The sequence below is a fragment of the Segatella copri genome (genome assembly GCF_015074785.1).
Taxonomy (GTDB): domain Bacteria; phylum Bacteroidota; class Bacteroidia; order Bacteroidales; family Bacteroidaceae; genus Prevotella.
In genome coordinates, this window is the sequence record NZ_CP042464.1 from 2,972,672 (window position 1) to 3,203,357 (window position 230,686).

The 230,686-nt window shown below is 45.3% G+C and carries 170 protein-coding genes, 4 tRNA genes and 9 pseudogenes (1 of these 183 only partly in view); 84 read left to right on the plus strand and 99 right to left on the minus strand.

Translation table 11 applies throughout. The features are described 5' to 3' along the window. The 7 genes from FO447_RS12300 to FO447_RS12330 all read right to left on the minus strand — a co-directional run. Positions 1 to 1,672 carry the 5' portion of a 4-hydroxy-3-methylbut-2-en-1-yl diphosphate synthase gene (locus FO447_RS12300; RefSeq protein WP_200756557.1) on the minus strand. The gene continues 197 nt to the left of window position 1, outside the view, so the window shows 1,672 of its 1,869 coding nt (coding positions 1–1,672); it begins with the start codon at positions 1,670 to 1,672; its stop codon lies off the left edge, out of view. A gap of 52 nt (positions 1,673 to 1,724) precedes the next feature. Continuing rightward, entirely contained in the window at positions 1,725 to 2,231 is a 507-nt protein-coding gene (purE, locus tag FO447_RS12305; protein WP_006848250.1) for a 5-(carboxyamino)imidazole ribonucleotide mutase, read from the minus strand. A gap of 25 nt (positions 2,232 to 2,256) precedes the next feature. Then, positions 2,257 to 2,865, minus strand: coding sequence for a phosphatase PAP2 family protein (locus tag FO447_RS12310; protein WP_006848251.1), 609 nt, complete (start codon positions 2,863 to 2,865; stop codon positions 2,257 to 2,259). An 82-nt stretch (positions 2,866 to 2,947) separates the two neighbouring features. After that, a complete protein-coding gene (gene rpoN / locus FO447_RS12315) occupies positions 2,948 to 4,471 on the minus strand; it encodes an RNA polymerase factor sigma-54 (protein ID WP_119227806.1) in 1,524 nt (507 codons plus the stop codon). A gap of 2 nt (positions 4,472 to 4,473) precedes the next feature. Beyond that, positions 4,474 to 5,118: a hypothetical protein gene (locus tag FO447_RS12320; RefSeq protein ID WP_022120516.1), complete on the minus strand. Its 645-nt coding sequence runs from the start codon at positions 5,116 to 5,118 to the stop codon at positions 4,474 to 4,476. Positions 5,119 to 5,983: 865 nt separating this feature from the next. Then, entirely contained in the window at positions 5,984 to 7,120 is a 1,137-nt protein-coding gene (locus FO447_RS12325; RefSeq protein WP_200756559.1) for a C1 family peptidase, read from the minus strand. 64 nt (positions 7,121 to 7,184) lie between these two features. After that, positions 7,185 to 8,132 carry a hypothetical protein gene (locus FO447_RS12330; RefSeq protein WP_200756561.1) on the minus strand — a complete coding sequence of 316 codons (948 nt, stop codon included), beginning with the start codon at positions 8,130 to 8,132 and terminating at the stop codon, positions 7,185 to 7,187. A gap of 220 nt (positions 8,133 to 8,352) precedes the next feature. Here FO447_RS12330 and FO447_RS12335 point away from each other — a divergent pair, with 220 nt between their 5' ends. From FO447_RS12335 to FO447_RS12375, 9 genes are all read left to right on the plus strand, one after another. Continuing rightward, positions 8,353 to 9,618 carry a peptidase U32 family protein gene (locus FO447_RS12335; RefSeq protein WP_006848256.1) on the plus strand — a complete coding sequence of 422 codons (1,266 nt, stop codon included), beginning with the start codon at positions 8,353 to 8,355 and terminating at the stop codon, positions 9,616 to 9,618. Next, positions 9,618 to 10,049: a SufE family protein gene (locus FO447_RS12340; protein WP_006848257.1), complete on the plus strand. Its 432-nt coding sequence runs from the start codon at positions 9,618 to 9,620 to the stop codon at positions 10,047 to 10,049. Before FO447_RS12335 ends, FO447_RS12340 begins: the two co-directional genes overlap by 1 nt. 39 nt (positions 10,050 to 10,088) lie before the next feature. Beyond that, the gene (locus FO447_RS12345; RefSeq protein WP_022120523.1) at positions 10,089 to 10,628 is read left to right on the plus strand and encodes an RNA methyltransferase; all 540 of its coding nucleotides are present in this window, start codon (positions 10,089 to 10,091) and stop codon (positions 10,626 to 10,628) included. A gap of 207 nt (positions 10,629 to 10,835) precedes the next feature. Beyond that, positions 10,836 to 12,005: an ATP-binding protein gene (locus FO447_RS12350; RefSeq protein WP_200756563.1), complete on the plus strand. Its 1,170-nt coding sequence runs from the start codon at positions 10,836 to 10,838 to the stop codon at positions 12,003 to 12,005. 115 nt (positions 12,006 to 12,120) lie between these two features. Beyond that, the gene (locus tag FO447_RS12355; protein ID WP_200756565.1) at positions 12,121 to 12,273 is read left to right on the plus strand and encodes a hypothetical protein; all 153 of its coding nucleotides are present in this window, start codon (positions 12,121 to 12,123) and stop codon (positions 12,271 to 12,273) included. A 214-nt stretch (positions 12,274 to 12,487) separates the two neighbouring features. After that, positions 12,488 to 12,745 carry a hypothetical protein gene (locus tag FO447_RS12360; protein WP_200756567.1) on the plus strand — a complete coding sequence of 86 codons (258 nt, stop codon included), beginning with the start codon at positions 12,488 to 12,490 and terminating at the stop codon, positions 12,743 to 12,745. A 99-nt stretch (positions 12,746 to 12,844) separates the two neighbouring features. Then, positions 12,845 to 13,102 carry a hypothetical protein gene (locus tag FO447_RS12365; RefSeq protein ID WP_200756569.1) on the plus strand — a complete coding sequence of 86 codons (258 nt, stop codon included), beginning with the start codon at positions 12,845 to 12,847 and terminating at the stop codon, positions 13,100 to 13,102. Continuing rightward, positions 13,099 to 14,949, plus strand: a complete 1,851-nt coding sequence (locus FO447_RS12370; RefSeq protein ID WP_200756570.1) for a GLUG motif-containing protein — start codon at positions 13,099 to 13,101, stop codon at positions 14,947 to 14,949. The genes FO447_RS12365 and FO447_RS12370 overlap by 4 nt, the downstream gene beginning before the upstream one ends. 22 nt (positions 14,950 to 14,971) lie before the next feature. Continuing rightward, positions 14,972 to 15,115: a hypothetical protein gene (locus FO447_RS12375; protein ID WP_200756572.1), complete on the plus strand. Its 144-nt coding sequence runs from the start codon at positions 14,972 to 14,974 to the stop codon at positions 15,113 to 15,115. A 108-nt stretch (positions 15,116 to 15,223) separates the two neighbouring features. Here the strand turns inward: FO447_RS12375 and FO447_RS12380 are convergent. The 6 genes and pseudogenes from FO447_RS12380 to FO447_RS12405 all read right to left on the minus strand — a co-directional run. Then, positions 15,224 to 15,367 (minus strand): annotated as a pseudogene (locus FO447_RS12380) (Rpn family recombination-promoting nuclease/putative transposase); the annotation flags it as partial. Positions 15,368 to 15,921: 554 nt separating this feature from the next. Further along, positions 15,922 to 17,367: a RagB/SusD family nutrient uptake outer membrane protein gene (locus FO447_RS12385; RefSeq protein ID WP_200756574.1), complete on the minus strand. Its 1,446-nt coding sequence runs from the start codon at positions 17,365 to 17,367 to the stop codon at positions 15,922 to 15,924. 36 nt (positions 17,368 to 17,403) lie between these two features. After that, positions 17,404 to 20,949 (minus strand): SusC/RagA family TonB-linked outer membrane protein, encoded by a 3,546-nt coding sequence (locus tag FO447_RS12390; protein ID WP_200756578.1) that lies wholly within the window; start codon positions 20,947 to 20,949, stop codon positions 17,404 to 17,406. 45 nt (positions 20,950 to 20,994) lie between these two features. Further along, entirely contained in the window at positions 20,995 to 22,221 is a 1,227-nt protein-coding gene (locus FO447_RS12395) for a transposase (RefSeq protein ID WP_117664388.1), read from the minus strand. A gap of 147 nt (positions 22,222 to 22,368) precedes the next feature. Further along, positions 22,369 to 24,303, minus strand: coding sequence for a protein-disulfide reductase DsbD domain-containing protein (locus FO447_RS12400; protein WP_200756580.1), 1,935 nt, complete (start codon positions 24,301 to 24,303; stop codon positions 22,369 to 22,371). 13 nt (positions 24,304 to 24,316) lie between these two features. Further along, positions 24,317 to 25,513 carry a FecR family protein gene (locus FO447_RS12405; RefSeq protein ID WP_200756582.1) on the minus strand — a complete coding sequence of 399 codons (1,197 nt, stop codon included), beginning with the start codon at positions 25,511 to 25,513 and terminating at the stop codon, positions 24,317 to 24,319. Positions 25,514 to 25,529: 16 nt separating this feature from the next. Here FO447_RS12405 and FO447_RS12410 point away from each other — a divergent pair, with 16 nt between their 5' ends. After that, a complete protein-coding gene (locus tag FO447_RS12410; protein WP_200756584.1) occupies positions 25,530 to 26,246 on the plus strand; it encodes an RNA polymerase sigma-70 factor in 717 nt (238 codons plus the stop codon). 207 nt (positions 26,247 to 26,453) lie between these two features. Here FO447_RS12410 and FO447_RS12415 read toward each other — a convergent pair whose 3' ends face one another. After that, positions 26,454 to 27,959, minus strand: coding sequence for an acetyl-CoA hydrolase/transferase C-terminal domain-containing protein (locus FO447_RS12415; protein WP_118066076.1), 1,506 nt, complete (start codon positions 27,957 to 27,959; stop codon positions 26,454 to 26,456). A gap of 397 nt (positions 27,960 to 28,356) precedes the next feature. Between FO447_RS12415 and FO447_RS12420 the strand changes: the two genes are divergently transcribed. Beyond that, a complete protein-coding gene (locus FO447_RS12420) occupies positions 28,357 to 29,772 on the plus strand; it encodes an AAA family ATPase (protein ID WP_200756586.1) in 1,416 nt (471 codons plus the stop codon). 111 nt (positions 29,773 to 29,883) lie between these two features. Next, positions 29,884 to 31,374 carry a cysteine--tRNA ligase gene (cysS, locus tag FO447_RS12425; protein ID WP_200756588.1) on the plus strand — a complete coding sequence of 497 codons (1,491 nt, stop codon included), beginning with the start codon at positions 29,884 to 29,886 and terminating at the stop codon, positions 31,372 to 31,374. A gap of 122 nt (positions 31,375 to 31,496) precedes the next feature. On the opposite strand, the gene FO447_RS12430 is transcribed toward cysS, so the two are convergent. Next, entirely contained in the window at positions 31,497 to 32,504 is a 1,008-nt protein-coding gene (locus FO447_RS12430) for an IS110 family transposase (RefSeq protein ID WP_200756378.1), read from the minus strand. A 461-nt stretch (positions 32,505 to 32,965) separates the two neighbouring features. Continuing rightward, the gene (locus FO447_RS12435) at positions 32,966 to 34,813 is read right to left on the minus strand and encodes a calcineurin-like phosphoesterase C-terminal domain-containing protein (RefSeq protein ID WP_200756590.1); all 1,848 of its coding nucleotides are present in this window, start codon (positions 34,811 to 34,813) and stop codon (positions 32,966 to 32,968) included. A gap of 125 nt (positions 34,814 to 34,938) precedes the next feature. On the opposite strand from FO447_RS12435, the gene FO447_RS12440 reads away from it, so the two are divergent. Then, the gene (locus FO447_RS12440; RefSeq protein WP_200756592.1) at positions 34,939 to 36,078 is read left to right on the plus strand and encodes an AAA family ATPase; all 1,140 of its coding nucleotides are present in this window, start codon (positions 34,939 to 34,941) and stop codon (positions 36,076 to 36,078) included. Positions 36,079 to 36,122: 44 nt separating this feature from the next. Further along, entirely contained in the window at positions 36,123 to 38,786 is a 2,664-nt protein-coding gene (mutS, locus tag FO447_RS12445) for a DNA mismatch repair protein MutS (protein WP_200756594.1), read from the plus strand. Between the two features lie 80 nt (positions 38,787 to 38,866). Here the strand turns inward: mutS and lgt are convergent, their stop codons facing one another. The 5 genes from lgt to polA form a co-directional block, all read right to left on the minus strand. Continuing rightward, positions 38,867 to 39,730 carry a prolipoprotein diacylglyceryl transferase gene (lgt, locus tag FO447_RS12450; protein ID WP_200756596.1) on the minus strand — a complete coding sequence of 288 codons (864 nt, stop codon included), beginning with the start codon at positions 39,728 to 39,730 and terminating at the stop codon, positions 38,867 to 38,869. Positions 39,731 to 39,748: 18 nt separating this feature from the next. Further along, positions 39,749 to 40,852, minus strand: coding sequence for a redox-regulated ATPase YchF (gene ychF / locus FO447_RS12455; RefSeq protein WP_022120130.1), 1,104 nt, complete (start codon positions 40,850 to 40,852; stop codon positions 39,749 to 39,751). 274 nt (positions 40,853 to 41,126) lie between these two features. Continuing rightward, positions 41,127 to 41,510, minus strand: a complete 384-nt coding sequence (locus tag FO447_RS12460) for a desulfoferrodoxin (RefSeq protein WP_118152531.1) — start codon at positions 41,508 to 41,510, stop codon at positions 41,127 to 41,129. Between the two features lie 106 nt (positions 41,511 to 41,616). Next, entirely contained in the window at positions 41,617 to 41,781 is a 165-nt protein-coding gene (gene rd, locus FO447_RS12465) for a rubredoxin (RefSeq protein WP_022120120.1), read from the minus strand. 361 nt (positions 41,782 to 42,142) lie between these two features. Further along, a complete protein-coding gene (polA, locus tag FO447_RS12470) occupies positions 42,143 to 44,905 on the minus strand; it encodes a DNA polymerase I (RefSeq protein WP_200756597.1) in 2,763 nt (920 codons plus the stop codon). 107 nt (positions 44,906 to 45,012) lie between these two features. On the opposite strand from polA, the gene FO447_RS12475 reads away from it, so the two are divergent. After that, complete coding sequence (locus FO447_RS12475; RefSeq protein ID WP_200756599.1) at positions 45,013 to 45,990, plus strand: polyprenyl synthetase family protein; 978 nt, start codon at positions 45,013 to 45,015, stop codon at positions 45,988 to 45,990. Positions 45,991 to 46,088: 98 nt separating this feature from the next. On the opposite strand, the gene deoC is transcribed toward FO447_RS12475, so the two are convergent. The 6 genes from deoC to mnmG form a co-directional block, all read right to left on the minus strand. After that, positions 46,089 to 47,024 carry a deoxyribose-phosphate aldolase gene (gene deoC / locus FO447_RS12480; protein WP_117729280.1) on the minus strand — a complete coding sequence of 312 codons (936 nt, stop codon included), beginning with the start codon at positions 47,022 to 47,024 and terminating at the stop codon, positions 46,089 to 46,091. Between the two features lie 54 nt (positions 47,025 to 47,078). Next, positions 47,079 to 47,438 (minus strand): nucleotide pyrophosphohydrolase, encoded by a 360-nt coding sequence (locus FO447_RS12485; protein WP_022120116.1) that lies wholly within the window; start codon positions 47,436 to 47,438, stop codon positions 47,079 to 47,081. A gap of 49 nt (positions 47,439 to 47,487) precedes the next feature. After that, the gene (dtd, locus tag FO447_RS12490) at positions 47,488 to 47,940 is read right to left on the minus strand and encodes a D-aminoacyl-tRNA deacylase (RefSeq protein WP_117695101.1); all 453 of its coding nucleotides are present in this window, start codon (positions 47,938 to 47,940) and stop codon (positions 47,488 to 47,490) included. 133 nt (positions 47,941 to 48,073) lie between these two features. Next, a complete protein-coding gene (gene uvrC / locus FO447_RS12495) occupies positions 48,074 to 49,921 on the minus strand; it encodes an excinuclease ABC subunit UvrC (protein ID WP_153118439.1) in 1,848 nt (615 codons plus the stop codon). Positions 49,922 to 50,043: 122 nt separating this feature from the next. Further along, complete coding sequence (locus FO447_RS12500) at positions 50,044 to 50,574, minus strand: adenine phosphoribosyltransferase (RefSeq protein WP_117695105.1); 531 nt, start codon at positions 50,572 to 50,574, stop codon at positions 50,044 to 50,046. A gap of 250 nt (positions 50,575 to 50,824) precedes the next feature. Continuing rightward, positions 50,825 to 52,696: a tRNA uridine-5-carboxymethylaminomethyl(34) synthesis enzyme MnmG gene (gene mnmG / locus FO447_RS12505; RefSeq protein WP_200756601.1), complete on the minus strand. Its 1,872-nt coding sequence runs from the start codon at positions 52,694 to 52,696 to the stop codon at positions 50,825 to 50,827. Positions 52,697 to 52,927: 231 nt separating this feature from the next. Between mnmG and FO447_RS12510 the strand changes: the two genes are divergently transcribed. The 5 genes from FO447_RS12510 to FO447_RS12530 all read left to right on the plus strand — a co-directional run bounded on the left by FO447_RS12510 (position 52,928) and on the right by FO447_RS12530 (position 58,642). After that, positions 52,928 to 53,611: a succinate dehydrogenase/fumarate reductase cytochrome b subunit gene (locus FO447_RS12510; RefSeq protein WP_117587139.1), complete on the plus strand. Its 684-nt coding sequence runs from the start codon at positions 52,928 to 52,930 to the stop codon at positions 53,609 to 53,611. A gap of 32 nt (positions 53,612 to 53,643) precedes the next feature. Then, positions 53,644 to 55,626, plus strand: a complete 1,983-nt coding sequence (locus FO447_RS12515) for a fumarate reductase/succinate dehydrogenase flavoprotein subunit (RefSeq protein ID WP_153073137.1) — start codon at positions 53,644 to 53,646, stop codon at positions 55,624 to 55,626. 15 nt (positions 55,627 to 55,641) lie between these two features. Next, positions 55,642 to 56,400, plus strand: a complete 759-nt coding sequence (locus tag FO447_RS12520) for a succinate dehydrogenase/fumarate reductase iron-sulfur subunit (RefSeq protein WP_022120108.1) — start codon at positions 55,642 to 55,644, stop codon at positions 56,398 to 56,400. 225 nt (positions 56,401 to 56,625) lie between these two features. Then, positions 56,626 to 56,769: a hypothetical protein gene (locus FO447_RS12525; RefSeq protein WP_200756603.1), complete on the plus strand. Its 144-nt coding sequence runs from the start codon at positions 56,626 to 56,628 to the stop codon at positions 56,767 to 56,769. A gap of 343 nt (positions 56,770 to 57,112) precedes the next feature. Next, positions 57,113 to 58,642, plus strand: a complete 1,530-nt coding sequence (locus FO447_RS12530; RefSeq protein ID WP_200756605.1) for a THUMP-like domain-containing protein — start codon at positions 57,113 to 57,115, stop codon at positions 58,640 to 58,642. 151 nt (positions 58,643 to 58,793) lie between these two features. Here the strand turns inward: FO447_RS12530 and FO447_RS12535 are convergent, their stop codons facing one another. Then, the gene (locus FO447_RS12535; protein ID WP_200756607.1) at positions 58,794 to 60,335 is read right to left on the minus strand and encodes a carboxylesterase/lipase family protein; all 1,542 of its coding nucleotides are present in this window, start codon (positions 60,333 to 60,335) and stop codon (positions 58,794 to 58,796) included. A 150-nt stretch (positions 60,336 to 60,485) separates the two neighbouring features. On the opposite strand from FO447_RS12535, the pseudogene FO447_RS12540 reads away from it, so the two are divergent. The 6 genes and pseudogenes from FO447_RS12540 to FO447_RS12565 all read left to right on the plus strand — a co-directional run. Beyond that, positions 60,486 to 60,650, plus strand: a pseudogene (locus FO447_RS12540) (IS1380 family transposase); the annotation flags it as partial. Positions 60,651 to 60,911: 261 nt separating this feature from the next. After that, a complete protein-coding gene (locus FO447_RS12545) occupies positions 60,912 to 62,063 on the plus strand; it encodes an N-acetyltransferase (RefSeq protein ID WP_200756609.1) in 1,152 nt (383 codons plus the stop codon). 219 nt (positions 62,064 to 62,282) lie between these two features. Next, positions 62,283 to 64,172, plus strand: coding sequence for a DNA topoisomerase IV subunit B (locus FO447_RS12550; RefSeq protein WP_234699126.1), 1,890 nt, complete (start codon positions 62,283 to 62,285; stop codon positions 64,170 to 64,172). 34 nt (positions 64,173 to 64,206) lie between these two features. Continuing rightward, positions 64,207 to 65,790, plus strand: a complete 1,584-nt coding sequence (locus tag FO447_RS12555; protein ID WP_118191785.1) for a S41 family peptidase — start codon at positions 64,207 to 64,209, stop codon at positions 65,788 to 65,790. A 301-nt stretch (positions 65,791 to 66,091) separates the two neighbouring features. Next, positions 66,092 to 67,339 (plus strand): hypothetical protein, encoded by a 1,248-nt coding sequence (locus tag FO447_RS12560; protein ID WP_147350928.1) that lies wholly within the window; start codon positions 66,092 to 66,094, stop codon positions 67,337 to 67,339. Positions 67,340 to 67,343: 4 nt separating this feature from the next. Beyond that, positions 67,344 to 68,219, plus strand: coding sequence for a hypothetical protein (locus tag FO447_RS12565; RefSeq protein ID WP_147350927.1), 876 nt, complete (start codon positions 67,344 to 67,346; stop codon positions 68,217 to 68,219). A 50-nt stretch (positions 68,220 to 68,269) separates the two neighbouring features. Here FO447_RS12565 and FO447_RS12570 read toward each other — a convergent pair whose 3' ends face one another. Then, positions 68,270 to 69,241, minus strand: a complete 972-nt coding sequence (locus FO447_RS12570) for a bile acid:sodium symporter family protein (RefSeq protein WP_200756611.1) — start codon at positions 69,239 to 69,241, stop codon at positions 68,270 to 68,272. A 273-nt stretch (positions 69,242 to 69,514) separates the two neighbouring features. On the opposite strand from FO447_RS12570, the gene ruvB reads away from it, so the two are divergent. From ruvB to ybeY, 3 genes are read left to right on the plus strand one after another with little or no spacing between them, the layout of a single operon-like run. Continuing rightward, positions 69,515 to 70,549, plus strand: coding sequence for a Holliday junction branch migration DNA helicase RuvB (gene ruvB / locus FO447_RS12575; RefSeq protein ID WP_117587145.1), 1,035 nt, complete (start codon positions 69,515 to 69,517; stop codon positions 70,547 to 70,549). A gap of 23 nt (positions 70,550 to 70,572) precedes the next feature. Beyond that, on the plus strand, positions 70,573 to 71,058 hold the full coding sequence (gene coaD / locus FO447_RS12580; RefSeq protein WP_200756613.1) for a pantetheine-phosphate adenylyltransferase: 486 nt from the start codon (positions 70,573 to 70,575) through the stop codon (positions 71,056 to 71,058). A gap of 18 nt (positions 71,059 to 71,076) precedes the next feature. After that, a complete protein-coding gene (gene ybeY / locus FO447_RS12585) occupies positions 71,077 to 71,511 on the plus strand; it encodes an rRNA maturation RNase YbeY (protein ID WP_006848933.1) in 435 nt (144 codons plus the stop codon). A gap of 253 nt (positions 71,512 to 71,764) precedes the next feature. Here ybeY and FO447_RS12590 read toward each other — a convergent pair whose 3' ends face one another. The 5 genes from FO447_RS12590 to FO447_RS12610 all read right to left on the minus strand — a co-directional run bounded on the left by FO447_RS12590 (position 71,765) and on the right by FO447_RS12610 (position 77,440). Beyond that, a complete protein-coding gene (locus FO447_RS12590; protein WP_200756378.1) occupies positions 71,765 to 72,772 on the minus strand; it encodes an IS110 family transposase in 1,008 nt (335 codons plus the stop codon). Positions 72,773 to 73,121: 349 nt separating this feature from the next. Beyond that, positions 73,122 to 74,108 (minus strand): tRNA dihydrouridine synthase DusB, encoded by a 987-nt coding sequence (dusB, locus tag FO447_RS12595; protein ID WP_200756615.1) that lies wholly within the window; start codon positions 74,106 to 74,108, stop codon positions 73,122 to 73,124. Between the two features lie 195 nt (positions 74,109 to 74,303). Further along, complete coding sequence (gene dprA, locus FO447_RS12600; protein ID WP_200756621.1) at positions 74,304 to 75,434, minus strand: DNA-processing protein DprA; 1,131 nt, start codon at positions 75,432 to 75,434, stop codon at positions 74,304 to 74,306. Between the two features lie 59 nt (positions 75,435 to 75,493). After that, positions 75,494 to 76,786 carry a DUF2851 family protein gene (locus tag FO447_RS12605; protein ID WP_200756624.1) on the minus strand — a complete coding sequence of 431 codons (1,293 nt, stop codon included), beginning with the start codon at positions 76,784 to 76,786 and terminating at the stop codon, positions 75,494 to 75,496. Positions 76,787 to 77,035: 249 nt separating this feature from the next. Beyond that, positions 77,036 to 77,440, minus strand: a complete 405-nt coding sequence (locus FO447_RS12610; protein ID WP_118152510.1) for an acyl-CoA thioesterase — start codon at positions 77,438 to 77,440, stop codon at positions 77,036 to 77,038. Positions 77,441 to 77,680: 240 nt separating this feature from the next. Between FO447_RS12610 and dapB the strand changes: the two genes are divergently transcribed. The 4 genes from dapB to FO447_RS12630 all read left to right on the plus strand — a co-directional run bounded on the left by dapB (position 77,681) and on the right by FO447_RS12630 (position 81,061). Further along, the gene (gene dapB / locus FO447_RS12615; protein WP_006848940.1) at positions 77,681 to 78,442 is read left to right on the plus strand and encodes a 4-hydroxy-tetrahydrodipicolinate reductase; all 762 of its coding nucleotides are present in this window, start codon (positions 77,681 to 77,683) and stop codon (positions 78,440 to 78,442) included. 9 nt (positions 78,443 to 78,451) lie between these two features. Further along, positions 78,452 to 79,900, plus strand: coding sequence for a S26 family signal peptidase (locus tag FO447_RS12620; RefSeq protein ID WP_117694967.1), 1,449 nt, complete (start codon positions 78,452 to 78,454; stop codon positions 79,898 to 79,900). A 17-nt stretch (positions 79,901 to 79,917) separates the two neighbouring features. Further along, positions 79,918 to 80,358, plus strand: a complete 441-nt coding sequence (locus FO447_RS12625) for a S26 family signal peptidase (protein WP_147350926.1) — start codon at positions 79,918 to 79,920, stop codon at positions 80,356 to 80,358. An 85-nt stretch (positions 80,359 to 80,443) separates the two neighbouring features. Next, a complete protein-coding gene (locus FO447_RS12630) occupies positions 80,444 to 81,061 on the plus strand; it encodes a WbqC family protein (protein ID WP_200756626.1) in 618 nt (205 codons plus the stop codon). Between the two features lie 120 nt (positions 81,062 to 81,181). On the opposite strand, the gene FO447_RS12635 is transcribed toward FO447_RS12630, so the two are convergent. Then, a complete protein-coding gene (locus tag FO447_RS12635) occupies positions 81,182 to 82,228 on the minus strand; it encodes a Fic family protein (RefSeq protein WP_200756628.1) in 1,047 nt (348 codons plus the stop codon). Positions 82,229 to 82,859: 631 nt separating this feature from the next. Here FO447_RS12635 and FO447_RS12640 point away from each other — a divergent pair. Next, positions 82,860 to 85,931 carry a leucine-rich repeat domain-containing protein gene (locus FO447_RS12640; RefSeq protein ID WP_200756631.1) on the plus strand — a complete coding sequence of 1,024 codons (3,072 nt, stop codon included), beginning with the start codon at positions 82,860 to 82,862 and terminating at the stop codon, positions 85,929 to 85,931. A 62-nt stretch (positions 85,932 to 85,993) separates the two neighbouring features. Here FO447_RS12640 and FO447_RS12645 read toward each other — a convergent pair whose 3' ends face one another. Both FO447_RS12645 and FO447_RS12650 read right to left on the minus strand, forming a co-directional pair. Continuing rightward, the gene (locus FO447_RS12645; RefSeq protein WP_200756632.1) at positions 85,994 to 87,181 is read right to left on the minus strand and encodes an ATP-binding protein; all 1,188 of its coding nucleotides are present in this window, start codon (positions 87,179 to 87,181) and stop codon (positions 85,994 to 85,996) included. 406 nt (positions 87,182 to 87,587) lie between these two features. Continuing rightward, entirely contained in the window at positions 87,588 to 88,814 is a 1,227-nt protein-coding gene (locus FO447_RS12650) for a transposase (protein WP_117664388.1), read from the minus strand. An 808-nt stretch (positions 88,815 to 89,622) separates the two neighbouring features. Between FO447_RS12650 and FO447_RS12655 the strand changes: the two genes are divergently transcribed. Together FO447_RS12655 and FO447_RS12660 are read left to right on the plus strand one after the other, a co-directional pair. Then, a complete protein-coding gene (locus tag FO447_RS12655) occupies positions 89,623 to 91,263 on the plus strand; it encodes a hypothetical protein (protein ID WP_200756633.1) in 1,641 nt (546 codons plus the stop codon). Between the two features lie 203 nt (positions 91,264 to 91,466). Continuing rightward, the gene (locus FO447_RS12660; RefSeq protein WP_200756634.1) at positions 91,467 to 93,944 is read left to right on the plus strand and encodes a hypothetical protein; all 2,478 of its coding nucleotides are present in this window, start codon (positions 91,467 to 91,469) and stop codon (positions 93,942 to 93,944) included. A gap of 103 nt (positions 93,945 to 94,047) precedes the next feature. Here the strand turns inward: FO447_RS12660 and FO447_RS12665 are convergent, their stop codons facing one another. Together FO447_RS12665 and FO447_RS12670 are read right to left on the minus strand one after the other, a co-directional pair. Further along, a complete protein-coding gene (locus FO447_RS12665) occupies positions 94,048 to 95,055 on the minus strand; it encodes an IS110 family transposase (RefSeq protein ID WP_200756378.1) in 1,008 nt (335 codons plus the stop codon). Positions 95,056 to 96,262: 1,207 nt separating this feature from the next. Continuing rightward, on the minus strand, positions 96,263 to 97,531 hold the full coding sequence (locus tag FO447_RS12670; RefSeq protein WP_200756635.1) for a M16 family metallopeptidase: 1,269 nt from the start codon (positions 97,529 to 97,531) through the stop codon (positions 96,263 to 96,265). Positions 97,532 to 97,651: 120 nt separating this feature from the next. Between FO447_RS12670 and FO447_RS12675 the strand changes: the two genes are divergently transcribed. The 3 genes from FO447_RS12675 to FO447_RS12685 all read left to right on the plus strand — a co-directional run bounded on the left by FO447_RS12675 (position 97,652) and on the right by FO447_RS12685 (position 101,292). After that, a complete protein-coding gene (locus FO447_RS12675; RefSeq protein ID WP_117728455.1) occupies positions 97,652 to 98,587 on the plus strand; it encodes a PfkB family carbohydrate kinase in 936 nt (311 codons plus the stop codon). A gap of 13 nt (positions 98,588 to 98,600) precedes the next feature. After that, the gene (locus FO447_RS12680; RefSeq protein WP_200756636.1) at positions 98,601 to 99,788 is read left to right on the plus strand and encodes an FprA family A-type flavoprotein; all 1,188 of its coding nucleotides are present in this window, start codon (positions 98,601 to 98,603) and stop codon (positions 99,786 to 99,788) included. 253 nt (positions 99,789 to 100,041) lie between these two features. Next, positions 100,042 to 101,292, plus strand: coding sequence for an ATP-binding protein (locus tag FO447_RS12685; RefSeq protein ID WP_200758584.1), 1,251 nt, complete (start codon positions 100,042 to 100,044; stop codon positions 101,290 to 101,292). Positions 101,293 to 101,379: 87 nt separating this feature from the next. Here FO447_RS12685 and FO447_RS12690 read toward each other — a convergent pair whose 3' ends face one another. Further along, positions 101,380 to 101,910, minus strand: coding sequence for a TIGR00730 family Rossman fold protein (locus FO447_RS12690; protein WP_200756637.1), 531 nt, complete (start codon positions 101,908 to 101,910; stop codon positions 101,380 to 101,382). Positions 101,911 to 102,082: 172 nt separating this feature from the next. On the opposite strand from FO447_RS12690, the gene FO447_RS12695 reads away from it, so the two are divergent. Further along, positions 102,083 to 103,333, plus strand: coding sequence for an alpha/beta hydrolase family protein (locus FO447_RS12695; protein ID WP_200756639.1), 1,251 nt, complete (start codon positions 102,083 to 102,085; stop codon positions 103,331 to 103,333). Between the two features lie 170 nt (positions 103,334 to 103,503). On the opposite strand, the gene FO447_RS12700 is transcribed toward FO447_RS12695, so the two are convergent. Both FO447_RS12700 and FO447_RS12705 read right to left on the minus strand, forming a co-directional pair. Next, complete coding sequence (locus FO447_RS12700) at positions 103,504 to 104,919, minus strand: ATP-binding protein (protein WP_200756641.1); 1,416 nt, start codon at positions 104,917 to 104,919, stop codon at positions 103,504 to 103,506. Between the two features lie 324 nt (positions 104,920 to 105,243). Further along, positions 105,244 to 106,611, minus strand: a complete 1,368-nt coding sequence (locus tag FO447_RS12705) for a DUF3843 family protein (protein ID WP_200756643.1) — start codon at positions 106,609 to 106,611, stop codon at positions 105,244 to 105,246. Positions 106,612 to 106,850: 239 nt separating this feature from the next. Here FO447_RS12705 and FO447_RS12710 point away from each other — a divergent pair, with 239 nt between their 5' ends. After that, a complete protein-coding gene (locus tag FO447_RS12710; RefSeq protein ID WP_200756645.1) occupies positions 106,851 to 108,809 on the plus strand; it encodes a DEAD/DEAH box helicase in 1,959 nt (652 codons plus the stop codon). Between the two features lie 207 nt (positions 108,810 to 109,016). Then, positions 109,017 to 111,743, plus strand: coding sequence for a beta-glycosidase (locus FO447_RS12715; protein ID WP_200756647.1), 2,727 nt, complete (start codon positions 109,017 to 109,019; stop codon positions 111,741 to 111,743). A 153-nt stretch (positions 111,744 to 111,896) separates the two neighbouring features. Here the strand turns inward: FO447_RS12715 and FO447_RS12720 are convergent, their stop codons facing one another. The 7 genes from FO447_RS12720 to FO447_RS12750 all read right to left on the minus strand — a co-directional run bounded on the left by FO447_RS12720 (position 111,897) and on the right by FO447_RS12750 (position 121,107). Next, positions 111,897 to 114,038: a S46 family peptidase gene (locus tag FO447_RS12720; RefSeq protein WP_200756649.1), complete on the minus strand. Its 2,142-nt coding sequence runs from the start codon at positions 114,036 to 114,038 to the stop codon at positions 111,897 to 111,899. Between the two features lie 27 nt (positions 114,039 to 114,065). Beyond that, positions 114,066 to 115,274, minus strand: a complete 1,209-nt coding sequence (locus FO447_RS12725; RefSeq protein ID WP_200756651.1) for a Fic family protein — start codon at positions 115,272 to 115,274, stop codon at positions 114,066 to 114,068. Positions 115,275 to 115,312: 38 nt separating this feature from the next. Beyond that, a complete protein-coding gene (locus FO447_RS12730) occupies positions 115,313 to 115,846 on the minus strand; it encodes a hypothetical protein (RefSeq protein WP_200756653.1) in 534 nt (177 codons plus the stop codon). A gap of 11 nt (positions 115,847 to 115,857) precedes the next feature. After that, a complete protein-coding gene (locus FO447_RS12735; RefSeq protein ID WP_200756655.1) occupies positions 115,858 to 117,189 on the minus strand; it encodes an ATP-binding protein in 1,332 nt (443 codons plus the stop codon). A 719-nt stretch (positions 117,190 to 117,908) separates the two neighbouring features. Further along, positions 117,909 to 119,372 carry an oligosaccharide flippase family protein gene (locus tag FO447_RS12740; protein WP_118191617.1) on the minus strand — a complete coding sequence of 488 codons (1,464 nt, stop codon included), beginning with the start codon at positions 119,370 to 119,372 and terminating at the stop codon, positions 117,909 to 117,911. A gap of 79 nt (positions 119,373 to 119,451) precedes the next feature. Beyond that, positions 119,452 to 119,811 (minus strand): four helix bundle protein, encoded by a 360-nt coding sequence (locus FO447_RS12745; RefSeq protein ID WP_118201736.1) that lies wholly within the window; start codon positions 119,809 to 119,811, stop codon positions 119,452 to 119,454. A 69-nt stretch (positions 119,812 to 119,880) separates the two neighbouring features. Next, the gene (locus FO447_RS12750) at positions 119,881 to 121,107 is read right to left on the minus strand and encodes a nucleoside recognition domain-containing protein (RefSeq protein WP_200756657.1); all 1,227 of its coding nucleotides are present in this window, start codon (positions 121,105 to 121,107) and stop codon (positions 119,881 to 119,883) included. 354 nt (positions 121,108 to 121,461) lie between these two features. On the opposite strand from FO447_RS12750, the gene FO447_RS12755 reads away from it, so the two are divergent. Next, complete coding sequence (locus FO447_RS12755; RefSeq protein ID WP_437182717.1) at positions 121,462 to 122,445, plus strand: cation diffusion facilitator family transporter; 984 nt, start codon at positions 121,462 to 121,464, stop codon at positions 122,443 to 122,445. A 145-nt stretch (positions 122,446 to 122,590) separates the two neighbouring features. Here FO447_RS12755 and FO447_RS12760 read toward each other — a convergent pair whose 3' ends face one another. Then, a complete protein-coding gene (locus FO447_RS12760) occupies positions 122,591 to 124,648 on the minus strand; it encodes a TonB-dependent receptor plug domain-containing protein (RefSeq protein WP_200756659.1) in 2,058 nt (685 codons plus the stop codon). 381 nt (positions 124,649 to 125,029) lie between these two features. On the opposite strand from FO447_RS12760, the gene FO447_RS12765 reads away from it, so the two are divergent. The 4 genes from FO447_RS12765 (at position 125,030) to aat (ending at position 128,903) form a co-directional block, all read left to right on the plus strand. Then, positions 125,030 to 125,536 carry a flavin reductase gene (locus FO447_RS12765; protein ID WP_006849242.1) on the plus strand — a complete coding sequence of 169 codons (507 nt, stop codon included), beginning with the start codon at positions 125,030 to 125,032 and terminating at the stop codon, positions 125,534 to 125,536. Positions 125,537 to 125,546: 10 nt separating this feature from the next. Then, a complete protein-coding gene (locus FO447_RS12770; protein ID WP_117729418.1) occupies positions 125,547 to 125,849 on the plus strand; it encodes an ATP-dependent Clp protease adaptor ClpS in 303 nt (100 codons plus the stop codon). A gap of 110 nt (positions 125,850 to 125,959) precedes the next feature. Beyond that, positions 125,960 to 128,194, plus strand: a complete 2,235-nt coding sequence (locus FO447_RS12775) for an AAA family ATPase (protein ID WP_437182718.1) — start codon at positions 125,960 to 125,962, stop codon at positions 128,192 to 128,194. Positions 128,195 to 128,237: 43 nt separating this feature from the next. Then, complete coding sequence (aat, locus tag FO447_RS12780; RefSeq protein WP_200756663.1) at positions 128,238 to 128,903, plus strand: leucyl/phenylalanyl-tRNA--protein transferase; 666 nt, start codon at positions 128,238 to 128,240, stop codon at positions 128,901 to 128,903. Between the two features lie 110 nt (positions 128,904 to 129,013). Here aat and pafA read toward each other — a convergent pair whose 3' ends face one another. From pafA to FO447_RS12795, 3 genes are all read right to left on the minus strand, one after another. Continuing rightward, on the minus strand, positions 129,014 to 130,624 hold the full coding sequence (pafA, locus tag FO447_RS12785; RefSeq protein ID WP_200756665.1) for an alkaline phosphatase PafA: 1,611 nt from the start codon (positions 130,622 to 130,624) through the stop codon (positions 129,014 to 129,016). A gap of 81 nt (positions 130,625 to 130,705) precedes the next feature. Next, complete coding sequence (locus tag FO447_RS12790; RefSeq protein ID WP_200758586.1) at positions 130,706 to 132,676, minus strand: heavy metal translocating P-type ATPase; 1,971 nt, start codon at positions 132,674 to 132,676, stop codon at positions 130,706 to 130,708. A 396-nt stretch (positions 132,677 to 133,072) separates the two neighbouring features. After that, positions 133,073 to 133,146: transfer RNA gene (locus FO447_RS12795), tRNA-Ile, on the minus strand. A 172-nt stretch (positions 133,147 to 133,318) separates the two neighbouring features. Between FO447_RS12795 and FO447_RS12800 the strand changes: the two genes are divergently transcribed. The 7 genes and pseudogenes from FO447_RS12800 to FO447_RS16120 all read left to right on the plus strand — a co-directional run. Further along, positions 133,319 to 135,958, plus strand: coding sequence for a calcium-translocating P-type ATPase, PMCA-type (locus tag FO447_RS12800; protein ID WP_200756667.1), 2,640 nt, complete (start codon positions 133,319 to 133,321; stop codon positions 135,956 to 135,958). Positions 135,959 to 135,997: 39 nt separating this feature from the next. Then, a complete protein-coding gene (locus FO447_RS12805) occupies positions 135,998 to 136,936 on the plus strand; it encodes a bifunctional riboflavin kinase/FAD synthetase (protein WP_200756669.1) in 939 nt (312 codons plus the stop codon). Between the two features lie 51 nt (positions 136,937 to 136,987). Then, positions 136,988 to 137,821 (plus strand): CPBP family intramembrane glutamic endopeptidase, encoded by an 834-nt coding sequence (locus FO447_RS12810; RefSeq protein WP_200756671.1) that lies wholly within the window; start codon positions 136,988 to 136,990, stop codon positions 137,819 to 137,821. 80 nt (positions 137,822 to 137,901) lie between these two features. Beyond that, positions 137,902 to 138,798, plus strand: a complete 897-nt coding sequence (locus FO447_RS12815; protein WP_200756673.1) for a hypothetical protein — start codon at positions 137,902 to 137,904, stop codon at positions 138,796 to 138,798. Positions 138,799 to 139,404: 606 nt separating this feature from the next. After that, entirely contained in the window at positions 139,405 to 140,583 is a 1,179-nt protein-coding gene (locus FO447_RS12820) for a phage integrase SAM-like domain-containing protein (RefSeq protein WP_234699006.1), read from the plus strand. A gap of 343 nt (positions 140,584 to 140,926) precedes the next feature. Further along, entirely contained in the window at positions 140,927 to 141,547 is a 621-nt protein-coding gene (locus tag FO447_RS12825) for a CatA-like O-acetyltransferase, family 2 (protein ID WP_117728752.1), read from the plus strand. 2 nt (positions 141,548 to 141,549) lie between these two features. Then, positions 141,550 to 141,696, plus strand: a pseudogene (locus FO447_RS16120) (N-acetyltransferase); the annotation flags it as partial. A gap of 69 nt (positions 141,697 to 141,765) precedes the next feature. Here FO447_RS16120 and FO447_RS12830 read toward each other — a convergent pair. The 8 genes and pseudogenes from FO447_RS12830 to FO447_RS12865 all read right to left on the minus strand — a co-directional run bounded on the left by FO447_RS12830 (position 141,766) and on the right by FO447_RS12865 (position 150,461). Further along, a complete protein-coding gene (locus FO447_RS12830; RefSeq protein ID WP_200756675.1) occupies positions 141,766 to 142,476 on the minus strand; it encodes an ISAzo13 family transposase in 711 nt (236 codons plus the stop codon). Positions 142,477 to 142,751: 275 nt separating this feature from the next. Continuing rightward, positions 142,752 to 143,228 carry a hypothetical protein gene (locus tag FO447_RS16125; RefSeq protein ID WP_234699007.1) on the minus strand — a complete coding sequence of 159 codons (477 nt, stop codon included), beginning with the start codon at positions 143,226 to 143,228 and terminating at the stop codon, positions 142,752 to 142,754. A 12-nt stretch (positions 143,229 to 143,240) separates the two neighbouring features. After that, entirely contained in the window at positions 143,241 to 145,442 is a 2,202-nt protein-coding gene (locus tag FO447_RS12840; RefSeq protein WP_200756677.1) for a peptidase domain-containing ABC transporter, read from the minus strand. 26 nt (positions 145,443 to 145,468) lie between these two features. Then, positions 145,469 to 147,568 carry a TonB-dependent receptor domain-containing protein gene (locus tag FO447_RS12845; protein ID WP_200756679.1) on the minus strand — a complete coding sequence of 700 codons (2,100 nt, stop codon included), beginning with the start codon at positions 147,566 to 147,568 and terminating at the stop codon, positions 145,469 to 145,471. A gap of 20 nt (positions 147,569 to 147,588) precedes the next feature. Continuing rightward, positions 147,589 to 149,061, minus strand: coding sequence for a radical SAM/SPASM domain-containing protein (locus FO447_RS12850; protein WP_118255921.1), 1,473 nt, complete (start codon positions 149,059 to 149,061; stop codon positions 147,589 to 147,591). A 64-nt stretch (positions 149,062 to 149,125) separates the two neighbouring features. Next, positions 149,126 to 149,293 (minus strand): hypothetical protein, encoded by a 168-nt coding sequence (locus FO447_RS12855; RefSeq protein WP_200756681.1) that lies wholly within the window; start codon positions 149,291 to 149,293, stop codon positions 149,126 to 149,128. A 297-nt stretch (positions 149,294 to 149,590) separates the two neighbouring features. Beyond that, positions 149,591 to 149,794, minus strand: a pseudogene (locus FO447_RS12860) (plasmid mobilization protein); the annotation flags it as partial. A gap of 184 nt (positions 149,795 to 149,978) precedes the next feature. Beyond that, the gene (locus FO447_RS12865; RefSeq protein WP_200756683.1) at positions 149,979 to 150,461 is read right to left on the minus strand and encodes a DUF3408 domain-containing protein; all 483 of its coding nucleotides are present in this window, start codon (positions 150,459 to 150,461) and stop codon (positions 149,979 to 149,981) included. 397 nt (positions 150,462 to 150,858) lie between these two features. Between FO447_RS12865 and FO447_RS12870 the strand changes: the two genes are divergently transcribed. After that, on the plus strand, positions 150,859 to 151,170 hold the full coding sequence (locus FO447_RS12870; protein ID WP_008656559.1) for a helix-turn-helix domain-containing protein: 312 nt from the start codon (positions 150,859 to 150,861) through the stop codon (positions 151,168 to 151,170). 82 nt (positions 151,171 to 151,252) lie between these two features. Beyond that, a complete protein-coding gene (locus FO447_RS12875) occupies positions 151,253 to 151,561 on the plus strand; it encodes a helix-turn-helix domain-containing protein (protein ID WP_025066990.1) in 309 nt (102 codons plus the stop codon). Positions 151,562 to 151,799: 238 nt separating this feature from the next. Here the strand turns inward: FO447_RS12875 and FO447_RS12880 are convergent, their stop codons facing one another. Genes FO447_RS12880 through FO447_RS12890 form a run of 3 tightly spaced genes read right to left on the minus strand, consistent with a single transcriptional unit; the run spans position 151,800 to position 154,643 of the window. Continuing rightward, positions 151,800 to 152,162: a hypothetical protein gene (locus FO447_RS12880; protein ID WP_005942354.1), complete on the minus strand. Its 363-nt coding sequence runs from the start codon at positions 152,160 to 152,162 to the stop codon at positions 151,800 to 151,802. Continuing rightward, positions 152,159 to 153,382, minus strand: coding sequence for a site-specific integrase (locus tag FO447_RS12885; RefSeq protein WP_153133674.1), 1,224 nt, complete (start codon positions 153,380 to 153,382; stop codon positions 152,159 to 152,161). The genes FO447_RS12880 and FO447_RS12885 overlap by 4 nt, the downstream gene beginning before the upstream one ends. Positions 153,383 to 153,413: 31 nt before the next feature. Then, the gene (locus FO447_RS12890; RefSeq protein WP_200756685.1) at positions 153,414 to 154,643 is read right to left on the minus strand and encodes a site-specific integrase; all 1,230 of its coding nucleotides are present in this window, start codon (positions 154,641 to 154,643) and stop codon (positions 153,414 to 153,416) included. 290 nt (positions 154,644 to 154,933) lie between these two features. Here FO447_RS12890 and FO447_RS12895 point away from each other — a divergent pair. The 3 genes and pseudogenes from FO447_RS12895 to FO447_RS12905 all read left to right on the plus strand — a co-directional run. Then, a pseudogene (locus FO447_RS12895) lies at positions 154,934 to 155,128 on the plus strand (tyrosine-type recombinase/integrase); the annotation flags it as partial. Positions 155,129 to 155,192: 64 nt separating this feature from the next. Continuing rightward, on the plus strand, positions 155,193 to 156,404 hold the full coding sequence (locus FO447_RS12900) for a site-specific integrase (protein ID WP_200756687.1): 1,212 nt from the start codon (positions 155,193 to 155,195) through the stop codon (positions 156,402 to 156,404). Next, entirely contained in the window at positions 156,401 to 156,763 is a 363-nt protein-coding gene (locus FO447_RS12905; protein WP_005942354.1) for a hypothetical protein, read from the plus strand. The genes FO447_RS12900 and FO447_RS12905 overlap by 4 nt, the downstream gene beginning before the upstream one ends. A 232-nt stretch (positions 156,764 to 156,995) precedes the next feature. On the opposite strand, the gene FO447_RS12910 is transcribed toward FO447_RS12905, so the two are convergent. Both FO447_RS12910 and FO447_RS12915 read right to left on the minus strand, forming a co-directional pair. Continuing rightward, the gene (locus tag FO447_RS12910) at positions 156,996 to 157,304 is read right to left on the minus strand and encodes a helix-turn-helix domain-containing protein (protein ID WP_008656558.1); all 309 of its coding nucleotides are present in this window, start codon (positions 157,302 to 157,304) and stop codon (positions 156,996 to 156,998) included. Between the two features lie 82 nt (positions 157,305 to 157,386). Next, positions 157,387 to 157,698 (minus strand): helix-turn-helix domain-containing protein, encoded by a 312-nt coding sequence (locus FO447_RS12915; protein ID WP_200756689.1) that lies wholly within the window; start codon positions 157,696 to 157,698, stop codon positions 157,387 to 157,389. 397 nt (positions 157,699 to 158,095) lie between these two features. Between FO447_RS12915 and FO447_RS12920 the strand changes: the two are divergent. The 4 genes and pseudogenes from FO447_RS12920 to FO447_RS12935 all read left to right on the plus strand — a co-directional run bounded on the left by FO447_RS12920 (position 158,096) and on the right by FO447_RS12935 (position 160,906). Then, positions 158,096 to 158,579, plus strand: a pseudogene (locus FO447_RS12920) (DUF3408 domain-containing protein). 184 nt (positions 158,580 to 158,763) lie between these two features. Then, complete coding sequence (locus FO447_RS12925) at positions 158,764 to 159,177, plus strand: plasmid mobilization protein (protein ID WP_200756691.1); 414 nt, start codon at positions 158,764 to 158,766, stop codon at positions 159,175 to 159,177. Then, positions 159,174 to 160,124: a relaxase/mobilization nuclease domain-containing protein gene (locus tag FO447_RS12930; RefSeq protein WP_200756692.1), complete on the plus strand. Its 951-nt coding sequence runs from the start codon at positions 159,174 to 159,176 to the stop codon at positions 160,122 to 160,124. The genes FO447_RS12925 and FO447_RS12930 overlap by 4 nt, the downstream gene beginning before the upstream one ends. Positions 160,125 to 160,159: 35 nt before the next feature. After that, on the plus strand, positions 160,160 to 160,906 hold the full coding sequence (locus tag FO447_RS12935) for a hypothetical protein (RefSeq protein ID WP_200756694.1): 747 nt from the start codon (positions 160,160 to 160,162) through the stop codon (positions 160,904 to 160,906). A gap of 302 nt (positions 160,907 to 161,208) precedes the next feature. On the opposite strand, the gene FO447_RS12940 is transcribed toward FO447_RS12935, so the two are convergent. Together FO447_RS12940 and FO447_RS12945 are read right to left on the minus strand one after the other, a co-directional pair. After that, complete coding sequence (locus tag FO447_RS12940) at positions 161,209 to 161,832, minus strand: XAC2610-related protein (RefSeq protein WP_118192582.1); 624 nt, start codon at positions 161,830 to 161,832, stop codon at positions 161,209 to 161,211. Positions 161,833 to 162,220: 388 nt separating this feature from the next. Next, positions 162,221 to 162,913 (minus strand): XAC2610-related protein, encoded by a 693-nt coding sequence (locus FO447_RS12945; RefSeq protein ID WP_200756696.1) that lies wholly within the window; start codon positions 162,911 to 162,913, stop codon positions 162,221 to 162,223. Between the two features lie 108 nt (positions 162,914 to 163,021). Here FO447_RS12945 and FO447_RS12950 point away from each other — a divergent pair, with 108 nt between their 5' ends. Next, a complete protein-coding gene (locus tag FO447_RS12950) occupies positions 163,022 to 163,270 on the plus strand; it encodes a hypothetical protein (RefSeq protein WP_200756698.1) in 249 nt (82 codons plus the stop codon). A gap of 653 nt (positions 163,271 to 163,923) precedes the next feature. Here the strand turns inward: FO447_RS12950 and FO447_RS12955 are convergent. From FO447_RS12955 to FO447_RS13020, 14 genes and pseudogenes are all read right to left on the minus strand, one after another. Next, positions 163,924 to 164,235, minus strand: a complete 312-nt coding sequence (locus tag FO447_RS12955) for a hypothetical protein (protein ID WP_200756700.1) — start codon at positions 164,233 to 164,235, stop codon at positions 163,924 to 163,926. 42 nt (positions 164,236 to 164,277) lie between these two features. After that, entirely contained in the window at positions 164,278 to 164,688 is a 411-nt protein-coding gene (locus FO447_RS12960) for a hypothetical protein (RefSeq protein WP_178465208.1), read from the minus strand. 262 nt (positions 164,689 to 164,950) lie between these two features. Then, positions 164,951 to 165,367: a DUF1016 N-terminal domain-containing protein gene (locus FO447_RS12965; RefSeq protein WP_238406106.1), complete on the minus strand. Its 417-nt coding sequence runs from the start codon at positions 165,365 to 165,367 to the stop codon at positions 164,951 to 164,953. A gap of 41 nt (positions 165,368 to 165,408) precedes the next feature. Next, positions 165,409 to 165,873, minus strand: a complete 465-nt coding sequence (locus FO447_RS12970; protein WP_153113742.1) for a hypothetical protein — start codon at positions 165,871 to 165,873, stop codon at positions 165,409 to 165,411. Positions 165,874 to 165,889: 16 nt separating this feature from the next. Beyond that, a pseudogene (locus FO447_RS12975) lies at positions 165,890 to 166,233 on the minus strand (RHS repeat-associated core domain-containing protein); the annotation flags it as partial. 1,712 nt (positions 166,234 to 167,945) lie between these two features. Continuing rightward, a complete protein-coding gene (locus FO447_RS12980; protein ID WP_117695302.1) occupies positions 167,946 to 168,446 on the minus strand; it encodes a pyruvate ferredoxin oxidoreductase in 501 nt (166 codons plus the stop codon). After that, positions 168,436 to 168,951, minus strand: coding sequence for an RNA polymerase sigma factor (locus tag FO447_RS12985; protein ID WP_117695300.1), 516 nt, complete (start codon positions 168,949 to 168,951; stop codon positions 168,436 to 168,438). The genes FO447_RS12980 and FO447_RS12985 overlap by 11 nt, the downstream gene beginning before the upstream one ends. Before the next feature lie 120 nt (positions 168,952 to 169,071). Next, positions 169,072 to 169,842 carry an acetylglutamate kinase gene (gene argB / locus FO447_RS12990; protein ID WP_200756704.1) on the minus strand — a complete coding sequence of 257 codons (771 nt, stop codon included), beginning with the start codon at positions 169,840 to 169,842 and terminating at the stop codon, positions 169,072 to 169,074. An 81-nt stretch (positions 169,843 to 169,923) separates the two neighbouring features. Further along, positions 169,924 to 171,816, minus strand: coding sequence for a biosynthetic arginine decarboxylase (speA, locus tag FO447_RS12995; RefSeq protein WP_117695298.1), 1,893 nt, complete (start codon positions 171,814 to 171,816; stop codon positions 169,924 to 169,926). A gap of 70 nt (positions 171,817 to 171,886) precedes the next feature. Further along, complete coding sequence (locus tag FO447_RS13000) at positions 171,887 to 172,414, minus strand: shikimate kinase (RefSeq protein WP_006849199.1); 528 nt, start codon at positions 172,412 to 172,414, stop codon at positions 171,887 to 171,889. A gap of 31 nt (positions 172,415 to 172,445) precedes the next feature. Next, positions 172,446 to 174,776, minus strand: coding sequence for a type I DNA topoisomerase (gene topA / locus FO447_RS13005; RefSeq protein WP_117695295.1), 2,331 nt, complete (start codon positions 174,774 to 174,776; stop codon positions 172,446 to 172,448). A 125-nt stretch (positions 174,777 to 174,901) separates the two neighbouring features. Next, on the minus strand, positions 174,902 to 175,429 hold the full coding sequence (locus tag FO447_RS13010; protein ID WP_117695293.1) for an NUDIX hydrolase: 528 nt from the start codon (positions 175,427 to 175,429) through the stop codon (positions 174,902 to 174,904). A 118-nt stretch (positions 175,430 to 175,547) separates the two neighbouring features. After that, positions 175,548 to 177,002: a sialate O-acetylesterase gene (locus tag FO447_RS13015; protein WP_200756706.1), complete on the minus strand. Its 1,455-nt coding sequence runs from the start codon at positions 177,000 to 177,002 to the stop codon at positions 175,548 to 175,550. 192 nt (positions 177,003 to 177,194) lie between these two features. Next, a complete protein-coding gene (locus tag FO447_RS13020) occupies positions 177,195 to 178,373 on the minus strand; it encodes a TlpA disulfide reductase family protein (protein WP_022120778.1) in 1,179 nt (392 codons plus the stop codon). A 196-nt stretch (positions 178,374 to 178,569) separates the two neighbouring features. On the opposite strand from FO447_RS13020, the gene pnp reads away from it, so the two are divergent. The 5 genes and pseudogenes from pnp to FO447_RS13045 all read left to right on the plus strand — a co-directional run bounded on the left by pnp (position 178,570) and on the right by FO447_RS13045 (position 187,483). Further along, complete coding sequence (gene pnp / locus FO447_RS13025; protein ID WP_022120777.1) at positions 178,570 to 180,888, plus strand: polyribonucleotide nucleotidyltransferase; 2,319 nt, start codon at positions 178,570 to 178,572, stop codon at positions 180,886 to 180,888. A gap of 496 nt (positions 180,889 to 181,384) precedes the next feature. Then, positions 181,385 to 181,798, plus strand: a pseudogene (locus FO447_RS13030) (Arm DNA-binding domain-containing protein); the annotation flags it as partial. A 330-nt stretch (positions 181,799 to 182,128) separates the two neighbouring features. Further along, a complete protein-coding gene (locus tag FO447_RS13035; protein WP_200756707.1) occupies positions 182,129 to 184,588 on the plus strand; it encodes a PglZ domain-containing protein in 2,460 nt (819 codons plus the stop codon). After that, positions 184,589 to 186,730 carry a BREX system Lon protease-like protein BrxL gene (gene brxL, locus FO447_RS13040; protein WP_200756709.1) on the plus strand — a complete coding sequence of 714 codons (2,142 nt, stop codon included), beginning with the start codon at positions 184,589 to 184,591 and terminating at the stop codon, positions 186,728 to 186,730. Positions 186,731 to 186,736: 6 nt separating this feature from the next. Then, positions 186,737 to 187,483 carry a hypothetical protein gene (locus tag FO447_RS13045; protein WP_200756711.1) on the plus strand — a complete coding sequence of 249 codons (747 nt, stop codon included), beginning with the start codon at positions 186,737 to 186,739 and terminating at the stop codon, positions 187,481 to 187,483. A 328-nt stretch (positions 187,484 to 187,811) separates the two neighbouring features. Here FO447_RS13045 and FO447_RS13050 read toward each other — a convergent pair. Both FO447_RS13050 and FO447_RS13055 read right to left on the minus strand, forming a co-directional pair. Next, positions 187,812 to 187,885, minus strand: a tRNA-Asn gene (locus FO447_RS13050). Positions 187,886 to 187,935: 50 nt separating this feature from the next. After that, positions 187,936 to 188,009, minus strand: a tRNA-Asn gene (locus FO447_RS13055). A 273-nt stretch (positions 188,010 to 188,282) separates the two neighbouring features. On the opposite strand from FO447_RS13055, the gene FO447_RS13060 reads away from it, so the two are divergent. From FO447_RS13060 to FO447_RS13100, 9 genes are all read left to right on the plus strand, one after another. Continuing rightward, positions 188,283 to 189,947 (plus strand): S41 family peptidase, encoded by a 1,665-nt coding sequence (locus FO447_RS13060; RefSeq protein WP_118063351.1) that lies wholly within the window; start codon positions 188,283 to 188,285, stop codon positions 189,945 to 189,947. A 153-nt stretch (positions 189,948 to 190,100) separates the two neighbouring features. Next, entirely contained in the window at positions 190,101 to 190,568 is a 468-nt protein-coding gene (rimP, locus tag FO447_RS13065; protein ID WP_006849190.1) for a ribosome assembly cofactor RimP, read from the plus strand. 3 nt (positions 190,569 to 190,571) lie between these two features. Next, positions 190,572 to 191,834, plus strand: coding sequence for a transcription termination factor NusA (nusA, locus tag FO447_RS13070; protein ID WP_022120775.1), 1,263 nt, complete (start codon positions 190,572 to 190,574; stop codon positions 191,832 to 191,834). Between the two features lie 61 nt (positions 191,835 to 191,895). After that, positions 191,896 to 194,739: a translation initiation factor IF-2 gene (gene infB, locus FO447_RS13075; RefSeq protein WP_118151125.1), complete on the plus strand. Its 2,844-nt coding sequence runs from the start codon at positions 191,896 to 191,898 to the stop codon at positions 194,737 to 194,739. A gap of 138 nt (positions 194,740 to 194,877) precedes the next feature. Continuing rightward, positions 194,878 to 196,329: a Fe-S cluster assembly protein SufB gene (gene sufB, locus FO447_RS13080; protein ID WP_022120773.1), complete on the plus strand. Its 1,452-nt coding sequence runs from the start codon at positions 194,878 to 194,880 to the stop codon at positions 196,327 to 196,329. Positions 196,330 to 196,372: 43 nt separating this feature from the next. Beyond that, positions 196,373 to 197,128 carry a Fe-S cluster assembly ATPase SufC gene (gene sufC, locus FO447_RS13085; RefSeq protein ID WP_022120772.1) on the plus strand — a complete coding sequence of 252 codons (756 nt, stop codon included), beginning with the start codon at positions 196,373 to 196,375 and terminating at the stop codon, positions 197,126 to 197,128. 14 nt (positions 197,129 to 197,142) lie between these two features. Beyond that, positions 197,143 to 198,486, plus strand: coding sequence for a Fe-S cluster assembly protein SufD (sufD, locus tag FO447_RS13090; protein WP_200756714.1), 1,344 nt, complete (start codon positions 197,143 to 197,145; stop codon positions 198,484 to 198,486). Between the two features lie 36 nt (positions 198,487 to 198,522). Next, positions 198,523 to 199,737 carry an aminotransferase class V-fold PLP-dependent enzyme gene (locus tag FO447_RS13095; protein WP_118081079.1) on the plus strand — a complete coding sequence of 405 codons (1,215 nt, stop codon included), beginning with the start codon at positions 198,523 to 198,525 and terminating at the stop codon, positions 199,735 to 199,737. A gap of 422 nt (positions 199,738 to 200,159) precedes the next feature. Next, positions 200,160 to 200,768 carry a ribonuclease HII gene (locus FO447_RS13100; RefSeq protein ID WP_200756716.1) on the plus strand — a complete coding sequence of 203 codons (609 nt, stop codon included), beginning with the start codon at positions 200,160 to 200,162 and terminating at the stop codon, positions 200,766 to 200,768. A 179-nt stretch (positions 200,769 to 200,947) separates the two neighbouring features. Here FO447_RS13100 and FO447_RS13105 read toward each other — a convergent pair whose 3' ends face one another. The 5 genes and pseudogenes from FO447_RS13105 to FO447_RS13125 form a co-directional block, all read right to left on the minus strand. Beyond that, on the minus strand, positions 200,948 to 203,401 hold the full coding sequence (locus FO447_RS13105) for a hypothetical protein (protein WP_200756718.1): 2,454 nt from the start codon (positions 203,399 to 203,401) through the stop codon (positions 200,948 to 200,950). A gap of 25 nt (positions 203,402 to 203,426) precedes the next feature. Then, positions 203,427 to 205,475 (minus strand): RagB/SusD family nutrient uptake outer membrane protein, encoded by a 2,049-nt coding sequence (locus tag FO447_RS13110; protein WP_200756720.1) that lies wholly within the window; start codon positions 205,473 to 205,475, stop codon positions 203,427 to 203,429. A 34-nt stretch (positions 205,476 to 205,509) separates the two neighbouring features. Next, positions 205,510 to 208,798: pseudogene (locus FO447_RS13115) on the minus strand (SusC/RagA family TonB-linked outer membrane protein). Positions 208,799 to 209,256: 458 nt separating this feature from the next. After that, entirely contained in the window at positions 209,257 to 210,831 is a 1,575-nt protein-coding gene (locus FO447_RS13120) for a glycoside hydrolase family 28 protein (RefSeq protein WP_200756722.1), read from the minus strand. Positions 210,832 to 211,064: 233 nt separating this feature from the next. Then, positions 211,065 to 211,149, minus strand: a tRNA-Leu gene (locus tag FO447_RS13125). A 229-nt stretch (positions 211,150 to 211,378) separates the two neighbouring features. On the opposite strand from FO447_RS13125, the gene FO447_RS13130 reads away from it, so the two are divergent. Continuing rightward, on the plus strand, positions 211,379 to 212,467 hold the full coding sequence (locus FO447_RS13130) for a mannose-1-phosphate guanylyltransferase (RefSeq protein ID WP_119227398.1): 1,089 nt from the start codon (positions 211,379 to 211,381) through the stop codon (positions 212,465 to 212,467). An 80-nt stretch (positions 212,468 to 212,547) separates the two neighbouring features. On the opposite strand, the gene FO447_RS13135 is transcribed toward FO447_RS13130, so the two are convergent. The 3 genes from FO447_RS13135 to FO447_RS13145 all read right to left on the minus strand — a co-directional run bounded on the left by FO447_RS13135 (position 212,548) and on the right by FO447_RS13145 (position 217,276). Beyond that, positions 212,548 to 212,949 carry an HIT family protein gene (locus FO447_RS13135; RefSeq protein WP_118063359.1) on the minus strand — a complete coding sequence of 134 codons (402 nt, stop codon included), beginning with the start codon at positions 212,947 to 212,949 and terminating at the stop codon, positions 212,548 to 212,550. A 185-nt stretch (positions 212,950 to 213,134) separates the two neighbouring features. Beyond that, the gene (gene greA, locus FO447_RS13140) at positions 213,135 to 213,602 is read right to left on the minus strand and encodes a transcription elongation factor GreA (RefSeq protein WP_022120765.1); all 468 of its coding nucleotides are present in this window, start codon (positions 213,600 to 213,602) and stop codon (positions 213,135 to 213,137) included. Positions 213,603 to 213,790: 188 nt separating this feature from the next. After that, positions 213,791 to 217,276, minus strand: coding sequence for a DEAD/DEAH box helicase (locus FO447_RS13145; protein WP_200756724.1), 3,486 nt, complete (start codon positions 217,274 to 217,276; stop codon positions 213,791 to 213,793). Between the two features lie 244 nt (positions 217,277 to 217,520). On the opposite strand from FO447_RS13145, the gene FO447_RS13150 reads away from it, so the two are divergent. Both FO447_RS13150 and FO447_RS13155 read left to right on the plus strand, forming a co-directional pair. Next, the gene (locus FO447_RS13150; protein WP_006847694.1) at positions 217,521 to 217,988 is read left to right on the plus strand and encodes a nucleoside deaminase; all 468 of its coding nucleotides are present in this window, start codon (positions 217,521 to 217,523) and stop codon (positions 217,986 to 217,988) included. A gap of 206 nt (positions 217,989 to 218,194) precedes the next feature. Further along, positions 218,195 to 219,502, plus strand: a complete 1,308-nt coding sequence (locus FO447_RS13155; RefSeq protein WP_234699008.1) for a nucleobase:cation symporter-2 family protein — start codon at positions 218,195 to 218,197, stop codon at positions 219,500 to 219,502. A 100-nt stretch (positions 219,503 to 219,602) separates the two neighbouring features. Here the strand turns inward: FO447_RS13155 and FO447_RS13160 are convergent, their stop codons facing one another. Continuing rightward, positions 219,603 to 220,589 carry a YqiA/YcfP family alpha/beta fold hydrolase gene (locus FO447_RS13160; RefSeq protein ID WP_200756728.1) on the minus strand — a complete coding sequence of 329 codons (987 nt, stop codon included), beginning with the start codon at positions 220,587 to 220,589 and terminating at the stop codon, positions 219,603 to 219,605. Between the two features lie 186 nt (positions 220,590 to 220,775). After that, entirely contained in the window at positions 220,776 to 222,233 is a 1,458-nt protein-coding gene (locus tag FO447_RS13165; RefSeq protein WP_200756730.1) for an AAA family ATPase, read from the minus strand. Between the two features lie 403 nt (positions 222,234 to 222,636). Between FO447_RS13165 and xpt the strand changes: the two genes are divergently transcribed. Further along, complete coding sequence (xpt, locus tag FO447_RS13170) at positions 222,637 to 223,203, plus strand: xanthine phosphoribosyltransferase (RefSeq protein WP_200756732.1); 567 nt, start codon at positions 222,637 to 222,639, stop codon at positions 223,201 to 223,203. Between the two features lie 48 nt (positions 223,204 to 223,251). On the opposite strand, the gene FO447_RS13175 is transcribed toward xpt, so the two are convergent. The 5 genes from FO447_RS13175 to FO447_RS13195 form a co-directional block, all read right to left on the minus strand. Then, the gene (locus FO447_RS13175; protein WP_437181778.1) at positions 223,252 to 224,445 is read right to left on the minus strand and encodes an SGNH/GDSL hydrolase family protein; all 1,194 of its coding nucleotides are present in this window, start codon (positions 224,443 to 224,445) and stop codon (positions 223,252 to 223,254) included. Between the two features lie 278 nt (positions 224,446 to 224,723). Beyond that, positions 224,724 to 224,990: a DUF2442 domain-containing protein gene (locus FO447_RS13180; RefSeq protein ID WP_200756734.1), complete on the minus strand. Its 267-nt coding sequence runs from the start codon at positions 224,988 to 224,990 to the stop codon at positions 224,724 to 224,726. A 550-nt stretch (positions 224,991 to 225,540) separates the two neighbouring features. Continuing rightward, on the minus strand, positions 225,541 to 225,684 hold the full coding sequence (locus tag FO447_RS13185) for a hypothetical protein (protein WP_171479986.1): 144 nt from the start codon (positions 225,682 to 225,684) through the stop codon (positions 225,541 to 225,543). A 16-nt stretch (positions 225,685 to 225,700) separates the two neighbouring features. Next, on the minus strand, positions 225,701 to 226,321 hold the full coding sequence (locus FO447_RS13190) for a hypothetical protein (protein WP_118139258.1): 621 nt from the start codon (positions 226,319 to 226,321) through the stop codon (positions 225,701 to 225,703). Positions 226,322 to 226,323: 2 nt separating this feature from the next. Beyond that, positions 226,324 to 226,467: a hypothetical protein gene (locus FO447_RS13195; protein WP_006847677.1), complete on the minus strand. Its 144-nt coding sequence runs from the start codon at positions 226,465 to 226,467 to the stop codon at positions 226,324 to 226,326. Positions 226,468 to 227,421: 954 nt separating this feature from the next. Between FO447_RS13195 and FO447_RS13200 the strand changes: the two genes are divergently transcribed. Further along, positions 227,422 to 228,708 carry an IS1380-like element IS942 family transposase gene (locus tag FO447_RS13200; RefSeq protein WP_055235773.1) on the plus strand — a complete coding sequence of 429 codons (1,287 nt, stop codon included), beginning with the start codon at positions 227,422 to 227,424 and terminating at the stop codon, positions 228,706 to 228,708. A gap of 198 nt (positions 228,709 to 228,906) precedes the next feature. Beyond that, positions 228,907 to 230,604: an ISL3 family transposase gene (locus tag FO447_RS13205; RefSeq protein WP_118082171.1), complete on the plus strand. Its 1,698-nt coding sequence runs from the start codon at positions 228,907 to 228,909 to the stop codon at positions 230,602 to 230,604. Positions 230,605 to 230,686: the final 82 nt, after the last annotated feature.

Below are 230,686 nucleotides of genomic sequence, written 5' to 3' on the forward strand. Positions count from 1 at the left end.
GATGCTTGGTTGCCTCCTTGATCTTGGCGATGGTTTCACGAAGGTCGTAGAGGGTTCTGCCGCATCCCGGACAACTGATATACTCGGTCTTGCTGGTGCGCAGACGGGCTGCCTGAAGTATTCCGAAAGCGGTTTCATCTATTGTCTGGGCAGGGATGTCTCCATTGTTCATCAGCCAGATACCATCGGTCAGACCATCAATCATCAAGGCTCCCATATCAGCAGCAGCCTCCAGCTGGAAGTCGCTCTTCTCCTCCTTGCCGTGCTGGTACATCTCGGCGAAAACCACAGGGTTCTTCAAGCCGGCATTCATCATCTCGTGAACCAATGCACGCTGGTCGCCCAGGCGGTTCTGATGATTGCTTACGCAGATAACCACCACCTCTGGATGAGCCTTCAGACAGGCGATATATTCCTCGGCAGGAGTTCCAAACTGCAGGGTGAGGAACTTCACGTCTGCCTTGATGCTGGCGATGAGCGGCATTGCCATGGCAGGGAAGATAGGGTAGAGCTTGGCACCAGTCGTCTCTGGCTTGCTGTTCAGCGTCTCGTAAACGTTGTAATCTACGATGTAGCTCTGGTCAGCCACAAACTGCTTAGGCATCTTGCCGCCGATGTAGATATAGTCTGGCGTAGCATCCTTGTTCTCACAAGCGGTGCTCTCGCCGTTGATTCGGTTGCTGATAACCACCGGAACGTTGCTGCCGCCGATATTGTCTACAGCCACGGTTTCGCGGCGGGTAGGGCGCAGCCAGTTGAATGAAGGACAAGCTGTGGCAGGAATCATCAGATGCCCCTTCTTCTTGCCGATGTAATCTACCAGATGGCGTGCCACAGGAATCTCTGCAGCCGGTTCCTCGCTCAGGCTTACACGAACGGTATCGCCGATGCCATCAGCCAGGAGGGCACCGATACCTACGGCACTCTTGATTCTGCCATCCTCGCCTTCGCCGGCTTCGGTTACGCCGAGGTGGAGTGGGTAGTTCATGCCTTCCTTCTCCATTTCTTCTACCAGGAGGCGCATGGAGCGAACCATCACAACGGTGTTGGATGACTTGATGCTGATAACCACATCGTGGAAATTCTCCTTCTTGCAGATGCGCAGGAACTCGAGACAGCTCTCTACGATGCCCTCTGGCGTATCGCCGTAGCGGTTACGGATGCGGTCGGAGAGTGAACCATGATTCACACCGATGCGGATGGCAGTATGATGCTCCTTGCAGATGTTGAGGAAAGGTACAAAGCGATCCTCAATCTTCTGAAGTTCGTGGGCATACTCCTCGTCGGTATATTCCTGCTTGATGAACTTGCGGGCAGGATCCACGTAGTTGCCAGGATTGACGCGCACTTTCTCACAATAGAGAGCAGCCACATCGGCAACGTTAGGATTGAAATGAACATCGGCTACGAGCGGAGTCTGATAGCCGTCGGCACGGATGCCGGCATTGATGTTTTTCATGTTCTCTGCCTCGCGGGAACCCTGAGTGGTGAAGCGCACCAGTTCGCCACCAGCCTTGATAATCTCCTCAGCCTGTCGCACGCAAGCCTCGGTATCATTGGTGTTGGTGGTGGTCATCGACTGAATGCGGATAGGATTATCGCCACCCAGGTCGATGGCTCCGATATGTGCCACAGAAGAGGCACGGCGGGTATAATTGAATAAATCTACCATAATATATAAGATAAGATATGCCCCAAAAGAATGGGGCATATCACATATTAGATTAATTACACTTGAAGTCGTATTTCACCTCAGCCAGGTCCTTGTTGGCCTTCTCGATCTTGGCACCGAGACCCGCCTTCCAAGCCTCTACCTTCTGAGCCACTTCCTCGTCGGCAAGGGCAATCATTTCAGCAGCGAGGATGGCAGCGTTCTGAGCCGCATTCACACCAACAGTAGCCACAGGAATGCCAGGAGGCATCTGGATGATGCTGAGCATGGCATCAAGACCATCGAGCATACCCTTGATAGGCACGCCGATTACTGGCAGAGGAGTAGATGCTGCGATAACACCAGGAAGGGCGGCAGCCATACCGGCAGCGGCGATGATAACCTTCACGCCACGCTCCTTGGCTCCCTTGGCGAATGACTCTACTGCATCTGGAGTGCGGTGAGCAGAGAGGGCATTAACCTCGAAAGGAATCTGGTTGTCGTTCAACCACTTACATGCTTTTTCCATAACAGGCAGATCGCTTGTACTGCCCATAATAATGCTTACTAATGGTTTCATTTCTTCTTATATTTTATTATAAACTTTATATTACCAAAATAGCACAGGCGGTGCCTATCAGAAATCCTGCAACTACCTGTGACAGCGTATGTTGTCGGAGTATCATGCGGGCACTTCCTACTGCGCCTGCCATCATCAGCACAAGGCAGAGCCACCACAGCGGATTGAAATTGAAGGCTACAGAATAAGACACCAGAGCTCCTGCCACACCTCCGATGGCTGCCGTATGGGTGCTGATCTTCCACCATACATTGATGAAGGCGCAAATCATCTGTATCGCCAGCGCTACCACTACGATGATACTGATGACGCGAGGCGTATTGCGGTATTCCATCCAGAAAAAACAGCCGAAGTAACATACGATAGAGAGGATGTAAGGCACAATACGACGCTCCTTCTTGCCCAGCTCACGCGAGGTCCAGCCTTGAACCATGCGGTAGAGGTGGATGAGTAGCGATGGAGCTACGACGGTCAGGAGGTAGACCATGCCCAGCATCACCAGTTTGTATCCTATCGGTAACAGCGACATATAACTGAAGATGAACAGAGCAATCAGTCCTACCATCGGCAGATAGAAGGGCGTGAAGATCATGCTCATGATGCGTGCTGTCAATATGATATTCTTCTCTTTCATAACACTAATAACGTATATATTCTTTTTATCTCTCAAATATTTTGTGGTGGGCCCCGGTTTCTTCCTGACTCATACCACTATCTTATTTTCTGAGTCGTGCCACCGGTATGCCCAGTTGCTCCCTATATTTTGCCACCGTACGTCGCGCGATAGGGAATCCCTTCTCCTTCAGCAGTTTGGCAAGTGCATCATCGCTGATTGGCTTTTTCTTGTCTTCTTTCTCGATGATGTCGTGCAGGGCAATCTTGATTTTGCGGGTAGACATCTCTTCGCCGTCTTCAGTGGTGTAGCTGTCTGTGAAGAAGAACTTCAGCGGGAAGGTGCCCCATTTAGTCTGGGCATACTTCACGTTGCTCACTCTCGAGATGGTACTGATGTCCAGTCCCGTGCGTTCTGCTACATCCTTCAGGATCATCGGTTTCAGGTCAGCCTCGTCTCCATCCAGGAAGAACTGCCGCTGTATGTCGATAATTGCCTTCATGGTGACAATGAGGGTATGTCTTCTCTGCTTGATGGCTTCGATGAATCCCTGTGCCTTGTCTACCTTTTCCTTGGCGTAGAGCAGGGCTTCCTTGTCGCTCCGGCTCATCTTGTCTTTATGCTTCCTGTAGGTGTCAATCATGTCGGTGAATGATGGCGAAACCGTCAGTTGCGGAATGTTGCCACGGTTCAGCGAGAATGTAATCGTTCCGTCGTCATTGGTGTCGATGATGAAGTCGGGGGTAATCTGCTGCATGTTTCTTCCCTCTGTTTCGCCCATCGATGCGCCCGGTTTCGGGTTCAGCTTTCTGATTTCTGCCTGCAGGGTTTCTACCTGTGTATCGTTCAGTTCCAGTCCTGCCTTGATCTTGTCCCAATGTTTCTTGGTAAACTCGTCAAAATAGTCGGTAAACACCTCTTCCATCGTCTTGCGGAGCACACCTCTCGGCAGTCTCTTAACCTGCAGCAGAAGGCATTCCTGCAGACTTCTTCCTCCTACACCGGCTGGGTCGAAGGTCTGTAGAATATGGAGCACGTGCTCGATGTCTTTTTCCGTAACATTGATGTTGTGATAGATAGCGAGTTCATCGCAGATGCTGTCCAGGTCCTTGCGGAGCAGTCCGTCGTCATCCAGTGAACCTATGAGATATTCCATTACTTCCTTCTCCTTGTCGCTGAGCGGCTGCATGTCCATCTGTTCCTTCAGCTTATCATAGAAAGAGGTGGTGTCGCCGTAAACCATTTCTTCGTAGTCAGCGCTGTCCTGGTTGTTGTATCTGTCTGTATTGTAGTCAGGCATCTGGTCGTCTTTTCCGATGCTTTCCAGTGCCTGGTCCAGTTCGTCTTTTCTTTCTTCTTTTTCAGATTCAGCCTCGTAGGCATCCTCATCGCTGCTGTTGTCGTACTCATCATCTGCGGGCGAATCATCATTGGCGACATTCTCGTTGAGCATGTCGTCTGGGTTCTCGCTTTCCAGAGCGGGATTATCGTCCAGTTCTGCATTGATACTGTCTTCCAGTTCCGTGAGCGGCATTTCCAACAGTTTCACCTGCAGCATCTGCTGGGCTGAAAGTCTTTGAAGTTGCTGTAACTTCTGTGCCTGTGTCTGTATGAGTTTTTGAGCCATAATTACTTAAAGTATTCTTTTAGTTCGTTGGCAAGCTGGTAAAGCCTGTCTGGATTTCCGTTTCCGTATTGGTGCCAGATGTCGCTGCATGCTTCTAGCAGCGGGTGTATCAGCACATCTTCGCGGTTGAGATAGGGGTCGCAGTACATGAATACGCCCATCGCCTCGGCAATGACCTTCGGTGATGTCCTGATGAGTTTTCCCAGGTCGATGATTTCCGGTGTTTCCGGCACCATGGTGATTGGTGTGAGCTGGAAGTAGAGATCGAGGATGATGATGAGTTTCACGGGGGTGAGCGATGGTTCACTTTCCAGTGGTTCCCAGTTTTTCTCGAATGTTTCCTTCACTTCCACTCCCTCGAAGAACTGTATGGCGTTTCCGCAGCCGTTCATCTGCCTGATGCGCTGTATATCGCGCTTCAGTTTCTGTGGCTTATCGGCATACTTCTCCCATAGTCGCTTGATTCTCGGAGTCACCATTCTGAGTTTGAACATCTGTTCGTGCAGAAACTCAGGTGGAATATGCAGTTCCAGGCTCAAGTCGACCATCCCTTTCGAATAGAGAGGTTTCACGCCCATGGGCTTCTTCTGGTACAGCTGCAACAGCAGGAGCCAGTATTCTTCGTTCCAAAGAGGATGTCTTGCCATAATTTCCTATCTTTATATATCTTCTGCAAAATTACGACTTTTCGTTGGTAAAACAAAATAATTTGGCGGTTATTTTTTCTCAAACTGAACTTTCTCCAGTCTAGGAGTAAATGAGTTAAGTACTTTAAGGAGTTATGGCTATAGTCTTTGGCAAAGTTTTTATGTAGTAATACATATGTCCTAGCTCCTTTACCTAGGGGATAAAATAAAGAGCGCAACTTCGAATGATTTCGAAATTGCGCTCTTCTAATACGATATTCCCAAATTTCTCATAACTCAAGGGCTTTTTGTTACCCTTTCCATTACGGAGCCCGAAGCAGCAATTCTGCTCAGGCGTCATCTTTGGTTATCCCATACATTTGGATCTTTTTACCTTCAACTCACCTGTTGAAATTATCCTGTTAATCCTTGAATAAACAATCTTTAAATTTACCTTTAAACTAAAACCTAATAAAAAAACAACTAACAATCTTAAACCTAAAAACCTAATAACCTAAACTTTTTGTCGTCCTTGAATAAACAATCTTTTCTTTACCTTAACTAATACCGTTTCTCTGAATAAACAATCTTAAATTTACCTTTAAACTAACTAATAACCTAAAACAACTAACAATCTTAACCTAAAAACCTAATAACCTTTTTGTCTTATTGACGATGCAAAGGTACGACGATTTTCCGAACCCACCAAATGTTTTAAGAGAAAATCACATAAAAAAGCCTCTTTTTTGATATAAATCAACTACGTGTGTGCGCACACACGTGCTATTTAACAGCTATTTGATGTATGTCAACCATTTTAACACATTTCTTATGTCTGAAGCCTGTTTGGGAGCTTATTCCTGATTATAGTTAAGCTTATACCTTATTATATATAGAGGAGGTTTATGCTGTCTTTGGGAGATGAGTAAGGTACGACTAATCGCACTGACCGGTCGTACAGATATGCCTCTTCGCTCATGGATACGGCGATGGTCTTGAGGCGCAGATAGTCTTCCGATAGGTAGATGAGTCCCTTGTTGCCCCAGTTCTTGCCCCATGAATTGCAGCAGACGTAGAATCTCTGCTTGCCTTTCATGAAGGTACCTATGATTTCCATCACATGGTCATCGGTGGTGCGAAGCTGTTCAAACTCCTTCTGTCGCGATGCCTGGGTCACGGGGCGTTCCATCGGCTGTATGTCTACACAGTTCTTCCTTGGTTCCTTGAAGCCAGGTTCGCTGATGTCACCTTCCCAGCATACCGGGTGTCCTTTTTCTACCGCCTTCCTGATGTGGAGCATCAGCTCGTCGAGCGGAAGGTTCAGATAGGCATCGTGCATCCGGTTATTGGGAATCTCGAGCGCAAAGTATTCTCTGTAAGGATGATGCGAGAAACTGGTGAGCGATACATACTCCTCGGGATAGCATACGCTGTGGGCAAACTCTTGAGGGGTATATTCGGCACCCAGCATGTGTACGGCCTTGGCAGGCATGTAGCCTATTTCTGCGTCAAACAGGTCGTTCAGTTCCTCCTTGAGCTGGCTGATGCCCGCTTTCTGCGAGATGGCGCCATCGCACAGTTTCTGCACCTTGCGGCAGAGCACCTTGTAGTTCACGTGCTTCGGATCTTCATAGCTGTCGTAAGGTTGTGCACCATACTTATCTATATAATGTATCAGCATCGGGGCAGTACCGCGCAGGCTGATGTTCTTCTTTCCCTGTGCAAAGTAATATTCCAGTGCCTGTTCTTCCAGCATCATGCGGGCTATGTAGGCGATGGAGAGATTCACGGAATCCCCCTTCATGATGTGCTCGCTTTCGATGGTGGCAAGCATGCCGTATGCCCAGCAGAGTTCGCTGTTGCCCTGGTCCTTGACGGGCGTAGTACTGATCAGGTGGATATGCTCCGGAAGATAATCCTCGCCTCCACCTGTCTCTGAGATACCGGATCGCTGCTGTCTGTATCCGCAGCCGGCGAATACAAGCAGAGCGAGTCCTATGGTTATAATGTTCTTTCTTTCCATGCCGCAAAAATACAAAAAAGATTTTAATCTGTGGCATTAATCTTTCTTAAAACGCCATGGGTTATTAAAATTTCTTGTCATAGCCTGATGCTGGAATCTCCGGCTGGTTGACTGTGAACGACATGTTGTTAGGGTAGGTGTAGAGCGGACCGGTATAGGTTGTCTTCTTTCCGATAACCAGGTGTACGTTGTCAAAGTTGACGGTCTTTACTGCTTTTCCTTCTTTGTCCTTTCCAGTAGTTGTTATATGAATGTCGGTTACATCATTGTCGGTCAGAAGGGTGTAGAGGGTGAATTTGATGTATGGGTTCTGGTATTCTTTGGGGTCGAAAGTCCAACTTCGGGTGATGGTAGCCTTTTCTTTGCAGAATCCGGTAGAAGGATTGAACACTGTACCGCAGCTTCCGCTTATCGTGATATCCTGCGTATTGGTAGTAAGAGGCATCGGGTCGGTAGCTTCCAGTCTGAAACAGCTGACGGCACGTTTCAGCGAAACATTCTGTGTTACGGCTTTGCTGCCCGATTCCACCTTGATACCCTGCAGGGTATACGCCATATCGCGTACGATATTGTTGGCAAAGGTCATTTCATATCTTGATTTTACTTCGATTCGTTCTTCCTGCTGCAAATCAGTTTTTGCTGCTACGGCAACGAGCGTGTATTCTCCTGCCGGCACCTGCAGGCTGACGTTTCCGAATTCGGCATCCCAGTTTTCCTGTCTTACGGTATAGCCGGCAGTAGTTTCATCTCCTTTCGGAATGAGACATACTTGCAGATCTGTGTAGAGGTTTGCATCCTTGAGCGATTTCTCGCTCCCGTCGGCTCTCGTTCTGGCAAGATTGCTCTCTTCATCCTGACCGATAGGTACAATGGAGCTTTCGAAGAAGCAGAATCTTACTTCTTGGTTCTTGACTTGTGGTGTTGTTTCAAGCATCACGTTTTCTTGTGTGCAACTAACCATTGTGGTCATTGCCAGGAACAGAATCATTCCTGAGGTAAAAACATTCTTCATCTGCTTTCACTTTGATTAATAATACCAGCCGTAAGACTGGATAGGATTCATATAAAAAGAAGTATATCCTAGGGATATATTCTTATTTATAGGCAAATATAGACAAATAATCGCGATTGATTTGTCAATATAATCGAATTTCTGTCATTTTTTCTCCATTTTTCTGTGTTTTGTCTTCATTTTGGTGTAACTTTGTACCCGAAAAAAGATAATTGCATTCATGAATACAAAGATAAACGAATTTGAAGTGATGGCACCTGTGGGCTCACGCGAGTCACTGGCTGCTGCCATACAGGCTGGTGCCGACTCCGTATACTTTGGTATCGGCAAGTTGAACATGCGTTCCCATTCAGCCAACCATTTTACTATCGATGATTTGCGTGAGATAGCTGCTACCTGCAACGAGCATGGTATCAAGACCTATCTCACCGTCAATACTGTTATCTACGATAACGACATCCCAACGATGAAGGAAATCATCGATGCTGCCAAGGAGGCTGGCATCTCTGCCGTCATCGCCAGCGATGTGGCTGTAATGAGCTATTGCAATGAAGTGGGCGAGGAAGTTCACTTATCCACACAGTTAAATATCTCAAACACAGAGGCTTTGAAGTTTTATGCACGCTTTGCTGATGTTTCCGTACTGGCACGTGAATTGAACATGGACCAGGTGAAGCACATCCATGAGCAGATAGAGCAGCAGAACATCTGCGGACCTATGGGCAAGCAGATCCGCATCGAAATGTTCTGTCATGGTGCTCTGTGCATGGCTGTATCGGGCAAGTGCTACATGAGTCTCGCTAATGCCAACCGCTCTGCCAACCGTGGCGAGTGTGTGCAGATTTGCCGCCGCAGCTATACTGTTACAGATAACGAAACTGGCAACCAGCTTGAAATCGACAACAAGTATGTGATGAGTCCGAAGGACCTGAAGACCATCCGCTTCATCGACCGCATGATGGATGCCGGTGTGCGCGTCTTCAAGATAGAAGGCCGTGCCCGTGGTCCTGAATACGTATATACCGTAGTGAAATGTTATAAGGAGGCGATAGCTGCCGTGCTCGACGGAACCTTTACCGAGGAGAAGAAGGATGAGTGGGATGAGAAACTCGCCACCGTCTTCAACCGTGGTTTCTGGGACGGCTATTACCAGGGGCAGACTCTCGGTGAATGGAACAAGCATTACGGTTCCGTAGCTACCGAGAAGAAGGTGCTAGTGGGCAAGGTGATGAAATATTTCTCTAAGTTGGGTGTGGCAGAAGTAGCCGTAGAGGCATCTACCTTCGACAAGGGCGAGAAACTGCTGATTACGGGTAACACCACCGGTGTGATGTATCTCCATGCCGATGAAATCCGCTACGACCTGAAACCGGTAGAGACAGCGCAGCAGGGCTGGAGAGTTTCCATCCCTGTACCAGATAAGGTACGCCCTAACGACAAGCTCTATAAGTTGATTACAGTAAACGAAATTAAAGAAATAAAATAATGGCAACAATTAATGAATTGCAGGATGAAGTAGTAGAGGAGTTCCAGGATTTCACCGACTGGATGGACAAGTATCAGATGCTCATTGACTTGGGCAACGAGTTGGCTCCTCTCGATGAGAAATACAAGAACGAGCAGAACCTTATCGACGGCTGCCAGAGCCGCGTATGGTTGCAATGCGATTATGTAGATGGCAAGCTCGTATTCACTGCCGATAGCGATGCGCTCATCGTAAAGGGTATCATCGCCCTCCTCATCCGTGTGTTGAGCGGTCATACCCCAACCGAGATTATGGATGCCGACCTCTATTTCGTAGAGAAAATTGGTCTGAAAGACCATTTGAGTCCAACCCGCAGCAATGGTCTTCTGGCGATGATCAAGCAGATTCGCATGTACGCCCTTGCCTACAAGACCAAGGAGGCAGAGGCTTAACCGCCTCTGATTCTATTATATATAATAAGGTATATTATAATGCGCAAATTAAGAACGATAGAGATGAACCGCCTCACCCTGGAGGAATTCAAGGAAGCCGAGAAGCTGCCCCTGATAGTGGTCCTGGATGATGTGCGTTCATTATATAATGTAGGAAGTGTTTTCCGTTCCTGCGATGCCTTCCGTGTAGAGGCGGTGTATCTCTGCGGAATCACCGCCACCCCTCCCAATGTCGAGATTCATAAGACGGCATTGGGTGGCGAAGACAGCGTGGATTGGGAATACTTCAAGACTACCGAAGAGGCTGTAGAGAAGCTGAAGCAGAAAGGCTACTTTGTATATAGCATCGAGCAGGTAGAAGGCTCCACCAAGCTCCAGAACCTGCCTGAGGCTCACCCTTCCCTCTCCAAAGGCTACGCCGTGATTTTCGGTAACGAGGTGAAGGGAGTCAAGCAGAACATCGTGGATATGAGCGATGGCTGTCTGGAGATTCCCCAGTTCGGTACCAAGCATTCCCTGAATGTCAGTGTCACCGCCGGTATTGTAGTCTGGGAGTTTGCCAAACTCCTGAAACTATAAGTTGAGTTCGTGCCAAACTTGCGTTTTTTGCCAAGTTTGGCACGAACTCATTTGGTAATGCAATGTGTAAAAATCCCCCAATGAGGGATAAAAATGATTAAATTCATCCCTCAATGAGGGAACTTTTCGAAAGAATTCATCCCTCATTGAGGGATTATTTGTATCTTTGCTGCAGTTTTAAACGATATTCATCTAAAAGAGCAAGATATGATAGACAATAAACTTTATGAATACATGGCGGAGTTATTGAAACGTACTCCGCTTGATTTCATCAGATATAAATATGATGAAATCAACTGGAATGGACGATTAGTAGGTATCGTTGGTCCGCGAGGTGTTGGAAAATCCACCATGATACTTCAGCGCATCAAGCTGTCTAAGGAAGGCCATCACCTGTATGTGTCTGCCGACAATATCTATTTTTCAAATCATTCCTTGATTGACTTTGCTGACGAGTTTATCAAGGAGGGTGGTACACATCTTTATATAGATGAAATTCACAAGTATGCCGGTTGGAGCAGAGAACTGAAGCAAATTTACGACATGCACCCATCCCTGAACCTTATCTTTACCGGTTCATCGGTCTTGGATATCAAGAAGGGCGAAGCTGATCTGAGTCGTCGGGCGCTGATGTATATGATGCAAGGCTTGTCGTTCAGGGAATACTTGCAACTTTTTGAAGGCATCAAGACCAGAGTTTTCAGTCTCGACGAAATACTCAATCACCAGGTAGAGATTCCGGGGTTGGACCATCCATTGCCTGTTTTCAGAGCGTACCTCGACCATGGCTATTACCCATTTGCCATAGAGGGAGATTTTACGCAAAGAATGCTGCAGGTGATAGACCAGACGGTAGAAGTTGACATTCCGCAATATGCTGATATGAAAGCTTCAACAGCACGCAAGCTGAAGCGTATGCTCATTATTCTTTCCGGGTTGGCTCCCTATAAGCCAAGCGTAGATAACCTCGCCACAGAAATAGGGGTAAGTAAGAACAACGTGCCTGATTATCTCGTCTATCTGGAGCGTGCAGGAATGATAGGTCTGCTCAGAGATGATACTTCGGGTATGCGCAATCTGGGGAAGGTGGAAAAAGTTTATGTCGATAACCCAAGTCTGATGTCAGTACTCACCTCTAATCCCAACATAGGAAACATAAGGGAAACTTTCTTCTACAATCAGATGAGAGAAAAGCAAGACGTTACTTCCTCCAGGGTTTCCGACTTTACCATTGGTGATTATACCTTTGAGATTGGCGGAAGGAAGAAAGGTAAAAAGCAGATAGAGGATGTAAAAAACGGACGTATCGTAAAAGACGATATAGAGACGGGGCATGGAATCATCATCCCTCTCTGGTACTTCGGAATGAATTATTAGAGTCGTGAACTTGCGAAACTTCAGAATAAAGAAACTTTACACCCCTGGCTTTCGGAAAGAGAATTTCGAGAAGCAGGAAGACTGGCGCACCGGCGGGGGGACACCATATTGAATCATGGTTATCCTGTCGCGCTCGCTGGATATTTCCAAGAACGAGTTGGCACGCTACTTCACTTCATTCCTAAACTCCACCTTCCGCCTCTGGCTTGCCGAGGTACGTTTTGTGGCTTCTCTGCCTGCCCCTATCTGTACCGCATTTTCAAGTTAAAGGATGGCTGTACTCCTGCCGAATGGCGGGAGAAAATGGCTGAAAATGTAGCCGCAGAGGATAAAATGTAGGATTAACCATTTTTCGATAAATGCCAGGAAAACACATCGCGAAATGAAAAAATACGTTAAAAAAGGTGTCGCATTCATAGGAATGCGACACCTAAACAGAGGAATGCGACACCTTTTTTGAAAAAAAACACTATCCATGCACCATGGAAAATATAATTCAGACTTTCATGAAAGAGGAACAGGCTATTCTTATAGTGGCATTGTGTCTTCTGTTGTTCGCCATAGTCATGGGCTATGCCATGGTTCAAGACTACAGGATATATCTTGATGAAAATTACAAGGCTCGCTACAGCTTCTGTGATTTCATCAAGAGAGAAAGATTCTATATCTATCTGTTTCTCGGACAGGCTTTCGTCATCATCCTGGGAATGACAGTATATCTGATGGCAATGAGAGAATAGGTGCTTCGGTGGATAATGCCGCTGCATAGTGGCAAGATTTGGCTGAATGCGCAAAAGTATTTATTTTTACAAGAAATTATTAATTCAAAAACAAAAAATATGAAAAAGAATTTTGTAAAATCGAGATGGTTTTTCACGATGCTCTTGTTCGTGACAACCATGATTATGCCATCCATGATGTTGGCGAAAAGTATTCCTCTAGCCATACCGGAAGGTAAAGGCACCGTAGACGAACCATATCAAATTAGTAACCGAGCCGAACTTTATTGGTTTGCAGGTCTGGTGAATGGTACGCTTCCAGACGGGGGGGAAAGAATTTATCTGCCAATGCAATCCTCACGGCAAACATTATCGTGAACACAGGCGTTCTTGACGCAAATAAAAATCTGGTAAGCAAAAGCGACCTTACAGAATGGAAACCTATTGGTGCTCGTTGGTCTTCATATACTGGCACCTTTGATGGCCAGGGATACACCATCAGCGGATTGTATTTCAATAATCCTACCTCATCTTATGTTGGCTTGTTTGGCAGCATAGGAGCCAACGGCAAGATTTCCAACGTAGGAGTTTTGGATTCATATTTTCAGTTCAGTGAGCTTGGGGGAGGTGTATGCGGAGTGAATTATGGCACTGTCAGAGATTGCAAAAATACAGGTTCTGTCAGAGGATTAGCAGCAATAGGCGGCGTGTGCGGATTAAATGAAAAAGGCGGAATAATAGAAAACAGCTTTAATGAAGGCACTGTCAGCGGAACAGGTGATAATGTTCAACAAGTCGGTGGCGTGTGCGGCTATAACAATGGCACAATCAAAAGCTGCTATAACACAGCTTCTGTAAGCGGACAAAATTCTGTCGGCGGCGTGTGCGGCTTAAACTCGCGTGGTATAATAACAAATTGCTTTAATGAAGGCACTGTAAGCGGACAAACTTTTGTCGGCGGCGTGTGCGGAAATGGCTGTGGTGTTACAACAACAAATTGCTTTAATGGAGGCATTGTCAGCGGACAAAGTCACGTCAGCGGCGTGTGCGGATATGACTATAACTATGATGGTACATTAACAAATTGCTATTATCTTAGTGACACAGCCAAAGGCGGTATAAACGGAAAAGATGTGAGTGGCAAGGCAGAGGGAAAGTCCATAGAGCAGTTTAAGAGCGGTGAGGTGGCTTATTTGCTCAACGGAAGTACATCAGAAGGCGAACTGGCTTGGTACCAGAAACTAGGCACAGATGCTTATCCTGTACTGACAGCTACAAAGGGTAATACAGTATATAATGGATCATTCCGTTACTGTGACAATACGGCTGCCTCATATAGCAACAGCACTTCTGAGGATGTGCTGGTTCACCAAATGTCTGCCACCTTGGCAAGTCCTGAACATGACGCCGACAAACACATCTATCACATGGACTGCCGCAACGAGGGCTGTACTCTGCATAAGTATGTAGCAGACAAGGCTGGAAACATCGAGGTAACAAAGGATGCAAACAACAAGTTTGTGGCTACCGAAGATCTGACACTTGCCGACGGCGAGGACTTCAAGGACTATGAGCCATTCATATCCAAGACCATCTCTTATAGCCGAGATATCCCTAAAGGTTCTACCTGGGGAACGCTCTGCTTGCCTTTCGCCATTGACCAGAGCCAGGTAAAAGAATGTAAGTTCTATAGTCTTACAGGTATTGATAATGATTGTATCACTCTTGAGAGTTATGAAGAGGGCATAATCCCTGCCGGCACTCCGGTGCTCTTCAAGATGAATGAGGGTAAGACATCACTTAGTCTTTCTGCAAGCAATGCAGAAATTGCAACTGCCCCAACTGTAGCTGGAACAAACACAGATGTCAACCTCGTAGGTTCATTCACCAAGATTGGCGGCAAAGACAATAAGGGTCTTGACAAAAACGACTACATCATTGGTAAGAATAAGTTCTGGCGTGTCTCTGACTTGGATGATGGCAATCGCGTGGGCATCAAACCGATGCGTGCATACATCCATCCTGCCAATGAATATCTGGCAAGAGCAGCCATGCTGAGCATCGGAAAGGGTGATGGCACTACTGCCATTGACAACCTCAACGCTATCAGCAACGATGCCAATGCAGAATACTATGATGCGAATGGTCGTCGTACCAATGGTCTGCAGAAGGGTCTGAACATCGTGAAGCGTGGCAGCAAGACTTATAAAATCATGGTTAAGTAAAGAATTTTAAAATCAAAAGGATATGAAAAAGAAAGAATATACAAAGCCAGAGATGCAGGTGGTAAATATCACCTCTTGCACCCTCCTCGCAGCATCTACTATGGGTCAAGGAGGCAATGGCGATGATAAACCAGAATTGGAAGAAGGCTGGTATTGGGCTGAGTAACAATCATTATAACGCCTAACGGCAAAATACAAGGGTCTATATACCACGAAGAACAGGTGGCGTATAGACCCTTGATTATATGGAGATATTCGTAATCTACGTCTCCGTTTATGAATTGCTCAGATTCTTAATGATTTCCAAAGGTAGCTGGGTAGCTTTGGAAACCTGTTCGGCAGAAAGTCCCATTGCCAGCAATCGTTGTGCTGTTTCTGTGTTGGCCTCATGCTTGCCTTCTGCTCTGCCTTCTTCCATACTTCCGGGAAAAGTTGCTGAAAAAGTTTTATGGTTGTACGCAAGCACATGAAGAAGAATACTCAAGTGGTTCAGTCAGCTAATTCAAGTGGTTCAATCAAGCAACTCAAGTAGTTCAGTAAGCGAGATCAGACGTCTCAGTTAGCTGATGCAGACGTCTCGATAAGCCTACGGATACGTCTCAATAAGCTAACGGATACGTCTCCGTTAGCTTACGCAGTCATATTCGTAACCCGATGCAGCCATATTTGTAACCCGATGCAGCCATATTCGTGACCCGATGCAGCCATATTTATAACCCGATGCAGCCGTATTCGTGAATAAGTTTTATGTAATCATCTATCATCCATCACGATTTGGGGTTATCACTCACGATATTCTCACTACACATTACCAGTCAGTAGGCGATCCTCCGGATTCCTGTAAGATGCAGACAAAAAGGGTTCGACTGCTTTATCGGTATAGGTAAAGGGAGATAAAGAAAGGTCAAGTAAAGCTTGTTGAAATGCTTTGCTTGACCTCTTTTCGTTTTCGGAAATTTGTATATTGTTTTCTTATTCTTTGTAGTTCTGTGTGATATTACCATTATTGTTTATCACGCTCTGAGGGAATGGGAATATCCACATTTTACTGTCTGGAGTGATGGTATAAGTCTTTCCAGCAAGTGTGCGGCTATAGTTCTGCTTCCAGCCATCGCACTGGTTCCAGCGCTTCTTGTCTATGAAGATATTGACAGAGTAAATGTCCTCATTCATGGTCACCTGCTTCACGTGCTTGATGGCTTCTTTCTTGGTGCTGACTGTGCCTTTGAGGGGCTGATACTTGGCAGGATCGATGCGGTTTACGCGTACCTTGTCGAGATATTCCATGGCTGTATCGTAGTTGCCTTTGTGGGTCTCGCATTCGGCGATGGTGAGATACATCTGGGTAGAGCGAAGACCACCATCATTCCATAACGAGTTGAGATCAAAAGTTAAATTGAAACCAGTTTCACCCAGCATACTTACTCCGGCATCCATCAGGTAATCATACATCATATTCATATTGCTCATCTTGTCCTTATAGGCATGTCCGTCCTCAAAGTTTGCCATGGTAGTAGGGGTGTAAGCATTGAAGCTTTCAGAATTTCCATTTAAGAAATAATCCTCATCGGTTCCTTTCTTGCCACGATTGATAACAGGATAAGTCCCGCCTGTTATATAACCTTGGGTACTACCAAGATATGAGGTATTATAGTTGTTAATGGTGCCATTGATGTCGATAGCCTGCTTGGCCACTTCTTCTGCCTCGTCATACTTCTGCATGTTGAGCAATGCCAATGCCTTTACGGCATAAGCTGCGGGTTTACTGAAGCGCATTTTGTTAACGGCAGAGTTAGGAAGACCATCTATCTCAATTGCTTCATTGGCATCCTTGAGTATCTGCTGATAAACTTCCTCAATCGTACTCTTAGGTTGAGCAGTCTGGATATCTTTATCCTCTGTCATCAGGATAATTCCTGAATCTGTAGCAGCTGTAGCTGGATTGTAAGCCTTGGCAAACTTGTTGACCAACATATAGAATGACCAGGCTCTCAATGTCAGGGCTTCGCTTTTCAAAAGTTTCTTGTCTGCTTCCGTACCAGATGCGGCATCAATCTTTGAGAGAATTGGGTTGGCAATCGTGCCGATGTAGCCGTAGAAATTAGTGTAGTCTTGATCACTGGAAGTCAATTCTGCCATCTTGTCCATATTGGCTTCATCGTAAGTCCAGATGATGACGTTGCGGGTCTTAACTGGCTGACTGATGATTGTTGCTACATTGCTGTAGGCATATATCATATCACCAGCCATTTGTCGCATATCAGAGGAACATCCCTCATACTCTTTGTTGAGAAGCATTTCTAATTGGTCGGTTGTGGTAAGCAAGTTCTTGCCCTTTGGCTCCAATTCCGTGAAACTCTCACAAGATGAGAACAGCAATGCTGTGATTGCCAGTAAACTGTATATTGTTTTTTTCATTGTGATCTTACTTTTTATGTTATATGATTCTAGAGATTAGAAACTGATGTTCAGACCAAAGATGTATGAACTTGGATTGCGGAGTCCAAGAGTCTCTGGGTCAACATGCACATCGTTGGCTACCCATAGATACTTAGGGTTGTCTATCTGGAAGCGGAGAGAGAGGCGGTTGATGCCTGTTCCTCTGAACCACTCCTGTGGAAAATCATAGCCCAATACGATATTTCTGATCTTCAGGAAGTCTGCATGATGAATAGCATTATTGCTATAGGTTGTTTCAGAGCCAGTCGTTGTAGAGGCGTATCTGCCAATGCCTGGAATATCTGTTGGGTGTTCTGGCGTCCATGCATTCAGGAAATAGCTGGCGATAGCGGTGCTCCAGGTGCTTGAGAATGTTTCATTATGCGCCAAGGCTCTCATCATGTGACCGCCATAGTAAGCCATCAGAATGCTGAAAGAGAATCCGTTCCATCTTACGCTGTTGTCCATACCCATGATAACCTTTGGCTCGCTCTGACCAGAGTATTCCAAGATGCTTATACTTTTGCCTGTTGCACTGTGAGATTTGCCCCCATCCTCAATGTAGAACAGAGATTGACCCTTCTCGCCTTCTTGGTCGCTGATGCCAGCAAAGCGGTATGACCAGAGGGCACTGGATGGCTTTCCTTTGACGTATGGTCTTTCAATCAACTGGGATGCTCTGTTTGATGGGTTCTCTACATCGGTTACAATATTACTGTTGTGTGACATGGTGAAGTTGGTGGTCCAACTCCAATTCTTACGGCTTGCCCCTCTCAGCCAATCATAAGTAATCTGCAATTCTATACCACGATTGCGCATAGAAGCCATGTTGACGAACATAGAGGTGAAACCCGTTGTTGGGTCGAGGGTGCGATAAGAGAACACATCCTTTGCCGCCTTGTTATAATAATCGATGGAACCACGTAAGCGGTTGTCGAGCAATCCGAAGTCGATACCGATGTTGGTAGTGCGGCTCTGCTCCCACTTCAAGTTAGGGTTGGCAGGACTTTCGATGGTGCCGTATGGCAAGTTGGTATATTGATTGAGTTCTCCTGATGTAGCTGTCATATAACTGGTTGCACCTTGATAGATGTTACCAGTTACACCATAGCTGGCACGGAGTTTCAGGAAGTTTACCCATTTGATATCCTTCATGAAGTCTTCATTATGAATCAACCATCCTGCACCTACTGACCAGAGTGGCGTGCCGCGGAACTTGGCGTTCAAGCCATATACATCAGCATAGTCCTTACGGAACGAACCGAACACATTGTATTTCTCATCATAAGTATAGGTGAGGTTGAAATAACCAGAAGCATACTTGTGGTGAGTCTCAGGAACAACTCCCATTCCTTCCTTGATATAAGGATCGAATACAAATTGGCTTGCAGGGTAACCACCTGATGCGCCAAAGAAAAGAGGTGAATAGTTCATGGTACTCAATGTTCCAAAGTCTATTGTGTGGGTAGAGCTTGTCTGCAACTGGTCGTCATAACCCAGCATTAAGGCCTTAGAACCTGTCAGTTTGGTTTCACGGAATTCCAAGCCGGCAATCGCCATGATGTCGTGCTTGCCAAAGGTCTTGGCATAATTCAGCTGTCCACGTGCTGTCCAATAACGTCCGTCACTATTTGTAGTACGGAGCAGACCGCCAGTGGTAGGAACGTAGTTCTTGATAGTGCCATCTGCAGATTGATAATAATAAGCATTACGCATGGTACGCATCACATGACTATCTTGTGTTGCATTCCATTCTACGGTGTTATGATTGGTTTCATATACAAACTGGGCATTGGCAGTCAATCCGTCAATAATCTTGAAGAGCAAATCTCCATGATAGCGCATATACTGACGGCGGGTAACCTGGGTGTTATTGTAATACTCATCCACTGGATTGGAACTTAAATCCTCAAAAGGAGAACCGAAGGTCATGTAATCATTGCCATCATACCAATAGTGTTGTCCTTTGACGCTTCCATCAGCATTATAGAATGGCATATAGGCTGGTTGTTTCCAGATATCGCTATAGTAGCTATTGTTGTCGTAACCTACTTCCTTACTCTTGCTATAGATACCATTGATAGTCATGGAGGCTGTGAGCCACTTGACTACATTGTATGAACCCTTATACTGGGCATTAAACTGATTGGCGAAATGATTGATCAGTCCACTGTTGTCATACTTATAGTTGATAGTCAGGTTGTTGGTGAACTTATCGCTGCGCCCACGAAGCGAGAGGTTGTACTGCTGCATCACTCTCTGCTTATATACGGCATCTGCATACTCCTTGGCATAGTTGTTCTTCTTGAAAGAAGCTAACTGGTTCTGCAAATCTTCCTCGGAAATTTCTCCCTTAGATCGCTGGTAATAGGCATATTCGATAGGAGTTACCGCTTGGGTACCCATAGAGATTGACTGAGCAGTAGTAACGATAGGGTCAGCCACTTCACCATCATTATGGAAGAAATAGTAGTCCCAATACTTGGCCTCCGCATCCACCTGCTGTTCTGGAGTCATATAGAAATTGTCGGCATAATCTACGTTCTTCTTCTCATATACCGTGAGGTTGGCTGCGAAGTCGATGTCAATCTTGCCTGCCTTCTTGGCATTCTTGGTGGTTACTACGATGACACCATTGGATGCACGGGCACCATAGATGGCATTGGCTGCGGCATCCTTCAATATGTTTACGCTCTCAATGTCGTAAGGGTTCAAATCGTCGATGTTTCCCTCTACAGGTACGCCATCCACTACCAGCAATGGGGTGGTTTCGGCATAGAGAGAGGAGGTACCACGGATAGTCATCTTTCCATTATAAGTGGAAAGACCTGCCACGCGACCTTCGAGGTTGTTCATGATGTTGGTGGTGTAACGCTCGTCCAATTTGGCTGAGGTGATGGTAGTGACAGAACCTGTCATCTTAGGTTTGGAAATCTCCTGATAACCTGTTACCACAACATCAGAAAGCTGATTGTCGGTAACCATCTGTATGTTACGGCTTAAAGGTGCTCTACCGCTTCCCAGACGTAATTCTGCATTGCTCATACCGAGGTAGCTGAACTTTAAGGTGCAAGCATTGGCTGGCACCTTCAAGGTATAGAAACCCTTGCTGTCGGTGATGGTGCAAACCTTGCTGTCGTCGATGCATACGGACACACCAATCAGCGGCTCGCCACTTTCATCGGTGACGACACCGGATACATTACGTACTCTCTCACCTGCTATACGGCGAGTGATAGTCACGATATTACCCTCAATCTCATAACGGCAGTTTACCTTGTTCATCACCTCGTCAAGTACTTGGCGCAACGGGCGGTTGGTGGCATTCACCGTGATGTGTGGCAACTTGGCTGCCAAATCTGTACTGTAGATGAAGTTCAAGCCAGTCTGCTTCTTGACTTCAGCGAAGAACTGTTTCACACTCATCGACTTTGCATTGATAGTTACCGTCTGGTGCTTTGACTGCTGAGCCATAGCGGTACTGGTTCCTCCACATAGGGTTGCTCCTACAAGCAGGGAGGTAGCGAAAAGGATTCGTTTCATTCTTCCAAATTCTTTCATTCTCTCTTGTTATAAACAATAGTTCGTTAAAATTTGAGATAATGGCTAAGCAGCTTTACGTTGCCAGCCAAAGAGTTCTTTGATAGTATGACTAATTAACTTTCGGTTCGGTATTCTCCGACACTTGTTGAAAATTAATTTAGCGATGTATGTGCTTGCCATAATCTCCTTGAAAGAAGCCATGGAATACGGCAATTCATTTTCCTTCATCATCACTTTCGCAACATTCTGTGATGCGAATGATGCATTATAGGAAAAGTCCAACTGGTTCTTGTGTCTTGCTTGGCAATGCGTAAGACCAGTATATTGCTTTGCATCGCGAAAACAAAACTCTATTTGGAATCTTGAGCGGTATGTGCGCAACACTTCCTCACCCGACATGGATGTCTTTGTTGAGAAGAAAAGCTTGTGTTTTCCGTTCGGCATAACCCAAATGACAAGGCGCACTTTCTGCTTCAATGCCTTTGAATAGGCTATGAGTGTGTAGGCTGTGCCTTCAAGTCCTTCAATATGCAACTCTGCCATACGTGTGAGGTCAAGTTTCTTGTAGTTGATTTTTCCGTCAAGTGTCTTGGGACGTCCAGGCTTATTGGAACGAGGTCCCGTATACACATAATATAGGCTCGCAGTATCCCTGAAGCGGCTGACAAGATGGAAACCGCACTCTTTGATTCCGTCCACAAACGGACGGATAGAGAAGAAAGCGTCAGCGACAACAATATCGGTGACCTTCAACAAATCCTTCTTATAACGCTTGATGACCGCTATGTAATGTTGCACGAGAGTCATGTTACGCATTTTCAATTCTCCAGTAGATGGAGTCTGATGGGCGCGCAGCATCATGCAACTGTTGGCATGGACATCGACAAGTGCAAGCCCCATGATTTCAAGCCCATGCTTCATGGAACTTGCACAACCGGACCAGAAAGTACCGATATGCGGAGTCTTCTTACCCGACTTGCTGATGTAGCTCGGATCGATGGCTATAGCCAATAGACCATCCATATTCAAGTAACGTCGGCATAGGGCAAGGTTGAACTTCACCCAGTCTATGCATTTAGCACGACCACGGTTGAAGTTCGTTCTGTAGGTCTGCTCACAATGGGTGCCGTAACGCTCCATTTGAGTGAAATTTATCTTTCTTTGTATCGTCATGTACAATAAAAGTATTTCCAAGAGTAGACTCTCGAAAGTTTTGCTTAACTTTGCAGATGAACTTTTGATAGCATCTCTGCATATTTCCGTATATTGGTTGAGTGGTTCTGATGTCATATAACTTTGAGCTTAGAGAACTATAAAGTTACTGATAATCAGCCACTTAACCAAATTTTATTAGTTGTATTACGTTAATTAACTCTCTCATTTTCAATCGATTACATAAGAATTAACAGAGTATTGTATAAAATTAAACCAATATTTTTATAATTCTATCGTGATAGTCTTGCTCTTTGGCATCAGACAAACATGGCTATCGCAAGCCTGATAGTTGACTATAAAGGTAATCTTACCCGATTTGCCTTCTATCTTCTGACGGAAAATCTGCTCACCTTCAAGGATGATAGATTTAGAGCCTGCCATAGGTCTGCCAACAGGTTTCTGAAGTTCGCCTACCAGTTTGACATCGCCTTCTGCCTTGAGGTCATAAGTCGTCTGGATATAAGGGTCCTGATCGCTTACCTTTGCATAGATGTGATAGCCTGGATATATCTTCATGCGGATGATGAGTTCCTTGTCTTTGCCCACAGCGCTGACAGCGGATGATAGGGCAACAGGCTCTTCTTTGGTTGCTTTCTCTTGGATAGGAGCGATGTTGCTTTCATTGAATTCGTAGAATTTGAGAACGCTGTAGTCATTGCCTGGAGTCTTCGGATCGAGATCATTGACCAGCCACAGCCAGCCTCCGCTCTCAGTAAAGAAGAGTTTGCTCTGATATTTATTATACCACTCTCGCCATTGCTTGGCATTGTCGTAACGGAGCAACGTATAGCGATAGAGGATGCGCTTTGCCTTCTCTATGTCTTTGCCTTTTTCCCACATGGAGATAGCTTTGTCAAGGATACGCTTGTCGTTATTGGCGATGCCGATGCTCTTGGCATCTTCGTCAAGAATTTCTCCATATTCATTGAGCTTGCAATAGAAATATGGGCGATTTTCGGTATAATAGCTTGAATATTTGTCAACATCGGTGCCAAACATTTCATACAGTTCTCCTGCCCTTTCCTTTACATAGTCAATATAGGATGAAATGGGTTGAGGATTTTCTGCCATTTTCATATACATCTTGTCTGTTTCGCTCATCTTGCCGCCAGCAGCAACCACCTTTTGAAGTGAATCCGCCAGATGCTTAATCTGATTGTTGAAATCTTCAATCGAGTTTTTGTAAGCTTCGTAGTTTTCTTTGCTTACGGTATATTTGTGCTCATCAATTGTAGTGCGGGTAGAAATTCCCTCATTGAGTTTGCGGGCAATGATATGATGACCTTTAAACTTGTTGATATAAATAACTGCATTGAGGAAAACCGGCTTAGCTTCTTCTGTCATATCTGCAGGAGACGCAGAGAAACCCCAATGCAAGAAGTTGGCATGGCGACCGATGGCGATGGCTCCATAGCTCTTGGCACTTTCGCCACCCGACATGATTTCTGTATCAGGAGAATCCAGATAGCCCCACTGGCGAGTAACCAAACCTGCCTTATAACCCTTGGTGTTGCTATAGTCTTTATTCTGTACTTTCCACATCGGAATCATATCTGGAAGCTTCTCCTGGCACATTTCTGCATATTCCTTTGCGCCTGCAGGAGTTGGGCGATTTGTGGTGGTTATCTTCACCTTATAAGGACCTTTGAAGATGGCACTCTTGGTATTCATGTTGTAAGCATGACCAAGAAGGCAGAGACAATACCAGTCGTTTTTCACACCGATATAGCGACCTGTTGTCTCGCTTTCGTCTGCGATGGTGATGACAGGGCGGTCAAAGTTCTCTGGGAAATACTTGGCTGGTATCAGCTTGCTGAATCTGTCATTTTCAATGATTGTGCGACGTGGCTCAATAGGAGTTGGGTCGCCATCAATGATGGTTACATCATAGTCGTATGACATCCTGTAGTTGTAGTCTTTTCCTTGTACCGTTTTCACTGTAGTGAAATATGTTTCAAGAAAGACTTTCCAGGCGGCAGTTCTTGTCTCAATACTCTTGGCATGAGCTTCCTTGTCATAGTCTGCTACTCCTAAAGTCTCTATGTCGGAATGACCTCCTACATAGAGTATTTTCAGATTCGTCTTTTTGGCTGTGGCAGCCATTGTTGCGATGCACGCTAACAAGGCTATTGCCATCATTGATAAAAATCTTTTCATGTTGTATATAATATTAATGTTTATATTCTCTGATGTTGATGATGCCTTCCTTGGCAGTTATCTTCAATCTTGTGATATTCTCTATAGCATTGAGAGTCTGTCCCATCGGTTCGTATTTGTCAATGCTTCCTGTGAATCGCAGTTCTTTCATGTCTTCGGATGAGAACTCCACCTTCATGTTGTACCAATGGGAGATAACTTCCATCAGATCTTGCAGCGTGCAGCCGTCGAACAAGAAGTTGCCCGTGTTCCAAGAGGTGTAAAGATTAACATCCACTTGCTGGATGTCTGGTGTTCTGCCTGCTTTCAGGGTTGCCATATCGCCTGGTTTCAACAGGTATTCTTTACCGTACTTGCTGCTCACACCAACTTTACCTTTCACCAGAACAACGCTGGTTACACCTTTTTCCTTCATCGTGTTGACATTAAACTCGGTACCATAGTCGTGTACATCTCCGTTGGCAGTCTCTACTATGAAAGGTCGTTTCTTCGAGTCGTTGGCCACGATGAAATAGGCTTCTCCCTTGAGCTTTACCTTACGCTCGCTGCCTACGAAGTGATTAGGATAGATGAGGGTGGTATTGTAGTTGAGATGCACGTAGGTTCCGTCGTCCAGTACCATCCAGAATTCCTTGTCTTTCTTTGTTATCAGGGAGCTTTCTGTTATTTCGTCGCTTCCAAAGAAACTGCTTCCATCCTTACTGTCAGCTACTTTTTCTGTTTGTGCCAATGCACTCTGTGCATCTTTCACCTTGATGGTTTTGCCGTTGATGGTAAGTGTAGCTCCATTCATGTCATTCTGCTGAACCCGTTCTATGGCTTGATGCAGTTCTGCGGTGATGACGGCTGGTGGGGTGGAACCTTGATGTCCGAAATACATCCATGTACCCATTAATATGAGGGCGATAGCTGCTGCAGCGGCTATGCGTCGCAACCAGATGATGGTAGCAGTTTTGTCATCATTTCTATCTTCCTGTTCCTCTGCATGTTGGAGAGATGCTTTGAATGTAGCTTTTGCTTTCTCGGCATCAATGCTCTTGTAGAGATGGTAGCGTTGGAGAAAATCATCTTCATTCATGAGATGCTCTATCTTGTCTTTTAGCGACGCATCTTGCTCTACTCTTGATAAGAGCTCCTTGCCTTCTTCCTCTGAGATTTCGCCAGTCAGTAATTTACTGACGAGTGTATTGATATCAATATTCTTATTCATATTTTCTAATACTTTTGTGATAGAATTATTCTCTGTATTTACTATTATAACACACTCGGGTGCGTTTGTGGTTACAAAAATCAAGAAAAAAGTGAAAAAAAGTTGCATTTTTAAATTTTACTGCATAAAAATGCGTATCTTTGCACTCATGAGTGAGAAAAGTGATATTGAAATTGCAATAATTTGCCAATGGGATAATCAGGCCATCGAGTTGTTGTACGATAAATATTATCGTGCCTTGGTGAGTTATGGTTGTCAGTTTGTGGAAATGACCATTGCAGAAGATATCGTGCAGGATCTTTTCTCTGTTCTATGGGAACGTCGCCCTTTTTTCAACAGTATTTCCAAGTTTTCCGCCTATTTATATAATACGGTGCATAACTCTGCTCTCAATCACTTGCGCCATCAAACGGTACACAACAACTATCGGCAGAGTATAGTTGATAATCTGCAGGAGTTTATGCTGATGGATGATACCTTGGATATTTTTAATAAGGAAGAAATCTATCGTCAACTCTTTGCTGCGATAGATGAGTTGCCTCCTCGCCAAAAGGAAGTCTTTCTTCTTTGTATGGAGGGGAAGAAAAACAGGGAGATTGCAGAGCAACTGGACATCTCCGCTGAGACGGTGAAGGTACAGAAGCGTCGTGCGATAGCTCGATTAAGGGATAAACTTTCTCCTATGTTAATTGAAATTATTCTTGTTCTGATAAGAAAAAGTTTTGATGCCTAATTACTTCTCCGTTCAGCGTCTTTATGCGGAACTTTCTTCTGGGAGTATAGTTTATTCATATAGAATTAAAGTGTTTTCTATATGCTTATAACAAATAATAAGCGGCATTCCTTGGATATGAATGCCGCTTATCATATAATTCAATATTTTTCTGAGTCATCTATGAAAGATTTGTCTTCTCGGTTTTCACAATCTTTCGGTCTTCTCTTATTTCAGATATTCTCCGAAATCTGTCAATCTCATATCTCCCTTCTTCAGGAAGGTATCGTGCATGGCGAGGGCAGCACGCATGCTCTGTGGCTCGTGGCCCTTCTCGGCAAACTTCAGATACTCACGAAGCATAGGGCGGTAATCCGGATGGGCACAGTTCTCGATAATCTCCTTGGCACGGCGCAATGGGCCCTTGCCACGAAGATCGGCTACTCCCTGCTCGGTAACAATCACATCCACATCATGCTCGGTGCTGTCCACGTGACTGCACATCGGAACAATGGCTGAGATGCAACCGTTCTTGGTGGTACTCTGCGTGGTGAAGATAGAGATGTAACCATTGCGCTCGTAATCGCAGGAACCGCCGATACCATTCATCAGCTTGCTGCCACAGATATGGCTGGAGTTCTCATTGCCGTAGATATCGCACTCGATGGCGGTATTCATGGCGATGACACCCAGACGGCGGATGACCTCAGGAGAGTTTGAAATCTCGCTCTGGCGGATGGTGAGATGCTTCTTGAAGTAATCAATATCATCATACACCTCTTTCAATGTATCGTTTGTTACGGTGAGCGAAGAGCAGGAAGCATCCTTGATTCTTCCCTCGCGCATGTATTTTACCACGGCATCCTGAACCACCTCGGTATAAACGCTGAATACCGGCACGTTAGGGTTCTGTCCTAATGCCTCAAGAACGGCATTGGAAGTTACGCCCACTCCGCTCTGCAAAGGCAGGAACTGAGGAGGAATATGTCCCTTCTTCAGGTCGCTGACCAGGAAATCGGCAACGTTGTGGCCCATCTGTTCGGTCACAGGGTCGAGAGGCTTGAAAGCACGTGCCTCCTCCGGAATGTTGCATTCTACCACACCCACAATCTTATGTGCATCAATCTCCACATACTCCTTACCTATTCTATCGCCCACATTCAAGATTGGGATAGGTGTGCGGAACGGGCATTCTGCTATCTCATATACATCGTGCAGATAGCGGGAAGCAGGACTGTGGAAGGTATTCTTCTCGATGAGCACCTTCTTGGCAAGGCGGACGATGGTAGGAACAATGCCGCCGGCAGAGGTTAGGAATGCCTTGCAGGTGGTTTCGCCTTCTTCCAAATCAGAAACTTCGATGATGGCAAGGTCTATTTCTCCATAGAAACCACGGCGCAGGCGCTCAGCCATGTGACCGAGGTGCATATCCTCATAATCAATCTCGCCCAGGTTGGTATGAGTTCTAAAGTCCTTGTTGGTAGAAAATGGCGCACGGAACTTGATGGCATGGGCTGCTGCCATGTCACCTTCGATACTCTGCGAGGTAGAAGCACCCGTGAGGATGCCCACCTGGAAAGGTCTGCCCGCCTCGTGCTCAGCCACGGCTCTCTTGGAGAGTTCGCGGAAGGTTGCCTTAGGCACGCCGTTTGGTGTGAAACCACTCAATCCGATTGTATCTTGATCGTTAATCATCGCTGCCGCTTCGGCAGCACTCAATCTTGTATATGCCATTTTCTTCTAACTTAATACTCATTAGCGGAACTTATAGCCGCCTTCTTGATAATTGATAACTGTTTGCGGCTGCAAAGTTACACATTATTTTCGATATACGTTAATAATTTGATAATTTTATGCATATATTAGGCAAAAAACTTACAAATGGTGAATAGATATACAGAAACTGCTTACTTTATGCAAAAAGATAGCCGAATCAAAAAGCCTGATTGTACTTTCTCAAATTCCTTTTTCTGTCATTCCATGCCCAATCTGTGCGCTTAAAGTGGCTCTAAATATGTTAAAATTACCACTTAGAGCCACTTTCTTACCAATTCGTTTGGCTTTAAGTGGTATTTTTTGTATATTTGCAGCCAAAACAAGCAGGTTGTTTAACCCATTCACTATATAATATATGACAAAGATAATAGGAAGGAAACGTGAGCTACAACAGCTCGAAGAGGCATACAAAGTAGAGGAATCGCTGTTTGTTGTCGTATATGGTCGCCGTCGCGTAGGCAAGACTTTTCTTGTAAGAGAGGCCTTTGACGACAAGTTGGCATTTTATGCCACAGGTGTCAACCAGGAAAACAAGGATGTACAGCTCATGTATTTCTACCATGCGCTTTGCAAATATTCTGATGCACCCCTTGCTCTGCCAAAGACCTGGCTAGAGGCATTCGATGCGCTCATCAAGATACTGGAAGCATCCAAGGAGCAGAAGAAAGTGGTGTTCCTTGATGAATTATCATGGATGAATGGAGTGGACGGCTCTTTTCTTACCGCCTTGGAATGGTTTTGGAACAGTTGGGCTTCGGCAAGAACGGATATTTTGCTAGTTTGCTGTAGCTCAGCCACTTCGTGGATTATCAACAAGGTTTTCAACAATCATGGTGGATTATATGGTCGAGTGAATCGTCGCATTCATTTGCATCCTTTTACCCTCCGAGAGTGCGAAGAGTTTTATAAGGATAAAAAGATTGCCATGAACCATTACGACCAAGTGATGAGCTACATGGTGTTTGGCGGTGTGCCTTATTATCTCAGCATGCTGGAATCAACCAAGAGCCTGGCGCAGAACATCGATGAGTTGTTGTTTCATCCCGATGGTCAACTCCATCGAGAATACGAGAATCTGTATCAAGCCATGTTCCGCAATGCAGACAACCACTTACTGATAGCAAAAGCCATGGCTGCAAAGAGCAAGGGATTGACTCGCAATGAGATACTGGAAGCCACAGGCTTACCAAATGCGGGGAGTGCGACTAGAGTATTGGATGAACTGGAACAAAGCGACTTCATTCGCCGCTATACCTCGTTCGGACAGAAGAAACGCGACGAGATGTATCAACTTACTGATGCATACACCTTATTCTATTTTCATTTCCTGCAGGATGGCAAGAACAACGACAAGCAGTTTTGGCAGCATCATCTGGGCACACCAAAGATAAACTCATGGGCAGGTTATGCCTTTGAGCAGGTTTGCCTGGCTCATGTGGAGCAAATCAAGATGGCGATGGGAATCAGTGGCATGGCTGTATCTACTTCGGGATGGTTTAGCAAGGGCAAGGAGCAAAAAGCTCAGATAGACCTGGTGCTGGATAGAGCTGACCATATCGTAAACCTCTGCGAAATCAAGTTCTCTACCCGGCCTTATACAATAGATAAGCAATATGCCGAAACGCTACAAAATCGCCAATGGATCTTTGAACAGGAGACAAAGACTCGCAAGAGTTGCCAGCAGGTTATGCTTACCACTTATGGTTTGGCAAAAAATCAGTATAGCAGTATCATACAGAGAGAATTGACCATGGAAGATCTGTTCCATTGATATTTTCGAGGAATTTAATAACATTTTGCGAATGATTTGTCGGATATATCAGAAAAATGAGTTAACTTTGCACTCAAAATATAAATAATATAAAAGAAAGGTTCATACAAGATGGAACAGAAATTACTGATTTACAACACTCTCACTCGTACGAAAGAGAGATTCACTCCGCTCCACGCTCCTAACGTGGGCATGTATGTTTGTGGCCCTACCGTGTATGGCGATCCGCATCTCGGTCATGCACGACCAGCCATCACATTCGATATACTCTTCCGCTATCTCAAGCACCTGGGCTATAAGGTTCGCTACGTTAGAAACATTACCGACGTGGGCCACCTGGAGCACGATGCAGATGAAGGCGATGACAAGATTGAGAAGAAGGCTCGTCTGGAGCAGTTGGAGCCAATGGAGATTGCGCAGTACTACACCAACCGCTACCACGATGCCATGGAGGCGCTGAACGTACTCCCTCCTAGCATTGAGCCTCATGCCACAGGCCATATCATCGAACAGGAGAAACTGGTTCAGGAAATCCTGGACAATGGCTATGCCTACGAGAGCAATGGCTCTATCTACTTCGACATCGAGAAGTATAACAAGGATCATAAGTACGGTATCCTCTCAGGACGTAACCTGGAGAACGTGATCAACGAGAGCCGCGAGCTGGCTGGTATCGGCGAGAAGAAGAACCAGGCTGACTTCGCCCTCTGGAAGAAGGCTTCACCAGAGCACATCATGCGCTGGCCTAGTCCTTGGAGCGATGGTTTCCCTGGCTGGCACTGCGAGTGTACTGCGATGGGACGTAAGTACTTGGGCAGCCACTTCGATATTCATGGTGGCGGCATGGATTTGATTTTCCCTCACCATGAGTGCGAGATTGCTCAGGCTGTGGCTTCTCAGGGCGACCAGATGGTTCGTTACTGGATGCACAACAATATGATTACCATCAACGGTCAGAAGATGGGTAAGAGTCTTGGCAACTTCATCACCCTGGAGCAGTTCTTCACTGGCAATCACGACAGTTTGGAGCAGGCTTATTCGCCAATGACCATCCGTTTCTTCATCCTCTCCGCTCACTATCGCAGCACAGTAGATTTCTCTAATGATGCCTTGAAGGCCAGCCAGAAGGGATTGGAGCGCCTGATGAACGGTTTGAACGACCTGGAGCGTGTGCCTGTGGCTAAGCAGAGCGATGAGCAGGTAAAGAAGTTTGTAAGCGAGTTGCGCCAGCGCTGCTACGATGCGATGAACGATGACTTCCAGACTCAGCTCGTTATCAGCTATCTCTTCGAGGCTTGCCACGTAATCAACACAGCCCTCGACCACAAGGCAAACATCTCTGCTGAAGACCTGAAGGAGCTTTCAGACACCATGCATCTCTTCACCTTCGACCTGCTCGGTCTGAAGAGTGAGAAGGGAGCCAACAATGATGCTCGTGAGGAGGCTTATGGCAAGGTAGTGGATATGGTTCTCGATCTCCGTGCCAAGGCTAAGGCTGATAAGGATTGGGCTACCAGCGACCAGATTCGCGATGCCCTGGCTGAAGCCGGCTTCGAGGTAAAGGACACCAAAGATGGTGTTACCTGGAAACTGAACAAATAAACTCCACACGCCCTGAAAGGGCAGAAGCTCCTAGCCCAGGGCAGCGCCCTGGGTAATTACATACACAAAATAGTCGCCCTGTTTTACTCTAATTGAGCAAGCTTTGAGCGTATTTTTTAACGTTAATTATATTTAACGACCCTTGGGTCTTGCCTAATGAAGTTTGCGTCATAGTATTCACCTTTTTCCACGAGGGTGAATATGATCCTTAGCAACTTGTTTGCTATGGCATTTAGTACATAATGACGCGGCTTTTTATCTATTAAAGTACGTCTCTCGTAATACAGTTTAATCTCCTTGTTGTGCAATCTGGCGCTTTCTGCGCAGATGTACAACAAGGTCTTTGACCGTCTATTACCAATCTTGGATATATGTGCTCCCTTGTCCATTTTCCCCGATGATTTTTCGTATGGCGCAGTTCCTGCATAAGCAGCATATTGGCGCGCTGTAGTTATTTTTGTGAAATTCTCTGTTTTTACCAATAGTTCTACTGCGGTAATCAGCCCAACTCCATCGACACTTTTAACAAGCTCATAGTTGTGGCGAATGCTCTCATGTCCATTTATGACTTTCAACATTTCTTTTTCCGTCTCTGCAATTTCCGTGTCCAACATCTCTTTGATGCGGTCCATGCTTCGCTTGACGGTAAGACTTCTGATAGGACGACAATCCTCGCTCTTGTCGGCTGTTATTAGCTGCTTACGCTGTTCTACAAGCATTTCCCGGTGGCGTGCCAATTGACGAAGCTCATATAGAGCCTCTTCTGGAAACGTCTTGTATTTCAGCTTATCAGGATATCTCTCTCCAAAATCTCTGAGCAGTGCACAATCCAGGACATCCGTCTTGGCACGGTCAGGGGTAGCTCTGTATCTATGGATGACATATCCACCCACAAAGGCAATCTTCACATTGCTATCCATGCAGCACTTCAAGAGAGTATCACCATAAACTCCGGTATGCTCAGCAACCAATACAGCATCGCTTGGAAGGGTTTCTAAAAACCTTCCGATACTCTTAAAATTGTTCTTTACAACCTTATGTGAAGGGTGGTTTGATACTTTTTTTGATGTCAAGTCGAAAAAACTTACGTCAAATTTCTCTTTTGCCAAATCTATTCCGTATATTTGCATATTGAATAAAGTTTTTAATAAGAAGGGTGCTCCGTTCTGAGCGGCTACAACTATACTACGAGTCCTGTCTTGTTCTACACAAGCAGGCTAATTTACTCTCAAGCTTCTGCTCAGAAAATATCCAGTTCCCCAAACAGGGCTAAGCCTTTACTATGCTAGAAAGGGCACAGGGTTAACGCTGGATATGGAGTATTCTTCTTTTTTTATTGTACTTATCTAATTTTCTGCAAAGTTAACAAAAGTTTGCAGATATAAAGATTTTTACCTCTTTATTTTTCCAAGTGCAAATATAATAGTAAGGGCAAAAGCTTTGTATATTTGAAGCTTTTGCCCTTACAGGGCGTCTTGTTTATTGCTATTGTACCCAGGGCGCTGCCCTGGGCTAGGAGCTTCTGCCCTTTCAGGGCGTGCTGCTTGCGTTCTACCTTTACTTTAGGCCTGTAACCATTGGTTCAGGGCATTTATGGCGTTTTCTTCTTAGCAGCAAGTGAATCTTTCTGTCTGCCAGATATAGAATCCCGCAACATCTTGTCTTTCTTATTCTTATATTCCTTATACTCTTTTTCGTAATAATGGGCATAGTTGGCGAAAGGCTCTGTCGTTACCTCATCGCTCGATGCCGTATAGGTATTTCCGTAAGGATCGGATGCCTTGATGATGATTCTGGCATTCGGATTCCTAGGAGTATAATAATATAGGTGGTTCATGATGAGATAACCATTCCCCTTGCTCACGAAACGATAGGATACACTCTCGCTATACTTATGATGATAGCCTGCGGCAAAGGCATCCTGCCCCTTTCCGCTGAGGCGCCCCATCAGATATTCTTTGCCATCCTCTACGGCTACCACGCGCCAATGACTGGTAGCATTGAAGACATTGGCTACCAGGATATTCCTGTTGTTTGCCAACTGCCAATCCCTAGAGTATTTCTCGCCGTTGAAATCGGTCTGCGCACGGAACAAGGTCATCTGCTTGCTCTTATCCCAGAAAGTTCCCTTGTAATAGCAGTTGCTGATGCTGGTACCCACAAAACTGTATACATAATATCCATTTGGAGTTCCGCAGATGTTGATATTCGACTGCCATATATTGCCACAGGCAGCAGCATGACAATGCTCCATCACATCCTCTCCCTCATAGTTGATTTCGTGGTTGCAGGCAAAATGAGTATGTCCGCAGAAGAGTTCGTAACCGCCCTTAAACTGTTTCAGTAAAGAAAGCAGGAGCGAGAGACGGGAAGAAGAATAGTGTCCCTCCTCATGGGCATTGGTCAGCGGCTTCGCCTTGCTGAAAGGCGCATTACCAAAGGTAAAAGGAATATGATAACAGAGTACCACCTTCATATCCTTTGGCGTGAGGGCGAGATCCTGCTTCAGCCACTTCACCTGGCGCTCACGTAATTCTCCAGGAGAATAATAAGACATGCCGCGATGGAAGAAGCAGTTGTTGATGCAGACATAATGCACATCGCCACGGTTGAAGGAAAAATCGGTAGGACCGAAATTCTCCTCCCACTTCCTGCGGTAGAGCGCCTTGCCATCCTGATCGTGATTGCCGATGACGGAGAAGAGACGCATCTCTGATGAGCCCAATGCCTGGCGTATCTGACGCTCCAGTTTGGCGTTGTAGCCGCCATAATACTGTACATCATCGCCCATACTGAGTCCATATACTGGAGTTCCGGCTGGAAGACTCTGGATGGTTTGTCTGATATCCGCCATCGTCTGGGTAGTGAATCTTTCTACATCGCTCTTCTTGATGGGATTATCATCCGGTGAAGTATAGTAAGGGCTGTAGGCATTGGTAACCTGCGGGTCGCCGATGACAATCATCTTATAGTGAATCTCCTTGCCGCCCGGCAGTCGGGTGAGGGTGAAGTTATAGGTTTTCTTCCCCTTGGATACCTTTTGGTAGAAGAAAGCCGTGCGATCGGTCTTAGAATGGGTAGGAACTTCGCAATCGGATGGAACAGAATAGTATATGAATTTTGCCAGGCTGTCTCGCTTCATCTTATATCTGCCCTGTGCATCGGTTTTCACACAGTTGAATCCATCGCTCACGATGACGCCAGCCACTCCCTTTCCTTCCTTATCTCTTAAAGTTCCGGAGATATTGAAATCCATCTTCTTCACAGGTTTCTTCTTCAGTGTATCTGCAGGCTGTGGCTTGAGCCGGAGAACCGGTGGAGTTTTCACCAGGTTCTGTATCTGTTTCTTGGGGTAGAGCAGGTGCAAGGTGATGCCTATTGCTACGAGAGCGCAGCAAGCAACCGACAGGACCCCTATGTATAATTGTTTCTTTTTCATGAGTACAAAAGTACGGCTTTATTATGGTAATGCAGCATATATTCATTTAAAAAACTCTAAATATTACCTTAGGGTAACTTACCTTAGGGTAATATTTCGTAACTTTGTACCAAATTACTAGGAATATGGCAAAATATCTATCACCATTTCAATTTGGTACATTAGCCACCAATGAGAATTTTATCGACAGACAGGAAGACAGGGCTTTGCTCAAGCAATTACTGTCCTCCCATATCAACGTGATGCTGATTTCACCACGCCGATGGGGTAAATCATCGCTAGTGAAAAGGGCGATGAGCGAATTGGCTGGTGAGGATAATAACGTAAGAATCTGTTATATCGATGCCTTCAGCATCGGCTCTGAATCTGAATTTTATCGCACTTTTGCCAGTCAGGTTATAGCTTGTGCTTCCTCTAAAATGGAACGGTGGATAGAGGATGCAAAGAAATTCCTGACAGGCGTGATACCGCAGGTTGTAGTAAGCGACCAGGTGACCGACTTCATGGCTTTCGACCTGAAGTTTGTGCCACAGGAGCGTGATAAGATGGCGATTCTCCAACTGCCTGAGTTGCTGGCAAAGGAAAAGGGCATCAGGATTATCGTCTGCATAGACGAGTTCCAGCAGTTGGCTAACCTTCCTGAGTATAAGGATATGGAGGGAAAGATGCGCTCGGTATGGCAGCAACAGCAGCTTACCTCTTACTGCCTCTACGGCAGCAAGCGAAACATGATGCTCAATATCTTCAACAATTCCAATAGTCCTTTTTATCGCTTCGGACAAGTGATTTTCATGCAGAAGATAGCTAAGGAGCATTGGATTCCATTCATTCTGTCATCTTTCGAGAAGACAGGAAAGTCAATCTCTGCAGAGATGGCAGAGCGGATCTGTGATGCCGTGGCGTGCCATTCCTGGTATCTCCAGCAGTTGTGCTATTTTATCTGGAGTTTCACGGTTTCGGAAGTGACGGAAGATATATATCATCTGGGATTGAAACAGGTACTCAACATCAATACCCCGATGTTTCAGAATGATACGGAGAATCTCAGTTCCACCCAGATAGAGATGCTTAAGGCTATAGCCAATGGCGAACAGCATTTCTCTTCGCAAGCCGTGAAACAAATCTATAATCTTGGTAATCCGAATACGATTGTCAAGAACAGGAAAACGCTCCAGAACAAAGATATTATCGAAAAGCAAAACGATGCTTTTGTCTTTGTTGACCCGATATACCGGCTGTGGTTTAAGGAGGAGTATTGTAGATAGAAACTATGTAAATTTAAAGAAATAATATAAGGAGAAGAAAGATAATGGCAAACGATAATAAAGGTCTTACACCGATGATGAGACAGTTTTTCGAGATGAAATCGAAACATCCCGAAGCGCTGCTGCTCTTCCGTTGCGGTGACTTCTACGAAACTTACTGCGAAGATGCGGTGGAGGCATCCCGTATACTCGGCATTACGCTGACACGACGCAACAATGGCGGTTCTACGGGTACGACCGAGATGGCAGGATTCCCTCATCATGCTCTGGATACCTATCTGCCTAAACTCATTAGGGCAGGCAAGCGCGTAGCGGTATGCGACCAGCTGGAAGACCCGAAGAAGAAACGACTCGAAATAAAAGGTAAGAAGGGACTGAGCCAGATGGACAAGATGGTGAAGCGAGGTATTACTGAACTCGTTACACCGGGTGTGGCGATGGGAGATAACGTACTGAACTACAAGGAGAACAACTTCCTGGCAGCCGTACACTTCGGCAAGACCGCCTGCGGTGTGAGCTTTCTGGATATCTCGACCGGAGAGTTTCTTACCGGCGAGGGAACCTACGACTATGTAGAAAAACTGATGGGCAACTTCATGCCGAAAGAGGTACTCTACGACCGCGCCCGAAAGAATGACTTCGAGAAATATTTCGGCAGCAAATACTGTACCTTCGAACTGGATGACTGGGTTTTCACCGAACAGACAGCCCTGCAGAAACTCCTGGGACATTTCAAGACAAAATCTCTGAAAGGTTTCGGTGTAGAGCATCTCAAGAACGGCGTGATAGCCAGTGGTGCCATCATGCAGTATCTCGAGATTACCCAGCATACACAGATTAATCATATCACCGCCCTTTCACGTATCGAAGAAGATAAGTTCGTGCGTATGGATAGGTTTACTATCCGCAGTCTGGAGCTGGTTGCCCCTATGCAGGAAGACGGTTCTTCGCTCCTGAATGTCATCGACCGTACGGTAACGGCGATGGGTGGACGTATGCTCAGACGCTGGCTGGTCTTCCCGTTGAAGGACGTTAAACCAATCAACGAGCGCCTCGACATCGTAGAATATTTCTTCAAGGAACCGGAATTCCGTCAGCTTCTCGATGACCAGCTGCATCGCATCAGCGACCTGGAGCGTATCATTTCCAAAGTAGCCGTGGGTAGAGTTTCGCCTCGTGAAGTGGTTCAGCTGAAGAATGCACTCGAAGCCATCAAGCCTATCAAGGTGGCATGCCAGCATGCTACGAACGAGGCTCTGAAGCGGGTAGGCGAGCAGCTGAACGTATGCGAGACCCTGAAAGACCGCATCGCCAGGGAAATACAGCCCGATCCGCCACAGCTGGTCAATAAGGGTGACGTGATAGCCGACGGATTCAATGCCGAACTTGACGACCTTCGTGCCATCAGCCGCCACGGCAAGGATTATCTGCTCAAGATACAGGAAAGGGAGATAGAAAAGACAGGAATTTCGAGTCTTAAGGTAGGTTACAATAATGTTTTCGGATACTATCTGGAGGTGAGAAATACCTTTAAGGATAAGGTGCCTGAGGAGTGGATACGCAAGCAGACGCTGGCTCAGGCAGAGCGTTATATCACCCAGGAACTGAAGGAATATGAGGAAAAAATTCTCGGTGCTGATGAGAAGATTCTAGTATTGGAAGCACAGCTCTTCAACGAACTGATAGCTGCCATGCAGGAGTATATTCCGCAGATACAGATCAATGCCAACCTCATCGCCCGTATGGACTGTCTTTTGTCATTTGCAAAGACATCTGACGAGAACCGCTACGTGCGCCCTATCGTCGATGAGTCTGAGGTGCTCGATATCAAGCAGGGCAGGCATCCGGTGATTGAAACCCAACTGCCGCTGGGCGAACGCTATGTACCTAACGATGTGCTGCTCGATACCGAGAAACAGCAGATCATGATGATTACCGGTCCTAACATGGCTGGTAAATCGGCTCTGCTGCGCCAGACCGCCCTTATCGTGCTGCTGGCACAGGTAGGCTGTTTTGTGCCCGCAGAGAGCGCCCGGGTGGGACTGGTGGATAAAATCTTCACACGTGTAGGTGCAAGCGACAATATATCGCTCGGCGAATCAACCTTCATGGTAGAGATGACCGAGGCAGCAAACATCCTGAACAACGTTTCTCCGCGCTCGCTGGTGCTCTTTGATGAGCTGGGAAGAGGTACTTCTACCTACGATGGTATTTCCATTGCCTGGGCTATCGTGGAATATCTGCATGAACATAAGAAGGCGCAGGCACGTACGCTCTTTGCTACCCACTATCATGAGCTCAACGAGATGGAGAAGAACTTCCCTCGCATCAAGAACTTCAATGTGAGTGTGAGAGAGGTAGACGGAAAGGTAATCTTCCTGCGTAAACTGGAACCGGGAGGCAGTGAGCACTCTTTCGGTATCCATGTGGCAGAGATTGCCGGTATGCCCCGCAGCATCGTGAACCGTGCCAATGTGATTCTCAAACAGTTGGAGGATGACAATGCCGGGGTAGGCGGTGCCGGTAAACCGAACGTACAGCACATCGATGAACCTAAGGATGGTGTGCAGCTCAGTTTCTTCCAGCTCGATGATCCTGTACTGACGCAGATACGTGATGAAATACTCGGGCTGGATGTGAACAATCTCACTCCGGTAGAGGCATTAAACAAGCTCAATGACATCAAGAAGATTCTACTGGGAAGATAAAAATATAAATCCCTCCCCGTGGCAGCAGATGCTGTTGCACGAGGAGGGATTTTTATAATATGAAAATAAGTCGTCTAATATTATTTTGCCTCTACGTTCTTTTCTTTCGCTCTCTTTGTGCTGGAAACGATGCTCCATACACCGGCGATGATGAGCGGAATGCTCAATATCTGTCCCATATCCATAGGCAGACCTGCCTCGAATGCCACCTGAATCTCCTTGGTATATTCGATGAAGAAACGGAAGGTGAAGATAAGGGTAAGGCAAAGACCGAAATAGAAACCGGTGCCTACGCTCTTAGGTCCTCTCTTCTTGTAGATGAAGAGGATGAGGAGGAAAAAGCAGAAGTATGCCAAAGCCTCGTAGAGCTGCCCCGGATGGCGTGGATACTGGTCTTCGCGAACGAAGATAAATGCCCAAGGCACATCGGTTACCTTGCCGATAATCTCTGAATTCATCAGATTGCCCAAACGGATAAAGGTGGCTGTAATGCCTGAGCAGATACCCATATTATCGAGCACTACCCAGCCGCTCACCTTCATGTTGCGGCAATAGAGCCAGATGCCGACGAACATGCCGAATACGCCTCCGTGGCTCGCCAGTCCCTCATAACCCGTAAACTTCCAACTGCCGTCTGGCATGTGGTGAACAGGTATCAGCATCTCGATGAAGTGATCCCACTGGGTGAGGAAATATTCCGGCTGATAGAAGATGCAATGCCCCAAACGGCCACCTATCAGTACACCGAAGAAGATGTAGAGAAACAGTGGGGAGAACTTCTCATCTGAAAGCCCCTGCTGCTTGTAAAGCTTGCTCATGAGCAGATAGCCCAGCAGCAGACCAATCATCCAGCAGGTGGAGTAGTAGCGGATGGTCATAGGACCCAGATGAGCCAGGATTGGGTCTGGGTCCCATACGATATAATTAAGCAGATTTGCTATCATAACCGTAGAAGAATAGGATTATACATTGAAGCGGAAGTGCATGATGTCACCATCCTGTACGACGTACTCCTTGCCCTCGATGCCGAGTTTACCAGCCTCGCGTACTGCAGCCTCAGAGCCATACTTGATATAGTCATCATACTTGATAACCTCTGCACGGATGAATCCCTTCTCGAAGTCGGTGTGGATGACGCCGGCACACTGAGGAGCCTTCCAGCCCTTGTGATAGGTCCATGCCTTTACCTCCATCTCACCAGCGGTGATGAATGTTTCGAGGTTCAGCAGGGCATATGCCTTCTTGATGAGTCGGTTTACGCCGCTCTCTTCCAGTCCGAGTTCTTCGAGGAACATCAGTTTGTCCTCGTAGGTTTCGAGCGATGCGATGTCTTCCTCTGTCTTGGCAGCGATGACCATGCACTCAGCACCTTCTTCCTTGGCGATTTCCTCTACCTTCTTGCTATACTCGTTGCCGGTCTTGGCAGAAGCCTCGTCAACATTGGCTACGTAGAGCACAGGCTTGGTAGTGAGGAGGAAGAGGTCGTGAGCCACCTTCTGCTCTTCCTTGGTTTCGAAAGTAACGCCACGAGCATTCTTTCCCTGCTCCAGAACAGCCTTGTAAGCCTCCAGAACGGTAACCATCGTCTTAGCATCCTTGTTGCCTGCTGCAGCAGTCTTCTTCTGCTTGGTGAGCTGAGATTCGATAGTTTCCAGGTCCTTGAGCTGCAACTCTGTATCGATGACGCTCTTATCCTCCAAAGGATCAACCTTAGCGCCACCCTCGCGAACGATGTTGTCATCGTCGAAGCAGCGGATTACGTGGATGATAGCATCGCACTCACGGATATTTCCCAAGAATTTATTACCAAGACCTTCGCCCTTGCTGGCACCCTTTACGAGACCTGCGATATCTACGATTTCGCAAGTAGCTGGGACGATGCGTCCTGGGTGAACAATCTCTGCCAACTTGTTGAGTCGCTCATCTGGTACGGTGATGACGCCCAAGTTTGGTTCGATAGTACAGAAAGGGAAGTTAGCTGCCTGTGCCTTTGCACTAGACAGACAGTTGAACAGTGTAGACTTACCCACGTTTGGGAGGCCTACAATACCACATTTTAATGCCATTTTATCTTTAAACGTTTAAATTTCCGGTGCAAAGTTACACATTATAAATGAAAGATACGAAGAAATCGTGGAAAATTAACTAAAAAAGGCATTCACGATGCTGGTGAATGCCTTTCTGATGATTACTATGATAAGTATTTGTTATTTCAAGACAGCTTTCTTGCCGTTGATGATGTAAACTCCCTACAATATAGAGACGCATCCTCCTGAATAATACTATTTCTTTTGATTTTATCCTTCTGAAATCTTTTAGATCTTACCTATAGGCAATCTTTTAGATTACCCCCTTCCACAATCCGTGAAGGTTGCAGTATTCTCGAGCCGTAACATCCTTGGCTTCTGCGTTGGTCAGGAAGATAGCCTCTGGCTTTTCGCCTGGCTTCAACTCATGACGAAGCACATCGGTAGGGGTGAGCAACTCAATCCACTGGATGTAATGCTCTGGAAGCATCGGATGCTCCACACTTCCTACTGTTACGCGATAGCCGCCCTCAATAGGTTCTATCACAGGCACGTGCTTCTCTTTGGCGCCATCGCTGGTGTTTTCCTTCATCAGCTTCATCGGCTCGCCACAGCAACTGAGCACGGCTCCTGGGTTTACAACTTCTACTACATTGCCACAAATCTGGCAGCGGTAGATTTCTCTAACTTTTGTCATAATGGTTCCTCCTATTATTTTATGAATGTATCGCCTGTATATCAGGCATTTCATTCAGATGATTCCTTTGTGAGGATATCCTTCGTGTGATTCCTCCAAAAGAGCCTTATTCCTCTACAGGGCTGAAATCTTCCTTGCCTACTCCGCAAAGAGGGCAAACCCAATCATCTGGGATGTCTTCGAATGCTGTACCTGGAGCGATGCCGCCCTCTGGATCACCTACTTCTGGATCATAAATCCAACCACACACGTCGCAAACATATTTCTTCATAATGTTCCTTTCTTTCTTAATTTGATTGATTTCTGTTATCTATTCACTTTTAATCAGACAGGTGCGTTTGCATATCAGTCTGATTTACTATGCAAATATACACTTTATTTCTGTAAGAACCAAATAAATTTGAAAATGTTATAATTTTATTATCCTTTTTAATCTAAATAAACAAAGATTTCTAGATGTACTTGTGAATAAAGGAGTTATTTGTCTTTTTAGTAGTGTTTTGATAGAAGATTTGATTGTTTCATGTGAAACATCTCGAAAAAGAAAAGCTCGCAAGATGATTGTTTGGTATCTTGCGAGCTTCTTTGTATTTAAGTTGCCTTGCGGTTTCTGCGGCCGCTTTCTGTTTTTTCTAATGTGCTTCTAGCCAGTTGTTTCCCCATCCGGCATCAGCAACCAGAGGCACACTGAGCTGGTAGGCGTTCTGCATCTCTTCTACCACAATCTTCTCTACCTTTTCCTTCTCTTCCGGATATACGGAGAAGTTGAGTTCGTCATGCACCTGGATAATCATCTTGCTCCTGATGCCTTCTGCTCTGAATCGGTTGAAGATGCGGATCATAGCCACTTTGATGATGTCTGCCTCAGAGCCCTGGATAGGGGCATTGATGGCATTGCGCTCGGCAAATCCTCTTACAGTACCATTCTTGCTGTTGATGTCTGGCAGGTAGCGACGGCGGTGGAAGAGGGTTTCGGCATAGCCTTTCTCTCTTGCCATTTCCTTTGCCTTCTCCATGTAAGCCTGAACACCAGGGAAGGTGCGGAAGTAGTCTTCTATGATCTGCTTTGCCTCTCGGTTTTCGATGTTCATGCGTTGGGCAAGACCGAAGGTCGTAATGCCGTAGATGATGCCGAAGTTGGCAGTTTTTGCCTTCTTGCGCTGTGCATCTGTTACTTCTTTGATGTCTTCGTGCCAAATCTTGGCAGCTGTAGCTGCATGAATATCAGAGCCTTCACGGAATGCTTCTACCATGTTTGGATCCTGGCTCAGGTGTGCCATGATGCGAAGTTCTATCTGTGAATAGTCGGCAGAGAAGAACAGGCAGCCTGGTTCTGGGATGAAGCATCTGCGTATCTCCTTGCCATCGTCATCGCGTACAGGAATATTCTGCAGGTTCGGATCGCTTGAAGAAAGGCGACCTGTGGCTGTGATGGCTTGGTTGAAAGAGGCATGAATGTGACCGGTGCGAGAGTTGATAAGCTTTGGAAGGGCATCTATATAGGTTCCCAAAAGTTTCTTTAAACCTCTGTAGTTCAGTATCTCATCGATGATTGGACTCTTGCTGCGCAGCTGCTGAAGAACTTCTTCGCTTGTTACGTACTGGCCCGTCTTCGTCTTCTTAGGCTTCTCCACAATCTTCATCTTTCCGAAGAGTATTTCTCCAACCTGGCGTGGGGAAGCGATATTGAACGATTCGCCTGCCAACTCATAGATATGATGTTCTATCTCATTGAGGCGATTGGTGAGTTTCTCGGATGTTTCCTTCAGGGTATCGGTGTCGATGCATACTCCCGTCATCTCCATGTGGGCTAAAACAGGTACAAGCGGCATTTCTACATTCCAGAACAGATCTTCACAATCTATCTCTTTGAGTTTTGGTTCGAGCACATTTTTCAATCTCAAGGTGATGTCGGCATCTTCGGCAGCATATTCGTAAATGTCTGATGGGGCGAGATCGCGCATCGACTTCTGGTTCTTTCCCTTCGGGCCAATCAGTTCTTCGATGTGGATGGTCTGATAGTTGAGGAATACTTCTGCCAAGTAATCCATGTTGTGGTATAGTTCTGGCTGGATGAGATAGTGGGCGAGCATCGTATCGAACATCTTGCCCTGAATCTCTATGCCGTAGTTCATCAACACCTCGTAATCGTATTTGATGTTCTGCCCCACTTTCAAGATTTCCGGGTCCTCGTAGAGAGGTTTGAAGATGTTTACGATTTTTAAGGCTTCTTCACGATTTGCCGGAATTGCTACGTAGAAAGCCTCTTTTTCCTTCACGGCAAAGCTCAAACCCACCAATTCTGCATCAATAGCAGCGGTAGATGTGGTCTCTGTGTCTAGACTGAGAATATTGAATGTCAATAAATAATCATAAAGTTTCCTTGCATCTGCTTCTGTATCAATGAGTTTATATGAATGAGTGGTCGTTTTAAGGGTCTCAAAACTCGCGTTTTTTGACTCTTCCTTACCATCGGCAGGCTGTGTGCCAAATAAATCGAGCTCTCCTGTAGGTTTTGTTTGCACCTTTTTAGGTTTGTTAAGAACTCGGTTGGCAAACGACTTAAACTCCAACTCGGTGAAGATTTCATCCAATTTTGTATTGTCTGGTTCTACCCGTTTCAAATCTTCCATCTTGATCTCTACCGGAACATCGGTTCGTATGGTTGCCAGGAACTTTGACATCCTGATATCTTCTACAGCACCCTCCACTTTTTCGCGGAGCTTGCCTTTCACTTGAGAAGAGTTCTCGATAAGACCTTCTACACTACCGAACTCGTTGATAAGTTTGATGGCTGTCTTTTCTCCCACGCCCGGACAGCCTGGGAAGTTATCAGCTGAGTCGCCCATCAGAGCAAGAAGGTCGATAACCTGGAGTGGGGAAGTGATGCTGTATTTCTCTTCAATTTCCTGTACGCCCAACTTTTCGTATCCACCGCCATGACGAGGACGGAACATGAAAACATTGTTACGAACCAGTTGTGCGTAATCCTTATCGGGTGTGAGCATGTAGGTTTCCATCCCCTTTTCACCTGCCTTCAAGGCAACTGTTCCAATGATATCATCCGCCTCGAAACCATCTACCTGAAGGATAGGGATATGATATGCCTCCAGGATATTTTTGATGATAGGCACAGAGAGTTTGATGTCTTCCGGTGTCTCTTCTCGTTGAGCTTTATATGCAGGGAATGCCTCATGACGGAAAGTCTTGCCATGGTCGAAAGCTACCGCTATATGGGTAGGTTTCTCCTTGGTAAGTATCTCGTTGAGGGTATTGCAGAACCCCATTACACACGAAGTATTGAGTCCCTTCGAATTGATTCGAGGGGCTTTCATAAAGGCGTAATACGACCTATAAATGAGCGCATACGCGTCTAAAAGGAACAATTTATCCATAATATTCATTTTTGTGGTGTAAAATTACTAAAAAAATGCGATATTTCAAGAAGAATTGATTAATTTTGTAACAAATTTCAGAAATTAAGTAGATTTACTCACATATAATGGACTATTTATCACTTATCAAGCTGCCTATAAAGGCAGAATTAGCAGATTTTATAGATTTGTTCAACAAGTCTCTTATGCATAGCGATGGCCTCCTTTCCCAGGTGCTCGATCATATCCGTCAGCGCGCTGGAAAACGTATGCGCCCTATACTCATCTTGTTGATGGCACGTAATTTTGGAAAGGTTTCCAGTGTTACCCAGCATTCTGCTGTAGGTCTGGAGCTTCTTCATACCGCTTCGCTGGTACATGATGATGTGGTTGATGAGAGTGGGGAGCGCCGCGGACAGGCTAGCGTGAATGCTACTTATAATAATAAGGTGGCTGTGCTTGTGGGCGATTTCATTCTTTCCACCGCCTTGCTTCATGTATCTTATTCGCATTCAGAGGAAATCGTGCGTTATCTTGCTGAGTTGGGACGTATCCTGTCTAATGGTGAGATTCTTCAGCTCAACAGTATCAGTAATGAAGAGATATCGGAAGATATTTATTATCAGGTGATTAAGCAGAAAACGGCTGCTCTCTTTGAGGCTTGCGCCGGTATCGGAGCGATGTCTGCCAATGCTTCAGAACTGCAGATTGAAGAGGCGAAGCGTTTCGGACAGAACTTGGGCATCATCTTCCAGATCCGTGATGATATCTTTGATTATTATGATTCCAAGGAGATAGGTAAACCTACTGGTAATGATATGGTTGAAGGAAAACTGACTTTGCCTGTAATATATGCTTTGAAGTCTACCGGTGATGAGGAGATGATGAAGCTTGCCAGAAAGGTAAAGGCTCATACTGTGACGGCAGACGAAATAGCTCAGTTAGTGGCATTTACAAAGGAAAACGGAGGTATTGAATATGCGGATAAGCGCATGTGGGATTTCCATGCCGAAGCCATGAATTTCCTCGATACTTATGTGGAGGATAAGGATATTTACAATGCCTTGAAGGCTTACCTGGATTTTGTGATTGAAAGAAAAGCTTAATATAAAAATTGAAGAAAAACATAATATAAAAAGGGTTGGTTCTCAGAGAGAATCAACCCTTTGCGTTTTTGTATTCTGTTGATAATCAGTTACTTTTTTTAGAAGTATTTAATCTCCTTGCCAAGAATTTCGCTCAAGAGGAGGTTTGTCAGGCGTGATGTGCCGAGGCGCAACCACTGGTTGGTCAGCCATTTCTCGCCCAAAACTTCCTTCACGATAGTGTAGTAAACTACGGCATCATGAACGGTATTGATACCACCTGCAGGCTTGAAACCAATCTGAATGCCAGTCTTTTCGTAATATGCCTTGATAGCCTGGCACATAACGTATGCTGCTTCTGGGGTAGCTGAGACCTTCTCCTTGCCTGTTGAGGTTTTGATATAGTCAGAACCTGAGTACATTGCGAGGATAGAAGCCTTCATGATGTTGCTGCAATTCTTCAGATCACCTGTCTCCAGAATGCACTTCATCTTATGCTCTCCGCATGTCTCCTTGAGTTCCTGAATATCATCGCAGAGACCCTCGTAATCTTCGCTGAAGAACTTGCCAACAGGCATTACGATATCCACCTCTGTAGCACCATCCTTGATAGCCATAGCGGTTTCTGCAATCTTTACCTCGATAAAGGTCTGAGAGGATGGGAAATTACCGCTTACTACAGCAATTTCTACGCCGTCAACCTCCAGACTCTGGCTGATAAGGCCGGCAAAGTTAGGGTAGGTACATACGGTTGCTACGTGAGGAAGCTGAGGATAATCCTTGGCAAACTGGTTCACCTTTTCAATCATCTTCAGGATGCTTTCTTCTGTATCTTCTGTATGGAGAGAAGTCAACTCGATGCTACCGAAGAGGAACTTCTTGACCTCCATGGTCTCATTCTCTGCTACCTTCTCATCGAGAATCTTCTTTACTGCAGCAGCTACTTCCTCATCGTTGAGGTTGCAGTTGTACTGCTTCAAAACTGATAAATACTTGTCGTCTGACTCTTTATACTGTCCCTGCTGTGCAAGAACCTGTTCTTTAATACTGCTCATACTTAATGTTATTTATATAATTATTAAAGTTAAGTTTTTATATGAATAGCAATTTTAATTCTTGTTATCTTGTTCTTTATCTTCCTGATGTTCAGATAGTTTGGGGTTGTTTTTATGCCTTTCAGAGTCCCTTTTGGTCTTCTTGTCAAAACTCTTCTGGAGTTCTTCTGTCAAGTCAACCCCTGTCTGATTTGCCAGGCAGATAAGCACCCAAAGAACATCGGCCATCTCTTCGCCCAAGTTAGGTTTCTCGCCTTTCTTAAAACTCTGGTCGCCGTATGTTCGGGCAATGACGCGTGCCAGTTCGCCCACTTCTTCCGTGAGGCAAGCCATATTGGTCAGTTCGCTGAAATAGCGTACGCCATATTCTTTAATCCACTGATCTACAGCTTCTTGTGCTTCTTTTATTGTCATCTTCCTAATTCTTTTATGGGGAAAGATGCCTTTCTTTCAGGGTAGGGCATTATTCCTTGTTGTGAGTATCCATCATGATGGTTACCGGTCCATCGTTCAGTAAATCTACCTTCATATCGGCACCAAATTCGCCTGTTCCTACAGGCTTTCCGAGTGCATCGGATAGCTTTTTGCAGAACTCCTCATAGAGTGGAACGCTGATTTCGTGCTTGGCTGCTCTGAGCCAGCTTGGGCGGTTTCCTTTCTTGTAGCTGGCGAATAGGGTGAACTGGCTGATGACCAGAATCTCACCATTTATATCCATGATAGAGCGGTTCATAACGTGGTTTTCGTCGTCGAAAACACGGAGTCCTATTACCTTTCTGACCAGCCAGTCTACATCTTCTGAAGTGTCGCTTTCCTCTATTCCCAGAAGGATCAGATAGCCTTGTCTGATAGCAGATTTAACCTCTCCTTCTATGGTAACTGAGGCGTGAGAGACACGCTGTATTACGATTCTCATATTACTACTTTGAACTTTGAATGTTGAACATAGAACTTTATGAATAGCATTTGTGGAATGCTTGCTTCGGTTCTGTTCTTCTTCTTATTATTAATATATATATAGTATAGTTTGAACTGCAAATATACAACTTTTATTTCATATTCTCGCCTTTTTCTTCGAAATATTTTGAAAGAATTTCTGCCTTATGAGGGCCTAATACTTCTGAAAGTTGTTCCAAGGATGCTTCTTTCATCTTTTTCACGCTCTTAAACTTGCTCAGCAGGGCTTCTTTAGCCTTCGGACCGATGCCTTTGATATCGTCTAATTCTGAGTGCAGAGCATGTTTGCTGCGCTTGTCGCGATGGAAGGTGATAGCGTATCTGTGCACCTCATCCTGTATCTGCGTCAGTACCTTGAACAGTTCACTTTCGGGTGGTAGGGCGATGGTTTGAGGAGGGAATCCGAAGAGAAGTTCGTTGGTGCGGTGACGGTCGTCTTTGGCAAGTCCTGCGATAGGAATATCCAGGTGTAATTCGTCAACAATAACCTCTCTTACTACGTCCATCTGCCCCTTTCCGCCATCGGTAATAATGAGGTCTGGAAGTGCAGTTTCTTCCTCTATCATTCGACTGTACCTGCGTCTTACCACCTCTTGCATGGATGCGTAATCATCCGGCCCTTCTACCGTCTTAATGTTGTATTTCCTATAGTCTTTTCTGGATGGTTTCATACCTTTATATACGATACAACCTGCCACGGCATCAGTACCGGATATGTTGGAATTATCGAAACATTCTATCTGATAAGGCAGCTTTTGAAGCTTTAGTTTTGCTTGTAATTCCTTCATCAATCTGGTCTGTTTCTGTTCCGGATTGAGCTTTTCTGCCTGCTTCAGACGGTCGAATTTATACTGCTTGCAGTTCATTTCCGACAGTTCCAGAAGGTGCTTTTTGTCTCCTCTCTGGGGTACGAAGAAGGTGGCATCTTTCAGCTTCCATTCCATTTCGAAGGGCACGATTATCTCCTTCGATGTGGAGTGGAAACGCTCTCTGATTTCTGGAATGGCTGTAATCAGAAGTTCCTCGTCGCTCTCCTCCAGTTTACGTTTATATTCGTAGGTAAAGCTCTGGTTGATAGTGCCGTTTTTTACGTGAATATAGTTGATGAAGGCGTTCTTGTTGGCGTCATCATTCACGATAGTAAAGACATCTACATCTGTAATGGTATGGCTTACCACCTCGCTTTTTGCCTCAAAGTCATCCAGTAATTGGTACTTTTTCTTATATTCTTCGGCTATTTCAAAACGTAGAAGTTCGGCATTTTTCATCATCAAATCGTAGAGATATTTGCTTACTTCCCGCGTGTTTCCCTTCAGAATTTCACGTGCCTGGCGCATGTTTTCCTGATATTCCTCATAGCTCTGCTTGTTGATGCAGGGTGCTCCGCAGTTGTGGATATGATACTCCAGACACGGCTTGTATCTGCCTTCAGCAACGCCTTCTCTGGTGATAGGCATTCTGCAGGTGCGGGGCTTATAAAGCTTTTTGATAACCTCTAAAACGGCATACATGCTGCCGATATGAGGGTAAGGACCGAAGAAGGTTCCCACTTTTTTATTGATATGACGAGTCTTGAAAATGCGTGGAAAATACTCGTTTGTTACGCATATAGAGGGGTATGTCTTGCCGTCTTTCAGCAGGACATTGTATCTTGGATTATACTTTTTGATCAGGCTGTTTTCGAGCAAAAGTGCGTCTTCTTCTGTGTTTACGACCGTATAAGATATGTCGTGAATCTTAGAAACAAGCACCTTTGTCTTGTATCTGTCTACCTCTTTATGGAAGTAGGAAGATACTCTTCTCTTCAGATTTTTCGCCTTTCCCACATATATAATCGTATGATTTTCGTCGTAATATTGGTAGCTTCCTGGCTTCTCCGGCATACTTAAAACAATGTTTTTAAGCCTAGCCAAGCGCTCCTCATTCTCTTGTTTCGTCATATTTTTACTTGTTTTTAAAGGGAAAACGAGCGTTACTGTTTCACGTGAAACGGCAACGCTCTAGTGTCTTTTACTGCTTCCTTGCTGCATTCTCGCAGTATTTTTTGCAGTATTTTTGCTGCTTATAACTGTAATAAAGTAGTTACTTCAACGTCTGGATCAAAGGAGTTTCTGCCTTCGAAATTCTCGTTTACGAGTTCGATGATGAAGTTGGCATATACCTTTTTCGGATGGAATTTCTTTACCAGGTCGCATGCTGCTTTCATGGTTCCACCGGTGGCAAGGAGGTCGTCGTGGAGGAGTACGATGTCGTTCTCATTGATGGCATCTTCGTGGATTTCGATGGTATCCATGCCATATTCCTTAGCATAACTTTCCTGTACGGTTTTGCATGGAAGTTTGCCCGGTTTGCGGCATAAAACTACGCCGGCTCCGAGACGTATTGCGAGTGCTGAAGACATTACGAAACCGCGTGATTCGATGCCTACAATCTTGGTGATTCCTTTATCTTTGTAGAGTTCATACATCTCATCGCTGATCTCTTTTAAAGATGCAGGATTCTTGAAAAGGGTTGAAACGTCGCGGAAGTTTACACCCTTGATTGGCCAATCTGGAATGCAACGCAGATTGTCTAATAATAGCTGATTGTTCATTACTTTTTTATGCTTTAAATTGATACTTATTTTATTCTGTTTTCTTGCTTCTTTTAATGGGCTTTTTGCCCGTTTGTTTTTGCGTTTTGCTTGATTTTATCCGCTTTTGTTTCACGAATTGCTGAAGTTTTACTTTAACCGCAAAACACTTGATGCAACCTTTCTTAAGCGGTTGAGCATCAAATGTTTTGCTGATAATCTGTTTCACGTGAAACATTAGAAGTTTCCTTGTGTTTCGCTGTGAAACGGCTTATCTTCCGAGTAATACAAGCATCACGTTGATATCGCTTGGTGATACGCCCGGAATTCGGCTTGCCTGTGCCAAGGTTTCCGGGTCGATGCGCTCGAGTTTCTGGCGTCCTTCTGTGGAGATTTCGTGGAGCTCGGAATAGTTGAAACGGCCCTTGATTTTGATGTCCTCCAAACGGTGCATCTTATCGGCGATGAGACGCTCTCGTTCGATGTAACCTTTGTACTTCATCTTGATTTCTGCAGCTTCCGTTATCTCTTCCTTTCGGTTAGCTGGTGTTTCCAGTGTAGCCTTCAGGTCCGGAATAATCTCCGAAAGATTCGTGAGGTTCAGATGCGGACGGGCGATGAGGTCGATGAGCTTGCAGCCGGCGCGAAGTGGAGTAGTGCCGAGCGCCTCCAGTTTCGGATTTATCTCATCCTTCTTGATAGGATAGTTGGCGCAGAATTCGATGATTCTTCCGATGGCTTCTTTTTTCTCTATCCACCAGTCGTAACGGTCGCGCTTGGCAATTCCGAGTTCGTATGCTTTTTCGGTGAGTCGGGCATCGGCATCGTCCTGACGGAGCAGAATGCGGTATTCGGCTCTGGAAGTAAACATACGGTATGGTTCGTCAACTCCCTTTGTGGTGAGATCATCGATGAGTACGCCGATATAACTCTCATCGCGGTTCATCTCGAATGTCTTGTCTCCGACACAATGCAGGGCTGCGTTGATTCCTGCCACGGTTCCCTGTCCTCCTGCTTCCTCATAACCGGTGGTTCCGTTCACCTGTCCGGCAAAGAAGAGACCTTTGATGATTTTCGACTCCAGTGAATGTTTGAGCTGGGTAGGGTCGAAGTAATCGTATTCGATGGCGTACCCCGGTCTGTAAATCTTCGCATCTCTCAAAGCAGGAATCTCGTGAAGTGCATTCAGCTGGATATCCATCGGCATGCTCGAAGAAAAACCGTTCAGATACATCTCGTTCGTATCTTCGCCTTCCGGTTCCAGGAAGAGCGGATGCTGATCCTTGTCGGGGAAGGTAACGAGCTTGGTTTCGATGCTCGGACAGTAACGTGGACCGGTACTCTGAATCTGACCATTATATAAAGGTGAGTCAGCGAGACCGCTTTTTAAAGTTTCGTGTACCTTCTTGTTGGTGTAGCAAGTCCAGCAAGGCAATTGTTTCAGAACCCGATGTTCTCCCATGTAAGAGAACTGGTGGAAATCGCTGTCGCCCGGCTGTTCTTCCATATCTTCGAAATGAACACTTCTCTTGTCAATTCTGACCGGAGTACCGGTTTTCATTCTGGCTGTAGTGATGCCCCATCGGGTGATGCTCTCCGTAAAGTTGTGTACGGCAGGTTCGGCGCATCTTCCGCCTTCTACCATCTTTCTTCCTACATGCATCAGTCCGTTGAGGAATGTTCCAGCGGTGATGATGATGCTCTTGGCATAGAATTCGGCTCCCCAGATGGTTTTTACGCCGATGGCTTCTCCGTTAGCTACGAGCAGTTCGTCTGCTTGGTCTTGCCAGATGTCGAGGTTGTCGGTATGGTCGAGGATGGTTCTCCATTCCCAGATAAACTTTCCTCTGTCGCATTGGGCACGGGGGCTCCATACGGCAGGACCCTTTCCGATGTTGAGCATTCGGAACTGGATGGCGGTTTTATCCGTTACGATACCCATCTGTCCGCCCAAAGCATCGATTTCGCGCACAATCTGTCCCTTGGCAATACCTCCGATGGCGGGGTTGCAACTCATCTGACCAATCTTGTTCATATCCATCGTTATCAAACAGGTTTTGGCACCCATGTTTGCAGAGGCTGCAGCAGCCTCGCATCCGGCATGTCCTCCACCGATAACGAGCACGTCATAATTGAATTTCATACTTCGTTTAATCTATATTTTTTCTAATTTTCGGCAAAAGTAAGAAATAAAATCGAAATTTTAGCAAAAATACTTTGATAAATCATTAAAATATAGTAATTTTGCAGCAGACTTGCGAAAATATACCTAGAAATGAGGATTGCAGAATGCCCAAAAATAGGTATTGCAGGGGCGAAAAGTGTGGAATATAAATTAGTTTCAAACAGTTAAATAATTAAATTTCAATCATTTATGTGGTTAATCAATTCATCTATTGGTAGAAAGGTAGTGATGTCAGTAACTGGTATCGCTCTTATTCTATTCTTGACATTCCACGGTTGCATGAATGTTGTTGCTCTCTTCTCTGGAGAAGCTTACAACACAATCTGCGAGTTGTTGGGTGCTAACTGGTACGCCGTAGTTGCAACTTTGGGTTTGGCAGCTTTGGCAGTTTGTCACATCGTTTACGCTTTCATCCTGACAGCACAGAACCGTCGTGCTCGCGGTAACCAGCGTTACGAGGTAACAGCAAAGCCAGAGAAAGTAGAGTGGGCTAGCCAGAACATGTTGGTGCTCGGTATCATCATCGTTCTCGGTTTGTTGCTTCACCTCTTTAATTTCTGGTACAACATGATGTTTGCAGAGCTTTTGGGTACAAGCTTCGGCCACTGCCCATCAGATGGCTTCGCATTCATTCAGGACACCTTCGCTAACCCAGTGTTCGTAGTTCTCTACATCATCTGGTTGGTAGCTCTTTGGTTCCACCTCACTCACGGTTTCTGGAGTGCTATTCAGACTCTCGGTTGGAGCGGTAAGACTTGGTTCTGCCGTTGGAAGATGATTGGTATGATTTACTCTACCATCCTGCTTCTCCTCTTCATCGTAGTTGTATTGGCATTCGCTTTCGGTTGCGCTCCATCTTTGTGCTGCGCATAATTCGTGTAATCATTTAAGTATTAAAAAAGATTATGGCAAAAACATTAAATTCTAGAATACCTGAAGGACCAGTTGCTGAGAAGTGGACCAACTATAAGGCTCACCAGCGTTTGGTTAACCCAAAGAATAAGTTAAAGCTCGACGTTATCGTTGTAGGTACAGGTTTGGCAGGTGCTTCTGCTGCTGCTTCTCTCGGCGAGATGGGCTTCAATATCTTGAACTTCTGCATCCAGGACTCTCCACGTCGTGCTCACTCTATCGCAGCACAGGGTGGTATCAATGCAGCTAAGAATTATCAGAATGATGGTGACTCTGTTTACCGTCTGTTCTATGATACTGTAAAGGGTGGTGACTACCGTGCTCGTGAGGCTAACGTTTACCGTTTGGCTGAGGTGAGCAACGATATCATCGACCAGTGCGTAGCTCAGGGCGTTCCTTTCGCTCGTGAGTATGGTGGTATGCTGGCTAACCGTTCTTTCGGTGGTGCTCAGGTATCTCGTACATTCTATGCTAAGGGTCAGACAGGTCAGCAGCTCCTCCTCGGTGCTTACTCTTCTTTGAGCCGCATGGTTGAGGCTGGTAAGGTTAAGCTCTTCACCCGTTACGAGATGGAGGATATTGTGATCGTTGACGGTCACGCTCGTGGTATCATCGCCAAGAATTTGATTACAGGTAAGTTGGAGCGTTTCTCTGCCAACGCCGTAGTTATCGCTACCGGTGGTTATGGTAACGCTTACTTCCTTTCTACAAACGCTATGGGTTGTAACTGTACAGCAGCTATCCAGTGCTACCGCAAGGGTGCTGACTTCGCTAACCCATCTTACGTTCAGATTCACCCTACATGTATCCCTGTTCATGGTACAAACCAGAGTAAGTTGACTTTGATGTCAGAGTCACTCCGTAACGATGGTCGTATCTGGGTTCCTAAGAAGATTGAGGATGCTAAGGCATTGCAGGCTGGTACAAAGAAGGGTTCTGATATTCCTGAGGAAGACCGCGACTACTACTTGGAGCGCCGTTACCCAGCATTCGGTAACCTGGTTCCTCGTGACGTGGCTTCTCGTGCAGCTAAGGAGCGTTGCGACAAGGGCTTCGGTGTCAACAACACAGGTCTTGCCGTATTCCTCGACTTCTCTGAGTCTATCAACCGTCTCGGTATCGACGTTATCCTGCAGCGTTATGGCAACCTCTTCGATATGTATGAGGAGATTACTGACGTTAACCCAGGTGAGTTGGCTAACGAGATTAACGGCGTGAAGTACTACAACCCAATGATGATCTTCCCTGCTATCCACTATACAATGGGTGGTATCTGGGTTGACTACGAGTTGATGACCACTATCCCTGGTCTCTTCGCTATTGGTGAGTGTAACTTCTCTGACCATGGTGCTAACCGTCTTGGTGCTTCTGCTTTGATGCAGGGTTTGGCTGACGGTTACTTCGTATTGCCATACACTATCCAGAACTACTTGGCCGACCAGGCATTGTGGCCAAAGCTCTCTACCGATCTCCCAGAGTTCGCAGAGGCAGAGGCAGGTGTTCAGAAGGAAATCGACCGCCTGATGGGTATCCAGGGCAAGCGCTCTGTAGATTCTATCCACAAGGAGTTGGGTCACATCCTTTGGGAGCACGTAGGTATGGGTCGTACCAAGGAAGGTCTTGAGGAAGGCTTGAAGAAGATGAAGGCTCTGCGCGAGGAATTCAACAAGAACCTCTTCATCCCTGGCAAGAAGGAAGGCTTGAACGTAGAGTTGGATAAGGCTATCCACTTGCGTGACTTCATCTTGATGGGCGAGTTGATCGCTTACGATGCATTGCACCGCAACGAGAGCTGTGGTGGTCACTTCCGTGAGGAGTACCAGACAGAGGAAGGCGAGGCAAAGCGTGATGACGAGCACTTCTTCTACGTAGGCTGCTGGGAGTATCAGGGCAATGATACAACTGCTCCAGTGCTCAACAAGGAACCTCTCGAGTATGAGGCAATTAAGGTACAGACAAGAAATTACAAGAATTAAAAAGCGAACAAGACAATGGCAAGAAATATAAGTTTCACAGTTAAGTATTGGAAGCAGGACGGTCCTACAGCACAGGGTCACTTCGATACACATGAGATGAAGAACATCCCAGATGATACTTCATTCCTCGAGATGCTCGACATCTTGAACGAGGAGCTCATCGAGTCAGGTCAGGAGCCTTTCGTCTTCGACCACGACTGCCGCGAGGGTATCTGCGGTATGTGCTCTCTCTATATTAATGGTACACCTCACGGTAAGACTGAGCGTGGTGCTACAACATGTCAGCTCTACATGCGTCGTTTCAACGATGGCGATGTTATCACCGTTGAGCCTTGGCGTTCTGCTGGTTTCCCTATCATTAAGGACTGTATGGTAGACCGTTCAGCATTCGACAAGATCATCCAGGCAGGTGGTTACACCAGCATTCGTACTGGTCAGGCTCAGGATGCCAACGCTATCCTGATTCCTAAGGAGAATGCAGACGAGGCAATGGATTGCGCTACATGTATCGGTTGCGGTGCTTGTGTTGCTGCATGTAAGAATGGTTCTGCTATGCTCTTCGTCAGCTCAAAGGTTAGCCAGCTGGCACTTCTCCCACAGGGTCGTGTAGAGGCTGCTGCCCGTGCTAAGAAGATGATTGCACGCATGGATGAGCTCGGATTCGGTAACTGTACAAACACTCGTGCTTGCGAGGCTGTTTGTCCTAAGAACGAGTCTATCGCTAACATCGCCCGCTTGAACCGTGAGTTCTTGAAGGCTAAGTTGGCTGACTAATCCATCGTTTCTTTTGAGACACAGGAATTTTCTCTCTGCATCTTTACGGATGCGAGAGAATTTTCCCAACAACTCTTCACTCTTCACCTTTTTGGTGTAAGTGGTTGAAGGATAGGAAGTTGGGCGGGTGAAGAGTGGTTTTTTACTCTTCACCCGCCCTTCACCTTTTTAGGCTGTTGGCAGCTAAGCGGCTCTGCGTTTATACCTTTCCCAAAATCATAAAAGGTGAAGAGTGGTGAAGAGTGGGTGAAGAGTGCCGAAAATCTCTTCACCTATGTAATGTGTTGTGCTTCAGTTGTTTATACAGAAAAGGTGAAGAGTGAAGAGCTGATTGCGATATTCCTGCCAACCATGCTTCTTTTGAAATAAGAGAAAGGATGTTTGGCAAACTGTTATACAGGAACAGCCGACTAGCCTCTGTTTCGCTAGTCGGCTGTTTGCCTTTTGCCAGTATGCTGTTTTTCTTCTGCCAGCCTTCTGTTTTTCCTAGTCAGTTGTTCTATCTCCGATAGTTATGTATTTATTTATGCCTGCTGTTAGAATCATATAGCCAGGAAAAAGGGTAGATTATAGCCGAGAGCATCCTGTTTTTGGTGCATCCCGACATAAATTATCAGATATTCTGAGAAATATTTTGTAATCTCATCAGAATATCGTAAATTTGCGGTTATTAAGAATAAGTAATGTAATGACGAATCACTCAACAGAAATAATGAACCAAGCAACGCTCGATTTTATCCGCCAGCATCAGGACGATGATGTTCGCCAGTTGGCTTTCCTCGGCAGCAAGTATCCCGAGGTAGATATGCCTTTCGCTCTCGATCAGATTCGCGGGCGAAAGATGGCTCGTGTGAAACTGCCCCGTTGGGCAAGCATCGATGGCATTATCTATCCCCCTCATATTTCGATGGAGCAATGTTCGTCAGAGCAAACGGCACTTTATAAGGCTGAACTCGCTGCCCGACTGCTCGGCTTGTCTCCTTCATCATCCGAAAACGGAGAAGAAAAGGAGAAGGAGAGCGAAAACGTCTCAAATCTTCATCTTTCTGAAATTTGCGAATTTGCGGGCAAAGGGGCAGTTGATTCAGAATTCGCCAAAAATGAAGCCACTTGCAAAAAGCAACAGATATTAACAGAATCAGAAGAGAATGTTAATGAAACAAAAGAAGAACCTCATGAAGGAGATTTTTCTGAAGAAATCGGGTTTGTTGATCTGACCGGCGGCTTCGGAGTAGACTTCTCTTACATCGCTTCCCGATTGGGCGTGAAGTCGATGTATGTGGAGCGTCAGGCTCATCTCTGTGAAGCTGCGAAGGAAAACTTTGGGCGGTTGGGTTTGAAGAACGCCATCGTGAAGAATGGAGACGGAATAGAGGTGCTGCATTCTTTTGCTTCAAAGAAAGAGGCTGCTGCATCAGATTCTTTAGGCATAACTGAAGATCAGTCTCAGTCATTACTTAAGACCAATCTTGGTCTTAAGCTGATCTTCATCGATCCTGCCCGTAGAGACGATGCGGGCAACAAGGTAGTATCTTTGAAAGATTGCACGCCCGATGTAACCCTTTTGCAGGAAGAAATGCTTTCGAAGGCAGATTACGTCATCATCAAACTCTCTCCGATGCTCGACTGGCACCGTGCGGTAAGCGAATTAAGCTGCGTAAAAGAGGTTCATATCATCTCCGTGAACAATGAGTGCAAGGAACTCCTTTTAGTGCTCTCAGCGCGAAATATGGGCGGAATGGAGGCTTCTTCGGCAGATGGAGAAGTAAAACATGCCGGGAGTCTCCGCATTTATTGTGTCAATGATGCCCAGTCCTTCGTCTGCGACGAGTTGGATATGGAGTCTTCTTCTGTCAGAATAGCTCCGCCAGTTCTTGAAGAGATGCAGTATCTTTATGAGCCGAATGCCTCATTGATGAAAGCCGGCTGTTTCAGCGTTTTATCAGAGCGGTATGGAGCCAGAATGCTTTCCAAGAACAGCCATCTTTTCGTGAGCCAGGCACCTATCGAAGCATTCCCAGGCAGAAGTTTTCGCATCATCGCCGTTTCTTCCTTTAATAAGAAGGAGTTGAAGCGCCATCTCTCAGGCATCACCAAGGCAAACATCGCCACCCGCAACTTCCCCCTTTCCGTGGCAGAATTGCGCAAGCGCCTGAAGCTGAAAGATGGTGGTGAAACTTATATCTTTGCCACCACACTGAGCGACGAAAGCCATGTGCTGGTTATAACGGAGAAAGCTTAGAATTAGGTATAGTATTGGGTCTTTATGATGTTTTTACTCAAGTTTCGCATGTTAGCTCCACACACTCTACTTGAAAGGGCAGAAGCTCCTAGCCCAGGGAGGGCACTGAAAAAGTTCCAAGTGGGAGAAATGCCACTTGGAACTTGACGTATTATTTTCTTTTTTCCTTGAAGAACTTCTCGAAGAAGTCCATTTGCTTTTGATTTTGAACAGGACCCAAATGCAGTCCTTCCTTCATAATCATCACCGTTGGTTTACCTTCCTGGTAGGTAGTCCAGAAAGGAAGGCTATTCCCATTTGGATTGCCGGTCTTGGTAAAGTTAATCCAGTAGCGTGACATGATTTGTTCCATGTGCTGCTCCGTCTCGGTCATCTTTCCAGAGCCAAACTTATAGCCATAGATGAATGGCATCTCTGCCACATGGCTGGCTCCTCCCTTGCGGCTTTTCACGATGGTGTTCTCTGAGTCTTGGTCAAAGTAATACATATACACCTTGCCCTTGCCGGTCTTGCTCTGCAGGTTAGCCCAGGCATACGTTCCCCATGCAAAGGAGCCATCACGGAAAATGTCGGATTGGGCGAAGTAGGTTTCTTCCTCTGTTTTGGCAGGATAGAGACTGAGAACCTGGTCTGCCCAGCTTCCATATATCTCATGGATTCTTTTCTCATAGTCACTTACACTGACAGGGCGGCTAAACATACTTCCTTCGTCGCTGTTGGTTCCTATGATGACATTTACATCATTGTAGTTTCCCTTTTCATAGAGCTTATACTGGTCATCGGTGATGCTGTAGCCATCCACATTAGGCCAGAAGGATTCCATGGCGGTATTCTTCACGATGTCCATGAAAGGAACTTTTCTGAGTTGCTTAATGTTCTTTACTTTAAGTTTCTTTTGAAGTGCCAGTCCGCTTGCCTCTGCTGCTTTAGTTGTGAGCATGGCGGTGTTGCCGTTTCTTGCTTCACCCACAGGCCAGAAGGAGCTACCACTTTCGCTGATGGCACCACGGAATAGTCCCTTGGCAAGGGGAGAGGCGCATAGTATACTTACCGAGATACCACCGGCAGATTCTCCTGCAATGGTAATCTTGTCAGGGTCTCCACCGAAGGCAGCGATATTGTCGTGAATCCATTTTAAGGCCATCACTTGGTCAAGGATGCCATAGTTACCAGATATGTTCTTGCCTGATTCCTTACTCAGCTCTGGATGTGCCATGAATCCCAAGGCTCCCAAGCGGTATTCTATGCTACAATAGATGATGCCTTCCTTGACAAAGCTTTCCTGGGTTCCACTATAAGAGCCTGTGAGGAAGGCTCCTCCATGAATCATCACAAATACAGGGAGTTTGTCATTCTTACTCTTGGCTGGCGTTTCCACACTGAGGTATAGGCAGTCCTCGCTCATGCCCAGCTCTCCACCATTTTGGTTAGGGTCGATGGGCTGTGGTGGACGGTCTCCCCATTTATCTGCTTTGAATACTCCCTTCCAAGGCTTCTTGCTCACTGGGGCTTTCCATCTAAGGTTACCCACTGGTGCTTCTGCGTATGGGATTCTCTTGTAAAGGGCGAATCCTTCATGTTCCACACCTTCAATTTCTCCTTGCTCCACTGTTGTTCTTAGCAGTTGGGCGTTAGCTGCCGATAGGCAAAAGAGTGTCAGGGCGGCTGTCAGTAGATGTCTTTTCAATTTCATTTCTGGTTATTCTATTAATTCCGCAACACTATTATTAATTAAACGTTTTAAGAACCTGAGCAGTAGAAAGTTACTCCGGATTTTGCTATGTCAGAATTTTCACTTATCTTAGTGTTGCGAAAAGAAAACAAGCAAAAACTCTGATATGACATGGCAAAGATACAAATTAAATCTGAGAAACTCACTCCTTTTGGAGGAATATTTTCGGGTCATGGAGCAATTTGACTCCACATTGTCATCTGTAATCGACTCAATCCTCAGAATTTCACTACTCATTTGATGAACCATCTCTCGCTTCATCCGACACTTCGCACTTCTCGCCAGTGTTGGAGAGAATAGATGATCGAGCTTTTTCTTATTGTGATTCCTTGGAGAATGTTAGTTTTCCGCCAGTGCTTAAAACTATCGGTAAAGATATTCCGCCAAAACCATCACTAAATGGGTGATATAGGCTAGTTTGGGAGCTGTAATTAAAAATTAACCCCTAAAAAACTGCAAAAAAAGTAGCAATATTTGGTAATTTGCCAAAATATTGCTACTTTTGCATTTATAATATTGCAAACTAGTTTGAAAATCATGTCATTAATAGAAATTAAAAAGGTCAAAACAAAGAAGGACTTGAAGACGTTCATCGACTTCCATTACGACCTCTACGAAGGCAACGAATATGATGTGCCTAATCTTTTCAGCGACGACATGAATACTCTGAGCAAGGACAAGAACGCTGCGTTCGAGTTCTGCGAGGCAGAGTATTTTCTTGCCTATAAGGACGGCAAGCTGGCAGGTCGCGTCGCTGCCATTATCAATCATAAGGCAAACAATAAATGGGGCAGGAAGTCGGTCCGTTTCGGCTGGATTGATTTCATTGACGACCGCGAGGTTTCCAAGGCTCTTCTCGATGCTGTAGAGAAATACGGTAAGGAGAAGGGAATGGAAGATATTGTAGGTCCGCTGGGTTTTACCGATATGGATCCAGAAGGCATGCTTACCTGGGGCTTTGACCAGCTAGGCACCATGCCTACCATTTATAATTATTCATATTATCCGGAGCACATTGAGGCTCTGGAGGGTTTTACCGTAGATAATAAGTATGTAGAGTATAAACTGATGGTGCCAGATACCATCCCGGAGAAATATTCCAAGATAGCGGCGATGATAGAGAAAAGATACAATCTCCATGTCCGCAAACTTACCCGTAAGGATATTTATCAGGGCGGATACGGACAGAAGATTTTCGACCTCATCAATGATACATACAAGCATCTCTATGGTTATTCCGAACTTTCACAGAAGCAGATAGACCAGTACATCAAGATGTATCTGTCTTTGCTCGACCTGAACTTTGTGACAGCCATAGAAGACTGGACTACTGAGGATCATAAGATGATAGGTATCGGTATTACGATGCCTTCCCTTTCCAGAGCTCTGCAGAAGTGTCATAGGGGCAGGCTGCTTCCTTTTGGCTGGTGGCATCTGCTGCGCGCTATCAAGTTCCATAAAACCAAGATTGTCGACCTTCTGCTCATCGGTATCCAGCCGGAATACCGTGCAAAGGGTGCCAATGCGCTGCTCTTTGCCGACCTGATTCCTATCTATCAGAAGTATGGAATCGAGTGGGGAGAAACACAGGTGGAAATGGAAGATAATGCTGCCGTGCAGGGACAATGGGGCGTCTTGGATCCAGTCCTTCACAAGCGCCGCAACTGCTATATTAAGAGTATCAGGTAAATAGCAATTGTTGTGTTGGCAATTATCTGATAAACAGAATATTGCAACATCATTTGCTATGTTATAAGAAAATAAATAAGAATAACTAAGGAGGAAATCATGTCTGAAGATAAAAACTTAGGTAACAGCGAATTGAATGCCGCTGATGAGCTTACCAATGCCCCTCAGGAGCAGCAGCCGGTAGAGTATACCGACGATAACATCCGCCACTTGAGCGATATGGAGCATGTACGCACCCGTCCGGGTATGTACATCGGCCGTCTGGGAGATGGAAATCTGCCGGAAGATGGTATTTATGTGCTCTTGAAGGAGGTGGTAGACAACTCTATCGATGAATTCAAGATGGGTGCAGGTGCCCGTCTGGAAATCGATATCGAGGACAATCTGCGTGTCAGCGTGCGCGACTATGGCCGTGGTATTCCTCAGGGTAAGCTCGTTGAGGCTGTAAGTGTGCTGAATACCGGCGGTAAGTACGACAGCAAGGCGTTCAAGAAGAGCGTCGGTCTGAACGGTGTGGGTGTGAAGGCGGTCAATGCCCTCAGTTCCCACTTCGAAGTAAAGTCGTACCGCGACGGAAAGGTGCGCCATCTGAAGTTTGAGAAAGGTATTCTGAAGAGCGACACGATGGAAGATACTGAAGACGAGAACGGTACCTTTATCTTCTTCGAGCCGGATAATACACTCTTCAAGAACTATTCCTTCCACGATGATTTCGTGGAAACGATGCTCCGCAACTATACTTATCTGAACACCGGACTCACCATCATGCACAATGGCCGCCGCATCTTGAGCCGCCATGGTCTGCAGGATTTGCTGAGCGATAATATGACCAACGAAGGTCTCTACGACATCGTCCACATGAAGGGCGAGGACATCGAGATTGCCTTCACCCATACCAACCAGTATGGCGAGGAGTATTATTCCTTCGTCAACGGTCAGCACACCACCCAGGGAGGTACGCATCAGAGTGCCTTCAAGGAACATATTGCCAAGACTATCAAGGAGTTCTACGGCAAGTATGAGTATGCTGACATCCGAAACGGACTGGTGGCTGCCATTGCCATCAACGTAGAAGAACCGGTCTTCGAGAGTCAGACCAAGATTAAGCTCGGAAGTACTACGATGACGCCGAATGGTGGCGAAACCATCAATAAGTATGTGGGCGATTTCCTGAAGAAGGAAGTAGACAACTATCTCCATATCCATAAGGATGTAGCTGAGATTCTGGAGAATAAGATTAAGGAGAGCGAACGTGAGCGCAAGGCGATGGCGGGCGTTACCAAACTAGCCCGTGAGCGTGCCAAGAAGGCGAATCTCCACAACCGTAAGCTCCGCGACTGCCGCATCCATTTCAGCGACGCCAAGAACGAGCGCAAGGAGGAGAGTTCCATCTTCATCACCGAGGGCGATTCTGCCAGCGGAAGCATCACCAAGAGCCGCGATGTGAATACCCAGGCGGTGTTCTCTCTGCGTGGTAAACCGCTCAACAGTTTCGGTCTTACCAAGAAGGTGGTTTATGAGAACGAGGAGTTCAATCTGCTTCAGGCGGCTCTCGATATAGAGGACGGCTTGGATTCATTGCGTTACAACAAGGTGATTGTGGCAACCGATGCGGATGTCGACGGAATGCACATCCGCCTGCTCATCATTACCTTCTTCCTTCAGTTCTTCCCAGATCTCATTAAGAAGGGCCATGTCTACGTGCTTCAGACCCCATTGTTCCGAGTGCGCAACAAGCGAACCAAGATCAAGAATAAGCAGGCGGTGGCTGATGCGGATGCGAAACTGGGAAGCAAGGAGAAAAAGAGCGATTTCATCACGCATTACTGTTACAGCGATGAGGAGCGCCAGCAGGCGATTCGCGATTTGGGTCCTGACCCTGAAATCACCCGATTCAAAGGATTGGGAGAGATTTCGCCTGATGAATTCGCCCATTTCATCGGTCCCGACATGCGATTGGAGCAGGTTACGCTGCATAAAACCGATCAGGTGCAGAAGCTGCTGGAATATTATATGGGTAAGAACACGATGGAGCGCCAGAATTTCATCATCGAAAATCTGGTGATAGAAGAGGATATTCCGGAGGAAGACTCAGCACCGTTGGATTAAATGAAGTGAAGAGTGAAGAACGAAGTTTAAAAAAATGAAGAAATATCTATTTATTGCGCTCATGGCATTCCTGGCAGTAACTTCTGCCAGTGCCCAGTTGCGTATCAAGATGGGCAAGAACAGCCCGATAGAGAAGTTGGGAAGGGCTGAAATCGCCATTACCAACCTTTATGTGGATAGTGTGGATGAGAATAAGCTCGTAGAGGACGCCATCCGAGGCATGCTCGAAAAGCTCGACCCTCATTCTTCTTACGCCACAGCCAAGGAAACCAAGGCGATGAACGAGCCGCTTAATGGCAGTTTTGATGGCATTGGCGTGCAGTTTAATATGGTAGATGATACGTTGCTCGTTATCCAGCCGGTTACGAACGGACCTTCTGAGAAGGTGGGAATCATTGCCGGCGACCGCATTGTGGCTGTAAACGATACTGCCATTTCGGGCGTGAAGATGAGCAAGGAGGAAATCATGAAGCGCCTTCGTGGTCCTAAGGGAACAACGGTGAATCTTACCATTGTGCGCCGTGGCATCAAGGATAAGCTCATCTTCAAGGTAAAGCGCGATAAAATTCCGGTAACTACGATGGATGCGGCTTATATGATTCGTCCGGGCATCGGATACATCCGATTGGGAAGCTTCGGTCTTACCAGTCATAAAGAGGTAACAATAGCGATGGATTCGCTGAAAAAGAAGGGAATGAAGGACCTTATCTTCGACCTTGAGGATAATGGTGGAGGCTATCTTCAGGCTGCGGCTCAGATTGCCAACGAGTTCCTGCAGAAGGGCGATCTCATCGTTTATACCAGCGGTCGTGCAGCGCCTCGCCAGGAATATAAGGCGCAGGCTAACGGCAGATGGCGCAAGGGCAAGGTGGTGGTGCTCACCAATGAGTTTACCGCTTCTGCCGCCGAGATTGTTTCCGGAGCCATCCAGGATCAGGACCGTGGTGTAGTGGTTGGTCGCAGAACCTTCGGCAAGGGATTGGTGCAGCGTCCGCTGACCTTCGATGATGGCAGTGAGATTCGTCTCACTATCGCCCATTACTATACGCCTAGCGGCAGATGCATCCAGAAGCCATATAAGAAAGGTGACAGATTGGATTATGCGATGGATCTGGACAAGCGTTACAAGCATGGCGAGTTCACCAATCAGGACAGCATCCATCTTTCAGACAGTCTGAAGTATTACACCTTGCGCAAGCATCGTGTAGTTTATGGTGGTGGTGGAATCATGCCAGATTATTTCGTGCCGCTGGATACAACCAAGTACACCAAGATGCACCGCCAGCTGGCTGCCAAGAGCATCGTCATCAACCAGAGTCTGAAGTTCATCGATGCGCACCGCAAGGAACTCAAGAGCCAGTATAAGGATTTTAACAAGTTCCTCGCCACCTACGAGGTTCCTTCTTCGCTGATAGAAGGCATTATCGCCGAGGGCAAGAAGGAGAAGATAGAGCCGAAGGATGAGGCTGAATTAACTCAGACGAAGAAATACCTCGCCCTGCAGCTGAAAGCCCTTGTAGCACGAGATATCTGGGATATGAGCCAATACTTCCAGGTATGGAACGAGACAAACGAGATAGTTCAGCGCGCCTTGGAGTTGCTTATTACGGGAAAATAAACTGTTAACTGTTGACGCTGTTAACAAGAAATAAAAGAGGGTGTCAAAAACAGTATGACGCACCCTCTTTTATTTCTTGTAGACCTTTTGATAATTATTAGCAACTCTAGGTTATAGTTAAGTATGTTAAATATAGTTATATTTGTGGTGTTAAGCTTCTTTGTGGTGTTTTTTTTATTATTTTTGCAAAATATTTGGGATGGTTTTATTTACAGATAAAGCAGTACGTTTGTGATAGCATCATTCCATTCGTAAATAGTATTTAAGTAAAAAATTAGTATTGCATTTTTTTATGAATGAAATGAAAAAAATAGTATTTCTATTAGCATTTACGCTACTTTTGTTTTGTGGTTGCAAGCAAGATGTTGATTTTGGGACTGAAAGTGTGTCTAATGAAGAAATTTTCTCAAATTTTGAGGACTCTTTAGTTGTGGCATCATCTCCTTATTCTGCATTTTATAACGAGATGAGGAAGAGTTTGAAAACTCGCTCATCTTACTCTTCAACAGGAGAAGTTGGCATAAAAGATATTTTAGGCTTTCCTGTAAATATTCAGGTTGTTCAGAATATCTATAATAAAAAGTTTTTGCAATATAATGGATTGCACAAAGCTATTACTTTAAGTAACTTTTCTTCGAATACGGAAGATAATCTATTTGTTTTGCACGAAGACCCTCTTACAGATGAGGTCTACATAACTCCATATAAACTTTCTGATAATAAATATTATCTAGGTGCTGCATCTCAAAAAGGTTCTAGTGTCTGGTCTTTATATGCTTTAAGCGGAGAACCGACAAATGGGGGCTATTGGGAAATCTCTAAAGGGCAGACAGAATACTCTTTTGTCTTAAAAAATACACAAGTTCTAGAACAAGGTCCTGGAGGATGGAGCGATATCTATAGTTTGGCCTTGGCTGTGGAGGATAATCAATTAAAATTTCAGAAATATGCAAGTAAAGGCAATCAAGAGTTTATAATTACTCCGAATGATGAATTTGAAGTGAAGAGTTTGAAGGTTGATAATGCTGCTAGTCGTTTTCTAGACAGTCCAGACTTTGTAATAGAAGAAATTTATACAAATAATTCTAGTTTGGCGCAAGAACTCACAACTAATGTTAGTAAGAAAGCGACTAATATTTCCAATTTTTCAAGAAGTACAAGTGTAAATACCAAAGTCTCTCATGATGTCAAGGTTGGTGTCGGAATAGTTAGTGGTTCTGCTCATGTGGAGATTGGAAAGAATAGTACATGGAATTATGGAGAAAGCGAGAGTATAGAAGATAGTAGGAATTATAATTTCCCTATAAAAGTTGCACCTAAAACAAGAATCCGTGTAACTATTTCTGTAGGGCAAAAAACATGTGAGTTGAAATATACTGCTGTACTTAAAGGGAAAAATACGGGAGTGACTTTAACTGAGCAAGGTATCTGGAATAACGTATCATGTACAAATATACTGGTAGACGTGCAAGAGGAAGATTTGTCTGGCAATGTGTTAAAATCAAAGAAATTTGAAGGAATACCATCTACTAGAGTAACATTTGACTAGAAATATGAAAAATAGATATAATTGTTGTATAATGAGCATGCTTGCAATGTTTTCTTTGCAAGCATGTTTGATTTCTTGTAAGGATAATGGGACAGAGGGCAATCTGGATACTACGATGCTTGTTATGTCTTCTGATGGAGGAAAACGGTCTTTTCCAGTGTCAAGTGATGCTCATATCTCTTATATACAAGATAAGAAAACTCTTGTTTATAAGGAATGTGAAAATAATGATTCTGTTTCGCTTGAAACCGTAGGTTATAATTACTTAAAAGCCTATATTAGTAGACAACGTTTATTTGTAGAGATTGGTAAAAATCGTGAGCTGCAAGAGCAACATTTTATAGTTTCTTATAGAGATTTCGATGAAGAGAACAAACTTGATATAACTTTGGATAAGGCTGATTCCTGTGTGATTGATACTGTGAAATACATGGAAAAACTTAGTGCAAGTCCTTGTTTTGAAAAGCAAGATATTAAGATGCATTCTGAAGAAGACAAGAGCCAAGTAACAGTGTATCCTTTGTCTGATGCTTATGCTCTGTTAGCTTTCGATAAAGCACATGAGATTGAGAAACTATTGCCTTTGGGAGTGAATTCAAAAATCAATGTCCCGATGATAAATGGATTTAAGGATGAAAAAAAAATATTTGGTTCGTCTGTTAGAATTCCAATAACAGAAGAGTTTTGGAAAAGTTGTTCATTTGAGATTTCTTCCTCTGGAGACGCAATCTCGGATAATGTGTCCATCTATGTTGGATATATCGAAGAGAAGATAAATACCGAAGTCGTTGTCCGGAATTTCACACAAAACACCCATCTGTATGTCAAGGGAATAGCAACATTACGTTATCCTACGGGAACTTGTAAACTAGAGAAATGAGAATTTAGGGAGTTCTCTTTTCTCTAGTTGTAGCTTCTTTTGGATAGTAATTATCTGGCATTGTGCATGCGATCCCATTTCAGATAGATTCCTGCAAGGATGGTGCCGGAAATGCTGTGCCAGGCGCAACTGATGGCGCAAGGTAATACGGCGAGAGGCTGGGCTGCGAAGAAGTTGCCAGCAAGTACCGTGGCAAGACCGGCGTTCTGCATTCCTACCTCAATACTGATGGTACGCTTCTTGGCTGTATTGAATCCGGCACATTTTCCGGCAAGCCAACCCAGAAGATAACCCAGCGTGTTGTGGCAGAAAACCACGGCGAAAGTCCAGAGGAAGAGCGATAAGCAGCGAGCAACGAGGTCATCGTGAACCGTAGAAATCACGCCGCCTACGATGATTGCCAGACACGTAACGCTGATGCCCGGCATCAGACTCTGGATGGTAGGGAAGCAGTCTTTCTTGCCGTAAATATAGTTGAGGGCGCAGCCGATGGCTACAGGAATAATCGTTACGATGAGGATGTTGATGAACATTCCCACAGCATCTACATGGATAATCTCGCCTGCTGTAATCTTCATCAGCAGCGGAGTCATCACCGGTGCAAGAATGGTAGAGGCGCAGGTCATTCCTACGGAGAAAGCTACATCGCCATGACACAGATAACTCATGATGTTGCTCGAAACGCCGCCAGGACAGCAACCTACCAGCAGGATTCCGAGTGCCAGGGCTGGGTCAAGATGCCACACATGAACCAGGGTATAAGCCACGCCAGGCATGATGATGAACTGGGCACAGGCTCCGATGAAGACATCCAGCGGGCGTTGGGCCAGAATCTTGAAGTCGTTGGTGGTCAAGGTCAGACCCATGGTGAGCATGATGATGCCGAGAATGACGGTTTGAGTAGTTCCGCGCACCCAGTCGAAGGTATGTGGGAAGAAGAATGTGAACACTGCAACACCTATCACGAAGATAGATGTGTAATTGGCCAGCAGCTTGCTGAGCCCTTGAAATAACTTAAGCATAATTCTATTTCTTTTAAAATCCTGATATTTCTCTCTTATTTATTTCTTTCCTCGCTTTCAATATCGAGTGCAAAAGTACGTCTTTTCTTTCGGATAAGCAAATTATTCTACAAGAAAATGATAAATTATAACATTTTTATAGGGTAGCGCTTGCAAATCTGCACGAATCTTTTGGGATTGTGCAAAATCATGGGCAAAATAATTCGGCTTTTCTTCTTTAATTCCGCAACAAATGTGTAACTTTGCACCCATATTATCGATAATAGTCATAGAATGAACGAAGATTTTGATATAAGACAAGAAATGGTTTCGCCTGCCGAAAAGGAATTCGAGAAGGCGCTGCGCCCGCTGAAGTTTTCTGATTTCAGCGGACAGAATGGCGTGGTAGAAAATCTCGAGGTCTTTGTTGAGGCTGCCAAATATCGAGGCGAACCGCTCGACCATACGCTCCTCCACGGTCCGCCGGGATTGGGTAAGACCACGCTGAGCAACATCATCGCCAACGAACTGGGCGTAGGATTCAAGATTACATCGGGTCCTGTGCTTGATAAGCCGGGTGATCTGGCGGGAATCCTTACCTCGCTGGAACCCAACGATGTGCTCTTCATCGATGAAATCCACCGTCTTTCGCCTGTGGTAGAGGAGTATCTCTATTCGGCGATGGAGGATTACCGCATCGACATCATGATAGACAAGGGTCCTTCGGCTCGAAGCATCCAGATAGACTTGAATCCGTTTACCCTCGTGGGAGCGACAACGAGAAGCGGTCTGCTTACAGCTCCTCTGCGCGCCCGTTTCGGAATCAATCTGCATCTCGAATATTACGACCCGGCTACGCTTCAGAAGATTATCAAGCGAAGTGCGATGCTCCTGAAGGTGCCGATAGAGGATGAGGCGGCAGTGGAAATCTCCCGTCGTTCGCGCGGAACCCCTCGTATCGCCAACTCTCTGCTCAGAAGAGTGCGTGATTTCGCCCAGGTAAAGGGCAACGGAACCATCACTTACGATATTGCCCAGATGGCGCTCAAGGCGCTCAACATCGACCAGTATGGCTTGGATGAAATTGATAATAAGATTCTCACCACCATCATCGACAAGTTCCGTGGTGGCCCGGTAGGCGTAAGCACCATTGCCACGGCAATAGGCGAGGATGGCGGCACCGTAGAGGAGGTTTACGAGCCGTTCCTCATCATGGAGGGTTTCATCAAGCGCACGCCGCGAGGAAGAATGGCAACGCCGCTTGCCTACGAGCATCTCGGCAGAAATCCGTATACAAGCAATATTATGCAGGGCGACCTGTTTGAGTGAAGAACGAAGAGTGAAGAAAAAACATGAAGATAGGAATATTTACGGGTACATTCGACCCATTTACGATAGGACATCAGAACATTGCCGAGCGTGCCTTGCCCATGTTTGACAAGCTCGTGATTGCAGTGGCGGTGAGCAAGCTGAAGCACGCCAGCGAGGAAATCTCGAAGCGTGTGGAGGATATCAGAAAGGTTTTCCCGAAGGAATGTGCAGAGCTGGTAGATGAGGCCGATGCTTCCAAGGGCTACCGTCTGGAGGTGGTTTCTTACGATGATCTCACCATCGATTTGGCGCATCGCATGGGAGCCAGGTTTCTGGTTCGTGGCGTCCGTTCTGCCAAGGATTTCGAGTACGAGCGAGAGCAGGCTGACATCAATAAGCAGTTGGGCGGCGTAGAAACCATCCTGCTGTTTTCTGACCCAAGATACAGCAGCATCAGCTCAACGCTGGTCAGGGAGCTGAGGTTCTTCGGAAGAGAAGTAGATGAATTTTTACCAAAAATAAAATAAAATAGGAGGAAGAAGCGTATGATAACATACAATGTAGACGGCGTGAAAATGCCAAAGATTAAGAAGCGTGATACGAGTGCTTGGATTCGCAAGGTCGCTGCCTCTCATGGCCGCAAGGTGGGTGAGATTGGCTATATGTTTGTAGATGACGAGAAGATTCTCGAAGTGAACAACGAGTATCTGGGTCATGATTACTATACCGATGTCATCACCTTCGATTACGATGAGGATGATGTGATTAACGGCGACATCGTGATTTCGCTCGATACGGTCCGCACCAATGCCGAGCAGTTTGGCAAGACCTACGATGATGAGCTTCACCGCGTCATCATCCATGGCATCCTGCACCTCTGCGGAATCAACGACAAGGGTCCGGGAGAGCGAGAAATCATGGAGGAGAACGAGAATAAGGCATTAGCCCTACTCGAAGGTGCTTCGATATTGAAGAAGTAAAGCCCTTCTCTATAATTTGAGGAAGCTAGGTTTCTTCGATTTCCCGGTAGAAGTATAGAAAAACAGCTGTTAACTGTTAACCTGTTAACTCTTGGCAGTTAAGATGAACAGTTAATTCTTGAATGTGGTTCATGAAGCGGGCTGAAAGCCCAGCAAGCTCTTAGCCCAGGGCAACACCCTGGGTATAAGGAAGATATAAAGGATTCGCCCTGTTTTACTCTAATTGAGCAAGCTTTGAGCGTATTTTTTAACGTTAATTATATTTAACGACCCTTGGGTCTTGCCTAATGAAGTTTGCGTCATAGTATTCACCTTTTTCCACGAGGGTGAATATGATCCTTAGCAACTTGTTTGCTATGGCATTTAGTACATAATGACGCGGCTTTTTATCTATTAAAGTACGTCTCTCGTAATACAGTTTAATCTCCTTGTTGTGCAATCTGGCGCTTTCTGCGCAGATGTACAACAAGGTCTTTGACCGTCTATTACCAATCTTGGATATATGTGCTCCCTTGTCCATTTTCCCCGATGATTTTTCGTATGGCGCAGTTCCTGCATAAGCAGCATATTGGCGCGCTGTAGTTATTTTTGTGAAATTCTCTGTTTTTACCAATAGTTCTACTGCGGTAATCAGCCCAACTCCATCGACACTTTTAACAAGCTCATAGTTGTGGCGAATGCTCTCATGTCCATTTATGACTTTCAACATTTCTTTTTCCGTCTCTGCAATTTCCGTGTCCAACATCTCTTTGATGCGGTCCATGCTTCGCTTGACGGTAAGACTTCTGATAGGACGACAATCCTCGCTCTTGTCGGCTGTTATTAGCTGCTTACGCTGTTCTACAAGCATTTCCCGGTGGCGTGCCAATTGACGAAGCTCATATAGAGCCTCTTCTGGAAACGTCTTGTATTTCAGCTTATCAGGATATCTCTCTCCAAAATCTCTGAGCAGTGCACAATCCAGGACATCCGTCTTGGCACGGTCAGGGGTAGCTCTGTATCTATGGATGACATATCCACCCACAAAGGCAATCTTCACATTGCTATCCATGCAGCACTTCAAGAGAGTATCACCATAAACTCCGGTATGCTCAGCAACCAATACAGCATCGCTTGGAAGGGTTTCTAAAAACCTTCCGATACTCTTAAAATTGTTCTTTACAACCTTATGTGAAGGGTGGTTTGATACTTTTTTTGATGTCAAGTCGAAAAAACTTACGTCAAATTTCTCTTTTGCCAAATCTATTCCGTATATTTGCATATTGAATAAAGTTTTTAATAAGAAGGGTGCTCCGTTCTGAGCGGCTACAACTATACTACGAGTCCTGTCTTGTTCTACACAAGCAGGCTAATTTACTCTCAAGCTTCTGCTCAGAAAATATCCAGTTCCCCAAACAGGGCTAAGCCTTTACTATGCTAGAAAGGGCACAGGGTTAACGCTGGATATGGAGTATTCTTCTTTTTTTATTGTACTTATCTAATTTTCTGCAAAGTTAACAAAAGTTTGCAGATATAAAGATTTTTACCTCTTTATTTTTCCAAGTGCAAATATAATAGTAAGGGCAAAAGCTTTCATATACGAGGCTTTTGCTCCTACAGGGCGTTTTGCTTTATTCTATTGCCTTGATTCTCTTCCTACATTCTTTCAGAATTCCAGTTAGTTCCTCCACGGTCGTGGCTCTCAGCATGGCGATTCTCGTCTGGCGAAAATCGGGAATGCCCTTGAAGATAGGGGAGGCGGCTAGGTGGCGACGGGTGTGGAGAATGCCTCTGTACTCATCGATGCGCTCCACGTTGATGCGGAGCTGCTCCTCCAGGAGGTCGATTTTTTCATCTACGGTGAGTGGGGCTGCACCCGTATTGTCTAAGTAATCGCGTATTTCCTTGAAAATCCATGGCCTGCCGAAGGTGGCTCTACCAATCATCACCGCATCTACGCCGTATCTTTCGAAGGCAAGCTTGGCTTCTTCCGGGGTCGTAATATCGCCGTTGCCAATAATCGGAATATGGATGCGGGGATTGTTCTTCACCTCTCCGATGAGGCTCCAGTCGGCTTCTCCGGTGTACATCTGGCTACGGGTTCTGCCGTGGATGGTGAGCGCCTGGATTCCGCAATCCTGTAGCTGCTCGGCAAGGTCGGTGATGATGAGGTTCTCGCAATCCCATCCCAGTCGGGTTTTCACGGTTACGGGCACGTTTACCGCCTTCACCACCTCTCTTGTAATATCCAGCATCAGTGGGATATTTCGGAGCATTCCGGCTCCTGCACCCTTTCCTGCAACCTTCTTCACCGGACAGCCGAAGTTAATATCAATCACATCCGGCTTCGCCTGTTCTACGATTTTTGCAGCTTCCACCATATCCTCGGTGGTGCGACCATAAATCTGAATGCCCACAGGGCGCTCCTCATCGCTTATCGTAAGCTTGCTGACAGTACTCTTGATGCTTCTCACCAAGGCTTCCGCCGATACGAACTCTGTATAAACCATGGCAGCTCCGAATCGCTTGCAGAGCATGCGAAAGCCAATATCCGTTACGTCTTCCATCGGAGCGAGGAAGAGGGGCTGAGGCCCAAATTCTATATTACCTATTTTCATGAGTCATGAGTTAAGTGAAGAGTGAAGAACGAAGAGTGAAGAATCCAATAGCTTTGTGGATATATTGTACTCTGTGTTCTTTATTGTTATCATTTTTGCGGCTGCAAAATTACATCAATTTTTTGAAATAAAAGAAGAAAGAGTGGAATAAGCGCAATTTCACACTTGAATTCTTCACTTTTCACTCTTCACTCTTCACTTCAAAAGATGATACATTCCCCCTGCAAAGGTCTTGATGACTCCCTTCATCTCCAATGTGAAGAGGAGGGAAGTGAGGCGAGAAATGTCGATATTCGTCTTTACGGAGATAAGATTCACTTGCAGGTCGTTGGTCTTGGAGAGGACATCTACGATGAGTTGCTCCTCTGGAGATAATTCCGGGAAGAGGCTGCGCTCGATGCCCTGCTGCTTGGCTCGCATCAGGGTTGTATCATCCTGCCAGCCCATATCCTTCACGAAATCCTCGGCACTGGTGATGAGCGTGGCGCCGTTGTTGCGTATCAGGTTGTTGCAGCCCTCGCTGTAGTAATCACCTATTCTGCCCGGGAAGGCAAAGACATCCCTACCGTAGGATTGCGAAATATCGCAGGTGATGAGACCGCCGCCGTGAGCTGCGCTCTCTATCAGAATGCAGGCATCCGACATTCCCGCTACGATGCGGTTGCGGCGCACGAAGTTTATCTTATCAGCGTTTGTACGGGTAAGGAATTCGGTGAGCAGTCCGCCCTGTTCTATCATTCTTGCCGCCGTTTCCCGGTGCTGACGGGGGTAGAGGTCATCGAGACCGTGAGCCAGCACGCCTATGGTTTCGTAGCCGCTGGCGAGTGCCTGGCGGTGCGCCACGATGTCCACTCCGTAGGCAAGTCCGCTCATGATGAGCACGTTGGGCGAGAGCTGCTTCAGGTCGGTGATGAAGCGGCGGATGAGGTCTTCGCCGTAAGGCGTGCAGTGGCGGGTTCCTACGATGTTGATGACGCGCTGCTGGTTTAGGTTGGCGTTGCCTTTATAGAAGAGGATGAGGGGTGCGTCATCGCAGTCTTTGAGGCGTTGCGGATAGCGGTCGTCGTTCATCGGAATGGGTTCTATTCCGTAGCGTATGTCGTACTCCAGTTCTTCCTCAGCGCGTTTTCGGGCTTCTTCGCAGTTCTGGATAGCGCTCACGAGTTTATCCGAGGCATCGGGGAGGATGTCTCTGAGGTTATTCTTATGCTCCAGGATGAGCGTGGCGGAGCCTACCTTTCTGTATAGCTCCAGCATTCCTGCCAGGCTGAAGTAATTGAGCCTTGTCAGGAGGATGGTGTTCAGTATTTCCTGTTGGTCAGCCATAATCTTTCTTTGTTATTTGTTAATGGGAGGGGAAGAGCGGGCGATGAGGGGCGGCCCTTTTATCTCTTGAGGTATTCGTAACCGATGCGACAGCGAAGGCATTCCTTCCTGTCGCAGTATTCCTTCTTCAGCTGTATGAGCGCCTGGCTATCCCCGGCGTTCTCCACCGGCAGTCCGCATTCCTTCCACATCCTTACTATGTGGTTATTCTCAGCCTTCAGTTCCTCCAGAAAATCGAAGGCGCGGTCGCAGTATTTCTCCTCGCCCCGGTGCCTGCCGTAGGCAAAGAGAATGGGAACCACGGTGTTGATGATGAGCAGATTGAGCGAGAAAGGGGAGAGATGCTTCTCGTTACGGATGCTCGTGCTGCCGAAGGTATAATGGGTTTCCCAATACTCCGTAACGCTGGTTGAGAGCACCTGCTTCGCCTCCTTCACCGTGCTTGCCTCGAGCAGCTGGCTGAGGCTGGCACGGCGGTTATAATAGAGATTGGCGAGCTGCGAGATGCGGATGTGAGGGAAGTTCTGCGGGCGCAGGCGCAGGAAGCGCCACTGCTTGTAATCCATCGGCTGCAGTGAGAATTTATGCGAGAGATAGAGATATTCGTTCCTCAATCGGGAGAAATAGCCGTCGTTCAGCGCGTCTTTCTGATATCTTTCGGGAATGGTGTTCAGCTCCAGCAGTCCGGCTTGCCCCAGGAAGATGGCTTCTATCTGGAAGAGGTCGTCGCGATGATGGTCTACGGCCCTCAGCGGCAGCTGGTAAGCCCACTGCTCGAAGGCGTCGCCGTTGATTCCGAACCCGTAGTTGCGCGCCAGGGTCACGAAGTAGGCGTTCTCCCAATCGCCGTTACATTGCTTTACGCGCGCCTCTATTGCATCGGTTTTCTGCGATAAGCGCTCGGTTTGCAGGGCGCTCATCCAACTGTGCACGGTGAGGCGGGTGAGCGATGGGATGATCTGGTAGCAGGGAGGATACTGGTCGATGCTCAGCAGTTCCTGATAATGCTTCGATACGTTTTCGGGGATGTCGAGCTGCAACTGCACGAGGGGCTCGCCTTTCGAGTTCTTTGCCTCTACATCGATGGTTCCGCAAACGTGCAGGATAACGTTGTCGTAGCGTTCATCCTTATCATGTCCGTGCACATACCAGTCGCTTGCCTTGTCATGAATCTCCACGTTTCCCACCCATAGGGTTCCGTTGAGTTTGATTTTGGCATTGAAGAAATCGGGCCCTGCATTGCGGTTGTGCAGTCCGGGGTCGATTACTTCCACAGCCTGGTGCCAGGTGGTGGTGAGTGGAGAGAGTGGGAAGAGCTTGTGCTTCCACACGTAGTGAAGGAGTTGCTCCATAATCTTATGTTTAGTTTATAGTTTATAGTTAATAGTTTATAGGGCTTGACCTCTTGATGTGTGGAGGGAATCCTTGACGCATGGGGGTGGAAGTCCCGGGATAGCTGATAGCTTATAGATAATAGTTTATTGGGGGAATGGTGCAAAAAACAGCTGTTAACTGTTAACCTGTTAACCTTTTAGTTGGGGGTGCATCATCTTCCTGTCAGCAAGGATGCCCCTATTAACTATAAACTATCAACTGTTAACTTAACTATAATATTTCTCGAATGCCTTATCGTAGTCCTCGCTGTTGCCCAGCTTTCCGTTGATGAGGCAAACGAGCTCTACGGTTGCCTTGAGGCAGAGTTTCTCGTCCTTGGCACGGAAGATGTCCTGATGGAAGACATATCTCACACCCTGCTTCTCCAGCCACAGACGCGAGAAGAATTCATCATCGCATTGCAGCGGAACCTTATACTGCAGGTTCATTCTCGCCACCACAGCATCCACGCCTTTGTTGTGCATTTCGGCAAAGCTGAGGCCGCATTCCTTCAGAAAGAGATGGCGGGTATGTTCCATGTAGTGCAGATAGTTGGCATTGTTCACGATGCCCTCAATATCGCACTCATAATCTCTTACTTCCATCTTCGTCTCAAAAATATATCTGCTCATAATTTTCTCTTTTTTAGTTACTAAATGAGGCTAAAAGCCTTAAATCACTGCAAAAATAACCAAAATTTTCTATTTATTATTATAATAACAAGGATTTTTCAAGGTTTTTCGAAGAAAAATGTGTATTTTTGCATAAAAAAAGCTGCACTCGGCAATTTGAAAGCAAGCTTTCATTGCGCTCATTTGCATTTTTTTTGCCGAATAGAACAAAAAGTAAGAACAAATAAAAAATAGATAAAGATGAAAATTGCTTTGATCGGCTACGGAAAGATGGGACACATGATCGAGGAGATCGCCCTGCAGCGTGGCCACGAAATCGTTTGTAAGATTGACGTGAATAACCCTCAAGACATCGACAGCCCGGAGTTCTGCTCTGCCGATGTTGCCATCGAGTTTACCAACCCTACTGCCGCCTACGGCAACTATCTGAAGGCTTTCTCTCACAACGTGAAGGTGGTTTCAGGTTCTACAGGTTGGATGAAAGACCATAAGGAAGACGTGGAGAAGCTCTGCGCTGACGGTAAGCAGACCCTCTTCTGGGCCTCTAACTTCAGCATCGGTGTGGCTATCTTCTCTGCCGTAAACCGCTATCTGGCTAAAATCATGAATGGTTTCCCACAGTACTCTGTATGCATGCAGGAAACCCACCACGTTCATAAGCTCGATGCGCCATCAGGTACAGCCATCACGCTTGCCGAGGAAATCATCGACAATATCGACAGAAAGAAGGACTGGAAGCGTGGCGTTACTTACTGGACTGAGGATGGTCATCACGATGAGGGCGATGCAAACATCACCGATGAGGATTTGGTCATCAACTGCGTACGCGATGGTGAGGTTCCGGGAATCCATGCCGTGATGTACGACAGCGATGCTGATATGATTACCATCGAGCACAGCGCCCACTCACGCAAGGGTTTCGCCCTGGGAGCCGTTCTCGCAGCTGAGTTCACAGCCAACCATTCCGGCTTGCTCACCACATCAGATTTATTTAAGTTCTAAGCAGAAGTTATGATAGATAAAGAGAAACAAAAACTCAATATGAAGGTACAGTGGGCGAAGTTCGCAGTGGTTCTCGCCCTCTATCTTCTCTTTCTGGTTTGGGTAGAAAGCTGGCTGGGACTCATTGTGGTTCCGTTCATCTTCGACGTTTACATCACCAAGAAGATTCACTGGCAGTGGTGGAAGGATGAGGAAGGTCCTATCCGTTTCATCATGAGCTGGGTAGATGCGCTGGTGTTCGCTCTCGTAGCGGTTTATTTCATCAACCTCTTCTTCTTCCAGAACTACGTCATTCCGTCTTCCTCTCTCGAAAAGAGTCTCCTCACGGGCGATTATCTCTTTGTGAGCAAGGTAAGCTACGGCCCTCGCATTCCTGAAACTCCGCTCACCATGCCGCTCACCCAGCACACCATGCCGCTGGTCAACGTGAAGAGCTACGTGGAGTGGCCTCACTGGGATTACCGCCGCGTAAAGGGTTTGGGCAACGTGAAGCTCAACGACATCGTTGTGTTCAACTATCCTGCAGGCGATACGCTCGTCAATGAGGAGCGCTATCAGGCGAATGATTACTATCAGATGGTTTACAGCATCGGCGACCAGCTGATGCAGCAGAACGGACAGGAAAAGGATGTGCGCGCGATGAACCCATTGCAGCAGCGCCATTATTTTGAGCAGGTTTATGCTACAGGCCGCAACTACATCAGCAGTATGCCGGGCGAATATGGCGACATCATCAGCCGTCCTACCGACCGCCGCGAGAACTACGTGAAGCGCTGCGTGGGCTTGCCTGGTCAGACCCTGCAGATCAAGAACCGCATCGTTTATCTGAACGGAAAGGCGAATAAGGAGCCTGATAACGTGCAGTATACTTATAAGATGAAGCTCAAGGGCGAGTTCCCTATCGACCTTGCCGATGAGCTGGGAATCACCAACGAAGACCTGCTGATGTATAATCAGAGCGGCGTGATTCCACTCACCAAGAAGGCTTATCTGGCGCTGAAGGCGAACAGAAACCTCGTAGAGAGCATCTCTATCAATACGGATGCAACCTATGGCGACCTCTATCCGCTCAACGCTTATACCGGCTGGACAAGAGACAATTACGGTCCGGTATGGATTCCGAAGAAGGGCGAGAGCATCGCTCTTACGCTGAAGAATCTGCCTGTATACGAGCGCTGCATCAAGGTTTACGAGGGCAACGACCTGAAGGTAGACAACGCTGGCCGCATCTTCATCAACGGCAAGCTGGCGAAGAGCTACACCTTCAAGCTCGACTATTACTGGATGATGGGCGACAACCGCCACAACTCAGCCGACAGCCGCTACTGGGGTTTCGTGCCTGAGGACCACATCGTGGGCAAGCCTATCTTCATCTGGTGGAGCCACAGCCCTGATCATCCGGGTTTCTCAGGCATCCGTTGGAACCGCCTCTTCACTTTCGTAGACAATATTAAGTAAAGAAAAAGAAATAAGAATTGAAGACTGCCGTCAAATTCCTAATAGCATTGGTGTTGTCGCTGCTCCTGGCTTGGGCAGTGCGCACCTATGTCTTCACTATCTTCTCGGTGCCTCAGGGCGGGCTTCCGCCCCAACTGAAGGCAGGCAACCGGGTGATAGTGAACAGGATTGACTGCGAAAATTTCGGGCGTGGCGATGTGGTTGTTTTCACCGATACGGTGGTTTACCAGCCCAAGAACCAGCGCCGCAAGCGCGTCTTCGAGTCTCATTTCATAGGCAGGATAGAGAAGCTTCCAGGCGATACGCTGCGCATCGACACCGTGCAGTTCGTCATCCCAACCATCTGCTGCAAGCGCTGCGGCTGCAAGGATTGCCGCTTCTATCTCTTGAAGACGCCAACCGGCCAGCAGCTCGTTCATAAGCACCAGATGATAGGCAAAGCCCATAAGCTGTTCTAGCTTCCCTCGCTCCGCTGCCCCCGTTCCGAGCGATTCCATCGCTCGTCCCCCTCTTCATCATTAACCCTTCATAACAAAGCAGAAATTGAAAGCCCTTCTTTCCTCCACATATTTCGGCCCCATCCAGTGGTACCAGAAGCTGAACCGCTACGATGAATGCCTGATAGAGCGCCACGAGAGCTTTATCAAGCAAACCTATCGTAACCGCATGCTCATCCCTACCACCAACGGCCCCCTCTCGCTCACCATCCCCACCAATCACGACATCTCCCTGTCGATGAAGGACATCCGCATCTCCGACCACGCCAACTGGCGCCACGTGCATTGGAATGCGCTCCTTTCCGCCTATGGCGAGAGCCCTTTCTTCGAGTATTATCAGGACGACATCCGCCCCTTCTACGAGAAGAAATACGAGTTCCTCTTCGATTTCAACATGGAGACAACCGCGAAGATGATAGAACTCCTCGACATCCGTCCGAAGATTTCTATCACCGAAGCCTATATTCAGAGTAAAGAACTGAAAGAAAAGAATGAAATCAAGGATTTCCGCGATGCGATTCGCCCCAAGAAACCGCTTCCTGACCCCGAATTCGAGTCGAAGCGCTATTACCAGGTTTACGGGCAGAAGTACGGTTTTCAGCCCAATATGAGCATCCTTGACCTCCTTTTCAATGAAGGCAACGAGGCGATATTCTACCTATAAATAATAAGGTAGAGTATCGCCTCATTTCTTTATTCTTATCTGATGAAGTATGCAAAAATGGGCTGTTAACTGTTAACCTGTTAACCCCAATGCAAAAAAAATCCTCAGTGGCTCATGTTTTTATTTTAAAACGTATCCCGTTCCTCTTCCGCTTCCCACTTTCTCAATTTCCTCCGCAACGAGCATTTCCTTGAGCGTGCGCTCAATGGTGCTGATGCTGATGTCAGGGCAGAGGTTGGCGATGTCTGCCTTGGTGATTTTTCCCAACTTCTTGTGGAAGACGGTCTTGATGCGCTCAGCTTTCGAAAGCGTTTTGCCGTGCAGATGTTCCACCCTGTCCTGGAATTCCTGGTAAGCCTTGATGAATATCCCCAGATAGTAGCTTACGAATGGAAGATAAGAGTTCTGGCTGTCGTGCCAATCGATGGAACTTGATTTCAGGGCATCGTAGTAGGTCTCCTTCGATTTCTCTATGAGCATCTCGATGCTGATATATTTGCCCACAATGTACCCGCTGCGATAAAGCAGAAGAAGGGTAAGAAGACGGCTCATCCTGCCATTGCCATCGTTGAAAGGATGGATTGAGAGGAAGTCGAGCACGAACATCGGAATAAGCAAGAGTGCATCATGTTTGCCTTCATCTATTGCCTCGTCGAATGCACAGCAGAGGTCTTCCATTGCTTCGGGAGTTTGGAAGGCTGGCATCGGCGTGAACCTGATGTGCTCCTTCCCTTCGCTGTCGGTCTCAGCGATGATGTTGTCGGTGTTTTTGAATCGTCCTCCAATCTCCTTCCCGCCGTAAGAATAGAGGTCTCGGTGCAGTTGGAGAATGTTGTTGGGGCGAATAGGAATGTACTCATAGTTCTCGTGTATGGTGGTCAGTACCTCCCGATAACCTGCAATCTCCTCTTCTGAGCGGCTTTGAGGCTCGGCTTTCTCCATGACGAGTGCATGGATGCGCTCATCTGAGGTGTAGATTCCCTCAATGCGGTTGGAAGAGCGGGTACTCTGTATCTTGGCGATATTGAGCAAGGCAGAGAGGGTGTCGGCTTTTGCCGATACGTAAAGGTCTTGCTTGCCCTTGTATTCGTGCAAGATAGCGAGCTGTCTCACGATGGATGGCGTGAGCAGTTGCTCGGGTGTATTTTTGTAGTCGAATTGATGCATAGTCTTTTGTTTATTTGTTCTGCTGCAAATTTACAAAGAATATTCCAATTATCTGCCCTAAAACAAAATTATCTGCATCATTTTACGCTTAAATGATGCAGATAAAATAAAAAATGAGGTAGAAAAGGAAAAATTATTCATATTTTAAGCGTAAAATTTCGGATTTTGTGTATCTTTGCATTGAGCACATTAAGCTTGCACCGATAAGAGGGCAGTTTTTACTTATCAGAAAGTATTTCTGTCCAACTAGTGGGGGCAGTATGTGTTTGCGACATAATGGAAAAGCGTTTACTAGACGCTCTGAACTTGACTCTTAGGAACTTCGCAAACTCCAAATCTTGTCAAAGACAGTGCAACGGTAGATGCTCTCGGGATGTGTTTATCCACATTCCTTACTATGGGTATGGCATATTGCGTATAGCGAGATGTCAAATATCTGTATAGGGGATAGTATATTCATATCGGCGTGGGCTTCGACGTTGTTCGTTTCGACAAGATGGGCAATGCGAAGGCCTCTAAGAGTGGGACGGACAACTGGTAAGGTTCCCACGCTTTTTTGTTTTGGCGGAGCAAGGATAATCATTTAATTTCTAGTGAAGGGGACGTTGCTAGGTAATTCAAAAAGCTAATTATGAAACATTTTTTTATTCTAATGTTGCTTCTGCTTGGATGTTATAATTCATTCGCTTTTGAATATAAGGGCGTGTATTATCGGGAGTCAGATGGTGGCGCTATTGTATCAAAACCGGAAACTGGTGGAACTTATTCTGGTGAAATCGTTATTCCTGAAGAGGTAGTGTGTAAAGAATATGCTTATGAACCAAGTGTAACCTATCACGTTGTGGGGATTGACGAGAATGCATTTGAAGAAAGTTATGGACTTACAAAAATAACGATAAATGCGCCTATCAAAGATTTGAAAATAAATAAATGCTATGCGCAAGAAATAGTTCTTCCACAACTGAAGTCCATTGAGTTGGAAAATGCTTATATCTCGACTTTGGATATTCCAAGTACTGCTGATGATGTCAAGCTTTATGGATGTCCTTCATTGTATACACTGGTAGTCCCAGGTACCGTTTCACATTTAGGATTATCAAATTGTAGCGTATTGGGAGACCTAGTAATACAGGAAAGCAAGGAGAAGTTATACTTAGGTATTAGTGATGATACGCCGGTAACCGATTTAACAATAAGTCGTGTTGTTAACGATAATAATGATTACTTAAGTTCCTTACAAAATCTTGTAAATTTGCACCTTGGTGACAATCTAACACATTTACCATCTTTGGATGGTAAAACTAAGTTGAAAACAGTAGAAGGCAATGGTATAACAATTATTGAAAGAGAAACTTTTTATGGAACTACATCGCTAAAAACAGTGTCTTTTCCAAATTTGAAGACTATACGAGATTGGGCGTTTAAGGATTCTGGTATTAAAAGCATAGAGCTTCCTAATACTCTTGATAGTATAGGTAGTAGTGCATTTTGTGGTGCGAAATTGACAAATATTGTTTTGCCTAGTTCATTGAAAAATGTTGGGGAAAATGCTTTTGAGAATTGTGAAGATTTGACTTCTTTGACCATAAAAGGGAATACCTCGTTTGAAAGAAATGTTTTTGAAAATTGTTCCTCTCTTTCATCGGTGTCCCTCCCCAATGATTTAGAATCTTTGGGTGAGGAACTGTTTTGCGGTTGTTCCAGTCTTGTGGAGATTAGTCTTCCTCACGACCTGAAGGTAATACCTAAGTCGGCTTTTCGAAACTGCAAGGCATTGCAAAGGGCTTATTTTAACGGAAATGTAGAGGCGATTGAAGATCATGCTTTTGAGGGTTGCTCGAATTTACAAAGTTTGACGCTGCCAACTCCTTTGAAAAGTATTGGAATACATGCTTTTGATGATTGTGAAAGCATGGCAGAATTGGTACTCCCTAACTCTTTGGAATATGTGGGAGGTGGAGCCTTTTGCGGGGTTAATCTTACAAAATTGACTTTTTCTGGTAGCCTTAAGGAATGGTTGGGCATTAATTTTGACTATCTGATAATAGACCATGATAGCCCTGAAGATGCGGGAACTGGTTATCCTACTGATACGAATCCGATTACCCATGCTCAAAAATTCTATATAGGAGCAGGACTTGTTACGGACTTGGAGATACCTGCTAATGTAAATGCTGTTAACGCATGGTCTTTTACAGGGTATAGAGGATTGAAAACAGTAACGATTCCTTCTTGGGTAAAACGTGTTGGCGAAGGAGCTTTTCTTGGATGTTTGCTTGATAAAGTAACGATACAGGCAGAGAATCTGCAAATCGACAAATATGGATTTTATGTGAGCGGCTGGATCCAAGAGGAGGGAATTCATAATGTTGTAATCTCTAAGAACTTAAAGCAGGTTACAGGTGAGGGTGATGTTCCTACGGCAAATGCGATTGATTATGATGGCACAATAGAAGAGTGGCTTAATATCAAGTTCAATTTAAAGAAAGAAATGTTTGCCATAGACGGACAGGGCATTTTGCGAATCAATGGAAAACAAGTGAATGAGATAATTATTCCGGAAGATATGACAGAGATACATGACTACCAGTTTGCAGGTATGGCTCTTTCTACAGTGTACGTACCCAAGTCTTTAAAGCGAATTGGTAAATATGCATTCGCTTGGTGCCATGACTTGGAAAGGGTACAATACTCGTCTGTAAAAACGCCTGCAAGTGCTAAGAAATGTCAGTCAAAGACAGATGCTCGCCAATTCATCACTATCGGCGATTGTGCTTTCTTAATGAATAAAAAACTTACGGATATAAGTTTTGCAGAAGTTGTTGACTCTATTGGAAATAGAGCCTTCTATTCAACTGCATGGTTGGATAAACAACCAGATGGCATGGTTATTATCGGAAAGAGTCTCTATGAATACAAGGGAGAAGTTCCTGCTTCTGTCGCAATACCAGAGGGCATAATTTGTGTTTGTTCAGAGGCTTTTAAGGGACAGAGCAAACTGACGGATGTTACTTTCCCTGAAAGTTTAGAATACATCTCAGATAGCGCATTTGAAGGTTGTATAGGAATAACATCCGTCGAATTTCCAGAAAAACTTCAAAGCATTGGAGATTATGCTTTCAGCCAGACTGGTTTGACGCAGATAAATATATCTAGTAATGTAATGCGAATCAAAGGCGATGGTGCATTCAGCAAGACTCCGATAAAGAGCGTTATACTTGAAGATGGAGAAAACGAGTTGGATATGAATTGGGGTATGTTTGGCAGTGCGGAAATAGCTTATATAGGTCGTCCAGGTTTCTTTGCCTTAAGTGGTTCCGGATTAAAGGAAGTAACTTTGGGTAAATACGTGAAAGAGATTCCGCTCGACTTTGTTTGTAGTCATTACATTGAGAAATTTACCATCCTGTCGTCAATTCCACCAGTTGTTGGCAGGGAAGGTCATGACTATTTCTCAGAAGACACCTACGACAATTGTAAACTGATTGTTCCTAAGGAAAGTTTGGAGGCGTATAAGACAGCTCCAATTTGGAAATATTTTACCAATGTAGAGGAAAGTGAAGTTTCTGGTATCAAGAATGTCTTGACTAGTAAGGATTCTAAATCTTTAACATATGGTATTAATGGCTGCATAGCTACTAGTAACGGCATTGTCATCGAGAAAAAATCCGATGGTTCCGTTCGTAAGTATGTGAGAAAATAATAAGCCCGATATGATAATGCCTGCTAGAGAGAAATTTGCTCTAGCAGGCATTTTTAGTTTCTTTATTCGAAAAGCTTTCTGAGATCCATGCTGAGGAACAGCTCAGGCTGAATGCCATTCTCGCCCACAACTATGGTGGCTAGCGGATTGAAGAGCTTGTGGAAGCGTTCCATGCCGGTTGTCTTGGTTTCGCCATTGCTCTTCACCTCTATGGCTACAATCTTTTGGTTCTTCTTGAGAACGAAATCAACCTCATCATTGCCTTCGCGCCAATAATAAACCTCGAAACGATGGACGAAGGCTTCGCTGATGATATAAGCTCCTATGGCTGATTCGAAAAACTGTCCCCATCGCTTGCTGTCAGTTACGGCTTCCTTAAACGACAATCCGCTCAGAACGCTTAGCAGGGCATTGTTGTAAACCTGATATTTCGGGATGCTGGCACGCTTGCGGGCCATATCTACAGAAAATTTCTGAAGTCCTGTTACAAGTCCGCTGTCGCCTAGCAGGTTCAGATATCCAGCCAACGTCACCGTGTTGCCTGCATCTTGCAGGGCTCCCAGCATCTTGGTGATCGAGAGTATCTTGCCCGAATAAGCTACGCTCAACTCAAATGTCTGGCGCAGCAGGGCAGGCTTGCTGATAGGCGAATCCATCAGGATGTCTTTGTTGATGGTTGCATCGATGATGGCTCCGTTCATGTAGTTTCCCCATCTTTCTTCGTCTTCTATGAGCTGTGCGGCACCCGGATAGCCACCATAATATATATACTGTTCTAGCGACATGTTGAAGGCTTCTCTCATTTCCGGATAGCTCCAGTGGCTCATCCTGATTTCCTCGTATCTTCCCATGAGCGATTCTGCCAGACCTTTCTCCAGCAAAACTCTTGAAGAACCTAGCAGTACTACCTTGAGGTTGATATGATTGAGCGAGTCTGCATCCCATTCTTTCTTTACATATTCGCTCCAGTTTTTCAGTTTCTGCACCTCATCAATCACCAGAATCATTTCTTCCAGCTGCTGCGCGCGCATCTGCAACCGGGCATTTGCCCAACATTCACTTATCCATTTTGGTGATGTGTTGGGGATGGTGTCGGCAGAATAGAGGAGATAAGGCTTCCCGAGGTCGTCGAGCACCTGCTTAACGACGGTAGATTTGCCAATCTGTCGGGGTCCCATCACTACCTGGATGAACATTCTGTGCTCTTCCAGTCGCTTGATAATCGTGTGGTAAATGCTTCTTTTATACATAATTCCGGTCTCCTTTCTGATGTTATAATTGTTGTTTTGCTTTATTTTTTCTTTTTTTTTGTTATCAATTTACTCAGTGCATTGAGTAATTTTACTCAGTCGATTGAGTAATTTCTACTTTCGGTACTGAAAGATGCTGCAAAGATAGGAAATATTCTGTATAAATAGCGATTTTAAGGCTTTAATAATCTTAAATCATCTGTTTTTCTTTTTTTTTATCTTGTTGTTGAGCTGAATTTACTCAGTGCATTGAGTAAAATTACTCAGTACGTTGAGTAAAAACGCTTAATGGAGGGTGCAAAACCATCATTTTATGAAAGCCTCGCCTTCCCCCGTTAACAAAACTTACTCATAGTTTTCTGTCCCGCAACTCATAGCAATAGTTCGTTAAAATTTGAGATAATGGCTAAGCAGCTTTACGTTGCCAGCCAAAGAGTTCTTTGATAGTATGACTAATTAACTTTCGGTTCGGTATTCTCCGACACTTGTTGAAAATTAATTTAGCGATGTATGTGCTTGCCATAATCTCCTTGAAAGAAGCCATGGAATACGGCAATTCATTTTCCTTCATCATCACTTTCGCAACATTCTGTGATGCGAATGATGCATTATAGGAAAAGTCCAACTGGTTCTTGTGTCTTGCTTGGCAATGCGTAAGACCAGTATATTGCTTTGCATCGCGAAAACAAAACTCTATTTGGAATCTTGAGCGGTATGTGCGCAACACTTCCTCACCCGACATGGATGTCTTTGTTGAGAAGAAAAGCTTGTGTTTTCCGTTCGGCATAACCCAAATGACAAGGCGCACTTTCTGCTTCAATGCCTTTGAATAGGCTATGAGTGTGTAGGCTGTGCCTTCAAGTCCTTCAATATGCAACTCTGCCATACGTGTGAGGTCAAGTTTCTTGTAGTTGATTTTTCCGTCAAGTGTCTTGGGACGTCCAGGCTTATTGGAACGAGGTCCCGTATACACATAATATAGGCTCGCAGTATCCCTGAAGCGGCTGACAAGATGGAAACCGCACTCTTTGATTCCGTCCACAAACGGACGGATAGAGAAGAAAGCGTCAGCGACAACAATATCGGTGACCTTCAACAAATCCTTCTTATAACGCTTGATGACCGCTATGTAATGTTGCACGAGAGTCATGTTACGCATTTTCAATTCTCCAGTAGATGGAGTCTGATGGGCGCGCAGCATCATGCAACTGTTGGCATGGACATCGACAAGTGCAAGCCCCATGATTTCAAGCCCATGCTTCATGGAACTTGCACAACCGGACCAGAAAGTACCGATATGCGGAGTCTTCTTACCCGACTTGCTGATGTAGCTCGGATCGATGGCTATAGCCAATAGACCATCCATATTCAAGTAACGTCGGCATAGGGCAAGGTTGAACTTCACCCAGTCTATGCATTTAGCACGACCACGGTTGAAGTTCGTTCTGTAGGTCTGCTCACAATGGGTGCCGTAACGCTCCATTTGAGTGAAATTTATCTTTCTTTGTATCGTCATGTACAATAAAAGTATTTCCAAGAGTAGACTCTCGAAAGTTTTGCTTAACTTTGCAGATGAACTTTTGATAGCATCTCTGCATATTTCCGTATATTGGTTGAGTGGTTCTGATGTCATATAACTTTGAGCTTAGAGAACTATAAAGTTACTGATAATCAGCCACTTAACCAAATTTTATTAGTTGTATTACGTTAATTAACTCTCTCATTTTCAATCGATTACATAAGAATTAACAGAGTATTGTCATAGTATTCCGCTCTATAAAGCCCTTTTTTCTGCATCGCGATGCATTCCCCGTTCCGTCGCGACGCAATATTTCTTCCCTCGCGATGCATGATCCATCCCCTTCGTGAGCCATCATTTATGCCCTCTTTCTGCCATCATTTATGCCTATCGCCAGCCATCATTTATGCCTCTCTCTAGTCATCATATAAGCCTGTAAAACGGGCTGTAGCAGGGAGTTTGAGCTTTTTTCTGCCAAGGCTCAGCCAGCCATCTTTAACAAGCATCGGGAGAGAGGGCATTCTGATGGGAGAGGGGCGCTCTGAGAGGGAAAGGTTAACAGGTTAACAGTTAACACCCCAAAAATGCATACTTCCATCCACACACTTATATAAAAATAAGTATATATATATTATTATATAATAAGGTACGTGAGGGGGACCATGCAAAAAACAGCTGTTAACTGTTAACCCTGTTAACCCCCCAACAACAAGTTAATAGTTTATAGTTAACAGTTGATAGGGCGTAGCCGTTCGCAAGATTGCTATAAACTATCATCTATAAACTAACCGAAGTTTAAAACACCCTCTTCTCCGTCCCTCTTTTAGGAAATTTAAACAAGAATGCTTGGTGGTTTCACCGAAAAACCTTACTTTTGTAACCTGACTGCAAACAAACGTAAAAACAATAATAACAACATAAAATGAAGAATCTCACATTCCATATCGTAGGACTCACCCATAATGACGTGAAAGGCCATGAGGTAGAGTATGCTAAAGAAGCAGAGGGGAGAACCATCTGCCTCGTGCCCGATGACGCCAACACCTTCGACATGCTGGCGGTGAAAGCTTATGACAAACAGCAGCTCATAGGCTATGTTTCAGCCCTGGAAGGCGAGGACGTACGCGCCCTCATCATCGCCCGCAAGGAGCGGAACCTGCGCACCCGGTGCATAGGCTGCAACAGCAAGAACGAGGGCGATAAGGCTGGATTGCAGCTCATGGTGAGAGTGCTCTCTGATGTTTCTGATGAGGAGATGGAGCAGGCGCGCCGCGAAATATATGATGATAAGATTTATGATGACTGGCAATACTCCGGTCCTGTGCTGCCCATCGAACAGCTCACCCGTTTCAGCGACTGCACCATGATGCTCGAAGGCGTCATCAACAGCATCATCCGCCTCAGGAATACGCTCTCTGAAGGCGCTTCGGATAAAGGTGCCTCTGCATCCGATAAAACCTCTTCTGAGGCGGAGAACCGTTCTCTTGATGCAGAAACTGAGGCGATGCTGCGCGAGGAGCTTGCCGATTGCCTTTCTGAGGCTAGAGAGCGGCTCAGCAGTTTCCTCGAAATCCAGCGCAGCGATTATTCCCGCGAAATGACGCAGGCCAGAAACCGCATCCTTCATAAGCTGGAGCAGATAGACGATGAGGAACTGCAGCGCCTCCGGGCCGTTCTGCTTACCGAGATGGGATTCATCACCAGTTCGGCTTACCGCGAGCGTGCGGCCTATTCTTTCTTCGTAGAGGCCCCGAATGCCATCAAGAAGAAGCAGACGGGCACCTACGATTATAAAGACCAGCTGGACGCCATAGACCAGCAGCTGCACGCCTTCCCCCACAATCTCTACCCAACATTCAAGGCCGACCCTGTAGATTTCCTCCGTCAGGTGTTCTATAAGCGTGTGCCTAGAAAGAAGATGCTCCAGCTGCTCTCGGGCATCGTGCTGATGATTATGAACGGCAGGGTGGACGATGTGAAGCAATGGGGCAAGCACGGTGATAAGGAGTCGCTGAAGGCGATGAAGGCGGTGGGTGCCAAGCCTTCGAACGAAGTGAAGAAAGAAAAATTCATGGAACTGGTTGATTTGGTAATTCCGAAGATAGCGGTTTATAAGAAAAACGGCTGTTCTGAATTGCTGGTGAAAAAGCAATCCGACTGGTTCCCTGTGTTCCGACTCTTAAACGGGTGGGGGCTATTCGATATGGGAGCTCCTACAGCCTTCTGCAAACATCTGGCCCACCTGTATGAAAAACTACCTCCGGAGAATACGGAGCGTGCTCCGCTCTGCAAATGGAAGGATCTTGCGCAGGTGAAATCTGCACCTTTCGAATATGCGGCTTTGGAATGGTGGAAACTTGATTCAGATAAGTTGGGCTCGGTAAGCAAGGAAAGATTCAATCGTTATTGCGATATTGTGAATGCTTTCAAGATGATTATGGGAACAACAGCCTGTTCGGAGAATGTGAACTTGAGGGAAATCTTGCCGAAATTGGTGGATGAGAAAGTGCCAGTCTCGAACACCATGAAAGATGACGAGATGATGGCGGGAGATGGTAGTTAGCGGGGTATTAATATACCCCTCTTATACCCTTTGTTTATACTTTTATACCTTTTTATACCCCTCTTTATACCCCTGTTTTTTTACCTCAGAAAAAACTTGCAAACGGCTTTTTTTTTGTTTATCTTTGCATCGCTTTTCAGAATGGAAGGCGGCAGGTTTCTGCAAAAAGAGCCTGTCTTTTACAACTAAAAAAATATAGATTTATGACACAAAAATCATTAACCTTTGATGAATGCAAGCAGCTCAGCAGCCGCATCATCGCAATGAACCCTAACCGCAGAGCGAACATGGGACAGATTTCATCCCATCTCCTCGATTACTACACCGAGCTTACCAAGCAGCCTTGGCTCGCACAGCTCGTTGGTCAGATTCGTGACCTCACCGCCCAGCAGAACCAGATGATGCAGCAGGAGGAGATGAAGGCAGGCGAAACCTACCAGCAGCTAGACCGGAAGATTTCTGACCTCAAGAAGCAGCTGCCTTTCCGCTCACCTCACTACTTCCACTTCCTCGAAGACCATCGCGCCCAGAAATTCATCGACCCGGAGGCTTTCACCTTCCAGACAACCATAGACATTGATAATCCTGAGGAGGTTGAGCCAGCGGTGAAGAACGCCCTTCTGCTGAACGGAATGTTTGATGAGCCTACAGAGAAGCTCTTCAGAGAGAAAATCTTCTCAGCCGAAGACATCGAACTCTGGAAGGGAAAGGTGCTCCACATCGAGCGCTCAGCCCGCAACAAGGCCCACATCGACATCCGCATCCCGGTAGGAATGACCATCGCTGAGGCTCAGAGCGCCTTCTGCAAACTCATCCACGCCACCGAAGACCCTAGCTGCGTAACCCCGGAGCGCATCATCTTCATCACCGATGCGGCAAGCCAGATTTATACTGCCGACGACTGGTACAAGCGCCTGGATAAGGAGGCTGTGGCTGAATATCGTGAGGCTTACCGCAAGAGAGGACTGGATATCGACGGCCGTCCGCTGGATGTAGACTTCGAACCCATCGAGAGCGAGGAGGAGAAGGCTAGAAAGGCTGCCAATGCCGTGCAGTATGAGCAGACTTACGACGGCGTTCCTTACGAGGAGATTGTGAAGGCGCTGGTAGAGCTGATGGGCGGCGCTCCTGTCCACGGCAACCGCAACAACTTCATCTATCGTGAAGCCTGCCTGCTGAGATACATCTGTAATAGTGAGGCGGCTTGGATCAAGCAGGTAATAGAAACCTTCGGAGAAGACGAGGCGAAGGCGTTCGCCACCGTAGAGAATGCCTGCAAGGTGGCGCAATCTACCGCGATTCCGGATTTGGTAAAGCAGGCTGTAGAGACTGCCCGCAAGAATCATCTTGCCAAGCAGGCCACCGAGAAGGCGGGAATCTATGCCGATGTTCCTCCTCAGTTGCCAGCCCGGTTGCCTAAACTCATCAAGTTGCTCACCAGCAAGGTTCCAGCCGATTTCAAGGCGGCTGTGGCAATGGCGGTCTTCCCTGCGCTTGCCGCTCATCTCAAGGGCGTAACCTTCCGCTACACCGATAATCAGGTGCACGAGGCGGCGATGATGAATCTGCTCATTGCAGCCATGTCGTCAGGCAAATCGCTCGTCAACGGCCCCATCGACTGCATCATCGAAGACCTGATTCAGATGGATAAGGTGAACCGCCAGAAGGAGCAGGACTGGAAGGACGAGGTGAACACTATGGGCGACAACAAGAAGAAACCGGTGCGCCCGGAAGACATCTGCATCCGCATCGTTTCGCCCGACCTTACCCGCGCTGCCTACATCCAGCGTCTCGACGATGTGCAGAAGGCTGGCGATGCTTATCTCTACTGCAAGATGGACGAGGTAGACATGCTCAGGAAGTTTAACGACCCTAGCCAGCTGATTCGCCTCTGTTGGGACAATTCAGAGGACGGCCAGGAGCGAGTAGGAACCAAGAGCGTTACAGCCCGCGTAAAGACCCGTTTCAACTGGAATGCTTCGAGCACCATTGCTGTTACGCAGAAATTCTTCTCGGTTCGTGAGGTGGCTGATGGAGCCGTGAGCCGCCTGTCGCTCGCCACCATTATCCGTCCCGATTTCGCTCCGCGTCCGGAGGTGGGCAGTTATGATGCGCAGTTCAAGTCGCAGCTTTCTCCTTATATCCAGCAGCTGAACGCAGCCAGCGGTTTCAAGGAGTGCCGTAAGGCTCGCCAGCTTATCGAGCGCCTGGAGAATGAGATTATGGAGATGGCTCAGCTGGCTTACAACAAGCCTTACGCCGAGTTTGCCAAGCGTGGTCTGGCGAATGGTTTCCGCCGCGCGATGGTGCTTTATCTGGCGAATGGCGAGAAGTGGGAGAAGGCGATAGAGGATTTCATCGTATGGAGCGTGAAGTATGATCTGTGGTGCAAGATGCGTTTCTTCGGCAATCAGATGCAGGAGGCGATAGATGCAGACAGCCGCTCTGTGTGTCATACTCCCGGTGTGAGCAATCTTCTTCTCTACGTTCATGATACCTTTGACAAGACTGAGATTCAGAACATCTGTCAGGTTCATGGCACCAAGACGAAGCTTGCCATCCTGCTGTGCAACTGGAAGAAGCGTGGCTTCATCATGAAGAACGAGGACGGCACCTTCACCAAGACCGCCCGTTTCATCGCCAAGTATGGGCACTACGGAACGCCAGGAATGGCTGCGTAGCGGTGATAAAGGAGTGGGCGTGGTGAAATGCCACGCCCCCCACGTTTTAGCAGCACGCCCTGTTTTACTCTAATTGAGCAAGCTTTGAGCGTATTTTTTAACGTTAATTATATTTAACGACCCTTGGGTCTTGCCTAATGAAGTTTGCGTCATAGTATTCACCTTTTTCCACGAGGGTGAATATGATCCTTAGCAACTTGTTTGCTATGGCATTTAGTACATAATGACGCGGCTTTTTATCTATTAAAGTACGTCTCTCGTAATACAGTTTAATCTCCTTGTTGTGCAATCTGGCGCTTTCTGCGCAGATGTACAACAAGGTCTTTGACCGTCTATTACCAATCTTGGATATATGTGCTCCCTTGTCCATTTTCCCCGATGATTTTTCGTATGGCGCAGTTCCTGCATAAGCAGCATATTGGCGCGCTGTAGTTATTTTTGTGAAATTCTCTGTTTTTACCAATAGTTCTACTGCGGTAATCAGCCCAACTCCATCGACACTTTTAACAAGCTCATAGTTGTGGCGAATGCTCTCATGTCCATTTATGACTTTCAACATTTCTTTTTCCGTCTCTGCAATTTCCGTGTCCAACATCTCTTTGATGCGGTCCATGCTTCGCTTGACGGTAAGACTTCTGATAGGACGACAATCCTCGCTCTTGTCGGCTGTTATTAGCTGCTTACGCTGTTCTACAAGCATTTCCCGGTGGCGTGCCAATTGACGAAGCTCATATAGAGCCTCTTCTGGAAACGTCTTGTATTTCAGCTTATCAGGATATCTCTCTCCAAAATCTCTGAGCAGTGCACAATCCAGGACATCCGTCTTGGCACGGTCAGGGGTAGCTCTGTATCTATGGATGACATATCCACCCACAAAGGCAATCTTCACATTGCTATCCATGCAGCACTTCAAGAGAGTATCACCATAAACTCCGGTATGCTCAGCAACCAATACAGCATCGCTTGGAAGGGTTTCTAAAAACCTTCCGATACTCTTAAAATTGTTCTTTACAACCTTATGTGAAGGGTGGTTTGATACTTTTTTTGATGTCAAGTCGAAAAAACTTACGTCAAATTTCTCTTTTGCCAAATCTATTCCGTATATTTGCATATTGAATAAAGTTTTTAATAAGAAGGGTGCTCCGTTCTGAGCGGCTACAACTATACTACGAGTCCTGTCTTGTTCTACACAAGCAGGCTAATTTACTCTCAAGCTTCTGCTCAGAAAATATCCAGTTCCCCAAACAGGGCTAAGCCTTTACTATGCTAGAAAGGGCACAGGGTTAACGCTGGATATGGAGTATTCTTCTTTTTTTATTGTACTTATCTAATTTTCTGCAAAGTTAACAAAAGTTTGCAGATATAAAGATTTTTACCTCTTTATTTTTCCAAGTGCAAATATAATAGAAAGGGCAGAAGCTCCTAGCCCAGGGCACCGCCCTGGGTAATAATGGCAGCACGCCTGTCGCCCTGAAAGGGCAAAAGCTTTAAAATAGCCCGTTTTTGTAACGAGAATGTAAATGTTCTTGACCTTAATCAAGAAAAAAGGGCTTTTTGAAACTTTTCTCCTAAAATGTTTGTGTGCGCACACAAAAAGTTGTACCTTTGCACCAGAAAAAAGAAAAAAGGATAAAAGATTATGGTAATGTTCGGGATAATGACAGTAGCAGTAGTAGCATTCGCAGTAGTTGCTTGCGCAGGTATGAACCTCGGAATGAACTGCGGCAAATAAGCTACGAAGCTAAGAGAGCATAGAAATCCTCCTTCGGGGGGTAAGAAATAAAGAGAGTTAAGATTTTGTTAGGTAAAACTACAAGATTATATATTTAAGATAACAAATTTAAGAAAGGAAAAGATTATGTTAGTATTAGGAATGATTATCGCAGTAGTTGTTGCATGTGTAGCTGAAGTTGGTGCTATTAACAACAAGTTGGCTTAATCGGAGATTAGCCATGCGAAGGGCTCCAAAAGAGCCGAGATTAAAAAATGGCTGGTAGCAATGCACAGCTGAGTAAAAACAGTAGGGAGCCAAAGGGGCTTCCGAAACCAAAGAGGAGAGTAAAAAACTCCTTTTCATTTGAAATTCATACTTGTCCCCTGAGAGTTTTCGTGATAAATTCTGATAGGGGATTTCATATATAGATTGTTAAAAATTCGTTTTAGGTTTTATAGATTTTCATTTTAGGTTTTTAGGTTTAAGTTTTTAGGTTAATTGTTAGTTGTTTTAAGAAAAAAGCAGTTTTAATTCATTAAATTACGAAGGCAACAACGAGGGAAGTCGCATGACGACCCAAGTTGTTGCCTTCTTTGTTTCTTATTTATCTGAAAATCAGCGTGGTGAGCCTGTCTTTATCAAACAACTCCTGAGCCACGGCCTGTATCTGTTCGGCTGTAATCTCATCCACCTGCTCGTAGAGTCGGTCTACGTTCTTCTCCCAGCCATAGTGAAGGAAGCTCTTGCCGAAGTCGAGGGCAAAGTTCTCGCGGTTGTCGCAAGCCACGCCTACCTGTCCCTTAATCTGCTTCTTGGCGGCCTTGAGCTGCGCCTCGCTCAGCGGCTTCTGCATGAACTTATCCAGTTCCTTGCGAACCAGTCTGAGGCAGCGCTTCACGTCGTGCTCATCGCAGCCGAAATAAATGCTCCAAATGCCCGTATCGCCATAAGCCGCCATCGTGCTCTCTACGGTGTAAACCAGTCCGTTGTGCTCACGCAGGGCTAGGTTCAGCTTGGCGTTCATTCCCGGTCCGCCCAGCATGTTGTTGAGCAGATAGAGCGGCATTCTGCGGCTGTCGTTCACATCGTAGGCGCGGGTTCCAATCATCACATGAGCCTGATGCGTATTCTTCTGCATCACGATTGTCTGCCCCTCGAAGGAGTGTTGAGTGTTGAATGTTAAGTGTTGAATGTTGAATTGGGTTTGCGCCTCTGGACTATTGAATTTTTCACTCTTCACTCTTCGTTCTTCACTTAAAAAGCTCTTCTTCAAGAGTCTTAGCAGCTTCTTGAAGTCAATGTCTCCGTAAGCGAAGAATATCGCATTATCCGGCCGGTAAAGCTTTCTTGTAAAGCGCAGCGCATCTTCTGTCTTGAACGAGCGAACCTGCTCGGCTGTGCCCAGAATATTGTGGCCCAGCGGCGAGCCCTTGAAGATGATGTTTTCGAATTCATCATAAATCAGTTCGGCAGGAGAATCGTTGTAACTCTCTATTTCATCGCAGATTACCTCTACCTCCTTGTCGATTTCCGCTTGCGGATAAACCGAATGGAAAACGATGTCGGTGAGCAGATCTACGGCTCTTGCGATGTGCTCTTTGAGGATGGCTGAGTAATAAACCGTGCCTTCCTTGTTGGTGTAGGCGTTCAAGTCGCCTCCCACGCTCTCCAGACAGTTGAGAATGTGCCACGCCTTGCGGCGCTCTGTGCCCTTGAAAGTAACGTGCTCGCAGAAGTGGGCAAGTCCTTCTTCGCCCGGCTCCTCGTTTCGGGTGCCGGCGTTAATCTGGTAACCGCAATACACCACCTTGCTGTCTGAAGGCAGGTGGATGATGCGGAGTCCATTATCGAGTGTATAAGTATTGTATTTCATTTCAAGGTGCAAAGTTACACTGAAAATGTAATTTATCCAAAAAAATAGTCATTTATTTTGCATTATCGCCAAAAAGACTTATCTTTGCTCCCAAAAAATAAATATAGACATCAAAAAACAATGCGCAAAGTAATAGGAATAGGAGAAACCGTGCTTGACATCATCTTCAAGGGCGGCAAGCCGATAGAGGCAGTACCGGGTGGCTCATCATTCAATGCAGTCATCTCGTTGGGGCGTGCGGGCGTAAATGCTTCGTTTATCAGCGAGGCGGGCAACGACCGCATAGGAGAGTATGTGATTCAGTTTTTGAGAGATAATGGGGTGAATGCTGACAATGTGAGCATCTTCCCGGAATCGAAGTCGCCGCTCTCGCTGGCTTTCCTCGACGAGAACAACAATGCCGACTACATTTTCTACAAGGATCATCCTCACGACCAGCTGGAGTTTGCCACACCGGAAATCAATCCTGGCGACATCGTGCTCTTCGGTTCGTTCTTCGCCCTGAATCCTGTGGTCCGTCCTCAGGTTGCCGGCTTCCTGGAGTATGCGAAGGAGCACGGCGCCATTCTTTATTACGACATCAACTTCCGTGCTTCTCATCAGAACGAAATCATGAAGATTACACCTAATCTGATAGAGAACCTGGAGATGGCTGATTTCGTGCGCGGAAGCCACGAGGACTTCGGAATCCTCTACAAGAAACCGGAGGCAGATAAGGTTTATAATGCCGAAATCAGTTTCTACTGCAAGAAGTTTATCTGCACCCAGGGTGCTGAGCCTGTAGAGGTTCGTGCCGAGAACGGCTTTGCCAAGAGTTATCCTTCGGAGAAGATGAAGCCGGTGAGCACCATCGGAGCCGGCGATAATTTCAATGCCGGTTTCGTGTTCGGATTAATCAAGGATGGAATCACCCGCGAGGACATCGACCGTGGCTTATCTGAGGCGCAATGGGACAGTCTCCTTGTTTCGGCTCAAGAATTCTCCACCGAATGCTGCAAGGACATCTACAATTATGTTTCGAAGGAATTTGGAGAAGCAAAGAAGAAGGAACTATAAAAATATAAAAGATATGACAGAAATTACAAACAAGATTTATTACGTAGGCGTAAACGACCGCAACAAGCATCGTTTTGAGGGCCTCTGGCCTTTGCCTAACGGAGTGAGCTACAACTCTTATATCATTGACGATGAGAAGGTAGCGCTGGTAGATACTGTAGAGGTTGATTTCTTCACCCAGTTCCTCGAGAACATTCACGAGGTGATTGGCGACCGCGAAATCGATTACCTCATCATCAACCACATGGAACCTGACCATAGCGGCTCCATCGCCCTCATCAAGAAATATTACCCTAACATCAAGATCGTGGGCAACAAGAAGACCCTGGGAATGCTCGAAGGCTTCTACGGCGTAACAGATGACGTGGTAGAGGTGAAGAATGGCGAAACCCTTTCATTGGGCAACCACGAGCTGAGCTTCGTTCTCATCCCTATGGTTCACTGGCCAGAGACCATGGTAACGCTCGATGCAAAGAACAAGGTGCTCTTCTCAGGTGATGCGTTCGGTTGCTTCGGTGCGCTGAACGGCGGAATCATCGATACGGAAATCAACTGCGAGACTTTCTGGCTGGAGATGGTTCGCTACTACTCAAACATTGTGGGTAAGTATGGAATCCCTGTTCAGAATGCGTTGAAGAAGTTGGCTGGCGTGGAGCTGGATTACATCTGCTCAACCCATGGTCCTGTTTGGCACGAGCATATTGAGAAGGTAATCGGCATGTATGATAAGATGTCGAAGTACGAGACGGAGCCGGGCCTCGTTATCTGCTACGGCACCATGTACGGCAATACCGAGCGCATGGCTGAAATCATCGCCCGTGCGGCAAGCAAGGCTGGCGTGAAGAACATCGTAATGTACAACATCTCGAAGACTCACCACAGCTACATCCTGCGCGACATCTTCCGCTACAAGGGTCTCATCGTGGGTGCTCCAACCTACAATGCCGGTCTTTATCACGAGATGGAGGTTCTCCTCTCCGAGCTTGCCAACAAGGACATCAAGAACCACCTTCTTGGTTGGTACGGTTCTCATTGCTGGGCAAGCAAGGCTGTGGCTAAGATTCAGGAGTGGAACGATACCAAGCTCCACTACGAGCCAGTGGGCAAACCTGTAGATATGAAGCAGGCGATTACTCCAGAGGTAAAGGCGCAGTGCGAGGCTCTGGGTAAGGCAATGGCTGAGAAGCTGCTGGCTGAATAGGAGATTTCTTATTGGAGATAATAGATAAGATTTTAGAATGATCAAGAGCGGAAGAACAACTGGGGTTAACAGAGTTAACAGTTAACAGTTGTTTTTCCGCTCTTTCTTTGTTTTCGAGCATCTATTTTTCTTTCTTGTGTGCCCCACATCTCCCTCTTTTGCTTTTTTTTCTAAAAAACTTTGGCGTTATCAAGTAAAAAGTGTACTTTTGCTGCAAAAATATGTGTCTTGACACAAAAATTTTCAATGAATGATGTATTTTGAACGCAAGGAATATCTAGATAAGCTCATCTCTGCCGAAGGCAATGGGATGATAAAGATTATCACAGGCATCCGCCGATGTGGTAAATCTTTTCTTCTTTTCAACATCTTTTGTAAGCATTTGCTTGAAAGAGGTGTTGCAGAGAATCATATCATACAAGTAAATCTTGAAGACCGTAGAAACAGGAAACTCCGTGACCCAGATGCGCTCTTGGAGTATATAGATGCTCAGATGGTTGACAAGGAGAAGTATTACATTCTTCTTGATGAGGTTCAGATGGTAAAGGAGTTTGAGGATGTGCTCAACTCTTATCTCCATGTGGAGAATGCTGAGGTGTATGTTACAGGTTCCAATGCTCGTTTCTTGTCAAAGGATGTAATCACAGAGTTCAGAGGGCGAGGATGGGAAATCCGAATTCATCCATTGAGCTTTTCTGAATACTACGAGGTTGTAGGAGGAGAGATGCAACAAGCTTTGGAAACCTATTATCTTTATGGTGGATTGCCTGCCGTTGTGCAGATGGGAAGCCCTGAAGCCAAGCAGAACTATCTTCGAGAGATTTATGAGACCGTTTATCTGAAAGATGTGTTGGAACGTAATCGCTTGAAGAATCCAGAGGGAATGAAAGAGTTGGTACGTCTTCTTGCATCTACGGTAGGTTCTTGTATCAATGTCTTGAAAATCTCCAATACGTTCAAGTCGGTTGGTGGAGTAGATATAAGTGTTAATACTATCAGTAAGTATTTGGAATACCTGCAGGATTCCTTCGTTATCAGCGAGGCATTGCGCTATGATGTGAAAGGTCGCAAGTACATTGGGGCTGGAACCAAGTATTACTTCGAGGACATCGGTATCCGAAATGCAGTTCTTGACTTCCGACAGATAGAATACACTCATATTATGGAGAATGTTATCTATAACGAGCTTCGCAAACAAGGCTATGGCGTGGATGTCGGCGTAGTGGAGAGCTTCAAGCGAGATGAGAATGGCAAGCTGCAGCGTAGAAATCTTGAGATTGATTTCGTGGTGAACCGTCATGATGAACGCCTCTATATCCAGTCAGCTTATGCCTTGCCTGATAAGGAGAAGGTAGATCAGGAGCAGGCTTCTTTATTGAATGTAAACGACGGCTTCCGCAAACTGATTATCGTAGGGGATAGATATCGTTCGGGTTATAATGAAGAAGGCATTCTGATGATGAGCCTCTCCGATTTCCTCTTGGGGAAAGAAAATAAGGGATAGATGGTCTTGAAGAAAATATCAAGGGCGGAAGAACAACTGGAGGTTAACAGAGTTAACAGTTAACAGTTGTTTTTCCGCTCTTTCTCCTTAAATACACATTTTTGCCAGCTCTTCCAGGTTATCTGCCACTTCAATCACATCCCGCCAATTGCCACGAATTACACCTTTATCTGCCATGTCATCCAAAAGGGCGATGGTGGAGTTCCAGAAGCCTTTCATGTTGTAGAGAATCACCATCTTGTGATGGTAGCCGATGGTGTGGGAGGCAGCGATGGTGAAGATTTCATCCAGGGTGCCGATGCCGCCAGGAAGGGCAACGAAGATGTCGCTCTGGGCAAGCATCAGGTCCTTGCGGTCGCTGAGATTATCACAAGGAATCTCGATGTCGAGGTCAGGGAAGGTTCTGCCGCCTCGCTCTACAAGCGTAGGAACCACACCGATGGTTCTGCTGCCATTCGTCTTTACTGCCTTGCCGATGCAATCCATCAGTCCGGAGTTGCAGCCACCGAAAACCAGGTCGTGGCCGTTCTCTGCCATCCACTTTCCCATCTCTTCAGTCATCATGAAGAAGTCGGGGTCGATATTCTTATTTGCTGAACAAAAAACTGCTATTTTCATATCTTAATCTTTCTATGTTATGATGTTTTATCCGTTATTTATTGATGTTTTATCTGTTGTTTATAAATGTTTTAGGCAAAGGTACGCAAAAATATCGAGATTATTGGGCTCTTTTTGCGGATAATTTCTTAATTTTGCAAACTATAACTAATCTTATAAACAGAAAGGTAGAATGAAAAGGATTATCACATATAGTATTATTGCATTGTTGCAGGCGTCGGTGGCGCTTGCTCAGACCTCAGTGGCGCTTACACAAGCCCCTGTGGCGCCTGTTAAGACCTCTTCGAAACCGAAGCTTCAGAAGCGGGAGAAGTATGAATGGCAGGGAGAGATTCCTACCTATGTAGAAACGCTGAAGAAGGAACTGACCTATCCGATGGCTTGGGGCAACAGTCCGATTAAGAACTTCAAGAAGTGGAAGAAGGCGGCAAGGGCGAAGGTGTTTGAATGCATGATGACGCCTCCGAAGGCGGCTGCGGCTTGGGATATGGAAGTTTTGGGCGAGGAGCAGAGAGACGGATATAAGGCGCAGAAAATCGCCTTTAATATCAACGCCTATTCCCGAATTACTGCTTATCTCCTGATTCCGGATGGCAAGGGACCATTCCCAACGGTGAATGCGCTTCATGATCATGGCGCTCATCTCTTTATCGGAAAGGAGAAGATGGTTCGTCCTTTCTTCACTCCGGAAGAACAAGATGCTCCGGCGAAACAGGCACTCTGTCAGGAGATCTTGGATGATGCGGATGCGTGGGCAAGGCAGCTTTATGATAATCAGTACGTGGGCGATTATCTGGCGAAACATGGCTACGTAGTCTTTTCGGCAGATGCTCCGATGTGGGGAGAACGAGGCCGAAAGGAGGGCGTGGATAGAAACAAATACGACCTGATAGCCGGCAACATGATGATGCTGGGTAGAGACCTCTCTGCCTTCATGACTTACGATGATATTTCCAGCACCGAGTTTCTGGCTTCGCTGCCGATGGTAGATGCGAAGCGTATCGGGTGCGTGGGGTGTTCGATGGGATCCTATCGCTCGTGGATGCTCTCTGCATTATCGGATAGAATCAAGGCGGGTGCTTCCATCTGCTGGATGATTACCACGGATGCTCAGCTTACCCGGAGATTCGGAAGAAAGGAGAATGGCGGTTTTGCAAATTGCATCCCGGGGTTGAGGCAATATCTCGACTATCCTCACATCGCCTCCCTCGCCTGTCCGAAGCCGATGCTCTTTATCAACGGCACAAAAGACAAGCTCTTCCCAGTGCCCGGCGTAAAAGATGCTTTCGCCGAAATGCACAAGGTTTGGAAGAGTCAGGGAGCTGATAATCTGCTGGATACGGAACTTTGGGACATTCCTCATTCCTGCGGTTTGCAGGCGCAGGAGAAAATGCTGGAGTTTCTGGATAAGAATCTGAAATAGGGGTTAACAGAGTTAACAGTTAACAGCTGTTTTTCTGTACCTTCTTCTCTTAAATATTAAAAGTCTACTACGCTAACGCCATTTTTTAAGGGGTTAGCGTAGTAGACTTTTGTGTTTTTACTGCAACCAAGTTTTAAATCATTACCTTACGGAACATAATTTAGGTTAGCTCAATGATGCAGCAAACTTGCCACTTCATCTGGCAATATCACCTTGCAAGGCTGAGGACCAGGTAGGGGCTTTTCTCTTAGGAAAAGGAGGTATATTACATTCTTTCCCTGGGCAAATGGGGCGAGAGCCACCTTTCTCTTCAACTTTTCCAAGAGTCGGTCGGCATAATCAGGGGCTGTCCATTTACATTCTCCTACAAGTATTGTGTTCTTGTCAAAGAGGTCTTCTGCAACAACATCAAATTCAAGTTCCTCGTTGCCGACAGGGGTTTTCTTGCCTTCTTCAAAGATGGGAACCTTGCCCCACCAGCGTGAGGCTTCACCCCATGTGTGACCTTCTATGTCGCTACCACTGACAGCCAACTGACATAGTCTTTCCCAAACCTCGGCAACATGACCGTTGAAACCGTCATTGATGAATTTCTTTGCAATGTTGCCACGTCCCAAGGCAATCATAGACTTGTTTGGTTCGATGAATCTGTAGTAGAAAGCCATGAATGGGTCATCTATCCGATAAAGAATCTTCTTTGTCTTCTGCGGATTTTCGCCAAATGGTACTTCCTTTCTGAGGAAAGCCATTTCAGTCAGAATTTTTATCGGTTTGGCAAGCTCTGCCGTAGTCTTGCCAAGAGCATCAGAAATGCTGGAATACTTCTGCTTTCCACTACCCACCGCAAGCATGATTGACGAATAGGGTGCGATATCTGATACCTCATCCATAAACAGACGGGCAGGCTCGTCATAGAGATTTCCCATTTCGTCTAATATCAGTTCTTGAATGGCTTCGTCCAAAGAGCAGAATCTTTCTCGTTGACTCCAGTACTGAGGCACTCCTCCCCATATAGAGTACTCTTCTACAAGTTCCTTGGCTGAGGTGTTGATGATTTCTTGCCACCAAGGCAACTTGACAGGACGTAGGATGAAAATACGGTCGGCTCTGCCATAAAGAGGTTCTGAACCTTGTAAGAGACCGTGCATCATTCTCTGTGAAGAGCCGCAGATGATGATGTTGCAGCGCAATTCATTTACTCCGGTAATACGCCTATCGAGGATTCGTTGTAGAGTAGAAGGTAATGCTGGATCTTTCTGAACTAGATATGGGAACTCGTCCAAGACAAGTGTTGCGTTTTCCTTGCAACGGTAGTTGAAAGCCATGATGATGTCTTCCCAGGAAGAATACACAGGGCTGTCGAAGCCCGGATATTCCGTGCCTATGGTGCGTGCCAACAGACTTAGCTGGGTAGTTTTCTCGCTTAGGTTGGCTTCAAAGTAAATGTCTCCATCTTTCAACACTCTTCTGATGAGAGTTGATTTTCCAAGTCTCCTTCGTCCGTATATCACAATGAAGCTTGAAGCTTTAGACTCCAAAGCTGTCTGTAAAACAGCTTGTTCCCTGATTCTATCTACGAATTTCATAATTAGTGATTTTAGAATTACTAACTGCGAAATTACTAAAAAATAATGAAGAGATTGTACTTTGTTACATATTTATATGGAAAATTACGTATATTTAATAATTGCTGCAAGCTGATAGCTCTTTAATATTGTTTGAAGACAGCAAAAGAATGTCTGTCAACATTTATAATAAAAAGAGCGGAAGAATAGCTTGGGGTTAACAGAGTTAACAGTTAACAGCTGATTTTCCGCTCTTTCTTCTATAAATCTGTAAAAGTCTACTACGCTAACCCCTTAAAAAATGGAGTTAACGTAGTAAACTTTTTGAGTGTGCTGAATGCGTCTTTACCACAACTCCTTAGGAGACAGGTCTTTATCCTTTCTACCCATCAGGTAGTAATCGGCAAGGAACTGGAGGTTTGCCTGCGTAATCTTCAAGCCTTCTTCCTTTACATACTGGCTTGTAAAGATGTTTGCGTCAGGAATCAGGTTGTTTTCTATCAGTTTGCAGACAATTTCGTAAGGGAATGGGAGACCATTGCCGCTGATAATGCCAAAGCTGTCGGTCTCTGCACGCTCCTGTACATAGTATGGGTTTTCAGGCGATGCGATGCAATGAGCCAGACCGAAACTGATGTTGATGCCTGTGTATGGACTTCCGCTTAAGATGATGCCTTTCTCGTATTTCTGAGGGAATCGGATGTCCTTTGGCAACTCGAATTCAATCTCCTTGAGGAATTCCTTCAGCGTCTTCACATCTTCCAGGAAGATGAACTTGTCTTCGTATCCCTTCGCCTTGAGCAGATTATAGTCGTGAATCGCCTTCTCATGATCCACCTTTTCATATTGCTCAGTAGCCTTCTTTCTGAACTCCTCATCCTCCCAAAGTTTGTGGGTAGGCATGTTCCTGCAAATCTTGCAGAGCCATTCGTAAGAAGTGAGCGCCAGGAGATTGTTTCTGCCGGCGATGGTCATTTCCATCTGCACAGAATAAGCGAGCGGTTCGGTGAGACCCTGAGGCGAGTTTGCCATCTGCTGGAGGGTAAACTGCAGGCGCTTCTGGTTGCCTACGTTGAAATAGCAGCCATAATGGAACCACGCCAGGGTGTCGCGACGGTGAATCTCATCCAACTCCTTGTTCTTCTCGATGTCCTCCTCGGTCGTTTCAGCGTTGCCCTCTATCTCAGGCATTTCGCAGAGATAAGTCAGAAGACGCTCGTTTTCCGGGGCCGTTTCATACTCTCTGTCGAGGATGATATAGGCAAGTTTGGCAGCCAGTTCCAGAGTTCCGAAGAGGAAAGGAACGGCTTCCTGTACGAAACTGCTCTGCTGGTAATGGTGCCAGAGCAGGAACTTGACATCAGCGATGTTGATTTCCTCTGGGTCGTAAGCCGGGTCATCTTCGTTGAGCGTACTCTTGATGAATTCGCTTTCTTTCTCATAGAAAGGAATGTAGGTGCCGTAGCGCTGCTTGCATTCTTCCGTGAAAGTTTTCCAGATGCCTGTGCCCGAAATCACATCTTCGAAATAACCGGCAATGCTGAGTGCCAGCTGCTTGGCTTCATCCATATTCTTGAAGTTATGGGTGTAGCACGCCTCGTCAAGAGCGTGGTATATTTCGTTGGCGAGTTCTGTATAATACAGATCTGTTTCGTCTGCTTTTTCGTATGGATGCAAAGCAATCCATTCTTGGGTGAAAATAACTTTTTTCATATATTTCAAGTTTTCTTGGTTATCTGTTTGTTGTAACTTTCATGCAAAGGTAATAAAATATTGCAGAAATCTGCAAGAAACTCACATTTTTTTTGTATCTTTGCACCCGAATTTAGGCAATCTTAATAAATGCGTATGATTGCCGCAAGCGTTTCGGAAGGATTTTGCACCCTAATTCATGGCTGGGAGGGTGAATTCGGCCTTCCATTTAGATTATAATGAATTAAGGTTAAAAAGATTTGAAGACATTTGAAGAATTAGGCGTGAGCGAGGAGATTCGCCGTGCCATCGAAGAGCTTGGATTTGAGAATCCAATGCCAGTTCAGGAAGAAGTAATCCCATATTTGCTTGGTAATAAGAACGACGTGATTGCGTTGGCGCAGACCGGTACGGGTAAGACTGCATCTTACGGTATTCCGGTTATCCAGAAAACTGATGCCAAAAGCAAGCAGACACAGGCTATCATCCTCAGTCCTACACGTGAGCTCTGTCTCCAGATAGCAGACGATTTGAACAGTTTTGCCAAGTACATCGACGGTTTGCATATTGCCGCAGTTTATGGCGGTACCGACATCGGAAGCCAGATTCGCACCCTGAAGCATGGTGTGCAGATTATCGTGGCTACCCCTGGTCGTCTGCTCGATTTGATTAATCGTGGCGTGGCTCAGTTGGAGAACGTGAACAACGTGGTGCTTGATGAGGCTGACGAGATGCTGAACATGGGCTTCTCTGAGAGCATCAATGCCATCTTTGAGAACGTTCCGGAAGATAGAAACACCCTGCTCTTCTCGGCTACCATGAGCAAGGACATCGAGAAGATTGCCCTCAACTACCTGCACGACCACAAGGAAATCGTAGTGGGTTCGCGCAACGAGGGTGCTGAGCATGTAAACCACATCTACTATCTGGTAAATGCCAAGGACAAGTATCTCGCCCTGAAACGCGTGGTGGATTTCTATCCACGCATCTTTGCAATTATCTTCTGTCGTACCAAGTTGGAGACTCAGGATATTGCAGATAAGCTCATCAAGGATGGTTATAATGCAGAGGCGTTGCACGGCGACTTGAGTCAGCAGCAGCGTGACCTCACCATGCAGAAGTTCCGCAACCATACCGTTCAGTTCCTGGTGGCTACCGATGTGGCTGCTCGTGGTCTGGACGTAGATGATCTGACTCACGTTATCAACTATGGTTTGCCTGATGATGTGGCAAGTTACACCCACCGAAGCGGCCGTACCGGTCGTGCCGGCAAGAAAGGAACATCCATCTCTATCATCCATACCAGAGAGAAGTTCAAGGTTCGCCAGATTGAGAAGCAGATTGGCAAGGAGTTCGTGGATGGCATTTTGCCAACCCCAGAGGAAATCTGCAAGAAGCAGCTCTTCAAGACCATGGACGACATCATGAAGACCGATGTGGATGAGGATCAGATTGAACCATATATGGCTGAAATCAACCGCCAGTTTGAGTACATCGACAAGGAGGACATCATCAAGAAGATGGTGACCATCACCTTCGGTAAGTTCCTCGATTACTATAAGAATGCTCCTGAAATTATCAAGCCTGAGACCGGCAAGGGCTCCCGTGGCGGTGAAGGTCGTGGAAGTCGTGGCGAGGGCCGTGGCAAGGTTTCCAATGGTCGCAGAAAGCATGAGACTGAGGCTGGTTTCAAGAGACTGTTCATCAACCTGGGTAAGGCGGATGGTTTCTATCCGGGCGAAATCATGCAGTATCTGAACAAGCACGTGAAGGGTCGCCAGGAGGTTGGTCACATCGACCTGCTGAGTAAGTTTGCCTACATCGAGGTGCCTGAGGAGGATGCGAAGCGTGTGATGAAGGCATTGAACGGAACTGAGTACAAGGGCAGAACCGTGAGATGTAACGATGCTGATGAGGAAGGTCATGGCAGAGCAGCCCGCGGCGGACGCAGTTCTGAGGGCAGAGGCGGTCGTGGTTCAGAAAGAGGAGGTCGTGGCCGCAGAGGTTCTTCTGATGATGCAAGAGACTCTCGTGATTCTCGTGGAAAGGGAGGACGTGGAAGCCGTGGTGAATCTCGTGGCGGCAGAAAGTCTCGCCCTCAGGAGGATACAGGCGATTGGCGCCAATTCTTCCAGAACAACGACAATGTGAAGTTCAAGGGCGAGGAGCCAAATTTCGAGGAAGAAGGTTGGGCTCGCCGCAGACCTAAGAAGAAATAATTTAGGCAGCGATTTATAATAAGATGAAAGCCTGCATCAAAGGAATGTTTTGATGCAATATCCATATTTTGCGGTAAAAATACAGCAATTTCTTTGGTAAATTGCGGTGTTTTTACCGCAATTTTTTTATATTTGCAGCCGTAAACATCAAATTTATAGTATCTTTATACGCAATTTTAACCCTAAAAGATATTCTGTAATAAGTTAATGAAGAAAACTGTTCTTATCGCTTGTCTGGGACTGGTAAGTCTGGGCTTGCAAGCACAGAGCATTTCGCTCGCTGGTGAATGGAATGTGGAGTTGGGAAAGAGCGGTAGTGTTTTTGCCAAGAGTAAGCGTGCCTTGCAGGGTGAGGCGCAGCGTGCCATCCTTCCCGGTACCATCGATACGAACCGTCTGGGATTCGCTCCGAAAGATACGATGGAAACAACGCATCTTACGAGACTCTATGCCTATAAAGGAGCTGCAAGATATTCCAGAACCATCAATATCCCGAAGGACTGGAAGAAGAAGCCGGTAGAACTCTTCCTGGAACGTACCCGACCGACATGGGTGTATGTGGATGGAGAACTGGTGGATTCCTGCAACTTCATCTCTACTCCTCAGCGCTATCTTCTGCCAAAGAAGGTGAAGCCGGGCAAGCATCTCCTGGAAATCGTGGTGGATAATGGAAGAGGTGTGCCTGATCAGGTTTACGGTTCCAGCCATGCTTATACAGAAGATACGCAGACCAACTGGAATGGAATTATCGGAAGGATAGAACTCCAGCTAGCCAGCTCTGTAGAGAGCAAATCTGCAGAAACTCTAACAGGAGCAATCCCTAGCCGTTCTGTAGCTTCTCCTTCCGCCCTTCAGATGCCTGATTTCGCCAAGGATTTCCATATCGAAGGCGCTCACTTCTACGCCAATGGTCATAGGATATTCCTCCGTGGCAAGCACGATGCGGCTGTATGGCCGCTGACGGGACATGTAGAGATGAGCGTGGAAGGCTGGATGAAGTATCTCGGAACCTGCAAGGAGTATGGAATCAACCATGTGCGCTTTCATTCCTGGTGTCCACCGGAGGCGGCTTTCGTGGCAGCGGACAGTCTGGGAATCTATCTCCAGCCGGAGCTTCCTTTCTGGGGTTCTTTTGACAAGAAGGATGAAAGGCTGATGGCATTCCTGCATCAGGAAGGCGAAAATATCCTCAGAGAATACGGTCATCATCCTTCTTTCCGAATGATGGCGCTGGGTAATGAACTCTGGGGCGACATCGACAAGATGAAGGAGTTTGTGGATGATTTCCGCAAGATTGCGCCAGATAAATACTATACCTTCGGAAGCAATTACTATCTCGGTTATCAAGGAATAAAAGAAGGAATGGATTACTTCACCACTTGCCGCATCGGAGGCGAGGGATGGGGCAAATACAATACTCATACCCGTGGTTCCTTCTCGTTTGCCGACGCTTACGATGGCGGAATGATCAATCATTTCCATCCTAATTCTACGATGAATTTTGATGAGGCTTGCGATAAGGCAGGAATCCCAATCATCTCTCATGAAACAGGCCAGTTTCAGACCTATCCTGACTATCGGGAGATGAAGAAATACACCGGAGTGCTTCATCCTTATAACTTTGAAGTGTTCCGCCGCAGGCTGGCTGCTGCCGGAATGCTTTCGCAGGCAGATGATTTCCACAAGGCTTCGGGCTTATGGAGCGTGAAACTCTATAAAGCCGATATAGAAATGGATCTTCGCACCAAGAATATGGCGGGCTTCCAACTGCTCGATATTCAGGATTATCCCGGTCAGGGAAGTGCTTTCGTAGGCATCCTCGATGCTTTCATGGAGAGCAAGGGAATCACTACGCCCGAGGAATGGCGCCAGTGGTGCTCGCCTGTGGTTCCTCTGCTGGAAATGAAGAAGTTCTGCTTCGAGGACGGCGAGAAGATTCAGGCTAAGGTAAAGGTAGCCAATTATGGTGGTTCTTCGCTGAAGGGCAAGAAACTGAAATGGCATCTGGCTGCCGAGAACGGATTGTTCTGTATGGATGATGGAACTTACAGCACCAAGGATGGTGAAGTGAGAAAGAATGTGGGCGACTTGATGGCAGAGGATGAGGGAGTATTGAACATCTTTTCATACGATGAAGGTTTGGTGGATGTGGGTGAACTGAATGGTGTCTTCCACGTGCAGAAACCTACCAAGCTGCTTCTTACATTAAACATTGAAGGAACAGAGGCGAGAAACTCCTACGAACTTTGGGCTTATCCGAAGAAGGCGATGGAAAAGAAGGGCGTCATCATAGCCAAGGATTTGAATGAGGAAGTGGTGAAAGTCTTGGAAAAGGGCGGAAAGGTGCTTTGGATGCCTACGGCTTCCAGCCATTTTGTGGCTGCCGATGATACGCTTTCGCAGGCAGATAATGCTACTCCTTATACTGTTGGCGGACTCTTCCAGACCGATTACTGGAATTATCGCATGTTCAAGACCATCTGTGAGAACAACAAGAAGAAGGTTTCTCCAGGAACCCTGGGTATTCTTACGAATCCGGAACATCCGATATTCAAGGGATTCCCTACGGAAATGCACACCAACTGGCAATGGTTCCCTGTCATCAAGGAATCGCATCCGCTGGTGCTTGACAACTTCGCCAAGGATTATCGCCCGATTGTTCAGGTGATAGATAATATCGAGCGGAATCATAAGTTGGGTTTGGTGATGGAATGGAAGGTGGGAGCCGGAAAGCTTCTCGTCTGCATGAGCGATTTGGAAAAGGCTGCCAAATATCCGGAAGGCAAGGCTTTCTATCAGAGTGTAATTGATTATATGCGCTCTGCCGATTTCGATCCATCTGCAGAAATAACGGTGGATGAATTGAAGAAGAAACTCGCCGAGAAGCCTCGTCAGGTTTCATTGAAGGAGCTGAATAATATCTCGCAGTATTAGTTGAGAACCTATAAGAAAAAACAAGAGCGGAAAGCCAGAAGTTAACAGGTTAACAGTTAACAGCTGATTTTCCGCTCTTTTTATATTATCCTGAGATTAATCTTTATCCCAGGATAAACCTTTATATCATCTCTATTGATTTAGAGATAGGAATTACTTTGCATTGATCTCCTTCAAGAGGCGGTCTGCGTGTCCCCACTTATCCATCAGGTAGAGCACATAGCGAATATCTACACCAATGCAGCGAGCCAGGCGCTTGTCGAAGTTGATGTCAGAGCTGAGGCTGTCCCAGTTGCCATCGAAGGCAAGACCAATCAACTCACCCTTGCCGTTGAACATAGGGCTACCAGAGTTACCGCCGGTAATATCGTTGTTGGTGAGGAAGCAGAGCTGCATCTTGCCAGTCGTCTTATCCTGATACTTGCCGAAATCCTTCTCAGAGAGGAGCTCGTGCATGATAGGCTCAGCGTAGTAATCGATTACCTTGTCGCCCTTCTTCATCTTCTCTACGATGCTCTCGGCTGTGGTGTAATAACCAGATGGCTTGCCACCGAGGTCGAAACCGCCTACCTGACCGTAGCTCAATCGCATGGTGAAGTTTGCGTCGCTGTAGTGAGGCATGTCTTCCTCCATACGGAGCTTGGCAGCGCAGAGATACTTCTCCTGCTCGGCGATGCTGTCGTTGATGCTGCCCATCTGAGCAGCGAAATCACCATATACATCGTTCAGATCCATACCGAAGCTTACGCCTGGATCCTTCTCATATCCCTTCTTGTTGAAATAGAGCTTGGCGCCCTTCTTCATGATGAGCGACTTCTCCCAGAGATAATCCACATACTTGGCGTAGTTGCCGCCAAACTCAGCGTCGATGGTCTTGTAGAACTTAGGCAACCACTTGGCATCTACGTGCTCCTTGTAGTTCTTCAAGAGGGTAGCGAGCACTTCCTTATCGAGCGCCATATCCCATTCTGCAGAGTTATCTTCAAACTCATGATACTGCTTCTTCTTGTTCTTCTCAGGACCCTTCACTTCCATGTTGGTCTGGAGCTTGATGGCACGGGTAGAGAACTCGATGTTGCTTCTTCTGGTGAAAGATTCAGAGAAGTTGGTCCAGGCATACTTCACGTCTGCGCTCTCCTTGTAGAGTTTGGCGAGCTTGTCGAAATCTACCTTGTGGGCGAGGTCGTTGGCAGCCTTGGCTGTATCCTGCCAAGCACGGAGACGGGTTTCGTACTCACGCTTCAGATTAACGATGCCGATAGAGTCGATACACTTGTTCATACCGATGGCATTCTTCCAGTAGTTGGAAGAGCTGGCGTATTTGCTGTCGTACTTGATGCGGACAGCCTCGTCGGCACGCATGTGCTTCTGCATCACCTCCTGCTTTACGCCACGAACCTGGGCACGAGGTGCATTCTCAGCATCGCGCATGGTCTGGATTCCGTAGCTTGAAAGATAGCGCTCTGTGCTGCCTGGGTAACCCATGGTCATCGCATAGTCGCCATCCTTGTAACCCTGGAGAGAAACCTGAGCCCAACGCTTAGGATGATAAGGCACATTGTCCTTGCTGTAGGCAGCAGGACCATTGGTCTTAGGGTCAGCATAGATGCGGAATACAGAGAAGTCGCAGGTCTGGCGAGGCCACATCCAGTTGTCTGTATCGCCACCAAACTTACCCATAGACTTTGGCACGGTGAAAACCAGACGCAGGTCGGTGAAGTCGCGGTAAGTAGTAGCGTACCACTTGTTGCCCTCGTAGAAAGGCTGAACGGTGATATGGAGGGTAGAATCGTTCTTCTTCGCCTCTTGGGTCATCTCATTCTCCAGAGAATCGATGAGTTCATCACGCTTTTTGTTGTCGAGTTTCTCGTATCCGAGGCTCATCACCTTATCGGTTACATCCTTCTGTTCAACCATGAAGCTTACGAACATATTCTCGTTAGGCAATTCCTCTGCGTATGATTTAGCAAAGAAACCGTTGAGCATATAGTCGTGCTCCACGGTAGAGTGGCTTCTGATAGCCTCGAAACCGCAATGGTGGTTGGTAAATACCAAACCGTCTGGAGAAACGACTACGCCCGAGCAATAGCCAGAGAAGTTTACCACAGCATTCTTCAGGGCGTTCTCGCCGTTGTAGAGCTGGTCGTAAGTCATACTGAAGCCTTCGCGCTGCATCATCTCATACACAGCGTTAGGCAAGTTGTAAATCGTCCACATTCCCTCGTCAGCGTGAGCGGTGTTGATTCCGCAGAACGCCATGATAGAGGCGATAAGGACCGTTGCTTTTTTCTTCATTACTTGTTTTCTATTTTTATTATGATGTTATTTATTCTTTTTCTCATACCCTTCTTTCCAAGTCTTTGCCAGCTCTGTCATCCGATATTGCTGGCGTGGATGTCTTGGGGTGTTTGGATATTTCATCTCCAAGGCTCCTTCGGCTAGGGCTGGGGTAATGTATTCCTTTCTAAATCTTGTTCTGTTCTTTAATCCAAACAGGTTCATTATATCACCGATGGATAGATAATCTTTATTTATACGTATAATGAGTTCTTCTACTTGGGACGAACTTGGGACGAACTTGGGACAAGTTTGGGATGAACTTGGGACATTTTCTTCTCCTTCTTTATTTATGAAGTTTTTTTTCTGTCCACTTCCTGTTTGGGAATTTAAGTTCGGCTGCTCTTTCCAATCATCAGTCGGCTGGATATGCAAATATCTGTTCTTGAGAACCCAACCATCTTTTAGGAGTAAGTTCCTGAAGAAACGAACCAGGTAGATAGGAGAGTAATCTATGCCTTTCTGAATGTTTCGATAGTTGGCACGAACCAGGGCATTGCGGAAATACCAGGAGTGTTTGGCAAACATTTCGTTGTTCACTTCATATCCTAACGAACGGAGATATTGGATGGTGAAAATTGCCGTGGTTCGGGTGTTTCCCTCTCTGAATGCGTGGATTTGCCAGATGCCTGAAATGAATTTGGCAATATGCTCAATCTTCTCATCATCCGTCAGACCTTTATATGAGAAGTTCTTCTCCTGCTCAATATCCCAGTCCAATGCTCTTCGCAAGTCTTCCCAATTCAGGTAGTTTACGGAATCTCCTTCGAGCACCCATTCTTTCTTGGAAATATCATACTGGCGGATTTCTCCTGCGTGCTTGAATACTCCCTCGAATATTCTTCGATGCAGGGAAACATATCCGTTGGTATTGAAGGCAAAGGTCTTGCTGGCGAGAATCTTCGCGATGTTAGCTGAAACCTTATCTGCCTCTTCCTCTTCTTCGTCCTTAGGTGTGCGGACCGTCTTGCTCTGATAGTAAGAGTCAATCAGTTTTCTGGTTTCGTCCAGAGAGATTTCCCCTTCGATGTTTCGCTTAGCCACATCTATGAGATACGCCGACGGTTGCAGCCCATCTACAGCCTGCAATCCGATAGCCGTCTTCCAGTTCTCGGCGCTTTCCTTCTGCGAAGGTTCTCCTTGTCGAAGATATTCATCGAAGGATGCGAACTCGTTGATATTATCTTTATTCATAGATGTAATGCTTGATATTTAACTTTGCAAAGTTACGACTATTTCCCGAATTTTCCAAGGCTTCGCTTGATTTTCTTCATAATTCGCCTTTTTGCTGATAACATTCCTGGTGATAGAACCTCTTGCTCCAGCATATCCAGAGCCATTCTTAACTCTTCGAGGAGTTCGGGATAGTACTTCATCTGCTCGTAGGCGAGCTTCATGCAGTAGCAGCGGATGGCGTAGGGCTGGGAACAGGCTGTAATCTTGGCGATACAGAAATCGATGAAATCAGAACGGAGTGATTCTTCCTCGAATGGCTGACGGAGAAGGAGTTGGAGCATCAGGCGGCGCTTGGTCTCATTTTTCTCTACGAGAACTCGGTCTATTAAGTCATCGTGCTTGGCATAGAGCCACTCGTTGTTCTGCATGTCGAAATGAGTGAATACCCACAGGGCATTTGTGGATATTCGCTCGTCCTCATCAAATGTTAGTTGATAAAGATGAGCTTTTTTACGGTTATTACCATGGGTAAGAATACAAATCTCATAGATGTCATCCATGCAAAGTTTCTTATTCAGTTTCTTCCTCATGCTTCTATGGCTTATTTGATGATGAAACTCTTCTCTACCTTGTGTTTAACAAATTCTCTAGCTGCGAATAGTGGTACATTTTCCATCCATTTTTGGTCTTGGAAACCTCGCATGGAGAAACGGATACCTTTGAGATGATAGGAGACAAAATCGTGAGTGATAAATGCTGCTAGTGATTTTGCCTTTACATTCTCCTCAGCCTTTACTTCTATTGGTAAGATTTCGCTGCCGGCTTGTACCATGAAATCAATTTCTTGGGTAGAGCTTGGCTTACTGTAATAATATATGGGTAAGTAAGGAAGAGATTTCAGCTGTTGAAGCACGAAATTCTCAGTAAACGCCCCCTTGTATTCGCTAAACACGTTGTTGCCAATGAGAATCTGGTCAGGTTGTGCCATTGTGAGTGCTCCCAACAAACCTACATCAAGCACATATAATTTGAAAGCATCCATGTCTGCATAGAATTTTAATGGAGATTTGGCATCTCTTGTTCTTTCTACCTTATGGACGAGTCCTGCGTCAATGAGCCATTGTATTGCAATCTCGAAATCTTTAGCCCTAGCTCCTTTTCTTATTGCACCATAGATGAACTTCTTGTTCTCGCGAGCCAGTTGGGCTGGGATTGATTGCCATACCATTCTTACTCTTTGTGTCTGTTCTTCGGTGTGTTTGCTGATATCTGCCTCGTATGCATTCAAGATGTTTTGTTGAATTTGCCTTACTTGCATTGGGTTGTGATTTTGTGTAAATTCCAATACTGCTTCGGGCATACCTCCAACAAAGTAGTATCGTCGAAGGTATTCTATGAATTTTGGGGCGAGGCTGTTGATAAGTTCCTTATCTCCGCTTTGCAATAAATCCAAAAGTTGTTTCTCTCCATTGGCAAGTAGAAATTCCTCATAAGTCATGGGGTAGAGGTGCATGATGTCAACTTTACCGACAGGGAAGGATTCTCCTTTCATGTTCATGACACCGAGCAATGATCCTGCTACGATGATATGCAATTCTGGCTTGTCTTCACAGAAATATTTCAGCGAGGACAAAACAGGTGGAATCTCTTGTATCTCATCGAGAAATACAAGGGTCTTGCCAGGAGTGATGTCTTGGTGTGCATAAGCAGCAAGGCCGATGGAAAGTCTTTCTGCATTTGCGTCACCTTGAAAAAGTTGAGCAATGCTTTTGTTTTTGTAACAGTTGATGTAAACCATATTCTCAAATTCGTTGTTGCCAAACTCTTTGATGATATAGGTCTTGCCAACTTGTCTTGCTCCATACATGATGAGTGGCTTCCTGTTACTGGATAATTTCCAGTCTTTCAGTTGGTTGTATATGAATCTTTTCATGTTTGCTACACTTTTGTGAGGGAATGATATTTGTGTCTGTACATTTTTGTGAGGGAATAATGCCTTATTACCAACACTTTTGTGAGGGAATATTGCTGCAAAGATACTGATTTCTTTTGAAAAACCACAAAAAACGTCCTTAAAAATGTGTAAAACCACAAAAGGTCGTCCTTAAAAGTGTGATATTTTACAACAAGTCGAACTAAAAAGTGCAAAAACAGCTGATATGCAAGTGCGCATACCAGCTGCTTTCTTAGTATGCTCGGCAGACCTGCTGACTGCAGTGAGCAGACCTGCTGACTAGGCTCAGCAGAGCTGCTGAGCCTAGTGGCAACTTTCCAGAAGCAGTCTCCTTGAACTCCATATTCTATCTCTTTGAACCTGATCAGACGTCTTCTTTCACTTACGGAGTCGTATTCTTCAGCTTACGGAGCCGTATCCTTCGGTTAACGGAGCCGTATCCTTCAGCTTGCATAGCCGTATCCTTCAAAATACTCAGTCGTTTCGTTTCGTTCACTCAGCCGTTTGCTTTAGCTCTTACAGGGCGCCTTGCTGGCGGCTATTATATCCTGAGTATTGCTCGGGACCAGGAACATTGGGTCCTTTTGTCTATTCTTGAACCGCATGCGAAGGTTCTGTATAATATAAACAAAAGAAGTCCGTGGACTTACACATTGTCCACGGACTTCTTGGAATATAATCTCAATGATTGGAATCTCTTACTTTCTAAAGTATTTTCCCACCACTGGCAGACTCTTTAATGGGAAATCCTTCTTCACGAGATAAGCGGCGAAGATGAGGATGAGCACCGTGTTGATGAGGCAGGCAATTCCACTGGAGAAGTATCTGTTAGCCTCGGTCATTCCGGCAAAGAGGATGAGGGCGAGAACCACATAAATCATAATCTCCTTCACCGGATAGTTGATTGGATACTTCTTCTGACCTACAAAGTAGGAGAGAAGCATGGCTGTTCCATAACCTGCGAAACCGGCCCAGGCACAGGCGATGTAACCATAAACTGGTACGAAGATAACGTTGATGGCAATCAATACCGCACAACCGATGCCCGAGAAGTAAGCACCCCAGATGGTCTTGTCGATGAGCTTGTACCAGAAACTGAGGTTGAAATATACTCCCATCATGATTTCGGCAGCCATTACGATAGGCACTACCTTCAAACCATCCCAGTAGTCGCGACCGATGATGTGGCGCAATACATCCAGATAACCTACTACCACCAGAAAGGCGAGCAGGGTGAAGATGACGAAATACTTCATCGCCGAAGCGTAAGTCTGTCGGTTGTCCTTATCCTTCGCCTTGCCGAATACGAATGGCTCGTAAGCATAGCGGAAAGCCTGGGTAATCATCGCCATAATCATCGCAATCTTGCTGGCTGCTCCGTAGATTCCGAGTTGCGCATGAGCATCGCCCTTCTCATAGATGTAAGGGAAGAGAATCTTGTCGGCTGTCTGGTTCAGAATACCGGCAATACCGAGCACGAGGATAGGCCAGCTGTAGCCCATCATCTTCCTGACGAGCACCTTACATTCACTCCAGGAGCATTTCTCGCCCATGAATCCTTCCTTCAGCTCCTTGTAGAAACAGAAGGTGATGGAGGCGGTACAAACGAGGTTGATGTAGAAAGCATAGCCCACATCGTGACCATCCATGATGACGTAGTAAACCAGGTTGAGCGCAATGTTCAGACCGATGAAGAGCAACTTGAAGGCAGCAAACTTCAATGGGCGCTTCTTGTATCTGAGGTAAGCGAACGGAATGCACTGGAAGGCATCAATAGCCACGGTTACGAACATGGTCCATACATAAGCCGGATGGTCGGCGTAGCCCATCGCATCGCTCAAAGGCGTGATGAAGAGGAATACCAGGGCGATGAAGAGTAGGGAAGTGAAGCCCACCATGCTCAATACCGTGTGATAAACCTTTTCTGAGTTTTCTCCCTCCTTGTTGACAAAACGGAAGAAGGTGGTCTCCATTCCGTAGGTCAGGATAACGAGGAGTAACGCCGTATAGGCGTACATGTTGGTGATGACACCATAACCACCACTTGCGGCGCTGATCTTAGCCGTATAGAGTGGTACAAGCAGATAGTTGAGGAATCTGCCGATGATACTGCTCAAACCATAGATGGCGGTATCCTTTGCTAAACTTTTGAGGTTTGCCATATGTTTAAAAGTAAAAGGGTAAAAAGGTAAAAAGGTAAAAGAAAGCTTGATTCTCTGCCTTTTCGCTTTTTACTTTTGTTTATTGATTATTTTTTTGTTTCAATTTATTGATGATATTTACGAGAGTTCCTATGATAGTCTTAACATCATTGGATATTGATTCGTATTGTTCTGTTGTTATATAATTGCTTTCTTGAAGTAAATCCAGCCAATATTGAGTTTCACTTGCTTCTTTTAGGGAGATGCTAAGTTTGCTTATATAATCTGGTGTACTTTGAGCATAAGTGCTTTCTGCAATGTTTGCTCCAATGCTTGTACCACATCTGTATATTTGTTTAGACATAACGAATTCATGTTTCTCTTCTTTGAGGAAAACATAGAGTTTGATTATTCGTATGGCAAACTTTTTGCTTAATTCATAAATGACATTATTGCCCATATTTTCATTTTTTAGATGAATATATAATCTAAGTCTTTTTTACCTTTTTACCCTTTTACTTTTTTACCTTTAAAAGAAAAGGTATGCTATAGCGATTGCTGCGATGACTCCTGCCAAATCGGCAAGCAAGCCGCAAGCCACAGCGTGGCGGGTATTCCTGATGCTTACGCTTCCGAAATATACAGCCAATATATAGAAGGTGGTGTCGGTGGAGCCCTGGAAGATGCAGCTCAATCTGCCCACAAACGAATCAGGACCATAGTTCTTCATCGCCTCCAGCATCATGCCTCGTGCGCCACTTCCCGACAGCGGTTTCATGATGGCGGTAGGCAGGGCGCCTACGAAATCGGCGTTCAAGCCGCATTGTTCTACCGACCACGAAATGCCTTGAATCACCATATCCATCGCTCCCGAAGCACGGAACACGCCGATGCCCACAAGGATAGCTACGAGATAAGGGATAATCTTCACCGCCGTAGTAAAACCTTCCTTCGCTCCTTCGATAAATGCATCATAAACATTCACTTTCTTCCAGAATCCCGCCAGGATGAAACAGAGGATGATGCCCAGGAGAATCATATTCGAAGCCAGGGTAGTAACTGTATTCATCGTATCCTTGTCCATCTGTCCGAATCCCCAGATGATGATGCCTACGAAGGCGCACATTCCCAACAGAGTAGCGAGCAATACCGGCTGCAGGATGTTGATGCGCTGCCAGAGCGAAGTGATGATGATTCCGGCAAGCGTAGCCACGAGCGTAGCCATCAGGATAGGGATGAAGACATCCGTAGGCTGGGCTGCTCCATAGGAGGCACGGAAGGCGAGGATGGTGGTAGGGATGATGGTGAGTCCTGAGGTGTTCAGAACCAGGAACATGATCATCGGGTTCGTCGCCGTATCCTTCTTCGTGTTGAGTTCCTGCATCTGCTGCATCGCTTTCAATCCTGTAGGCGTCGCCGCATTATCGAGTCCCAGCATATTCGAAGCGATATTCATGAAGATGCTTCCCATCACCGGATGGTTCTTCGGAATATCAGGGAAGAGACGGGTGAAAACCGGGCTGAGTGCTCTTGCCAACACATTCACAACTCCCGCCTTCTCTCCAATCTTCATGATGCCAAGCCAGAGGGCGAGCACGCCCGTCAGTCCGAGAGAAATCTCGAAGGCATTCTTGGATGAGTCGAAGGTGGAATCTACAATCTTCTGGAAGATAGTCGTATCTCCCATTGCCAATCCGATGAGTGCGAAGATGAACGCAATCACGAAAAATGCTATCCAAATGTAATTTAAAACCATAATTGTTTCATCTTGCGGTTTTTTCAACCGCTTTTATTGTGATAATGTTCTTGTCACAGAATAATATAATACCTGATAATCGGGTGCAAAAGTACAACTTTATCACAAAATTCCAAAGAAATTCGGACTGAAAATCACAAAATTCCTATTGTTTTAAGGCGTTTTATCACAAAATTCCATGCTTTTCTCTCTTCGCTATCACATTATTCCCTATTCGTTATACTTTTTTAATCTCTCTTTTTATCCGATTTCAGAAAAAAGATGTACTTTTGCCGCTCAATTCATGAAAGACAGGAATTTGGTTATACAAAAACATTATTAAGGAAGCAAAGGACTTCTGTTATATTTTATAGTATGGACAAGAATGAGAGAATATATAACGAGCAAGAGATGCCCGCAGAAACGAAAAAGAATCATTCCGCAGATGCGGATAGAGTAAAGGAAGTATATAAGGTGACGATAGCGGGAAGCATCATCAATGTGGTGCTGCTCGTACTGAAGTTTGCTGCAGGTATTCTCGGACATTCTGCAGCCATGATAGCGGATGCCATCCACTCGCTCACCGATTTCGCTACCGATGTGGTGGTACTGGTATTCGTTAAACTGGGCAATAAGCCGATGGATAAGGACCATGATTATGGTCATGGCAAATACGAGACGCTTGCCACAGCCATCATCGGCATTTCGCTCTTCGTGGTGGGTGTGATGATCTGTTATTCTGGTGTTACCAAGACCTATCGTGCCATCTGCGGCGAGACACTCCAGCAGCCGGGCGTTGTAGCCTTGATTGCTGCCATCGTAAGTATCGTGATGAAGGAATGGGCTTATCAGTTTACGGTTAAAGCCGGAAAGAAATATCATTCCGAGGCTGTAGTGGCGAATGCCTGGCATCATCGCAGCGATGCTTTATCAAGTATCGGAACGATGTTCGGTATAGGCGGCGCCATTATCCTGGGAGAAAAGTGGGCCGTGCTCGATCCGCTTGCAGCCATCATCGTGAGTGCCTTCATCATCAAGGCCGCCTGGGGACTGGTGATGCAGTCTGTGAAAGAACTGACGGATGCCAGTCTTCCAGAAACTGAGGAAGATGAAATCCTGAAGATTGCAAATGAAGAAGAGGGAGTGGGAGAGATTCATAACCTGCGTACCCGTCGCATCGGAAACAAGATTGCGATAGAAATGCACGTCCGCATGCCGGGTTCTCTTTCGCTTTATGAGGCGCATGAGCATGCTACTCATATAGAAACAAAACTGAAGCAGCACTTCGGGGCAGATACCCATGTGGGAATCCATCTCGAACCGATAAAAGTGAACGGAAAATATCAGAAACCGGAATAACTGAAATAAAAGGAAATAGCTGGAATAAAAGGAAACGAGCCTTGACGGTAGGATGAATCCTCCATCAAGGCTCGTTTTTTTATTTGATATCCGAATCGTGTTTCGGATATTTATCATCTTTTGGGATGATTATTGTCAGATTATATTATCGGCCGAGATTTACGCTGGCTCCTGCCATAATCCACAAACCTGGCTGCTTAACAGCTGTGAGGTCGTAGTAGCGGTGGCAAGTGATGTTGTCGGCTTTCACGAAGATATTGTATTTCTTCTCGTCCCACATCAGTTTGCAATCTACCTTGGTGTATGGATGATAGCCATTCATTCTCTGCTGCCATCTTACGCTCCACGAAGCTGAAAGCTTGCTCCAGATCTGATGATCCAGCCCGAATACTGCCTTGTGCTTCAGATACTCCAATGCATAGAGTGATTTCAGAATGTTTGTCTCGGTCTTATGATCCTGATAAATGTAAGCATAACCCAACTTGATGCGGGTAATGAAACTGTTTGGTACCAACTCTCTCATGTAGATAGTAGCATCTACGTTGTAGCCCATGTTGTTGAGCTTTCCGATGTTCATCACGTGATACTTGCTGTCATTCTGCTCGGTCACGGATGTCTGAACCCAGTCAATCATGTTGGTGCCGTGTGCGTAGAATCCGCTAACGGTTGCTGCAAAACCAGTCTGGCGATATTGAGTTCCCACCTTGAAGGTTGAGTTCTTTTCCGGGTTCAGGGTGAGGTCGCCCTGCTGCACCGCATTACTCATATATAAGTCGGTGTAGGTAGGCATTCTCAATGCCTTGTTCCAGGAAGCGTAGAACTTCCAGTTGTCGTTAGGACGATAACTCATATCCACACCAGGATAGAAACGGAAGTCGTTGTCAAGACCTGTATTCTTGTTTGCCAAGACACCAGCCGACAAGGTGAAGCCGCCGAAGATGAAGTTGTGCTCCAGCATGATGTTGGTATTGGTGCGCTCGCCCTTTCGGGTATATTGACGATCAGAACCCGAGATATCTTTATAGTCTTTCTCTGCGAGTTCCTCGCCCAATGCAGTAGAGTAGATGCACTCCTTGCTGATGTCGAAACCCACTGCGGTCTTACCCAAAGCCCAAGCCACGTTGGCATTCAGTCCACCACCATAAACATCTAGGTCGTGATAGTTCTCGCCTGCTGCAGCTCCAGCCTTTCCACGAATCAGCTGATAGTGATCCTTGAATTTGTTATAATAGAATTGAGGCGCAATCTCCCAGGTCTTCTCCTGGTTGTGCAGACTCAGGTTGAGCGAAGCCAGACCGTGGTCTGTCTTCTCATATTGGTTGTTATATTTGGCGCTGTAGAAAGTATTGGCACCATAGCTCTGGCTAGCAATACCCAACTGGGCGTTGATGTCGAAACGCTGGTCGTAAGAGAACGAGAGATTGCCGTAGCCCTGTCCCTTCTCGAAATCGCTGTTCTCCGTGCCGCCATCCGAGCGCTTGTAACCTCCGCTTACAGAATAAGCCTGGGTCCACTTGCCCGTTTCAAAAGCTGTTTGAATGCGTCCCTGTGCTCCGAAACTTCCAAAGCTTCCGCCTTCTACACTTGCAGATACCCCCTCACTCTTTGCCTTCTTGGTTACGATGTTGATGGCACCATTGAAGGCTGAAGTTCCGAATAAGCGCGATGCTGCCCCCTCGAGCACTTCGATGTGGTCGATGTCAGAAAGAGCTACAGGAAAATCAGAAGCATTGTGACCAGTCTGAGGATTGGAAATGTTGACGCCATTCAAGAGAATGGTAATCTGGTCGAAGGTTCCACCATTGATGGAGATATCCGTCTGAACACCAAAGCCACCACGCTGACGGACATCCACGCCGGTAGCTAATTTCAATACATCGTTGATAGTCTGCGCAGCCGCACGATGAATATCGTCGTGGGTAATGACAGACACAATCTTAGGTGACTGCTCTACAGTCATCGGCGCACGAGATCCGGTAACGCTCACCGCATCCAGCTCGTAAGCCTTTCCGCCCTTGTAGAGGGTAGAATCAACCTTGGCTCCCTCTGTGCTTACGCCTGCTGCCTTAGCATGGCTCAGGGTAGCAACGCTGAGTGCACCAACAAGTACCTCTCTTCCCAAAACTGCGAAGAGTGAGTAGTTCTTGTTAGAGAATCGGTTGAACTTCAAGCTGTTGCGCTTGTTGAAAATTGTTTTGTACATTAAATTAAATGTTTATAAATGAATAATAAATCGAAGCCTTCCGCCTTCCCGGCTTTCGGCATTCGGGGTGCAAAGGTACTGCCTTTTGGGCAACTGACAAAATAAAATGTGAATTATTTTTTCAACTGCCGATGCAAAGTTAATGTAAATCAAGGTCGGTTTCCTACCTCACAAATCGTATTCAATTCAGCCTTCTTGTGGCATAAAAAAGTATTAATTAGGCATAATCCTCAATAGGGTGATGCGATTTTCTTAAAGAAACATTCGCTTTTTCAGATTATTCTTGTATCTTTGCAGTTGATATGGGCAGCATTCAGCAATCAGAATACTGCTGTCGCAATTTTATGGTAATTAGAAATTAAAAAGAAAGGAACAGATAAGATGGAAAAGATCAACGTAAAAGAACTGAATGACAACGTCTTCGAGACTATTGGTAAGGAGTGGATGCTGGTATGTGCCGGCAACAAGGATCATTTCAATATGATGACCGCCTCTTGGGGCTGTTTGGGATGGCTTTGGAACAAGCCGGTGGCTGTGGTCTTTATCCGTCCGGAGCGTTTCACCCACGGCATCATCGAGGAGAATGAATTCATGACTCTCTCTTTCCTCGGCAACAGCGAGGAGGCTCGGAAGATTTATAACTTCTGCGGCTCTAAGAGCGGACGCGATTTGGATAAGGTGAAGGAAACAGGACTGATTCCTGTAGAAACTGATAACGGCAGCATCGCCTTCGAGCAGTCACGACTCACCCTGGAATGCCGCAAACTTTATAAGGACAGTATGACCGCCGAGAAGTTCCTCGACAAGGACCTGCTCCAGTGGTATGGTGCCAAGGGTGGATTCCACGATGTTTATGTTGTGGAGATTACCAATGCTTATAAAAAATAAGAATTAAAATATGGCTCAAGAACAAACAGCAATTCGTGAACGCCAGAAAACCAGGTTCAAGGAGCCGGGGCGTTACGTGGTAATGATGTTCAACGACGACTTCACGCCGATGGACTTCGTGGTAGAAATCCTCGAATCTATCTTCTTCAAGTCGCAGGCTGAGGCTGAAGCAATCATGCTCAAGGTTCATCACGAAGAGAAAGCCGTGGTGGGCACCTACAGCTATGACATCGCCAAGAGTAAAGTGGAGAAAGCGATGGAGAAAGCCCGTACGCAGAAGTTTCCGCTTAAACTCACTTATATGCCGGAATAGGCGTTGATTTCGGGGAAATATCCCCAATATATGCTAAGAAAAAGAAAGGAAAGAATAGAATGGATAGTATGGGATTAACCCGATATATGAGTGTTCTGATGGACGATGCCATGAAGCAAGCCCGGTTCTTCGATCACGAGTTCGTGATGCCTGAGCACATGCTGCTGGCGTTGCTCAGGCAGTATGCATTCTGTCAGGCGCTGCAGGAAGAAGGCGTAGACAGCCTCAAGATGCACGAAGACTTGGTGGGATGGCTCGCCAAGCAGGAGCGTGTGCCTGAAACCATCAAGTATCTGCCAGAGCCGTCATCGCTATTCAAGACCATGTTTGGAACAGCGTGCGCCCTGGCTGCTGCAGCCGACAGACAGCTTGTGAATGTACCCCATTTTGTGCAGGCGATGTTTGGCTTGCAGAATTCAGAAGCCGCCTTCCTGCTGTGCAAGAATGTGGGCGACCGGCAGGGCGAGTTCCTGGCGAGCGTTGACAGTTATTATCCTATTGGAGAAGATACTGGAGAGGCTGGCATGGGCATGGGAGCAGACTTTGATGATGACGATTATGCCAACGAGTATGACGACGACGAGGAAGAAGGCAGAAGACAGGTTGTACAGGATTGGCATCAGCTGGTTACCTGTATTTCTGACAAGGTAGAAGAGCACAATCCGCTCATCGGAAGAGAACAGGAACTGGACAGAACCATCCAGGTGCTCTGCCGTGCCGAGAAGAACAATCCGCTCCACATCGGAGAAGCCGGAGTCGGCAAGACTGCTCTGGTCTATGGTCTTGCCAAACTCATCAACGAAAACCTGGTTCCTGAACGCCTCAAGGGGGCTCGCATCTACGGCATGGATATGGGACAGATGCTTGCCGGTGCCCAATATCGCGGCGACTTCGAGAAACGCATCAAGATGGTGATGGAGGGAGCCGTGAAGGAAGGCAATACCATTATCTACATCGATGAGATTCATAATATGATAGGTGCCGGTCGTGGCTCAGATGGCGGACCTGATGCATCCAATATGCTGAAGCAATATCTGGAGGCAGGCGATATCCGTTTCATCGGCTCTACCACCTACGAGGAATATAACCGTTACATGGCTCAGAGCAAGGGCATCGTGCGCCGGTTCCAGCAGATAGATATCAAGGAACCTACCGAGGAGGAGGCTATCAAGATATTGGAGGGCTTGCAGTATAAATACAATAAGTTCCACAATGTAACCTATCGCAAGGACGCCCTGGAATATGCCGTGCGTGCCAGCGCCAAATATATCAGCAACCGCTGTCTGCCAGACAAGGCCATCGACCTGATGGATGAGGCGGGTGCTTATCTGGAGGTGCATCCGGTAGAATCTCGCCAGCGCTCTTACGTTACCAAGTCTATCATCCAGCAGATTCTGCTTAAAGTCTGCAAGATTGATGCGGCTGCGATGAAAGATGAGAATAACGATGCTCTGGCTACGCTCCGCCAGCGCATACTCGACAAGATTTACGGTCAGGACAAGGCTGTAGACAAGGTGGTTGAGGCTGTGATGATGGCAAAGGCGGGATTGACAGATGATGACAAACCATTGGCTTCGCTCCTCTTCGTGGGACCTACCGGAGTAGGAAAAACCGAGGTGGCACGACAGTTGGCCAAGGAACTCGGCATCGAACTGGTACGCTTCGATATGAGTGAATATACCGAGAAGCATACCGTGGCTAAGCTCATCGGTTCTCCAGCCGGATATGTGGGTTATGAAGATGGCGGTCTCCTGACCGATGCCATCCGCAAGACGCCAAACTGTGTACTCCTGCTCGATGAGATAGAGAAGGCGCATAGCGATATCTACAACATCCTGCTCCAGGTAATGGACTATGCCCGTCTGACTGATAACAAGGGTCAGAAGGCTGATTTCCGTAACGTGATTCTCATCATGACCTCAAATGCCGGAGCACAATATGCTTCACGGGCTAGCGTAGGTTTCAATGGAAACGTAAGTCGTGGCGAAGCAATGCTGGCACAGGTGAAGAAGACTTTCAAGCCTGAGTTTATCAACCGACTTTCCGACATGGTGGTGTTCAACGATATGGATAAGCACATGGCAGAGCTGATTCTTGCCAAGAAACTTCGTCAACTCGATGCGAAACTGGCAGCAAAGGGAGTTACCGTAACGTTAACCGATGCTGCGCGTGAACAGTTGCTGAAATGGGGCTTTACCAAGGAATATGGTGCTCGCGAGATGGACCGTGTCATCGGTAACCGCCTGAAACCGATCCTGATGAAGGCGCTGCTCTTCGGCAAACTCAAGAAGGGTGGCAAGGCGCATGTCGACTTTGACGGAAAGGAACTGGTGATTAATTATTAGAATGAAAGTCTAGTCAAGAATATTCTTGATAAAAGATAAGCGTATGATATTACAGATAGATGATACTGCGGACGAGATTTACTTTCCCGATCCGCATTATGGCGATGAGGATGGATGCTTTGCGATTGGTGGCGATTTGAGTATCGACCGCCTGTTGCTGGCTTATAGCAATGGCATCTTTCCCTGGTATAGTTTCCGTGACCAGCCTGAAATACTCTGGTTCTGTCCGATGAAACGTTTCGTCATCTTCCCTGATGAAATCCACATCAGTCATTCCATGCGTACCCTGATGAGAAAGAACCGATACAGCGTAGGAATCAACGAAGATTTCGATGGCGTGATACGGGGATGCAGCAAGACCAACGGACGGTATTGGGAAGATGGCGCATGGCTGGGCGAGAACATCATCCAGGCATTTACTGCTCTCCATAAGCAGGGCTTTGCGGTGAGCGTAGAGGTATGGGATAATGAAACCGATGAACTGGTGGGGGGACTTTATGGTGTCACCATCGGCAAGGTTTTTATAGGAGAAAGCATGTTCTCCAGGGTTCCGTCAGCTTCTAAGATTGCCCTCATCTTCCTTGCCAGATACTTGCAGGAGCACGGTGGCAAGATGATAGATTGTCAGTTGGAGACTCCTCATCTCAAATCGATGGGTGGCAGATATATTTCTTACGAGGAATATATGAAGATTATGAACGAAGAATAAGAGATGTTCTTCTCGGAATAGAAGAACATCTTCTTTTGAATAAAAAATAAAGGCTAGGTTCCCGGAATCGTGAACCTAGCCTTTGTTATTATCTGTCTTTTTGCTTTTTATTAGAATATCGGTGTGCCGATGCAGCCGTTAGGTGCCTGAATATGCAGCATCGCACAAACGGTAGCGGCAATATCTGTCATATAGTGAGGTTGGGCACTCTCGCCGTGCTGGATGCCCCAACCCATAAACAGACAAGGAATATGGATATCGTATGGATTCCATGCTCCGTGGGTAGTTCCCTTGCTGCTGTAATAATCGTAGTGACCTGGTTTCAGTACAATCTGAACACCTCCGCTGCGCTCGCGGTTATAACCGTTAATGGCGCGGAACTTCAGCTCTTCAGGGATGCTCTCGATAGAGGTCTTCTCCATGTCGAAGGCATAGTGCACGTCCTTGTCTTTCTTCAGTCTGTCTACTACCACCTGCTTGATGGCTGCGTAATCCAGACCGAGTTCCTCGATGATGTCTGTATTGAAGAATACCTGATAGTTCATAATGGTCTTTACTAGGTCCTTGTCGGTGTTGAACTTTGTCTTCAGACTCTTGTTCAATTCATCTACCAGTCCCTTCTTGTTCCAGATGCCGGCAGGGATTCGTTGATCCTGCAGGAAGGTAGCGTTGTTCACGCCTCCATGGTCGGCGGTGAGGAAGGTGAGATAATTTCCCTTGCCCACGGTCTGGTCGAGATAAGCGAAGAAATCTGCCAAAGCCTTATCTAATCTGAGATAGCAATCCTCTGTTTCGATAGCGTTTACGCCCACCTGATGACCGATGTAATCGGTGCTTGAGCAGCTGATGGTCAGCAAATCAGTATCTGTGTTTCTACCCAGATTTTCTCCCTCAATGGCAGCCTTGGCAATATCGAAAGTCAGGTTGCAGCCGAATGGGGTACTGCGGAGAATCTTGTAACCATGCTTTTTATATAAGGTAGGTAGATCGAGTGGCAATACTGCCTTTTCGCCTTCAACAATTCCATTCTCGTAGTTGTTGTCATCGCTGGTGCTCTCCTTATAGGAATCGATAGGGTAGAGCGTCTCCCATTTCTTGGAAAGATACTTGTTTGGGAGTTTCTGCTTGTTGAACTTGTTCACCCACTCAGGCAACTTATCCATATAGAAAGTACTGGTGATGAACTTGCCCGACTTGTCATCAAACCAGAAAGCGCCATTGGCGTGATGGCCCGCAGGGAGGATGGATGTTCTGTCTTTCAAGGCTACACCAATCACCTTAGAGCGGTTGTTGGTAGCCAGACGGAGTTCATCGCCGATGGTGGTTACCCACAAATTGCGAGGCGACATCTTGCCAGCCTTGCTGTCAGAACCTACCGGGTTGACGGTATCGTCGGCAGTACAATACACTACCTTTCCATCTTTCACGAAGTTATTTCCTGCAATTCCGTGGATGGAAGGAACGGAACCGGTCCAGATAGAAGAGTGACCGATGGCTGTAACCGAAGGGATGTAAGGAATCTTGCAGTTTTCTACGCTGAATCCTTCTCCGAGCATTCTCTTGAATCCGCCTTCGCCGTAGCGGGCGTAGTAGCGATAGAGATAATCCCATCGCATCTGGTCGATAACGATGCCTACAACGAGCTTAGGGCGTTGAGGCTGAGCCTGTGCAATGCCGCAGAAGCAGCAGAGTACGAAGATGAGTTTGATAATCTTATTCATAGTCAAAATGTCTTTTTTATACATAACCATTCAGTATTGTATATTAAAATTCGGCTGCAAAGATACAACTTATTTTGGTATTTAACGATAAAAAAGACGATTTTTACCCAAACTTCTCATGGCGTTCAATACTGCCAGTACCGTAACACCTACATCGGCAAAGACAGCCATCCACATGGTGCCGAGACCAATGGTGGCGAGAATCAGTACGGCAACCTTCACTCCGATGGCAAATATCACGTTCTCGTGAGCGATATGAATGGTTCTTCTGGCTATCTTTACGGCAAGGGCAATCTTTCTAGGGTCATCATCCATCAGTACTACATCGGCAGCTTCGATGGCTGCATCGCTACCCAGTCCACCCATGGCAATGCCCACATCGGCACGCTTCAATACAGGGGCATCGTTGATGCCATCGCCTACATAAGCGAGCGTCTTGCCTGCTGGTTTTGTCTTCAGCAGTTGTTCTACATGCGAAACTTTGTCGGTTGGCAGCAGTTCTGCGCGGCACTCGTCCAGTCCCAGTTTGTGGGCAACATCTTCTCCCACTTCTCTTCGGTCACCCGTCAGCATTACCGTTTTCTCTACTCCCAGTTCTTTCAGCTCTCTGATGGCATGGGCGCTTCCTTCCTTAAGGGTGTCGTTGATTACAATATGTCCCGCATACTTGCCATCAATGGCGACGTGGATGATGGTTCCCACCTGGTTGCAGTCGTGCCATTGGGCGCCGATGTTTTCCATCATCTTCTTGTTGCCCACGCAAACCACCTTGCCGTTCACTTTGGCACGGATACCTTGTCCTGCAATTTCCTCTACATCGGTCACCTCGCAGCCATCCGTTGCTTCTTGCGGGAAGGCAGTACGCAGGGCTGCGCCGATAGGATGAGTGGTGAAATGCTCGGCATGAGCTGCCAGATGAAGCAGGATTTTCTCCTTGTCAGAATATTCGCCAATATGTACATTATCTGCATCGTGGGATGAATGGTCTGGGCAGGAATCATCAGCATGAACAGCTGCCACGGCAAACTCTCCGTGGGTCAGAGTTCCGGTCTTGTCGAACACAACGGTTCCCACCTTGGCTAAAGCATCCATATAGTTGCTGCCCTTGATGAGAATACCGTTCCGGGATGCTCCGCCGATGCCGCCAAAGAAGGTGAGGGGCACGCTGATGACCAGGGCGCATGGACAGGAAACTACCAGGAATATCAAGGCGCGGTTGAGCCATAATGGGAAGTTCTCGCCAAAGGTTCCTTCGCCAACGATTCCCGTAGCTGCCAGGAATGGAGGAATAACCGCCAGGGCAATGGCTGCGAAAACAACGATAGGAGTATAGACTCGGGCGAAACGGGTGATGAAAGCCTCGCTCTTCGACTTGTTCTTGTCTGCACTCTCTACCAGCGCAATAATCTTGGATACGGTACTTTCGCCAAAACTCTTGGTGGTGCGTACACGAACTACTCCTGAAAGGTTGATGCAACCGGACATGATAGTATCGCCTTCATTCAAATCCCGTGGCATACTCTCACCTGTCAGGGCAATGGTATTCAAGGCTGAGCTTCCCTCAACAACAATACCATCCAGAGGCACTTTCTCTCCCGGACGGATTACGATAGTTTCTCCTATCTTGACGTCTTCCGGCGAAACGGCCTCTATTTTTCCGTTTCTTTCAACATTCGCTACATCCGGTCGGATATTCATCAGATGCGAAATACTGTCGCGGCTCTTTCCTTCCGCATATCCTTCGAAGAGTTCGCCCACCTGAAAGAAGAGCATCACAAAGACTGCCTCCGGAAATTCTGTATCTGATCCAGGGAAGAATCCGATGCAAAAGGCTCCGATGGTTGCGATAGCCATCAGGAAGTTTTCGTTAAACATATCGCCCTTGGCAATGCCTTCTGCAGCTTCGCCCAGCGTCTCATGTCCTATTAATAAATAAGGAATGAGATAGACGAGGAGCAACTGCCAGGTAGCCAGACTGTATTCCTTTTCGATGAAAACAGCGATAATCAGGAGGATGATGGTTGCTCCTATCAGAAAAAGTTTGGATTTCAAACCGCCTTCTTCATGGTGATGATGGTGGTGGCAACCGCACTCCTGATGCTCATGTTCTTCTGTGCCGCATGAGCAATCATAATGATGTTCATGATGATGTTCATGATGATGTTCGTGAGAATTTTCACAATGGCATTCATGATGATGTTCGTGAGAATGTTTCATTTCTTCCATAATTTGCAATACTTTTAGTTCTATATAATCAGGAACATTCAGTTCCTTTTTCTATTTCGGTTGCAAAATTACAAAAAGGTTTTTGCAACTTGGTTGCAAAAGCTCCAAATCGCCCTCTTAATGTTTTTTTTGTTTACGCAAAAACAAATAGATCAAATTCAAGCAAACCAGCAACGAAAAAAGCAGTTAAGCTACAATAGCTTAACTGCTTGATTTTCAGTGTGGACCAGCTAGGGCTTGAACCTAGGACCTCCAGATTATGAGTCTGTTGCTCTAACCAACTGAGCTACAAGTCCGTTGAATTTTTATCAAATTCGAGTGCAAAGATACTAGATTTTGGGCAAATAACCAAATAAAATCTTAAAAATTTTCTTAGAATCAGAAAAATAGCGTATCTTTGCACCAAATTATGTGCGCACACGTGCGTATGTACTTATTAATCGTACAAAAAAGAATTTCTATTCAGAAATGGACATAGACAAAAATAGAAGAATCGGTCTTACCGATGAACAAGTTAAACAGAGTAGGGAACAGCATGGCAAGAACGTGCTCACCCCTCCTCAACGTACTTCATTATGGAAACTGTATTTGGATAAATATCGCGACCCGATTATCCAGATACTTCTTGTGGCGGCTTTCGTATCCCTCATCCTTGCTTTTATCGAAAAGAATTTCATGGAGACCATCGGTATCTTCGTGGCTGTTTTCCTTGCTACTACCGTGGGCTTCTACTTTGAGCGCGATGCTGCTAAGAAGTTTAATCTGCTTACGGCGCTCAGCGAAGAGCAGCCGGTTAAGGTGCGCCGCAATGGTAAGGTGATGGAGATTCCGCGCCATGATGTGGTGGTGGGAGATGTAGTGCTCGTGGAAGTGGGCGACGAGGTGCCTGCCGATGGCGAACTCATCGTCTGCAACGACCTGCAGATTAATGAATCTACCCTTACGGGCGAACCCGTTGCCGAGAAATCTCTGGAAGGCGGTGGCGATGGAGCCTATCCTCGCAACGTCATCCTCCGTTCTACCATGGTGATGAATGGCAGGGGCGAGTTCGTGGTTACTGCCGTGGGCGATGCTACCGAGATTGGTAAGGTGGCGAAGAAATCTACCGAACAGACTTCGGTGGAGACACCGCTTCACATGCAGCTCGATAAGTTGGCTAAGATGATTTCCAAGGTGGGCTCCGTAGTATCTGTGGCAGCCTTCTTCATCTTCCTGATTCACGATATCCTCACCAACCCGGCATGGGGCGGCAAGGATTATTTTTATATGGCAGAAATCGTGCTGAAATACTTCATGATGGCTGTTACCCTGATTGTGATGGCGGTGCCGGAGGGATTGCCGATGGCGATTACCCTTTCTCTGGCGCTCAATATGCGAAGAATGCTGAAGTCGAACAATCTGGTGCGCAAGCTTCATGCCTGCGAAACCATGGGCGCCGTTACCGTGATCTGTACCGATAAGACCGGTACGCTTACCCAGAACAAGATGCAGGTGAGTGCTCTGGAACTCAAGCAGGGCGATGAGGCGCTGCTTGATACTGCCATCGCCCTCAACTCTACAGCCGAGTTGAATGACGGCAAACCTATCGGAAACCCTACCGAGTCGGCTCTCCTGCTCTGGCTCGATGCCCAGGGCAAGGATTATGAAGAACTCCGCAAGCAGGTGAACGTGCTCAAGCAGTTGCCTTTCTCTACCGAGAGAAAGATGATGGCAACCTTGGCAGAAGTTGATGGCGAGACCTATCTCTTCGTGAAGGGTGCGCCTGAAATCGTGATGAAGAAATGCATCATCGAAGATAGAATGCTGAGACAGTCAGCCGAAGAACTCGATGAGTGGCAGCATAAGGCAATGAGAACCCTGGCGTTCGCCTATAAGAAGATAGAAGCTTCTATCATGAGAACATCCAGAACCTCTACTGCCGAAGTGGTAGCACTTCTTGATGCCAACGACCTTCAGTTGCAGGCCATTGCAGCCATTGCCGATCCTATCCGTCCGGATGTTCCTGCTGCCGTGCAGGAGTGCCGCCATGCGGGTATCGAGGTGAAGGTGGTTACGGGTGATACGGCTGCCACCGCCTTGGAGATAGGCAAGCAGATAGGTGTCTTCGAAGATGAACCTGAGAATATCGGAGCAGATGGCTCTCTGACTTCGCTCGAACAGCAGATGATTACGGGTGAACAGTGGGAGGCTCTTTCTGACGAAGAGGCTTACGAACGGGCGAAGGATATCCGAGTGATGAGCCGTGCCCGTCCTACAGATAAGCAGCGACTGGTGGCGATGCTCCAGAAGCGTGGCGAGGTGGTTGCCGTAACAGGTGATGGTACCAACGATGCTCCGGCACTTCACTATGCTCACGTGGGCTTGTCGCTGGGGTCGGGAACTTCCGTGGCTAAGGAGGCTTCGGATATGACCCTGCTCGATGATTCCTTCAAGTCTATCGCCAACGCCGTGATGTGGGGACGCTCGCTCTATCGCAACCTGCAGCGCTTCCTCTTCTTCCAGTTGGTAGTAAACGTGGCAGCCCTCTTGCTGGTGCTTGGCGGATCTGTCATCGGAACTGAAATGCCGTTGACGGTAACCCAGATTCTTTGGGTGAACCTTATCATGGATACCTTCGCAGCCCTGGCACTTGCCTTATTGCCTCCATCTCATGAGGTGATGAAGGATAAACCACGCAAGGCATCCGATTTCATCATCAACAAGAGCATCGGTTTCGGCATTCTGTTCTGCGGCATCGTCTTCTTCCTCGTGATGTTTGCCCTACTGGTTTACTGCGAGCGCAGAGGCAAGGGTGGAGTAGATGTGCATGAACTGACCATGTTCTTCACCACCTTCGTGATGATTCAGTTCTGGAACCTCTTCAATGCCAAGGCGCTGATGAGTCATCACACCGCTTTCCGCCATTTCCTGAAGGATAAGGGAATGATTCTGGTGCTTGTACTGGTATTGGTGGGTCAGTGGATTATCGTAACCTTTGGTGGCGAAATGTTCCGCACCACACCATTGTCGCTCCACGAGTGGCTGCTCATCATCGGCTCAACATCCGTTGTACTTTGGGCGGGCGAGCTGTGGAGAACTTTTAAGAGAATGATAGCAAAGAGAAGATAACCCACAGGGGATTCTTCTGATATGAACGATTAAGATAGAATGAATACAATACATTATAACGATACCGTGCAGTTGCAGCCTTGTGTGGCAACGATTGGTTTCTTCGATGGAGTGCATCGGGGACATCAGTTCCTGATTCATCATCTCGTAGAGACGGCACGAAAGGATGGCTTGCAATCCACCGTCATCACCTTCGATGCGCATCCCCGCAAGGTATTGCAGGCGGATTACCAGCCAGAGATGCTGAGTACGCTCGATTCCAAGCTGCTGCTGCTTTCGAAGACGGAAGTGGATAATGCTGTGGTGCTGCATTTCGACAAGGCGATGGCTGCGATGTCGGCAAGAGAGTTTATGCAGCAGGTGCTCCACGACCATCTCAACGTAAGGAAACTCTTCATCGGCTACGATCATCGCTTCGGTCATAACCGCGAGGAGACTTTCGAAGATTACGTGCGCTACGGCAAGGAGATGGGCATCGAGGTAATCAGGAACGAGGCCTTCCAGATAGATGGCATCAACATCTCTTCTTCTGTAATCCGCTCTTTCCTGAAAGAGGGAGAAGTGGAGATGGCTGCCCGGTGCCTCGGTTTCCCTTACACCCTCATCGGAAAGGTGGTGAATGGATTCCATGAAGGCAGAAAGCTCGGCTTCCCTACTGCCAATCTCGATATCTCTCACTTCGGACAGCTGATTCCTGCCCCTGGCGTCTATGCCGTAAGGGTAAGACTGGAGAATACGGTGGTATGGAAACGGGGAATGATGAATGTGGGCAATCGCCCAACCTTCAATGGCAGACTACTGACGCTAGAGACGCACATCTTCAATTTCGACGGGGATATTTATGACCAGCTCTTGCTCGTAAGCTTCGTGAAGCGAATAAGGGGCGAACAGAAGTTTGACAGTCCCGAGGAGTTGGCGGCGCAACTGAAAGAGGATGAGCAGACCGTGCTGGATCTCTTTGAAAAGGAAGCGGAATGATAGCGAGAATGCTATTAAACTATAAACGATTAATTATAAACAGTAAAAGCAATGGCAAAGATTAATTTAAAGAGAGGTTTGACGGATATCGTCCTCTACATGATTATATTTATAGTAGTACAGATTATCGTGATGTATGCTGGCGCAGGAATCTGGGCGGGCATTAAGGGCGAAGGTTACCAGGCAACGCTCCTGGCTATCAGTTCGGGCAGCAATCCTATCCTGATGGCGCTTACCTCAGCGTTCAGCAACGTTATCACCCTCGTCATCTTCCTGAAGACGAAGTGGACACCGCTGACCCGCGATTATCTGCTTTCCAAGCCTTGGGGCACGCTTCTCTGGGTGGCATTGTTCTCCCTGGGAACCATCATCCCCCTGTCGTTCCTCTATGAGCAGCTGGGCATCGAGATGGATGAGAATACCCAGCAGATATTCACCTCGCTGATGAAGGAGCCTTGGGGCTATGTGGCAGTCGGCATCCTGGCGCCTCTTGCCGAAGAGGTAGTATTCCGTGGAGCCGTTCTCCGAACTCTGCTGGGTCTTATGAGCAAGAAGAACCATTGGGTAGCCATCATGATTTCGGCTGCCATCTTCGGTCTGGCTCACGCCAATGTTGCGCAGTTTGTCAATGCCCTCCTGCTGGGCTTACTCCTGGGTTGGATGTATTATCGCACCAAGAGTCTTGTTCCGGGCATCCTGCTCCACTGGGTGAACAATACGATGGCGTATGTACTTGCCAATATCATGCCTCAGAGCGATGGCAAACTCATCGACCTCTTCCATGGCGATGAGAAAACCATGTATTATGCCGTAGGCTTCTCTCTCTGCATCATGATTCCAAGCTTTATACAGCTGATTATCAGATTAAAGAAGGTGAAGGCTTAAGAGATAAATAAACGAGTAAAAAGGTTACCTGGATGGGTAGCCTTTTTTCAGATATATAACCGGATAGATAAGTAGATTTTATGAAGATTATAGAAAGCTGTATCATAGGAAAGAAGAGCCCTGAGGCTTGTGAGGATGGAATGGTAGTTACCGATGATTTCATCGCAGTGATTGATGGCAGTACGAGCAAGACGCCGAAGCATCTCAATCCCGATATGAAGAACGGAAGATACGCCATGATGCTTATCTCGGAGTATATTCGTGAGGAGTTGAAAGCGGATGCCTCGGTAGATGATTTCTGCCAGGGTGTAACGGCGTATATATATAATAAGGTGTATGAAAAGCTTGGGGTGGAAGAGCGGTTGAAGGAGCATCCGGAAGAACGGCTTACCGCCTCGGCTATCCTTTATAGCCGGACAAGGAATGAAGTCTGGATGGTGGGCGATTGCCAGGCAATCATCGCCGGAAAGCTCTATGAGAACGGCAAACCTTATGAGGAGAAGATTGCCCGGAAGCGAGTAGAACTGATAGCGCAGGGCCTTTCGCCTGCTGAGGCTAGAAAGCAGATAGAGCCATTATTGATTGAGGCGATGCTTTCGGGTCAGAACCAGACCTATACGGTTATTGATGGATTCCCTATCTATCGGGAGGGAGTGAAGGTTGTCTCTGTTTCAGATTCCAGTTCTGTTCAGGATTCTGTTTCATCATCAGATTCTTGTTCTGTTCAAGATCCTGTTTCCTGCTCAGGCTCCGCTTCTGCATCAGATACAATTCCATCTTCTTCCTCCGAGATAGTATTGGCGAGCGATGGCTATCCGTTCCTGAAGCCAATCTTGGCAGCGAGCGAGGCGGCATTGGCAGAGCAGATTGCCAACGACCCTCAGAACATCCATTCCTTTATCGCCACCAAGGGCATCGTAGAGGGTAATAAGAGCTTTGATGATAGAACTTATATTCGATTTGTTTATTGCCAGTAAATAAAAAACCGTAGATTTATTTATTGGCAATAAACAAAAATGGCTGATTCCGCCAGAAAAAAATAACATGGACAAATTGAATTTGTCCGGTTTGTTTGTCTGGAGGCTTGTAACTACCCAATAATCAGTAGATTATGAGCTTTCGGACAATTTGTCCGGACAAATTCAATTTGTCCGTGTTATTTTTTTAGCATGAAATGACAAGTAATGGCAAGGATTTCTATCCGGCAAGCGATGTATTCCCAAGAAGAAAACGATGACTTCTGCACCGAGAAACGGTGAGTTCTGGAGGAGAAAACTATGAGTTATTTTTATTAACATAAAGCTCTAAAGCAGTCAAAGGAGAATAAGAGAGGTTGGAACGTAAACAGTTGGGAATGAGTAGATTTGCACAAAGTTGCCAAATCGGCATAAAGCAAGCGAGTGAGGAATATTGAAGTAGTTCAGTTACTAAATCGTGAGCCACAGTTACCTATGCAAAGCAGGTAACAATGCGGAAAGGCAACTTTGTGCATCAACGGATTTTATTGCGCTGATTCTCAATGTTTTGCGTATCAAGGAACGCTTACAAAATGATTATATTTGCACACTCAAAATGTAAGCGTTATGAAAATCGAAAAATTCAAGGTGTTGCTCTACCTAAAAAAGAGCGGAATGGACAAGAATGGAAAAGCTCCCATCATGGGACGCATCACGGTGAACAGGACTATGACGCAGTTCTCCTGCAAGTTGTCTTGCACTCCATCGCTTTGGAATCCTCGTGCCAGCCGATTGGAGGGCAAGAGCAAGGAAGCCGTGGAGACCAACAAGGACATCGAGCAGTTGTTGCTTTCCATCCAAAAGGCTTTCGATGTGCTTGTGGAAAAGAGAACGGACTTCGAGGCTAAGGATGTCAAGGAGGCTTTGCAGGGCAGCGTCAAGACACAGAACACCCTTCTCTCCTTCGTGGACGAGCATATCAGTGAACTCAGCACCCATGAGGGCATCGATATGTCGAAGAGCAGTGTCTGGACTTACAGAAAGATTCGCAAGAATCTCGCTGAGTTCATCGGGGAGAAGTATAGGTTGACTGATTTGGCTTTCGGACAGCTGACCGAGCCTTTCATCAGTGACTTTCACCATTACCTGCTTGACGAGAAAGGCTTTTCATCAGGAACCATCACCATCTATGTGTCGCTCTTCAAGAAGATGTGCCGCATTGCCTTTGAGCGAGGCTTGTGCAAGAACCTGCTGTTCGCCCATTATCGGGTTGGCACTCCAAAGGTTACGACACCCAAGGCTCTCAGCATGTCTGATTTCATAAAAATCCGTGATGTGGAACTGCCCGAAGACAAGCCGAGACTATCCGTTAGCCGTGACCTGTTTCTTTTCGCCTGCTATGCAGGAACAGCCTTCATAGACACCGTTTCCATCACGAAAGCCAATGTCAAGGTGTTGGAGGATGGTGACAAATGGCTCATCTATAACCGCAAGAAGACCGGAACACTTGCCAGGGTGAAACTCCTGCCCGAGGCGTTGGAGCTGATGGCGAAATACGAGGACGGGGCAAGAGATACCCTTTTCCCATTGCTGAGCACGAATCGTGTTCGTATCGATCTCATCACCATCTGCAAGTTGGCGGAAACGAGCAAGACCTATTCCTACCATTCGGGGAGTCACAGTAAATTCTTCTATTTATTGAATATCAGCGAGTTGAGTATTTTAAAGAATGTGACTGCTAACGATTTAGAAACGAGCTATATTCTTTTTCTTTCACAACTATGCAATATACAAAGAACGCTTTGATTTCGAGTGCAAAGTTAAATCTAATTTCTGAAAAACAACATTTTATGCTGTGATTTTACAAAATATTAAGATTAGTCTTTGCAAAGGTAAAAGAGTAGTTACCAACAGTAATTTTCATGTAACGTCATTTTAAGAGTATGGCAAAAAGAACATATTCATAAACGCATATATGTATCTTGCCATATTGGGAAATCAATTGCTTAGTTCCATTTTTGCAGATTATATTTCTATTTTGTCTAAATTACGACGGAATACAGCAGATATTCAAGGGATTTGGATGGATTATCAAAATAAAACGTTATTTTTGTAGTATAAAAACGATAAAAATATGAAGTTAAGCACTATGAGAGAAATAAATCCCAAAGAAACCACCCGTGCATATGCATTTGAGCTTTGGATGAAAGCCCCGATGCCAATGGTTACGTTTTTCAAGATTTTGGATGTCAGTCGTCTTGTTAAAATCAGCAAAAAGTCAGGTATGAAATTCAATATGCTGATGTGCTGGTGCATCGGCAAAGCGGCAAGCAGTATCAAGGAATTTTATATGCTGCCTGTCGGAGACAAATTGATGCAATATGATGCTATTGCGGTTAATACCATTGTTATGAACAAGGACAATGAGGTCAGTTCATGTGATGTGCCGTTTTCTGATGATTTGCAGCTATTCAATGAAGATTATCTGAAATTGACAATGGAAGTAGCCCGAAGCTGTGAGAACCACGATTTGACAGAAAGCATGGTAATAGGGACTTCCGCACTGGCCCAATATGAAATTGACGGTGCGGTAGGTATGTACAGCGGTATCTTCAACAATCCGTTTATGATATGGGGCAAGTACCATAAAGGTTTCTTCAGAACGACACTAACGGTTTCATTCCAATTCCACCACACTCAAATGGACGGGGCACATGCTGCAAAGTTCCTGGATCGCCTGCAGCAGGAAATCAATAAATTACTTGTGTAGCGATGAATATGGAAAAACAAAGATTGATACTTCGTTCCTGGACAGAACACGATGCAGAGTCTCTTTATAATTATGCCAAAGTTCCAGCTATCGGCCCTATTGCAGGATGGCCTCCTCATACATCTGTGGAAAACAAAAACAAAAAAATATACAGGAAAAATTAGACAAAAATCCGGATTATGTAATGTGTAAAAAATAACTTCCGCAGTTTTCTGCGGTTAAGAGCAACATTTGACGAGATAGTTCCATTTGGAGAGCTCATCATCAAAAATGATACGTTTGCTCTTGTTTGATTCGTAAGATTCTTCAATGGGTCTTTTCGTTTCATACGTTCTTTGATTTATTGTAGCGATAATGGAGAGTCCTTTCTTTGTGACGGTTGCCTCTGCTCTCGTTCTTGCATTCTCAATGGACAAGAGTGGTGCGCCACTCCAACTTCTTGAAATTGGTCCAAACATGCAATGCTCTATAGGATTGTATTTGGAGCAATATGGAGGGTAATGTACCATGATGATATTTACCCCTATGGTTGAAGCCAACTTCATCAAAGCTTGTTTTACTATATGGTGCGAACATGCATTAGAACCGCCACCATCACAGAGAATACAGATTGTGTGGGCATTTGGGTATTTCCATTGTAGGAATTGTTGCCAAATATGAATGAAATTGTCACAGACAAACTCAGCGGTGTCATGGCTAACCCCCAATGTTAAATAGCCAGTATTAGCTCCAACATCATAGATGCCATAAGGGACTATGATTCCATCCGAAAAGCTCTTGAAATCATGGTCATAAGCCTTAGGCTTCCCCTTGCAAGAGACTGTGCCTTGACGTTTGAAGTTGCCAATCATCTCCTTCTTCTTTGTGTCAATACTGAATATTGGGATGCCATAAGTTTCACACTCCGAACGAATTTCTTGAACGGTCATAACTCGCTCTAAATTGGACTTTGATTGAAAATCAAGAAGTTGGGCGTTTGCCTATATTATACAGGTAACAATATGGAAACGAGCGGACTTCTGCTCGTTTCTGTATTTTGCAATATGCAAAGAACGCCTTAATTCGGGGACAAAGATACGATATTTTTCTAAATATCCAATGATTTACAAGAGGAATTTTATGGAAATTAGAACTTTTGCATAAAATCTGATGCTTAGCAACACAATATACATCCTAAAATAAACAGCAGGTGTTCGGACATAGACTATCCGAACACCTGCTGCCATAACGTTTTATTGCTGACAATGATTCTGACATCAGCTTTCATATACTTTTGCAGTATAGGAGTATTTTGTCCCTGTGTGCTCACTGTGGCTATAGCCATAAAATAGTTGCCATCTTCTCTATGTATGAGCTTGGCTTTATGGCTTGTGATGTCGCAGTTATAAGATGCATTATCGTTGCCCTCGAAAGATACATAAGCCGTCCTTGGCTCATCGAAAAGGTACAAATACTTATATGGCACAAACACTTGCACTGTTCTTTGATTGATGACCTCACCATTAGCATCTATGGATATAGGATAAGGTATCTTGTAGAAAGCAACTGCGAGGGCGAGGACTATGATCGTAATGATAACTGTCCCCAAACTGACGAGGCGAGGAGGAACTTTGCCTATCACGTTCCTCACCTTCTCGCTTCTCAACTCGATGTTATCTGATTCTTTTTCTTTCTGTTCCATATCAAACGCTTTTTAGTTTCCCAATTCCAACTGATTCTTCACAAGATTATAGTATGCCCCTCGCTTGGCGGTCAAAGACTCATGGTTGCCTATCTCAACCACCTTTCCTTGGTCGATGACCACGATTTGGTCGGCATTCTTCACAGTGCTTAGGCGATGAGCCACAATCACAACCGTCTTTCCTTTGTAGAACTTATCCAAGTTCTCTACGATGCTTCTCTCATTGTTGGCATCGAGCGAGTTGGTCGCCTCGTCAAGGAAGATATAGTCTGGATTCTTATACACCGCCCTTGCTATCAAGATACGCTGTTTCTGTCCTTGGCTCAGTCCCACGCCATCACGCCCAATCTTGGTGTTGAACTTCAGAGGCAAAGCCATCACGTAATCCTTGATACAAGCTATCTCGGCTGCTTTCAACAACCGTTCCTTATCTATATCGCCATCATCAACAGCAATATTTCTTGCGATACTCTCCGAGAAGATAACACCATCCTGCATGACAACACCACATTGTCTGCGCCACCACTTTTTGTTGAGTTTGTTGATGTCAGTATTTCCAATGTTGATTTTTCCCTCCAAGACAGGATAATAGCCTAGCATCAAACGAATGAGAGTGGTCTTTCCACTGCCAGATGCGCCAACGATGGCTGTAACTTTACCTTGCGGAATGTGAATGTTTACATCGTCTATGGTCTTGTGCAAAGCATGTGGGTCGTACTTGAACATTATGTTCTTGATGTCAATGCCCTCGCTCTTGTCCTCAATGGAAGTTAGCAAGCCTTCCTTTCCGTTCTCATCATCCATCTGGTGAATCTCATTGATACGCTCCAAACTAATCTTCACATCTTGCAGGGAATAAAAGAAATTCATCAGTTGCTCCACTGGTGAGTTGAGTTGTCCAATGATGTATTGCACGGCAAGCATCATACCAAGTGTCATTTGCCCATGAATCACGGCGGTAGCTGCTACTACCGTAATGATAATGTTCTTCACCTCATTGATGAAGATGCTTCCAGCCTCTTGTGTCTGTTGGAGTTTGAGCGATTTCATTTGCACGCCGAACAGATCAGCTTGCGTGTCCTCCCATTCCCATCTTCTGCGCTGCTCACAATCCTGCAACTTGATTTCCTGCATGGAAGTGATAAACTCATAAGTTTTGTTGTTGTTGATGGCTTGCTGCTCAAACAGTTCATAATCAAGCACTTTTCTTCGTTTCAAGAACAAGGTCATCCATGCGCCATAGAGAACGCTTCCCAACAAGAAGATGGCAAACACCAACTTGTTGTAGAAGAAAAGCACTACCGAGAATACCACGAAAGTAAGCATGGCAAAGGTGATGTTGAGCGTCTGCTGCGTAAGGAAGTTGTTCACACGGCTATGGTCGTTCATTCTCTGCATCAAGTCGCCCATGAGTTTCGTATCAAAGAAAGACATCGGCAACTTCAATAGCTTGATGAAGAAGTCGCTCACCAACGAGATGTTGATACGTAAGGAAATATGAAGTAACAACCACCTGCGGATAAAGTCGATTACCGTTCGGCTAATGGTAAGCATCAACTGTCCCAATAGTATAAGCCAAACAAAGCCAATGTCTTGATTTTTGATACCAACATCCACGATGGATTGGGTAAGGAATGGCAAGACAAGTTGCAAGAGGCTACCAACCACCAAGCCCAAGATGATTTGCCCGAAGTACTTGCGGTATTTCTTTACATACCCAAAGAGAAATCGGAAAGATCGCTTTTCCTTGATGTTCTCTTCACCCTCCATCTTATAAGCGAAGAAAGCAGGAGTAATTTCTAAGAACATGGCAATGCCCTTGTCCTCTCCATTAGATTTCGTGCTTACCCAATGTTGTTTGAACTCTTCCAAACTGTAAGTCACCAATCCCTTCCCTGGATCAGCGACATAGAACTTCTTTCCTTTCTTGACCTTATATAAGACAACAAAGTGATTTTGGTTCCAATGAAGAATGCAAGGCAAAGGGGCTTCACCTAGCACTATAGTTGTAGCTCTAGCGCATGTAGTATGCAAGCCAAGTGTATTTGCTGCCTCATTGATACCTAACAGAGAGACACCTTCCGTTGTAGCAAAACAAAGTTTCGTCAGAGAATCCAAAGAGTATTCTCTGCCGAAATATTTGCATACCATCTGCAAACAAGCTATTCCGCATTGCATAGAATCATGCTGGTAAATTATAGGAAAACGTACCATTCTTCGTATGACTTACTTTTAAACATTTACAATCTATCCATTTCCTTTTTTCCTGCCCCTTTACCTTTATATTTTGCTTTAACTGTATTAAACTTATATCTTACGATAAATTCCACTGCCCTTACACTCGCAGCCCTTTCAATATAGACATCATTCATTCCGCTGAAAATGGTAAAGGTATTTTTGCGGGCAGTATTAAAGATGTCATTTGCTGACAACTTGACATTCCATTTTTTAGATAAGTCCTTAGCCAAAGAAAGATTTATCTGTCCAACACTCCCCATCTTAATATTCTCACTATTTCCCTCACTACGCCAACTGTAATTTATTGTCGCCATATAGTTGTTATGGAATTTTAAAATATTATTGAACTTAACTACGACCAAAGGATTATCCACATGCTTTATATTTCCTCTGTAATCAATCTTGTAAAATTGAGAGACAACACCACATGCCAATACGGGATAATAGCATTTCCAAAGGAATCCGGGCATAAAAGAAGCCATAATCTGTAAGTTAGACAGACAGTTTCTAGAATTTTCCTTTCTGAGCAAGGCAATCGTCTTCGCATCATCATAATATGTATATGATGTTATTATTTGGTTTCGTACCTTTTTATAATTAGCAGTTAATGCCAACCAGCGATACCTCAAATTCAAAGAGATGTTGTCGCTATAGGATGGTTGCAAATACGGATTTCCACTTTGATAGAGATATTTGTTAACATAGTGAACCGTGTTGCTCAACTGAGAGTACAATGGACGATAGCATTGCTTAGAATAGCTCAACTGCACCATGGTTTTTCCAATGGGCAGAGACAATGAAGCTGTCGGGAAAAACTTATCATAAACATGTGACTGTTCGTGATTTTTTCTGCCACCTATAAAATATTCACTGTTCACATGCTCATACCTACCACCGATACGGAATGTTACATTGCCTAGATGCTGCATAGTTTCAACGTAATATGCCATGTTCAGCTCCTGTATTTTATTGTTCTCGCCTGCCATAATGCTATTTTCACTTTCTGAATTCTCCTCACGGCTACTATTGGTGAAATCTACTCCAAAGCTAAAATTACCTTTAAGAAATGGGTGTGACGCATATAATTCCGTTGCCATTAACCTAGCATGCCCAACATCTTTTATTCCGAAATTCTGATTGATGCCGGTTTGCTCTATAACGTTTTGATTTTCATGTGTTTTTTTCCACATTAAATCAAAAGTCATCTCTAAATTCCATTTTCCCCAAACCCCATGGCAATATCCATCTAACAAATGTTCCAAATCTCTTAATTTGACATCCTTGTATGCGGAAGTCTCACTTTCAATTACATCATCAGAATATAATGATGACATAATGCTAGAATTGGTCTTTGTTGGAGCATAAGATACTTGGTAAAATGCGCCAAATGAGAGTTTTGGAGACGAGGAAAAATCAAATCCCCATTTACCATCAATCAACTTTGAGTGCTGTGTCGATTTCATAGTCGTATTCTGCTGATGATGTGACGAGAGCCATGAATTCTGAACATTTTTGCTAGAGTTCGTATCCTTGCCTTTCTCAAATCCAAACGTTCCAAAAACATCAAACTTGTCTGCCCTATAGTTCAAGTCCAAATTGTCTTTGCCATACAGATAATTACGATAGCCAAAAGTAGCGATGTTATCAAAGGAGAAACCATCCCCAACCTTTTTAATGGTTGTTATCTTTATGATGGAACCTACGGTTGAAGCATAACGTGAACTTGGATTCGTTACAACAGTTATCTTATCTATTTGGTTAGCCTTCAATTGCTCAACTTCTATATTATTGCGGACAATATGTCCATTGATATAGAAGACTGGTTTTCCCTTGCCAAAAACTTCAATGGAACCATTATTATTCAGTACACCAGGCAACATACCCATAACATCTTTTGCAAAACCAAGTTTTTCCAAAACGGTACCTTTGACTTCTGTCACAAAGCCTTCGCTGTTCAACTTTGCCAAAGGGCGGGTTGCTCTAACAACAACCTCCCTTAATTGCAAAGTATCCTTTCCGAAATTTTGGTTAGCGATACCAGTCTGAGCTAGAACGATTTGTGTCCAGGCCAAATGAAATAAAAAAATAAAAAGTCTTCTCATTTTTATTAATTAATTCGTCCTTACTTTTGGTTATTATAAGGACATTTTACATCTGGGTAATACCATTTTTGTGAGCCATATTTTCGTATTATATCTCTATAGCATACTTGTCTAAATGTTCTACACTCTTTGAACTTGCCACAGCTGTGACACAAAGAATCTTCAGGGAAATCCTCTTGTTTAATCTCATAAAGAGACTTAGCTTCTTTTGAATTCCAAATTTCCAAGATGCTATTGGATTTAACATTTCCAATAATAAAACGCTTATTCCAATATAGCTGTTCACACATAGTAACTTGTCCATCTGGTAAGATGTACAATGAAGAGAACAAACCGCTACAGAATGCTCTGTTGAAAAAATGAGATTCCGCTTGTTTTAATTTATCGATAGTGTTATTTACAATTTGAATCTGTTCTAACTTAGGATAATGAATAGACATACCACTGCTGTCAGAAAGGTCTTTCAGATAATTCACGATGTTATTGTACGAAAGAGAATCTATCTCAATATTACTATAATCTGTTCTTGGATATAAAGTTTCTTCTCCTTTTACTACATGCCAATCCTCTATATTTTTTAAATTCTTTAGAACATTATATATAGAGCGCATATCAGCTATATCTTTAGTGTATTTTGTCAAAACAGAATGAACCTTTACAAGTATGCCATATTTTTCTAGTAACATCAAGCTCTTCAACATTTCGGCAACATACCCCTTTCTAACATTTATGGATTCTATTAGATGCTCTTCAATACATGAATCTAGAGATATTTGAATATCACGAACCTTAAGTTTTGCCAAGAACTGCACATCATTTTCTTGCAATGGCATTTTTGTAGACAGATAAGGATTATAACCATATCTTCTTAACTCAGCAAGGACATCTCTCCAATATTTGTACAAGAAAAATTCTCCTCCTATGACATCAAAGGTATTTACATTCAACTTATAAGCTTCACGGATGAGCTCTTTTATTCGTTCTAATGGAATTGTACATTTTGCAACATGCGATTTATCTTGATAGCAATAGATACAATTTGTTACACAAATATTGTTAAACATCAATGTAATTGTAGATGGAGTCAAATGTCTCTTCATTCTCAAATCTATTTGGTCATATTTGAATAGGTTTGGAGAATAACGTTTAATTTGGCTAGGTGATTGCATTGACACTATAGTGTATGGTGGAAAAACAGAATTTCCCTTTTTCCCACTCAGTATCACTTGTTTAGGATTATCCACTAATGAATTAATAAAATTAAGAACCAATTCTTTTGGAACTGACAAATATGATGCTGCCTCATTAACACATTCATTGATTTCTCTACCATCAACAAAACACAGAATCATTGCATAAATAGGGTGAATAATATCTGTGAAAGAATCATCTTGTCCAATAAGCAAATTTCTACCGACCAAAGAAGCTAATATGAGAGTTCTTCCCTCATCTGGTTTCAATACTAGATTTTCATTAAAAAGAATATATTTCATAAGTTTACGAGTCTTAAAAATAATCAAGATGGTAGAATTCTACCATCTTGACAATTAGTTTAAATTACAAAACATCATTCACACAAACTGCACAAGCACTAGCGCAGCCTATACAAGAATCACATAAAGAACATTCTTGCTGTAAATGATCTTGCACAACAGCACCAGCCTTTACCTCAAACATTTGAGATTCAGACAACAACTCCTTTGCTTCTAAAGAATACTTTTCCATACTAAAATATTTTCTGTTATGCGCCTTTAAAGTAGGGCGGTTTCACTATTGTTATCCGCAAAAGTAACTCTATTAATTGAAAAAGAGAAATTTTCAGTCGCGAAATTCTGGAAATTAACTTTATTTATACAATACATACATCTATTTGTCGTTTAATAACAAATAAACGTGTCTTTTTGTTGACAAAACACCATGAATACCTGTCAATTTTTCACAATATCGATGAATTTAGTATTTTTTTACATTGTTAATTGTAATGTTTTTTATTCTGTTTATAAAATTACAAAAGTCTTATTTGTTGTGTCCACAGACCATCTCGCCGTTCAAGGCAGACTCACGGATGTACTCCGCCAACTTGCGGTTGGCTTTCCTCGCCCTCAGTCTCAAAGCCTCGTAGCTTGGCTTCGAGAACTTCACCGTGACAGACTTCGACAGCTTGCGAACCCTGCCCGTAGGCGGTCTTCCGCCCTTTCTCTTGTCTTGTTCCTGTATGTTTGTCATTCTATATACTGATTACAGTTGGTACACTCACTTTCTGCGACCGTTGGGAGCAAAATTCCTCCGCCCTCATGGTGGAGCGAGGCGTTTTGGGATTCCCAAAACATAACCTCGCTCCCTCTCAGAACACGTTAGTTGGAACTACAACCTTTCAGCTATCCACGTCCAAGGTCGCAGACCTTAATTCTCACAATTTGCGCCAAGCCTCGAAGTCCTCTTCATAAAGGCTTAGGTGGTGGCGCACGATGTTCTCGATGATGCCCGATACGCTCATGCGCCTTCCTCCGAGGATGCGGACGACACGGTCAAGACGGTCTCGTACATCGGAACTGACGAAGACTGGCTTGCGGTCGTCAATCCTTGGAACTTGGAGGAAGGTCTGCTGATACTCCTCCAATGTCGCCTTGCGCTGCTTGCCGCTGATGCGCTTCTGCGGATTCGGTGGCGATTGAGCCTCGTTCGTTGATGTTTCCTCTCTATAGGGAGTTGTTGCAGCAACTTTCTCTACAATTGCTCTCAACTCTGGGTTCTCTACATCATCATAGAGAGAATCACAACTACTTGGATTGGCTTTGTTGCCATACGTAGATGGTTTAACAAAATCCAAATACTCTTTTTCCATCAGCTCCTTTTGCCCAGGAGCCAAGACTGCATCTTTTGTTCTTGCCATAGCTTATGCTGTTTTATTTGTTAGTATAGTGGTCACGGTTTGCCCCATTGACCGATTGTCGGGTGCAAAGTAAGTGTACTGAGTGCAGCCATGCAACTGATTGGGTGTAACGTGGCAATTTAGTTGTGGCTTGCTTATTTGCATACCGAGATAGTTGTGAGAACTTCAACGTATTTCTCAACTCATCATTGTTCATGTATTCGTTGCAGTCGTGCAAGTTTTTCTTGTTGTTTTTGGCGTTGAAGTCGGCAAACCCCGGCAACATACTGCCACAGAAATTGAAAACGCTTGTTTTTAGATTGCCGTGCCTTATCTTTGCACTCACAAGCGTGGAGCACTGCATATGCGTGGAGCTTTGCGACATATAACATAGTATTAACTTAGAAAAAAGAAAAGTATGGGATTCATCGTATTCGAGGAAGAGGCATTCAACTATCTTGATGCCCAGTTGGAGAACTTCGTGAAGCGCATGGACAGAATCCGTGAGCGCAGTGAGGACAAGACCATGAACAAGTGGCTCGACACGCAGGACGTGTGTCAGACGCTCAACATCTGCCCACGGACAGTGCAGACGCTTCGGGACAACGGAACTTTGGCTTATACGCAAATCAGCCACAAGACCTACTACAAGCCGGAGGACGTGATGGCTATCGTAGCAGTAGTGGAGGACAAGAAAAAGGACATGCGCTTTCGCAAGCGCACAGGTTAGGCTGTCAATATACAACAGCCACTTAATCCAAAGCAGCAAGTAAACCGAGTAACGTAAGTATCAACAATAAAACGAGACAACTATGAGCAATGAAGTAATGACAAGAAACAGCGAGTGGATGAACCACATCGTGAACCACCTCAACCGAATGGTTGACAATTTTGAACGTGCCGTGATGAACTACCGCCCCATGCTTGACGGTGAGCGCTTCATGACGGACAAGGAGCTTTGTGCCAGACTGCAACTGAGCCGAAGAACCCTGCAGGACTACCGAAACAACGGTGTCATCCCGTATATCCAGCTTGGCGGAAAGATACTCTACCGCGAGTCCGACATTCAGAAGATTCTGATGGCTAACTATCGTGAGGCGTACAGAATGAAGGGCTTGTAGGAGAAATACATGTCCTTGATGAGTGGGGTGAAATGAACAAGGCGACAACGTATAACTTACCGAGTGTGGCTGTTATAGGTTGTCGCCTCGTTTTATTGGCTATACCGAGTTGTTCGTGTTTGCCGGGTATCATTTGTGTTATCTGTATAAATCTAATACCATGCTAAAACACACTGCGGTGGTTCGCCCAAGTGGCTGGAGGCGCAAAGCCTCCAAGGAACGTTGCTTTATGGCAGGTCTATGCCATTGCGTTCTCTGTAAAGATACAGACCAGTTTAGTGCGGCTTGTCTGTCTGCCGATGACAGACTGCATGATGAACTCCCGAAAGGCTCTGCTCTCAATGCTGTCAATACGGAAGGCTACCGCAATGACGAGTTCAAGGCTATACACATCATAGCTGATGCGGTCGTTCTTCCTGACATGACGGCGTACACCCTGCTCTTTCAGAATGCCATCCTTGAATATAGCCTTGACAGCCTTGCGCACATAGCAGCCGAACACATTATACATGTCGGCAATCTCCTGCATGGTCATCCATACAGTATCGGTCGGCATGGATACCGTTCCGCTCTCGCTGATAGTTATAACTCCTCTGTTCATTTCCCGTCCTCCTTATTTTTATTCTGGTCAGTTTCTTTTGTTTCTCTGCGCTGCATCAGCTTGTCCATGTCCTTGGATATCTTGTCGTCGGTGATGACGGCATAGACCTGGGTGCTTCGCAGGTTGGAATGCCCCATCATCTTGGCGATGCTTTCCATTGATATGCCCGAAGTAACCATGTTTACTCCGAATGTATGTCTTGCAACGTGTGCGGTAAGGTTCTCATTTATACCCAAAGCCACACCGAGTGAATGAAATTCAAACCACATGGAATCACGTGAAGAAAGAGGGAAAACAGGTTTGCTATCATCCGCTGTATTGTATAGCGACATTATTTGTTCAGCTATCGGATGCAAGGGAATGAACGCTTCGTTGTTGGTCTTTGCTCTTTTCTCACGAATGTATTTTCTACCGTCTGCCGTCATCCCGATATGGTGTGGATACAGGTTACGTAAATCGACATAAGCCAAACCTGTAAGGCTGGAGAAAACAAACATTCTTCGTGCCAACTCCAAAGCCTTATCCTCCATAGGAGTCTCCATAATGAGCAGCAAGTCATTTCTGGATATATGTCTACGCTTTGGTGAGCCTTTCTTTTCATATCCGACATCTTCCAATGGATTGAATTTCAGCAGACCTCTGTCAACAGCGATATAAACCAAGCGTTGCAGCCAACAAAGATTATGGTTCGTATTGGATGCACTATACCCTTTGCCAATCAAGAACAACTTATAAGATTTACCAAATTCCTCAGTCAAATCTTCAAATGCAATGTCATTCATTCCTCGTAACCCGATGAACTCTCGCAAGTTTAGCTGCGATGTCTTAGATTGGCGATAAGAAGATGTTGAGTTAATACGGATGGAGCGCAGCCTAAGGCGTTCACGCTCCTCCTCGCCAGTGGCAAGCAATGTCATCGGGATAGTATTTGCATCAACAATAACATTCTTCAGAATCTCGGCGGTAACGATGCCCTTTTCCTTTGTTGCCTGCTCGTAGGCTTCGTCAATTCTTAGTCTGAACGCTTGCAGTTGTCCGTTCACTCTTGCATTCTTGGCTTCACCTTTTTTCGTGTCCCATTCTTCGGGAGCACAGTAAAGACCTGTTGCTATGGCTGACACTTTGCCGTCAATCGTGATACGGCAAAATATAGATGTGGTTCCGTCTGCCTTTACTCTGCCACGGTTGATATAATAAAACTGCTTGTATGTACTTCTCATTGTTATGTTCCTTTCTTATTTTGTGAAAATATTACAGGACAAACTTGAAGTCTTTGTTGGCTTCGATGAACTTGTCCATATCCTCAAATAGCTTTTTCGGGGTGACACGTGCATAGATTTGCGTGGTCTGAATGTTGTTGTGACCAAGCATTCTGCTGATAGTCTCTATCGGAACACCTTCTTCGAGCGTAACGAGCGATGCGAAACTGTGCCGTCCAACATGATAGACCAAATCCATACTTATGCCAGATAGTACTCGGAGACTTTTCATGTTACCTCTCAGCACTCGAAATTCCTGTGGCGGTAAAAGAGTTGGTCTTGTCGGGTCTTTGTATTTCTCCAACATGGCAAGCGCCTCTGGCAGTAACTTCACACGTGCAAGCATCTTGTTCTTCTTTCTATGGTATTTCAGCCAAAGGCTGCCCTCCTCATCACGAAAGAGGTTTTCTTCCGTGATGGAAACCGTATCGGCATAAGCCGTGCCTGTATAGCAGGCGAAAAGGAAAAGGTCACGGGTCAAAGCCAACGATTTTCTTCGCTCTGGTATTTCGAGGTCACGAATTTTCAGGAAGTCCTCACGTGTCAATGCCTTTGGTGGATTCTCTTTCTTTTGAGGTAACTTGAAGTGCATGAAATGATAACGCTCGGAGTGTCCTGCCTTGAAAGCTATTCGGCAGGTCTTCTTCAATATGGCGAGATAGTGGCGGACTGTATCAAGTGCAAGACCTCTCTCGTCCAAGCAAAAGTCCATGTACTCACGGATAAACTGCTCGTCAAGCTCACCGAATGCCACATCGTCAGTTCCATAACGCTTCTTGACGAACAATCCCAATGTCAGGCGAGTGTACTGGTAGTTTGGCAGCGTGCCTTTCTTGTAGTCGATGCCGATTCTTGACTCAATGTCCGCAATGATGGCGTCAAGCTGCTTCAACAAGGTCATCTGAGTGTCTGCACTGCATTGAAACAGATCCTTTATCGCCTTTGCGTCAAAATCCGTCTTGCGCTCCACAAGTGACTCGTAGGCTGAGTTTATTGCCAGCAACTGCTTGTCAATCTTGGCGTTCACTTCCACAGCCTCCTTGCTCTTGCCGTCAAGTCTGCTCTCACGTGGATTCCATAACTTTGGCGTACATGACAACTTGCAACCGAACTGCGCCATTGTTCGGTTGAGGGTGATGCGTCCCATGATGGGAGCCTTACCGTTCTTGTCCAATCCGCTCTTTTTGAGGTAGAGCAGCACCTTGAATTTTTCAACTTTCATCTGCTTACTTTTTTAGTTTGCAAAAATAATCAATCAGTAAGCATTCTCTGTCATTGAAAGTTGTGCAGAACAGTGCAACAAACACTGGTGACAAACTATTTGTTTTTCACCTCGTTAGCAGTGTTGGTTTCGGTAACTGACCGCTAACGGTTTGGTAACTGAAATAACTCAATATCCTGCTCGGCTTTGCTTTGCAGCCAATTGGCAGAATTATGAAATATTGCTCATTCTCAACCACTTGCAGTTCATTTCTCCCATCTTTACTTTCCGTTGCTTTTGCTTAAATTGTGCATGTATCACGACACTCGTTCGCCAGCCTCATTACGCTGGAGGCAGGTGTGCCGATGGAGACCATCTGCAAGATGCTCGGTCACAAGGATGTGAAGATGACGCAGCGGTATGCGAGAGTAACCCAAAAGAAGCTGTTTGAGGACATGGACAAGTTCATCGCTGCAACCGAGAAGGACTTTATTCTCGCATTATGAACAAGGCTTTCAACTTTTCTTTTTACAGTTTCAACTACATTATTATATTATAAGGACAACAACTATGAGCAGAAGTACATTTTCAATTTTGCCTTACATCAACAGACAGAAGGTGAAGGCAGACGGAACAGCCAACATACTTTGCCGCATCACCGTTGACGGCAAAAGTGCAGCCATTTCCACAGGCATATCCTGTACACCACAGGAGTGGAACGCCAAGAAGGGAGAGGTACGGAATGCAAGGGACAACGGACGATTGGCAAGTTTCCTTGCTGAGGTCAAGGATAAATACAACTTACTTCTTACCACCAATGGCATCATCACCGTGGAAATGCTGAAGGCTGTGTTGAAGGACAAGGACACGACAGGAAGGTTCTTGCTGAACTTTGGTGATACCATCGTGGAATGGTATCGAACCTCAAAAGCCAGACAAACCTTTCTGCACAAGCGAACATGGCAGAAGAACCTGAGAGCCTTTGTCCATTCGTTGGATAAGGACGACATCGCCTTTGAGGACATAGACGAGAATTTCGGGGAGGAATACAAGCTATTCCTGAAACGAGACCAGGGACGCATCGACAGCTACGTGAACCATTGCCTTCTCTGGCTGAACATGTTGATGTACAAGGCAGTGGACAGGAGCATTATCCGCTTCAATCCCATAGCCAAGATAGGGTATGAGAAGAAGGCAGCCCCGAAGATGACCCATATCAGCAAGGCAGACTTCATCAAGATGCTCTCTACCCCGATGGCTGACGAGCGAACGGAGCTTGCACGCAGATGTTTCATTTTTGCCTCGCTCACCTCCTTATCCTATATAGATGTAAAGAAACTGTACCCTCACCATATCAGTGAGAACTCCGATGGTAGGAAGTTCATCCGCAAGGAAAGAGAGAAGACAGGCGTGGAGTTCTTCGTGCCGCTCCATCCGATAGCCGAGAAGATTCTTTCGCTCTACAATACCACGGACGACAGCAAGCCTGTTTTTCCACTGGGTGAGAAGAAAGACATCTATCTTGATGTGCATACCCTTGGAATGGTGCTTGGCATAAGTAATAAGTTGGGATTCCACGCCAGCCGCCATACATTCGGAGTCTTGATGCTCAACGAGGACATTCCCATCGGCAGCATAGCCAAGATGATGGGACACGCAGACATTACAAGCACACAGGTCTATGCGCAGGTGACGGAGCAGAAGATTTCAAATGACATGGATAAGCTTATTGCCAAGCGAGAAAGGAACAGATTATCGAACGAAAAAACTATTGGAAAATGAACAGAGGAGTTATAACTATCAGCGAGAGCGGAACGGTATCCATGCCGACCGATACTGTATGGATGACCATGCAGGAGATTGCCGACATGTATAATGTATTCGGCTGCTATGTGCGCAAGGCTGTCAAGGCTATATTCAAGGACGGCATTCTGAAAGAGCAGGGTGTACGCCGTCATGTCAGAAAGAACGACCGCATCAGCTATGATGTGTATAGCCTTGAACTCGTCATTGCGGTAGCCTTCCGTATTGACAGCATTGAGAGCAGAGCCTTTCGGGAGTTCATCATGCAGTCCGTCATCGGCAGACAGACAAGCCGCACTAAACTGGTCTGTATCTTTACAGAGAATGCAATGGCATAGAACAGCCATAAAGCAACGTTCCTTGGAGGCTTTGCGCCTCCAGCCACTTGGGCGAACCACCGCAGTGTGTTTTAGCATGGTATTAGATTTATATAGGTAACACAAATGATACCCGGCAAACACGAACAACTCGGTATAGCCAATAAAACGAGGCGACAACCTATAACAGCCACGCTCGGTAAGTTATACGTTGTCGCCTTGTTCATTTCACACACTCATCAAGGACATTCTCCTACACACCTTTCATTCTGTACGCCTCACGATAGTTAGCCATCAGAATCTTCTGAATATCGGACTCGCGGTAGAGTATCTTTCCGCCAAGCTGGATATACGGGATGACACCGTTGTTTCGGTAGTCCTGCAGGGTTCTTCGGCTCAGTTGCAGTCTGGCACAAAGCTCCTTGTCCGTCATGAAGCGCTCACCGTCAAGCATGGGGCGGTAGTTCATCACGGCACGTTCAAAGTTGTCAACCATTCGGTTGAGGTGGTTCACGATGTGGTTCATCCACTCGCTGTTTCTTGTCATTACTTCATTGCTCATAGTTGTCTCGTTTTATTGTTGATACTTACGTTACTCGGTTTACTTGCTGCTTTGGATTAAGTGGCTGTTGTATATTGACAGCCTAACCTGTGCGCTTGCGAAAGCGCATGTCCTTTTTCTTGTCCTCCACTACTGCTACGATAGCCATCACGTCCTCCGGCTTGTAGTAGGTCTTGTGGCTGATTTGCGTATAAGCCAAAGTTCCGTTGTCCCGAAGCGTCTGCACTGTCCGTGGGCAGATGTTGAGCGTCTGACACACGTCCTGCGTGTCGAGCCACTTGTTCATGGTCTTGTCCTCACTGTGCTCACGGATTCTGTCCATGCGCTTCACGAAGTTCTCCAACTGGGCATCAAGATAGTTGAATGCCTCTTCCTCGAATACGATGAATCCCATATTTTTCTTTTTTCTAAGTTAATACTATGTTATATGTCGCAAAGCTCCACGCATATGCTGTGCTCCACGCTTGTGAGTGCAAAGATAAGGCACGGCAATCTAAAAACAAGCGTTTTCAATTTCTGTGGCAGTATGTTGCCGGGGTTTGCCGACTTCAACGCCAAAAACAACAAGAAAAACTTGCACGACTGCAACGAATACATGAACAATGATGAGTTGAGAAATACGTTGAAGTTCTCACAACTATCTCGGTATGCAAATAAGCAAGCCACAACTAAATTGCCACGTTACACCCAATCAGTTGCATGGCTGCACTCAGTACACTTACTTTGCACCCGACAATCGGTCAATGGTGCAAACCGTGACCACTATACTAACAAATAAAACAGCATAAGCTATGGCAAGAACAAAAGATGCAGTCTTGGCTCCTGGGCAAAAGGAGCTGATGGAAAAAGAGTATGTTGGATTTTGTTAAACCATCTGCGTATGGCAACAAAGCCAATCCAAGTAGTTGTAATTCTCTCTATGATGATGTAGAGAACCCAGAGTTGAGAGCAATTGTAGAGAAAGTTGCTGCAACAACTCCCTATAGAGAGGAAACATCAACGAACGAGGCTCAATCGCCACCGAATCCGCAGAAGCGCATCAGTGGCAAGCAGCGCAAGGCGACATTGGAGGAGTATCAGCAGACCTTCCTCCAAGTTCCAAGGATTGACGACCGCAAGCCAGTCTTCGTCAGTTCCGATGTACGAGACCGTCTTGATCGTATCGTCCGCATCCTCGGAGGGAGACGCATGAGCGTATCGGGCATCATCGAGAACATCGTGCGCCACCACCTAAGCCTTTATGAAGAGGACTTCGAGGCTTGGCGCAAATTGTGAGAATTAAGGTCTGCGACCTTGGACGTGGATAGATGAAAGGCTGTAGTTCCAACTAACGTGTTCTGAGAGGGAGCGAGGTTATGTTTTGGGAACCCCAAAACGCCTCGCTCCACCATGAGGGCGGAGAAATTTTGCTCCCGACGGTCGCAAAAAGTGAGTGTACCAACTGTAAACAGTGTATCGAATGACAAACGTACAGGAACAAGACAAGAGAAAGGGCGGAAGACCGCCCACGGGCAGGGTTCGCAAGCTGTCGAAGTCTGTCACGGTGAAGTTCTCGAAACCAAGCTACGAGGCATTGAGACTGAGGGCGAGAAAAGCCAACCGTAAGTTGGCGGAGTACATCCGTGAGTCCGCCTTGAACGGCGAGGTGGTCAGTGGACACAACACTGAGACGGTAGCCATCGCCAAGAATCTCATTGGCATGGCGAACAATCTCAACCAACTTACCAAGCTGTCGCATCAGAGAGGTTTCCATGAAACCCATGTATATGTGGTGGACTTGTTGAGAAGATTGAAATCCATCCTTGGCGAGTATCGCCAAGCAAGTTATAAACCGAAGCCAAGCAGTATGGGCAGAAAGGAGGATACCACATGATAGGCAAGCTAAAGAAGGGCAGCTCATTTGGTGGTTGCATCCGCTATGTTACAGGCAAGGACGAGGCGAAAATCATCGCCTCGGATGGTGTGTTACTCGGCACGAATGCCGAGATAATGCAAAGTTTCGAGCTACAGAGGCAGCTAAATCCAAGGATTAAGAAGCCTGTGGGACACATTGCATTGAGCTTCAAACCCGAGGACAAGCCACGTTTGACGGATGAGTTCATGGCTAAGATAACCCTTGAATACATGCAGATGATGGGCATCACCGATACCCAATTCATCATCGTAAGGCATCACAATACGGACAATCCACATTGTCATATCGTGTATAACCGCATCAATAACGAGGGCAAACTCATATCAGACAGGAATGATTACAGGCGTAATGAGCAGGTGACCAAGAGTCTAAAATCCAAGTATGGGCTGACTTACGGAACGGACAAAAGCAAGACAAATACTCGCAAGTTACGCAATGCTGAGCGTGCCAAATACGAGATTCACAATGTTGTCAAGGATGTCTTGAAAACCGCAGGTAGTTGGCAGAAGTTCAAGAATGAACTTGCAAAGCGAGGTGTTCTCTTGGAGTTTGTCTATAAGGACAAGGAGCAAATCAAGGTTCAAGGCATCCGTTTCTGCAAGGATGGATATAGCTTCAAGGGTACGCAGATTAGCCGAGACTATAGCTTTGGCAAACTGAATGCAAGATTTGAGGGAACGGAGAACCATGTATCAGCAAGAGCCATTTCTACTCAACAATATGAGCAAGGTAGTTTCAAGGACGAGCTGTTGCCATTCATGTCGGAGAGCAGCCAGAACCCATGGAATGGTATTTCTTCCATAGGACTTTTTGCTTCTGCCAATGCACAGACCTTTGAGCAATTCCCAGAGGATGAATCATCCAAGAAGAAAAAGAAGAAACGCAGAAGAGGCTTTAGCCTTTGATGCAAGTTACAAACCATTCAAACAACAAAAGAAAGATGAAAGAAGAACTATTGGAAGCCATCTACGGCACAGTTGAGAGATTGGAGCAGAAAGTTGATGAACTTTCTGTCTCCACAAAGAACGCAGGAGCGGAAACCGTTCCTGCAAGTAATGACATAACCAAGTTGGATAAGTCAATCAATGCGATGTTTATCAAAGAAGAGGAAGTCAGAGGTAAAATATCCAAATTAAGAGATGCCATTATCGTTTTTGCTGACCTTATCAAGGTTGAACTTGGCAAAAATGAGCAGCGAAGCAAGTTCTTGGTTGATGCAGTCAAGCAGATGAGACAAGAGAATGATGTTTCCTCAAAGACATTGCAAGATAAACTTGAAGTGATGAACAATTCACCTCAGAAGAAACTTGTCACCCATCGCTTCGAGCCTACATCAAAGTATGTTCTTCTTTTCATTGGCGGCTTGGCTCTATCTCTCGTTCTCTCCATTTGGGGCAACCTCACCCAATGGCGAGAGCACCAAGATTGGGAGGAGGCAGACTTGAAATATCGTGCTTTGAAGATGGTTCTTCCATCTAACGATCCAAATGTTCGATACATCGAAAAGAACTTTTCTGTATGCCCAAATAAAGAAGTTATTGAGAAAGTGAGAACTCATGTAAATATTTACGAGGACTCAATTCGCTATCATAACGAAATGATACAGATGGCAGCAATTAAAGATAGCATTGCTAATAGCCTATTTAAAGAGGTGAATGAAATTAAAAAGAAAATTAATCAGAAATAATAGATAACGACCATCTGGTACAAGCGCATTCTTCGTTTCGAATCGGGTAGGAGGTAAATGCTAATCATAAAAGGCAGTTGCTTCCTATTTTCACATTTACCGACCTCCCACACCAGGCTTATTAGGGACTTGCACCCATTAGATAAGCTCATGCCGAGCAATCGAGTAGGAGGAAAACGAAGCAGTTTTCTTCCTGCTCGATTCACTTGTTGCGTCTGTTTTTTGAATCCATGCCTTTAGAGAAAGCACGAAGTTGTTGCTTCCCAAGGAGGCCATGAAGTGGTGATGAACGGAGAATAACACTATTCACTCTCTCTCGGAGGGTGTGACAGAAGTTCTTTTTGTACAAACACTCCTTTCTCGAACTTCCATTTTCCAAACTCATAATCAACGGCAGAACCACGGCTGAAAGATTCAATAATCTTTTCTTTTTCGTTAAGCGTAGGATTGGGAATATCATGGAATGATGGAACAAACAAGAACTTCTGCTTGACTTCATTCCAGACATAAGCATCCCAATATTCCACACCTTGATTTCCGAATTGTCCCAAATATACCAACAGATCTTTATTGCCATCAAACGTCACATCAGCCATCAGACAGCTATCCTTCCGGCCACCATTTGGGTCAAAAGTATCGTCCTTTGGATAAGAGAAAGGTATAATTTGTACAGTTTTCTCCCCTCGCATAATAAATACTTCAAAATCGAAATCCTTGGACTTGGGAGATTGTGTTCTTATAACAGCGTTAAGCGTATCTTCCGATGCAATATCTTGCTTGGTAAAGACCTTGCCCGAAATCACACTATCGGTGTCAATAGACATGCTGTCTTTGGTAGGGTTTCCCTGCCCCACCTTACTTTCCTTGCAACCGAAGATCAACATCAAAGAAAGTATTACTAATGTACTATCGATAATTCTTTTCATTGTCTTTAAATATTTTGATCATTTCATTGCGTTATTTTTTATTATTGTATGCAAAGGTAGTGCTTTTAGCCTTTAAGCCACTATCACACAACCCCTTTCTTTGAAAAGAACGTAAAATCAATAGTATTATTGCGATGATTGTACTTTTATTAATCGTTTCACTCGTTGTACGGTATTTACCCCTTAAACGGATGATTTCCCGACAACAGGAGTCAATAACATTACAATAAGTCCACAAAAGGAAGAACAGATATATGATTTGTCTGGGAAAAAGGTAATATCTACAACTCATTAAAAAGAAAAAATTAGAAAGGAATTATGGAAAGCGATATTTGCCCATAATTCCTTTTTATTTTTATATGACCCCACCAACTCCAATTGGATATAATCAAAACGGTACGACCGGTTTCCAGAAATCGCTAATTTGATTTAGTTTCAAGTTTCTCTTCCAAACATTAGCTTTAATAAAATGCTCTTCATAAACAGCCCTGTCTCGCTCTGGATAAATGTTCCCTTTCCAATATTGTCTCAATTCGGCAACCTTAATGAGATGTCCATTGGTGCATACATATTTTGCATATTCGTTCTCTGCGGAAGAAACATACACTCTTGAAAGAATACACTTGTATTTGTCGCTGATTTGGGGGTTTGGAATATCTTTGAATTCTTCAATTTTGTCATAATGCTCAGTATTAGGATTCCAAACACATGCATCAAAATGTTCAGTGCCAGAAGCACCAAAGCTACCCAAATAAAACAGCACATCTTCTTTTATACCGTCAAAATTCAAGTCAGTCAACAGACAACTATCAATACGTTCTTCATTTGGTACAAGATCATCATCTTCAGGATATTTGTATCCGAAGCGATGAATGGTCTTGTCGCCACGTTTTATAATCACTCCATAATCAACATCGTCAACCTCATGCTCTATCATAAGGCTTAGAGTGTCGTCATTACTTCTCATAGAAGAATCAGAAGTTGCTTCTTTCTGTGGAACACATTTCGTTTTATTCTTATAGCATCCCCATACTACAAGAAAACTACAAAAAATGAGTAGAATAAAAACTATCTTTTTCATACTTCTTTTTATTTTTATTTTTATTGCGACAAAGATACAGAATTTCTTTTTATTTTCTGCAAAAATTAGCAATTTTCTTACTCCACCAATAGCAATTGGATATAAATCGTGCTGTGGGAACTTCTCGCAGCCGATATAGAGCGTTTCGAAGGCATCGGTGCCGTCGGTACGGTGTTCGAGAAGGTATTTGTTCTCACCAAAAAGGTGCAGATGAAGCGAAGCGTAACAGGAGATGATGCCGATGGCTGCTGCCCACAAAGGAAAAGCCCTTGTCCTACGTTGGTTGGGCGCAAGACAAATGCTTTATCTATTAAGGTGGATTCGGATGGAGTCCACGTTAATATGTTCATTCAGTGAATCATTAGCATGTAATTTACCAAAAGGGTCAGTATAATAATATTTGAAAATATTTACTCTGGCGCCCATTCCAGTATGTGATACTATATATTGTGTATTTGGCAATAATTTTATGAATGAAGGGTCGAGATTATATTCTCGTGTGTATGAAGAAGATTCAATTACTTTAAATTTATTTGGAATCTTCCTTTCTAAATAAATGGTGTCAACTTCCTTGCATGGTTTCGGGTTTCGTAGGAAAAAGTCATAAGAATATGCTTTGCTAAGGCTGTCCCATGGCTCAATGGAAAAATACAGCATTTGGTTGATGTAAAAAACTTGTTCTTTTTCAGATAGTTCAAAATCATGATTGTCACAAGAGCACATCAAGAACAAACACATTGCAAATGTTATAATATACTTCATATTGAAAACTTTAATGAAAACTACATATTGACCTTTCTGATAAGTTCACTAACAACATTTTATAGTCCTTATTGTTGCCATTGAGAGGATTAACAACATGATTTTTAGGATTATCTGCAAATGCGTTGGTCGTATTTATTTCATATTTTGTAGTTCTATATGCATACAGATTCGCGAATACAAAAAGATGCATATTTTCTTTATAGCATAAGTATTGTCTAAAATAACAATCTATTGTATTGTTTTTATTAGAATAATGATTTTTTATCTTTGTCTTCAAGATATTTCGCAACAAGAGTTTCTACATTATATATGCAATCTTTTGTCATTTGCATATATTCCTGTTTGTTCGTTAGAACTTTTTTCCCATTTGCAAATTGAGCATTAGACGATAAAACATGAATTTTGGAATCATTACTGCAATCTTTCGCCCATTTCTTCTCAATTATTGTTGAGTTTGTATTTTGCTCTTTTCTTTCACCTTTACAGGCATACAAACAGAACAAAATTATTACTATGAAATACTTTTGCCACATATAGTAAAATTTCTGATTGAACATTCAACTTTTCTTTTCAAGGATTCTAAGATTAAGTTTTTATAGTCAATATTTGACTGCTTTTAAAATTTTCCCATTGCGATTTGTCCAAGCCTTAATACGACATTCCACAGCACCCAAGCCTGTGGATGAAATTGTATAGGTGGAGTTCGCTTTTAGTTTTATCTTTCTTTCAGATGATGGTATTCCACCACGACTAACAATATATCCATTTGGAATATAGTTGTTCAAATCAATTTTTGTAGGAGGTACACATAATGAATCTTGCCATATCAAAAATAATGCGCCTTCGTATGATTTTCCATTTGGAAGAACGGAGTCATTTTCAAAACATAAGTCATAAAAATAGCCATTACTGATATGGAGAGATTGTTTGTAGGTGTCGAAATCGAAATCAATCGTTCTTCTACAACCACAAATAAGAAAAGCGAGAAGGCAAATCACGAATTTCTTCATTTTTTATTATTTAGTTTAACCTTACAAAGTTACACCATAAAAAACGGCAATTTCCTAGTTTTATTGCAAGGTTTACTTGGATTTTCTGCCAATCCTGTCCGATTTTAACATTTAAATGGCGGTTATTGCTGTATATAAAAGTATAGAAACTGCAGTTTCGCCATCTAAAGCCCCTAACATCCATTGTGACAGATACGAAAAAGGAGTAAGAACTTTATTACCTTACTCCTTAATACGCATTTTATATAATGTGAATACACATTTACAACGATTTGCAATATAAATCTTTCATCTTATCCAAATCAGGCAAAGCCTTCTGTAATTCTTCAGGCATATCCTGTTTGGTTTTTATACGTAAGTCTGCTGACTCTATAGGTCTGTTAATACAAAGGAGTGTCTTTTCTCCTATTTCAACACCTTCTTCTATCTTATTTTCAAGCTGTTGTAATTGGTTCGCCAATGGCGAACCAATTGAAAGGCATTGCCATTCCTCATAGAGGATACGCATTTTCTTCAAGTTGCCTGAAGAAAAGCCTCTTAATCCTGGTAATTCACGCTGCAATCTCTCACTAATACTATCAAGAGCTTTTGCGCCCCAATGTGCTTGCTGTAAATTGATAGACACATAACGCCCTATACTTATATACAGGCGAAGAAATAGAAATCCGTGGATAAACAATAATCCACGGATTTCTATTCTTTGTCAATTCAATGAATTTCTTATATTCCATTGAAACCAGTAAGGGTCTCGTCTTTTTTTATTTCATACAAATACGTGTACCCTGTTGGAATATTATAATTTATAAATACACATTTTTTCTTATGTCTTATAGCCTTTGCGTAACTCGGAGATTTATCGTCAAATAATGTAGTCTTAAAACTATAGTACATTTTTTTTATTGGTGCGCCAAACACAAAGAGATATGTATGATTGTTAAAATCAAGTTTATTTGTATCAATAATGGCTTCTACTTTTATTGCATTGTTAATTAATTTCATATTTGACAAAAACTCTTCTTTTGTATTTGCAAATTTATAAGCATCTGGATAAAATGGAGTTTTAGGTATCGGAAGCTTGTAACAAGCACTATACTTAATATAATGCTTGTTACAAATAATAAAAGATAGTCCAAAGACTATTACTACAAAACATAATTTCATATAAAGCATCCTATCTTTTGCCATTTCTCTCTCTTCTTAATGGATTATTTGAAATGTTATTGCGTTCCTCAACGAAAACCTCACCGAAAGGTACATACTCAATATGCTGCACCACCTCGCCGTTAAGGTTGGTGATGTAACTACTGCTACCCAAATGGTCTGGGTGGTAGTAGAACTGCATCTTCTCGTATGCGTCGCCCTCTTGGAAGTTATTCTTTGCAGCTCTCGACAAAGCTCGTGCCTGCGCAGCTTCCAAGCTGCCGTCATTGCAGCAGAAGCCTCGCCATCGACATAATCGTTGTTGTCCTCGCCATTGTACGGCACTGCAAAGGTTGCATAATTATCCTTGATAACCTGCAACTGTAGAACATATTTTTGCTTATATCATGATAATATCACCATTATCCCATAGAACATAAAACCAATACCGCAATAGTAGCCCTTAAGAACATAAGGATGAGGAATTGTTATTTTGAAATAAGTCCTATTAACAGGACTCTTTTTCTGTTCCATATATGTATCAATGAATATTTCTATACCAAATAATATTGCACAAAATGCATGACAGATGTAATAAAAAAAACTTATCACACCTAAGAACAGTCCTATCAATGAAGCTATTCCATATATATATGTGGAAAAACTTTTTTTACTCCTATTTCTGTATAAATATATAAGTATCCATACACTACTCAAGAGCGTTATGCAATTAATAAATATTATGCACCATAGAGGTATCGTATCCATTATTTATTATCTTTTGTATTATTATTTTTAGAGTCCTTTTCTTCTATTACCTTATCGGTGATTTTTTCAGCTCCAGAGATTTAAATTGGCGACTTTGATCTATCATGCGCTGTCAATTTGGAGTGTTTGAAAAATATAAAAACGTATGCCTCTGCCGCGCAGGGAGAGACCAGTGAGAGAGAACGGACTGTTACTACGGAGAAGAATTGTGATATAGGCTTGCTCCGTAAAGTCCTATTGTCACGTGGCAGGCCAATAGGCTTTACCACCAAACTAATGCTGCAAATATACAAAAATAATCTTAATAAACGGATATAATCTTTAAGAAATTTGCTGATTTGGTGTTTTTTTTCTTATGATTTTGGTCGATTTTGCAGAAATCTTTTACATCTGTTGTATGTACTGGAGTTAGTTTGGCAAAAATACACAAATGGTCACGGCTTCACTTTCTTATATAAGAATGTAAATCATGGTTTGAAACTGTACACACTCGGAGTACAAACGAAAACAAGATATGCTTGTGTCGAAAAGGTATATATGAGCTGATGGTAGAGTCGTCATCAACAACAATGGCCCTTATTTGATAAACTCAGCAGGAATACTTGCTATTCATTTTATGATGGGGTTATGTTCACAAGTTTGAGATTTCATGTAAAAAAGTCCTAATTTCTATGTTTCTCTTCTTGCAAATTATGGGATATTAAGAAAAATATCGTATCTTTGTCCCCGAATTGAGGCGTTCTTTGCATATTGCAAAATACAGAAACGAGCAGAAGTCCGCTCGTTTCCATATTGTTACCTATATAATATAGGCAAACGCCCAACTTCTTGATTTTCAATCAAAGTCCAATTTAGAGCGAGTTAGTATTTTTAACAAAAGGGACAAAGGGTTAACAGGTTAACAGTTAACAGCTGTTTTTTGCATCCTCCCCCTCTCCCATACCTTATATTATATATAAATATATATACTTATTATTATATGTGAGTGGGGGGAAAGTAGGCATTTTGGGCTGTTAACTGTTAACTCTGTTAACCCCCATTAGGGAAAATAGCCTTTCAGATGCTTCTTGATAATAGGTTAAGTGGCTTATATTAAGCCTAGTAAGAGTCATCAATGATGACCGGAAGGAGGCTTAAATGAAGCCTCGCAGTGGCGATAAATTGAGCCACTTGTGTATCCTTTATCATACGCTTGTGTACAAAAATATAAAATAAGTAAGGGCTGCCAGTACATCCTGGCAGCCCTATTACGTTAGTATGTTATGAAAAATTTGAGAGAATTGAAACTTCACAGCTTCAGAATTGTTTTACTAAACATGATTTTTTTATAGAGAAAGCATAGAAATAATCTACTTTAATAACGTTGGAGACGTTGTTGGAGTGCTTACCTGATCGATGCCTGTGCGTTGCATAGAATCAACCGAAGCAGAATCTCCCATGGCTACGGACACGCCCTTGCCACTCTTGATGTATCCTACGTTTTCAACAGAATCATTGCCATTGTTCTGGAAAGGAACCTGAACTGCATTGCCCAATGTCAGGATGATAGCTACCACGGCAGCAGCCTTGAAGAGAGGCTTCAGGCGCTCTGTCAATGAAACGACCTTTGCCTTGTTAGGCTTCTTGGTGTATTCATCCTCAATCATCGCCATCATCTTCTGGTCGAAGTCATCACCCAGTGCCTCTTGCTTAGCCTCGCCCATCTCGTAAGAGAAGAGCGCTTGGTATGGCTTCAGCTCGGCAGGCAACTCGTCCTGGCTGAAGAATGCACGGAGAATCTCCTCTTCTTCGAGAGAAGTCTCGCCCTTCCAGTAGCGATCCAAAAGTTGGTTGATGTACTTATAATCCATATCTGTCGAATTGTTGAAATCTTTGTTTGACTGTTTGACGAGCCCTGAAGATGTTCACCTTGACCTGGTCTTCCGTGATGCTGAGGATGTCTGCTATTTCCTTGTAGGACTTTCCTTCGATGTCTCGAAGCTGCAGACAGCTGCGCTGCTTTTCAGGCAACTCGTCGATAATATTCCTTACGATGTCCAGTTTGTCTTTCTGAATCATCCTTTCTGAGGGGGTAGAAGTGTTTTCGTCTAACCTTTCTGTATTCTGCTCTTCCAGCGAATCATTCTGATTTTCCATCTTCTTGATGCGGTCGAGCGAGAGGTTGCGAGCGATGGTGAGGCTGTATGCCTCGATGGAGTCAAGTTCCTGCCATCTGTCGCGGGCGTTCCAGACTTTAATCAGCGTATCCTGCACAACGTCTTCCGCTTCCTCCCGGTTGAGAGTAATGCGAAGGGCCAGTCTGAAGAGTTTGTTCTTCAGCGGCAAAACATCGTTTTGGAAACTGATTTCTTTCATCCCTCTATAATTAATGACGACTATGTTATAAGAAAGTTACAACCAATCTTGATTTATTTCTATTTTTAACTCTTGTTAAGAAAAAAGGTGATGAATTCTTCACTCTTCACTCTTCGTTCTTCACTTAATCACTGTTCCGTGCTTTCCGTCGATGGCGGTAGCAAGGGTGATAATCACCTCTTTCACACCAGCATCAATGGCTGCAAGGGCATTCTCCAACTTAGGAATCATGCCGCCTGCTACGGTACCATCTGCTTTGTATCTCTCAAAATCGGCACGGGTAATCACTGGAATCACGCTGTCGTCATTCTCAGGATTACTGAGCACGCCTTTCTTTTCAAAACTATATATCAATGTCACATCGTAGTAAGGAGCCAGAGCCTTGGCAGTCTCGCTGGCTATGGTGTCGGCATTGGTGTTGAGGATGTTGCCCTTGCCGTCATGGGTCAATGGAGCCATCACTGGAGTAATGCCTTCATTAATCAGGGTTTGGAGCATCTTGCCGTTGGCACGTTCTACATCGCCCACGTATCCGAAGTCGATACCGTCCTTCAACGGACGCTTGTGACTGTGGATTACGTCCATATCAGCACCGGTCAGACCGAGAGCATTCACGCCGTTAGCCTGGAGCTTGGCAACCAGGTTCTTGTTGACCAGACCGCCATAAACCATTGTTACCACTTCCAGCATGTCTGCATCGGTGATGCGGCGGCCGTTCACCATCTTGCTCTCGATGCCGAGGGCTGCGGCTACCTTAGTGGCACGGCGGCCACCGCCATGTACCAATACTTTCTTGCCGGGAATGGCTGCGAAATCCTTCAAGAGCTGTGCCAGCTGCTCGCTGTCTTCAACGATGGCACCGCCTACCTTTACTACTGTTACTTTTTCCATCTTTAAGTTTAGTTTATAGTTTATAGTTAATAGTTTATAGGGCAATCTTGCTGTAAACTATTAACTATCAACTGTTAATTCTTACTGAAGATAAGTGTATCCGAAGAGACCATTGCGATAGGTGCCCAAGAATTCCTTGCCCTCATCTAGCGAAATCTTGCCTTCCTTCACACTCTTGGTTACCCACTGCTCCAACTGGCGGACGAGCTTCTTCGGATTGTACTGTACGTAATCCAATACCTCCTCTACGGTCTCGCCGTCGAATATCTGGTCGATGCAATATTTGCCGTCCTTTACAGAGATGTGGGCAGCATTGGTGTCGCCGAAGAGATTGTGCATGTCGCCCAGAATCTCCTGGTAGGCACCTACGAGGAACACACCGAGATAGTATGGCTCGTTCTTCTTCAATGGATGAAGAGGAAGAACGTTACCTATATGACCGTCGGTAACGAAGTTGGCAATCTTTCCGTCGCTGTCGCAGGTGATGTCCTGCAAGGTAGCGTTGCGGGTAGGACGCTCGTTCAGACGCTGGATAGGCATGATAGGGAAGAGCTGGTCGATAGCCCAACTGTCTGGCAGGCTCTGGAACAGAGAGAAGTTGCAGAAATACTTGTCGGCAAGAATCTTGTCCAGACCTCTGAGCTCTTCTGGTACATGCTTCATGTGCTTGGCAAGATTGTTGATCTCGTGGCACACGCTCCAGTACATTGCCTCAATCTCTGCACGGGTCTTCAGATCTACGATGCCGTGAGAGAAGAGCTGCAATGCCTCTTCGCGAATCTGCTCGGCATCATGCCAGTCTTCCAGCATGTTGCGAGGATTCAGGTTGTCCCATATCTCATAAAGATCCTTCACCAGCTGGTGGTCGGTCTCCTTCGCCTCAAACTCCTCAGGCATCTCTGGCAGGGAAGCGGTCTCCAAGACATCGATAACCAAGACTGAGTGATGGGCAGAGAGCGAGCGGCCGCTCTCGGTGATGAGGTTAGGGTGCTCGATATTGCTCTTGTTGGCTGCATCTACGAATGTATAGACACAGTCGTTTACATACTCCTGGATAGAGTAGTTTACGGAGCTCTCGCTGCTGGAAGAGCGGGTGCCGTCGTAATCTACACCGAGTCCGCCACCGCAATCTACGAAATCTACATTGTAACCCATCTTGTGGAGGCTAATATAGAACTGGGCTGCCTCACGGAGAGCTGTCTGGATGCGGCGAATCTTGGTAATCTGACTTCCGATATGGAAGTGGATAAGGCGCAGACAGTCGTGGAATCCCATCTCGTCTATCTTCTTGAGGGCTGTGAGCAGTTCTGCGCTGGTCAAGCCGAACTTAGATGCATCGCCGCCGCTTTCAGCCCATTTGCCTGAGCCTGAAGAAGCCAGTTTGATGCGGATACCGATGTTTGGCTTTACGTTGAGCTTTTTGGCTACCTTTTCGATGATATCCAGCTCATTGAGCTTTTCTACTACGATAAAGATGCGCTTGCCCATCTTCTGAGCCAGCAAGGCAAGTTCGATGTAGCTCTCGTCTTTGTAACCGTTACAGATGATGAGCGAGTCGCTCTGTGCCTGTACGGCGATGACGGCGTGGAGTTCAGGCTTGGAGCCAGCCTCCAGTCCGAGGTTGAACTTCTTGCCGTGAGAGATAATCTCCTCAACGACCGGCTGCATCTGGTTCACCTTAATAGGATAGATGACAAAGTTTTCTCCCTTGTATCCATACTCTTCCTTTGCCTTTTGAAAACAGCTGGCTGTCTTCTCGATGCGGTTGTCGAGGATGTCTGGGAAACGGAGCAGTACGGGAGCGTTGATGTCGCGTAATGCCAACTCGTCCATGATGTCGCGCAGGTCTATCTGCGTGTTGTCCTTGCATGGAGTTACATAGACATCACCCTTGTCGTTGATGCCAAAGTAAGAAGTACCCCAACCACAGATGTTGTAGAGCTCCTTCGAGTCTTCAATAGTCCATTTCTTCATTTTCTAATCTTGCTTGCTGGAAATCAGTTTTGTTTGTTACCTTTATTATATATTACTTTATTAGATACGGCTATATGTTCAGCAGGTCTCTGATCTGCTGAACAATAGCGTTGATTTTATCATAATTGTCCATCACGTTGATATCGATGATGTGTTTTGCCTTCTCGTAGTAAGGCTCGCGAAGTTTCAGCTGCTCATGGATAAACTTGTCTACCTCTTCCGGTGTTTTGTTGAGCAGCAGAGGGCGTACGCCTTTGCCCATCTTCAGATGAGCGTGAAGGGTTTCTGGAGATGCCTTCAGGTAAAACGTTTCGCCAAGTTGGTTCATGTAGTCCATATTGTCGAAGAAACATGGTGTTCCTCCTCCGCAACTTACCACTACATTTTCAAACTCTGCCACTTCGTGTAGCATATTGTGCTCTATCTTGCGAAATCCCTCTTCTCCAACTTCGTCGAAGATCTGTTTAACGGTCTTGCGCATTCGGCTCTCGATATACCAGTCGAGATCGTAGAACATAACGCCAAGGTCTTTGGCGAGGGCTTTGCCGACTGTTGTCTTGCCGGCGCCCATGTATCCTATGATGATGATTGACTTCATTTTCTTCTGTTTCTATGACAATGAGGCATGTTTATGATTTCTTTCTGCCTCTAGCCTTTGGTTCTGGAGCAGCTTTGATAATTTCCATACACTCCTCGTATGTAAGCTCCTCTGCACTCTCATGTTTTGCCTTTGGAATGCGGTAATTCTTGCCGTCGTAAGCAATGTATGGACCATACTTGCCATTGAGAATTTCCATCTTATCGTCCTCATCGAAAACTTTGAGATGACGCTTCTCTTCGGCTTCGCGCTTTTCCTTGATCAGCTCGATGGCTCTATCCAGGGTGATGGTCAGCGGATCATCCTCCTTTGGAATAGAAACATACTTGCGGTTATGGAGGATGTAAGGACCGTAGCGACCAGAGCCAACTGTTACAGTAATGCCTTCATAATCACCGAGTTCTCTTGGCAGCTTGAAGAGTTCCAAAGCCTCTTCCAGGGTGATGGTTTCGATGCTCTTGTCTGATGGCAACTGGGCAAACTGAGGCTTGTCCTTATCCTCAGCAGAACCAATCTGTACCACAGGTCCAAAACGGCCAATCTTGACGAATACTGGCTTTCCTGTCTTTGGATCATTTCCGAGATTGCGCTCGCCGGCTTTGTGCTGGTTGCGGGCTTCCAGAACTTCCTTCACTTCAGGCTCAAAGCCCTTGTCGAAATCCTTCATCCAGTTGGTCCATTCGGTCTTTCCTTCTGCAATATCATCAAACTTCTTCTCTACGTCTGCCGTAAAGTTGTAGTTCATGATGTTCGGGAAGTTCTCCATCAGGAAGTCGTTTACTACGATGCCGATATCAGTAGGCAGAAGTTTGCCCTTTTCAGAGCCTGCCATCTCTTTCTTCAACTTCTGGGTTATCTTGATGCCCTTCAGAGAATCTATGGTAAATGTGCGCTCTTCACCCGTCTTGTCACCCTTTACCACGTATTGACGCTGCTGGATGGTACTGATAGTTGGAGCATAGGTAGATGGACGGCCGATGCCGAGATCTTCCAGTTTCTTCACCAGACTAGCCTCGGTGTATCTTGCAGGAGCCAGAGAATACTTCTCTGTAGCAAGGATTTCTCTGCGCTGCAATTCATCGCCTTCTTTCAGGGCAGGAAGAATGTGGGAAGAATCCTCAGCATGCTCTTCATCGTCGGTTGACTCGAGATAAACCTTGAGGAAACCATCGAATGAAACAACCTCGCCGGTAGCAACAAACTTTTCGCTTGTGTTGCCGATATTGATGTTGATGGTTGTCTTTTCAAGTTGTGCGTCAGCCATCTGAGATGCGATGGTACGCTTCCAGATGAGTTCGTAAAGGCGCTTCTCCTGAGCGGTTCCTTCGATGGTTGGTTCATTCATATATGTAGGACGGATAGCCTCGTGCGCTTCCTGTGCACCCTTTGAACTGGTGTGGTAGGCACGAGTCTGGCTGTATTCCTTGCCATATTCTCTGATAATCTCATCTTTGCTGGCGTTGGAACAGAGCGTAGAGAGGTTTACGCTATCGGTTCGCATGTAAGTGATGCGTCCGCTTTCGTAAAGTTTCTGGGCAATCATCATGGTCTGTACAACGGTGAAACCAAGCTTGCGTGCAGCCTCCTGTTGCAGAGTAGAAGTAGTGAAAGGTGGTGCAGGAGAACGCTTTAAAGGCTTTTTGGTTACAGATTCAACCATAAACTTAGCGTCTTTACACTTCTCAAGGAATGCTTCAACCTCTTCGTGGGTATTGAAACGCTGGTCCAGTTCTGCCTTTACCTCTGTTGCATTGCCGCTGTCACTGATCAGGGCGAAAATAGCGGTAACGCGATAGTATGGAACACTCTGGAACTTCTGGATTTCACGCTCACGTTCTACTATCAGACGGACAGCAACACTCTGTACACGACCTGCAGAAAGGGCTGGCTTAACCTTTCTCCACAAGATAGGAGAAAGCTTGAAACCTACCAGTCGGTCGAGTACACGACGAGCCTGCTGGGCATTCACCAGGTTCATGTCCAGATGGCGTGGGTTCTTGATTGCGTCAAGAATAGCCTGTTTGGTAATCTCGTGGAAGACAATACGGTTTGTCTTCTCCTCATCCAATCCCAGTACTTCGCAAAGATGCCAGCTGATGGCTTCTCCCTCGCGGTCCTCATCGGATGCTAACCAGATTTTCTTGGCTTTCTTCGCATTCGTTTTCAATTCTGTAACGAGTTTTTTCTTTTCCTCTGGAATCTCATAATCAGGTTCCATGGTTTTCTCGTTTATACTAAGTTCCTTCTTCTTCAGGTCACGGATATGACCGTAAGAAGACATAACCTTATAGTCCTTACCTAAAAACTCTTCGATCTTTTTAGCCTTCGCAGGGCTCTCGACGATTACTAAATTCTCTTGCATAAGCTTATACACAATTTTTTTCGGTTGGCAAAAGTAAGTAAACTTTTTGCTTATACCTTATTATATGGTGTTTTTTTTGGTTTTTTTAATGTTTGGGAGCCATATTTGGCTGTATTGAACCCTTTTTACCCCAATTTTGTTTCCAAATAACGATGGAGCCCTTTGCGTATGGAATCGAATGCAAACTCATCAGGATTGAGTCTGCTCAATGGTATCCAGAATGATTCTTCTGCATCGTCCATTGCTTCTATATGAGTGTCGTCTTTCACCTTCACTTCATAGAACATATCGAGGGTATGGACCATGAAACCTGAGTAAAGGTAGAGATTTGGGTAGCTGAACTGATACTTAACCTCAGTTGCATCCAGTCCGGTTTCCTCTTTTACCTCTCTTGCCATACCTTCTTCACCTGTTTCATCCATGTCAACAAAACCGCCTGGCAAATCGAGTGCCCCCTTGGCTGGGTCTTTCTTGCGCCTTACTGCCAGGAGCTCTTCCTTACTGTTGAGTATGAGAGCTACCGTAGCACTGCTTGGATTGAGGTAATAAGAGAATCCGCAGTCCTTACACTTCTTGCTCTTGATGTTGTTGATTTCGAAATGACTAGAGCCGCAAACCGGGCAAAACTGAAACTTATCTAATACGTGACTCATATTATGATTAATGTATAATGATTGATGTTTAATGGAAAAGAATTTATCTTCATGTTATAATTGAAAAGCGGCCGGTCTTTGACTGCTGAACAAAGATCGGCCGCTGGTTATCTGTTATTTACCAATTATCTGTACGGAATGGGAAGAGAGGCAGGTTGCCTGCATTTGCCATATTGCCGAGCTGGAAGTTGCGGAAACAGTAGCGAAGGGCTACTGGTTTCTTTACCTCAGGACTGGTTACGATGACGCACTCATTCCAAGGATCGTTGCCTTCCTGCCAGAAGTGCTTGGCTGTAGCCTTATGGAATACCTTGTCCTCGCCTGCAACTTCGAAACCTTCGATACCTTCAAAGCGGTTGTAGGCTCCGTAGGTGTTGTCGAAATGCACCTTTACTGTATCACCTACAATCTTCATCTCCTTGAAGGTCATGCTCTCGCTGAAGAGTCCCTTCATGCCATAGGTATTGCTGAGTGCCTGGAGTGCAAGACGTTCGCCTACAGGCTGTTTCTGACATGGATGAATCTGCTCAACCTCGTATGGGTAAACCAGGTCTTCGGTACAGACGATGCCGCTGTTTGGAATCACCTTGGCTGCATTGAACTGCTGTTCACGGAGCTTAGGTCCCCAATCGCCATTTACGTCGCCATTATGATAAGGTGCAATCTGTACGAAATAGAATGGCAGTTCGCCCTGCTTGAAGTCTCTGCGCCACTGGGCAACGAGGTCGGCAAGACGTTTGGTATACTGGCCGCCCGGGTCGCCCACGTTAGAACATCCCTGATAGAAGAGAATACCCTTTACGCTATAGTTGAGGATAGGGTGGAAAGTTCCGTTACCCCAGAGAAGAGGGTAGAGGAAATCCCACTTAAACTTAGGGTTCTTGGTCATCTTTACAGAGTCGAGATCTTCCTTGGTGTTCTTCTTCAGGTAGTCGCGGTCGAGCCAGCTTTCTACACGGCTTCCACCCTTGTTTGCCATGACCAGACCTACCGGAATATCAAGAGTCTTGTTTATTACCTGTGCAAAGAAGTATCCTGTAGCAGATGCATCGCCTACGGTTTCCGGGTTAACCTCCTTCCATTCGCAGTTGGCATCATCTAACGGCTTACTGCTCATTACGCTAGGAATCTTTACGTAATGTACGCCTTTGTACTGGTTTGCTTCGAGCACCGCCTTGTTGTAACCTTCTACAGGGCAGTTGCCGAATCCTTTTACAGGCATCTCCATGTTGCTCTGACCTGCACAAACCCATACTTCTCCTGCCAGCACATTGTTGAGAGTGGTCTTTTCGCCATCATCGAAAGTGATGGAGAGTGGGGTGTAGCTCGCCTTCGGGGTTTGTACTTTGATAGCCCATTTGCCATCCTTTCCGGTCTTGGCAGAATATTTCTGCCCAGACCATGAGGTGGTTACCTCTACTGTGGTTCCTGGTTTGTCCCATCCCCAAAGGTTAGCCTCTGTGTTTTGCTGTAAAATCATGTTGTCACCCAAGATGTGTGGCAACTTTACTTTAGCCTGTGCTCCTGTTGTGATAAGTGCCAAGGCTGCCATTGCTAAAAATTTCTTATTCATTTTTTAGGGTTTAAAAGTTTATCGTTTTTTGTTCTTAAGTTCCTTGTATGGTTCGTATTCAGATATTGCCATCTATGTTATCTTGAAAGCAGATACAGAACTGACGTTAAAGAATAAGAGTTAGAAGCTGGAAGATGAAAAGCCGAAACTGTTCTCTCCAAACTTCTAACTCCTGGTTATCTTCTGGTTATCTTAAAGAAGGTTCTTGATGGCTGCCTCTATGTCCTTAATCTGTGCATCACGTGCCTGCAGGGTGTTGGTGCGGTCAATCAGGAAGAAGGTAGGAATGCTCTGGACATTGTAGAGAGCCAGACTCTTGCCCTGAATGCCATCTTCATCGCGTACGCAAATCCAAGGGATGGCAGCGGTAGAGGTTTTCCAGAAGTGCTCGTCAGGGTCTACTGATACCTGATAAATCTCCAGTCCGGCAGCATGATACTTGTTGTAGAGTTCACGCAACATCATGATGCGCTTGGTGCTCTCTTTGCTGGCGAAGAGATGGAAGTCGAGCAGTACCACCTTGCCCTTGAGGTCGGAGAGACGGCGTACCTGTCCCTTGTTGTCCTGAAGTGCAAGTTCGATGCATCCGTTTACGCTCACCTTGCTGGCCTCAATCTGCTGCTGTGCCATCTGGTTCTCGATGATGCGGATGTCCTTCATTCCCTCGATGGCGATATTGTGGAGGTTCTTGCCACGCTCAGCGCCAGGATAGTAGGTATCCCAACTGGTTGCTACGGCAGCAAATACCTTCACGTCGTCTTTGTTGTTGCGAGGGTTGAAGATAAGTGTATTCACATTGCCCAACTGTACCGTTTGGAAGAGCGCATAGTAAGCGTATGCCTTCATTGGCTCCTTGAAGATGTAGTTGGTCTTGATGTCCTGTTTGTAAGCCTGGAGCATGCGGCCTACGATGGATTCGATAGAATCGTTGCCGATGTTAGGATCTTTCACGAGCCCGTTGATATTGCTCTGGAGAGTCATCTGCTTAAGAGACAACTCCTTGATCTTGTTGCAGTTTTCAGAACCTTCCACTTCGTATTTGAAACTCATCTGCGGATAAGCCGCCTTTACCTTGACGGTTTCTGTAGAATCGATGGAAAGATTGATGGTTTGGTTGGCGATGCGTAAGCGGTAGAACTCTGGGGTAACAGAGTCCATGGCAGCCTCGTCGAAGGCAAAGGCACCATCCTCGCCCAGTTTCACAGAGTCGATTTTCACAGGACCGTTCAGGCTGATGTTCTCCAGATAGAGCATAGAGTCCTGAGCCTCTGTGATATTGCCGTTGATGTGGAATTTCTTGTTGTTACAAGAAGTCAAAGCCAGTGCAGCTACCATAATCGCTGCCACTGAAAAGAGTCTAGTTATCTTCATGAATTTTATTATTTTGCAAAATTATCGAGTGCAAAGATAGTAATAAAATTGCGAATAATGCACCTTCTATAGATAAATTATTTAAAAAAGTGGAAAATAATTGCTGATTTATTTGTTTATTAATAATTAAAGAGGTATCTTTGCAGCGTTTTAGATATTTTAGATGTTAGACAAAACAATAAGTTTTTTAATTTAGATGAACGTAATTACAAAAAGTGTTCAGTTGCCTGATGGAAGAACCATCACAATTGAGACCGGAAAAGTTGCAAAACAGGCTGATGGTGCTGCGGTTCTCCGCATGGGTAACACAGTGCTTCTCGCAACTGTTTGTGCAGCAAAGGATGCAGTTCCGGGTACAGATTTTATGCCTTTGCAAGTAGATTATCGTGAGCAGTACAGTGCTGCAGGTCGTTTCCCTGGTGGTTTCACCAAGCGCGAAGGCAAAGCCAGCGATGAGGAAATCCTTACCTCTCGTCTTGTGGACCGTGCTTTGCGTCCACTTTTCCCTTCTAACTACCATGCAGAAGTTTACGTACAGGTAATGTTGCTCTCAGCCGATGGTGTTGACCAGCCAGATGCCCTCGCAGGTTTCGCTGCTTCAGCTGCCATGGCTTGTTCAGATATTCCTTTCGAGTACTATATCTCTGAGGTTCGTGTAGCTCGTATCAATGGTGAGTATGTTGTTAACCCTACATTCCAGCAGATGGAAGAGGCAGACATGGATATCATGGTTGGTGCTACCAAGGACAATATCATGATGGTAGAAGGTGAGATGAAGGAAGTTTCTGAGCAGGATCTCATTGGTGCCCTCAAGGTGGCTGCCGAGGCTATCAAGCCTATGTGCGAACTCCAGTATGAGTTGGCTAAGGAGAAGGGTACTGACGTGAAGCGTGAGTATGACCACGAGATCAACGATGAGGAACTCCGTGAGCAGATTAAGTCTGAGCTTTACAAGCCAGCTTATGATATCAATCATCAGGCTTTGGAGAAGCATGCACGTCAGGATGCTTTCGACAAGGTTTTGGCTGATTTCCTTGAGAAGTATGACGCTGCTCATACCGATCTTTCTGAGGAAGACTTGGAGGAGAAGCACGCTGAGGCTACCCGTTACTATGATGACGTAATGCGCGATGCTATGCGCCGTTGCATCCTCGATGAGGGCTTGCGCCTTGATGGTCGTGCTACTACAGAAATCCGTCCTATCTGGTGCGAGGTATCTCCACTCCCAATGCCTCACGGAAGCGCTATCTTCCAGCGTGGTGAGACTATGTCTCTCTCTACATGTACTCTTGGTACAAAGATGGATGAAAAGCTTATCGACGGTGTGCTCGAGAAGAGCTACCAGCGCTTCCTCCTTCACTATAACTTCCCTCCATTCTCAACAGGTGAGGCTAAGGCTCAGCGCGGTGTAGGCCGTCGTGAGATTGGTCACGGTCACTTGGCATGGCGTGGTTTGAAGGGTCAGATTCCTACAGACTTCCCTTACACAGTACGTTTGGTAAGCCAGATCTTGGAGTCTAACGGTTCTTCTTCTATGGCTACTGTTTGTGCCGGTACTCTCGCCCTGATGGATGCAGGTGTTCCTATGAAGAAGCCTGTTTCTGGTATCGCTATGGGTCTTATCAAGAACCCAGGTGAGGACAAGTACGCTATCCTCAGTGATATCCTCGGTGATGAGGACCACTTGGGTGATATGGACTTCAAGACCACTGGTACCCGCGATGGTTTGACCGCTACACAGATGGATATCAAGTGTGATGGTTTGAGCTTCGAGATTCTTGAGGAGGCTTTGATGCAGGCTAAGGCTGGTCGTGAGCACATCCTCAACTGCATGATGGAGACAATCTCTGAGCCACGTGCTGAGATGAAGCCACAGGTTCCACGTATCGTAGCATTCGATATCCCTAAGGAGTTCATCGGTGCTGTTATCGGCCCTGGTGGTAAGATTATCCAGCAGATGCAGGAGGATACTGGTGCGACAATCACTATCGAGGAGACTGATGGTAAGGGTCACGTACAGGTATCTGCTCCTAACAAGGATTCTATCGATGCAGCTTTGGCTAAGATTAAGGCAATCGTAGCTGTTCCTGAGGTTGGTGAGGTTTACGAGGGTACTGTTCGCTCTATCATGCCTTACGGTTGCTTCGTAGAGATTCTCCCTGGTAAGGATGGTTTGCTCCACATCTCTGAGATTGATTGGAAGCGTCTTGAGACAGTTGAAGAGGCTGGCATCAAGGAAGGCGACAAGATCAAGGTGAAGTTGATGGAGATTGATCCTAAGACTGGCAAGTACAAGCTCTCTCACCGTGTGTTGATGGAGAAGCCAGAGGGTTATGTAGAGCGTGAGCGTCGTCCACGTCCAGAGCGTGGTGAGCGTCGCGGTCGTCGTGATGACCGTCATGAGGGTCGTGGTGAGCGTCCAGCTCGTCAGCCACGTCGTTACGAGCATCGTAATGATGAGCAGGCTCCTAAGGAGTTCAATGACTCTTTGGATCATAACAATGATGTAGAATAATCCTAGTATTATATACATTAATAAATATAGATGGGTGTATTTCGTCAAAAAAGCGGAATGCACCCGTTTTTTGTCAGCATCCTATGAAAATGTTTCCTTAATGAAACATGCAGTTTCCCTTAGGGGAACAAATATTTTCCCTTAAGGAAAGTACATATAAAAAGTGTTTGAGAGAAGAATGAGGAAAGTTTACTGGTTATCAGTTACTTTCCTCATTTTGGTTAAAAGTGGCGAGGACAGACGAAGACGGGAATACGACAAGATGAGACAGAGGAACGTTACCTATCCGTAACCTATACCCCAAATGAGGAATGTTAAGGTTCGGAAGAATGAGGAAGGTTACGAATTGAATTTGAATACTCTGATTTATAGTGAGTTACTGATGAGTAACGTAAGATTTTTGGTTACGAACCAAATTTGCCGTGTTCTGCCGTGAAATGCGTAGCAAGAAAAGACTCTTCATGTATTAATTTTGAACGCAAAAAAGAATGACGTTATGAAGAGTACATTTTCAATTATCTTCTACCTCAAAAGACAGGTAGTAAAGAAAGATGGTACTGTTCCAGTTATGGGACGTATCACAGTGGACGGAACACAGGCGCAGTTCAGTTGCAAGACAACTGCCAATTCTGATTTGTGGGACACCAAGGGCGGACGCATGATAGGTAAGAGTATGCAGGCTTTGGAGGTGAACCGTAAATTGGACAAGATGCGTGTGAGTATCAGCAAGCATTATCAGGAGATTATGGACAGGGACAACTTCGTCACTGCCGACAAGGTGAAGAACGCCTTTCTTGGCTTGGAGTATCGTTGCCATACACTGATGAAAGTCTATTCCCAAAGCCGTGATGAAATGGAAAAGCAATATAAGGCTGGCATGAAATCTTTGAGTACATACACGAAGTATAGATAAAAAGCTGATAGAGGATTACCTCTTGAAATTTGGCTCTGCTTCAAGAACTGATTTGGATGAACTCTTATTGGACAAATTACCTGATGTGCTTGATGAGACACAAAAATATAATAAGGTGACAAATCTTCTTGCTTCTTTAAGAAGAGCAGGAAAGATACATGTTATTGGTAGGAAATGGCTCTTATGCAATTAGTATAATAAGGTGAAAGTTTACAAGAAAATTGGTTGTATTTACAAGAGAGTAAATGTAAACTCTTGAAAACCAGTTGGTTGAAAGCTTTAAGGTTTACAAGAATACAAGAAGATTTACAAGAAAATTACAAGAAGATGGACATACAAGGATATATCATAGACCACTGGTTGGGGAAGATGAGCGCAGAGAAACCTGTGCTCGTCATCTACGACCGTAATGCGCTTTATCATAGTGTTTTGCCTCTAGCAGAGGAAAAAGGAGTGAAGGTGATAGACACAACCAAGGGCTTACTGCATGCTCGGCTGGCTGCGTCTCGTTTTTGGTGTGGTGAACTGGCAGAGAATAATGATTTGCGTATGATTATCTATCGCCAGATGCCTCAACCAACTACCGACCGTCAGTGGGTAGAGGAGCCTTATAGTGCTTTCAAAAATGCAGCGGCAATGTTTCCTGTAGGCCCACAAGATGACTATAAGTACATCTGTCAGTCGTTTTTGCCAACCAAGAAAGACGAGATTGAACGCCTGTTTGCGAGTGGAACTACATCTTTCAATATGATTAATGCCTTGCTTGATGGAGCGGCTTATCCTGCTTTGGAACAATTGACTGGTGGCAAGAGCTTTGTTGAGATGACGGTGGGCTTGTTGGCTCAAACGTTTTCTTCGGATATGGCATGGTTACCTGAATGGGCTCGTTTTGCGGAGATTCAATATCCGGGGCTTGATAGTAACGGAATCTCACTTCAGGATATTCAGCAGAAACTATGGATGTATTTGCTGTTTAGTGAGTTCGTTTTCGATTTGCCTTCGGCTTTACCTGATAGCTTGAAGACGGTTGCTATGGCACCGGTTGAAATCAAGGATAAGATCTATTCGGTGTGTGATCATTTGCGTCGCAGAAGCGACTTGCGTGAGATTTATGTGAGAATGGCACGTAAAACGGCGGATGCTTTCCAACTTGCTGATTTGTTTGCGAAGTCCAAACATTTGGGTGACCGCGTGACATTTGCTTTTGAAAATAAGGTGGAATACGAACGTTTCGTAGCTTATCTCAAAGAGGGTAAGTTAGGAGAGGCTCATAAGTTGCTCAAAAAGAATATCGAAGACGTTTGGTATCAGGAAGATTCTGAGGTGTCAACGTTTTGGAAGTTGGCTGGTTATGCCTTGCAAATCGCTGATTGTGTGAATCGGGGAGTAAAGAGCGATGGAGATATCCAGGATTTGGTGGAATGGTATGTTGGCAGTGGTCAGGAAGCTGATAAAGCTTACCGTAGATATTTGACTGATAGCCAGGAAGTAGTCTCTCTTCCTACTGCAGTAAAGACAATGACACAATATGTAGAAGGCTTGTATGCAGACTTTACTGAGCGTAGTGTCAAGGAGTATCAGATGCGTGCCGGGGAAATCAAGAATCATGAGCAACTGCGAAACCAGGGATGTATAGATATCGTATATCCAGCCCTGAAAGAAGGTAAGCGGGTGGCTTTATTTTTTGTGGATGCTTTCCGCTATGAGATGGGTAAATGTTTTGCTGATAGTATGATGCGCAATGAACCAGATCAAGTAAAGATAGGGGCTAAGTTGTCTTTCCTGCCTTCTGTTACTCGATTTGGTATGGCTGCTCATTTGGGACATGTGAAAATTGTGGAACAAAACGGAAAGCTTCAACCTTCTGTAGATGGCAGAGTGATTATAACGCCTGATGACCGACTGGATTATTTGCAGCAGAAAACCCATGTAGTAACGCAAGATGTGCGTTTGGAAAATTTCGATATGTCTGCCATAGAAGACAATGTACAATTGTTGGTTATAAGAAGTCAGGATATGGATACTGCTGGAGAAGAAATCAAGTTGAGTGGGCTTGCCGTGATGGATAAGGTGTTGGTGCGTCTGGCGCGTGCCTTGAATGCCTGCAAGCAAAAAAGCTTTGATATGGCTGTCTTTGTTGCTGACCATGGATTTATGGTGCAGTCAAGTTTCCATGTGGGTAATTTGATAGATAAACCTATGGGTAGTGATGTCTCGCTGGAAGAAAGTCGCTTGTTGGTAGGTAATCTGAATGACAGCGAGGATACTTTGTCCTTTACTCCTGAAGAACTGGGACTGGATGCTGAGGTTATGAAACTATGTTATGCCAAGAACTTTACTGTGTTTAGAAAAGGTGAAGTGTTTTACCATGAAGGCTTGTCGCTCCAGGAGAATGTGGTACCTGTGATAACTGTACAGTTGCAGAATAAGCAAAAAAAGCAGAAGTATAGCGTGGAATTAAAGTATAAAGGGAATACGTTTGGTACAGTTTATACTTGCCGTCCGTTGATTGATATTAATATCCATCAGGATGATTTGTTTTCAGATGGAGTAAATATAAGATTAATAGTGTCTGATGGCGAAGGCCATGCAATAGGCGCACCGAGTGGTAAATTCTATGATGATGTTACGCAGACAGCACAAATACCTTCTGGTGTTACTCAATACCGTCAGCCGATAGTTATAGATGAAGAATATGGGGGTGACAGTATTGTTGTGTCTGCGTTGGATGCCGATACCCATGCTACGCTCTCTACATTGAAGTTGAACTTTGAAAATGATTTGTAAATGGATGCTTTAGATATGAAACTTAACCATGCTTTCCCAGGAAAGGTGGTTCGCAAGGACCTGCTGCATGATATTAAGCGTGCTGTGAACGTTCCTTCCTTTGTCTTGGAGTTCCTGCTGTCACGTTATTGTGCCAGTGAGGATCCCGAAGAAATAGAGGAAGGAAAGAAAGCTGTGCTGCAAACTATAGAAAAATGCTATGTTCGACCAGATGAATCTAACAAGGCACAGGCAATCGTGGAGCAGAAAAAACGCCATAAATTCATTGATAAGATTCATGTGAAATATGTGGAGCGGGAAAAGCGTTACTGGGCTGAGATGGAGAATTTTGCCTCCAAGCGTATTGCCATCAATCCTTGTTTCTATCAGGAAAACGAAAAATTGCTCGAGAGTGGCATCTGGGCTGAGATAACTTTGGCATATAATGAAGTGGAGGAGGATGACTATGCCTTCTTCATCGAAGATTTGCGCCCTATCCAAATTGCCCATTTTGATGCAGAAAAGTTCTTTCGTGGTCGTGAGCAATTTACTACTGATGAGTGGATGGATGTTCTGATTCGTAGTATTGGCATTAATCCTGATTGGCTTTCTGAAAGATCACGTCAGCTGAATAGCGATAAGAATGGTAGAAGATTGAAATTTCATATTCTCTCCCGCTTCCTGCCATTGGTTCAAAGTAATTATAATAGCATTGAGTTGGGAGGCAGAAGTACCGGTAAGAGCTATTTTTATTCGGAGTTCTCTCCTTATTCTACTTTGTTGTCTGGTGGACAGGCTTCAACTGCCACATTACTATATAATAATCAACGCAAGCAAGTGGGTGCTGTTGGTTATTGGGATAATGTCGCCTTTGATGAGGTTGCCAAGATGAAAATCAAGGATGCCGATACCGTGCAAATCATGAAAGATTATATGGCTAATGGTCGTTTCTCGCGTGGTAGGGAAGTGACAGGCTATGCCAGTTTCTCTTTTGTTGGTAACTTTGACTTGAATATCCAGCAGATAGTTAATAATTATGATAAAGATTTGCTGGTTACTTTGCCTGAAGCTTTCGATCTCGCTGTAATCGATCGTATCTACAACTATATTCCAGGGTGGGAGATACCGAAGATTGATGACAGTGCTTATAATAACGGTTTTGGATTGATCACGGATTATATGTCAGAGGCACTTCATTACTTATTTGTGCATGATAGTGACTACGTGGGGGTAGTCAATGCCCGTTTGAAGAAGGGTGATAATATTGAAGGCCGTGATAACCGTGCCTTACAAAAAACGATATCTGGCTTTATCAAGTTGTTGTTCCCGACAGGTCAACCAACTGATGAGGAGTTCGATGAAATAGTGGAATATGCGATAGAAGGCCGTCGTCGTGTGAAGGAACAATTGAATAAGCGTAAGCCTGATGAGGAATACGCTCGTATCAATATGTCATATATAAATAGGGATGGAAAGAAAATTATAGTATATTGTCCGGAAAGTAAGTATAGCAAGGCAACCCAGAATCCTCGTAAAGATCCTGAAGTGGCAGTTTTGACCGAAGCTTATGATGAAATGCCTTTTGAGAATGCACCTTCAAAGGTTATGGAGGATCGTCCTATGATGAAACCTCTAATTGTTGAAGATAATTCTCCTAAAGAGAAGACAATTGATGTGCAATATGGCGATATAGGTTATGGTTATGATGACTTGTTTGCTGACTATCTGAAGGGGGCAAAGGTGGTTATGCTCGAAGAACCTTACTTGTCACATGGCTATCAGGTAACCAATTTGGTTCGATTCATCGAATTATTGGTAAAGATAGGTGACTGTAAAGTTTTTAAGTTGATTACAAAACTCGGCGATACGGTAGAAGAGTCATCTTATATAAAAGATAGTTTGAGTGGTATCAAGGAAACCCTGGCTGATATGGATGGCAACATAATGACATTTGAATATGAATTTGATGAAAACTCTCATGACCGTTACATCCGCACTAGTAATGATTGGGACATCACCCTTGGTCGTGGTCTTCATTTCTATCAGAACTTGAATCCAAGCAAGGATAGTCGTAACTACTTCCAGATGGGAACCTACGATCTTTCCCTTCGTCCATGTTTGAAGACAAGATTTACTTTTATCAAAAGAGATTCTAAAGAATAAATGCGTATGGATAGTAAATGTAAATATTGGATGTTATTATTGACACTGTTGTGTGTCATATCATTAGGTTTTTCTTTATTTAGAGTGTTTCCCTGTGAAGTTGGTAATGAGACGTTTTTAGGAATAGTACTTTCTGCTGTCGGTATCATTGTTACTTTGGTTATGGGATATCAGATATTTAGTGTTGTTGAATTTAGAGGTGAACTTCAAAAGCAAAAAGAAGAAAATATTAAGTTGGCTCATGATAATGCAAAACTTCAACAAATGATTAGAAATCAAATGGGTGCATTAGATAAGCAAAAGGGTCGTATAGAGGAAGGGCTTAATATGTGTTTTTCTTATATTAATTATTTTTCGGGTCAAGATGTTTGTACTGCTTTTGGCGCATTTGTACCTATGTTGGATGCTTTGTACTATTCATTGGATTCTGATGAAGATGGTATTGACGATATATTCTCTAGCTTACAGTTATTTGTTAGCAAAATCCAAACACAATCTTTTGCAATGCCAGGAGGGTATGGTGATGTTCATGGAAAGTATATAATAACAGACCCACAGCATCCTTTTTATAATCGCACAATTGATGAATATATGAATTCTCGTTTGAAGCCTGTAAAGACTATTGATGATAAAATTCGCAATCATAAGAACTATAAGTTTATTAAAGTTTCATATGAAGATATTATGGCTTTATTCAATGAGAAGGTGGCAAAGATTATTCAGGATCCTCAGAATTTATCTTTTTCGAGATAAGACAATTTGAAAATGAAGTTTCTTGTTGACGGTTGAAAGTCCTTAGTGATTTTCAACTTGTCAACTTTGATACTTGACAATCCTTATAATACTCTACGATTTTGTAGAGTTATATGCTCAGGGATTCTGCAATGGGTGCAAAAGAGAGAATAGACTATAAATATTGGGTGCAAATCCTCTGATTTTGCAGAATTGCATGTTGAAGATTCTGCAATGGGGCAAGTGAAATGGAGGTCTATGAATTATGGGTGCAAATAGGGTGCAACTTTGAAATGTATAAAAACAAAAGAGCCTTGCAAGTAGTTGACTTGCAAGGCTTTATCTTTTGCGCTTCAAGATGGGCTTGAACCAACGACCCCCTGATTAACAGTCAGGTGCTCTAACCAACTGAGCTATTGAAGCAATTTGCTATGAAAGAAGATGAGTTACGAGGCTAACCTGAAACTCTCTTGCGCTTCAAGATGGGCTTGAACCAACGACCCCCTGATTAACAGTCAGGTGCTCTAACCAACTGAGCTATTGAAGCATTTTTTCTGTAAAGAACATGACGTTCCTTATTTGCGTGTGCAAAAGTACTAACTTTTCTTCATTCTGCCAAATTTTTTGCTGACTTTTTTCGCTTTTTCTCTAAAAAAGTGTATTTTTTCTTATCTTTGTGCCACTTTTTGCCTATTTTATGGTGTTTTTCGCAAAGAAATGAGTACTTTTGTGGTCGAAATCTTCTCCCGAGGGCGAATGCCGTGAAGAGGAGGAGGAAATAACCAATAAGTTGAATCATATACAATTAAATAAGGTAACAATGAAAAGAATACTGTTCTCCTTGCTTATGGTGCTCCTGGCAGTTCCTACTTTTGCCCAGGTTGACAAAGATCATGACTTCAAAGCCGCAAAGAATATGGAAATATTCAATGCCATCTACAAGAATCTCGATTTGATGTATGTTGATACGCTCGATGCTGAAGTTGTGGTCGGTAATGGTATCAATGCCATGTTGCGTAGTCTCGACCCTTATACTACCTATTATCCTGAGCAGAAGATGAAGGAACTCAAGAACCTGCTCACCGGCAAGTATGCGGGTGTAGGTGCGGTGATACGCTACAATTTCCAGTTGCAGCGCGTCTGTATCAGCGAGCCTTACGAGAATATGCCTGCTGCAGAAGTGGGACTGAAGAAGGGTGACATCATCCTGAGTATTGATGATGAGGATATGACCAATAAGGAGGTGAGCTATGTCAGCGATCATCTTCGTGGTGATCCGGGTTCTTCTTTCATGCTGAAAGTTAAGCGTCCAAGTACAGGCAAGACGATGAAGGTGAAGGTAACACGCCGTACCATCCAGTTGCCGTTCTTGCCTTATTATGGCATGTTGGAGGGCAGCATCGGTTACATAAACTTCAATTCCTTTACCGAGCAGTCTGCCAAGGAAGTGCGTCGTGCTTTCATCGATTTGAGAAAGCAAGGAGCCAAGAGTCTTGTCTTCGATCTGCGTAATAATGGTGGTGGTTCTGTTACCGAAGCGGTCAGCATCATCAATATGTTCTTGCCTAAAGGTAAGACAGTCTTGGAGATGAAGGGAAAGTTGCAGCGTTCTAATCATGTTTATAAGACCACGGTTGAACCGATAGATTCCGTTATGCCGATGGTGGTATTGGTGAACGAGAATTCTGCCAGTGCCAGTGAAATCATGAGCGGCAGTCTGCAGGATTATGACCGTGCTGTAATATTAGGTACGCGCACGTATGGAAAGGGATTGGTGCAGACTACCATGGATTTGCCTTATAACGGACAGGTGAAACTCACTACTGCTAAATATTTCATTCCTAGCGGTCGATGCGTTCAGGCACTCAACTATAAGCACGATAAGGGTGGTTATGTGGAGCATGTTCCCGACTCTCTTACCAAGGTGTTCTATACCGCAGGTGGCAGAGAAGTGAGAGATGGAGGTGGCGTGAAGCCGGATGTAGAAGTAAAGCCTGATTCTTTGCCAAACATCGCCTTCTATCTGGCTGGTGCCCGCGACAGTAATGAGGTGATGCTTAATTATGAGGTTGATTATATCGCCAAGCATCCTGCTATTGCTCCTGCGAAGGAATTCTCGCTGACCGATGCCGACTATGATGAATTCAAGACACGCGTGTTGAAGGCTAACTTCCAGTACGACCGTGAAACAGAAAAGTATCTCAAGGACTTGGAAAAACTCGCTAAGTTTGAAGGCTACTACGATGATGCCAAGGCTGAGTTTGAGGCTTTGAAGAAAAAACTGAGTCATAATGTGGCAAAGGATCTGGATTATAACAAGGATTACATCAAGCATCTGTTGGAAAATGACATCGTTTCTGCCTATTATTTCCAGCGCGGTGCCATCCAGAATTCCATGCGTTACGACAAGCAGATTAAGGAAGCAGTAAAATTGCTGAATTCTCCATCAGAATACGAAAAAATACTGCATCCTGTGAAGAAATAAGTACAAAAACGTGCACAATCGATTAAAAATGTGCACGTTGCGAATAAAAAGTTGCATTTTTTTTGGCTAATCACAAAAATATTTGTAATTTTGCAACGTTCAGTGGAATGAGGGGCTCACAAGAGTTCCTCATTTTATTTTAATAAGGTATATATGATTGATAAAAACGTCGTAAAAAAATTAGTTGAAGAATGGCTCCAAGATAAGGAATATTTCTTGGTAAGCATTGAAATCAGTCCCGACGATAGAATCGTTGTTGAGATTGACCATGCCGATGGAGTATGGATTGAGGATTGTGTTGCCTTGAGTAAGTATATTGAGGATCATTTGAACCGTGACGAGGAAGACTATGAGCTCGAAGTTGGCTCTGCAGGCTTGGGTCAACCGTTCAAAGTTCCGCAGCAGTATATCAATTTCATTGGCAAGGAGGTAGAGGTGCTTGATGCCGACGGCAAGAAGGTGAAGGGTATCTTGAAAGCTGTTGAAGGAAATGACTTCACAGTTGGCGTTGAAGAAAAGGTAAAGGTTGAAGGTAAAAAACGTCCGGTTAAGCAGGAGGTTGATCACGTTTACCAGATGGATAAAGTAAAATATACAAAATACATAATTAGTTTCAATTAAGTTATGGCTAAAAAAGAGCAAGAATTGACAGCGAGTATGATTGATACATTCCGCGAGTTTAAAGAAACAAAGAATATCGACCGTACTACATTGGTAAGTGTATTGGAGGAGAGCTTCCGTAATGTACTTGCCAAGATTTTTGGTAGTGACGAAAACTTTGATGTCATCGTGAACCCTGACAAGGGTGACTTCGAAATTTATCGCAACCGTATAGTTGTTGCTGATGGCGAAGTTGAAGATGAAAATAAGGAAATTACACTTTCTGAGGCTCGTAAGATTGAGCCGGATTACGAGGTTGGTGAGGATGTAAGTGAGACGGTTGACTTCAATAAGTTTGGTCGTCGTGCCATCTTGACTCTTCGTCAGACTTTGGCTTCCAAGATTCTTGAGTTGGAGCATGATTCACTCTACAACAAATACAAGGATCGCGTAGGTCAGGTTATCTCTGGTGAGGTTTATCAGGTTTGGAAGCGCGAGGTTCTGATTGTAGATGATGAGAACAACGAGCTCATGTTGCCTAAGACTGAGCAGATTCCTGGTGATACTTACCGCAAGGGTGAGACTGTTCGTGCGGTCATCCTTCGTGTAGACAACGAGAACAATAATCCAAAGATTATCTTGAGCCGTACTGCTCCAATCTTCCTGCAGCGCCTGTTGGAGGCTGAGGTTCCTGAGATTGCAGACGGTCTGATTGCAATCCGCCGTATCGCCCGTCTTCCGGGAGAGCGTGCTAAGATTGCTGTTGAAACATTCGATGAGCGTATCGACCCGGTTGGCGCATGTGTAGGTGTTAAAGGTAGCCGCGTTCACGGTATCGTTCGCGAACTTTGCAACGAGAATCTCGATGTCATCAACTACTCAAGCAATACTAAACTCTTCATTCAGCGTGCGTTGGCTCCAGCCAAGGTTTCTTCAATCAATGTTGATGATGAGAACAAGAAAGCAGAGGTTTACTTGCAGCCTGAGGAAGTTAGTTTGGCTATCGGCCGTGGCGGTATGAACATCAAACTGGCTTCTATGCTTACAGAATATACCATCGACGTATTCCGTGAGGTAGACGAGAATGAGGCCGATGAGGATATCTACTTGGATGAGTTCTCTGATGAGATTGACCAGTGGGTTATCGATGCTATCAAGGGCATCGGTCTTGATACTGCCAAGCAGGTACTCAATGCACCTCGCAACTTGCTGATAGAGAAGGCCGACCTCGAAGAGGAGACCGTTGATCATGTACTCAGCGTGTTGCGCGCCGAATTCGAACAATAATTCCCTTGCCAGCGAGTGCTTGCAGGGAATCTAACTTTAAAAATAGGAGAATAAATAATTTATGAGCATCAGATTAAATAAAGCACTACGTGAATTAAATATAGGACTTCAGACGGCAGTTGAATTCCTAGAGAAAAGAAAAGACCTGGGAGATGTCAAGGCAGAACCGAGCTTCAAACTCACCGACCAGCAATACAAGGCATTGAATGATGCCTTCAGTCAGGACAGAGAGGTTCGTGATCAGGCTGAGAAACTCTTTACCAAAAAAGCAAAAGATAAGAAGCGTGCGCCAGAGCAGAAGGACAATCGCGCTGAAAGCTTGTTGGAGTCTAATGGACAGCAGCAGTATAAGCCGCTGGGAAAGATTGACTTGGACAATATCGGTAAGAAGCCTGCTGCAGAGTCTGTTGCGGATAAGCCTGAGACTGCTGCCGTCAGTCCTGAGCAGAAGAAAGACGCTCCTAAGGCTGAGCAAAAGAAGGAACAGAAGCCACAACAGGCTTCTCAGCATAAACAGCAAATGAAACAGGAAAATCATCAGAAATCACAGCAGTCAAACGCTCAGATGAATAAGCAGAATGCTCCTCAGGGAAAGAAAGAGCATCATCATGCTAAGAATGAAACTGCACAGCATTCTGCTGGCGCAGCAGACAACAGCGTGTTTACTCTCAAGAGTGAGAAGAAGTTTACTGCTAATGAGCCTAAGGTGTTGGGCAAGATAGATTTGTCTTCTCTCAACCAGAGCACTCGTCCTAAGAAGAAAACCAAGGAGGAGCGCCGCAAGGAACGTGAGGAGAAAATGGCTCAACAGCACAATGAGCGCAAAAAGCGTGTTCGTATCAACAAAGAACGTGTTGACATCAATGCCGAAGCTAAGAATAATGGCGGAGGTAATGGCAACAACGGCGGTAATAACAAGAAGAACAAAAACCGCAACAGAAATAATAACAATAATAATCGCGGCAATAACAACAACCGCGGCAACCAGCGCCAGATCGAGGTTGATGACGAGGCTGTAGCACGCCAGGTTAAGGAGACTCTTGCACGTTTGACCAGCAAGAGTCAGAACAAGAAGGGTGCTAAGTACCGTAAGGAGAAGCGTGAGGCTGTTCAGGAGAAGTTGCAGGATCAGGCTCGTCAGGAGCAGAAGGAAAGCAAGACCCTGAAACTTACTGAGTTCGTTACCGTTAGCGAGTTGGCTACGATGATGGATATCAGCGTTACTCAGGTTATCTCTACGCTGATGGGCGTAGGTATCATGGTATCTATCAACCAGCGCCTGGATGCAGAGACCATCAACATGGTAGCTGAGGAGTTCGGTTTCAAGACCGAATACGTGAGTGCCGAGGTTCAGGAGGCCGTGAGCGAGGAAGTGGATGATGAGAACGACTTGGTTCCACGTGCTCCAATCGTAACCGTCATGGGTCACGTAGACCATGGTAAGACCTCTTTGCTCGACTATATCCGCAATACCAATGTGATTGCCGGTGAGGCAGGTGGTATTACCCAGCATATCGGTGCCTATAGTGTGACCCTGAAAAGCGGTCGCAAGGTAACCTTCCTTGATACTCCAGGCCACGAGGCGTTTACCGCCATGCGTGCCCGTGGTGCCCAGGCTACCGATATCGCCATCATCATCATCGCAGCCGATGACTCTGTGATGCCTACTACCAAGGAGGCTATCGCTCATGCCCAGGCTGCCGGTGTGCCTATGGTATTCGCAATCAACAAGATTGATAAGCCAGGTGCTAACCCAGACCGTATCCGTGAGGACTTGGCTAACATGAACCTGCTCGTTGAGGAGTGGGGTGGTAAGTATCAGTGCCAGGAAATCAGTGCCAAGAAGGGTATCGGTGTTCACGATTTGCTCGACAAGGTGCTCCTCGAGGCTGACATGCTCGACTTGAAGGCTAACCCTAACCGTCGTGCTACAGGTACCATCATCGAGTCTTCTCTCGACAAGGGTCGTGGATATGTTTCTACCGTATTGGTAGCCAACGGTACCTTGAAGGTTGGCGACATCGTACTCGCCGGTACTTCTTGGGGTCGTGTTAAGGCGATGTTCAATGAGCGTAATGCCAACATCAAGTCAGCAGCTCCTGCTGAGCCAGCTATCATCCTCGGTTTGAACGGTGCGCCTACTGCAGGTGACCAGTTCCACGTAATCGAGACTGAGCAGGAGGCTCGCGAAATCGCCAACAAGCGTGAGCAGTTGCAGCGTGAGCAGGGCTTGCGTACTCAGAAGCGCTTGACCCTGGGTGATATCTCTCACCGTATCGCACGTGGTGAGTTCCATGAGTTGAACGTCATCGTGAAGGGTGATACCGATGGTTCTGTTGAGGCTTTGAGCGACTCATTCATCAAGCTTTCTACCGAGAAGGTTCAGGTGAACGTGGTGAACAAGGCTGTGGGTCAGATTTCTGAGAACGACGTGATGCTGGCATCTGCATCAGATGCAGTCATCGTTGGTTTCCAGGTTCGTCCATCTGCCGATGCTCGCAAGGCTGCCGACCGTGAGGGTGTTGAAATCAACACATACTCTATCATCTACGATGCTATCGACGATATCAAGAGTGCGATGGTTGGTATGCTCGACAAGGTGAAGAAGGAAATCGTTACCGGTCAGGTTGAGGTTAAGCAAACCTTCAAGATTTCTAAGGTGGGTACTATTGCCGGTGGTCTCGTTACCGAGGGTAAGGTACACGCTAAGGATAAGGCTCGCGTCATCCGTGACGGTATCGTGATACGTACTGCAGAAATCGGTGCCTTGAAGCGTTACAAGGACGATGTCAAGGAGGTGGTTACCGGTATGGAATGCGGTTTGAGCCTCGTCAACTACAACGATATTCAGGAGGGCGACGTTATCGAGACCTTCACTGAGATCGAGGTAGAGCAGAAGCTTTAATAAAGTGAAGAGTGAAGAACGAAAAGTGAAGAAATCATTTGTTTTTCGCTCTATCATATATATAATAAGGTAGGGATGAGTCCTCAGCGGCTTATCCCTATTTAGGGTTAAAATAACGAAAGGTTATTCTAAATAACAATGGCAGAAATAGAGAAAGAACAGAATCAGGTTGTCAAGGATGTGATAGACCAGAAATACGAGTATGGTTTTACCACCGATGTACATACTGAAATCATAGAAAAGGGTCTCAACGAGGATGTTGTGCGCCTGATCTCGCAGAAGAAGGGAGAGCCAGACTGGATGCTCGAATTTCGTCTGAAAGCCTACAATTACTGGAAGACGCTCAAGGAGCCAAAGTGGGGACACGTTCACGTGCCACCTATTGACTACCAGGAGATTTCATACTATGCCGACCCTTTGGCAAAGAAGCCGAAGAATAAGGAGATTGATCCTGAGCTGGAGAAGACATTCGATAAACTTGGTATTCCTCTGGAGGAGCGCTTGGCTTTGAGCGGCACTGCCGTGGATGCCATCATGGACTCTGTGTCGGTAAAGACTACTTTCAAGGAGAAACTCCGTGAAAAGGGCGTCATCTTCTGCAGTATCGGTGAGGCTGTGAAGGAGCATCCTGATTTGGTAAGAGAGTATCTGGGAACCGTAGTTCCTTATCGTGATAACTTTTATGCAGCCTTGAACAGTTGCGTATTCAGTGATGGCTCATTCGTTTATATTCCTAAGGGTGTCCGCTGTCCGATGGAGTTGAGCAGTTACTTCCGCATCAATGCCCGTAACACCGGTCAGTTTGAGCGTACATTGATCATCGCCGATGATGATGCCTACGTTTCTTACCTAGAGGGATGTACAGCGCCAATGCGTGATGAGAACCAGCTTCATGCAGCTATCGTAGAGATTATCGTCAAGGATAATGCTGAGGTGAAATACTCTACCGTTCAGAACTGGTATCCTGGTGATGAGCATGGTAAGGGTGGTGTGCTGAACCTGGTAACCAAGCGAGGCGACTTGCGCGGTGTGAACTCTAAGTTGAGCTGGACTCAGGTAGAGACGGGTTCTGCGATTACCTGGAAGTATCCTTCCTGTATCTTGCGTGGCGACAACTCTGTAGCTGAGTTCTACAGCGTGGCTGTTACCAACAACTATCAGGAGGCTGATACCGGTACCAAGATGATTCACATGGGTAAGAACACCAAGAGCACCATCATTTCGAAGGGTATCTCGGCTGGTCATAGCCAGAACTCCTATCGTGGTCTGGTTCGTGCTACATCCAATGCCGACAATGCCCGCAACTACAGTTCCTGCGACTCTTTGTTGCTGGGCAGCGATTGTGGAGCGCATACCTTCCCATATATGGATGCCCATAACGATACAGCCGTGTTCGAGCATGAGGCAACTACCTCGAAGATTTCAGAAGACCAGCTCTTCTATTGCAATCAGCGAGGTATTCCTACCGAGGAGGCTGTCGGCTTGATCGTAAACGGTTATGCCAAGGATGTGCTCAACAAGTTGCCTATGGAGTTTGCCGTTGAGGCACAGAAACTCCTGAGTGTTTCACTCGAAGGAACCGTAGGATAGTTATCATAATTCTCGATGAAATCGATAAAAATTGACTAAAATTATGTTAGAGGTAAAGAATCTGCATGCTACTATTGCAGGCAAAGAAATATTGAAAGGTATCAACCTGACTATCAACGACGGTGAGATACATGCTATCATGGGACCAAACGGTTCCGGTAAGTCAACCTTGAGCGCTGTGCTCACAGGTAACCCTCTCTATACCGTAACCGAGGGTGAGGCTATCTTCAACGGCAAGAACCTTCTGGATATGAAGCCAGAGGACCGTGCCCGTGAAGGCTTGTTCCTCTCTTTCCAGTATCCGGTGGAGATTCCTGGCGTATCCATGACCAACTTCATGCGTGCGGCTATCAATGCCAAGCGTGAGTATCAGGGTTTGGAACCATTGAATACAAGCGAATTCATGAAGCTGATGCGTGAGAAGCGCGAGTTGGTGGAATTGGATAGCAAGTTGGCTCGCCGTTCTGTAAATGAAGGTTTCTCGGGTGGTGAGAAGAAGCGCAACGAGATTTTCCAGATGGCTATGCTGGAGCCAAAGCTTTCTATTCTCGATGAAACCGACTCTGGTCTCGACGTGGATGCGATGCGTATCGTGGCTGACGGTGTGAACAAGATGCATACCGACAAGACTTCTGCCATCGTCATCACTCATTATGAGCGTCTGCTCGATATGATTAAGCCAAGTGTGGTTCACGTACTCTATAAGGGTAGAATTGTGAAGACTGCCGGTCCTGAACTTGCCAAGGAGATTGAGGCTCGTGGCTACGATTGGATCAAGGCTGAAGTAGATGAGAAATAATAAGGAGGATGGCTATGCTTTCAGAAAAACAATATTTAGACTTGTATCAGTCTTCTTCGAGAATGATCAAGAAGAACAGTGCTGAGGTGCTCAATGCGGTGCGCGATGCTGCATTCGAGGACTTCCGTCGCCTGGGCTTCCCTTCCCGAAAGGTAGAAAGATACAAGTATACAGATATGAGCGCCATCTTCGAGCCAGACTATGGCTTGAACTTGAACCGTCTGGAAATTCCGGTAGATCCATACGAGGCTTTCCGCTGCGATGTGCCTAACCTGAGCACTTCGCTCTACTTCGTGGTGAACGATGCTTTCTATAACAAGGCATTGCCAAAGGTGGAGTTGCCAGAGGGTGTTATCGTGGACTCTTTGAACAAGATTGCTGCAGAAAACCCTGAATTCATCGAGAAATACTACGCTAAGATTGCCAAAACCGATGAAGATGGCATCACGGCATTGAATACATTTCTGGCACAGGATGGCTTGCTGATTTATGTTCCAAAGAACGTGAAGGTGGAGCGAACCATTCAGGTTATCAATATCCTTCGTTCAGATGTAGATTTGATGGTAAACCGTCGTGTTCTCATCGTTATGGAACAGGGTGCTGAGGCCAAGTTCCTCTTCTGCGACCATGCTGCTGATGATAAGAACTTCCTCGCTACTCAGGTTATCGAGGCTTATGTTGGTGAGAATGCCAGTCTCGACCTCTATTGTCTGGAGGAGACTCATTACAAGAACCGTCGTGTCAGCAACGTGTATATCGAGCAGCAGGCTAACAGCCGCGTGAACCATAACGTCATCACGCTTCATAACGGTATTACCCGCAACCGCCTCGACCTCGTATTCAAGGGCGATGGAGCTGAGTGCTTCTGCAATGGTTGTGTGATTGCCGACAAGAACCAGGTGGTTGACAACAATACGCTTATCGATCACCAGGTGGGTCATTGTACCAGCAACGAGCTTTATAAGTATGTACTCGATGGTGAGGCACGTGGTGCTTTTGCCGGTAGAGTGTTGGTTCGTCATGGTGCCCAGAAAACTGTTTCTCAGGAAACCAACCAGAACCTCTGTGCTACGAAGACTGCCCGTATGTTCACCCAGCCGATGCTGGAGATTTATGCCGATGATGTGAAGTGTGCGCATGGAAGTACTGTTGGTCAGCTCAACGATGCCGCATTGTTCTATATGCAGCAGCGTGGTGTGAGCCGCGAGGAGGCTAAGTTGCTCCTTCAGTTTGCATTTATCAATGAAGTCATCGATAAGATGGAGCTGGAGCCATTGCGTGACCGCCTGCATCATCTCGTAGAGAAGCGATTCCGTGGTGAACTCAATAAGTGTGAGGGCTGCAAGCTTTGCAAGTAGATAATATCCTTTTAAAGGAGTTAAGTTCTTAAAAATATGTATGATATCAATCAAGTAAGAGCAGATTTCCCGATTTTATCGAGAAAGGTCTATGATAAGCCATTGGTGTATCTGGATAATGCGGCAACCACGCAGAAGCCATTGTGCGTGCTCGATGCCATGCGCGACGAGTATCTCAATGTAAATGCCAATGTGCATCGTGGTGTTCACTATCTCTCTCAGCAGGCTACCGACCTTCATGAGGCAGCCCGCGAAACCGTGCGCAAGTTTATCAATGCGCCTAAGGTTGAGGAAGTCATCTTTACCCGTGGTACTACAGAGAGTCTGAATCTCGTGGTTTCATCGTTCTGCGATGCTTTTATGAGCGAGGGCGACGAGGTGATTATCTCTACCATGGAGCATCACTCCAATATCGTGCCTTGGCAGTTGCAGGCTGCCAAGAAGGGAATCGCTATCCGTGTAATCCCTATCAGCGATAAAGGTGAGATTAACCTCGATGAATTCGCCAATTTATTTACCGAACGCACCAAAATCGTGAGCATTGCCCAGGTGAGCAACGTGCTCGGTACGGTGAATCCGGTAAAAGAGATGATAAAGATTGCTCATGAGCACGATGTGCCTGTCATGGTGGATGGCGCTCAGAGTACTCCTCACTTCGCTGTGGACGTACAGGATATGGATTGCGATTTCTTCGCTTTCAGCGGACATAAGATTTATGGTCCTACCGGTATCGGTGTGCTTTACGGCAAGGAAGAATGGCTCGACAAGTTGCCTCCTTATCAGGGCGGTGGCGAAATGATTGAGAGCGTAAGTTTCGAGAAGACTACTTTCGAGAAGTTACCTTTCAAGTTCGAGGCTGGTACTCCTGATTATGTAGCTACCCACGGTCTGGCAAAGGCCATCGATTATGTCTCTGCTCTCGGTATGGATAACATTGCCAAGCACGAGCAGGAATTGACCCGTTACTGTATGGAGCAGATGCGAACCATCGATGGAATCAGGCTTTTTGGGGAGCAGGAGGGCAAAGATGCCGTTGTCAGCTTCTTGGTTGGTGATATTCATCACATGGATATGGGCACCTTGCTCGACCGTCTGGGCATCGCTGTACGTACCGGTCATCATTGCGCTCAGCCTTTGATGGACCGCTACGGCATTCTCGGCACCGTTCGTGCCAGCTTTGCCCTATATAATACAAAGGAAGAAATAGATGCGCTTGTAGCGGGCGTTAAACGAGTGGCTATGATGTTCTAAGGAAAAATCATTTTAGCCGTTTACAGCGCACGTAAAAGCCTTATTTAGCCAACTGGCGAGCGAAAGACAACCTACTGGCAAGCAAAGAACAGCCAACTGGCGCTACTGCGGACAGTTGGCTGTTTGCGTTTGGCAGTTATCAGAAAGTTGAGGTTGGAATGCCCAAATACTCTTCACTCTTCACCCTTTTGCCGTAACGTATTGTTATACTGATACTTACGCGCTGAAGAGACGCTCTGACTCTTCACCCACTCTTCACCCACTCTTCACCGCCTGGTGCTATGAGGGTGAAGAGTAGGTGAAGAGTGGGTGAAGAGTGGGTGAAGAGTTAAAATGCCCTTATCTTTGTAACTGCCCTATAATTAGGCGGTTACAAAATAGAGGTGAAGAGTGAAGAGATAAACGTAAAATTCATCATAATTATGTTAGAAAGTCATTATTATAAGGATATGGTAGAGGCTGGCTGCGATGAGGCTGGCAGAGGATGTCTGGCAGGCAGCGTATATGCAGCAGCCGTTATCCTTCCGCCCGGTTATCAGAATGCCGAATTGAACGACAGTAAGAAGCTCACAGATAAGAAGCGCAAGGCGCTCCGCGAGCAGATAGAGCGTGATGCTGTAGCTTGGGCTGTGGGCATTGTTACTCCCGAAGAAATCGATAAAATCAATATCCTCAACGCCAGTTTTCTGGCTATGCACCGTGCCCTGGACCAGCTCAAGGTTCGTCCGGAGGCAGTTATCGTGGATGGTAACCGCTTCAAACCCTACAAGGATTTGCCTTATACAACCATCGTAAAGGGAGATGGCAAATATCTGGCTATAGCTGCAGCAAGCATCCTTGCCAAGACCTATCGTGATGATTACATGGATGCGCTGGCAGAAGAATACCCACAATACGACTGGAAAGGCAACAAGGGTTATCCTACCAAGAAGCATCGTGCTGCCATCAGGGAATTTGGTGTTACGCCTTATCATCGTATGAGCTATAATCTTTTAGGCACTGGCGAATTGAGTATTGATTTTAAGGATTAGAGACCCCCTGTTATGCCCCTTTTTATGAAACAGGCTTCGATGGCAAACGAAACAGGCTTCGTTTGCCATCGAAGCCTGCTTCATTTTTTAGGTCAGTTTTGCTAAAAACGTAAGAGGACGAACCTTCACAGGCTCGCCCTCTTTGTTTTTTATTAAATATGTATATCTGATAATATAATTTAGTAAGTCAGATCACCACTCTTTACTGTGTGGTTCTTGCCACCATCCCAAGACTTACCAGTGCGCCAGCGTGGGTCACCGATTTCCTTGGTATAGATAGGATGTCTCTTCACCTTGTCAGAAGCATTGTAGTAGAAACCACTGATGTCTGAATAACGGTAAGCATCCTTCTGGAACTTCTCCTTGGCATTTACTGTACCGATAGTCCAAGGACTCTTGAAGAGCTCGCCAGCCTCAAGCTGGTAGCCTACAGCGTCTGCCTCATTCTTGTTATGATTGTCACCAAACTTAATTTGGGTTTCACCCATACCACCAACGTTGAGGGCTCCCTTGTTGTAGCCGGCACCTGTCTTGGTGTTAGAGAATGCGTTCTGCATGAACATACCATCCAGGAGACTTGTCTTAGGATCTGTAGATGACTTATACTTGTCGTAAGCAGGAACTACGGTAGAGTAGTTGTCTGCGAAGTCGTAAATAATATCCTTGGTATCGATGATCATACCCTTCTGGAAGTAGTCACGGCCACTATCATTCTTGTTACCGGCAAATACGAAGAGGTTCTTCTTGCAGGTAATCTTAGAACCACCTGGAGCATACTTGATTTCGAACATCAAACCGTGGCTCTTGTTGTTAGAGCGTGGTGAGAAGTTGACGAATGTATTGTTAGATACATTGATGTTCCATGTTGTACCATCAGGCCAAGCCAGGTTCTTTGCCTCTGTAATCAAGGCGTGGCGTGGACTATTGATGATGGTATTATTGGTGAAGGTCAAATTCTTGTAGAAGTTTGACTTGCGGTTGTTACCTGGACCTGCGAACCATGAGTAACCACGGCCGTTGGTATCATAACCACCTTCATCGTAGAATACACAATCGTTGACGGTCAACTTCTCGATAATCTGACGGTTAGGACCCTGGAAACGGATGAAACCACGAACGTGACCACTGAATGTACATCTTTCGATACGAAGTTCAGCGAGTGAGAATGACAATCCCTGGCTGTACATATTCATGAAGTAGTTCTGGGTAATGGTACATTGTGGATTACCGTTTTCTCCCTTCTGGTCAAAGTAGTTGAACCAAGCCATTGGGTGGAAGTTGATGTCCTGCATGATGATAGGCTGGATAGCCAATGTCACACCGTTCTCAGCACCAGAGCGTGCATTACGGCACAATCCCCAGCTCACGGCATTTGCTGCTGTCTTAGCCTCGCTGTTGTAACCGATTCCCTGGAGAATGGTTGCACGACCCTTACCGGCAGCAATATCCGCAGGATTGGTTGCAATGGTAAAGCCCTTGGTCATTTCAACTGTTGAAGAGCAGTAGTAGGTCTTGCCACCTTCGAGATAGAAGATCTGACCTTCTGCAATCTTATTGTCAGACATATAGTTGGTCAGGATGGTATCGATACGGGTAGCAACAAGGTCCTCGCAACCGAAGATCTTACCCTTCTGCAAGCCCATGTTCTGCAACAAGGTATCGCGCTTAGCCTCTTCTGCTGTATTTGCCTTGATGAGGATTGGTTCACCAGGATCACCTTCCATACGTACCATGGTAGAGTTGTACTGGCGGTCGTAGTAGCGCTTGATGTTGTTGTTCTGTCCGCTTACGATATAAGCAGCGTTGGATTCCAGACCTTCAATATGAACACGGCCGGCAGCACGCTGTTCAGCAGTAGGTTTGATGATGTGCTCTGGAAGCTGTGCGTTATCAGCAGATGGAACTACGCGGATTTCATCGAATACCCACTCTCCATCCTTTACCTCAGCACCAGCCTTGAAGAAATCCTTGTAATCCTTCTCGTAATCGCCTTCTGTCTGTGGCATGAAGCACACATCCATAGAAGTCTTGGTTACGTTCTCAGTCCAGAATACGCTTGGTACATCGTAGCGCATACCTGTTGTCAAAGCACCGGTTTGGTTACGGCTGTCATCACGTGACTGGTCTACCTGATGAGAACCATCACCCATACCAAACCACTTGGAGTTGTGAGGATTGTTCAAATCGTTTCTGTCAACGAGGGCACGGATGGCATACAGATAACCTGTGCTATACTGCAAGTCTTCGTGAAGGAAAGAAAGCTGGTCTGCTGTCAAAATGGTATCCAGAAGATTTGGATTCTCCTCCTTGTCCCATGAGGTTCCCATTACTTTTGCTTTCAATTCGTATGCATCTGCACCATCTACACCGTACCAGAATAAGCGCATGTCATTCACGTGTGTACTTGCCTTATAGCCGTGCTGCTGCAGGTAGAGTGAGATATTTGGATCCACTCTAGAAGCAATGTCACAATAATAGGGAGTGGATGATGATGCCGTGTTCTGTGTACTGCGGAACATAGGCATAGGCAGACGGTCAGCGTCTGCATCGTTGTAACCATCGTCGTCTTTGCATGAAGCAAAGAACGACATGGTTGCTGCTAATATCATTGAAAATATAAATAATTTCTTCATATCTTTTATGATTCTAAGTCATTGATTAATAACCATAATAATTCTTGTACTGTCCCAGGCTGCGGCTGATTACATCTTTTGGAATTGGCAGGATGTATCTTACCGATGGGAGAGTAGACAAGTTTACTTCGCTGTTATACTCAGGAATGTTGGTTGTCTGCATTACTCCCAGCTGGTCGATGAAGATGTAACCTCTGATAGAGCATCTGCACTGAGCCTTAGCTATACCTGTGTTCTCATCGAGCCAGTCGAAAAGATATGCTTTCTTCCAGTCGGCTTCTCCACCTTCCTGAGGCATCAGCTTACCGTTGAGTCCCCAGTTCTCCCAAAGGTTATCGATGCTGAAGTCATCGCCCTGAGTCTTGTAAACCTCAATGATACCGAGGCTGGCATCTGTATTGGCGAAGTTGAATACCTCTGGATAGTTGGCAGCATTATACTTCTCTGGGTTTTCTGCTACCTGCTGGTTCCACTGAGCTCTTGTACGGGTTCTGTAGAAGAAGTCATTTGGTAAATCATTGAAGTTACCATCTACATCGTAGCTTTCGTCACGGTCGCAACCCATACCATAATACTTCCAGAAGTTCTTGTAGAGCACCTGGCTGTAGAGGTTCCAGCGAACAAGATCCTTCCAGCGGATATTCTCACCGCCAAATTCCCAGGCACGCTCGTCAACGATAGCCTTGAAGAGCTCATCCTTGGTACCGAGTGCACTTACATAGCCGTCTACCTTTTCAGCCTTATTGGCTGCACCACGGAACGCACGCTCACGAACCTGCTTCAATGCATTCTTGGCTGCATCGGTAGGACCGTTCAATTCGTTTTCTGCCTCTGCATACATCAGGAGAACGTCAGCATAGCGCATGTATGGGAAGTTGATACCGGTATTGCCTTCAGAGGTATTACCCTGAGTATGACTTCTGTCCCAAAGCTTAGACCACTTCAGACAGTAGTTGGTATATGAATTCTGCAATGCAGCAATACCATTGTATCCGTAAGACCAGTAGCCTACAGTATTGCGGCGTACATCTTCCTTGTCAAATGTGAAGCGATAGAAAGCATTCAAACCTACGCTACCACTCATCTTACCCCAAGGGTGATCGGTATCACCGGCACTTGAGAAGTCAGCCTTAGGACCTTGGATATATCCGATGCTTCCGTTTACATTCTGAACGAATGGGATTTCGAAGATGACATCGTCGTTGCTTACAACTGCATAGTTACACTCATCGTTGAATACCTTCATGTAGTCGTTGGTCAACGCATGAGTACCTTCCTGGATGACAGAATCTGCGTATGTACGGGCAATCTTGTAATACTCTTCATAGTCAGCAGCACGCTCCATGGTACCTGCAGCCTTTGTATCTTCGCCATGGCGGAGAGAATAACCGGCACGGAACATGGAGATACGGGCAATGAGAGACCATGCAAACTCCTTAGAGCAGCGCTCTACGCCTTCTGTGATTTCCTTAGCCTTCTTCATCTTTGGCGCAGCCTGCTTCAGGTCGTTGATAAGAGCTGTAAGAATCTCATCACGGTTTCCCATAGGCATGATCAGAGATTCCTGATCGTAAGTACGGGTGAAGGTGAAAGGGATATCTCCCCAGAGAATCACCAGGTCGAGATAGTTCATAGCACGGATACACTTTGCCTCACCAATCATCTGGTCGAGGTCTGCATTGCCGTAGAGTGAAGATTTCTCTGCTGCGTTTACAAAGTTGTTGGCACGCTCGATAGTCTGGTAAGCCGCATCCCAGGTGCTCTTGATACTGCTACCATCTGCCTCACCGTCAAACTGCTTCCAGTCGTTGTGGCTTACGCTTTGCTCTTCGGCAGAAGAAGTAGAGAATTCTACATCGCTGTTGAAGTTGAAGGTTGTGAGGTATGCGTTACCGTATGTGCTACCGCTACAAGTAGACTGGTAAACCGCATTCAACAAGCGGTCGGCTTCTTCTGTACTGCTGAACACTTGTTTGTCGGTCACCTTAGAAGGAGCGTCTACATCCAAGTAGTCGTTGCAGGAAGACAAGCCTGCCAGCAACAGACTGCACATCAATATATTTTTAATTTTCATATTGTATTTCCTTATTATATATTATATACCTAGTTTAGAATGAAAGGTTCACACCGAAGAGGTAGCTGTGGCTACGTGGGTAGCGGTTCCAGTCAACGTTAGGTGTCAAGCCATTCTGAATGTCAACTTCTGGGTCATAGCCTGAGTAGCCGGTGATGCAGAAGATGTTAGAGCCTGTAACATACAAACGGAGGCGAGAGATACCCCACTTCTTTGTAAGGGTTGTAGGCAATGTGTAACCGATTGTCAAGTCGTTGAGACGGAGGAATGAACCATCTTCTACGAAATTAGAGAGGGTGTAGTTCTTGGTTACATCCTGTGGGTTCCACAAGGTCTTACCGGCATTGAGCTCTTCGTAAATATCGAGGTAATCGATGTGCTGTGAATTGCCCAACAGGCACTCGTTGAGGTTGTAGATACTCTTGGTTCCATCTGCATTCTCGATGTAGATATCTCCATGATAAACCCAACGGTTGTTATAGTCAAACTTCTTCAATACGTTGCGAGGATTGATCTGGCTGGCACCCTTTGCTGATGAAAGCTGGTATGCAGTAGCGTTGATCACGTCGAAGTCGAGCATGTAGGTGAAGTTGGCTGTGAAGTCGAAATTCTTCCACTTTCCTGACAAACCGAAACCACCCTGTACCTTAGGGTTGGTATTACCAACTACAGTACGGTCGTTGATGTCGATCTTGCCATCACCGTTGATATCCTTCAGCTTGATGCGGCCAGGAGCTGTACCAAACAGACCTGTAACGGTTGGCTTCTCCTGTACGCCAGGGTTTTCTGCCAGGTATGCCTCATCATTGGCTGCATAGCTGAAGCCATTTCTGTGGAATTCATTGAAACCATAAAGGCCTTCGAATACATAACCATAGATAAGACCTACTTCCTTACCCTCTACGAGGCGGAAGTTATCCTCTGAATCCCATGACTTACCAGGGATGTAAGCGTCTGTACCGTTAATCTTCTCTACCTTGGTCTTGTTCATACCCATGTTGAAGTTAGCAGAGAGAACATAGTCCTTACCGCGGAGGATATCGCCATTGATAGAAAGCTCAAAACCCTTGTTGGATACGCGGCCTACGTTCTGCCACTGCTGTGAGTAACCGGTTGTGGTAGGAATCTGGCACTTGTAGAGCAAGTCGCGTGTGGTGTTCCAGTAAACTTCAGGTGTAAGGGTGATGCGACCCTTGAAGAGAGAAATATCAGCAGCCAGGTTGCGGGTTACTGTAGTCTCCCACTTAATCTTGTTGTTAGGGAACAAACCGTCTGATGCATAATATTTGTCACCATTCTGGGTTGTTGTGCTCTCGCCCCAGCTAGGACCACCCTGTGCATTGATGTTATACTGATAGCGCCAACGGTCATCACCGATATTGTTGTTACCTGAAAGACCGAAAGCTGCACGGATCTTCAACTGATCAACAACGTCCTTGTTCCACCAAGACTCTTCAGAGATAACCCATGCACCAGAGATAGAAGGGAAGTAACCCCACTGGTTACCTGGAGCGAATCGGGTAGAACCATCAGCACGCATGGTACCTGAGAGCAGGTACTTGTGCATATAGTTGTAGTTGATCTGACCGAAGTAAGATGCAATACGGTTAGGAGTTGTTACGCTTGATGTGCTGGCGTATGCAGAACCCAGACCCATGTTGTTGAAAGCATATCTTGGAGATGTGCTCTGTGGAAAATAGCGGGATGCCTGATAGTTGGTTGTGGTTTGTGTATGCTGAACTTCCTGACCGAGCAAGAAAGAGAAATTGTGCTTCTCCTTCAGGGTTAAGCTATAGTTCAGGGTATTTGTCCATGTATACTTGAAACCACGGGTGTTTGTAATCTGAGCCACAGGCATGTTCTCGTTCTTGGCAGCCTCATCTGTCAGATAGCCGTAGAAACGGTTGTTGTCTGAGAATGACCAGAACTGGGCAATGTCTGAACGGAAGGTCAGGTTAGGAATGATTTCCCATGTGAGACTAGCCTGGTTGGTGAAACTGTAAGAATGCTTCAGCAGATAATTCTGATTGATGTCGTCCAAAGGACTAGCCAGTTTCCAGTAACGTTCTACAGAGAAGTCCTGCCACTCGTCATCATAGCTGGTAAACTCGCGGAGACCATTGGTTGGCTTGTAGTTCAATACGCCCACCAAACCACCTGTACCGATGCCGCTGGCACCTGCACCGAGGTCACGACGATAAGTAAAACGAGGGTTTACCAAGAGGTTAACGTTCTTAGCCAACTTGACATTGATCTTGGTATTCATGTTGGTACGGCGAACGCCAGAATTTGAGATGATACCATCCTGGTTGTGCTGGGTGAGAGAGGTGCTGAAACGCAACTTCTCGTTACCACCATTTACGGTAACATTGTACATCTGGGTCAAGGCTGGGTCGCCCATCAGCTCATCTTGCCAGTCGTGGGTTGTCTTTGTCTTGTAGATGTCAAGGTCGTTAGGGTTACCGAAGTCACGGCGGAATGCGTACTTCTTGCTGTTGCTGTCATAGGTTCCGTCCAACTGATACTTGACGAACTCGTAAGTATCCAGCATTTCCTGCTTGCCTGCCAGCCAAGAGAGCTGACCATAGGCATTGAAATCAACCTTCACCTTACCAGCCTGTGCAGATTTTGTAGTAACGATAACTACACCATTACCACCTCGTGCACCATAAACAGCGGTGAGGGAAGCATCCTTCAATACATCGATGCTCTGAATATCGGTAGGAGGGATGTCGTTGATGTTGTCAGCCTGGAAACCATCGACGATAAACAAAGGTTTAGAGTCCTGGGAACTTGAGATGGCTGAACCACCACGAATACGGATATTGATGTCGGCACCAGGTGCACCATCGACTGTGGTAACCTGCACACCGGCAATCTTACCTGCTAATGCCTCAGCAGCAGAAGCCACTGGAACAACAGCAAGCTTTTGTCCAGAGATTGAACCTACAGAACCGGTGAGGTCCTTGCGGGCTTTACTTGTATAACCGACAACGACAACTTCGTTGAGCTGACTGTTGTCATCCTTCAATACGATGGTTTGGGCTTGCCCCCCCCACTTTTACCTCTTGTGCCACCATACCGATGTAAGAGATAACGGCAGTCTTGCCGGCTTTCAGGTTAAGCGTAAAATTACCATCGAGGTCAGTAACTGTGCCATTCTTAGGGTTGCCCTTTTCGATGACAGATGCTCCGATCACTGGCTCGTTGTTTGCGTCCAGCACGGTACCTTTCACGACGTTCTGTGCGAGGACAGAAGATGGTGTTAACACCATTGTCGTTACTAGGCAGACTTTACACAATTTTTTGATTGCGTTCACCATGTAACTAACTTTTAAAATTTTACTATTTGTTTTTGTTTATGTAAATTAGGCCTTTAAGCATGCTACACATTATTATATAATATATAGGAGCCTATTACCAGAATTTTCTTAAATTATTTATTGCGTCTTCTAACATCTGAAAAAACTTCGGCTGAATCTATATAAAAAGAATCCAAGAGGAAAGTTTCTTAAGTTTAAATTTCTAGGTTGCGTCATTTATTTATCGACTACAAAAGTATAAAAAAGATTTAATACTACCAAGAAAAAACTAAATTATTTTAAGAAAAAGCGTGTTTTTTTCTTTTTGGGGCAAAAAGTGTAGCCTTTGTAAGGAAATAGTTGCTGATAAAACTAAAAACAGGCTGTCGGAACTTTGTGCTCCAACAGCCTGTTTCTTCTTTGTTGTTTCTGACAGATACAGCGGATATTCTTATCTGTCTTATCTTGTCAGAACGAGATTAGAAATCGAGGGTAATACCCTTCTCGTCAATCTTCTTGTATGTCTTGTCGTTGACAGTTACATTCTTTGAGTTCTTGGCATCGAAGGTGTGGGTCTTTGCACTTACCTTGATGTTCTCAAGCTTCACACCATCGGTACGGTTGATGACGATACCATGCTCTGCATTGTTTACCTCCATATCCTTGATGTGGATATTGCTTACCGGCATCTCTGGGAGACCATTGAAGTAAGCTGCACGACGGGCTGTGCGGCAGATGACATGGTTGATGTCGATATTGCGGAAGCAAGGTGTTGTCTCGTCTACCTTGAACTTCTGTACCTTCTGGCTCTTAGCCTCATCGCCATCGTTGAGAACCTCAACGGCAGACTTGCCACCGTAGTAAAGGTCGAAGGTGATGACATCTGTCTGAATATCAAACATTGACATGTTGTCGATGTAGATATTCTCTACTACGCCACCACGACCGCGGGTACTCTTGAAACGGAGACCTACATCGGTGCCGAGGAACTGGCAGTCGCTCACCTTGATATTCTTTACGCCACCGCTCATCTCGCTGCCAACAACGAAACCGCCGTGCCCCTTGAATACGGTACAGCCGTTTACGATGACATTCTCGCAAGGAATGCCGCGCTTTCTTCCGTCAGCATCCTTACCGCTCTTGATGCAGATACCATCATCCCCTACATCGAAAGTAGAGTTGACGATGAGTGCATTCTTGCAGCTCTCCAGGTCAAGACCATCACCATTCTGAGCGTAAGAAGGGTTGCGGACCAATACATCTTCTATAAGAACGTTCTCGCACATCAGCGGATGGATGTTCCATGCAGGTGAATTCTGGAAGATAACACCATTGAGCCAAACGTTCTTGCAGCTTACGAGACTGATCATTACAGGGCGGAGGAAACGCTTGATCTCGTTCCATTCTTCTTCTGAAGCTGGAGTTTTAGGCACATTCATGTTGGCACTGTTGTCTGCCTTCAATGCACCTTCTGATGGGAACCAGTAGTCGGCTCTCTTGAACGCACCGCCACGTGAAGTAATCTGCTTCCACTGTGCAGCGGTAACCTTCTGCTTCTTCAATGGGCGCCAGTATTCTCCGTTTCCGTCAATGCAGCCCTGACCGGTAATTGCCACGTTGGTAAGATGATGACCAGAGATAGGCGACTGGCAGCGGCGTGTATCCAAACCCTCAAACGATGTTTCTATAAAAGGGTAGAGGGCATCATCTGGTGAGAAAAGGATGACTGCACCTTTTTCGAGATGCAGGTTGATATTGCTCTTCAATACGATAGGACCTGTGAACCATACGCCCTGTGGAACGATGAGTTTGCCGCCGCCTTTCTGAGTCAGTGTATCGATAGCCTTGGCAAAGGCTGTGGTACAGAGAGAAGAGCCGTCGCCAATGGCACCAAAGTCCTTGAGGTTTACCTCATTGGCTGGGAACTGTGGACGGGTTACCTTTTCCATCTGGAATGGCAGATTCTCATATAGAGCATCATACTTCTTGATGTCGGTTGCCTGGGCACTTAGCGCCAACAAGCAAGCACATACCATGCTAAAAATTTTCTTCATCTATTTTTTCGGTTTGTTGGGTTATTATATATAAGCTATTTCTTCTGCAAAGATAAATATTATCTTTTGAAAAGCCAAAAATAGAAAGGCTTATTCTAAATAAATCGCTGTAAACGTTTTCGTGGAATGGGGGATATGATAGGATGTAAGTGGGTAGATATGCAGGGATAAATGTGTATATATAATAAGGTATATAAACGAAAAAAGGAGAGAAGTAAAACTTCTCTCCATCTTGGTACCCAGACCCGGGATCGAACCGGGATGGATTGCTCCACTGGTGTTTGAGACCAGCGCGTCTACCGATTCCGCCATCTGGGCAAATACTACCTTGCTTATTTGCGGTTGCAAAGGTACTAATAATTTTTGAACTGACAAACTTTTTGGTGACTTTTTTTTCTAAAAATGCATTTTTAATGCAGAAACATTAAATTTTTGTTGTTTTTATAGTCCACTTTATTAAATTTCAAGAAAATCTTTGGCACTTTCACGGATAATCACTAACTTTACAGATGAATTTTGAAAACCAACAAAATATTAGACTCAAGATATGAAGAGTAACGGAAATAATTATTGTGTGATATTGGCGGGAGGTAAGGGCCGCAGACTCTGGCCTTGCAGCCGCAGCAACTATCCGAAGCAGTTTGTCGACTTCTTTGGAGTGGGGCGCACCCAGCTTCAGCAAACCTTTGACCGTATGGCAAAGATTGTGCCTGCCGACCATATATTTATCAACACAAATGAAGAATATGTTCAACTGGTAAAGGAACAGTTGCCTGAGGTTCCTGCAGAACGGATATTGGCGGAACCTATTCATCGCAATACGGCACCTAGCATGGCATGGGCCAATCATCGCATCTCGATGCTCAATCCTGATGCCTGCATCATCGCCACTCCTTCGGATCAGGCTATCTTCAATGAAGATGCTTTCCGGGAAAACGTATTGGAAGGTCTGGCTTTTGTGGCAGAACATGACCGTTTCCTGACGATGGGTGTGAAACCAACCCGTCCTGAACCTGGATATGGATATATTCAGATGGGTGAAGCTATCGGCAACGGATTGTACAAGGTGCAGTCGTTTACAGAGAAACCGGAAAGAGAGTTTGCCAAGATTTTTGTAGAGAGTGGAGAGTTCTATTGGAATACGGGTTTATTCCTTTCTAATGTGAAGTATCTGCGTGAGTGTTTCTGCAAGATTCTGCCCCCTGTACTCCGTAATTACGATAAACAGTATCCCGAATTCAGTGTGGAGACAGAGAATGCATACATGAAAGAGAGCTTCTCTTCTTATCCTAATATATCAGTAGATTTCGGAGTGCTTGACAAACCTAGCAATGTCTATATGATGAAGTGTGACTTCGGCTGGGCTGATCTGGGTACCTGGCACAGTATCTACGAGGCGATGCAGAAGAGCAGCGATGACAACGTGGTTGTTGACAGCGATGTGATGATGGAGAATTGTCACAACAATGTAATCAAGTTGCCTAAAGGAAAGCTGGCTGTATTGAACGGACTGGATGGTTTCATAGTAGCCGAGAATGACAATGTATTGTTGATATGCAAGAAAGAAGATTCTTCTGCCCTGGTGCGTAAATATGTAAACGAGGTGCAGATGAAGAAAGGCGATGAGTTCGTCTAAGCAAGAGCTTATGAAATAAAGATATAAAAAGAGCTGCGAAGCATATTCGCAGCTCTTTTTATGTTTGAAACTTCTTGCATTTAAAGTTTCTTGAATTCTGTATAAATCTTATCAGCAATTTCCTTGAACTCTTCTTCTGTGAGTTTGAGATGCTCCTTGCGGAAGTTTACATCAGCTTCGCTGTTCATTGGGATGAGGTGGATATGGGCATGAGGAACCTCCAGACCCAAAACAACCTGCGCCACTTTCTTGCATGGGAAGGCTGCCTTGATAGCCTTGGCTACCTTCTTGGCGAAAACCTCAAACTCAGCCAGGTCTTTGTCTTCCATATCGAAGATGTAATCCACCTCCTTGCGGGGAATTACCAGAGTATGACCTTTGCCGATAGGGCTAATGTCGAGGAAAGCATAGAACTTGTCGCTTTCTGCACACTTGTAGCTAGGAATCTCTCCTGCTGCAATCTTTGAAAAAATGCTTGCCATAATCGCTAATCAATTTATAATTAATAATTTATAATTTACAATTCATATTATCTTATTCTCTTTTTGATGTCGTTGCATCGGCTACTTTCATTTTCTATAGAGTATATCGGGTAGGCTTACATATAACATAAAAGGAACCGTCATACGGGCATCGCTGCCGATATGATAGTTCCTTTTATTCCGTTTTATTCAAATGAAATCTTGTCGATGCGAAGGTTGATGGTGCCGCGAGGAATCTTGATTTCTGCAATCTCACCTACCTTCTTGTTGAGCAATCCCTGTGCAATAGGAGTCTTGATGGAAATCTTGCCTTCCTTCAAGTTTGCCTCGCTCTCGCTCACGATGGTATAAGTCATCTTTGCCTTGTTAGCCATGTTGGTCATCTCTACCTTCGACATAATCTGCACGCTGTCGGTGCTGAGCTGCTTGGTATCGATAATCTTGGCCTCGGCAATGGTGAGCTTCAGGCGATTGATCTTATCTTCCAGATGAGCCTGTGCCTCTTTAGCGGCATCATACTCAGAATTCTCACTTAAATCACCCTTGTCGCGGGCTTCAGCAATTGCGGCTGATGCCTTAGGGCGCTCTACAGATACGAGCTGTTTCAGCTCAGCTACGAGTTTGTCGTAGCCTTCTTGTGACATGTAAGCCATAATTTTCTTGTTGTTTTAATGTTATTAATAATCGGTTGGCAAGTAGCATAAAAAATAAAGAATTCCAGTGCCAGTGAAGCACCGGAATCCTATATCTGTATTTATGTCTCTTGTTTATCCTTTTGTGTATAATCCGAATGCAAAGATAGGACTTTATTTCCGTATTACCAAATTTTTTGGGGGAAAATTTAAAAATATCCTCCTTTTTCCTTCACATAGTTCATTAATTCGCTAAAAATCTGATTATTGCGCAATATCTCCGGGTTGCCTGTCATAATCATCTGCTTTCGGGCACGGGTGATGGCTACGTTCAGCTTGCGGTCGATGATGGCGCCGTCTTCTACGAAACTGTTGCCGGCAAGGAAGTCGAGCTGCCAGATGTTCTGGATGGTAAAACTGTAGACGATGACATCTCGCTGGCTGCCCTGGTACCGCTCTACGGTATCGATACTAATTTTCTCCAGTTCCGGAATACCGAGCTTTTCGATTCCTTTGCGCACCATGGCTATCTGGTTGCGGTAAGGAACGATGACGCCTACCGTCTTCTTGGCATCGAAACGCTCTCCATAGAAGCGGTGGATGCGGCGAAGCAGGTCTACCACGATTGCTGCCTCGTTGGCATTGCTCTTATCGGATACATTCGGTTCCTTGCAGAACTCGGATGGAAGGAATATCATGCGGTGCTCCTTCAGCAGGTCGTCGAGCGCATCTTCTGATGGGAGAGTATATGACAGCTCCGTCTCCAACTGGTGTGGGCATGGCACGGGTTCCAGTTTCTCCCGACGGTAGAACATCCGGTTAGGAAACTCTGCAATCTCGGGATGCATTCTGCCCTGGCGGCGCAGAATGCCGACGAATTCGCTGCGCTCTTCGTGATCTTCCCAATGAATCAGACGTTCGAAGAGGGAGTTGCGGCAGTTGGTAAGACAGATGTCCTGCAGGATGCTCATGTCGATGATGCCACCTTTCTGACTGTCGTTGATGGTAGGAATACCTGAATCCTGCTCGCTCTGCTGCACCACGGCTGGCAACTGCTTGTAGTCGCCGATGAGGATGAACTTATCCACTGCTGATAAGAGACCGATGAGATTAGGCTCCAGTATCTGGCTCGACTCGTCGATGATGGCAAGCTTGAAGTGCTTCAGCGAGAAGATGAACGGCTTGGAGGTCATCATCGAAGTGGTGCCCACGATTACACGCGTTCCTATTATATATTGTTTGATGGCTTCGAGTTTCGGACAGTCGCTGATGGCTTTCTCTATCAGATAAGGGCGGAACCGCTCATCGCAGGAGTACTCGCTGCCGAGGCGAAGAAATGGGATGCCCGAATCTACCAGCATCTCGCAGATTTCATCTACGGCTCGGTTGGTATAACTCATCAGGAGGATGGAGGATGCAGGCTGCTGAGCCGTCTTGCCTCCCGAGGCGATGCTTTCTGCTGTCGGCATTCCCGTTCCATCGTTCAATGCTTCTTCTACCATAAACTTCAGGGCACGACTGGTCTTTCCTGTTCCCGGAGGTCCCACGAGCAGGAAGTAATCCTGTGCCTGCTTGGCACGGAGAATGATGTCGTCCAGTACATCATCGTAATGTCTGGTCAATGACAGCGAGGCGTCTCTTTGCGGGGCACGCTGCCCTAACAGCAGGTCGCGTTTCTCCTTGGGTGCACAGATAAACTGGTGCAGGTTACGTATGCTTCCGCCTGTTGATGCATCGCTCGTTCCATGTTCTATGGCGTAAGGCAGATTCATCTCGAAGATATCGGCATTCTGCTGTCCGTCGGTGAGATGCACCACAATCTCATCGCTGTGAATCTCCTGCAGTACACCTTTATATAATATAGCCTTTCTCACATCGGGTTCTTCCTTCAGCTTGTAGGTATAGAGATACACCATGTCGCCGATACGGAAGTTGGGCAGGAAGTCCTTTCCCTGGTCGGGCACGTTCAGGGTGATGGTATCATATCCGCTTCCTGCGCTGCTCTGTTCCTTCCGGATGATGTGCAGGTCGGTATAGATATTGCCGGCATCTTTCTTTTCGGCGAGTGGCATGGTCCAGAGGTCGGAACTGGATGTGTTCGTTCCTTCCTGTGCGCCCACCTTGCTGATCATCTGTTCCCGCAACACGAAGGTCATCATGCGGCAGAAGTAAGCCTCCTCTAATGGGGTGAGGTTGTGGAGCGGACTGGTGATGGCTTCTATCTGCGGCTTCAGATACTTGTTGTAAAAGAAGTCCTGGGTACCTGCCACATTCAAAACTTCGGGGGTAAATTCATTCAGTGCATGCTCGAATCCCTCCTTGGCTATCTCGAAGGAGGCGGCAACGAGCTGGTTGCGGTATTCGATGGCCTCCTTGAAGAGCTTTTGGTAATACGCTACCACCATCAGTCCGTCTTGCGGCTGATACTTGGAGTAGAGCAGACGGATATTCACGCGGTCGTTGCTCAGCTTGAAGTTGTGCTGCAATACGCCATAGTAGAGCAGCAGCTGTACATAGTGGGGCTCCAGCTGATAACTGTGATAACCCGGATCTACCTGATGGGTTTCGATATTCATGTTGCGTCCCGATTTCTGCTCCACCAGCAGTTTGCAGTCGGTGGTCATCAGGTCCACACGTCCCTGTATGCCGAGTGCTTCGCAGACGAACGAAGGTTCGAGGATGGCTTTCTTCCTGTCGTAAAGACTTTCGCCACGGAAGGCTGACATCTGTGCCTGCGATGCGGTGCGGGGAAAGAGAATATCCACTACCTGCTGCAGATTGAATGCCTGCTGGTTGGCATCGGTATAGAATTTCTTGGCATCAAACCAGGGACAGGTGCAGAACTCCAGTGCTTTCTCCCTGAAATTCGTCTTTATGGTTTCGTTCATCTGGTATTTGCCGTTTGTATTGATGATGTCATCCAGCGCCGCACCGGCAAAGTTACCGAGCAGGGTAGCCTGGGTGTTGGCGCGGGGCTTCATCTGGTTCAGCAGATAGAGCAGGGGATGATGACCGAAAGCCGTGAAGCAGGTGGCGATACTACTGATATCTACCAGATAATCGGGTTCTACCACGATGAGTCGGGGGGTGATGACGGGCTGCTTTACCTGACAGTCGAGCAGGTTGAGCTGCATACCTTCCTTCAGGATATCCCAGAGGTAGGTATGGTCGATATGGTTCTCTTCATCTTTCAGTTGAACGAGATATTCCTCTTCGTCAGCATCTTGGTCAATATCCACGCGGATGAAATCGCTGTCCCAGTTCTTCACGATGCAGCGGATGCGGCGGTTGTTGATTTCCAGTCCTTTCTGATAAGGGCGGTTGGTATGGGGAATGAGCACGTTCAGCTCGTGGGGAACATCCACTCCGAATACGGCAGAGATGAAGATGGCTAGGGCACGTGCATCATATTTCAAATCTTCGCTTGAGAGTGGTTCCTGCGAATTACTGTGCCGGCGCATGGTCTGGATGGCAATCTTGTCTGCCACCTTGATGCCGTGAGCCTTACAGAGATAATCCACCTGGGAGAAAAGGTTACCGAAAGCCTGTTTCGTTTCCTTCACTCCTTCGTGGCAGCAGAGGATGAGCGTATCGTGCATCATCTTGTTGCGTGTCTTCGGCTCCAGTTCGGGGAGTATCAAAAGTTCTCTTACCCTAAGGAAGAGTTCTGCGGCGCTGATATTGTTTTGATTCATAGGCTACAAAGTTACGAAAATTATAACTACTCTTATAATAAAGGTATTTATAATTATTGATAATTAACTGTTGAACAGGAATGCGTATTTAAGGAAATTTAGGGCGTTCGTGCCAAAAAGTGTATCTTTGCAGCAAAAGTACTAAAAAATAACGCAAGAAATGCTTACCGTATCATTTCTTTTTTGTATATTTGTAGCCCCCAATTGAAAAGAAGGGGTATTATTAATCTAAAAATATTAAACAATGACAAAAGAAGAATTGATGCATAGAGCCATTGAGCTCTCAAAGAATAGCGTGAAGACGGGGGGCGGACCTTTTGGTGCTGTGATTGCCAAGGACGGTATTATCATCGCTGAGGCTTCCAACAGTGTAACCATCGACCTCGACCCTACGGCTCATGCCGAAGTGAACTGTATCCGACAGGCTACCCGCAAACTGAAGACCTTCAATCTGGAAGGTTGCGAAATCTATACCTCTTGCGAGCCATGCCCGATGTGTCTGGGTGCTATCTACTGGGCACATCTCGACCGCATCTATTATGCCAACGACCGGAAGGATGCGGCAAAGATAGGTTTCGATGATGAGTTTATCTACGAGGAGATAGACCGCAAGATAGAAGACCGCCACAAGCCGATGATTGCCCTGATGCGCGATGAGGCGCTCGGTGCCTTCCGCATGTGGGAGGAAAATGCGGAAAAGACGGAGTATTAATGAGATAAGATAAAAAGGGAAGGTTGCACGGAATATGAACCGCAGCCTTCCTTTTTTCGTAGATTCTTCTTGTATTCTATCATGCGGGATAGAGAAAAATGGAGAAAAGGAACGATTTCTCAGATTTTCTTTGTAATTTTGCCGCCAAATTCAGAAAAGACCCTGAATTGATGGACAATGGAAATTCTCTAATTATTATAACGACAATGGAACAGTCAATAGAAAATCTCTACAAATTAGACGGCAGAGTGCCCGTAGGTAAAGCACTCCCATTTGGCCTTCAGCATGTGCTGGCGATGTTCGTCAGCAATATTGCGCCAATCATGATTCTCGCTGGTGCGATAGGTCTGGACAGTTCGATGAGCGCCGTGCTTATCCAGAACTGTATGGTCATAGCTGGTATCGGTACCTTGGTGCAGCTTTATCCGGTATGGCGTATCGGTTCTCGCCTTCCTATCGTGATGGGTATCTCCTTCACCTTCCTTTCACTTGCCATCGCCATTGCCGGTGCTCATGGTATGGGTACTTTGATAGGCGCTGTCATCATTGGTGGTCTGGTAGAAGGAACACTCGGACTTTTCGCCAAGTATTGGATCAAGCTCATTCCGCCTGTAGTAGCCGCTACCGTGGTAACAGCCATCGGTTTCTCGCTCCTTCCTGTTGGTGCCAACTCTTTTGCGGGTGGTCAGGGTGCAGCTGATTTCGGTAGCATGAACAACTGGGTTGTGGGTTCTGTCACTTTGCTGGCTTGTCTGCTTTGTCAGATTTTCGCCAAGGGTTTCTTGCGTTCACTCTCTGTATTGGTAGGACTGCTGGTAGGTTATGTTCTGGCTCTGTTTATGGGAATGATAGATTTCAGTGGACTTTCTGGTCTCTCTATCGTAGCTTTGCCAAAGATTTTGCCATTCACTCCTGAATTCAATATCGGTGCTATTCTCTCGGTGGTAGCAGTATATCTGGTTTCTGCCACAGAGACGATTGGTGATACTTCTGCGCTCTGCAACAGTGCGTTGAAGCGTGATCCTAAGACCAAGGAGATGGGAGCGGCAGTCTGCTGCGATGGTTTCGTAAGTTCGGTTTCCGGTCTTTTCGGTTGTACTCCTATCACTTCTTTCAGCCAGAATGTGGGTTTGGCAGCGATGTCAGGAGTAGTGAACCGCTTTACCATTGCCATGGGTGCCATCATCATGATTATCGGTGGTATCTTCCCAGCTATCGGTTATGTATTGACTACGATTCCTCAGGCTGTATTGGGCGGCTGTACCATCATGATGTTTGGTAGCATCCTCTTTGCCGGTTTCGGCATGATGGCGCGTACAGGCTTCTCTCAGCGCAACATGGTCATCGTGAGCCTCTCGCTCAGCGTTGGTCTCGGATTCACATCTGCAACAGGTATGTTCAACATCTTCCCAGAGATTGTGCGCACCGTTTTTGCAGATAACTGTGTGGCAGTAGTCTTCCTGCTCGCCGTTATCCTGAACCTCGTGTTGCCGAAGAATCTGGATAAGGCATAATAAGTGAAGATATTTATATATAAAAAGGTGCAACTCACAAGTAAGAAAGTGAGTTGCACCTTTTTTGCTATAAACTGTTAACTATAAACTATTAACTAAATCACTGTCCTCCCAGTCTTTCGAAGAAGGTGATGATTTCTTCGAAGGTCTTGAATTCATCGCTGCCGTATTCTATCGTCGTACCCATGAAACCATCGCATGGGCTAGGGTCGATGAAGTAATCGCCGTAGAGCAGGTTCTTCTGGTTGCAGAAGATGATGTGGTTGTAGGCTGGGGTAGAGAGATATTCCTCCACCCAGGTCTGTACCTTCGCCATGTATTCATGGTCGTTGGTTGGCGCTGGGGCTACGATGTATACGTTGTAATGCTCTATCAGCATCTCGTAAGCCTTGTGCATCGAGCTGGTTGCCTTCATGTAACTGTCGTGCAGGGCATCGAAGTCTATGTATACGATAGGGCGCTCCTTGCCGTTCTGCTTGTCGTCTATCCATCGGATAACCGGACAGAGATAGTGGAATGCTACCTTGTCGATAAGTCGGTGCTCGCCATGGAATGGGATGGCGAGTGGATAGTGCTCGTGGAAGAGGTCGAAGGTATGGACCAGCGGATCAGCATCGCCGAAGAGACCATAAACACGTTGCTGCTCCTCGGGAGTAATGTCCTGGAAGCAACGCTCGGTAAAGTCACGGTATTCCTTGATGAGGCCTTTGTTAACCATCAGTTCGTTCACTCCGTCTTTTCTCGGGTTCTGGAATTCCTGCTTGCCGGTCATGCTGCTCATCGTATTGCCCATCTCGAAGGCAGGGTTTACGAGGATGCGGTCGAATCCTTTCAGCAGTTCGGTATACATGCCTCCCATCGAGGTACCGATGATGAGGTCAGGCTTCTCAGTCTCCGCCATCTTCTGCAGCATCTCTATGCCCTCTTCCGGATGTACCGGGATGTCTTCAGCCACGAGGGTGGCATTCGGCATCAGTTCCTGCAACATCTTTACGGTGCCGCTCTGAGCAGAAGAGAGGAAACCGTGAACGTACATGATTTTCTTGCCCGCCATGAGGTCGGGGAATTGTTTGATATATGGGTTCATATTCTTATAGTTTAATGTACTGCTATTTCCTTAAGCGATTTGTACTTAGTTTGTGGTGCAAAGATACTAAAATTATAAATACGCATATAATAAAGGTATTTATAATTATTGATAATTAACCATTGGAGGTCATTAAAAAAAGAGAACCACCCATCGCTGGCAGTCCTCTTTTATTATTCTTCTATTTTATCGTTGAAATAATTGCTCAAGAGTTATCAGGTGATTGATGATACTTGCATGCATATTGGAACTAAGTCCTATTGTTGTCACCAAAACAGTTTGTATTGAGCGAGTCTTGTTATGCATCTTGCTATTTGCGAAAGCGTCTATCTTGTGACGTATATTCTCCTCGACATCTTGTGTGATAGTAAAATTACCTGTTGAAAATTTCATTTCGCAGAGATAATCTGTTTGAGTACTTTTACTCTCCATGACTAAATCTATTTGAGCACCTTTTCCGTCTTCAGCTTTCCCACACCAACTGTAGTTCCTTTCAACCGAATGGATACGTAGAGTGTCTTGTATGTTTTGCAGATGCTCTATGCTCAAAAGTTCAAACGTATCTCCAGCCCATGTGTAGAATGTGGCTGTCCCATGGATAGCGTTCCATCCTCCTTGTTTGACTTGTTTGCCATGAACAAATCTCAGATAGAATAGAGAAAAGAAATCTTTTAGCTGATATACGGTTTCGACTCTTTCCTTTCCATAGCGGGGATACTCTCTCGTAATTCCTGATTCTCTAAGGTTGTCAAGTAGCTTTGTCAGGGTACCTCCAGTTTTGATACCTGTAGCCTTGGAAAGCTCTGATTGAGTCATTCCATAGAACTTGCTGCCAATAGCTTTGACGATGTCTACGTATTTTTCTTTGCTAGAATAAAGTCCTGTATAAACATCTTTGAATTCCTGATGAATCAATTCATCAGCAAAGAATATGCTGTCTATGTTGTCTGTCATTGTTCTGTCGTTGCGGAGCTTATCCAGATAATAGGGGATTCCACCTATAGCCATATAACTCACGCACATTTCATAGCGTGAGAGATGAAAACCATTTTTCTTGTAGTACTTTTCGCATTCTGCTAGAGTGAAAGGGAATAGTTTGATGGTTTCCGTGAGTCTTCCATGCAGACCTCCATAGTCATGTATCACATTATCAAGCATCCAACTTGTAGCCGATCCACAGACAATGAGTATAATATTTCGTTCACTGTCTGCCCATGAATTCCAAAAATATCCCAGTTCTGCTATCATTTCTGATGATTGCGGTCCTGCAAGCCATGGAAGTTCATCGATAAAGATGATTTTCCTTCTGTTTCTTTTTCCTTCCAGAACTTTTCTCAAAAGTAAAAATGCCTCTCTCCAACAAGTGGGTTTCGACTCCTTTGTCGATAATCCTGCAATCACTAGCGAATCATAGAAATGCGCAAGTTGAAGTTGACGATAAGACTCATAGTCCTTGTCTCCGTCTTTAATATAAGTACCTACTGCTTTGAAGAGAATCTTCTTTCCAAAGCATTCGCTTACGAGATAAGATTTGCCTACTCTTCGACGGCCATAAATGGCTACAAGTTCAGATTTCTTTGACTTGTATATTCTATCGAGTATGTTTATCTCTTTATTTCTTCCTATGATATTTGCGTAACTCATTGTAAGATAGTTTTATAATGTTGGTTGCAAAGATACGCTTTTTTTAGGATAATACCAAAAAAACTACTTAGAAAATCAGCGAAAACGATTGAATTTTCTTGCTTTTCGCTGATTTTCTAGAAAAGAATAACACTTTTCCTATAGGTTTTGCTTTTCTCGGCGAGGGTGGCATCGTCATAATAGATGAAACCTTGCAACCAGTAGGTATAAGTGTCCATGTTTTATGCGCTCATGACGAGAGGAAAGTTTTCGTTGACCGTGACTCCTTGCTCTTGCACGATGATTTTTGCTGCAAAATTACGGTAAATTGCAGACAAAACAAAATTATTGGGCGATAAACTTCCGTGTTTGCGAAAAAAGTAGTAATTTTGCACCCAATAACCATATTAAAGTTCAAGTCATAATGGATTTACTGAAAGAAAGAATTATGCAGGAGGGCAGATGCTTTCCTGGTGGAATCTTAAAAGTAGACAGCTTTGTAAACCATCAGATGGACCCTATTCTGATGATGGACTTAGCTAAGGAATTCGTGCGCCTTTTCAAGGACATCAAGTACAACAAGATTATTACTATCGAGGCTTCGGGCATCGCGCCTGCCATCATGGTAGGTTATCTGACCAATCTTCCTGTTGTATTTGTGAAGAAAAAGCAGCCTAAGACTATGGAGGGTATGATTACCTCTGTGGTTCACTCTTTTACAAAGGACCGCGATTATACGGTTTGTGTGAGCAACAGTTATCTTACTCCTGAGGACCGTGTTATCTTTATCGATGACTTCCTTGCCAACGGTAATGCGTCTAAGGGTGTGATGGACCTTTGCGAGAAGGCTGGTGCCAAGATTGAGGCGATGGGTTTCATCATAGAGAAGGCTTTCCAGCATGGTGGTGACTTCCTGCGCAAGGAGGGAATCCGTTATGAGGCGCTCGCTACCGTAGAGAGCCTGGATGATTGCAAGATTGTCTTGAAGTAAAACATCTTATTATATATATTAAAAGCCGCCTGTAATAGGGCGGCTTTTTTATTTGATAATGTCTGCGGCATAGATGCCCATTACTTTGTATCCGTTCGGGTTCGGATGGAGCCAGTCGCCGCTGGCATATTCCCGCTTCATCCTTCTGTCATCATTCGGATCTTGAAGCAGCTTGGCGAAGTCTAGAATGCCATCTGCTTTCTTTGCCTGACTTCGAATCCAATCGTTTACATAGAGTCGGGCTGCTTCGTGGAAGTGGCTGTAGTAGCCGGCACCCTTAAATGGGGTGATAGTTCCCAGATAAACTTTCATCTTCCGTGCCTTCGCCTTCCTCATCATTCCCTGTATGCTCTCTATAATCTGGCGGGCTACCGTTTCGCTGTTGCCGCTCTTGGCAGCACCTATGTCGTTGATGCCTTCAAAGATAATAACCTTCTTTACGCCGCTCTGCATCAGAATGTCTCGGTCGAAGCGTTCCTTGGCGAGTGCCCCGAAACCGCCCGGCACGGTTACGCGGTTGTTGCCGATGCCCAGGTTCAGTACACCCTGGTTGGTTATCTTATGTTTCAGCTGCAGCATCTCCGACATAACATCCGGCCACCGGTTCTGGGCATTATCCGTAGAACATTTGCCGTCGGTGATGGAGTTGCCCATGATGGCGATGGCACTCATGTTGGTGCTCATCGTATACACATCGATGCCGCTGATGTTGTACCAGTGGTTCTCGCGGAAAGCCTTTTCGAAGTTGGAGTGGGCATTGGTTACTCCCTTCATGATATAAGAGGTGGTACGTGAGCCCATGTGAACGGTAGGCACATCGGGAGCCGAGGTGTAGTTGATGGTGATGGCTACGCGCTCCAGGTTCTTGAGATTGAACTTCAGGGCATCGCTCACTATCTGTCTGCCGGCAGGGATCGTAGCCTTGTAGCTGTTGCCGAACTTGAAGTATTGAGCCGATTTGGCATCAATCTTGAAGGAGTCTTTGGCGTGGGCGATATAGATGGAGCGTATCACTACGGGTTGCATCGAGTAGATGTTGCTCAGTTTCAGTCTTATCACGTCGCCTCCTACGCTTACCTTTACTATCTGGCGAACCGAACGGTTTGTCATGTTGTTATTATAGGGCATAAACGCTTTCACCACAGTCTGCGGTGCCGTAGCCCAAGTTCCAATCCATGTTTGTGCCGCCATCTGTAGTGTGTATGTGCAGATGAAGCATAGTATCATTATAAATCTTTTCACCTTGTTGTATTTTAAAAGTATATATTTGTATGTTGATGAGGTGTTGTCACTAGGCTCGGCAGACCTGCTGACTGCTGTCGGCAGAGCTGCTGACTAGGCTCAGCAGAGCTGCCGAGCCTAGTGGAAATCATCAAGAAGCAGACTGCTTGAACCTCAGATACTGTCTCCTAGAACCTCAGATACTGACTGCTTGAACCTCCTAATCTGTATCTTTGCCCCAGCGCAGTCGTATCCTTGCGCCAGATGAGGCGTCTCGTTACGCTTATTCAGCCGCATTATTATGCTTGATAATAAATAGCATCTTCTGCATTTGACGGTTTGTATATGCCAGCATCTGCGAATAGTCCTTCAAAGCATAAATCTTCGTCTAATTCAGGCCAATGGATACCATATCTGCTCAATACGAAAGCCTTACGCTGGGCAGGTGTGGCGTTAGCAAGACGGCTCCAACGGCTGAAAGGATAGTTAGCCTTCCAGCCATTTTGGGTTTCTGCCCAAATATGGGCATCGTCAACCCAAACGCGATTTACTCTATATTGCTCCATAATATCTTATTTTTGATTAAAATATTCTTTCCATCTATCTATAATGACCGCCTCATTCTCAGAAATAATAGATTCTATCAAAGCAATATCATGTTTTTTGAATCCATGATTATAAATCTGGGTCAGAGGGGATACACCTTATTATATTATAGTTCTTTTATTTCATTTTCAGTCAAACCGATAATTGAAGATATCTGCTCTATGCTCAACCCATTCTTCTAATGGTGATTTAGCCACCTTGTTGAATTCGCGCAGCTAGTGCGCACACCTTTTTAGTATAATAAATCTAAAAATTTTTGGTTAGAACTCTACTTTCGCATATCTTTGCACTTAAAAAAAGTGGCACATGTGCCATAAATTTTAAGTAGAGGCATCTGTTCGAGCAGTCCTTAGGAAGCAAGTAAGCACAGGGAGGGCAGGTTTGTTACCTGCCCAATAGCATCCCCCGCCCTAATTAAAAAGGCGAGTGCCGCTTTACTGATTTGTCGCAGCCGTGAAAACCTACAACAAGATTAGAACGTCTAGAATATAGAGATTCTTCCATTATCTATTATCTTAAATGAGGGGCAACTTCTCCACTTGGCAGCAATATGCCAGCTCTAATCAAGAAAGCTTTTGCTGCTTCCTTGCTAGCCGTAGCAGCTTTTGCAGCTGCCTCTAATCTTTCTTGTCTTTTGCTATCAAATAAATCCATATTCTAGCTCTTTATATTATGGGTTTGGATAATCCTGATTGATACTTCTAGGAAGGAAATAACCCTTGATGCAATTAGGATTGCAGACACAAATCTGAATATGATTCTTTTCTCTGAATCCTGCATTAGGATATAGTTCCTGTCCTTCCCAAAATACTCCTTTTACTGAATCGTATGGATGGGCATTGGCATCCTGATTGTATGTTAAAGCAGTTTGTACAACTGCACAATCCAATTTTCTAATCAATAAATCTGTAGAATTTCCGATAGATGTATTCTTCGGTAATTCAATCCCTGATTCTTTATAAACAGTAACCATAGACTCATAAGCAGCCTTTAATTCCTGAAGATATGTGCTATCTGTTAAGTCAAAACAATACCCCAAGTCTATAATTGCACCAACAACTGCAGGCTCTTTGATTTGTGAGTTCTTTCTTTTGGCTAAATCTTTAGCCCATTGCCAAGCTCGTTCCTCATTATTTTCCCAAAAATAGATGCCGTTTCCTAACCAGTCATAGTCATTAGTGCTGGAAAGAAGATCGGTCTTACCAGCAACTACGGCATCAACAACAGACTTGTCGCAGCCATGAAATCCTATTACTAGGTTGGAGCGCCTTGAATATAAAGACTTATCCATAATTATCTCAAATGTGGTGCAACTTCTCCATTAGGTAAAAGAATTCCTGCCCTAATTAAAAAGGCACGTGCTGCTTCTTTACTGGCAGTAGAAGCCTTTCTTGCAGCCTCTAATCTTTCTTGTCTTTTGCTATCAAATAAATCCATATTCTACCTCCTTGTTTTAAAAGTTGAACATTTCTTTTGCAAAGATTATGCCAGCGAGTGCAATGAAAGTTTACTTTCAGATTGCCGAGCGCCACTAATCTTCTGCAAAGATTATGCCAGCGAGTGCAATGAAAGTTTACTTTCAGATTGCCGAGCGCCGCTAATCTTCTGCAAAGATACGCTTTTCTTCTGAAAGATGCAAGGAATTATTGAAAAATGTTTGAGAATGAGGGAAATAAAAAGAAAAACAAAAAAAACGGGGTCATCACCAGCATCGAATAATCTGGGAGAGGGCCTTACCGGGACTGCGCTGCAAAGATAATAATAAAAATGGAATATACCAAAGATCTTTTCGAAAAATTACGTCCGGACGTATCTGTAGCTACGTCGGGACGCGTCTGTTGCTACATCGGGACGTATCAAATGCTACGTCGGGACGTAATTTTTGCTGCATCGTGGGAGGTTTTTCGATAAAAAGCATAGAAAAACACGAAAAATTGAATAGAAAATAAGCGTTTTTGCTCAATATTTTCAACCTTTTAGCTCCCAAAACGCCTCTAAAACACCCGAAAATCGCTGTTTTTTGCGAAATGTGGCAATAGGTGGCAATAAGGTGACAATAGAAAAGTCCCTTATTGCCACCCGTTATCATCTTATTATCAGCTACTTATAATAAGCGTGGCAAATGTGGCAATTAATTTGAGAAAACATGTTGGCTCTTCGCAAATTTTGGTGCACATAATGCCCAACTGCAGAATTCTTTAAGAAAGTTTTACATAAAATGTTAGCGATTGTCCGACAAAAAATGTAAGTTTATCCTTAATTCCGCAACACTATAGTTTAACATTATTTATAAGTGCCTGAGCAACAAAAAGTTGCCCAGGATTTTGCCATGTCAGAATTTTCACTTACCTTAGTGTTGCGAAAAGAAGACAAGCAAAACTCTAATATGACATGGCAAAGATACAAATAAAATCTGAGAAACTCACTCCTTTTGGAGGAATTTTTTCTATTATGGAGCAATTTGATGCTCTTTTAGCTCAAACCATAGATTCCACCTTGGGATTGAGATGCACTATGTTTGGTTATCAATATAGCGAAATTCTACGCTCTCTGATGTGCGTATATCTTTGTGGCGGCTCATGTATTGAGGATGTTACAACTCACTTGATGAAACATTTGTCTCTTCATCCAACTCTTCGCACTTGCAGCGCAGACACCATATTGCGTGCTATCGAAGAACTGACTTGTAAGAACATCACCTATAAATCTGCTTCTGGCAACTCCTATGATTTCAATACTGCAGACAAGATGAACTGCTTATTGATCAAAGCCCTGCTTGCTACTGGTCAATTGAAATCCGGTCAAGAGTATGATTTTGACTTTGACCATCAGTTCATTGAAACAGAGAAGCATGATGCAAAACCAACCTACAAGAAGTTCCTGGGCTATAGTCCAGGTGTGGCAGTCATTAACGACATGATTGTCGGTATTGAAAATAGAGACGGCAACACAAACGTGCGCTTCAACCAAAGAGAGACTTTGGAAAGAATCTTCAAGCGACTGGAGGCATCAGAAGTATATATATCCCGTGCCCGCATGGATTGCGGCTCATGCTCGGAGGAAATCGTAGATATGGTAGAGGCTCATTGCAGGCATTTTTATATTCGTGCCAACAGATGCTCTTCCTTCTACGATTCCATGTTTGCCTTGACTGGATGGAAAACTGTTGAAATCAACGGTATTGAATTTGAGCTGAATTCCATCCTTGTTGAGAAATGGAAAGGAAAACCGTATCGTCTTGTCATACAGAGACAAAGGCGAATAGATGGAGACCTTGACATTTGGGAAGGCGAATATACCTACAGATGTATACTGACTAACGATTACAAGTCGAGTGCAAGAGACATCGTGGAATTCTACAATCTTCGTGGTGGCAAGGAACGCATCTTCGATGACATGAACAATGGCTTTGGCTGGAATCGATTGCCAAAATCGTTCATGGCACAGAATACTGTATTCCTGCTTATGACAGCTCTCATCAGAAACTTCTACAAAGCTATTATGCAGAGATTGAAAACCCATGAATTTGGATTGCGTGCCACCAGCAGAATCAAGACCTTTGTTTTCAAGTTCATCTCTGTTCCTGCGAAATGGATTAAGACATCACGTAGGCATGTATTGAATATTTACTCAGACAACAATGCTTATGCCAACCTGTTCAAGACAGACTTTGGTTAAAGACCATGCTTTTCTGGTTAAACCAGCGTATTACCTCAAGTCGCTTTATGGGGTAAGGGGATTTTGTGTCTGCGACATTTCTGTTGTGCAAGAAATATGTACAATAAAATGAATTTTGTCGCTTTGCAAGCAAAATCCCACTAAACCCTATAGGTTGCGGATTTGAGGTTTATTAGTGTTCAAAAAATAAGACTTACAATGGAGACAATCGCTAACATTTGCAAAGGTACAGAAAATTTAGGAAACAACCAAACGGATTTAAAATTAAATGCTTTTGAAGTGGGAGAAAACCTCGTTGCTTTCCTCATCCCCCACTTTGCTAATTTCGTTATAATCAACTATACCATCACAGAGGATGAAGTGGCACTGACGCTAAAAAGCAAGTCTACTTGCGCTTGCTGTGATCGTTGCCATATCGAGACACATCATACCCGTGGCTGGCAAAAAAGGAAAGTAACCATGCCTCCGCTCGGTGGAAAACGTTTTACACTGATTTTGTATATGCGTAAATTTCACTGTAAGGCCGATGGTCATTTCTTTACAGAGCAACAGCCCGATTGGCTCAACAAGTATGCTAGATTTTCCATTGACTGTACAAGACTAATGAACCAAGTGCACTTACAGATGTCATCAGTCTCAGCTTCCAGAATATTGTCGGATATGGGAATACATTGCTGCCCCAACACATGTATCAATCATCTCAAGAATATAAAACTAGCTTCAGATAGGACGGCAACCAACATTGGTATAGACGATTTTGCTAAAAGGAAAGGCTATTCGTATGGTAGTGCCATCGTCAATCATGACACTGGTCAAGTGTTGGAATTGATTGATTCTAGAGACTCCGAAAAGGTCGCTGAAGTCCTGAGCCTCTATCATCATGTGTCCACCATCACTCGCGATAGGGGCAAGTGTTACATCAAGGCTATAAAGAAGGCTCTTCCTGCAGCAACTGTTGTCGCAGACAAATTCCATATTATGGAAAATTTGACGAAAGCACTTTTCCCACAAGTCCAAAGCCGCTTCTTGCATGAAAGAAAACGTTTGTTGGACAAAAGTGAAATTGGTCCCAAACCTCCAGTCTTAGATCAATCCTGGGTGCTACAAGGTATTTATGCATCTTTGGACTCAATGAGTAAAGACGTGGAAAAAGCTAAAACATTGGCTAAGCGGAAGTTGTGTCTTCAAATGCATGTAAATCAAGAGCTCTCTATAAAGGATATCCATGACAAAACAGGCTATAGCAGTTGCGAGATTAAGAAACTGCTAGATGCAACTTATGAGAGTTTTCTCAACCCTAGCCAACTATGGGTATATAAAAATGTGAAGTACATATCAGATAGAATCTTAGAGAAAAAGACTTTGGAATACTCAGGTGTGGTCAAGGGCGTTCATGGTTCGGGGAAAAAGTATGCAATGAAAATGTTGCTGTCCATTCTGAGGGAGAAATGGAAAAATGAATATGGGGAGTACAAAGAAAGAATGAGGAAATTTCTATCAAAAGAAAGCATACGAATGGAAGAGCATGATCTTTGGAACGCAATTGTACACTTTAATTCAAGACCAAAGACGGAATCTGTCAAGATTTTCATGCAACAAAAAAACATGTATGATTTGAAATACTTTGTCTCCACATTTCAAGGGATATTGAGTGGAGAGAACAAAATGGGACTATACAAATGGATAAATATGGCCATTGGATGTGGGGTGGATGGAATAGAAAAGTTTGCCATGGGTTTGCTTGACGACTACCAGGCCATCAAGAATTCCATTACCAGCAAATGGAACAATGGAATTCTTGAAGGAACGGTATGCAAGATAAAAACAGTAAAACGAATTATGGCAGGACGAGCCTCCATCACCTTGTTGGAGAAAAAGGTTGCGCTTAAGCTTTAGCACTATGTGCACCAAAATTTGCGAAGAGCCAACATGTTCCTATGCGTAAAGGATCTTTGTTTCTCAAACATTCCATCAAAAA

Excerpts from the sequence above, each read along its gene's own strand:
- FO447_RS12775 (WP_437182718.1), top strand. The coding sequence starts at position 125,960 with ATGAAGCAAGCCCGGTTCTTCGATCACGAGTTCGTGATGCCTGAGCAC.
- FO447_RS12390 (WP_200756578.1), bottom strand. The coding sequence starts at position 20,949 with ATGAAAGAATTTGGAAGAATGAAACGAATCCTTTTCGCTACCTCCCTG.
- FO447_RS12405 (WP_200756582.1), bottom strand. The coding sequence starts at position 25,513 with ATGAATAAGAATATTGATATCAATACACTCGTCAGTAAATTACTGACT.
- FO447_RS13120 (WP_200756722.1), bottom strand. The coding sequence starts at position 210,831 with ATGAAGAAAATTTTTAGCATGGTATGTGCTTGCTTGTTGGCGCTAAGT.
- mnmG (WP_200756601.1), bottom strand. The coding sequence starts at position 52,696 with ATGAAATTCAATTATGACGTGCTCGTTATCGGTGGAGGACATGCCGGA.
- dtd (WP_117695101.1), bottom strand. The coding sequence starts at position 47,940 with ATGAGAATCGTAATACAGCGTGTCTCTCACGCCTCAGTTACCATAGAA.
- FO447_RS12890 (WP_200756685.1), bottom strand. The coding sequence starts at position 154,643 with ATGAAAGTTGAAAAATTCAAGGTGCTGCTCTACCTCAAAAAGAGCGGA.
- FO447_RS12400 (WP_200756580.1), bottom strand. The coding sequence starts at position 24,303 with ATGAAAAGATTTTTATCAATGATGGCAATAGCCTTGTTAGCGTGCATC.
- FO447_RS13180 (WP_200756734.1), bottom strand. The coding sequence starts at position 224,990 with ATGGAGCAATATAGAGTAAATCGCGTTTGGGTTGACGATGCCCATATT.
- FO447_RS12845 (WP_200756679.1), bottom strand. The coding sequence starts at position 147,568 with ATGAGAAGACTTTTTATTTTTTTATTTCATTTGGCCTGGACACAAATC.
- cysS (WP_200756588.1), top strand. The coding sequence starts at position 29,884 with ATGGAACAGAAATTACTGATTTACAACACTCTCACTCGTACGAAAGAG.
- FO447_RS12940 (WP_118192582.1), bottom strand. The coding sequence starts at position 161,832 with ATGAAAAGAATTATCGATAGTACATTAGTAATACTTTCTTTGATGTTG.
- FO447_RS12730 (WP_200756653.1), bottom strand. The coding sequence starts at position 115,846 with ATGAGGAAGAAACTGAATAAGAAACTTTGCATGGATGACATCTATGAG.
- FO447_RS13200 (WP_055235773.1), top strand. The coding sequence starts at position 227,422 with ATGGCAAAGATACAAATAAAATCTGAGAAACTCACTCCTTTTGGAGGA.
- FO447_RS12610 (WP_118152510.1), bottom strand. The coding sequence starts at position 77,440 with ATGAGCAGATATATTTTTGAGACGAAGATGGAAGTAAGAGATTATGAG.
- FO447_RS12660 (WP_200756634.1), top strand. The coding sequence starts at position 91,467 with ATGACACAAAAATCATTAACCTTTGATGAATGCAAGCAGCTCAGCAGC.
- FO447_RS12365 (WP_200756569.1), top strand. The coding sequence starts at position 12,845 with ATGAAAAAGAATTTTGTAAAATCGAGATGGTTTTTCACGATGCTCTTG.
- FO447_RS12325 (WP_200756559.1), bottom strand. The coding sequence starts at position 7,120 with ATGGAAAGAAAGAACATTATAACCATAGGACTCGCTCTGCTTGTATTC.
- FO447_RS12340 (WP_006848257.1), top strand. The coding sequence starts at position 9,618 with ATGGCAACAATTAATGAATTGCAGGATGAAGTAGTAGAGGAGTTCCAG.
- FO447_RS12320 (WP_022120516.1), bottom strand. The coding sequence starts at position 5,118 with ATGGCAAGACATCCTCTTTGGAACGAAGAATACTGGCTCCTGCTGTTG.
- dprA (WP_200756621.1), bottom strand. The coding sequence starts at position 75,434 with ATGGCTGACCAACAGGAAATACTGAACACCATCCTCCTGACAAGGCTC.
- FO447_RS13190 (WP_118139258.1), bottom strand. The coding sequence starts at position 226,321 with ATGGATAAGTCTTTATATTCAAGGCGCTCCAACCTAGTAATAGGATTT.
- FO447_RS12720 (WP_200756649.1), bottom strand. The coding sequence starts at position 114,038 with ATGAAGAAAAAAGCAACGGTCCTTATCGCCTCTATCATGGCGTTCTGC.
- FO447_RS12475 (WP_200756599.1), top strand. The coding sequence starts at position 45,013 with ATGGACTATTTATCACTTATCAAGCTGCCTATAAAGGCAGAATTAGCA.
- FO447_RS12645 (WP_200756632.1), bottom strand. The coding sequence starts at position 87,181 with ATGTATAAAAGAAGCATTTACCACACGATTATCAAGCGACTGGAAGAG.
- FO447_RS12700 (WP_200756641.1), bottom strand. The coding sequence starts at position 104,919 with ATGAAATTCGTAGATAGAATCAGGGAACAAGCTGTTTTACAGACAGCT.
- FO447_RS12810 (WP_200756671.1), top strand. The coding sequence starts at position 136,988 with ATGGCAAAGATTAATTTAAAGAGAGGTTTGACGGATATCGTCCTCTAC.
- FO447_RS12755 (WP_437182717.1), top strand. The coding sequence starts at position 121,462 with ATGGACAAGAATGAGAGAATATATAACGAGCAAGAGATGCCCGCAGAA.
- pnp (WP_022120777.1), top strand. The coding sequence starts at position 178,570 with ATGAACGTAATTACAAAAAGTGTTCAGTTGCCTGATGGAAGAACCATC.
- FO447_RS13000 (WP_006849199.1), bottom strand. The coding sequence starts at position 172,414 with ATGAAGTCAATCATCATCATAGGATACATGGGCGCCGGCAAGACAACA.
- aat (WP_200756663.1), top strand. The coding sequence starts at position 128,238 with ATGATATTACAGATAGATGATACTGCGGACGAGATTTACTTTCCCGAT.
- speA (WP_117695298.1), bottom strand. The coding sequence starts at position 171,816 with ATGAAGAAATGGACTATTGAAGACTCGAAGGAGCTCTACAACATCTGT.
- FO447_RS12770 (WP_117729418.1), top strand. The coding sequence starts at position 125,547 with ATGGCTCAAGAACAAACAGCAATTCGTGAACGCCAGAAAACCAGGTTC.
- FO447_RS12855 (WP_200756681.1), bottom strand. The coding sequence starts at position 149,293 with ATGGAAAAGTATTCTTTAGAAGCAAAGGAGTTGTTGTCTGAATCTCAA.
- FO447_RS12915 (WP_200756689.1), bottom strand. The coding sequence starts at position 157,698 with ATGGGATTCATCGTATTCGAGGAAGAGGCATTCAACTATCTTGATGCC.
- ruvB (WP_117587145.1), top strand. The coding sequence starts at position 69,515 with ATGAACGAAGATTTTGATATAAGACAAGAAATGGTTTCGCCTGCCGAA.
- FO447_RS13185 (WP_171479986.1), bottom strand. The coding sequence starts at position 225,684 with ATGGATTTATTTGATAGCAAAAGACAAGAAAGATTAGAGGCAGCTGCA.
- FO447_RS12695 (WP_200756639.1), top strand. The coding sequence starts at position 102,083 with ATGAAAAGGATTATCACATATAGTATTATTGCATTGTTGCAGGCGTCG.
- FO447_RS12395 (WP_117664388.1), bottom strand. The coding sequence starts at position 22,221 with ATGACATCAGAACCACTCAACCAATATACGGAAATATGCAGAGATGCT.
- FO447_RS12510 (WP_117587139.1), top strand. The coding sequence starts at position 52,928 with ATGTGGTTAATCAATTCATCTATTGGTAGAAAGGTAGTGATGTCAGTA.
- infB (WP_118151125.1), top strand. The coding sequence starts at position 191,896 with ATGAGCATCAGATTAAATAAAGCACTACGTGAATTAAATATAGGACTT.
- FO447_RS12980 (WP_117695302.1), bottom strand. The coding sequence starts at position 168,446 with ATGGATTATAAGTACATCAACCAACTTTTGGATCGCTACTGGAAGGGC.
- FO447_RS12665 (WP_200756378.1), bottom strand. The coding sequence starts at position 95,055 with ATGCAAATATACGGAATAGATTTGGCAAAAGAGAAATTTGACGTAAGT.
- FO447_RS13095 (WP_118081079.1), top strand. The coding sequence starts at position 198,523 with ATGTATGATATCAATCAAGTAAGAGCAGATTTCCCGATTTTATCGAGA.
- FO447_RS12535 (WP_200756607.1), bottom strand. The coding sequence starts at position 60,335 with ATGAAATTGAAAAGACATCTACTGACAGCCGCCCTGACACTCTTTTGC.
- FO447_RS12885 (WP_153133674.1), bottom strand. The coding sequence starts at position 153,382 with ATGAGAAGTACATACAAGCAGTTTTATTATATCAACCGTGGCAGAGTA.
- FO447_RS16125 (WP_234699007.1), bottom strand. The coding sequence starts at position 143,228 with ATGGAACAGAAAGAAAAAGAATCAGATAACATCGAGTTGAGAAGCGAG.
- FO447_RS12345 (WP_022120523.1), top strand. The coding sequence starts at position 10,089 with ATGCGCAAATTAAGAACGATAGAGATGAACCGCCTCACCCTGGAGGAA.
- FO447_RS12375 (WP_200756572.1), top strand. The coding sequence starts at position 14,972 with ATGAAAAAGAAAGAATATACAAAGCCAGAGATGCAGGTGGTAAATATC.
- rimP (WP_006849190.1), top strand. The coding sequence starts at position 190,101 with ATGATTGATAAAAACGTCGTAAAAAAATTAGTTGAAGAATGGCTCCAA.
- FO447_RS12655 (WP_200756633.1), top strand. The coding sequence starts at position 89,623 with ATGAAGAATCTCACATTCCATATCGTAGGACTCACCCATAATGACGTG.
- FO447_RS12670 (WP_200756635.1), bottom strand. The coding sequence starts at position 97,531 with ATGAAATACAATACTTATACACTCGATAATGGACTCCGCATCATCCAC.
- FO447_RS13100 (WP_200756716.1), top strand. The coding sequence starts at position 200,160 with ATGTTAGAAAGTCATTATTATAAGGATATGGTAGAGGCTGGCTGCGAT.
- pafA (WP_200756665.1), bottom strand. The coding sequence starts at position 130,624 with ATGAATAAGATTATCAAACTCATCTTCGTACTCTGCTGCTTCTGCGGC.
- FO447_RS12545 (WP_200756609.1), top strand. The coding sequence starts at position 60,912 with ATGTCATTAATAGAAATTAAAAAGGTCAAAACAAAGAAGGACTTGAAG.
- FO447_RS12430 (WP_200756378.1), bottom strand. The coding sequence starts at position 32,504 with ATGCAAATATACGGAATAGATTTGGCAAAAGAGAAATTTGACGTAAGT.
- FO447_RS12715 (WP_200756647.1), top strand. The coding sequence starts at position 109,017 with ATGAAGAAAACTGTTCTTATCGCTTGTCTGGGACTGGTAAGTCTGGGC.
- FO447_RS12500 (WP_117695105.1), bottom strand. The coding sequence starts at position 50,574 with ATGAACAATCAGCTATTATTAGACAATCTGCGTTGCATTCCAGATTGG.
- FO447_RS13035 (WP_200756707.1), top strand. The coding sequence starts at position 182,129 with ATGGACATACAAGGATATATCATAGACCACTGGTTGGGGAAGATGAGC.
- FO447_RS12560 (WP_147350928.1), top strand. The coding sequence starts at position 66,092 with ATGAAAAAAATAGTATTTCTATTAGCATTTACGCTACTTTTGTTTTGT.
- FO447_RS12355 (WP_200756565.1), top strand. The coding sequence starts at position 12,121 with ATGGTTATCCTGTCGCGCTCGCTGGATATTTCCAAGAACGAGTTGGCA.
- FO447_RS12550 (WP_234699126.1), top strand. The coding sequence starts at position 62,283 with ATGGAGCATGTACGCACCCGTCCGGGTATGTACATCGGCCGTCTGGGA.
- FO447_RS12690 (WP_200756637.1), bottom strand. The coding sequence starts at position 101,910 with ATGAAAATAGCAGTTTTTTGTTCAGCAAATAAGAATATCGACCCCGAC.
- rpoN (WP_119227806.1), bottom strand. The coding sequence starts at position 4,471 with ATGGCTCAAAAACTCATACAGACACAGGCACAGAAGTTACAGCAACTT.
- FO447_RS12750 (WP_200756657.1), bottom strand. The coding sequence starts at position 121,107 with ATGGTTTTAAATTACATTTGGATAGCATTTTTCGTGATTGCGTTCATC.
- FO447_RS12970 (WP_153113742.1), bottom strand. The coding sequence starts at position 165,873 with ATGGCAAAAGATAGGATGCTTTATATGAAATTATGTTTTGTAGTAATA.
- FO447_RS12740 (WP_118191617.1), bottom strand. The coding sequence starts at position 119,372 with ATGGCAAACCTCAAAAGTTTAGCAAAGGATACCGCCATCTATGGTTTG.
- FO447_RS12515 (WP_153073137.1), top strand. The coding sequence starts at position 53,644 with ATGGCAAAAACATTAAATTCTAGAATACCTGAAGGACCAGTTGCTGAG.
- FO447_RS12745 (WP_118201736.1), bottom strand. The coding sequence starts at position 119,811 with ATGGGCAATAATGTCATTTATGAATTAAGCAAAAAGTTTGCCATACGA.
- FO447_RS12815 (WP_200756673.1), top strand. The coding sequence starts at position 137,902 with ATGAAGATTATAGAAAGCTGTATCATAGGAAAGAAGAGCCCTGAGGCT.
- FO447_RS12725 (WP_200756651.1), bottom strand. The coding sequence starts at position 115,274 with ATGAATAAAGATAATATCAACGAGTTCGCATCCTTCGATGAATATCTT.
- greA (WP_022120765.1), bottom strand. The coding sequence starts at position 213,602 with ATGGCTTACATGTCACAAGAAGGCTACGACAAACTCGTAGCTGAGCTG.
- FO447_RS12415 (WP_118066076.1), bottom strand. The coding sequence starts at position 27,959 with ATGGCATATACAAGATTGAGTGCTGCCGAAGCGGCAGCGATGATTAAC.
- FO447_RS12820 (WP_234699006.1), top strand. The coding sequence starts at position 139,405 with ATGAAAATCGAAAAATTCAAGGTGTTGCTCTACCTAAAAAAGAGCGGA.
- FO447_RS12685 (WP_200758584.1), top strand. The coding sequence starts at position 100,042 with ATGTATTTTGAACGCAAGGAATATCTAGATAAGCTCATCTCTGCCGAA.
- FO447_RS12735 (WP_200756655.1), bottom strand. The coding sequence starts at position 117,189 with ATGAAAAGATTCATATACAACCAACTGAAAGACTGGAAATTATCCAGT.
- FO447_RS12945 (WP_200756696.1), bottom strand. The coding sequence starts at position 162,913 with ATGAAAAAGATAGTTTTTATTCTACTCATTTTTTGTAGTTTTCTTGTA.
- FO447_RS12360 (WP_200756567.1), top strand. The coding sequence starts at position 12,488 with ATGGAAAATATAATTCAGACTTTCATGAAAGAGGAACAGGCTATTCTT.
- FO447_RS13150 (WP_006847694.1), top strand. The coding sequence starts at position 217,521 with ATGACAAAAGAAGAATTGATGCATAGAGCCATTGAGCTCTCAAAGAAT.
- nusA (WP_022120775.1), top strand. The coding sequence starts at position 190,572 with ATGGCTAAAAAAGAGCAAGAATTGACAGCGAGTATGATTGATACATTC.
- FO447_RS12760 (WP_200756659.1), bottom strand. The coding sequence starts at position 124,648 with ATGTACAAAACAATTTTCAACAAGCGCAACAGCTTGAAGTTCAACCGA.
- FO447_RS13130 (WP_119227398.1), top strand. The coding sequence starts at position 211,379 with ATGAAGAGTAACGGAAATAATTATTGTGTGATATTGGCGGGAGGTAAG.
- sufD (WP_200756714.1), top strand. The coding sequence starts at position 197,143 with ATGCTTTCAGAAAAACAATATTTAGACTTGTATCAGTCTTCTTCGAGA.
- FO447_RS12310 (WP_006848251.1), bottom strand. The coding sequence starts at position 2,865 with ATGAAAGAGAAGAATATCATATTGACAGCACGCATCATGAGCATGATC.
- FO447_RS12590 (WP_200756378.1), bottom strand. The coding sequence starts at position 72,772 with ATGCAAATATACGGAATAGATTTGGCAAAAGAGAAATTTGACGTAAGT.
- FO447_RS12935 (WP_200756694.1), top strand. The coding sequence starts at position 160,160 with ATGAAAGAAGAACTATTGGAAGCCATCTACGGCACAGTTGAGAGATTG.
- FO447_RS12925 (WP_200756691.1), top strand. The coding sequence starts at position 158,764 with ATGACAAACGTACAGGAACAAGACAAGAGAAAGGGCGGAAGACCGCCC.
- FO447_RS12605 (WP_200756624.1), bottom strand. The coding sequence starts at position 76,786 with ATGGAGCAACTCCTTCACTACGTGTGGAAGCACAAGCTCTTCCCACTC.
- FO447_RS12910 (WP_008656558.1), bottom strand. The coding sequence starts at position 157,304 with ATGAGCAATGAAGTAATGACAAGAAACAGCGAGTGGATGAACCACATC.
- FO447_RS12335 (WP_006848256.1), top strand. The coding sequence starts at position 8,353 with ATGAATACAAAGATAAACGAATTTGAAGTGATGGCACCTGTGGGCTCA.
- argB (WP_200756704.1), bottom strand. The coding sequence starts at position 169,842 with ATGGAAAAAGTAACAGTAGTAAAGGTAGGCGGTGCCATCGTTGAAGAC.
- FO447_RS12640 (WP_200756631.1), top strand. The coding sequence starts at position 82,860 with ATGAAACATTTTTTTATTCTAATGTTGCTTCTGCTTGGATGTTATAAT.
- coaD (WP_200756613.1), top strand. The coding sequence starts at position 70,573 with ATGAAGATAGGAATATTTACGGGTACATTCGACCCATTTACGATAGGA.
- brxL (WP_200756709.1), top strand. The coding sequence starts at position 184,589 with ATGGATGCTTTAGATATGAAACTTAACCATGCTTTCCCAGGAAAGGTG.
- FO447_RS12870 (WP_008656559.1), top strand. The coding sequence starts at position 150,859 with ATGGGATTCATCGTATTCGAGGAAGAGGCATTCAACTATCTTGATGCC.
- FO447_RS12705 (WP_200756643.1), bottom strand. The coding sequence starts at position 106,611 with ATGAAAAAAGTTATTTTCACCCAAGAATGGATTGCTTTGCATCCATAC.
- FO447_RS12565 (WP_147350927.1), top strand. The coding sequence starts at position 67,344 with ATGAAAAATAGATATAATTGTTGTATAATGAGCATGCTTGCAATGTTT.
- FO447_RS12830 (WP_200756675.1), bottom strand. The coding sequence starts at position 142,476 with ATGACCGTTCAAGAAATTCGTTCGGAGTGTGAAACTTATGGCATCCCA.
- FO447_RS12900 (WP_200756687.1), top strand. The coding sequence starts at position 155,193 with ATGAGCAGAAGTACATTTTCAATTTTGCCTTACATCAACAGACAGAAG.
- lgt (WP_200756596.1), bottom strand. The coding sequence starts at position 39,730 with ATGATAGCAAATCTGCTTAATTATATCGTATGGGACCCAGACCCAATC.
- FO447_RS12880 (WP_005942354.1), bottom strand. The coding sequence starts at position 152,162 with ATGAACAGAGGAGTTATAACTATCAGCGAGAGCGGAACGGTATCCATG.
- FO447_RS13145 (WP_200756724.1), bottom strand. The coding sequence starts at position 217,276 with ATGAATCAAAACAATATCAGCGCCGCAGAACTCTTCCTTAGGGTAAGA.
- deoC (WP_117729280.1), bottom strand. The coding sequence starts at position 47,024 with ATGAGCAGTATTAAAGAACAGGTTCTTGCACAGCAGGGACAGTATAAA.
- xpt (WP_200756732.1), top strand. The coding sequence starts at position 222,637 with ATGGATTTACTGAAAGAAAGAATTATGCAGGAGGGCAGATGCTTTCCT.
- FO447_RS13015 (WP_200756706.1), bottom strand. The coding sequence starts at position 177,002 with ATGAATAAGAAATTTTTAGCAATGGCAGCCTTGGCACTTATCACAACA.
- topA (WP_117695295.1), bottom strand. The coding sequence starts at position 174,776 with ATGCAAGAGAATTTAGTAATCGTCGAGAGCCCTGCGAAGGCTAAAAAG.
- FO447_RS12805 (WP_200756669.1), top strand. The coding sequence starts at position 135,998 with ATGAATACAATACATTATAACGATACCGTGCAGTTGCAGCCTTGTGTG.
- ybeY (WP_006848933.1), top strand. The coding sequence starts at position 71,077 with ATGATAACATACAATGTAGACGGCGTGAAAATGCCAAAGATTAAGAAG.
- FO447_RS13110 (WP_200756720.1), bottom strand. The coding sequence starts at position 205,475 with ATGAAAATTAAAAATATATTGATGTGCAGTCTGTTGCTGGCAGGCTTG.
- dapB (WP_006848940.1), top strand. The coding sequence starts at position 77,681 with ATGAAAATTGCTTTGATCGGCTACGGAAAGATGGGACACATGATCGAG.
- ychF (WP_022120130.1), bottom strand. The coding sequence starts at position 40,852 with ATGGCATTAAAATGTGGTATTGTAGGCCTCCCAAACGTGGGTAAGTCT.
- purE (WP_006848250.1), bottom strand. The coding sequence starts at position 2,231 with ATGAAACCATTAGTAAGCATTATTATGGGCAGTACAAGCGATCTGCCT.
- FO447_RS12570 (WP_200756611.1), bottom strand. The coding sequence starts at position 69,241 with ATGCTTAAGTTATTTCAAGGGCTCAGCAAGCTGCTGGCCAATTACACA.
- FO447_RS12555 (WP_118191785.1), top strand. The coding sequence starts at position 64,207 with ATGAAGAAATATCTATTTATTGCGCTCATGGCATTCCTGGCAGTAACT.
- FO447_RS12680 (WP_200756636.1), top strand. The coding sequence starts at position 98,601 with ATGACAGAAATTACAAACAAGATTTATTACGTAGGCGTAAACGACCGC.
- FO447_RS12330 (WP_200756561.1), bottom strand. The coding sequence starts at position 8,132 with ATGAAGAATGTTTTTACCTCAGGAATGATTCTGTTCCTGGCAATGACC.
- FO447_RS12635 (WP_200756628.1), bottom strand. The coding sequence starts at position 82,228 with ATGCATCAATTCGACTACAAAAATACACCCGAGCAACTGCTCACGCCA.
- FO447_RS12530 (WP_200756605.1), top strand. The coding sequence starts at position 57,113 with ATGAACCAAGCAACGCTCGATTTTATCCGCCAGCATCAGGACGATGAT.
- FO447_RS13010 (WP_117695293.1), bottom strand. The coding sequence starts at position 175,429 with ATGAGTCACGTATTAGATAAGTTTCAGTTTTGCCCGGTTTGCGGCTCT.
- FO447_RS12875 (WP_025066990.1), top strand. The coding sequence starts at position 151,253 with ATGAGCAATGAAGTAATGACAAGAAACAGCGAGTGGATGAACCACATC.
- FO447_RS12350 (WP_200756563.1), top strand. The coding sequence starts at position 10,836 with ATGATAGACAATAAACTTTATGAATACATGGCGGAGTTATTGAAACGT.
- uvrC (WP_153118439.1), bottom strand. The coding sequence starts at position 49,921 with ATGACGAAACAAGAGAATGAGGAGCGCTTGGCTAGGCTTAAAAACATT.
- FO447_RS13160 (WP_200756728.1), bottom strand. The coding sequence starts at position 220,589 with ATGAACCCATATATCAAACAATTCCCCGACCTCATGGCGGGCAAGAAA.
- FO447_RS13105 (WP_200756718.1), bottom strand. The coding sequence starts at position 203,401 with ATGAAGAAATTATTTATATTTTCAATGATATTAGCAGCAACCATGTCG.
- FO447_RS13045 (WP_200756711.1), top strand. The coding sequence starts at position 186,737 with ATGGATAGTAAATGTAAATATTGGATGTTATTATTGACACTGTTGTGT.
- FO447_RS12800 (WP_200756667.1), top strand. The coding sequence starts at position 133,319 with ATGGACATAGACAAAAATAGAAGAATCGGTCTTACCGATGAACAAGTT.
- FO447_RS13155 (WP_234699008.1), top strand. The coding sequence starts at position 218,195 with ATGGAACAGTCAATAGAAAATCTCTACAAATTAGACGGCAGAGTGCCC.
- FO447_RS13165 (WP_200756730.1), bottom strand. The coding sequence starts at position 222,233 with ATGAGTTACGCAAATATCATAGGAAGAAATAAAGAGATAAACATACTC.
- FO447_RS12440 (WP_200756592.1), top strand. The coding sequence starts at position 34,939 with ATGGCAAAATATCTATCACCATTTCAATTTGGTACATTAGCCACCAAT.
- FO447_RS13205 (WP_118082171.1), top strand. The coding sequence starts at position 228,907 with ATGGAGACAATCGCTAACATTTGCAAAGGTACAGAAAATTTAGGAAAC.
- FO447_RS12420 (WP_200756586.1), top strand. The coding sequence starts at position 28,357 with ATGACAAAGATAATAGGAAGGAAACGTGAGCTACAACAGCTCGAAGAG.
- dusB (WP_200756615.1), bottom strand. The coding sequence starts at position 74,108 with ATGAAAATAGGTAATATAGAATTTGGGCCTCAGCCCCTCTTCCTCGCT.
- FO447_RS12865 (WP_200756683.1), bottom strand. The coding sequence starts at position 150,461 with ATGGCAAGAACAAAAGATGCAGTCTTGGCTCCTGGGCAAAAGGAGCTG.
- FO447_RS13135 (WP_118063359.1), bottom strand. The coding sequence starts at position 212,949 with ATGGCAAGCATTTTTTCAAAGATTGCAGCAGGAGAGATTCCTAGCTAC.
- FO447_RS12840 (WP_200756677.1), bottom strand. The coding sequence starts at position 145,442 with ATGGTACGTTTTCCTATAATTTACCAGCATGATTCTATGCAATGCGGA.
- FO447_RS12930 (WP_200756692.1), top strand. The coding sequence starts at position 159,174 with ATGATAGGCAAGCTAAAGAAGGGCAGCTCATTTGGTGGTTGCATCCGC.
- FO447_RS12675 (WP_117728455.1), top strand. The coding sequence starts at position 97,652 with ATGCGCAAAGTAATAGGAATAGGAGAAACCGTGCTTGACATCATCTTC.
- FO447_RS12435 (WP_200756590.1), bottom strand. The coding sequence starts at position 34,813 with ATGAAAAAGAAACAATTATACATAGGGGTCCTGTCGGTTGCTTGCTGC.
- FO447_RS12385 (WP_200756574.1), bottom strand. The coding sequence starts at position 17,367 with ATGAAAAAAACAATATACAGTTTACTGGCAATCACAGCATTGCTGTTC.
- sufB (WP_022120773.1), top strand. The coding sequence starts at position 194,878 with ATGGCAGAAATAGAGAAAGAACAGAATCAGGTTGTCAAGGATGTGATA.
- sufC (WP_022120772.1), top strand. The coding sequence starts at position 196,373 with ATGTTAGAGGTAAAGAATCTGCATGCTACTATTGCAGGCAAAGAAATA.
- FO447_RS12850 (WP_118255921.1), bottom strand. The coding sequence starts at position 149,061 with ATGAAATATATTCTTTTTAATGAAAATCTAGTATTGAAACCAGATGAG.
- FO447_RS13020 (WP_022120778.1), bottom strand. The coding sequence starts at position 178,373 with ATGAAGATAACTAGACTCTTTTCAGTGGCAGCGATTATGGTAGCTGCA.
- FO447_RS13195 (WP_006847677.1), bottom strand. The coding sequence starts at position 226,467 with ATGGATTTATTTGATAGCAAAAGACAAGAAAGATTAGAGGCTGCAAGA.
- mutS (WP_200756594.1), top strand. The coding sequence starts at position 36,123 with ATGGCAAACGATAATAAAGGTCTTACACCGATGATGAGACAGTTTTTC.
- FO447_RS12765 (WP_006849242.1), top strand. The coding sequence starts at position 125,030 with ATGGAAAAGATCAACGTAAAAGAACTGAATGACAACGTCTTCGAGACT.
- FO447_RS12955 (WP_200756700.1), bottom strand. The coding sequence starts at position 164,235 with ATGTTCAATCAGAAATTTTACTATATGTGGCAAAAGTATTTCATAGTA.
- polA (WP_200756597.1), bottom strand. The coding sequence starts at position 44,905 with ATGGATAAATTGTTCCTTTTAGACGCGTATGCGCTCATTTATAGGTCG.
- FO447_RS12905 (WP_005942354.1), top strand. The coding sequence starts at position 156,401 with ATGAACAGAGGAGTTATAACTATCAGCGAGAGCGGAACGGTATCCATG.
- FO447_RS12620 (WP_117694967.1), top strand. The coding sequence starts at position 78,452 with ATGATAGATAAAGAGAAACAAAAACTCAATATGAAGGTACAGTGGGCG.
- FO447_RS12825 (WP_117728752.1), top strand. The coding sequence starts at position 140,927 with ATGAGAGAAATAAATCCCAAAGAAACCACCCGTGCATATGCATTTGAG.
- FO447_RS12485 (WP_022120116.1), bottom strand. The coding sequence starts at position 47,438 with ATGACAATAAAAGAAGCACAAGAAGCTGTAGATCAGTGGATTAAAGAA.
- FO447_RS12960 (WP_178465208.1), bottom strand. The coding sequence starts at position 164,688 with ATGAAGAAATTCGTGATTTGCCTTCTCGCTTTTCTTATTTGTGGTTGT.
- FO447_RS12650 (WP_117664388.1), bottom strand. The coding sequence starts at position 88,814 with ATGACATCAGAACCACTCAACCAATATACGGAAATATGCAGAGATGCT.
- FO447_RS12460 (WP_118152531.1), bottom strand. The coding sequence starts at position 41,510 with ATGACAAAAGTTAGAGAAATCTACCGCTGCCAGATTTGTGGCAATGTA.
- FO447_RS13060 (WP_118063351.1), top strand. The coding sequence starts at position 188,283 with ATGAAAAGAATACTGTTCTCCTTGCTTATGGTGCTCCTGGCAGTTCCT.
- FO447_RS12520 (WP_022120108.1), top strand. The coding sequence starts at position 55,642 with ATGGCAAGAAATATAAGTTTCACAGTTAAGTATTGGAAGCAGGACGGT.
- rd (WP_022120120.1), bottom strand. The coding sequence starts at position 41,781 with ATGAAGAAATATGTTTGCGACGTGTGTGGTTGGATTTATGATCCAGAA.
- FO447_RS12985 (WP_117695300.1), bottom strand. The coding sequence starts at position 168,951 with ATGAAAGAAATCAGTTTCCAAAACGATGTTTTGCCGCTGAAGAACAAA.